The sequence below is a fragment of the Streptacidiphilus sp. PAMC 29251 genome, assembly GCF_054208735.2.
In genome coordinates, this window is the sequence record NZ_CM135725.2 from 619660 (window position 1) to 850345 (window position 230686).

General features: G+C 71.1%; 181 protein-coding genes, 16 pseudogenes and 1 riboswitch (2 of these 198 running past the window's edge). Of the genes and pseudogenes, 80 read left to right on the plus strand and 117 right to left on the minus strand.

The window, feature by feature from the left end:
- The 3 genes from ACXKR8_RS03045 to ACXKR8_RS03055 all read left to right on the plus strand — a co-directional run.
- Positions 1–290, plus strand: partial view of a DUF7507 domain-containing protein gene (locus tag ACXKR8_RS03045; RefSeq protein ID WP_458271337.1) — the final stretch only. The gene continues 2395 nt to the left of window position 1, outside the view; only the last 290 of its 2685 coding nucleotides appear in the window; the start codon falls outside the window, past its left edge; the stop codon is at positions 288–290.
- Between the two features lie 94 nt (positions 291–384).
- Positions 385–1209 carry an SDR family oxidoreductase gene (locus ACXKR8_RS03050; protein ID WP_458271338.1) on the plus strand — a complete coding sequence of 275 codons (825 nt, stop codon included), beginning with the start codon at positions 385–387 and terminating at the stop codon, positions 1207–1209.
- A 202-nt stretch (positions 1210–1411) separates the two neighbouring features.
- Complete coding sequence (locus tag ACXKR8_RS03055) at positions 1412–2584, plus strand: alpha/beta hydrolase family protein (protein ID WP_458271339.1); 1173 nt, start codon at positions 1412–1414, stop codon at positions 2582–2584.
- Between the two features lie 13 nt (positions 2585–2597).
- On the opposite strand, the gene ACXKR8_RS03060 is transcribed toward ACXKR8_RS03055, so the two are convergent.
- Both ACXKR8_RS03060 and ACXKR8_RS03065 read right to left on the minus strand, forming a co-directional pair.
- Positions 2598–4277: a cold shock domain-containing protein gene (locus tag ACXKR8_RS03060; protein WP_462100287.1), complete on the minus strand. Its 1680-nt coding sequence runs from the start codon at positions 4275–4277 to the stop codon at positions 2598–2600.
- A 71-nt stretch (positions 4278–4348) separates the two neighbouring features.
- The gene (locus tag ACXKR8_RS03065; RefSeq protein WP_462100288.1) at positions 4349–4864 is read right to left on the minus strand and encodes a trypsin-like peptidase domain-containing protein; all 516 of its coding nucleotides are present in this window, start codon (positions 4862–4864) and stop codon (positions 4349–4351) included.
- A 236-nt stretch (positions 4865–5100) separates the two neighbouring features.
- Here ACXKR8_RS03065 and rox point away from each other — a divergent pair, with 236 nt between their 5' ends.
- The gene (gene rox / locus ACXKR8_RS03070; protein ID WP_458271341.1) at positions 5101–6537 is read left to right on the plus strand and encodes a rifampin monooxygenase; all 1437 of its coding nucleotides are present in this window, start codon (positions 5101–5103) and stop codon (positions 6535–6537) included.
- A 115-nt stretch (positions 6538–6652) separates the two neighbouring features.
- On the opposite strand, the gene ACXKR8_RS03075 is transcribed toward rox, so the two are convergent.
- Positions 6653–7297: a dihydrofolate reductase family protein gene (locus ACXKR8_RS03075; protein WP_458271342.1), complete on the minus strand. Its 645-nt coding sequence runs from the start codon at positions 7295–7297 to the stop codon at positions 6653–6655.
- A 161-nt stretch (positions 7298–7458) separates the two neighbouring features.
- Here ACXKR8_RS03075 and ACXKR8_RS03080 point away from each other — a divergent pair, with 161 nt between their 5' ends.
- Positions 7459–7803, plus strand: a complete 345-nt coding sequence (locus ACXKR8_RS03080) for a hypothetical protein (RefSeq protein ID WP_462100289.1) — start codon at positions 7459–7461, stop codon at positions 7801–7803.
- A 39-nt stretch (positions 7804–7842) separates the two neighbouring features.
- Here ACXKR8_RS03080 and ACXKR8_RS03085 read toward each other — a convergent pair whose 3' ends face one another.
- Positions 7843–8511 (minus strand): TetR/AcrR family transcriptional regulator, encoded by a 669-nt coding sequence (locus tag ACXKR8_RS03085; protein WP_458271344.1) that lies wholly within the window; start codon positions 8509–8511, stop codon positions 7843–7845.
- 58 nt (positions 8512–8569) lie between these two features.
- Between ACXKR8_RS03085 and ACXKR8_RS03090 the strand changes: the two are divergent.
- A pseudogene (locus ACXKR8_RS03090) lies at positions 8570–9438 on the plus strand (SDR family NAD(P)-dependent oxidoreductase).
- 16 nt (positions 9439–9454) lie between these two features.
- On the opposite strand, the gene ACXKR8_RS03095 reads toward ACXKR8_RS03090, so the two are convergent.
- From ACXKR8_RS03095 to ACXKR8_RS03105, 3 genes are all read right to left on the minus strand, one after another.
- The gene (locus tag ACXKR8_RS03095) at positions 9455–12298 is read right to left on the minus strand and encodes an ATP-binding protein (protein WP_458271346.1); all 2844 of its coding nucleotides are present in this window, start codon (positions 12296–12298) and stop codon (positions 9455–9457) included.
- A gap of 115 nt (positions 12299–12413) precedes the next feature.
- Positions 12414–13481 carry an LLM class flavin-dependent oxidoreductase gene (locus ACXKR8_RS03100; RefSeq protein ID WP_458271347.1) on the minus strand — a complete coding sequence of 356 codons (1068 nt, stop codon included), beginning with the start codon at positions 13479–13481 and terminating at the stop codon, positions 12414–12416.
- A gap of 65 nt (positions 13482–13546) precedes the next feature.
- The gene (locus ACXKR8_RS03105) at positions 13547–14857 is read right to left on the minus strand and encodes an amidohydrolase (RefSeq protein WP_458271348.1); all 1311 of its coding nucleotides are present in this window, start codon (positions 14855–14857) and stop codon (positions 13547–13549) included.
- 146 nt (positions 14858–15003) lie between these two features.
- On the opposite strand from ACXKR8_RS03105, the gene ACXKR8_RS03110 reads away from it, so the two are divergent.
- From ACXKR8_RS03110 to ACXKR8_RS03120, 3 genes are read left to right on the plus strand one after another with little or no spacing between them, the layout of a single operon-like run.
- A complete protein-coding gene (locus ACXKR8_RS03110) occupies positions 15004–15204 on the plus strand; it encodes a thiazolylpeptide-type bacteriocin (protein ID WP_458271349.1) in 201 nt (66 codons plus the stop codon).
- Between the two features lie 36 nt (positions 15205–15240).
- Positions 15241–15441 carry a thiazolylpeptide-type bacteriocin gene (locus tag ACXKR8_RS03115; RefSeq protein WP_458271350.1) on the plus strand — a complete coding sequence of 67 codons (201 nt, stop codon included), beginning with the start codon at positions 15241–15243 and terminating at the stop codon, positions 15439–15441.
- A gap of 21 nt (positions 15442–15462) precedes the next feature.
- A complete protein-coding gene (locus tag ACXKR8_RS03120; RefSeq protein ID WP_458271351.1) occupies positions 15463–15666 on the plus strand; it encodes a lantibiotic protein in 204 nt (67 codons plus the stop codon).
- Positions 15667–15727: 61 nt separating this feature from the next.
- On the opposite strand, the gene ACXKR8_RS03125 is transcribed toward ACXKR8_RS03120, so the two are convergent.
- The 10 genes from ACXKR8_RS03125 to ACXKR8_RS03170 form a co-directional block, all read right to left on the minus strand.
- Positions 15728–17764 carry a TOMM precursor leader peptide-binding protein gene (locus ACXKR8_RS03125; RefSeq protein ID WP_458271352.1) on the minus strand — a complete coding sequence of 679 codons (2037 nt, stop codon included), beginning with the start codon at positions 17762–17764 and terminating at the stop codon, positions 15728–15730.
- Positions 17761–18510 (minus strand): ABC transporter permease, encoded by a 750-nt coding sequence (locus ACXKR8_RS03130; RefSeq protein ID WP_458271353.1) that lies wholly within the window; start codon positions 18508–18510, stop codon positions 17761–17763. Before ACXKR8_RS03130 ends, ACXKR8_RS03125 begins: the two co-directional genes overlap by 4 nt.
- Entirely contained in the window at positions 18507–19436 is a 930-nt protein-coding gene (locus ACXKR8_RS03135; protein WP_458275284.1) for an ABC transporter ATP-binding protein, read from the minus strand. The genes ACXKR8_RS03130 and ACXKR8_RS03135 overlap by 4 nt, the downstream gene beginning before the upstream one ends.
- 1367 nt (positions 19437–20803) lie before the next feature.
- Complete coding sequence (locus ACXKR8_RS03140) at positions 20804–21871, minus strand: lantibiotic dehydratase C-terminal domain-containing protein (protein WP_458271354.1); 1068 nt, start codon at positions 21869–21871, stop codon at positions 20804–20806.
- A gap of 8 nt (positions 21872–21879) precedes the next feature.
- The gene (locus tag ACXKR8_RS03145; protein ID WP_462100290.1) at positions 21880–24594 is read right to left on the minus strand and encodes a lantibiotic dehydratase; all 2715 of its coding nucleotides are present in this window, start codon (positions 24592–24594) and stop codon (positions 21880–21882) included.
- A gap of 133 nt (positions 24595–24727) precedes the next feature.
- Complete coding sequence (locus ACXKR8_RS03150; protein WP_458271356.1) at positions 24728–26353, minus strand: SagB family peptide dehydrogenase; 1626 nt, start codon at positions 26351–26353, stop codon at positions 24728–24730.
- Between the two features lie 58 nt (positions 26354–26411).
- Positions 26412–28421: a TOMM precursor leader peptide-binding protein gene (locus tag ACXKR8_RS03155; protein ID WP_458271357.1), complete on the minus strand. Its 2010-nt coding sequence runs from the start codon at positions 28419–28421 to the stop codon at positions 26412–26414.
- Complete coding sequence (locus ACXKR8_RS03160) at positions 28414–30567, minus strand: TOMM precursor leader peptide-binding protein (RefSeq protein WP_462100291.1); 2154 nt, start codon at positions 30565–30567, stop codon at positions 28414–28416. The genes ACXKR8_RS03155 and ACXKR8_RS03160 overlap by 8 nt, the downstream gene beginning before the upstream one ends.
- A 116-nt stretch (positions 30568–30683) precedes the next feature.
- A complete protein-coding gene (locus ACXKR8_RS03165; RefSeq protein WP_458271359.1) occupies positions 30684–32618 on the minus strand; it encodes an AfsR/SARP family transcriptional regulator in 1935 nt (644 codons plus the stop codon).
- A 154-nt stretch (positions 32619–32772) separates the two neighbouring features.
- Positions 32773–33309: a TetR/AcrR family transcriptional regulator gene (locus ACXKR8_RS03170; RefSeq protein ID WP_458271360.1), complete on the minus strand. Its 537-nt coding sequence runs from the start codon at positions 33307–33309 to the stop codon at positions 32773–32775.
- A 71-nt stretch (positions 33310–33380) separates the two neighbouring features.
- Here ACXKR8_RS03170 and ACXKR8_RS03175 point away from each other — a divergent pair, with 71 nt between their 5' ends.
- Complete coding sequence (locus ACXKR8_RS03175) at positions 33381–34430, plus strand: aldo/keto reductase (RefSeq protein ID WP_458271361.1); 1050 nt, start codon at positions 33381–33383, stop codon at positions 34428–34430.
- A 4-nt stretch (positions 34431–34434) separates the two neighbouring features.
- Here ACXKR8_RS03175 and ACXKR8_RS03180 read toward each other — a convergent pair whose 3' ends face one another.
- On the minus strand, positions 34435–35622 hold the full coding sequence (locus ACXKR8_RS03180; RefSeq protein WP_458271362.1) for a glycoside hydrolase family 88 protein: 1188 nt from the start codon (positions 35620–35622) through the stop codon (positions 34435–34437).
- A gap of 286 nt (positions 35623–35908) precedes the next feature.
- Here ACXKR8_RS03180 and ACXKR8_RS03185 point away from each other — a divergent pair, with 286 nt between their 5' ends.
- On the plus strand, positions 35909–39136 hold the full coding sequence (locus ACXKR8_RS03185; protein ID WP_458271363.1) for a glycoside hydrolase family 3 C-terminal domain-containing protein: 3228 nt from the start codon (positions 35909–35911) through the stop codon (positions 39134–39136).
- A gap of 105 nt (positions 39137–39241) precedes the next feature.
- Here ACXKR8_RS03185 and ACXKR8_RS03190 read toward each other — a convergent pair whose 3' ends face one another.
- From ACXKR8_RS03190 to ACXKR8_RS03205, 4 genes are all read right to left on the minus strand, one after another.
- Complete coding sequence (locus tag ACXKR8_RS03190) at positions 39242–40714, minus strand: leucyl aminopeptidase (protein ID WP_458271364.1); 1473 nt, start codon at positions 40712–40714, stop codon at positions 39242–39244.
- Positions 40711–43089: a tetratricopeptide repeat protein gene (locus ACXKR8_RS03195; protein WP_458271365.1), complete on the minus strand. Its 2379-nt coding sequence runs from the start codon at positions 43087–43089 to the stop codon at positions 40711–40713. The genes ACXKR8_RS03190 and ACXKR8_RS03195 overlap by 4 nt, the downstream gene beginning before the upstream one ends.
- A gap of 421 nt (positions 43090–43510) precedes the next feature.
- Entirely contained in the window at positions 43511–44632 is a 1122-nt protein-coding gene (locus ACXKR8_RS03200; protein WP_458271366.1) for an aminotransferase class V-fold PLP-dependent enzyme, read from the minus strand.
- Entirely contained in the window at positions 44629–45909 is a 1281-nt protein-coding gene (locus tag ACXKR8_RS03205) for an MFS transporter (RefSeq protein WP_458271367.1), read from the minus strand. Before ACXKR8_RS03205 ends, ACXKR8_RS03200 begins: the two co-directional genes overlap by 4 nt.
- A 203-nt stretch (positions 45910–46112) precedes the next feature.
- On the opposite strand from ACXKR8_RS03205, the gene ACXKR8_RS03210 reads away from it, so the two are divergent.
- On the plus strand, positions 46113–46457 hold the full coding sequence (locus tag ACXKR8_RS03210) for a VOC family protein (RefSeq protein WP_458271368.1): 345 nt from the start codon (positions 46113–46115) through the stop codon (positions 46455–46457).
- A gap of 63 nt (positions 46458–46520) precedes the next feature.
- Here ACXKR8_RS03210 and ACXKR8_RS03215 read toward each other — a convergent pair whose 3' ends face one another.
- The gene (locus ACXKR8_RS03215; protein ID WP_458271369.1) at positions 46521–47102 is read right to left on the minus strand and encodes a TetR/AcrR family transcriptional regulator; all 582 of its coding nucleotides are present in this window, start codon (positions 47100–47102) and stop codon (positions 46521–46523) included.
- A gap of 83 nt (positions 47103–47185) precedes the next feature.
- On the opposite strand from ACXKR8_RS03215, the pseudogene ACXKR8_RS03220 reads away from it, so the two are divergent.
- Positions 47186–48066 (plus strand): annotated as a pseudogene (locus ACXKR8_RS03220) (SDR family oxidoreductase).
- A gap of 11 nt (positions 48067–48077) precedes the next feature.
- Here the strand turns inward: ACXKR8_RS03220 and ACXKR8_RS03225 are convergent.
- On the minus strand, positions 48078–48548 hold the full coding sequence (locus ACXKR8_RS03225; RefSeq protein ID WP_458271371.1) for a MarR family winged helix-turn-helix transcriptional regulator: 471 nt from the start codon (positions 48546–48548) through the stop codon (positions 48078–48080).
- Positions 48549–48682: 134 nt separating this feature from the next.
- Here ACXKR8_RS03225 and ACXKR8_RS03230 point away from each other — a divergent pair, with 134 nt between their 5' ends.
- Together ACXKR8_RS03230 and ACXKR8_RS03235 are read left to right on the plus strand one after the other, a co-directional pair.
- The gene (locus ACXKR8_RS03230) at positions 48683–50815 is read left to right on the plus strand and encodes an MMPL family transporter (RefSeq protein ID WP_458271372.1); all 2133 of its coding nucleotides are present in this window, start codon (positions 48683–48685) and stop codon (positions 50813–50815) included.
- Positions 50816–51225: 410 nt separating this feature from the next.
- Positions 51226–52110 carry a fructosamine kinase family protein gene (locus ACXKR8_RS03235; protein WP_458271373.1) on the plus strand — a complete coding sequence of 295 codons (885 nt, stop codon included), beginning with the start codon at positions 51226–51228 and terminating at the stop codon, positions 52108–52110.
- 76 nt (positions 52111–52186) lie between these two features.
- Here ACXKR8_RS03235 and ACXKR8_RS03240 read toward each other — a convergent pair whose 3' ends face one another.
- From ACXKR8_RS03240 to ACXKR8_RS03300, 13 genes and pseudogenes are all read right to left on the minus strand, one after another.
- Positions 52187–53053, minus strand: a complete 867-nt coding sequence (locus ACXKR8_RS03240; protein WP_462100753.1) for a thioesterase domain-containing protein — start codon at positions 53051–53053, stop codon at positions 52187–52189.
- A 17-nt stretch (positions 53054–53070) separates the two neighbouring features.
- Positions 53071–55872 (minus strand): annotated as a pseudogene (locus ACXKR8_RS03245) (AMP-binding protein); the annotation flags it as partial.
- Positions 55853–56152, minus strand: a pseudogene (locus ACXKR8_RS03250) (condensation domain-containing protein); the annotation flags it as partial. The pseudogenes ACXKR8_RS03245 and ACXKR8_RS03250, both read right to left, overlap by 20 nt.
- Before the next feature lie 106 nt (positions 56153–56258).
- Positions 56259–57107, minus strand: a complete 849-nt coding sequence (locus tag ACXKR8_RS03255; RefSeq protein WP_462100292.1) for a condensation domain-containing protein — start codon at positions 57105–57107, stop codon at positions 56259–56261.
- A gap of 11 nt (positions 57108–57118) precedes the next feature.
- Positions 57119–64015 carry an amino acid adenylation domain-containing protein gene (locus ACXKR8_RS03260; RefSeq protein ID WP_462100293.1) on the minus strand — a complete coding sequence of 2299 codons (6897 nt, stop codon included), beginning with the start codon at positions 64013–64015 and terminating at the stop codon, positions 57119–57121.
- 179 nt (positions 64016–64194) lie between these two features.
- Complete coding sequence (locus ACXKR8_RS03265; RefSeq protein WP_458271376.1) at positions 64195–70965, minus strand: amino acid adenylation domain-containing protein; 6771 nt, start codon at positions 70963–70965, stop codon at positions 64195–64197.
- Between the two features lie 241 nt (positions 70966–71206).
- A complete protein-coding gene (locus ACXKR8_RS03270) occupies positions 71207–72571 on the minus strand; it encodes an MFS transporter (RefSeq protein ID WP_458271377.1) in 1365 nt (454 codons plus the stop codon).
- A gap of 40 nt (positions 72572–72611) precedes the next feature.
- A complete protein-coding gene (gene sbnB / locus ACXKR8_RS03275; protein ID WP_458271378.1) occupies positions 72612–73619 on the minus strand; it encodes a 2,3-diaminopropionate biosynthesis protein SbnB in 1008 nt (335 codons plus the stop codon).
- Positions 73620–73672: 53 nt separating this feature from the next.
- Entirely contained in the window at positions 73673–74671 is a 999-nt protein-coding gene (sbnA, locus tag ACXKR8_RS03280; protein WP_458271379.1) for a 2,3-diaminopropionate biosynthesis protein SbnA, read from the minus strand.
- Positions 74668–75897 carry a glutamate synthase-related protein gene (locus tag ACXKR8_RS03285; protein WP_458271380.1) on the minus strand — a complete coding sequence of 410 codons (1230 nt, stop codon included), beginning with the start codon at positions 75895–75897 and terminating at the stop codon, positions 74668–74670. The genes sbnA and ACXKR8_RS03285 overlap by 4 nt, the downstream gene beginning before the upstream one ends.
- Positions 75894–76907 carry an asparagine synthetase A gene (locus ACXKR8_RS03290; protein WP_458271381.1) on the minus strand — a complete coding sequence of 338 codons (1014 nt, stop codon included), beginning with the start codon at positions 76905–76907 and terminating at the stop codon, positions 75894–75896. Before ACXKR8_RS03290 ends, ACXKR8_RS03285 begins: the two co-directional genes overlap by 4 nt.
- Positions 76908–76915: 8 nt before the next feature.
- Complete coding sequence (locus ACXKR8_RS03295) at positions 76916–78232, minus strand: methylaspartate mutase (protein WP_458271382.1); 1317 nt, start codon at positions 78230–78232, stop codon at positions 76916–76918.
- Positions 78219–78707, minus strand: a complete 489-nt coding sequence (locus ACXKR8_RS03300) for a cobalamin B12-binding domain-containing protein (protein WP_458271383.1) — start codon at positions 78705–78707, stop codon at positions 78219–78221. The genes ACXKR8_RS03295 and ACXKR8_RS03300 overlap by 14 nt, the downstream gene beginning before the upstream one ends.
- A 196-nt stretch (positions 78708–78903) precedes the next feature.
- Here ACXKR8_RS03300 and ACXKR8_RS03305 point away from each other — a divergent pair.
- Positions 78904–82601: pseudogene (locus ACXKR8_RS03305) on the plus strand (amino acid adenylation domain-containing protein).
- Positions 82602–82603: 2 nt separating this feature from the next.
- The gene (locus ACXKR8_RS03310; protein ID WP_462100294.1) at positions 82604–84691 is read left to right on the plus strand and encodes a non-ribosomal peptide synthetase; all 2088 of its coding nucleotides are present in this window, start codon (positions 82604–82606) and stop codon (positions 84689–84691) included.
- Between the two features lie 24 nt (positions 84692–84715).
- Here ACXKR8_RS03310 and ACXKR8_RS03315 read toward each other — a convergent pair whose 3' ends face one another.
- Positions 84716–85705, minus strand: a complete 990-nt coding sequence (locus ACXKR8_RS03315) for a LuxR C-terminal-related transcriptional regulator (protein ID WP_462100295.1) — start codon at positions 85703–85705, stop codon at positions 84716–84718.
- 285 nt (positions 85706–85990) lie between these two features.
- Here ACXKR8_RS03315 and ACXKR8_RS03320 point away from each other — a divergent pair, with 285 nt between their 5' ends.
- The 3 genes from ACXKR8_RS03320 to ACXKR8_RS03330 are packed head-to-tail and all read left to right on the plus strand — an operon-like array spanning position 85991 to position 89921.
- Positions 85991–86197 (plus strand): hypothetical protein, encoded by a 207-nt coding sequence (locus ACXKR8_RS03320; RefSeq protein ID WP_458271386.1) that lies wholly within the window; start codon positions 85991–85993, stop codon positions 86195–86197.
- Complete coding sequence (locus ACXKR8_RS03325) at positions 86190–86990, plus strand: leucyl/phenylalanyl-tRNA--protein transferase (protein WP_458271387.1); 801 nt, start codon at positions 86190–86192, stop codon at positions 86988–86990. Before ACXKR8_RS03320 ends, ACXKR8_RS03325 begins: the two co-directional genes overlap by 8 nt.
- A gap of 39 nt (positions 86991–87029) precedes the next feature.
- Positions 87030–89921: a helix-turn-helix transcriptional regulator gene (locus ACXKR8_RS03330; protein ID WP_458275285.1), complete on the plus strand. Its 2892-nt coding sequence runs from the start codon at positions 87030–87032 to the stop codon at positions 89919–89921.
- 61 nt (positions 89922–89982) lie between these two features.
- On the opposite strand, the gene ACXKR8_RS03335 is transcribed toward ACXKR8_RS03330, so the two are convergent.
- Complete coding sequence (locus ACXKR8_RS03335) at positions 89983–90960, minus strand: hypothetical protein (protein ID WP_458271388.1); 978 nt, start codon at positions 90958–90960, stop codon at positions 89983–89985.
- 143 nt (positions 90961–91103) lie between these two features.
- The gene (locus ACXKR8_RS03340; protein ID WP_458271389.1) at positions 91104–91571 is read right to left on the minus strand and encodes a hypothetical protein; all 468 of its coding nucleotides are present in this window, start codon (positions 91569–91571) and stop codon (positions 91104–91106) included.
- Positions 91572–91869: 298 nt separating this feature from the next.
- Between ACXKR8_RS03340 and ACXKR8_RS03345 the strand changes: the two genes are divergently transcribed.
- Positions 91870–94317 carry an AfsR/SARP family transcriptional regulator gene (locus ACXKR8_RS03345; protein ID WP_458271390.1) on the plus strand — a complete coding sequence of 816 codons (2448 nt, stop codon included), beginning with the start codon at positions 91870–91872 and terminating at the stop codon, positions 94315–94317.
- Between the two features lie 72 nt (positions 94318–94389).
- On the opposite strand, the gene ACXKR8_RS03350 is transcribed toward ACXKR8_RS03345, so the two are convergent.
- Complete coding sequence (locus ACXKR8_RS03350) at positions 94390–96855, minus strand: AfsR/SARP family transcriptional regulator (RefSeq protein ID WP_458271391.1); 2466 nt, start codon at positions 96853–96855, stop codon at positions 94390–94392.
- 359 nt (positions 96856–97214) lie between these two features.
- Here ACXKR8_RS03350 and ACXKR8_RS03355 point away from each other — a divergent pair, with 359 nt between their 5' ends.
- The 3 genes from ACXKR8_RS03355 to ACXKR8_RS03365 all read left to right on the plus strand — a co-directional run bounded on the left by ACXKR8_RS03355 (position 97215) and on the right by ACXKR8_RS03365 (position 100762).
- The gene (locus ACXKR8_RS03355) at positions 97215–98852 is read left to right on the plus strand and encodes a C40 family peptidase (RefSeq protein WP_458271392.1); all 1638 of its coding nucleotides are present in this window, start codon (positions 97215–97217) and stop codon (positions 98850–98852) included.
- A gap of 246 nt (positions 98853–99098) precedes the next feature.
- Positions 99099–99887 carry a peptidoglycan-binding protein gene (locus ACXKR8_RS03360; RefSeq protein WP_458271393.1) on the plus strand — a complete coding sequence of 263 codons (789 nt, stop codon included), beginning with the start codon at positions 99099–99101 and terminating at the stop codon, positions 99885–99887.
- On the plus strand, positions 99884–100762 hold the full coding sequence (locus tag ACXKR8_RS03365) for a helix-turn-helix domain-containing protein (protein WP_458271394.1): 879 nt from the start codon (positions 99884–99886) through the stop codon (positions 100760–100762). Before ACXKR8_RS03360 ends, ACXKR8_RS03365 begins: the two co-directional genes overlap by 4 nt.
- 20 nt (positions 100763–100782) lie before the next feature.
- On the opposite strand, the gene ACXKR8_RS03370 is transcribed toward ACXKR8_RS03365, so the two are convergent.
- The 5 genes from ACXKR8_RS03370 to ykgO all read right to left on the minus strand — a co-directional run bounded on the left by ACXKR8_RS03370 (position 100783) and on the right by ykgO (position 106737).
- On the minus strand, positions 100783–102900 hold the full coding sequence (locus ACXKR8_RS03370) for a tetratricopeptide repeat protein (protein WP_458271395.1): 2118 nt from the start codon (positions 102898–102900) through the stop codon (positions 100783–100785).
- Positions 102901–102936: 36 nt separating this feature from the next.
- On the minus strand, positions 102937–103917 hold the full coding sequence (locus ACXKR8_RS03375) for a hypothetical protein (RefSeq protein WP_462100296.1): 981 nt from the start codon (positions 103915–103917) through the stop codon (positions 102937–102939).
- A 1326-nt stretch (positions 103918–105243) separates the two neighbouring features.
- Positions 105244–106206 carry a hypothetical protein gene (locus ACXKR8_RS03380; protein ID WP_458271397.1) on the minus strand — a complete coding sequence of 321 codons (963 nt, stop codon included), beginning with the start codon at positions 106204–106206 and terminating at the stop codon, positions 105244–105246.
- Positions 106207–106325: 119 nt separating this feature from the next.
- Complete coding sequence (locus ACXKR8_RS03385; protein WP_458271398.1) at positions 106326–106559, minus strand: DUF2630 family protein; 234 nt, start codon at positions 106557–106559, stop codon at positions 106326–106328.
- A 55-nt stretch (positions 106560–106614) separates the two neighbouring features.
- The gene (ykgO, locus tag ACXKR8_RS03390) at positions 106615–106737 is read right to left on the minus strand and encodes a type B 50S ribosomal protein L36 (RefSeq protein ID WP_458271399.1); all 123 of its coding nucleotides are present in this window, start codon (positions 106735–106737) and stop codon (positions 106615–106617) included.
- 139 nt (positions 106738–106876) lie between these two features.
- Between ykgO and ACXKR8_RS03395 the strand changes: the two genes are divergently transcribed.
- Positions 106877–107443, plus strand: a complete 567-nt coding sequence (locus ACXKR8_RS03395) for a mismatch-specific DNA-glycosylase (RefSeq protein WP_458271400.1) — start codon at positions 106877–106879, stop codon at positions 107441–107443.
- A 28-nt stretch (positions 107444–107471) separates the two neighbouring features.
- On the plus strand, positions 107472–108785 hold the full coding sequence (locus ACXKR8_RS03400; protein ID WP_458271401.1) for an NtaA/DmoA family FMN-dependent monooxygenase: 1314 nt from the start codon (positions 107472–107474) through the stop codon (positions 108783–108785).
- 61 nt (positions 108786–108846) lie between these two features.
- Here the strand turns inward: ACXKR8_RS03400 and ACXKR8_RS03405 are convergent, their stop codons facing one another.
- The 4 genes from ACXKR8_RS03405 to ACXKR8_RS03420 are packed head-to-tail and all read right to left on the minus strand — an operon-like array spanning position 108847 to position 111032.
- Positions 108847–109185 carry a YciI family protein gene (locus ACXKR8_RS03405; protein WP_458271402.1) on the minus strand — a complete coding sequence of 113 codons (339 nt, stop codon included), beginning with the start codon at positions 109183–109185 and terminating at the stop codon, positions 108847–108849.
- Positions 109186–109228: 43 nt separating this feature from the next.
- Positions 109229–109816 (minus strand): TetR/AcrR family transcriptional regulator, encoded by a 588-nt coding sequence (locus tag ACXKR8_RS03410; RefSeq protein WP_458271403.1) that lies wholly within the window; start codon positions 109814–109816, stop codon positions 109229–109231.
- Positions 109817–109818: 2 nt separating this feature from the next.
- Entirely contained in the window at positions 109819–110637 is an 819-nt protein-coding gene (locus tag ACXKR8_RS03415) for a Rossmann-fold NAD(P)-binding domain-containing protein (RefSeq protein WP_458271404.1), read from the minus strand.
- Positions 110634–111032, minus strand: coding sequence for a nuclear transport factor 2 family protein (locus ACXKR8_RS03420; protein WP_458271405.1), 399 nt, complete (start codon positions 111030–111032; stop codon positions 110634–110636). Before ACXKR8_RS03420 ends, ACXKR8_RS03415 begins: the two co-directional genes overlap by 4 nt.
- A 158-nt stretch (positions 111033–111190) precedes the next feature.
- Between ACXKR8_RS03420 and ACXKR8_RS03425 the strand changes: the two genes are divergently transcribed.
- From ACXKR8_RS03425 to ACXKR8_RS03450, 6 genes and pseudogenes are all read left to right on the plus strand, one after another.
- Positions 111191–111883 carry a M15 family metallopeptidase gene (locus ACXKR8_RS03425; protein WP_458271406.1) on the plus strand — a complete coding sequence of 231 codons (693 nt, stop codon included), beginning with the start codon at positions 111191–111193 and terminating at the stop codon, positions 111881–111883.
- A 143-nt stretch (positions 111884–112026) separates the two neighbouring features.
- A pseudogene (locus ACXKR8_RS03430) lies at positions 112027–112332 on the plus strand (alanine racemase); the annotation flags it as partial.
- A 91-nt stretch (positions 112333–112423) separates the two neighbouring features.
- The gene (locus ACXKR8_RS03435) at positions 112424–113068 is read left to right on the plus strand and encodes an alanine racemase (RefSeq protein ID WP_462100754.1); all 645 of its coding nucleotides are present in this window, start codon (positions 112424–112426) and stop codon (positions 113066–113068) included.
- 73 nt (positions 113069–113141) lie between these two features.
- Positions 113142–114278, plus strand: a complete 1137-nt coding sequence (locus ACXKR8_RS03440; protein WP_462100297.1) for a D-alanine--D-alanine ligase family protein — start codon at positions 113142–113144, stop codon at positions 114276–114278.
- Positions 114275–115558, plus strand: a complete 1284-nt coding sequence (locus ACXKR8_RS03445) for a sensor histidine kinase (RefSeq protein ID WP_458271409.1) — start codon at positions 114275–114277, stop codon at positions 115556–115558. Before ACXKR8_RS03440 ends, ACXKR8_RS03445 begins: the two co-directional genes overlap by 4 nt.
- Complete coding sequence (locus ACXKR8_RS03450; protein WP_458271410.1) at positions 115555–116223, plus strand: response regulator; 669 nt, start codon at positions 115555–115557, stop codon at positions 116221–116223. The genes ACXKR8_RS03445 and ACXKR8_RS03450 overlap by 4 nt, the downstream gene beginning before the upstream one ends.
- A gap of 94 nt (positions 116224–116317) precedes the next feature.
- Here the strand turns inward: ACXKR8_RS03450 and ACXKR8_RS03455 are convergent.
- The 3 genes and pseudogenes from ACXKR8_RS03455 to ACXKR8_RS03465 all read right to left on the minus strand — a co-directional run bounded on the left by ACXKR8_RS03455 (position 116318) and on the right by ACXKR8_RS03465 (position 119649).
- Positions 116318–118155 (minus strand): annotated as a pseudogene (locus ACXKR8_RS03455) (cellulase family glycosylhydrolase).
- A gap of 46 nt (positions 118156–118201) precedes the next feature.
- Positions 118202–118876 carry a cellulose binding domain-containing protein gene (locus ACXKR8_RS03460; RefSeq protein ID WP_462100755.1) on the minus strand — a complete coding sequence of 225 codons (675 nt, stop codon included), beginning with the start codon at positions 118874–118876 and terminating at the stop codon, positions 118202–118204.
- Positions 118759–119649 carry a GH12 family glycosyl hydrolase domain-containing protein gene (locus tag ACXKR8_RS03465; RefSeq protein ID WP_462100298.1) on the minus strand — a complete coding sequence of 297 codons (891 nt, stop codon included), beginning with the start codon at positions 119647–119649 and terminating at the stop codon, positions 118759–118761. Before ACXKR8_RS03465 ends, ACXKR8_RS03460 begins: the two co-directional genes overlap by 118 nt.
- A 279-nt stretch (positions 119650–119928) precedes the next feature.
- On the opposite strand from ACXKR8_RS03465, the gene ACXKR8_RS03470 reads away from it, so the two are divergent.
- A complete protein-coding gene (locus ACXKR8_RS03470; protein WP_458275286.1) occupies positions 119929–120654 on the plus strand; it encodes a class I SAM-dependent methyltransferase in 726 nt (241 codons plus the stop codon).
- 54 nt (positions 120655–120708) lie between these two features.
- The gene (locus tag ACXKR8_RS03475) at positions 120709–121233 is read left to right on the plus strand and encodes a GNAT family N-acetyltransferase (protein ID WP_458271413.1); all 525 of its coding nucleotides are present in this window, start codon (positions 120709–120711) and stop codon (positions 121231–121233) included.
- A 174-nt stretch (positions 121234–121407) separates the two neighbouring features.
- Here ACXKR8_RS03475 and ACXKR8_RS03480 read toward each other — a convergent pair whose 3' ends face one another.
- Positions 121408–121560, minus strand: a complete 153-nt coding sequence (locus ACXKR8_RS03480; protein ID WP_458271414.1) for a hypothetical protein — start codon at positions 121558–121560, stop codon at positions 121408–121410.
- Positions 121561–121768: 208 nt separating this feature from the next.
- On the opposite strand from ACXKR8_RS03480, the gene ACXKR8_RS03485 reads away from it, so the two are divergent.
- On the plus strand, positions 121769–122785 hold the full coding sequence (locus ACXKR8_RS03485; protein WP_462100299.1) for an LLM class flavin-dependent oxidoreductase: 1017 nt from the start codon (positions 121769–121771) through the stop codon (positions 122783–122785).
- A gap of 48 nt (positions 122786–122833) precedes the next feature.
- On the opposite strand, the gene ACXKR8_RS03490 is transcribed toward ACXKR8_RS03485, so the two are convergent.
- A complete protein-coding gene (locus ACXKR8_RS03490) occupies positions 122834–123415 on the minus strand; it encodes a winged helix-turn-helix transcriptional regulator (protein WP_458271416.1) in 582 nt (193 codons plus the stop codon).
- Between the two features lie 59 nt (positions 123416–123474).
- Between ACXKR8_RS03490 and ACXKR8_RS03495 the strand changes: the two genes are divergently transcribed.
- Positions 123475–124899 (plus strand): MFS transporter, encoded by a 1425-nt coding sequence (locus ACXKR8_RS03495; RefSeq protein WP_458271417.1) that lies wholly within the window; start codon positions 123475–123477, stop codon positions 124897–124899.
- A gap of 70 nt (positions 124900–124969) precedes the next feature.
- Here ACXKR8_RS03495 and ACXKR8_RS03500 read toward each other — a convergent pair whose 3' ends face one another.
- The 14 genes and pseudogenes from ACXKR8_RS03500 to ACXKR8_RS03565 form a co-directional block, all read right to left on the minus strand.
- The gene (locus ACXKR8_RS03500; RefSeq protein WP_462100300.1) at positions 124970–125944 is read right to left on the minus strand and encodes a TolB family protein; all 975 of its coding nucleotides are present in this window, start codon (positions 125942–125944) and stop codon (positions 124970–124972) included.
- Positions 125941–127266 (minus strand): MFS transporter, encoded by a 1326-nt coding sequence (locus tag ACXKR8_RS03505; RefSeq protein ID WP_458271419.1) that lies wholly within the window; start codon positions 127264–127266, stop codon positions 125941–125943. Before ACXKR8_RS03505 ends, ACXKR8_RS03500 begins: the two co-directional genes overlap by 4 nt.
- Before the next feature lie 87 nt (positions 127267–127353).
- Positions 127354–129576 (minus strand): chitosanase, encoded by a 2223-nt coding sequence (locus ACXKR8_RS03510; RefSeq protein ID WP_458271420.1) that lies wholly within the window; start codon positions 129574–129576, stop codon positions 127354–127356.
- Between the two features lie 254 nt (positions 129577–129830).
- On the minus strand, positions 129831–130646 hold the full coding sequence (locus tag ACXKR8_RS03515) for an inositol monophosphatase family protein (protein ID WP_458271421.1): 816 nt from the start codon (positions 130644–130646) through the stop codon (positions 129831–129833).
- A 46-nt stretch (positions 130647–130692) separates the two neighbouring features.
- Positions 130693–131172: a QcrA and Rieske domain-containing protein gene (locus ACXKR8_RS03520; RefSeq protein WP_458271422.1), complete on the minus strand. Its 480-nt coding sequence runs from the start codon at positions 131170–131172 to the stop codon at positions 130693–130695.
- Positions 131169–132641 carry a PLP-dependent cysteine synthase family protein gene (locus tag ACXKR8_RS03525; RefSeq protein WP_458271423.1) on the minus strand — a complete coding sequence of 491 codons (1473 nt, stop codon included), beginning with the start codon at positions 132639–132641 and terminating at the stop codon, positions 131169–131171. Before ACXKR8_RS03525 ends, ACXKR8_RS03520 begins: the two co-directional genes overlap by 4 nt.
- A 28-nt stretch (positions 132642–132669) precedes the next feature.
- Positions 132670–134394: a copper resistance CopC/CopD family protein gene (locus ACXKR8_RS03530; protein ID WP_458271424.1), complete on the minus strand. Its 1725-nt coding sequence runs from the start codon at positions 134392–134394 to the stop codon at positions 132670–132672.
- A complete protein-coding gene (locus tag ACXKR8_RS03535; protein WP_462100301.1) occupies positions 134391–136016 on the minus strand; it encodes a DUF1775 domain-containing protein in 1626 nt (541 codons plus the stop codon). Before ACXKR8_RS03535 ends, ACXKR8_RS03530 begins: the two co-directional genes overlap by 4 nt.
- Entirely contained in the window at positions 136010–136309 is a 300-nt protein-coding gene (locus tag ACXKR8_RS03540) for an ABC transporter permease (RefSeq protein WP_462100756.1), read from the minus strand. Before ACXKR8_RS03540 ends, ACXKR8_RS03535 begins: the two co-directional genes overlap by 7 nt.
- Positions 136207–136941, minus strand: a complete 735-nt coding sequence (locus tag ACXKR8_RS03545) for an ABC transporter permease (RefSeq protein ID WP_462100302.1) — start codon at positions 136939–136941, stop codon at positions 136207–136209. The genes ACXKR8_RS03540 and ACXKR8_RS03545 overlap by 103 nt, the downstream gene beginning before the upstream one ends.
- Before the next feature lie 50 nt (positions 136942–136991).
- Entirely contained in the window at positions 136992–137138 is a 147-nt protein-coding gene (locus tag ACXKR8_RS03550; RefSeq protein ID WP_462100303.1) for a hypothetical protein, read from the minus strand.
- An 8-nt stretch (positions 137139–137146) separates the two neighbouring features.
- Positions 137147–137785 (minus strand): annotated as a pseudogene (locus ACXKR8_RS03555) (ABC transporter substrate-binding protein); the annotation flags it as partial.
- 10 nt (positions 137786–137795) lie between these two features.
- Positions 137796–138281 carry an ABC transporter substrate-binding protein gene (locus tag ACXKR8_RS03560; protein ID WP_462100304.1) on the minus strand — a complete coding sequence of 162 codons (486 nt, stop codon included), beginning with the start codon at positions 138279–138281 and terminating at the stop codon, positions 137796–137798.
- Positions 138282–138396: 115 nt separating this feature from the next.
- Positions 138397–138495, minus strand: a complete 99-nt coding sequence (locus ACXKR8_RS03565; RefSeq protein WP_458271429.1) for a putative leader peptide — start codon at positions 138493–138495, stop codon at positions 138397–138399.
- Positions 138496–138517: 22 nt separating this feature from the next.
- A riboswitch (SAM riboswitch) is annotated at positions 138518–138630 on the minus strand.
- A gap of 190 nt (positions 138631–138820) precedes the next feature.
- Between ACXKR8_RS03565 and ACXKR8_RS03570 the strand changes: the two genes are divergently transcribed.
- The gene (locus tag ACXKR8_RS03570; protein WP_458271430.1) at positions 138821–139813 is read left to right on the plus strand and encodes a PLP-dependent cysteine synthase family protein; all 993 of its coding nucleotides are present in this window, start codon (positions 138821–138823) and stop codon (positions 139811–139813) included.
- 10 nt (positions 139814–139823) lie between these two features.
- Entirely contained in the window at positions 139824–140852 is a 1029-nt protein-coding gene (locus ACXKR8_RS03575) for an isopenicillin N synthase family dioxygenase (protein WP_458271431.1), read from the plus strand.
- Positions 140853–140878: 26 nt separating this feature from the next.
- On the opposite strand, the gene ACXKR8_RS03580 is transcribed toward ACXKR8_RS03575, so the two are convergent.
- Positions 140879–143113, minus strand: a complete 2235-nt coding sequence (locus ACXKR8_RS03580; protein ID WP_458271432.1) for a glutaminase family protein — start codon at positions 143111–143113, stop codon at positions 140879–140881.
- A 749-nt stretch (positions 143114–143862) separates the two neighbouring features.
- Between ACXKR8_RS03580 and ACXKR8_RS03585 the strand changes: the two genes are divergently transcribed.
- Positions 143863–144522 carry an adenylate kinase family protein gene (locus ACXKR8_RS03585; RefSeq protein WP_458271433.1) on the plus strand — a complete coding sequence of 220 codons (660 nt, stop codon included), beginning with the start codon at positions 143863–143865 and terminating at the stop codon, positions 144520–144522.
- Between the two features lie 43 nt (positions 144523–144565).
- On the opposite strand, the gene ACXKR8_RS03590 is transcribed toward ACXKR8_RS03585, so the two are convergent.
- From ACXKR8_RS03590 to ACXKR8_RS03615, 6 genes are all read right to left on the minus strand, one after another.
- Complete coding sequence (locus ACXKR8_RS03590; RefSeq protein WP_462100305.1) at positions 144566–144868, minus strand: hypothetical protein; 303 nt, start codon at positions 144866–144868, stop codon at positions 144566–144568.
- A gap of 574 nt (positions 144869–145442) precedes the next feature.
- Complete coding sequence (locus ACXKR8_RS03595) at positions 145443–145859, minus strand: hypothetical protein (RefSeq protein WP_458271434.1); 417 nt, start codon at positions 145857–145859, stop codon at positions 145443–145445.
- Positions 145860–146093: 234 nt separating this feature from the next.
- On the minus strand, positions 146094–146882 hold the full coding sequence (locus tag ACXKR8_RS03600; protein WP_458271435.1) for an AIM24 family protein: 789 nt from the start codon (positions 146880–146882) through the stop codon (positions 146094–146096).
- A 110-nt stretch (positions 146883–146992) separates the two neighbouring features.
- Complete coding sequence (locus ACXKR8_RS03605) at positions 146993–147670, minus strand: AIM24 family protein (RefSeq protein WP_458271436.1); 678 nt, start codon at positions 147668–147670, stop codon at positions 146993–146995.
- A 26-nt stretch (positions 147671–147696) separates the two neighbouring features.
- A complete protein-coding gene (locus ACXKR8_RS03610) occupies positions 147697–148281 on the minus strand; it encodes an AIM24 family protein (RefSeq protein ID WP_462100306.1) in 585 nt (194 codons plus the stop codon).
- A gap of 53 nt (positions 148282–148334) precedes the next feature.
- Positions 148335–149042, minus strand: coding sequence for a TerD family protein (locus tag ACXKR8_RS03615; RefSeq protein WP_462100307.1), 708 nt, complete (start codon positions 149040–149042; stop codon positions 148335–148337).
- Positions 149043–149312: 270 nt separating this feature from the next.
- On the opposite strand from ACXKR8_RS03615, the gene ACXKR8_RS03620 reads away from it, so the two are divergent.
- Positions 149313–150161 carry a hypothetical protein gene (locus tag ACXKR8_RS03620; protein ID WP_458271438.1) on the plus strand — a complete coding sequence of 283 codons (849 nt, stop codon included), beginning with the start codon at positions 149313–149315 and terminating at the stop codon, positions 150159–150161.
- 86 nt (positions 150162–150247) lie between these two features.
- On the opposite strand, the gene ACXKR8_RS03625 is transcribed toward ACXKR8_RS03620, so the two are convergent.
- From ACXKR8_RS03625 to ACXKR8_RS03635, 3 genes are all read right to left on the minus strand, one after another.
- Positions 150248–150460, minus strand: a complete 213-nt coding sequence (locus ACXKR8_RS03625; RefSeq protein ID WP_458271439.1) for a DUF5133 domain-containing protein — start codon at positions 150458–150460, stop codon at positions 150248–150250.
- Between the two features lie 342 nt (positions 150461–150802).
- On the minus strand, positions 150803–152566 hold the full coding sequence (locus tag ACXKR8_RS03630) for an MDR family MFS transporter (protein ID WP_458271440.1): 1764 nt from the start codon (positions 152564–152566) through the stop codon (positions 150803–150805).
- Positions 152563–153141, minus strand: coding sequence for a MarR family winged helix-turn-helix transcriptional regulator (locus tag ACXKR8_RS03635; protein WP_458271441.1), 579 nt, complete (start codon positions 153139–153141; stop codon positions 152563–152565). Before ACXKR8_RS03635 ends, ACXKR8_RS03630 begins: the two co-directional genes overlap by 4 nt.
- A 335-nt stretch (positions 153142–153476) precedes the next feature.
- On the opposite strand from ACXKR8_RS03635, the gene ACXKR8_RS03640 reads away from it, so the two are divergent.
- Positions 153477–153995: a hypothetical protein gene (locus ACXKR8_RS03640; protein ID WP_458271442.1), complete on the plus strand. Its 519-nt coding sequence runs from the start codon at positions 153477–153479 to the stop codon at positions 153993–153995.
- Positions 153996–154048: 53 nt separating this feature from the next.
- The gene (locus ACXKR8_RS03645) at positions 154049–154582 is read left to right on the plus strand and encodes a hypothetical protein (protein WP_458271443.1); all 534 of its coding nucleotides are present in this window, start codon (positions 154049–154051) and stop codon (positions 154580–154582) included.
- Positions 154583–154732: 150 nt separating this feature from the next.
- On the opposite strand, the pseudogene ACXKR8_RS03650 reads toward ACXKR8_RS03645, so the two are convergent.
- From ACXKR8_RS03650 to ACXKR8_RS03675, 6 genes and pseudogenes are all read right to left on the minus strand, one after another.
- Positions 154733–155751: pseudogene (locus ACXKR8_RS03650) on the minus strand (MerR family transcriptional regulator).
- Positions 155745–156453, minus strand: a pseudogene (locus ACXKR8_RS03655) (HEAT repeat domain-containing protein). The pseudogenes ACXKR8_RS03650 and ACXKR8_RS03655 overlap by 7 nt, the downstream one beginning before the upstream one ends.
- 71 nt (positions 156454–156524) lie before the next feature.
- On the minus strand, positions 156525–156884 hold the full coding sequence (locus ACXKR8_RS03660) for an ArsR/SmtB family transcription factor (RefSeq protein WP_458271446.1): 360 nt from the start codon (positions 156882–156884) through the stop codon (positions 156525–156527).
- The gene (locus tag ACXKR8_RS03665; RefSeq protein WP_458271447.1) at positions 156884–157255 is read right to left on the minus strand and encodes a hypothetical protein; all 372 of its coding nucleotides are present in this window, start codon (positions 157253–157255) and stop codon (positions 156884–156886) included. Before ACXKR8_RS03665 ends, ACXKR8_RS03660 begins: the two co-directional genes overlap by 1 nt.
- Before the next feature lie 161 nt (positions 157256–157416).
- Positions 157417–158253 (minus strand): ABC transporter permease, encoded by an 837-nt coding sequence (locus tag ACXKR8_RS03670; protein WP_458271448.1) that lies wholly within the window; start codon positions 158251–158253, stop codon positions 157417–157419.
- Positions 158250–159280: pseudogene (locus ACXKR8_RS03675) on the minus strand (ATP-binding cassette domain-containing protein). The gene ACXKR8_RS03670 and the pseudogene ACXKR8_RS03675 overlap by 4 nt, the downstream one beginning before the upstream one ends.
- Before the next feature lie 126 nt (positions 159281–159406).
- On the opposite strand from ACXKR8_RS03675, the gene ACXKR8_RS03680 reads away from it, so the two are divergent.
- Positions 159407–159715, plus strand: a complete 309-nt coding sequence (locus ACXKR8_RS03680; RefSeq protein ID WP_458274892.1) for a DUF1877 family protein — start codon at positions 159407–159409, stop codon at positions 159713–159715.
- Between the two features lie 13 nt (positions 159716–159728).
- Here the strand turns inward: ACXKR8_RS03680 and ACXKR8_RS03685 are convergent, their stop codons facing one another.
- From ACXKR8_RS03685 to ACXKR8_RS03695, 3 genes are all read right to left on the minus strand, one after another.
- Positions 159729–161144, minus strand: coding sequence for a glucose-6-phosphate dehydrogenase (locus ACXKR8_RS03685; protein WP_458271450.1), 1416 nt, complete (start codon positions 161142–161144; stop codon positions 159729–159731).
- A gap of 79 nt (positions 161145–161223) precedes the next feature.
- Positions 161224–161580 (minus strand): STAS domain-containing protein, encoded by a 357-nt coding sequence (locus ACXKR8_RS03690; RefSeq protein ID WP_458271451.1) that lies wholly within the window; start codon positions 161578–161580, stop codon positions 161224–161226.
- Complete coding sequence (locus tag ACXKR8_RS03695) at positions 161577–161714, minus strand: hypothetical protein (protein WP_458271452.1); 138 nt, start codon at positions 161712–161714, stop codon at positions 161577–161579. The genes ACXKR8_RS03690 and ACXKR8_RS03695 overlap by 4 nt, the downstream gene beginning before the upstream one ends.
- A gap of 147 nt (positions 161715–161861) precedes the next feature.
- Between ACXKR8_RS03695 and ACXKR8_RS03700 the strand changes: the two are divergent.
- Positions 161862–166041: pseudogene (locus ACXKR8_RS03700) on the plus strand (SpoIIE family protein phosphatase).
- The gene (locus ACXKR8_RS03705; protein WP_462100308.1) at positions 166041–166478 is read left to right on the plus strand and encodes an STAS domain-containing protein; all 438 of its coding nucleotides are present in this window, start codon (positions 166041–166043) and stop codon (positions 166476–166478) included. The pseudogene ACXKR8_RS03700 and the gene ACXKR8_RS03705 overlap by 1 nt, the downstream one beginning before the upstream one ends.
- Here the strand turns inward: ACXKR8_RS03705 and ACXKR8_RS03710 are convergent.
- Entirely contained in the window at positions 166372–166950 is a 579-nt protein-coding gene (locus ACXKR8_RS03710; protein ID WP_458271455.1) for a TetR/AcrR family transcriptional regulator, read from the minus strand. The genes ACXKR8_RS03705 and ACXKR8_RS03710 overlap by 107 nt on opposite strands.
- Positions 166951–167032: 82 nt before the next feature.
- Between ACXKR8_RS03710 and ACXKR8_RS03715 the strand changes: the two genes are divergently transcribed.
- From ACXKR8_RS03715 to ACXKR8_RS03735, 5 genes and pseudogenes are all read left to right on the plus strand, one after another.
- Positions 167033–167995: a zinc-binding dehydrogenase gene (locus ACXKR8_RS03715; protein ID WP_458271456.1), complete on the plus strand. Its 963-nt coding sequence runs from the start codon at positions 167033–167035 to the stop codon at positions 167993–167995.
- 65 nt (positions 167996–168060) lie between these two features.
- The gene (locus tag ACXKR8_RS03720; RefSeq protein WP_458271457.1) at positions 168061–168519 is read left to right on the plus strand and encodes a MarR family winged helix-turn-helix transcriptional regulator; all 459 of its coding nucleotides are present in this window, start codon (positions 168061–168063) and stop codon (positions 168517–168519) included.
- Between the two features lie 56 nt (positions 168520–168575).
- A pseudogene (locus tag ACXKR8_RS03725) lies at positions 168576–170014 on the plus strand (MFS transporter).
- On the plus strand, positions 170011–170565 hold the full coding sequence (locus tag ACXKR8_RS03730) for a cysteine hydrolase family protein (protein ID WP_458271458.1): 555 nt from the start codon (positions 170011–170013) through the stop codon (positions 170563–170565). The pseudogene ACXKR8_RS03725 and the gene ACXKR8_RS03730 overlap by 4 nt, the downstream one beginning before the upstream one ends.
- 104 nt (positions 170566–170669) lie before the next feature.
- Complete coding sequence (locus tag ACXKR8_RS03735) at positions 170670–171572, plus strand: NADP-dependent oxidoreductase (protein WP_458271459.1); 903 nt, start codon at positions 170670–170672, stop codon at positions 171570–171572.
- 18 nt (positions 171573–171590) lie between these two features.
- On the opposite strand, the gene ACXKR8_RS03740 is transcribed toward ACXKR8_RS03735, so the two are convergent.
- Positions 171591–172220 (minus strand): TetR/AcrR family transcriptional regulator, encoded by a 630-nt coding sequence (locus ACXKR8_RS03740; RefSeq protein WP_458271460.1) that lies wholly within the window; start codon positions 172218–172220, stop codon positions 171591–171593.
- An 83-nt stretch (positions 172221–172303) separates the two neighbouring features.
- On the opposite strand from ACXKR8_RS03740, the gene ACXKR8_RS03745 reads away from it, so the two are divergent.
- A complete protein-coding gene (locus ACXKR8_RS03745) occupies positions 172304–173266 on the plus strand; it encodes a zinc-binding dehydrogenase (protein ID WP_458271461.1) in 963 nt (320 codons plus the stop codon).
- A 46-nt stretch (positions 173267–173312) separates the two neighbouring features.
- On the opposite strand, the gene ACXKR8_RS03750 is transcribed toward ACXKR8_RS03745, so the two are convergent.
- Positions 173313–174173: a helix-turn-helix domain-containing protein gene (locus ACXKR8_RS03750; protein ID WP_458271462.1), complete on the minus strand. Its 861-nt coding sequence runs from the start codon at positions 174171–174173 to the stop codon at positions 173313–173315.
- A gap of 244 nt (positions 174174–174417) precedes the next feature.
- Here ACXKR8_RS03750 and ACXKR8_RS03755 point away from each other — a divergent pair, with 244 nt between their 5' ends.
- Positions 174418–174870: a peptidoglycan-binding domain-containing protein gene (locus tag ACXKR8_RS03755; RefSeq protein ID WP_458271463.1), complete on the plus strand. Its 453-nt coding sequence runs from the start codon at positions 174418–174420 to the stop codon at positions 174868–174870.
- Between the two features lie 90 nt (positions 174871–174960).
- On the opposite strand, the gene ACXKR8_RS03760 is transcribed toward ACXKR8_RS03755, so the two are convergent.
- From ACXKR8_RS03760 to ACXKR8_RS03780, 5 genes are all read right to left on the minus strand, one after another.
- The gene (locus ACXKR8_RS03760) at positions 174961–175926 is read right to left on the minus strand and encodes an ABC transporter ATP-binding protein (RefSeq protein ID WP_458271464.1); all 966 of its coding nucleotides are present in this window, start codon (positions 175924–175926) and stop codon (positions 174961–174963) included.
- The gene (locus tag ACXKR8_RS03765) at positions 175923–177881 is read right to left on the minus strand and encodes a dipeptide/oligopeptide/nickel ABC transporter permease/ATP-binding protein (protein ID WP_458271465.1); all 1959 of its coding nucleotides are present in this window, start codon (positions 177879–177881) and stop codon (positions 175923–175925) included. Before ACXKR8_RS03765 ends, ACXKR8_RS03760 begins: the two co-directional genes overlap by 4 nt.
- Positions 177882–177889: 8 nt before the next feature.
- A complete protein-coding gene (locus ACXKR8_RS03770; RefSeq protein ID WP_458271466.1) occupies positions 177890–178837 on the minus strand; it encodes an ABC transporter permease in 948 nt (315 codons plus the stop codon).
- 60 nt (positions 178838–178897) lie between these two features.
- Positions 178898–180478, minus strand: a complete 1581-nt coding sequence (locus tag ACXKR8_RS03775; protein WP_458271467.1) for an ABC transporter substrate-binding protein — start codon at positions 180476–180478, stop codon at positions 178898–178900.
- Between the two features lie 379 nt (positions 180479–180857).
- Positions 180858–181868: a LacI family DNA-binding transcriptional regulator gene (locus ACXKR8_RS03780; RefSeq protein ID WP_458271468.1), complete on the minus strand. Its 1011-nt coding sequence runs from the start codon at positions 181866–181868 to the stop codon at positions 180858–180860.
- Between the two features lie 537 nt (positions 181869–182405).
- On the opposite strand from ACXKR8_RS03780, the gene ACXKR8_RS03785 reads away from it, so the two are divergent.
- The gene (locus ACXKR8_RS03785; protein WP_458271469.1) at positions 182406–183584 is read left to right on the plus strand and encodes a tyrosine-protein phosphatase; all 1179 of its coding nucleotides are present in this window, start codon (positions 182406–182408) and stop codon (positions 183582–183584) included.
- 116 nt (positions 183585–183700) lie between these two features.
- Here the strand turns inward: ACXKR8_RS03785 and ACXKR8_RS03790 are convergent, their stop codons facing one another.
- On the minus strand, positions 183701–184105 hold the full coding sequence (locus ACXKR8_RS03790; RefSeq protein WP_458271470.1) for a type II toxin-antitoxin system PemK/MazF family toxin: 405 nt from the start codon (positions 184103–184105) through the stop codon (positions 183701–183703).
- Positions 184106–184737: 632 nt separating this feature from the next.
- Between ACXKR8_RS03790 and ACXKR8_RS03795 the strand changes: the two genes are divergently transcribed.
- Positions 184738–185001: a hypothetical protein gene (locus ACXKR8_RS03795; RefSeq protein ID WP_458271471.1), complete on the plus strand. Its 264-nt coding sequence runs from the start codon at positions 184738–184740 to the stop codon at positions 184999–185001.
- Positions 185002–185275: 274 nt separating this feature from the next.
- Here the strand turns inward: ACXKR8_RS03795 and ACXKR8_RS03800 are convergent, their stop codons facing one another.
- A complete protein-coding gene (locus ACXKR8_RS03800; protein WP_458271472.1) occupies positions 185276–186319 on the minus strand; it encodes an alpha/beta fold hydrolase in 1044 nt (347 codons plus the stop codon).
- Positions 186320–186652: 333 nt separating this feature from the next.
- On the opposite strand from ACXKR8_RS03800, the gene ACXKR8_RS03805 reads away from it, so the two are divergent.
- Positions 186653–187648 (plus strand): NAD-dependent protein deacetylase, encoded by a 996-nt coding sequence (locus ACXKR8_RS03805; RefSeq protein ID WP_458271473.1) that lies wholly within the window; start codon positions 186653–186655, stop codon positions 187646–187648.
- A gap of 44 nt (positions 187649–187692) precedes the next feature.
- On the opposite strand, the gene ACXKR8_RS03810 is transcribed toward ACXKR8_RS03805, so the two are convergent.
- Positions 187693–188640, minus strand: a complete 948-nt coding sequence (locus ACXKR8_RS03810; protein ID WP_458271474.1) for a serine/threonine-protein kinase — start codon at positions 188638–188640, stop codon at positions 187693–187695.
- A gap of 96 nt (positions 188641–188736) precedes the next feature.
- On the opposite strand from ACXKR8_RS03810, the gene ACXKR8_RS03815 reads away from it, so the two are divergent.
- The 4 genes from ACXKR8_RS03815 to ACXKR8_RS03830 all read left to right on the plus strand — a co-directional run bounded on the left by ACXKR8_RS03815 (position 188737) and on the right by ACXKR8_RS03830 (position 190870).
- The gene (locus ACXKR8_RS03815) at positions 188737–189096 is read left to right on the plus strand and encodes an RNA polymerase sigma factor (RefSeq protein WP_462100309.1); all 360 of its coding nucleotides are present in this window, start codon (positions 188737–188739) and stop codon (positions 189094–189096) included.
- Positions 189096–189278, plus strand: coding sequence for a sigma factor-like helix-turn-helix DNA-binding protein (locus ACXKR8_RS03820; protein ID WP_462100310.1), 183 nt, complete (start codon positions 189096–189098; stop codon positions 189276–189278). Before ACXKR8_RS03815 ends, ACXKR8_RS03820 begins: the two co-directional genes overlap by 1 nt.
- A gap of 534 nt (positions 189279–189812) precedes the next feature.
- Positions 189813–190085, plus strand: a complete 273-nt coding sequence (locus ACXKR8_RS03825; protein ID WP_462100311.1) for a hypothetical protein — start codon at positions 189813–189815, stop codon at positions 190083–190085.
- A gap of 89 nt (positions 190086–190174) precedes the next feature.
- Positions 190175–190870 (plus strand): hypothetical protein, encoded by a 696-nt coding sequence (locus ACXKR8_RS03830; RefSeq protein WP_458271477.1) that lies wholly within the window; start codon positions 190175–190177, stop codon positions 190868–190870.
- 58 nt (positions 190871–190928) lie between these two features.
- Here the strand turns inward: ACXKR8_RS03830 and ACXKR8_RS03835 are convergent, their stop codons facing one another.
- Positions 190929–191519 (minus strand): TetR/AcrR family transcriptional regulator, encoded by a 591-nt coding sequence (locus ACXKR8_RS03835; protein WP_458271478.1) that lies wholly within the window; start codon positions 191517–191519, stop codon positions 190929–190931.
- Between the two features lie 102 nt (positions 191520–191621).
- Here ACXKR8_RS03835 and ACXKR8_RS03840 point away from each other — a divergent pair, with 102 nt between their 5' ends.
- The 3 genes from ACXKR8_RS03840 (at position 191622) to ACXKR8_RS03850 (ending at position 196145) form a co-directional block, all read left to right on the plus strand.
- Positions 191622–192527 (plus strand): TIGR03564 family F420-dependent LLM class oxidoreductase, encoded by a 906-nt coding sequence (locus ACXKR8_RS03840; RefSeq protein ID WP_458271479.1) that lies wholly within the window; start codon positions 191622–191624, stop codon positions 192525–192527.
- Between the two features lie 175 nt (positions 192528–192702).
- On the plus strand, positions 192703–194421 hold the full coding sequence (locus ACXKR8_RS03845; RefSeq protein WP_458271480.1) for a carbohydrate binding domain-containing protein: 1719 nt from the start codon (positions 192703–192705) through the stop codon (positions 194419–194421).
- Between the two features lie 146 nt (positions 194422–194567).
- On the plus strand, positions 194568–196145 hold the full coding sequence (locus ACXKR8_RS03850) for a hypothetical protein (RefSeq protein ID WP_458271481.1): 1578 nt from the start codon (positions 194568–194570) through the stop codon (positions 196143–196145).
- Here ACXKR8_RS03850 and ACXKR8_RS03855 read toward each other — a convergent pair.
- The 6 genes from ACXKR8_RS03855 to ACXKR8_RS03880 all read right to left on the minus strand — a co-directional run bounded on the left by ACXKR8_RS03855 (position 196132) and on the right by ACXKR8_RS03880 (position 202876).
- On the minus strand, positions 196132–197490 hold the full coding sequence (locus ACXKR8_RS03855; RefSeq protein ID WP_458271482.1) for an MFS transporter: 1359 nt from the start codon (positions 197488–197490) through the stop codon (positions 196132–196134). The two genes, ACXKR8_RS03850 and ACXKR8_RS03855, sit on opposite strands and share 14 nt — an antisense overlap.
- A 175-nt stretch (positions 197491–197665) precedes the next feature.
- A complete protein-coding gene (gene ggt / locus ACXKR8_RS03860) occupies positions 197666–199510 on the minus strand; it encodes a gamma-glutamyltransferase (protein ID WP_462100312.1) in 1845 nt (614 codons plus the stop codon).
- Between the two features lie 200 nt (positions 199511–199710).
- A complete protein-coding gene (locus ACXKR8_RS03865; RefSeq protein WP_458271484.1) occupies positions 199711–200745 on the minus strand; it encodes a C40 family peptidase in 1035 nt (344 codons plus the stop codon).
- A 13-nt stretch (positions 200746–200758) separates the two neighbouring features.
- Entirely contained in the window at positions 200759–201670 is a 912-nt protein-coding gene (locus tag ACXKR8_RS03870) for a hypothetical protein (protein ID WP_458271485.1), read from the minus strand.
- Positions 201671–201735: 65 nt separating this feature from the next.
- Positions 201736–202284, minus strand: coding sequence for a SigE family RNA polymerase sigma factor (locus ACXKR8_RS03875; RefSeq protein WP_458271486.1), 549 nt, complete (start codon positions 202282–202284; stop codon positions 201736–201738).
- A 94-nt stretch (positions 202285–202378) separates the two neighbouring features.
- Entirely contained in the window at positions 202379–202876 is a 498-nt protein-coding gene (locus ACXKR8_RS03880) for a winged helix-turn-helix transcriptional regulator (protein WP_458271487.1), read from the minus strand.
- A 102-nt stretch (positions 202877–202978) separates the two neighbouring features.
- Here ACXKR8_RS03880 and ACXKR8_RS03885 point away from each other — a divergent pair, with 102 nt between their 5' ends.
- From ACXKR8_RS03885 to ACXKR8_RS03905, 5 genes and pseudogenes are all read left to right on the plus strand, one after another.
- The gene (locus ACXKR8_RS03885; RefSeq protein WP_458271488.1) at positions 202979–203530 is read left to right on the plus strand and encodes an SRPBCC family protein; all 552 of its coding nucleotides are present in this window, start codon (positions 202979–202981) and stop codon (positions 203528–203530) included.
- Positions 203530–204603: an LLM class flavin-dependent oxidoreductase gene (locus ACXKR8_RS03890; protein ID WP_458271489.1), complete on the plus strand. Its 1074-nt coding sequence runs from the start codon at positions 203530–203532 to the stop codon at positions 204601–204603. The genes ACXKR8_RS03885 and ACXKR8_RS03890 overlap by 1 nt, the downstream gene beginning before the upstream one ends.
- An 85-nt stretch (positions 204604–204688) precedes the next feature.
- The gene (locus ACXKR8_RS03895; RefSeq protein WP_458271490.1) at positions 204689–205105 is read left to right on the plus strand and encodes a tautomerase family protein; all 417 of its coding nucleotides are present in this window, start codon (positions 204689–204691) and stop codon (positions 205103–205105) included.
- 54 nt (positions 205106–205159) lie between these two features.
- Positions 205160–208468 carry an ATP-binding protein gene (locus ACXKR8_RS03900; RefSeq protein ID WP_462100313.1) on the plus strand — a complete coding sequence of 1103 codons (3309 nt, stop codon included), beginning with the start codon at positions 205160–205162 and terminating at the stop codon, positions 208466–208468.
- A 176-nt stretch (positions 208469–208644) separates the two neighbouring features.
- A pseudogene (locus tag ACXKR8_RS03905) lies at positions 208645–209327 on the plus strand (SDR family oxidoreductase).
- A 5-nt stretch (positions 209328–209332) separates the two neighbouring features.
- Here the strand turns inward: ACXKR8_RS03905 and ligA are convergent.
- Complete coding sequence (gene ligA / locus ACXKR8_RS03910; RefSeq protein WP_458271494.1) at positions 209333–211450, minus strand: NAD-dependent DNA ligase LigA; 2118 nt, start codon at positions 211448–211450, stop codon at positions 209333–209335.
- Positions 211451–211525: 75 nt separating this feature from the next.
- The gene (locus ACXKR8_RS03915) at positions 211526–211924 is read right to left on the minus strand and encodes a hypothetical protein (RefSeq protein ID WP_458271495.1); all 399 of its coding nucleotides are present in this window, start codon (positions 211922–211924) and stop codon (positions 211526–211528) included.
- A 670-nt stretch (positions 211925–212594) separates the two neighbouring features.
- On the opposite strand from ACXKR8_RS03915, the gene ACXKR8_RS03920 reads away from it, so the two are divergent.
- The 3 genes from ACXKR8_RS03920 to ACXKR8_RS03930 all read left to right on the plus strand — a co-directional run bounded on the left by ACXKR8_RS03920 (position 212595) and on the right by ACXKR8_RS03930 (position 216453).
- Positions 212595–213776 carry a phenylacetate--CoA ligase family protein gene (locus ACXKR8_RS03920; protein WP_462100314.1) on the plus strand — a complete coding sequence of 394 codons (1182 nt, stop codon included), beginning with the start codon at positions 212595–212597 and terminating at the stop codon, positions 213774–213776.
- Complete coding sequence (locus ACXKR8_RS03925) at positions 213773–214852, plus strand: hypothetical protein (protein ID WP_462100315.1); 1080 nt, start codon at positions 213773–213775, stop codon at positions 214850–214852. The genes ACXKR8_RS03920 and ACXKR8_RS03925 overlap by 4 nt, the downstream gene beginning before the upstream one ends.
- A gap of 173 nt (positions 214853–215025) precedes the next feature.
- Positions 215026–216453 (plus strand): hypothetical protein, encoded by a 1428-nt coding sequence (locus ACXKR8_RS03930; protein WP_458271498.1) that lies wholly within the window; start codon positions 215026–215028, stop codon positions 216451–216453.
- A 50-nt stretch (positions 216454–216503) separates the two neighbouring features.
- Here ACXKR8_RS03930 and ACXKR8_RS03935 read toward each other — a convergent pair.
- Positions 216504–216668: pseudogene (locus ACXKR8_RS03935) on the minus strand (VOC family protein); the annotation flags it as partial.
- Between the two features lie 63 nt (positions 216669–216731).
- On the opposite strand from ACXKR8_RS03935, the gene ACXKR8_RS03940 reads away from it, so the two are divergent.
- The 4 genes from ACXKR8_RS03940 to ACXKR8_RS03955 all read left to right on the plus strand — a co-directional run bounded on the left by ACXKR8_RS03940 (position 216732) and on the right by ACXKR8_RS03955 (position 220380).
- A complete protein-coding gene (locus ACXKR8_RS03940; RefSeq protein WP_458271499.1) occupies positions 216732–217439 on the plus strand; it encodes a TetR/AcrR family transcriptional regulator in 708 nt (235 codons plus the stop codon).
- On the plus strand, positions 217436–218476 hold the full coding sequence (locus ACXKR8_RS03945; protein WP_462100316.1) for a glycosyltransferase family 39 protein: 1041 nt from the start codon (positions 217436–217438) through the stop codon (positions 218474–218476). Before ACXKR8_RS03940 ends, ACXKR8_RS03945 begins: the two co-directional genes overlap by 4 nt.
- A 71-nt stretch (positions 218477–218547) precedes the next feature.
- The gene (locus ACXKR8_RS03950; RefSeq protein WP_462100317.1) at positions 218548–218946 is read left to right on the plus strand and encodes a hypothetical protein; all 399 of its coding nucleotides are present in this window, start codon (positions 218548–218550) and stop codon (positions 218944–218946) included.
- 225 nt (positions 218947–219171) lie between these two features.
- A complete protein-coding gene (locus tag ACXKR8_RS03955; protein ID WP_458271501.1) occupies positions 219172–220380 on the plus strand; it encodes a glycoside hydrolase family 75 protein in 1209 nt (402 codons plus the stop codon).
- A gap of 127 nt (positions 220381–220507) precedes the next feature.
- On the opposite strand, the gene ACXKR8_RS03960 is transcribed toward ACXKR8_RS03955, so the two are convergent.
- Complete coding sequence (locus ACXKR8_RS03960; RefSeq protein ID WP_458271502.1) at positions 220508–221200, minus strand: ribonuclease BN; 693 nt, start codon at positions 221198–221200, stop codon at positions 220508–220510.
- A 264-nt stretch (positions 221201–221464) separates the two neighbouring features.
- Here ACXKR8_RS03960 and ACXKR8_RS03965 point away from each other — a divergent pair.
- The 3 genes and pseudogenes from ACXKR8_RS03965 to ACXKR8_RS03975 all read left to right on the plus strand — a co-directional run.
- Positions 221465–221791, plus strand: a pseudogene (locus ACXKR8_RS03965) (Rrf2 family transcriptional regulator); the annotation flags it as partial.
- Between the two features lie 163 nt (positions 221792–221954).
- Positions 221955–222551: a phosphoribosylglycinamide formyltransferase gene (purN, locus tag ACXKR8_RS03970; RefSeq protein ID WP_458271503.1), complete on the plus strand. Its 597-nt coding sequence runs from the start codon at positions 221955–221957 to the stop codon at positions 222549–222551.
- 90 nt (positions 222552–222641) lie between these two features.
- Positions 222642–223070 (plus strand): nuclear transport factor 2 family protein, encoded by a 429-nt coding sequence (locus tag ACXKR8_RS03975; RefSeq protein WP_458271504.1) that lies wholly within the window; start codon positions 222642–222644, stop codon positions 223068–223070.
- Between the two features lie 219 nt (positions 223071–223289).
- Here the strand turns inward: ACXKR8_RS03975 and ACXKR8_RS03980 are convergent, their stop codons facing one another.
- The 3 genes from ACXKR8_RS03980 to ACXKR8_RS03990 form a co-directional block, all read right to left on the minus strand.
- Positions 223290–223568, minus strand: coding sequence for a hypothetical protein (locus ACXKR8_RS03980; protein WP_458271505.1), 279 nt, complete (start codon positions 223566–223568; stop codon positions 223290–223292).
- A 320-nt stretch (positions 223569–223888) separates the two neighbouring features.
- Positions 223889–224188: a hypothetical protein gene (locus tag ACXKR8_RS03985; RefSeq protein ID WP_458271506.1), complete on the minus strand. Its 300-nt coding sequence runs from the start codon at positions 224186–224188 to the stop codon at positions 223889–223891.
- Positions 224185–224463 (minus strand): hypothetical protein, encoded by a 279-nt coding sequence (locus tag ACXKR8_RS03990; RefSeq protein ID WP_458271507.1) that lies wholly within the window; start codon positions 224461–224463, stop codon positions 224185–224187. Before ACXKR8_RS03990 ends, ACXKR8_RS03985 begins: the two co-directional genes overlap by 4 nt.
- A 218-nt stretch (positions 224464–224681) precedes the next feature.
- Between ACXKR8_RS03990 and ACXKR8_RS03995 the strand changes: the two genes are divergently transcribed.
- Complete coding sequence (locus ACXKR8_RS03995; protein ID WP_458271508.1) at positions 224682–224888, plus strand: DUF5808 domain-containing protein; 207 nt, start codon at positions 224682–224684, stop codon at positions 224886–224888.
- A 69-nt stretch (positions 224889–224957) separates the two neighbouring features.
- On the opposite strand, the gene ACXKR8_RS04000 is transcribed toward ACXKR8_RS03995, so the two are convergent.
- The 3 genes from ACXKR8_RS04000 to ACXKR8_RS04010 all read right to left on the minus strand — a co-directional run bounded on the left by ACXKR8_RS04000 (position 224958) and on the right by ACXKR8_RS04010 (position 227369).
- Positions 224958–225482 carry a pyridoxamine 5'-phosphate oxidase family protein gene (locus ACXKR8_RS04000; RefSeq protein ID WP_458271509.1) on the minus strand — a complete coding sequence of 175 codons (525 nt, stop codon included), beginning with the start codon at positions 225480–225482 and terminating at the stop codon, positions 224958–224960.
- Positions 225483–225790: 308 nt separating this feature from the next.
- Positions 225791–226144, minus strand: a complete 354-nt coding sequence (locus ACXKR8_RS04005) for a nuclear transport factor 2 family protein (protein WP_458271510.1) — start codon at positions 226142–226144, stop codon at positions 225791–225793.
- Positions 226145–226478: 334 nt separating this feature from the next.
- Positions 226479–227369 carry an NAD(P)-dependent oxidoreductase gene (locus ACXKR8_RS04010; protein ID WP_458271511.1) on the minus strand — a complete coding sequence of 297 codons (891 nt, stop codon included), beginning with the start codon at positions 227367–227369 and terminating at the stop codon, positions 226479–226481.
- Between the two features lie 317 nt (positions 227370–227686).
- Between ACXKR8_RS04010 and ACXKR8_RS04015 the strand changes: the two genes are divergently transcribed.
- Together ACXKR8_RS04015 and ACXKR8_RS04020 are read left to right on the plus strand one after the other, a co-directional pair.
- Positions 227687–228244 carry a Dps family protein gene (locus tag ACXKR8_RS04015; RefSeq protein WP_458271512.1) on the plus strand — a complete coding sequence of 186 codons (558 nt, stop codon included), beginning with the start codon at positions 227687–227689 and terminating at the stop codon, positions 228242–228244.
- Between the two features lie 85 nt (positions 228245–228329).
- On the plus strand, positions 228330–229244 hold the full coding sequence (locus tag ACXKR8_RS04020; RefSeq protein WP_458271513.1) for an aldose 1-epimerase family protein: 915 nt from the start codon (positions 228330–228332) through the stop codon (positions 229242–229244).
- Between the two features lie 73 nt (positions 229245–229317).
- Here the strand turns inward: ACXKR8_RS04020 and katG are convergent, their stop codons facing one another.
- Positions 229318–230686, minus strand: the 3' portion of a protein-coding gene (katG, locus tag ACXKR8_RS04025) for a catalase/peroxidase HPI (RefSeq protein ID WP_458271514.1). It continues 857 nt past the right edge of the window; the window shows 1369 of its 2226 coding nt (coding positions 858–2226); its start codon lies off the right edge, out of view; the stop codon is at positions 229318–229320.

Here is a 230686-nt window from a genome sequence, read left to right on the forward strand (position 1 = left end):
AACCCGACGCCGACCCGGCCAACGACTCCGCCTCCGCTTCGGTGACCGTGCGACCCGGCCCCCCGACCGACGCACCCACCGCTCCCCCGACCGCCACTCCCCCCAGCACCGGAACCGCCGGCGGCCCCTCGGCCGGGACGCCGGGCACACCTGGCCGACCGCCGCACCATGGGAGCAGCATGGCCGACACCGGGGGCCCGGTCCTGCTCCCCGCCCTCCTCGGCTGCCTGCTCCTGGCCGTCGGTGTCCTCGCCACCGCCTTGGCCGCCCGCCCGCGCCGCCGCCGCTGAAGTTGCCTTCGAGTGCACTCGAAGGTGTTGACTGTGGGAGAAAACGCGCGACGTGTTGACCGTACGGATGACGAGTTTCCTTGAGGAGCACACCATGACGCAGAAGATCTGGTTCATCACCGGTGCCTCACGCGGCTTCGGCAGGGAGTGGGCCATCGCCGCCCTCGAACGCGGCGATTCGGTGGCCGCGACCGCGCGCGACCTCTCCACGCTGGACGACCTTCGCGAGAAGTACGGAGAACGGCTGCTGCCCCTGCGTCTGGACGTGACGGACCGTGACGCCGACTTCGCCGCCGTGCAGCAGGCCCACGAGCGGTTCGGGCGCCTGGACGTGGTGGTCAACAACGCCGGTTACGGCCACTTCGGCCTGGTCGAGGAACTCACCGAGGCCGAGGCGCGCGCGCAACTGGAGACCAACCTGTTCGGCGCCCTGTGGATCACGCAGGCAGCGCTGCCGTTCCTGCGGGAGCAGGGCAGCGGCCACATTCTCCAGGTCTCCTCCATCGGAGGCATCAGCGCCTTCCCGCTGGTCGGGATCTACCACGCGTCGAAGTGGGCACTCGAAGGCATGAGCCAGGCGCTGGCCCAGGAAGTGGCGCCGTTCGGCGTCAAGGTCACCCTGATCGAGCCCGGTGGGTTCGCCACCGACTGGGCCGGTTCCTCGTCGAGCAGGTCCGAGCCGCTGCCCGCGTACGCCGACTTCCACAAGGAGGTGCAGGAGCAGCGCCGCAAGCGCATCGGCACACCGGGCGATCCGACGGCGTCCGCCGCGGCCGTGCTGCAGATCGTCGACGCCGACGAGCCGCCGCTGCGCTGCTTCCTCGGTGCGGCGCCGCTGGGCATCGCCAAGGCCGACTACGAGCAGCGTCTCGCGGTGTGGGAGAAGTGGCAGCCCGTGGCAGAGCTGGCGCAGGGCTGAGCCGGGGAGGACAGAGTAGGGGTTTTGCCCACCACGGAGGTAGGTCTCGGTCCATAGCGTCCCCGCGGCCCTCGCAGCAGCATGATCCCAAGGCCACCGTGTGGCCCGGTGCTGTGTCCGAGAATCCCTGGGAGGGCCCGTGGTTACCACTCCGTCCAACGACCGAGGCCGAGGCAGAGACCGAAGCAGAGGCCGTGCGCTGATGACGCGCCGTCATCTGCTCGGAGCCGCGCTGGCAGCCGGAGCAGCCGTGCCGGTCGCCGGGGCCGGCCGCGCCTGGGCGGCTCCGACCGGCCCCGGCCCCGGCCCGGTGCGGCCCGTCCTGCCCGTGCCCACCGGGCCGTACCCGGTGGGCACGGTGGCGCTGCACCTGGTCGACCGTTCACGTCCGGACCCCGTGGCCGGTCCCGGGCACCACCGCGAGCTGATGGCCGCCGTCTGGTACCCGGCCCGGGACGTCAGACGGTGTCCGACGGCGCTCTGGACGCCACCCGCCGTGCTGCGCCCGCTGCTGGCGTACAACGGCTTCCCGGCCGACGTGGCCCTTTCGCCCCACACGGTCGGCCGTCTGGGCGCCCCGCTGCGGCGGACGGTCGAACGGCTGCCGGTCGTCCTGTTCTCGCACGGCGCGCACGACCACCGGGCGGAGAGCACCATCGTGGTCCAGGAACTCGCCAGCCACGGGTACGCGGTGGTGACGGTGGATCACACCTACGACGCCTTCAGCGAGTTCCCCGACGGGCGGATCACCGTCCCGCTCGACGAACCGTCGTTGGGCGCAGCGGACTTCGCCACGGACATCAGGTTCGTCCTGGACTGCGTCGAGGAACTCGCCGCGGGGCGCAACCCGGACGCCGACCACCGGCCGCTGCCGACCGGCCTGGCCGGCGCCCTCGACCGGCACCGCATCGGGATGTTCGGCAACTCGAAGGGCGGGACCGCGACAGCCCTCGTCATGAGTGCGGACCAGCGGGTCCGGGCCGGGCTGAGCATCGACGGCCCGATGCAGCCGATGATCACCACTGAGCTGGACCGGCCGTTCATGATGATCACGGCCGAGTTCACCCGCGCCCTGGAGCCGAGCGTCGCCGAGTTCTGGTCGCGGTTGCGGGGCTGGCGGCTGGACATCCAGGCGGCGGGCGCGGTCCACGCCTCGTACAGCGACACCCAGGTGCTGATCCCGCAGCTGGCGAAGGCTGCCGGGATGAGCGACGCGGATCTTCTGGACTGGGTCGGCACCCTCGCCCCGGCCCGGGCGGTGCGCATCCAGCAGGCGTACCCGCTCGCGTTCTTCGACCTGCACCTGCGGCAGCGGCGCGGACACCTGCTCGACGGCCCGAGCCCGGCCTTCCCGGAGGTGACCTTCCTGCCCTGACGCCCCGGAGCCCTTATTGCCCTTCTCGATCGCTGCTGTCGATGATGCCGATGTTCGCGGCGCTGGTCTTCCCCTTCTCCCTGGCGACCTCGAAGGCCACTTCCTGCCCTTCGGCAAGCCGGCTGAGCCCCGCACGCTCCACGGCTGATATGTGAACAAAGTAATCTATTCCCTCGCATTCGATGAATCCGAAGCCTTTGAGGGGACTGAACCATTTGACCGTGCCCACAAGAAACAATATCCGAGTCACGCGTGAACCGACCCGCAAAAATTCCTCGGCCACCGTGAAGGCGACAATTCCCTGGCCCTGAGTATCAGCGATCCGTTTCAAGTGGCCGCGGACGCTCGTGTAATGCGAATACCAGATCCTCAGTTCGCGGTGGCGAGCGCCTTCATCGGGTGCGGGCGAAGTCGGCAACCGGTTTATGATCTCCTCCCCCAGCCCTGTGACAAGCGCCGCAGCCGCAGCCGCATGTCGATAGACGGCGTCAAGACCCTGGCCCTGGTCGCGGCTCGCTGCACTGTCCTGGTCCCCCGAATCGGCAGGGACCACGTAGGCGTGTTCGAGGCGCAACACCACAAGGCTCTGCACTACGGGGTGAACTCTGACGTTGTCGGCGCTTCGCGTCGCGACAGAGTACTCACACAACGCGTCGAGCGCCAAGGCCTCCTCCAGGCTCTCGCCGAGGAGATGACGCCCCGCCCGCTGGTCGAGCAGTCGGGCGGGGATGTTGTCGGAGGCGAGGTAGGCGAGGACGCCCATGAGGTCCGCGGCCTTCTCTCCGCCGGGAACTCGTGTCGCCTGCTGCAAATTGCTGTCGATGACCCGGGCGACCGTCTGTTCGGGAGTGGAAAGGTTCCGGGCGTAGGGAGAGGTCCGCATGGCTCTCGTCTCGTCAGCATATCGCCGAGCGTCCCAACCCGTGCGGCGCATGCATATGCCTGCCTGTTCGATGGCGAGTGGAAAGCCACCCAGGCTGGCAATCAGACTGTTGTCCCCCAGCCCGATCGGCTGGTCAGAGATGCGCTCCAGCAGCAAGCGTGTATCGGAGTCGGGTAAGGTGTCGAGCTTCATGACGGTGAACCCGCGAGGCCAGAATCCACGTCTCGAGGTGATCAGCGTCCGGCCGGAAATACTCTCGGCACACAGGTCCGCGATCTGGGACTCGTCGGCGTTGTCGAACACAACCAGCCAATTGTATCGGCAATGCTGCAACCAGTTTCGCAGCCGCTCCGCGCCGACCTCGGTGTTTCGGGCGTGGTGTCCTCCCGTCAACTCGGAGTACACAGCGCTCATCGCGGCGGTCAGGTCGACGCGGTTCGCGGCGTTGAACCACCACACGAGGACGGCCGAACGGCTGTCGGAGAGACGCTGGTGGGCATATTCGGCGGCGAGACCGGTCTTGCCGGTTCCGCCTGCTCCGGTGATCACCACAGTGCCCGTCGCACGTGCCAGCGTTTCGATCTCCGTGGTCCGGCCGGTGAAATTCTCGGGCCGGAGCGGAAGACTGAGTTGATGGAGATCCTTCAGTCCGGGTTCGCGCGCACTGACGACCCTGCTGTTCAGGCCTCCAAGAGCAGGGGCGAGTCTTCCATGGTTGACGACATCCTCAATCCGCCGTGCGACAAGGCTCTCGGAGAACGTCAGCGGATCCTCGATGACGACTCCGACGAGATACTCGCCGACAAACACCGCCGCGCCTGAAAGGCCCGCCCACCCGGACGTTCCCCGCGTGGTCGACCGAGGGTTCCGGGAGTTGACGGTCAGTCCAGATGCCTTCCGGACGAGGCAGTCATAAACGCGCCCGTGACAGAGGACGCCGTACCCCACACCTGTTCGGGCTGCCGCCCCCTGGCATCTCGGCCGGCCAGCGGGAACCCGACCGCGGTCCACTGGACCGGCTCGTCCCCCTCCAGCCTGCCGAGTGCCAAGTCCCCTATGCCCGTGCCGATGCCGCCGACACGCACGGCGGCCACGTCCAGGTCGGAATCCAGCGCCGCCACAGTCCCGAGCGACCAGCGAACTTCATCCGGGTCACCGGCCGCCTCCAGCGACGCCCAGACCGCGACCTCGCACGGATCGCCCTCCTGTACGGCCCCCTGGATCAAGGCCCTGGTGATGTCACCGGGGACATCGGCTGCGAAATCGGCTGCGATGAGCACGTGCGCGGCCGTCAGTACCCAGCCCGGAGCCACCAGGTATCCAGAGCCAAAACGGTAGCGGGATCCGCCGCCCCCGCTCGCACCTCGGCGGACGCGAACAACGCGCTGTCGATCCACCGGCCCTCACTCAGTCAGTACCCTCGATCGCATCCGCCAGACGGCTGAACTCTGGTACTGCGTGCCGATAATCAATGGTAGTCCGATGGGAACATTACCGTCTCTCGCACCGTCGCGGAGGGAGTACATCGGAGAACCTTCGATGCCGCTTCCCGCCCTCCCTGACCTGACGGATGCGCAGTGGGCACTGGTGCAGAATGCAGGCTGAAATTCAATCTGCGGGAACGGGCGTTGTGATGATTGACGTGATGGTGGTCGGCGGCGGGCCGACCGGGCTGATGCTGGCAGGCGAGTTGCGGCTGCACGGCGTGCACGTGGTCGTGCTGGAGAAATTGACCGCGCCGACCGGGGAGTCCCGCGGTCGCGGTCTGCACACCCGCAGCGTCGAGCTGATGGACCAGCGCGGCCTGCTCGACCGGTTCCTCGCGGTCAGTGAGAAGTTCCAGGTCGGCGGCTTCTTCGGGGGCATCCACAAGCCGTGGCCGGAAAGCTTGGACACGGCGCACCCCTACGGCCTCTCCACCCTGCAGCCGGTCACCGAGCGGCTGCTCAACGAGCATGCCCTCGAACTCGGCGCCGAGATCCGGCAGGGCAGCGAACTGGTCGGGCTGAGCCAGGACGAGGACGCGGTCACCGCCGAGCTCGCGGACGGCACGCACCTCCGCTCCCGCTACCTCGTCGGCTGCGACGGTGGCCGCAGCACGGTGCGCAAGCTGCTCGGCGTGGGCTTCCCCGGCGTGCCCGCCACGGTCGAGACGCTGCTGGGCGACATGGAGATGACCGAGGATCCGGCCTCGGTCGCCGCCGTCGTCGAGGAGGTCCGCAGGACCCAGCTGCGGTTCGGCACCATCCCCAACGGGGACGGGACCTTCCGCGTCATCGTGCCCGCCGACGGCGTGTCCGACGACCGGGCGAGCGCGCCGACCTTGGAGGAGTTCAAGCAGCGGCTGCGGGCGGTCGCCGGCACCGACTTCGGTGTGCACTCGCCGCGCTGGCTGTCCCGCTTCGGCGACGCCACCCGGCAGGCCGAGCGCTACCGGGTCGGCCGGGTGCTGCTGGCCGGTGACGCGGCGCACATCCACCCGCCGACCGGCGGGCAGGGGCTCAACCTCGGCGTGCAGGACGCGTTCAACCTGGGCTGGAAGCTGGCCGCCGCGGTCGAAGGCTGGGCGCCGGAAGGGCTGCTGGACAGCTACCACCAGGAGCGGCACCCGGTGGGCGCCGCCGTGCTGGACAACACCCGTGCGCAGATCACGCTGCTGGGGACCGATCCGGGTGCGACCGCGCTGCGCGAGCTGTTCTCCAAGCTGATGGACTTCGAGGAGGTGAACCGGTACGTGACCGGGATGGTCTTCGCGGTCGGGGTCCGCTACGACTTCGGCGCGGGCCACGATCTGCTCGGCCGGCGGCTGCGGGACGTGCGGCTGAAGCAGGGCCGCCTCTATGAGCTGATGCACGGCGGCCGCGGCCTTCTGCTCGACCAGACCGGCCGGCTCTCGGTGACGGGGTGGGCGGACCGGGTCGACCATGTCGTCGATGTCATCGACGCCGATGAGGCCTTGGACCTGCCCGCGGTGCTGCTGCGGCCGGACGGCCATGTGGCCTGGGTCGGCGACGACCAGCAGGATCTGCTCAGCCACCTGCCGACGTGGTTCGGCGCCCCCGCCGGCTGAGCTACTGGCCAGCTGCCCACCGCCGGCCTTGGGCGGCCGTCGCATCGCGGCGGACGAGGTCGCCGACCGGATTGTCGGCGGCGACCTCGTCCTTCATCCCGAGTGAGCCCTGGTGTCACTTGCGCCAGAACAGGTGGTGCGTCACGCCGCTCGGGCTGGGCACGACCTCCAGCTGGAACCGGTCGAGCAGCTCGTCGGGTGACTCCCACAGCCGCAGTCCGGTCCCGAGCTTCACCGGCGCGACCACGACATGCATGGTGTCGACGAGGTCGGCGTCGAGGAACTGCCGGATGGTGGTGACCCCGCCGCCGAGCCGGACGTCCCTGCCCTGCGCCGCTTCCCGCGCCTGTTCGAGGACCGTGGCCGGGTCGCCCTCGACGAAGTGGAACGTGGTGTCGGAGAGCGAGAACGACGGCCGCTGGTGGTGGGTCATGACGAACACCGGGGTGTGGAACGGGGGCACGTCACCCCACCAGCCGAGCCAGTCATGGTCCTGCCAGGGCCCGCGCTGGGGCCCGAACTTGTTGCGGCCCATGATCTCGGCCCCGATGTTGTGGGAGAAGTCCCGCGCGAAGTAGTCGTCGAGACCGCGGCTCCCACCGGGCTCGGTCCGGTTGGGCCAGTTCGCCGTGGCGCCGGCCCAGGAGAACAGCCTCCCGGGATCGACATAGCCGAACGGCCTCTCAAGGGTCTGGTCCTCGCCGGCACCGATCCCGTCACTCGAGATGGTGATGTTCTGGACTCTCAGCAGCTGATCCACGGGTTTCCTCGTCAGGTCCTGGCGCACGATCGTGGGGCAGGGCGCCCCACACTATGGCGTCGAACGAGGAGTGCCCGGATCGACAGCGGCCCAGAAGTTTTTTCCTCGGCGTGCCAGAGGGCATCTGGCGGCGCAGCAGGTGCGGCCGGATCAGCCCGCGGGTGGGCATCGGCGAACGCACCTTCCAGGCGGCAGCGGGCTTGCGGAGCCGCGGGCCTCGGACAGCGGAAACACGCGGCCCGGTCGCGGCCGGTGCGCACGTCGGGCGTACGGTGAAGCTGTTCGACACGGTTCGAGGAGGGCATGCGCTGATGAACGGCCTGTTGAATACGTTGGGGGACGTGCTGGGAACGGTGATGGACGTCACCGGGAAGGTCACCCTGGCGGTGTTCTGCGGTCTCCTGGTCCTGATGGCGGTCGCGGTGCCGCTGTACACCCTCTACGCCATCGTCAGCAGCATGCGGGCTTCGGCGGGCACGGAAGCGGGGACGAAGCCGCAGCCGTAGCGGCTGGTGGGAGCATGGAGAGCAGCCAGGGCGTCGATCCTACGAAGTGGGCGCCGTCGGCGTCATGCCCTTGATGGTCGCGGTGAGGATGCGGGTGAGGCGGGGCTCGACCTCGACGACGGCATGGGCGAGGCGGGGGTCGCTGCGGTAGAGGGCGGCGATCTTCGGGCCCGGTGTGGCGATCTGCCAGAACGCGCCGGCGAGCGCGACGGCGGTCGCGATCAGGTCGAGGCTGTCGTCGCGGTCGAGGGCGGGGAGCCGCTCGTCCAGCGCGGCGAAGATGTCCTGGCGTGCGGCGAGGGTGGCCAGCTTGAAGTCGCGCACCGCTTCGACCGAGACGTTGCGCTCCAGGTTGAGGGGCGCCTGGGCGAGCAGGTCGCAGAACATCCCGCGCTGCGCGAGCGTCACCGCGAAGGCCTGCGCCACCGTCTCCGGACCGGGCTCGGTGATCGCGCGCAGCCTCGCGGCCAGGGCGGGCGACCACTCCTGCCAGCCTGCCGCGGTGAGCCGCAGGAAGATCTCCTCGCGCGTCTCGAAGTAGCGGAGCAGCGCCGACTTGTGCATCCCGGCCCTGGCGGCGATGTCGGTCAACGTCACCTGGCGGATGCCGTGCTCGGCCCCGAGGGCTCGGGCCGCGTCGAGGATGGCGGCCTCGCGCAGCCGCTTGGCCTCGGGTGAGCGGGCGCGCTGGAACTCGGGCGTGGTCATGGTCCGATCCTACTGGACCGCAGTTGCGTTAATAGTGAAACAGTGTTTTGCTAAGTCTATGCAGCAGACCTGGTTCATCACTGGCTCCTCCCGCGGCCTCGGCCGCGCTCTCGTCCGCGCGGCCCTGGAAGCCGGCGACCTCGTCGCCGCGACCGCCCGCAACCCCGAGCAGTTGGCCGACCTCGTCGTGGAGTTCGGCGACCGGATCCGGCCCCTCGGGCTCGACGTCACCGACCCGGCGGCCGCACGCACGGCCCTCGCCGAGGCGAAACGGCATTTCGGCCGCATCGACGTCCTGGTGAACAACGCCGGCTACGCCAACGTCTCGCCCATCGAGACGACGGACGACGACGACTTCCGTACGCAGTTCGAGACCAACTTCTGGGGCGTCTACAACGTCACCAAGGCCGCCCTGCCGATCCTGCGCGAGCAGAAGGGAGGCCTGGTGATCCAGATCTCGTCCATGGGCGGCCGGGTGGGGGCTCCCCCGGGATCGCCTCGTACCAGGCGGCCAAGTTCGCGATCGACGGCTTCAGCCGCGTGCTGCGCACCGAGACCGCCCCGTTCGGGGTCAAGGTTCTCGTCGTGGAGCCCAGCGGCTTCCGGACCGACTGGGCAGGTTCCTCGATGGCCGTCCACGACATCCCGCAGGCGTACGCCGAGACGGTCGGCGCCGTGAACACCCTGATCCGCCGGAGCAGCGAAGGACCGGCGGGTGACCCGGTCCGGGCCGCCGAGATCCTGGTCCAGGTGGCCAAGCGCCACAGCATCCCGGACCACCTTCCGCTCGGGGTGAACGCCGCCGAGGGCTCCATCGGGCTCGACCGGCGGCTCCTGGAGGACGACCTGACCTGGCGCGACGTCAGCCGCTCCGCCGACTTCGCCGAGCCCTACCCGGTCCCCTTCCCGCCCGACTGCGAGCGCTAGAGACTCCCACCGACGTTCATCCGTGCAGGCGCTCCATCTGTCGGGGTATGCCCGCGCGGGAGGTGACGCCGAGTTTGGCGAGCAGTCGGGTGACGTGGGTCTCGACGGTGCGGGGGCTCAGCACCAGGCGGCTGCCGATCTCCTGGTTGGTCATTCCTTCGGCGACCAGGTCGGCGACCTGCTGTTCGCGTTCGGTGAGGGTCGGCCGGTCGGAGTGCGCCCGGTGGGTGCGGACGGCGACGAGGCGGCGTTGGACCCGGGCGGCGCACTGTTCGAGCCAGTCCGCACCGGACTCGTGGAACAGGGCGCGGGCCTGGACCAGGTGGGATCCGGCGGTGTCGAACCGGCCGCAGTCGACGGCCGACTCGGCGGCCAGCAGGTGCGCGCGGCCCTCGTGCACCGGTTGCCCGGCCGTCCGGAACGCCTGGACCGCGGCGGTGGCGTCGCCGCAGGCCGGAGCATGGTCGCCGGCGGAGCGGGCGATGGCGCCGCGGGACATCAGCGCGGTGCCGAGCTGGCCCGGCAGCCCCATCCGGGTGGCGGTCTCGACGGAGCGCCCGGCCCAGGTGCGGGCCTGCTCGGTGTTTCCCGCGGCGGCGTCGACCTGTGCCGCCAGGCCCCAGCGGACGGCCAGCATCGGATCGGTCTGCCGGTCCTGGTCGAGGTCCAGCAGCCGGGCGGCGTCCCAGGGGACCTCAGCGCCGAGCTGCAGTCCGATGTCCACGATCATGGTGGAGATGCTGATCCGGAACCAGTCGCTGTCGGGTTCCGGCAGCCGTCGGGCCTCCTCCCAGAGGCCGCGGACGGCGTCGGGGCCGCGGGTCCACAGCACCGGGTGGAGTTTGGCGGCCCCGGCGAGGGCGAGGATGTCGGTCGCGCCGAAGGCGCGGGCGTTCTCCTCCCCGTCGTCGGCCGCGGCCAGCGCCTCGGCGAGCCGCCCCTGCTTGGTCAGCGCGTAGGACTGGATCGTGTAGAGGTGCGGCAGCGCGTAGAGATGGCCGTGGGAGCGCGCCACCCGCACCGCGCGGTCCAGGAAGTACAGCGACAGGTCCGGCCGCTCCAGTAGGTGCGCGGCCCACGCGAGCGGCGGGACGACGGCGTCCAGCGCGGAGCGCAGGTCCTGTTCCGGCAGCGCCTCGACCGCCTGACGGGCGGATTCGAGCTCGGCGACGGCACGTTCGATCTCGCCGCAGCCCGCGGCGCTCAGGGCCAGCAGGGTGGTGGCGGCCGCCGCCGCGGTGGGGCCCAGGGTGGCGCGCTGCTGGATCAGGGTGCGGGCCCGCTGCATTCCGGCGCCCACGCGTCCGCTCATCAGGTCGATGGTGGCGAGTTCGATGGTGATCAGCTCGTTGTCGACGCCCTCGGCGACGGCAGCGGTGGCCTCCAGCATCGCGTAGGCGTGCTGGGACCGTCCCTGGATCCGGTTGCACTGCGCGAGCAGCATCGCGGTCTCGCGGTGCCGGGGCCCGAGCCGAGCGCTGAGCTGCTGCAGCATGCTGTTCGCCTGTTCCAGTTGTCCGCAGGCCAACAGGGCGCGGCCGAGCAGGAGTTGGAAGTCGGTGCGCTGGTCGGCGGTGTCCGCCGTCTCCGGCAGGGCCTGCAGGACCTTGCTCAGCCAGTGCGCGCTGATGGCCGGCGCGGAGGCGAGCGCCAGCCTGGCGGCCTCGGCGAGTTCCACGCAGGTGGCCCGGTCGCCCTGCCGCAGCGAGTGCTCCAGGTGCTGGGCCCGGAACATCGCCGGGGCGTGGACCGAGGCGAGGTGGTCGGCGGCCCGCCGGTGGGCGCTGATCCGCCAGCCGTGCCCGGCCAGGTGGTAGGCGGCGTTGCGGACCAGCGGATGGGTGAAGCGGACCCTGTTGTCGGTCGCCACCAGGACGCCGTGGGCGGTGAGTTGGTCCAGCGCGTCCAGGACAGCGCTCTCCGGTAACTGGGCGATGCCGGCGATCAGGTCGGCCGTCGCCTCGGCCCCGCCCACGGCGGCGGCGCGGGCCACCAGGGCGGCCTGCGGCTCCAGTCGGCCCAGATCGGCGCGGACCGTGTGGTCGAGGAGCGCGGCCACGGCCTCGTCATGGATCGGGGCCGAGCCGCTCAGGGCGGTGACGGCGTCGGTGGACAGTTCGGTCAGCAGCTTGAGGTAGAGCGGGTTGCCCGCGCTGGCCTCGGCCAGCGCCCGCCGCCGTCCGGGCCTCAGCCCGGGCAGCATCAGGTCGATCTCGGCGGCCTGGAACGGCGGCAGCCGCAGCCGCAGCGGGGGGTGCGGGAGGCTGGCCAGCGCCCGGACCAGCCGGTGCGGACAGGTGCCCGAGCGGTGGGCGAGTACCAGCCCGATCCGGCCCGCCGGGGGCCGTTGGAGCAGGAATTCCAGCAGCCCGAGGGACGCCTCGTCCGCCCACTGCAGGTCGTCGAGCGTGATCAGCAGACCGGCCCCGTCGGCCAGTTCGCCCAGTGCCTCGCGCAGTCTCCGGTAGAGCCGGTGCTGGTCGACCAGGGAGCGTCCGTTCTCGTCGTCCCCGCCGAGGAACGGGCGGCCCTCGAACCCGGGCAGGGCGTCGATCGTGTCCAGGAACAGCCCGAACGGGATGACCTGTTCGAACTCGGTGGCCCTGCTGGCCAGCACCAGGTCGCCCAACTCGGTGTGCCGCCGCCGGATCTCCTCCAGCAGCCTGCTCTTGCCGATCCCGGCCGGGCCGTCGACCACCACGGTCCAGGAGGAGCCGCGGCTGTGCTGCGTCAACTCCGCTATCCGCAGCACTTCCCGCGTCCGCCCGACGAAGGAGGAACTGAACGAGGCCGGACCGTCCTCGGAGTCCCCGGCCGGTGTTCTGTCTAATTCAGCCAAAAGAACCTCCGACACCGACATCAGCGTATCGGCAGACTACCCGTCCAGCGCCGAAATGGGGCTTCTGGTACGCGAATTCCCTTTCCTGTTCCGCTCCTGTTCCGTTTCCTGTTCCGTTTCCCGTTCCGTTTCCCGTTCAGTCGCGCACGGCGGGGAGCACCCGGTCGACGAACAGTCGCAGGCTCCGTTCCATCGAATCGAGCCGCTGGCCGCCGAAGTCGACCTGCCACAGGCACACGTCAGCGGCGAGGTCCCGCACCAGTTCCCGGACGCCGCTGATCACTGTCTCCACCGACCCGACCACGGCGGTGCCCCCGTGCCGCAGCGCCTCGTCGCTGACCTGCCCGAAGGAGTCGGCCATGCTCTCGTACCCGGCGTAGTTGGTGGACCGGACCCGGGACCAGGAGCGGGCCGCCTCGGTGGTGACCGACAGGTAGTCCCGCAGGTAGGGGATCGCCTCCTGGTAGGCCGCCTCGTCGGTCTCGGCGACGAACATCGGCAGGCTGACGGCGACCTGCGGCTGACGCCCGCTGCTGCCGTGCACCGCCGTGAAGGTCTCCCGGTAGGACCGCACCAGCTCGCGGGTGTAGGCCAGGTCCTTGCGCAGCGGGGACGGCGAGACGAGCAGCCCGAAGCCCTGCCGCCCCAGCCATTCGAAGCTCTGCCGCGACCGGGTGGCCGCTCCCCAGACCGGCGGGTGCGGGCGCTGCACGACCGGCGGCAGCGAGGTCGCGTCGCGGAAGGAGAAGAACGTGGTGTCCTCGGTGACCTTGTCCTCGCTCCACAGCCGCAGCACGGCCCGGATCGTGGCCTCGTACCTGGCTCGGCTGGTGTCCAGCGGGACGCCGAGGGCCTCGAACTCGTACGGCAGCCAGGCCCGGGCGAAACCGACGTCCAGCCGCCCGTGGCTGATCACGTCCACCATGGCCGCGTGCGCTGCCAGTTGGACCGGGTGGTGGAAGGCCGGCAGGACGCATCCGGTCATCAGCCGGATCTGCTGGGTCTGGGCCGCGACCGTCGACAGGAAGGTCAGCGGGCTGGGGCAGTAGCCGCCGTAGTCGCCGAGGTAGTGCTCGGTCATCTTGACGTAGTCCAGCCCGCCCTGGTCGGCCAGCCGGGCCACGGCCAGCGCGTCGTCGTAGTAGTCGGTGGCGCTGCGCCGGTCGGGTCGGCAGTCGGGGAGCAGCGAGATGCCGTGCTTCATGGTGACTCCATTCGTCCTGGGTCAGTCTGGCTTTGGGTGGTGGTGGAAGCGCTCACAGTTCGCTGTCATCCGTCCGGGTCGGCCAGGAACGCCCAGGCGGCGGTGACCATCGCGGTGACGGCGGTGCGGACGGTGGGCACCGGATCCGGGGCGAACCACGGCGAGTGGTTCACCGGGAGCGCCGCGAGCCGCTCCCGCACCGTCGCGCCCGGCCCGGCCGCCGCGGCCCACTGAGCGGCGCCGGTCGAGCCGACGGCCCAGTAGACGGTCGCCGTGGCCGTCGCGTGCACCGGGTCAGCCGGGCTCGCCGGGTCCGCCGGGCTCGCCGAGCCGAGCAGGGGGAAGTCCTCCGCTGCCATCGAGGGTCCGGTGGCGAGGACCCGGCCGGGCCCCAGGGCGGCCTGGTGCGCCCGGCGGACCCGGTCAGCGGCGGCCGCGTCGTTGTGCTGCACCGGCACCCGGGCCGTGACCCGCACCTCGGGCGGACCGGGACAGCCCTGCCGGCCACCGGCCTGCTCGGCCAGCTTCGCGACCTCGGCCACCGCCGCGTCCAGTGCGGTGTCCGACAGGCTGCGCACCCCGAGGGACACGGTCGCCGTCTCGGGGACGACATTGGGCCTGGCCCCGCCCCGAATGGCCCCCACCGTCGCCACCACCCGCTCCTGATGCTCGGCTGGGGCCCCGAAGGCGCCCTGGACCGCGAGCGCCAGGGCGGCGGCGGCGAGCACCGGGTTCGGCGCGAGCTCGGGCATCGCGCCGTGGCCGCCGCGTCCGTCGAACCGCACCTCGAGGAAGGCCGCGCCCGCGGTGACCGGACCCGGGCAGTGCAGGACGGTGCCGGCCGGGGCCGGGCCGACGTGCTGGGCCAGCGCGACATCGGGCCGCGGCCAGCGCCGGTGCAGGCCGTCCGCGAGCATGGCCGCCGCACCGGACAGGGTCTCCTCGGCCGGCTGGCCGACCACCAGCACCGTCCCGCGCCAGCGGGACGCGGCTCCGGCCAGCAGCCTCGCGGCCCCGGCCACCGCGGCCACATGGGCGTCGTGCCCGCAGGCGTGCATCACCGGCTCGCGCACCCCGTCGGCGCGGACGGCCTGCTCGGTGCTCGCCCAGCGCAGCCCGGTGCGCTCCCGGACCGGCAGCCCGTCCAGTTCGGTGCGCAGCAGGACGACCGGACCGGGCCCGTTGCGCAGCATCCCGACGACGCCGTGGCCGCCGACCGCCGCGGTCACCTCGTACCCGCAGTCGGCCAGCCAGCCGGCCAGCACTCCGGCGGTGCGTACTTCGGCGCCCGACAGCTCGGGGTGGCGGTGCAGGTCGAGGTACAGCTCGACCAGCGAGCCGAGCAGCCGCTCGTCCAGACCCTCGGTGATGTCCAATGCCGTCCTCCAGCGATGTGTCAGTGAACTGTTCGGCTCCCCGACAGCGGTGTCGGGCTGAATGGTCGTCAGGCGGCAGACAGCCGCCGGGCGAGGCGGACCCTGCGGGGTCCGGCCCGCACCGATCTCACGGACAGGACCACCCCATGGGCGACTCCCTCGACCTCAGCGTGCTTGCCAAGGAGCTCCAGGCTCTGGAGAGCGAGGTCTTCGAGATCGTGGACTACACCGAGACCTACGACCTGCTGAGCGCCGTCAAGGCCCCGGCTCCCGCGCCGTCCCAGTGCAGCACCGCGAGCTGCAGCACCTGCAGCAGCACCACCAGCACCACCAGCTGCTGCGCCTGACCTCCGCCCGCCTCCTCTGACAGAGAGATGACCGCCATGAGCGACCAGTTGAACCTCAGCCTCCTCGCCAAGGAGCTCCAGGCCCTGGAGACCGAGACCTTCGAGATCGTGGACTACTCCGAGGTCGGCGACCTGCTGAGCGCAGCGGGCAAGGCCCCGGTCGCCGCCGCGACCAGCACCAGCAGCTGCACCAGCACCTGCAGCAGCACGACCAGTTGCACCAGCACCTGCGCCTGACCCTCCCCTTCCGGTAGAGAGATGAGCGACATGAACAAGGAGTTGGACCTCAACGCCCTCGCCCGGGAACTCCGTGAGCTGGAGACCGAGGTCTTCGAGATCGTGGACTACACCGAGGTCGGCGACCTGCTGAGCGCGGCGGGCAAAGCCCCCACCTCGACCAGCACCAGCAGTTGCACCAGCACCTGCAGCGGCACCTGCAGCACGACCAGCACCTGCGCCTGACGTACCGTCATCCCGTGGTCGGGACCGGGCTCGCTGCCCGGTCCCGAGCACGGGACGCCGCTCACGGGAACGGATGCGGAACCAGGTGCAGATCGTCCGGGCCCAGCTCCCGGTCGCGGAGCCCGGCGCGGTGCAGCGCCGAGAACGTCCTCGGCATATGCAGCGCCCGTTGCCGCGACCAGCCGAAGTCGATCGGCAGCAGCCCGGGCACGATCGCGCACACGGTCCGCAGTCCCAGCCGCAACTGCTCGGCCGAGGTCTGGTCGACGATGATGACGTCGTGCCCGGCCCGGGCCAGGTCGTCCCGGCAGAACCGGATGTCGTCCAACAGGTCCAGGTTCCGGGGCCGGCGGCGGTTCCAGTCCGCGTAGACCTGGTCCGCCGGGAGCCGGCGCCCGGCCTCCAGGTAGCGTCGCGCGTGCACCGCCATCTCCGGCAGCGCGAACAGACCGGAGTGGTCCGGGAGGGTTCTGACCAGGTCGAAGTTCTCGGCCATGGCGGTGAGTTCGTCCCGCCTGGTGTGCACCTGGCGCGGGATGACCGGCAGGTAGGTCAGGATCTCCGACAGCGCGCCGAGGATCGCCGACTCCGGATGCGGGCTGGCCCCCGCGGCGAACACCAGGGTGCCGGGTCCGCCGTCGCGGCGGGCGGCGACCGCGGTGGCCACCGGTACCGCCAGGTCGATCCGGTTGTCGAAGACATGGACGTCGTAGCCCTGGAGACCGGCCCGGTCGACCATGGTCCGCAGCCGGAGGTCGGCGACACCGCCCAGGTCGATCTCGGTGAGGTCCGCGCCGCCGTACCAGCCGAGCAGGAAGGCGTCCCGCTCGATCAGTTCGAGCAGCGCGAAGAGCACCGCCTCCTCCAGGCTGCCGCCGCTGGCGCAGCCGTTGGAGCACTCGAAGACGAAGTTGTCCGCGGCGGTCCCCGAGCCGTAGTACACCAGCCGCTCGGGCACCAGCACGGTCCGGTGGTCGCGCAGCGAGTAGCCGCGCACCCAGGGGATGGTCCGGTCCGGGGCGAACGGTTCCAGCAGCGGGTCCTCGCGGTAGGTCCGCGGCGCGTACTCGCCGCAGGTCCGCGGGTCGAGCGCGGCCTCGCCGAGGTTGTCCAGGGAGTCCAGCACCCGGAAGGTCGGCTCGCCCCGGCGGGAGCTGCCCGACCAGCGTTCCAGGCCCTCCAGGAAGGCCAGTTCCCGACTCAGCCCGAAGGAGTCCGCCTGGCCGCTCCAGGTCAGCTCCATCAGGCCGGTGTACGCGCGGTGGGTGCCGCTGCCGCTGACCGGGGCGGTGGTCGGCGAGTCCAGCAGCTGGTACGCGGCCGGGCCCAGCGCTCCGCACACCTCGTTGACCAGCGCGTCGGCGGGGAGCAGGTACTCCTGCGGGCGGCGCGACCGGTACGCGTCCGGGGCCGACTTGGGACGCGGTCGCAGCTCGGGCGGCGCGGGGGCGGTAGCGGGCGGGGCGGCGGCGGCGGCGAGCGGCGCGGGGGCGTCCGCCGCCGGCCGGGTCCGGGCGCAGCCGGGGCAGTTGGGCTCCGGGAGCAGCGGCACGGTGCGGACGGTGAGGGTGGCCAGGTCGATCCGGGTCACCTGCGGCAGGGCGCCGGCGTCAGGCCGCGGTCGGGGATCGAGGAAGGCCGCCTGGTAGCAGCCCCAGACCGCGTCCACGAGATGTCCTGTCAGCAGCGGCCAGGAGCCCACCGGGCGGGCCTGCCCGCCGCCGTACAGGGCGGCCTGCTCCAGCCGGGGACGGAGCCGCTGCCAGCGCATGCCCAGGCAGAGGCCGCAGCCGGACGGGAGGTCGGGGTCGCCGCCCCAGGGGCCGATCAGGACGGCGTGCGCGGTCAGGTGCACGTTCACCGCCTGCTGCCGCTCACCGGCCGCGGTGCTGGCCGCGGAGTAGGCCGCGATCCCGGCCGGGTCGCGGGCCAGCAGGTCGGCGACGCCCAGGGCGCCCGCGCGTGGCGCGGTGACCGGACCGGGGCCCTGGTGCCGGCTCGTCCGCGCGTCCAGCAGTCGCTGCAGCTCCCGGACGCTCGCGGCGTGCGGCAGGGCGGGCGTGCTCGCGCCGGTGCGCGTGGTCGTGGGCGCGGTCATGTCTCACGCCCCCAGCGGAACAGCCGGGTCGCGAAGGCCGCGCCGACGACGGTGAAGCAGGCCAGGGCGATGCAGGGCACGATGATCGAGTCGGCCGGTTTCCCGCCGGAGAGCACGCCCGCGACCCCGTCGGTCATATAGCGCAGCGGCAGCGCCCTGGAGGCGATCCGCAGCCACAGCGGACTGCCGTCGATGGGGTAGAAGGTGCCCGAGGTGAAGATCATCGGCAGCATGATGAAGTTGCCCATCGCGGCCACTGCCTCCAGCGAGCTGGTGTAGGTGCCGATGATCATGCCGATCGCGAAGAAGGCGGTGACCCCCAACGTCAGCACCGGTATCGCCCAGAACACCTCCCCCGACACATGCAGTCCGAAGATCGGGAGGACGGCCACCCCGGTGAAGAACAACGCCTGCACCAGGGCCACCCCCAGCGCCACCAGGTAGCGGGAGCTGAGGATGGTGGTCACCCGGACCGGGGTCATCCGCAGCAGCCGCAGCACCTGGGTCCGCCGCCAGTGGGCGAGGGTGTAGGCGACGCCGAACAGCGCGCCGTTGGCGACGGCCCAGCACAGCACGCCCGGCGCGAGGTAGTCGATCAGCTTGTGCGTCCCGTAGCTCTGGCCGCCGAACAGCAGGCCGAAGACCACCAGGAAGGCCAGCGGGAACGCGAAGGTGAAGAACAGCGTGGTGCGGTCGCGGACATAGGACTTGGTCGCGGCCGCAGACAGTGCCCGGTAGTCGCTCATACCGTGAACTCCAGTCCGGTGAGGCGGAAGTAGACGTCCTCCAGCGAGGGCGCGCGGGTGCTGATGCCGTCGGAGCCGGCCCGCTCCGACACCGCGGAGAGCACCGGGACCAGGGTCCGGGTGGCGATGACGAGCTGGTCGCCCTCGTCGGTCGCCGAGTCGACGCCGACGATGGTGCGGGCGTCCTCGGCCGAGATACGGCCGCTGGGGACCAGCAGCCGCAGCGGCTCGTCCAGCGCCTCGACCAGCGTCCGGGGCCGGTCCACGGCGATGACCCGGCCGGCGCGCATGATCGCCACCCGGTCGCACAGCGCTTCGGCCTCGTCGATGTGGTGCGTGGTGTAGACGATGGTCCGGCCCTGGTCCCTGATCTCCCGCAGCAGCCGCCACAGGTCGCGCCGGGCCTGCGGGTCCAGGGCGGCCGTGGGCTCGTCCAGGAACAGCAGCTGCGGGTCGTGGGTGAGCGCCGAGGCGATGCCCAGGCGTTGGCGCTGACCGCCGGACAGCTGCTCCACCCTGGTGCCTGCCTTCTCGGTCAGGCCCACCTGCTCCAGCACCTGGTAGGCCCGGGCCCGGGGCATCCGGTAGAGCGCGGCGACCGTCTCCAGGTGCTCGATCGTGGTCAGCCGGGTGAAGAAGGCGGCGGCCTGGGACTGCACCCCGACCTGCGGCAGCAGGGCCCGGTTGCGGGGCCACGGGTCGAGGCCGAGGATCGACACCGTTCCCGCGTCGGCGCTGCGCAGTCCCTCCATCATCTCGATCAGCGTGGTCTTGCCGGCGCCGTTGGGGCCCAGGACGCCGAACATCTCGCCGCGCTGGACGGTCAGGCTGACGTCGTCGACGGCGGTCAGTTCGCCGTACCTCTTGGTGACGCCCTGGAGCGTCACCGCCGGGCCGGTTCCGGCGGTTGCTCGTCGGGGTGCCATGTCCTTCTCCTCCTCGATCGGGCGGGGGTCGGCGACCAGCGCCACCGGATCCGCCGTCGGTGTCGGTACCGCTGTCGTTGGGGCTGTGGCCGGGGGAACCGCCTTCGCCGCGGCGCGCCGGGCACGTATCCGCAGGCCGGTGTAGCGCGTCAGCATGATCAGCAGCAGCACCGGGACGACCAGCCGGCCGTACGGCTCCGGTACCCGCCGGCTGAAGTTGAGCTGGGCCACCGCCAGCACGCAGCCGACCATGGCGGCAAGCAGTACCGGGTAGCCCCCGTACACCCACCGGGTCCAGCGCGGGTACTGGCGCGGGAACGGCTCGCGGCGCAGCAGCGACCGTCCCGCCGCCCGCAGGAACAGGTAGCTCTCCCCGGCCAGCCTGGACATCCGCAGGCCGTGACCGAGCAGGACGTAGCCGTCCGTGGGCGGGATCGGGACCAGGTTGAGCAGCGCCTCGATGCTGCCGAACAGCAGCAGCGCGCCGATGCTGGTCCCGGTCACGTCGCCCTGGGGCAGGAAGAGCCACAGCACGAAGAACGGCAGCAGGAACAGCAGGTTGGTCACCGCTCCGGCGGCGGCGATGGCGATCTTGGGCCACCGGCCGCGCAGCAGCGGGACGTCCTCGACCCGGCAGTACACGGCGTTCAGCGGGAACAGCCACTTGAAGCCGATCTGGGTGGGACGCGCGCCGAAGTGCCGTCCGACCAGGCCGTGGGCCAGTTCGTGCAGGCTGGTGCTGCACCACAGCAGGCCGGCCACGATGATGGCCAGTTGCGGCTGGTCGAAGTAGTGCGCGGCGTCGTGGCCGAGATCGGGCAGCCGGCAGGCCAGGTAGGCCTCCATGCCGACGATGACAGCCAGCAGCGGCGCCATCACCGCCGGGGTGAGCAGCCGGTGCAGCTTGCGGTAGGCCTTGTCGATCATCGGGCCCGGGTTCTCCGAGAACACGAGGCGACCCTGCATCAGGTTGCCCTGGATCCGGGTCCGGCCCTGGTCCTGCTCCTGGCCCTGGTCCTGGTCCTGGTCCTGGCCGGTCGGTTCCGGCAGCGCGGGTTGCGGTTCGCGGGCGGCGGCGGGGTCGCCGTCCAGCAGCCGCCGGGAGGCCAGCAGGGCGAGCAGTTGGTACCAGCCGGCCTCGCCGAGCCGCCGTTGGAAGGTGCTCGCGTAGGCGTCGCCGATCTGGCCCAGGGTCTGCCCGCCGTCGAGCCGGGACAGCACGAAGAACTCCTTGGCCCCCAGCTCGTGCAGCCGCCCGGAGCCGGGGTCCCTGACCACGTGGATCGGACGGGCTCCGCGCAGCAGTTCCGGGCCCAGCACCAGTTCCGGCCGCCGCTTGGGCCGCTGCTCCAGCAGCGTGTCCGCGGTCACCGGGTGTCCTGCATCCGGTCGGCGTCGACCAGGCCCCGGGCCAGCACCTGCGAGAGGTACGCCTCGTCGTCCAGGGTGACGTACAACCGGTTGTTGGTCATGTGCAGGTAGGGCGAGAGCAGCCGCAGCGCGGCCTGCAGCGGGTCGGTGACCAGCTCCTGCCGGTCGTCCGTCCAGGAGCGGAACTCCAGGGCGCCGCGTTCGGCCAGTTCGGTGATCCGGCCCAGCAGGTCCAGGCTGTGGGCGTACCACTCGGCCAGGATCTCCGGCAGCCGCCCGCCGTCCCCCGAGGCCAGCGCCCGGCGCAGATCGCTGAAGCGGACCGCCACCCGGTCGCCCATCTGGTCGTAGGCCTGGTTGTACTCGGTGTCCCTGATGTACTCGGTGCTGCTGAACGAGCGGCTCCAGAAGTCGTGGTAGCTCTGGAGGTACTCGCGGGAGGCCGCCTCGCCGGGCAGGAAGGCGGTGGTCATCACCATCATCAACTGCGCCGACAGACCGAGCAGGACCGGGCGCAGGTGCAGGTTCATGGTCTGGTTGGCCCGGACCACCAGGTCCGTCGAGCGTTGGAAGTGCCACTCGGCCAGGGCGACCCCGGCCGGGCCGCCGTACTTGCCGTACTCCGGCTCGTACGGCTCGCGGCTGTAGGTGTTGTTGGGGCGCAGCAGCATCCGGCCGTCCGGGGCGATGAACTGCTCGCGCTCCTCGGGGCTGAACTCCAGCTCGAAGAGCGTCTCGTAGAGGCTGGCCCCGAACTCGCTCTGGGTGTCGTAGAGGGCGGGCCGCCGACGCAGGTACGCCTGGACGGCGGCTTCGGCGCGGCTGTTGACCTCGTCGGTCAACGACACCCTGGCCGGCTTCAGCCGGAGCCGCACATGCGGGCCCTCCACCCAGTAGTTGATGAAGAAGTAGCCGGCCAGCAGGCCGTCCGCACACAGCGAGTCGATCAGCGGCTCCAGGCAGTCGACGATCAGCGGGCGGGAGCTCGCGGCGTAGAAGACGTGCAGGGCCTGCCATTCGCCGACAGGTTCCTGCGGTGGGGTCGGTGCGTCGACGTGGTTCATGCGGGTGGTCACCTCGAGGTCTTCAGCTGGATGAACCGGGAGGACTGCCGGCTCACGGGGGAGAGTCCGGTCACCACGTCGACCAGCATCTCGGCGACGTGGTGACCGGCGTCCGAGACCACCTGGAGCTGGTCCTCGGTGGGCAGCGCCTCCTCGAAGACCACCCGGTTGCCGGTGGTCCTGATCAGCGAGGCGAGCAGGGTGAGCGAGAGGCCGCTGGTGAAGTCGATGTGGCGGGGCTTGGACCAGCCGCCGCGTCCGCCGTCCGCGCCCTCGGGCTTCTCGAACCTGGCGAACACCTGGTCCGGCAGGCCGTGCGTGCGCTGCCACCGGCGCCAGCCGACCAGCCTGGCGCTGTCGGTGGCGTTCGCCGCCTCGGTCGGCAGCTGCTCGGTCAGGGCGTTCCAGGTGCGGCGGCTGAGCACCAGGCCGCCCCGGGTGACCCGGGGGCGGACGGTGACTCCGTCGACGGCGGCGCCCTCGGGCACGCCGCCCCAGACGTCCAGCACCGAGTGCGTGCCGGGCGAGAACATCAGCAGGGCGCGGGGGATCTCCGGCAGCGCCATCGGCATCAGATAGCCCAGGTAGACGGGGATGATCTCGCAGTCCAGCCGGCCGGACCAGAGCACCAGCCGGTCCGCCGTCAGGTCGTGCCGGACCTGGAGGTCCTCCAGGTCGATCTGGTTGGCGAGCGGCAGCGCGCTCTTCTCGCCCGGGTAGACCAGTTGGAAGTCCAGCAGGTGGGCGTGCAGGTTGAGGTTGTGGTCGGCCGCGCCGCCGACGACCTCGGCGAAGCGCGCCCCGGGGGGCTGGAGTTCCCTCAGCGACGCCGCCACGTCCTGGGCCAGGCCGCCGGGCGCGACGTCCTCGAAGCAGTGGGTGAAGCGGGAGAACGGGAAGGCGACGCTGCCGAAGGACCGGTTCAGCACCGCGAACGGCGCTCCGTCCGGCGTCGCCGGCGCCGCCGTGCAGGGCTGGACGAAGTGCCCGTAGCTCTGCACGCTGTCGGCGACCTCGGTCAGCTCGCTCGCGATCCGGGTCAGCAGCGCGGGGTCGAGGTCGATGTCCGCTCCCCCGGGCGGCTGGGCGGCCCAGCTGTCGCGCATCGCCTCCACGAACAGCCCCCTGGCCCGGTCGACCGCGTAGAACTCCGGCCGTCGCAACCAGTTGACCTGGGGCTGCAGCACCCCGTCGGCGTCGAACACCCCCTGCCGGACGGCCGCGTCGGAGTAGAGGTCGTAGATGTCCTCGTGGAAGTCCTGGATCATGGTGAGCACGTCGTCGCACCGGCCGCCGATCCCGTAGCGGGCCAGGAAGAAGCCCTTGAGGGTGAGCCGGTGGCCGATCGAGGCGTCGAAGGCGGGCAGGATCTCGCTGACCGCCCGCAGCGGGCCGCCCACCGCCCGCGCCCACTCGCGGCCGTCCCAGGCCAGCGCCGGGCGGGCGGCGCGGGCGTCCTCGTAGAGCAGGGTCTTGGGCAGCACGGCGTCGGTTCCGCCGACCGATCCCAGGAGTTCGGTGAAGCCCTCCCGCAGTCGGGCCAGCAGCGCCCGGCGCTCGGCGAGGTCGGCGCCGGCGTACCGGTCGATCTCGGCCGCGAGGGCGGTGAGCCGGTCCGCCAGCAGCGCCGACCAGGCCGAACCCAGGCCCCGCAGGCTCTCGGCGAAGGCCCGGACCGGATCGGGCTCGTGCACGTCCAGCAGCAGGACGGGTGACTGGAGCAGCCCCAGCCTCAGCAGCACCCGGAGGTACTGCCGGGGCTCGTCGGCCAGGCTCGGATAGGCCTCCCCCAGCCGTTCGGCCAGTTCGCGCATGGTCCAGCCGCCGCGCTCGTCGAAGAGGGCCAGCACCGTGCCGAGCACCTCGCTGTTGCGCAGGAAGAACAGGCTGTCCCGGGCGAAGTCGAAGCCCATGGTGGCGTCGTCGGCGCCGCGGGTGATGGTCCGCCGGATGTAGCGCACCCGGTCGGCGCCGGGGGTCAGTCCGGCGGCCAACTCGATCCGCAGTTCCTCGCGCAGATCCGGATCGGCGACGATGCGGTCCGCCAGCCGGGACAGCACCGCGACATTGAGCCGGGGGAAGGTCGGCCAGTGCTCGTCCACGCCGACGCCGACCGGGGAGGGCGCGTAGGGGTCGGTGAACTCGCCCAGGGCGACCCCGGTCAGGGTGCTGAAGGGGCTGGTCTTGGCCGCTGTGCGGTAGACGTACTCCAGCAGGGAGCGCTCGACGCGGCGTTCGTTCTTGCCGGTCGGAGCGCCGGGGGCCGGGTGGTAGGCGTCCACGACGCTGTCCAGTGTCGGCGACGCGAGCAGCAGGCCGGAACGGAACCGCAGGTCGCCGTTGAGCCGGCGCAACTGCACCCGGGCCGCCTCCAGTTCCGCCTCCACCACCGGCCCGCCGGCCTCGCGCAGCGCGGTCAGCGAGCGGCCCGCCGCGATCCAGGCGGCGAACGCCGCGTCGACGTCGCCGCCGTGGGAGGCGACCAGCCGCAGCGCGGCCTCCTGGTCCGCCGGGGGCCTGCCGTTGAGCACGCTCCGCCGCAGTTTCAGCAGCGCGCGCCGGGAGCTGTCGTCGGCGTTGCCGCCGATCAACTCCCCCAGCAGCTCGCCGAGTCGGCGGCCCAGGTCGGCCGTCCGGGTCTCGGCCTCCAGGACCAGGTCGGCCCAGGCCACACTGTGCGGCGTGCGCAGCCGCTGGATCGCCTCGGTCGGCAGGGAGGCCACCCTGAGCATGAACTTCCGTCCCAGCAGCCAGGACCGGGCTCCGGTGGGAGGTGGGGGTCGGGTGGTGTGGCGTCCGGGTGCGCGGACGCGTAGGTCGCGGAGCTCATGGGTCCCCTTCGCTGCTTGCGCAGGCTCAGACGAGGTCGTAGCGGAAGTCGGCGTCCATGGGGCGCTCATGGCCGATCATCATGATCAGCAGGGGCACTTCGTCGGTGTCCTGGAGGCCCAGTTCCTCGGCGTAGGCGATGTTGTCGAAGCCGAGGGCGACGCCGCAGCCCAGGCCCACGGCCGGGGCCGCGGTGTACACCGCCTGGGCGATCGCGCCGACGACGGCGTTGGTGAGCCGGTAGCCCCGCGCCCCGACCGCGTCCAGCACCGCCGCGGCGCGGACGGTCGGGACGATGACCGCGGCGGCCTGTTCGAGGTTGTAGTTCTCCAGGAAGTAGGTGTACTGGAGGAACCGGCCGCGCGAGCCCTCGTGGATCAGCCGCAGCTGGTTCTCCGCCGGATCGAACCGGTAGACCCCGGGCTCCACGTCGGTCACATGGTTGACGAAGACATACAGTCCGGCCAGGTCGAGGCCCTGGTCCGGGGCGCTCAGATCGCACGGCAGCGCCGCCGCGGCCGAGGCCGCCGCCAGCACGGTGCCCAACTGCTCGGTCCGGGTCGGTCGTTGGGCGGAGAACCGGCCGAAGCTGCTGCGCCGGGCGGACAGTGCCGTGCGCAGCGGCATCTCCATCGGCAGCACCGGCGGCAACTGGATCGGACGGCCGAGCTCCGGCCCGCCGTGCGGGCTGTCGATGTACGCGCTCTTCAGCGCCTCGGGGGCCGGGCGCTGCCGCGCGCCGTCGATGGCGGCGTCCTGCATCCCGGTGATCGCCTCGAAGCCCACCACCCGCTTGGAGCGTTCCCGCTCGGAGGTCCGGTTCCGGGCCGGCCGCGGCTCCCGTACCTCCGGCAGCGCCGACCTCTCCGGCGCCGCTGGTGGCGCCGCGCGGTCGGCCCAGCGCAGCGGCACCACCGCGAGCACCCCCTCGTCCTGGGCCCGGACGCCGAGCAGCCCGGCGAGCAGTTCCTCGTCGAACCACAGGGCGGGCGACACCTCCAGGCCGTGCGCCCGGGCCCACATCTTCCAGGTCTGGACGACGGTGCCGATGTCCATGGTGACCGCGTGGTAGGAGAAGCTGTTGTACTTGAAGGAGTTCTGCCAGAACTTCAGCCCGAGCACCAGGTACTGGTCGGTGGCGGGCCCGACCTCGCCGATCGCCTCGGTGACGGTGGCCGAGACGTCGCCGACCAGCAGCCGCTGCATCGCGTGGTGCGTCGGCGAGTAGTGGTACACCCCCGGCAGCGTCGGACCGCTCGCGCCGGTCACCCAGTACACGCTCACCGGGTAGAGCCCGCCGCCCGACGCCGTGCCCCGGGACCAGCCGGCCGCCCCGTACTGCGGCAGGGTGACCGTATTGGAGTTGGAGTGCAGGGCGAGCCGACGGCCGACCTGACCGTAGGAGTACAGCAGCATGTCGGCCAGCACCGGCAGGGTGAACGGCGCGGGCTCCGGGTCGACCGGCGCGAACAGCGCGCCGCCGACCGTCGCCAGGTCTGACGGCGTCCCCGACGGGAGCGCGAGCCGCTCCACGTCCGGGTAGAACTTGCTCCGGCGCGGGTGGTCCGACCAGTCGGCGGTGAAGTCCACCGGTTCCATCGGGATCCTGCTGCGCCACAGGACTGACCTGAGGTACTCATGAGCGACGTCCATCGAGGTTCCCTTCGAGGAGGCTGGGGGGAGCAGGAGAGTCCGGTGGAGGCTGGAGGAACTAGGGGAAGGGGTGCGGGACCGGGTTCAGGTCGGCGGCGGTCAGTTCGCGCTCCCGCAGCCCGGCCGCCATCGGCGCGGTCCGCATCCGCGGCAGGTGCAGCGCCCGCTGCCGGTGCCAGCCGAAGTCGATCGGCAGCAGGCCGGGGACGATCACCGCCGCGGTGTGCAGCCCGAGCCGGCGCTGCTCGGGGATGGTCTGGTCGACCACGATGGTGTCGTGCCCGGCCGCCGCGAGCATCCGTACGCAGTCCGCGAGGTCGACGCCCAGGTCCGCGCTGCCGCCGGGGCCCCGGCCGGCGGGGCCGTCCGCGCCGCGCACCGCCGAGACCGGCAGCGGGCCGCCGGGCGGGCGGGGCGGTCCGCCGAGCAGGAAGTCGGCGTGCTCGGCCATCTCGGGCAGGCCGAACAGGATGGGGTGGTCGTGCAGTCCGGTGACCTTGCCGAAGTCCTCGACCATGGCCCGCAGCCGGGGCTCGTCGTAGCCGACCCGGGTCGCCAGCTGGGTCGCGTCGGTGGCGATCTCGGCGAGCGCGGCGCTCAGGGCGTCCTCCGGATCGAGCCCGGCCCCCGCCCCGAAGCACAGCGCGCCCAACCCGCCGTCCTGCCTGACCGCGACCCCGGTGATCACCGGCACCGGGAAGGTGGACCCGGTGTCGAAGAACCGGGCCCGGTAGCCGTACAGTGCCAGCCGGTCCACCAGTTGACGGGTCACCAGGCGGGTGCTGGTGCTCGGGTCCAGTTCCGGCAGCGGCAGTCTGCCGTACCAGGCGAGCAGGAAGGCGTCCCGCTCGATGAGTTCCATCAGACCGCAGTAGGCGGCCTCGGTCAGCGAGGAGCCGGAGGCGCAGCCGCTGGAGCACTCCTGGACGAACCGGTCCGCCTCGGTGGCGGAGTGGTAGTACGCCAGGACCTGCGGCACCAGCACCGGCCGGCGGTCCCGCAGCGAGTACCCCCACACCCAGGGCAGCTCGACCGAGCTGGAGAAGACCGGCGCATCCGGCCGCCTGCGGTGGAACTCCTCCGAGTACAGGCCGCAGTCCCGGGGGTCCAGGGCCTTGCCGCCGAGCGCGTCCAACGACGCCCGGACCGACACCTGCCGGTCGCGCGGCCGGACTCCCGCGTAGCGCTCCAGCCCCTCGAACAGGCCGATCCGCAGACTGCCCCGGTAGGACTCTGCGTGGCCGCCCCAGTAGATCTCGTACAGTTCGTCGTCGGCGCGTTCGGCGATGCATCCCATCACCGCCGAGGTCGTGGTCAGGCCGAACTCATGGCTCGCCCCCTGCCCCAGCACTCCGCACACCGGGTTGAGGTAGCCGTCCAGCGGCAGGTCGTAGTCGTCCACGGAACGGCCGCGGAAGCCGCCCCCGGCCCGCTTGGGCACGGCGTCGACGCCGACGCCGCTCAGCGCGGCCTCCGCGGCGGCCGCGTCGTCCGGCCAGGGCCGGCCGCAGTCCGGGCACTGCGAGTCCGCCACCAGCCGGACCCGCTGCACCGTCAGATCGGCCAGCCGGACCAGATGGACGAACGGCAGCGGCTGCTCCGCCGACCGGTGCTCCCCCTCGTTCTCCCGCTGCCGCTCCAGTTCGCCTATGACCAGCGCGGTCACCGTGTCGGCGGCGAACGGTGTCAGCAGCGGGGGCGCGCCGACCGGAAGGGCCTCCGCGCCGTGTTCCAGCGCCTCGCGCACCTGCGGATGCCGCACCAGCTGCCACCGGCGGGCGACGCAGCGGGCACAAGCCTGTCCCCCGCCGCCGGGCGGCAGGACCGGGCCGACGACGGCGTTGCCGCCGTCGAGCCCGATCGGCGCCGACCAGCGGTCGCGCCCGGTCGCCGGGTCCGTCCCGGCGGGGACGGCCAGTTCGTCCCGGACGCCCCACGGCCGCACGGTGACCTCGACGGCCGGGCCGTCCGACCGGGCCGTCCCGGTCCACCGGTGCCGCGAGAGTCCGGCCCGCACCCGCTCTCCGAAGGCGGCGCAGGAGTCCTCCCACGGCAGCGTCTCAGTCACGGTTCGCCAGCAGCACGCGCACGGTGGCGATGCCGCCGCCCGACAGGTCCGCCGAGGAGGTGTTCACCGCGAACGCCTCGCGACCGGTTCCGCGCAGCAGGTCCAGGGCGTCCGCCCAGCCGCTGTCCCGGCCCAGCTCCGGCTTGGCCTCGTGGCTGACGCCCAGGGCGTACGGGTCGAAGGCGCTGATGAACGGATCGCCCGGGTCGTACTCGTCCGTGGTCGCGGCGTCCCGGCTCAGTTGGACCTGTCCGACCAGGTCGCGCAGCGCCGTCAGCGCGGCCTGCTGCCAGCTCAGCCGCGAACCGACGGCCCACAGCGGCGTGTCGGCCACCTGGTCGAACGCTCGGGCCAGCAGCACCGGCGCGGGGGCGTCGGCACCGGAGAGCTGGAGCAGTTCCACGTCGAGGTCGAGGTTGCGGGCGGACTCGAGCAGGAAGTCCAGCTCCGGATCGTCCGCCAGGCCGTCCGGCAGGATCGCTCCGACCGGCGTGGTCCCCCGGATCGCGGAGGTCAGGGCGTGGAATCCGAGCGCGGAGAGCAGGCCCCGGTCGAGGGCCTCGGCCGTGGTCCGACCGGCTCCGGTACCGGCCGAGCTGGCGACGAAGAACCGGTGCCGGTTGTCCCGGCCGAAGCTCCGCACCGCGCCGGCCGGGACCAGCGCACGCGCCCCCGACAGGACCGATGTCGCCACCGCCCAGCGGGAGATGTCGGTCGTGTCGGCCCCGGTGCCGCTGTGCAGGTCGAGCCGGGCGGGATCGAGCCGGGGCGCTCCCCCCTCCGGGGCTGCGGCGGGCTGCGGGACGGCGTGCTCCGCGTAGACCTCGGCCGCGCGGTACAGGGCGTTCAGCCGCGCTCCGACGGTGTGGTGGACGTCGAACGCGGTGACGGTGCGCCGCACCGTCTGCCCGAGTCCCAGTTGGACCCGTCCGACCTTGAGCGGCAGCTGGGTGAACGGCTCGTCCGCGAACCGGGTGAACACCCCGGTACGGTGGCCCACCAGCCCTGCCACCTCCGCGAGTTGGGAGCTGCGGGCCTCGGTGTCCGCGGCGTCCGCCGGGGCGCTGACCACCTCGGCCAGCGGCAGCACGCCGACCAGCGCGTCGGGGTCGGCCGCGAGGCCGGGACCGCACCCGGGGCAGGCCGGATGCGGCGCCAACGGCTGGGTGGCCACGTCCATCGACTGGAGGTCCTGGCAGAGCACCGTCCCCTCGGTCTCCGGGGGAACCACGCCGGTGAGCGAGCGGAACACCTCGTAGGCCAGCAGGTTGCCCAGCATCGCGGCCAGTTGGCGGCCCGGCCGGGGGCCGGTGTCGGGAACGACCAGGCTGCTCCACACCTGCGCGGCGGCACCGGGCCCCCCGTTGGCGCCGATCCGCAGTACCGCGCAGATCCAGCAGCCGGGACGCCCCTCCGACATCAGCGGACCGACCACCGCCTGGTCGCCGATCGTGGCCGCGGGCAGCAGGGTCACCCCGGCCGGCACCCCGGCTTCGACCAGGTCCAGCAGTTGGCGGACCCCGGCCCCGTCCACCGAGACCACGACCGTGTCGAAACCGGCCAGTTCGTCCCAACTGAGCGCGCCCTGCGGGGTCGGCAGGTCGACCAGGTCGACCGGGCATTGGGCGGCGGCGAGTTCGGCGGCCTCCGCCTCGATCTCCTGGAAGCGGTTCTCGGGGTCGCGCAGGGCCGCCTGGACGCCGATCGCGGACCCGCCGTTGCGGATCAGGCTGAGCACGCACCAGCGGGCGATCGCGTCCCCGCCGAGCACGGCCACCCGGGCCCTGCGGAACGCCACGAACCGCTCCTCGGAGTGGTCCCGGTAGTGGGCGACGTAGTTGAGCTGCGCCGCGAACCGCTCCGCCTCGGCCGGCGTACAGCCCGCGTCGGCCGACAAGGTGTTCGCCGGCTCGGCGTCGCGGGCGAACCCCCGGTCGAGCAGGGCCTCGGCCAGGTCCGCGACCATGGTCCGCTGTTCGGCACTGAGACTGCCGCACAACTGCTCCACCGTGTGGTGGCCGTTCATGTACGGCACCACCAGGCACGCCAACTGGTAGGCGGACTTGGCGGTGAGCTGGAAACCCCCTTGGGAGTCGTGGAACAGGACCCCGTCGGGGGTCTGCACATACAGCACATCGTGCTTCACACGCGGTCGGCTCAGAGAGATCGAGGCATAGGAATCGGTCATCGGGACACCACCCATCCAGGCACGCAGGACATGGACACGAAAAAAGCGAGGGCAGACCAGGGGGTCACACCGGCTCAGCGGGACCGCAGTTCGGCACGTGACCCGGCCACCGCGGTGCAGAAGCCGCGCAGCAGGAGGTTCACCCGGTAGCGGGCGTCGGCACCGCCGCCGATCAGTACGACGTCGACCAGTCCGACGTCGACCAGCGATTCGAGGAGTTGCTCCGTCCTCCCCACCGGATGCCCCGCCAACGCCGCGCAGTCCTCCAGCGAGAATTCGGCGGCCGGTGACGATCCGATCCGGACGAAGGCCTCCGCCACCTGCCGGTCGAGTCCGGCGAGGAACTCGGCGAGGATCCGGTGCACCGACACCTGCCGGTCCCCGGCCGTGACCAGTTTGCGGACCGGATCGGCCCTGATCGCCTGGACCAGATCGGCTGTGGTGCGCTCGGTACCGGACAGCAACCGCGTCGCGGCCACCCGCAGCGCCAGGGGGAAGTGACCGCACAGCTCGGCCAATTGGTCGGCCGCGGCCGGCTCCGCCGCACCCCAGCCGCTGCCGAGCATGGTCTCCAGCAGCAGCAGCGAATCCGGGGCGGCCAGCGCGTCCAACCGCAGGGTCCGGCTGCCGCGTTTCAGCACCAGGTCGACCAGGCTGGACCTGGCGGTGACGATCGCGGCACTGCCCGGTTCCGTAGGCAGCAGCCGCTCGATCTGCTCGGTGGCGCTGGCGTTGTCGATGAGCAGCAGACTGCGGGGCTGCCCGCCGGGCTCCACCCGCGGCACCTGCTCGGTTCCGTGCAGCCGGGTGATCCACTGACCGCCGGGGAAGTGCGGCGTCACCAGGTGGGCCAGCCGGACGGCGAGTGCGGTCTTGCCGATCCCGGGCGGGCCCGACACCACGACGACCATCGGACCGGACGACGCGGCGGTCAACTGCTCGGCGAGGACGCCCAACTCCCGCTGCCGACCCACGAAGTGGGGCAGATCAGGGGGCAGCGGCTGTCGCGGCGCCTCGGCCGGTGGACGAGCCGGCGCGGCGGACGTCTGGACCGGCGGCCGGGGGCGGACCCGGGGCCCGAGCTCCTCGCCCCGGAGGATCGCCGCCTCCAGCCGCTGGAGTGCGGCGCCGGGGTAGACACCCAACTCCTCGCGGAGGTAGCGCTTGACGCTGCGGTACTCACGTAGTGCGTCGGCCTGCCGTCCGGTCCGGTAGAGCGCCTCGATCAGCTGCTCCCGGAAGCGCTCATGGCCGGGGTGCACCAGCGTGGCCGCCCGCACCGCCGCGGTCACGTCCCCGTGCTGGCCGAGGTCGATCTGGATGTCGAAACATCGCTCGGCCGCGCGCAACCACTCCTCCGTCAGTCGCGGCACCTCGTCCCGGTGCAGCGCCCCGGAGTGGATGTTGGCCAGCGGCGGACCCTGCCACAGCGCCAACGCCTGGCACAGCAGCGACAGTTCGGACTCCAGGGTGTTCCGGGCCCGGGCCGCCTGGACGAGCTCCCGGAACTGCACCAGATCCAGGCTGTCGGCGGTGGCGGGCAACCGGTACCCACCGGGGACGGTCTCGATCACATTGTCCGAGATGCTGAACTTCTGGAAGAGCTTGCGCAGCCGCAGCACATAGGTCTGGAGCGTGGCCTTGGACGTGGGCGAGGGGCAGTCCTCCCACACGGCGTTCTGCAGGAACTCCACCGACCGGGTCTGATTGGGGTGCAACAGCAGCGCCGCCAGCAGGGACACCGGCTTGGACGGACGGAACACCACGGTCTGGGCCTGGTCCGCGATGCTCACCAGCCCCAGCACGGAGAAGCGCGTCACCGCGGTACGCTCCGCCTGACCGCCGCCGAGGTCCGCTGCGCCGGCGCCTGCGGGGCCTCCGGTGCCTACGGAGCCGACGGTGCCTGCGGGGCGGGAGGCGATCGATGTCAGGGCCAGTGCGCGGGAGTCCCGGGAGACCTCCAGCGCCTTGCCGCGTACCGCTGCCGGATCAGTCACTGCGCGAGTCACTACCCCTTCCTGGGCCGGAGGTTCGTTCCGCCTTCAGGAGTCTGGCAGCGCGTTTCTCCCCCGGGCATCCGTGAAACCCCGCGTCCTCAGCACGCGGGGTTTCCCCGCTGGGTTCACGCGGCGTGGTCTCCGTCGGGTCCGTTCGAGCCCTTGGTCAGCCGTCGATGATCGACATCAATGCCGCGGTGAAGGGCGCGGGGTCCAGGTCGCCGCGGATGGCCAGTTGCTGGTTGTAGCTCATGCAGAGGGCGACGAACCCTTCGGCGATCTGTCCGGCTTGCCGACGCCGACGGTCGGGTACCAGCTCGGCGACCGCGGCCCGCATGGCGGCGAGCTGTTGTTGAACAACGGCCGCCAGTGGCGGCGATACTGCGGCTTCGGCGTAGATCTGGGCGACCAGTCGAGCGTGGTCGGTGTCACGTGCCAGGGCGCGTACGTGTTCGAGGAAGCCCCCGACGGCCTCGACGGTGAGCGCCTGCGGCAGGGCTTCGGTCCCCTGTTCGCAGACGGCGACGACGATCTCGTCCTTGCTGGCGAAGTACCGGTAGATGGCCCCGTTGGAGAGTCCGGACTCGGTGACGATGTCGGCCATGGACGTGCGGGCGAAGCCGTGGCTGGCGAACCGGGCGCGGGCGGCGTCCACGATCTGCCGACGGCGGGCGTCGAGGTGCGCCTGGCTTACCTTGGGCATAAAAGAGTGACCCCTCGTTTTTCTTGGTACGGTAAGGGAGCTTACCGCGCCACCGACTCCCAGGAGCTGCCATGCGTTACCAGACGTTCGGCCGACTGACCGGACTGCGAGTGTCGGAGTACGCGCTCGGGACGGCGAACTTCGGCACATCGGACGCCAGTGCCGGCCCCGAGGGCTCGCGGCAGATCTTCGAGGCCTTCGTCGCCGCCGGCGGCACCACGTTCGACACGTCCAACCTCTACCAGGACGGACAGGCCGAAACCATGCTCGGTGGACTGCTCGGCCGCCAACGGGACGACTTCGTGGTGCTCACCAAGTACAGCGGGACACGGCAGGACCAGCCCCGCCCCGGCACGACGGGTAACAGCCGCAAGATCATGGTCCGTTCCCTGGAGGCGAGTCTGCGCCGTCTGAACACCGACTACGTAGACCTCTTCATGCCGCATTTCCCCGACGGAACCACCCCGGTCGAGGAGATCCTGGCCGGATTCGACGACCTGATCCGCTCCGGCAAGATCCTTCACGGCGGACTCTCCAACTTCCCAGCCTGGCGGGTTGCCGGCGCCGCAGTCCGGGCGGACCTACGCGGCCTGGCCCCACTGGTCGGCATTCAGACCGAATACAGCCTGGCCGAACGATCCGCCGAACGGGAGCTGCTGCCGATGGCACAGGCCCACGGCTTGGGCTCGTTCCTCTACTCCCCGCTGGCCGGAGGACTGCTCACCGGCAAGTACCGGCAGGGCGAACACGGCCGGCTGACCGCTCGCGGCGACACAGTCGTCGAGGGCACCGCACAGCGCACCACCATCGTCGACGCCGTACTGGCGATCGCCGACGAGGTCGGCGCCAGCGCGGTCCAGGTTTCCCTGGCCTGGCTGCGCCGCCGGGCCGCACAGGCCCACACCGCCCTGATCCCGATCGTCGGCCCCCGCTCCCTGACACACCTCGAGGAGTACCTGAAGTCTCTCCACCTCGAACTCAGCGACCAGCACTACCAGCAGCTGGACCAGGTCAGTGCGGTCCGTATGGGGACCCCGCACGAGGACGTCGCGGCCGCGCTGAACCACGGCCTCGACGGCGACCGCACGCTGCTGGACCCTTCCCCCGTTCCCGTCATCTGATTCGTCACCCCCGAGGAGACGGCGTCGGGGTGCCGGTGCTGCTTCGGGTGGCGAGGACGGCCAGTTCGGTGCCGGCCAGCAGGAAGCCGCCGACACCGAAGTCGGCGGTGCTGCTGTAGGTGACGGGCTGGCTGGAATCGGGGCGGTCGCCGACCTTCTGCACGTAGCCGAGTTGCCCGTCGGGGTGGACGGCCGTCGCCACCAGGCCGTTCCAGGCGCGGGCGGCGACCGGCAGGTACGTGGCGGAGGCCACCAGCCCCGTGCTGATCGCGTACGCGGTCCCGTAGACGAAGAAGGCGGTGCCGCTGGTCTCCGGGCCGGGGAAGTGGTTCGGGTCGGCGAGGTTGACGTTCCAGAAGCCGTCCGAGCGCTGCACCTTGGCGACCGCGGTGACCAGCCGGGTCAGCGTGGAGCGGTATTCCGGGACGTTCGCCTGGGTGGCCGGCAGGGCCTTGAGCACCTTCGTGTGCGCGGCTGCCGCCCAGCCGTTGCCGCGCGACCAGACGTCCGGCTTGCCCGACGGTGAGACGATGCCGCCCGGCAGGAAGTTCTTGTCGCGGTACCACAGGCCGGTCGTCGGGTTGTAGAGGCCGGGGCCGCCCTCCGCGCTCTTGGTGTGCGTGTAGAGCTTGTACAGCTTGTCGTAGTAGCCGCTGTCGCCGCGCAGCGCGCCGAGCCGCGCGAACTGCGGCATCGCCATGTGCAGGGCGTCGACCCACCACCAGTCGTCGTTCTTGCCGACCTGGTTGACGTAGGTCATGGTGTGCAGACAGGCCTCGATCGCGGCGATCTTGTTGGCGGCGGGGGCGATGCCGTAGAGGTCGAGGTAGGCCTGGCCCGCGCACTGACTGTCCGCGTCCCGGGTGCTGTTGCCGCCGTTGAGGCCGTAGCTGTGGCTCTGCGCCCAACCGGTCACGTAGTTCAGGTATTTGGCGTCCGAGGTCAGCCGGTACAGGGCGATGAGCCCGCTCATCAGCGTGGCGTCGGCCCACTCGTTGTCGCCGCTGTTCGGGTGCGCCCCGATCCACTGGTCTGCGACTCGCCGCAGCACCGCGACCATGTCCGCACGTGGCGGCAAGGTCGCGGCCGGCGGCACGGCGGCGCTCGCGGCGGGCGCGGACACCGCGGTCAGCGCCGGTACGCCGACCGCGGCGAGCGCGACTCCACCGGCCAGAAAACTCCGTCGATCCATGGTGACGCCTCTCACGAACGGCGAGCAGGAGGTTGAGCCGTCCCATGCTCACAAGGGTGGACGAGGTTCATCCATATGAACAGCTCCACGAGGACGATAGGACTGGACCAATCCTCGGGTCAACCCTCGCGACGGCAATTGGTCCAGACCTTGACCGTGCCATCTCAAGCGAGTTCAATCACTTCCGGAAGCCCCGCCGCCGGTCCGGCGATGCGTCATGGGAGCGCTCCAACACGGTTCTTCCGTGGCTTGGAACACCGAAGGAGGCATCGTGCGCGGATTCCGAATGTCCACGAGAAAACAAACGTCCTGCCTGGTCACCCTGGCGCTGACCCTCGGCGGGACCGGCTTCCTCGCAGCGGCGGTCCCGGCGGCGAGCGCCGGAGCGGCCACCCCGGCGCCGCCGGCCGCCCTGGCCGCGGCCCCGGCAGCTACCACCGCCGCATGCCCATGGGTGCACTCCACCGCCCCGATCCCGCAGCGGGTCAGCCAACTGCTGGCGAAGATGTCCACGGCCCAGAAAGTGACCCTGGCCACCGGGGCCGGCGGTTCCAGCTATGTCGGCTTCACTCCGGCCATCGGCTCGCTGTGCATCCCGGCGATGAACCTGGAGGACGGGCCCGCCGGGGTCGCGGACGGGATGACCGGTGTCACCCAACTCCCGGCCCCGGTCAATGTGGCGTCGACCTGGGACACCGCCGCCGAGCAGACCTACGGACGGGTCATCGGCTCGGAGGAGGCGGCCAAGGGCACCACCGTCGACCTGGGTCCGACCATCAACATCACCCGCGACCCGCGCTGGGGCCGGGCCTTCGAGTCGATGGGCGAGGACCCGTACCTCAACGGCCAACTCGGCGCCGCCGACATCCGCGGGGTCCAGTCCACCGGGGTGATGGCCCAGGTCAAGCACCTGGCCGTCTACAACCAGGAGACCAACCGCAACACACCGTCCGACAACGCGGTGATCAGCAACCGGGCCATGCAGGAGATCTACCTGCCCGCGTTCCAGGACTCGGTGCAGCAGGGCGCGGCCTCCTCGGTGATGTGCTCCTACAGCACCGTCAACGGCACCTACGCCTGCCAGAACCCCTACCTGCTCAACACCGTGCTGCGCCAGCAGTTCGGCTTCACCGGCTTCGTCACCTCGGACTGGGGCGCCACCCACGCCACGGCGGCCTCCGCGAACTCCGGCCTGAACCAGGACATGCCCGGCAACGACGGCTTCTACGGCAGCACCCTGCAGAGCGCGGTCGCCAACGGCTCGGTCAGCCAGGCCACGCTCAACTCGCTGACCACGGGCGTCCTGACCGAGATGTTCGCCTTCGGCCAGTTCGACAAGGCCCCGACCGGTTCGCCCGCGCAGACCGCCACCAGCACGGCCGACCAGAGCACAGCCACCCAACTCGCCGAGGAGGGAACGGTCCTGTTGAAGAACAGCGGCAACCTGCTGCCGCTGGGATCGGCCACCGCCTCGTTGGCGGTGATCGGCGCGGACGCCTCGACCTCCCCGCAGAGCGCCGGCGGCGGCAGCGCGGCCGTCAACTCGAGCGGCACCGTCACCCCGCTGCAGGGGATCACCGCGCGCGCCGCCGGCAGCGGCGTCACCGTGACCTACAACGCCGGCACCTCCACCAGTTCGGCCGCCTCGCTGGCGGCCTCCTCCGGTGCGGCGGTGGTCTTCGTCAGCGACTTCGAGAGCGAGGGCAGCGATCTGGGCGGCATCGACCTGCCGAGCGCCGAGAACTCCCTGATCTCCGCCGTCGCGGCGGCCAACCCCAACACCGTCGTGGTGCTCAACACCGGCTCCGCGGTGACCATGCCGTGGATCAACTCGGTCAAGGGCGTCCTGGAGGGCTGGTACCCGGGCCAGAGCGACGGCACCGCCATCGCCTCGCTGCTCTTCGGCGACACCGACCCCTCCGGCCACCTGCCGGTGACCTTCCCGACCTCACTGTCCCAGGTCCCCGCGCACACGGCGGCACAGTGGCCCGGTACGAACGGAAGCGTGCAGTACTCCGAGGGGGTGGACGTCGGCTACCGCTACTACGACGCCAACGGGCTGACCCCGCTGTTCCCCTTCGGCTTCGGCCTGTCCTACACCAGCTTCGGCTTCAGCAACCTGCATGTCGGCTCGCTGTCGCCAGGCGGTGCGGCCACGGTGACCGCGACCGTCACCAACACTGGCTCGCGGGCGGGCGCCGACGTCGCCCAGCTGTACGTCACCCAGCCGGCGGCGTCCGGCGAGCCCCCGAAGCAGCTCCAGGGGTTCGCCCGGGTCAACCTCCAGCCGGGCGCCAGCCAGACCGTCACCTTCCCGGTGACGCAGCAGAACCTCCGGTACTACAACGCCGCGTCCAACGCCTGGGCCACCAGCACCGGCAGTTACGGCATTTCGGTCGGCGACTCGGACGCCAGTCTTCCGCTGACCGGGGCCCTGTCCGTCACCTCCGCGCAGCTCGCCCAGCCGCTGACCGTCACCACCCCCGGCGTGCAGGAGGGGCCGGCCGGTTCGCCGGTCTCCGTCCAGGTGTCGGCGCACGACGCCACCGCCGCCCAGACCCCCGCCTTCAGCGCGACCGGGCTGCCCACGGGCACGTCGATCTCCACGGGAGGACTCATCACCGGCACACCGACCACAGCGGGCGGCTACACCGCCACCGTCACCGCCCAGGACGCCGCCGGCGCGGCAGCCTCGACCACGTTCCTGTGGACGGTGGTCCCGGCCGACTCGGTCGCGGCCACCCCGCTGGTCGGAGTCGGCGGCCTCTGCCTCGACCTGGCCAGTGACAGCAACACGGACGGCGCCAAGGTCGACGTCTACACCTGCAACGGCACCAACGGCCAGGAGTGGACCGAGGCGTCGAACAGCACCGTGCAGGCGGCCGGCAAGTGCCTGGACGCCAAGGCGGCCGGGACGAGCGTCGGCACCCTGGTCGACCTCTTCACCTGCAACGGCACCGGGGCCCAGGTCTGGCAGCCGCAGGCGAACGGCGCCCTGCTCAACCCCGCCTCCGGCACGTGCCTGACCGACCCGAACTCCTCCACCACGGTCGGCACCCAGGTGATTCTGTCCACCTGCGCCAGCACGGCGAACCAGTCCTGGACCTCCCCGGCGGCCACGGTCGGCGGCTCCGGTTCCGGCGGCCAGGTGACCGGGCTCGCAGGACTGTGCCTCGACGTGGCGGGCGCCAGTACCGTGGACAAGACCAAGGTGGACGTCTACACCTGCAACGGCACCGCCGCCCAGCAGTGGACCGCGTCGAGCGGAACCCTGCAGGCCCTGGGCAAGTGCCTGGACGTCAACGCGGGCGGCACCGCCAACGGCACCCTGGTCGACCTCTTCACCTGCAACGGCACCGGGGCCCAGGTCTGGCAGCCGCAAGCGAACGGCGCCCTGCTGAACCCCGCCTCCGGCAAGTGCCTCGACGACACGGGATCGTCCACCACCCCCGGCACCCAGGTCCAGATCTGGTCCTGCACCGGTGCGGCCAACCAGTCCTGGACCCTTTCCTAGGGCCCGACCCGGCGCTGACGCGTCGCCCCTGGCCGCTGCCGACTCCATGCCCCAGCGACCAGGGGGGTCCAGCGGCCAGGGGCGACGGCCGTACCTGAGGCAGGGTCAGGGCCGCAGGCCCAGGGAGGGCTGCGTCAGCAGCTCCACCAGGGTCCGCACCCCGAACCCGGTCGCACCGGCCGGCCACTCCCCCTCGTCGGCGTCGGACAACGCCGTTCCCTGGATGTCCAGATGCGCCCAGGGGACGCCGGCGGGCACGAACTCGCGCAGGAACAGCCCGGCCAGCAGCGCCGTGCCGTGCCTGGTGCCGATCGTGTAGTTGACCAGGTCGGCCACCCGGGAGTCGAGCTGCCTCCGGTACACCTGCGGCAGCGGCAGCGGCCACAGCGGCTCCCCCGCGCGCTCACCAGCCGCCACCAGGCGTGCCACCAGGTCCGGACCGGTCCCCATGACCGCGGCGATCCGCCGTCCCAGCGCGATGGCGGCGGCGTCGGTGAGGGTGGCGATGTCGACGATCGCGTCCGGACCGGTCTCCCCTGCCAGCACCAGCGCATCGGCCAGGATCAGCCGGCCCTCCGCGTCGGCATGGCGCACCTCCACCGTCGTTCCGTCCCGGATCACCAGCACGTCCCCGACCCGCATCGGATCGGCGTTGGGCATGTTCTCGGTGAGCGGCAGCCAGCCGTCCACGGCGACCGGGCACCCCAGCCCGGCCAGCACGGACATGGCGCAGAGCACCGCGGCGGCCCCGGCCATGTCGGCCTTCATGTCGGCCAGTTGGGCATTGGGTTTCAGCGAGAGCCCGCCCGCGTCATAGGTGACGCCCTTGCCCACCAACGCCACCCGGTAGGGCGGCCGGTCGGTCGGCGTCGGCGGCCGGTAGCCCAGCCGCACCAGCCGCGGCGGGGCCAGCGAGCCCCGGGCCACCCCGGCCAGGCCGCCGAGCCGCTCGGCCACGATCCTGTCCTGGTCCCACACCTCGCAGTCCAGCCCGGAAGCCGCGGCGAGGGCAGCCGCCCGCTCGGCGAACAGCTCCGGGGTGAGCGCCTGGCCCGGCTCGTTCACCAGGTCCCTGGCCCGCAGCACCGCCTCGCCGACCAGGACGCCCGCCGCGAGCCCGGCCGCGGGGTCCCCGGGGCCCCCAGGGTCCGCGTCGGCTTCCCCCTGGTCCAAGGGGACGATGTCGAGCCACTGGTCGACCGAACCGCCGGGACCGCTCCGGTAGCCGGTGAAGCGGTAGCCGCCGAGCAGGTATCCCTCGACCAGCGGACGCAGGTCGGGCAGCGGTGCGAGCAGGGTGATCCTCCGGTGTCCGGTCACCGCCCGGGCGAGCTGGGCCGCCGCGCCGCGCACCGCCGCCCGGTCCAGGTCCTGGCGCGGGCCGACGCCCAGCAGCACCCGGGTCGGCCCGCCGGGAGGTCCTGGCAGCTGCAGCACCTGGCCGACCGCTCCGGAGAAGCCGGCACCGGCCAGGAACCCGGCCGTCAGATCACCGGGCAGTTCCCCGGAGCACACGGGCGTGACCACGGCGTCGGTGTCCGGCCCGGGGGCGGACCGCAGCCCCCAGCGCGGGCTCACGCTCCGCGCGCGGCACGTCGGGCCGCGCCCCAGGACTCCAGTTCGGCCAGGTACTGGGCGGCCGGGCCCGCCATCCCGCCCGCCGCCGCCGTCCGCTGCCAGCCCCGCGCGGCGGTGATCGCGTAGGGGTCCAGGCGCAGGGTCTGCAGATAGCAGTCCTCGGCCGGCGTGGTCAGCCCGGCCCGCTCGAAGCACTGGGCGGCCGCGGCGTAGCCGAGCGCGGTGGACACCGGGCCGAGCCGGGCGGTGCGCAGGTAGCTGTCGGCGGCCTCGGCGAAGCGCTCCTGCCTGAGCAGGCTCTCCGCGTGTTCGATGTGCGACTTGGGCTCGTACGGGTCCAGGGCCAGCACCTGCTCGACCAGTGCGTGGCCGTCCTGCTCCTCGCCGAATCCGAAGGATTCCTTGGAGCGGCTCTCCAGGCAGGCCCGCAGGTTCTCCCGCTTGAGGAACTCCTGGTAGGGGCCCTCGGCCGGCGCCGAACGGGCCAGTTCCTCGGCCCGGTCCATGTCGCGGGCCAGCCAGTCCCGGTCGCGCAGCAGGAACGGCAGATAGCTGACGCTGCGGTAGAAGCGGCTCTCCAGCATCGCCTTCTCGAACGCGGGCCGGCCCGGCTCGGCCAGCAGTTCCACGAGGCTGCTCGCACCGGCTTCCCGCCAGGCGGTGACCTCCGCGACCGAGCGGGTGTGCCTGGCGTGGAACACCACCGCGAAGGTGGCCACGACATGGCGGAGGTGGACCGGGCAGGCCGGGTGTCCGGCGATGGCGAAGGAGTTCTCGGGCACGGCGACCGTGCCGCCGGCGGAGCCGACCGAGCCGACGTAGCGGATCAGGTCGCGCCAGTGCTGGAGCCGCAGCTCGGCGGGGTCCGCCAACAGCGCGGCGGGAACCGCGGGCAGGAGGTCCAGCACCAGCTCGCCGAAGCCCAGCCGGAACAGCACCACCGCGATCCGGTGCTGCTGCTCGGTGTCGCAGTCCGCGAAGCCCTCCACCCAGCCGCAGAGGGTGTCCCAGGCGGGAGTGCGCAGCGTGGCGGGCAGGTCGGCGGGGTGCTTCACGGCGAAGCCGGTCAGGCCAGACTCCCGGACCAGGTTGCTCCGGAACGCGGGCGGCATCAGCCGCTGCCAGTTCAGCTCCGGGCGGGCGCCGCGCTCGGCGAACGCGAAGGCCAGGCTGGGGAGTCGGGCGTAGAGGCCGGGTGACTGCGACTCACCGAGATTGAAGTACGACGCGTACATCTGGTAGTGCCAGTTGTTGCGGTAGGGGTGTTCCGGGTCGCGGACGGCGGCGCTGCGGACCACCTCGGCCATCGGTCCGTCCTCGGCCACCTCGGCCACCGCGACCAGGGCGTCCCTGGTGGCGGTCGCGCGCGGGGCGGCCCGGAAGGCGCGTTCGTTGAGCACCCGGCCGAACTCCGGCCGACCGAGGGCGCGGGCGCACTCGGCCGCCCTCAGCAGGGCGAAGGCCGTCCCGTAGGGTCCCAGCCTGGCGGCGAGCAGATAGCCGGCCAGCGCCTCCTCACGCCGCCCGTCCCGCTCGGCGGCCTGGGCGGCCTGCATCCGGATCTTCACACAGCTGGGGTCGAGCAGCAGTCCCGCGGCCAGTTCGCGCTGCTCGGTCTCCGCGTCGCCGCGCCGCACCGCGATCTCCAGGCTGCGGTCCAGCAGCCTGCGTCTGCCCTCCAGCAGGACCAGCCCGTCCTCGGCGTCGGCCGCGGTGAGGTCGGCGACCGTCTCCTGAGCAGCCGTCAGGAGTGCCTGGGCCTGGGTGAACTCCTGCCGGCGTTCGGCGGCCATCACCTCGCGCAGGACCAGCCGGGTCTGCAGGATGCCCTGCTCGAAGGGGGTGAGTTCGGCGGCGAGGCCCTTCAGCAGGTCTCTGGCGCGGGCCAGCATCAGCGGTGCGGCCGAGGCGTCACCCGCGTGCCGCGCCAGCAGGTAGCCCCAGCCGGCGACGGCCTGGACGTGGGTGATCGTGGCCGCCGGGTGGTCGACCAGCGGACGGTAGGCGGCGACCGTACGGTCGGAGAAGCCCTCGGCGGCGAACAGGGCGACCGCCCGGGCGGACTGCAGGCTCGCCAGGACCGGGTCCTGGCAGTCCTGGGCGGTGAGGTCGGCCGGAGCCACCCTCAGCACCGCCCGCGGCAGGCAGGCGGCGACGAGCCACTGGGCGAGGCCGGCCCGGTCGACCGGATCGAGGCCGGCCCGGTTCCGGTAGGCCTCGGACAGGCGCAGCCAGTCCGGCGAGGCCAGCTCCTCGGCGAGGTCGGTCGGCGCGTCCACCCGGTAGCCGGCCAGTCCCGACTCCTCCACCAGGAGCCGCCGATAACTGCCCGGCATTGTCATGCCGAATCGCAGCGCCAATGGCGCGCGCTGCACGAACCTCCTGGCCGAAAGAATGACGGCTTTTGCCTGGACAACTGTCGCAGGTGATTCCGCTCCGTCGAAGTAGGGGCGGTGCACCTCAAGAGTCAGCCAGCTCGGCGCATTCACGCCGACGATTCCGCGGCCGACGTCCCATCGCTGCACCACGTGATTCCCATCATTCTCGGCTGCGGGGAATGCGCCCTGCCGCCGGGAAGGCGACAGGGCGCGGACACGAACGGACGAGCGGACGCTCAGGCGCCGTCGTCGATAAGACAGGTCCAGCAGTCCGCCGCACCCGTGCTGATCTCGACCTCGTCCGCGAGGTCCTCCCACGACTCATAGGACATGACGCGACTCCTTTCACCGGGGGCCGGCCCTCGGATGGGATCCGGCAGGGTTTTCCCTGTATTTATGGCATATTCATGTCACGCGGTCAAGGCTTCGGAGCGGAAATCGCCGACAGCAGGAAATCGATCTCCGCGTCATTGGTCCAGTAATGCGGGGAGACGCGGACGAGTCCGTCCGGAACAGATACCTGAATACCCGCGCGGGCCAGGTCGGCGACCATGCGCGCGGAGTCGCCACCGGGCTCGGAAAAGCTGACGATTCCGGACTGCGCGGCCGGATCCGAAGACCCCGCCGGGCAATATCCACGATCAAGGAGCGCGCTTCGCACCCGATCGGCGAGAAGCAGCGTCCGGGCGGCCGCGGCGGCGCCGCCGACCGACTCCAGCTCCGCCAGGGCGGCGGCCAGCCCCACCACCCCGAGGACGTCGTACATCCCGCCCTCGACCCGGGCGGCGGTCGCCCGCTCCGGAAGGTCGTAGCGCAGCGCGCCCGGCCCCTTCATCAGCTCTGCCGCGCCGTCGAAGCCGAACCAGCCGGTGGGCGTGCTCCGCAGCAGCGGCAGCCGCTCGGCCCGGCAGTAGAAGACCCCGGTGCCGGGCGGACCGCAGAGCCACTTGTGCGCACCGGCCGCCAGGAAGTCCACCGGGGTGTCGGCCATCGACAGCGGCAGCACCCCGAGGCTCTGCACCGCGTCCACGCTGACCAGCGCGCCGACCCGGGCCGCCAGCGCGCAGACGGCGCCCAGGTCGCAGCGGAACCCGGTGGCGAAGTTGACATGGCTGACCGCGACCAGCCGGGTCTGCGGCCCGATCGCCGCCGCTACGTCCTCCAGCAGGTAGCCGCCCTGACGCATCGGCACCCAGCAGGGCTTCACCCCCAGCCGCTCCAGCCGTAACCAGGGCCTGACGTTGGCCGGGAAGTCGCCCTGGAACAGCACCACCTGGTCCCCCGGCCGCCAGTCGAGGCCGTCCGCGACCAGGTGCACCCCGGTGGAGGTGTTGGGCACCAGGGCGACCTCGGCCGGGGAGCAGTCCAGCAGCCGCGCGAACGCCGCCCTGGCCGTCGCCCGGGCCCCGAACAGCTGACCGACGTGGACGCTGCCGTCCGGCAGGACCTCCTCGAGTGCGGCGCGCATCGCCCGCACCGCGGGCGGACGCAGCCGGCCGAACCCGGCGTAGTCCAGGTAGGCCCGGACCCCGGCGGTCACCGGGCGGTGTCCGACACCGGCACCGGATCCGGTACCGGCGCGGCCGGGCCGCGGTCCGTGCGCAGGGCGAGCGCCGCCAGCCACACCGCCACCGCCAGCGGCACACTGTGCAGCAGCAGCACCCACTGCGGGAGCCAACTGGGGCGCAGCAGAGCGCTGGTGAGCAGCAGTCCGGCCATGAACCCGCCGTTGACCACGATCTGCGACAGTCCGAAGGCCCGGCCCCGCCGTGCGTCGGGCAGGCTCTGCAGCGCCTGTTTGAAGGTGATCTCGCTGAGGGCGTCACCGAATCCGGCGGCCACGGCCGAGGCCAGCCGGGGCCACCAGCCGTCGAACCAGAACACGCCGATGAACCCGGCCGACATCACCATGGTCGCCAGGCAGAACACCAGGCCGGGATTGCGGCTGATGACCTTCTTGGCCAGCGGCCGGAAGACGAACCCGCCCAGCAGCAGACCGGCCGCCCAGCACCCCCAGACCGCGCCCGACACGGAGGCCGGCGCGCCGGGACGCAACTGGGTTCCCAGGATCGGCAGCCCGACCTGCTGCGAGGAACTGCTGAAGGCGTCCAGGCCGCGCAGCACCACCAGGCTCGCGAAGCCGGCCGCGACCAGCACCGGCCACGCCGCCGCCCGACCGCCGGAGTCCTGTGCCACCGCCCCGGCGCCCTCGCGCATCCGCAGCCTCAGTAGCAGCAGCACCGTGGCGGAGAGCCCGTAGCTGGCTGCGTCGAGCGCGAAGACACCGCGGTAGCCGACCAGCGGGACCATGACCGTGGCCAGGCCCATCCCGATGACGAACGCCACCCCTTTGAGGCCTGCCAGCACACTGTTGACGGCCTGGGTGCGCTCGCCGGCGAGGACCGGGGTCGCCGCCGAGAGCGTGCCCTCGAACACCGAGCGGCCCACCCCCACCAGCACCACCGCGGGATAGAGCCACCAGGTCTGCGCCCGGTCCGGCAGCAGCGCGAGCGGCACCAGCACCAGCAGCCGGACCAGGTCGGCGCTGATCATGGTCCAGCGCCGGTTCCAGCGGTCGCCGTAGCGGTGGCCCAGGCGTCCGCCGACGATCGCCCCCGAGTACAGGGCGACACTGACCAGCCCGGTGGCGAGCGCGGCATGACTGCGCTCCCACACGAACACGGACAGGCAGATGAAGTCGAGGGCGTAGCCGATGTCCGAGATGGTCTTGGCCGTGAGCAGAATGCCCAGGTCGGACCGGGTCGCCGAGTTCTTTCGGAGCTGAGCGGGGTCTGCCCCCACTTCACCGGACCGCATCCACCGCACCCCCATGCTTGTCAGGCTCACGCAAGGATTGCGCACCCGGTCAGCCCCCACAAGAGGGCGGCCCCAGGGGGCGCCGGCGCCGATCGGTCAGTTTCGAAGAAGCGGCGGCCGGTGCCCCCTCCCTAGGGTGGGATCACCGGCGGAACCAGCAGGTCCGCCGCCGGACCGCCCCGAGCCACAGGAGGACTTCCACCATGAGCAGCGACATCAGCGTGATCCTCTACCACGTCAAGGACCTCGACCGGGCCAAGGCGCTCTACACCTCCTTCCTCGGTGTCGAGCCGGCCACGGACTCCCCCTACTACGTCGGCTTCGAGCTCGGCAGCCAGCAGATCGGGCTCGTCCCGGACGGCGACCAGCACGGCGGCGCCGGCCCGGTCTGCTTCCGCGACGTGCCCGACATCGCCGCCGCCCGCGAGGCGCTCCTCGCCGCCGGTGCCGAGTCCCACGAGGAGCCGCACGACGTCGGCGGCGGCCTGCTGGTCGCCTCGGTCAAGGACGCGGACGGCAACCTCATCGGACTCCGCCAACTGCCGTGACCCCGGGGGCCGGACCGCCGGCCCGCGGGTGCGGTCACCGCTGCCCGCCGTGCAGCGGTGACGTCAGCTCAACCCTGCTGCTGCCACGCGCAGTTCGTCGAGTGCGGCTCGGGTGTGGGTCGCCAGCTCGCCGGGGTCGTGGTCGCGGGCGGGGTCGGCCCACCGGTTGAAGCCGAGTTTGAACGCGAGCACACCGAGCTCAGCGGCCACGTGCGCGGTGGGCCCGGCGACGTTCCGTCGCTCCAACGCGTCGACCATCGCCGCAGCCATGCCGATGCTCTTCAGCGCGTTGCGCTCCTGCAGCTCCTGGTTCGCCTCGATCGCCGCGTGCAGCAGGGGGCCGAGTTGCCGGTTGAAGGCCGTCATCTCTCCCGAGGCGCGCTCCAGGCCGGCCGCGACGGCCGCCATCGGAGTCGCGTCCGCCGGAGCGGCATCGATGCCCTCGGCCAGCAGGCGGCTGAGGACCCGCTGTCCTGCGGTGAGAATCTCCCGCTTGTCGGCGAAGTGGCGGAAGAAGGTGCTCCGGGTGAGGCCCGCGCGCTCGGCGATCTGAGCGACCGTCGTGTTGTCGTAGCCCTGCTCGGCGAACAGCTCCAGCGCCGCCACGGCCAGGCGCTCGCGGGCATCGGGCTTCCATCTCGGCATGGGTCCACTCTAGACGATGCGACTGGTGTCGCATCAGGTGTACGGTGATGGGACACCAGTCGCATCACCTTCGGGAGTCCCTCATGCGCGTCTTCATCACCGGCGGAACGGGCCTGATCGGCACCGCCGTCGTCGCCGAACTGCTCACCGCAGGCCATTCGGTCACCGCCCTCGCCCGCTCCGACGCCTCCGCCGCGAGCGCCCGGGCGGCCGGCGCCGACGTGCTCCGCGGCGCGCTCACCGACCTCGACGTGCTGCGAACCGGAGCGGAACAGGCGGACGGCGTCATCCACCTCGCCTTCAGCAACGACTTCAGCTCGCCCGAGGCACTCGCCCGGGGCATCGCCGAGGAGGGAGCCGCGCTCGCGACCCTCGGCGAGGCCCTGGTCGGCACCGACCGGCCGCTGGTCACCGTCTCGGGCACCCCCACGTGCCCGGACGCGCTTCGACCGAGGACGACCCGCTGCCGACCGCTGGACCCGTCGCCGGACGCAGCCGGTCGGTGACCCGCGCACTCGACCTGGCCTCGCGCGGCGTACGCAGCTCGGCGGTACGGCTGCCCCGCACCGTCCACAACCGGGGCACGGGCGGCTTCGCCGGACTGCTGACCACCATCGCCCGCGGCACCGGCGTCGCCGGCTACCCCGGGGACGGCACGCAGCGCTGGCCCGCCGTCCACGCGCTGGACGCCGCCGTCCTGTTCCGGCTCGCACTGGAGCAGGCCCCGGCCGGAAGCTCCTGGCACGCCGTGGACGACGAAGGCGACGCGGTGGCCGACATCGTCGCGGTCATCGGGCGGCGGCTCGACCTCCCGGTCAGGTCCGTGCCCGAGGAGAACTTCGGTCCGCTGGGCCCGATCTTCGCGACCGACCAGCCCGCCTCCAGCGCCCGCACCCGCACCGCACTCGGCTGGGAGCCGACCCACCCGAGCCTGCTCAAGGACCTGGAGAACATCGAAGCCTGAGCCGACCGCGTTCAGCGGCCCGATCGCCGGCCCTGCCGCAGTTCGTTGAGCGACTCGGTCATCCGTTCCAGGAAGCGGGACACGGTGCGGAGTTCGTCCGCGCTGAACTCGGCACGGACGGCGTCGGTGGACTCGCCGACCGGACGGAACCAGGCCGCGGCGAGCGCGCCCGCGCCCGGGTTGTAGTGGATCTGGACCTGGCGGCGGTCGGACCCGTCCCTGGTGCGGCGCAGGTGCCCGGCGCGTTCGAGGCGGTCGAGGACGGCGCTGACGGCGCCGGAGGTGATGCCGAGCTCCTGCCGCAGCCAGCCGGGGTTGACCGGGGTGCCCGGCTGGTCCAGGGCGGCGTTCATCACACACAGCAGGGCCTGCACATCGGTGGTGTGCAGGCCCTGCGCCGCGGCGAAGTCGTGCCCGAGCAGGTTGAACTCGGTGGACAGCCCCTGGAGCTGCCGGACGAACGCATGGCGTTCGACGTCCATGATCACCAGTTTCCGGTGTGGTTGAAGTCGACAGGTCGGGGCATACGGCTCAGTCAGCAAGTATCTCAATCGTTGAGATATATTTCAGCGCATCCTGAGCCCGCGCTCTTCAGTCTTCCGTGTAAGGACCCGTCATGCGTAGCCGCTATGTCGTCCCCCTGGTGCTGTTGCTCGTCTGGCTCGGTCTGGGTGCGGCCTTCGGCCCCTACGCCGGGAAGCTGGGCGAGGTCGCCACCAACGACAGCTCCGCCTTCCTGCCGAAGAGCGCCGAGTCGACCCAGGTCGCCGCCCTGCAGAAGTCCTTCCAAGGCCAGTCCGTACTGCCGGTGATCGTGGTCTGGCAGACCGACCGGGGAGCGGCCGTCAGCGCGGACCAGCGCTCCGCCGCTGCCGCCGCGCTGCAGCAGGCCGCCAAGGTGCCCGGGGCAGTCGGGGCGGCCTCCCCGGTACTGGCCGCCAAGGACGGCCGGGCGCTGGAGGGCGTGGTGCAACTGCGCGCGGACCTCGGCGACAAGGTCAAGGACAGCGTGGACGCGGTCCGCGCCAAGGTCTCCGCCGTACCGGGGACCCAGGTCGGCCTGGCCGGCCCCGCGGCGCTGCAGAACGACCTGTCCGGGGCCTTCGCCGGGATCGACGGGCTGCTGCTGCTCGTCGCGCTGGCGGTGGTACTGGTGATCCTGCTTGCGGTCTACCGCAGCGTGCTGCTCCCGCTGCTGGTCATCCTCGGCGCGGTGTTCGCGCTCGGGGTGGCCTGCGCGATCGTCTACGTGCTCGCCCGGCACGGAATCGTGCGGGTGGACGGCCAGGTGCAGGGGATCCTGTCGATCCTGGTGATCGGAGCGGCCACGGACTACGGCCTGCTGATGTCCGCCCGCTTCCGCGAGGAGCTGCAGCGGCACGGCGACCGCTTCACGGCCATGCGGATCGCCTGGCGCCAGTCCGTGCAGCCGATCGCCGCCTCGGGGTCGACCGTGGCGCTGAGCCTGCTGGTGCTGCTGCTCTCCGACCTGACGAACAATCAGGCGCTCGGGCCGGTCGGTGCGATCGGCGTGGTCTGCGCGGTGCTGTCCGCACTCACCTTCCTGCCCGCCGCGCTGGTGCTCTGCGGGCGCGCGGCGTTCTGGCCGGCCCGGCCCAAGGCCGACGGGACCGGCGCGGTGCACGGCGTCTGGAGCCGGGTGGCGGCCCTGGTCGGCCGTCGGCCGCGCCTGGTCTGGGGCTGCGGCCTGATCCTGCTGGCCGGCCTGGCGGCGTTCGCACCGACCCTGGACTCGGGCGGGGTGCCGCAGAGCCAGCTGTTCACGACCACCCAGCCCTCGGTGACCGCGCAGAAGCTGCTCGCCGCGCACTTCCCCGGCGGCTCCGGCAACCCGGCCGTGGTGATCGCCGAGGCCGACTCGGCCGACCGGGTGGGCGCGGCAGCGAAGGGCGTCCACGGAGTCAGCTCGGTCACGTCCTTCACCGGGGCCGCGCCCGGCGGCCCGGCCAAAGTGGTCGACGGCAGGGTCCAACTGCAGGTCACCCTCACCGACACTGCGGACAGCGACGCCGCGGTCGACACGGTGAAGGCGCTGCGCTCGGCCGTGCACGCCGTTCCCGGCGCGCAGGCCGAGGTCGGCGGCTTCACCGCACAGCAGTACGACACCCGGCACACCGCCGAGCACGACCGGACGGTGATCGTGCCGGTGGTCCTGCTGTGCGTCCTGATCATCCTCATCCTCCTGCTGCGGGCCCTGATCGCACCGCTGCTGCTGGTGCTCTCGGTCGCGCTGTCCTACCTGGCGACCCTCGGGGTGGCGGCGATCGTCTTCCCGCACATCCTCGGCTTCTCGGCCACCGACCCCTCGGTCCCGCTGTACGGGTTCATCTTCCTGGTGGCGCTGGGCGTGGACTACAACATCTTCCTGATGACCCGGGTCCGCGAGGAGACCCTGCCGCACGGCACCAGGGACGGTGTCCTGCGCGGACTGACCGCCACCGGCGGGGTGATCACCTCGGCCGGAGTGGTGCTGGCGGCGACCTTCGCGGCCCTGGGCGTCATCCCCCTGGCCTTCCTGGCGCAGATCGCCTTCATCGTCGCCTTCGGCGTCCTGCTCGACACCCTGCTCGTCCGCTCACTGGTGGTGCCCGGCCTGGTCTACGACCTCGACGACCGGGTCTGGTGGCCCAGCGCCCTGGCCCGTAGGAAGGCCGACGGCGATCTAGGCAGGCGCGGCGGCGGCGTTCGGGTCGGCGGGAGCGACGGGAGCCGGGGGACCCGGGCGTAGCAGCAGTCCAGGCCGATCACAGCGAGGACCAGCCAGTGCCCGGAGCGACGCCCGTCGCCCGAGGGGGCCGACGGCGTCTTCCCAGGGACTGGTGGGGCGTGGTTGCCGGGGTCCGTCATGGGGATCCGTTCTCACGGGGAGAGAGCCTCGCCGGCGCCTCGCGTGCAAGCACAATCGGCGAGCCACGTCGAGGGAGCCGTACATGCCGACGCAGGCCACACTCACATGATCACGCACCTGCTGCGACCGGACGCCGGGCGACACCGCCGAACGGGCGCAGGGACGACAGCTGACCCCCAGCGTCTTTAACCGGCGCACATCTGCGCAGCTCACTGCTGCGCCGTCCACCACGACGGTGGGCGGCGCATCGCCACGACCGGGCACGATCCGGCCCGTGCTATGAATTGTTCGTGTCGAAGGAAGAGATACTCGCCGACCGCCTCCGCGAAGCGGGCTACGCCGCAAAGGAAGTAGCGGAGGCAGTCGGTGGAGCGGTCGCCATCGCCGGACTGGTGACGCTCGAGGACGGCACCGAGTTGTTCGCGAAGACCCTGGCCGGTCCGGATCGGGACGTTTTCCAGGTGGAGGCCACCGGGTTGTCCGAGCTGCGACGTGACGGCGGAGCGAACACACCCGACATCCTGTGCTCCTCGCCGCGGCTGCTCGTGCTCGAGAGGATGCAGCCGCGCCGGGGGGACGAGGAGGACTTCTGGGAGCAACTCGGCCGGATGGTCGCCGCCCTGCACCTGTCCACCGTCTCGGACCGGTTCGGCTGGCACCGCGACGGGTGGCTCGGCCGCCTGCGCCAGGACAACACCTGGGACAGGGACGGCCCCGCCTTCTTCGCGGAACGCCGGATCCTGCGCTGGCTTTCGGAACCGCTGGTCGAGGCCGTATTCGACCGTCACGAGCGGCAGGCACTGGAACGGCTGTGCGCGGCCCTGCCCGACCTGGTTCCACCCCAGCCTCCGTGCCTGACCCACGGTGATCTGTGGCAGGAGAACATTGTCGCCACCAGCACGGGGGCTCCGGTGTTGATTGACCCCGCCGTGTCCTACGGCTGGCCCGAGATCGACCTCAGCATGCTCTGGTGCTCACCGCGCGCGGCCGCGACGGAGCGTTTCTTCTCCGTGTACCAGGAGCTGGCCCCACTCCAGAACGGCTGGCAGGAGCGGATGCCCCTCCTTCATCTTCGGGAACACCTCAGTGCGGTCGCCCACGGCGACGACAGTTGGGGCGCGGTCGACGCCGTCAGGACGGCCATCGCGCCGTTCCTTCGGAAGGTCGGGCGGTGAAGGCAGGTCGTAACGGCGGCGACGGCGCTGGCTGCCGGGCCGGCCTCGAGGCCGGCCCGCTGCCTCGGGATTCCGGCTACGGCTTCTGAATCGTGGCGACCAGTATCTCCAGCTGCTCCTCACCCTTGACCATCTGCTGATGTCCGCCTGGCAGGTCGAGAATCTCGATGCCGGCCGGGTACAACCGCTGCCAGTGAGCGGTGTAGTGACGGTGGGACACTTCGTCCACCGATCCGTCCGGTCCGGAGTCTCGGATGGACGTGCTGACGAACAGCGTCGCCCTGACCGAGGACGGCCTGGCCCGGTAGTCGGCGAGCGACCTGACCTCGGCCTCCAGCACCTCGTACGGCAGCCACTCGTCCAGCGTGACGGCGTCCACGTCAATGTTCATCCCAGGCGCCAAGGCCTTGAGCGCGCGCTCCGTCTCCTCGCGCGCCGCTCCGCTCTCGCCCTGCCCCTGCTGCCAGAGCGCGTCAACCTGCCGGTAGGTCTCCGCGTAGCGACGGAAGCGCGGACCCTGGGCGAGCCCGGTGACCGCCGGTTCGAGCAGGTAGGAAGCGGCGACCTGGTCCGGCTGCTGGACACACATCTCGTGTGCCACCACGGCCCCGGTCGACCAGCCGAGCAGCAGGTAGGGGCCCTCCGGCTGGATCTGCCGGATCTCCTCCCAGTACCTCCGTGCCATGGCTTCGACGCCGACGACGGGCTCCTCCCCCGCGTTCAGCCCGGATGCCTGTACCCCGTGGACAACGAACGAGCCGGCCAGCCGGGCGGCAAGCTCCTGGTAGGAGTGTGTACTGCCGCCACCGGGATGGACGCAGAACAGCCGGGGCAGTTCCGGTCCTGTGCCCGCCTGCTCCGAAAGCTGAACCACCAGGCTCGAACCCCCCGTCTGCGGGCCGGCGATCGCTGCCGCGAGGTCCGCGACGGTGGTGTGCCGCATGATCTGCTGCAGGCTCACCGTCCAGCCTGCCGCCCTGACGCGGGCAGCGACCCGAACCGCCTTGATCGACTGCCCGCCGAGCTCGAAGAAGTTGTCGTGGATGCCGATGGAGTCGATGCCCAACACATCCTTCCAGATGGCGGCGAGCTGCTCCTCGACGTGGTTGCGGGGTGCGGTGTAGGTGGTGTTCAGGTCGGGGCGGGTGGTGTCGGGGGCGGGCAGGGCTTTGCGGTCGGTCTTGCCGTTGGGAGTCAGCGGCAGGGCGTCGAGCATGACGTAGGTGGCGGGGACCATGTAATCCGGCAGGTGCTGCTGCAGGTGGCTGCGCAGTTCGCCCGCGGTCGGGACGGTGCCGGTGGTGGGGACGAGGTAGGCGACCAGGCGCTTGTCGCCCGGGCTGTCCTCACGCACGATCACCGCAGCCGCACCCAGACCGGGATGGGTCAGCAGATTGCTCTCGATCTCACCCAGCTCGATCCGGTACCCACGCAGCTTGACCTGGTCATCGATCCGCCCCACGAACTCCATCTGCCCATCCGCACGCCACACCACCAGATCCCCCGTCCGATACACCCGCGCCCCCGGCACAGAGGAGAACGGGTCAGGGATGAACCGGGCCTGTGTTAGCTCCGGGCGGTTCAGATAGCCCCGGGCCACACAGATCCCGCCCAGCAGGCACTCCCCCGGCACCCCCACCGGCACCGGCTGACCGAAACGATCCACCACATACGCCGTGGTGTTCGTGATCGGCACACCCACCGGCGCAGACTCCCACCCCGGACCCACCACCGAAAACAGGCTCATCACATTCGCGACCGAACCCTCCGTCGCCCCGTACTCGTTCGCGATCACCGTCCCACCCGCACCGGACCGCACCATCCGCTGCGCCAACACCGGCGACAGATCCTCACCACCCGCCACCACCGTCACAATCCCATGCGAGGAACCACTCGCCTCCAAATGCGCCGCCAACACCTCCAAATGCGAAGGCGTCGCCTTCAAGAAACTGATCCCCACCCCCGACACAACCACCTCAACCGCCGCATCAAACGCACTCTGACCAGCAACCGGCCGCGGAATCACAATCCGCAAACCCTGCAACAACGGCAGAAACAACGCCGTCACCGTGAGGTCGAACGTCACCGACGAATAGAGCAGCGTCCCGATACCGCCGGCAGCGATCGGCGGATAGTTCCGGTCACACCACTCCAGATAGTTCACCACCCCACGGTGATCCAACTGCACCCCCTTCGGGCGACCGTCGAACCCGACGTGTAGATCACATACGCGGCGTCGTCAGGACCCGCCACCGGCAACGGGTCCGTGGTCGGACCCTGCGGCCAGTCCCGGTCCACCAGCAACTGCGCAACACCCGCCGGAAGCCGACCCGCATGATCGGAATGCGTCACCACCAACGGCGTCGCCGTATCCCGCACCATGTACGTCAGACGCTCCGTCGGATAGTCCGGATCCAGCGGAACATAGGCGGCACCGGCCTTCAGGATGCCCAGCAGCGTGTACACCAGCTCCGGACTGCGGTCCAGGCACACCGCCACCAACGTCCCCGGCACCACACCCGCACCACGCAGATGATGCGCCAACTGATTCGCCCGCTCATTCACCTCCCGATACGTCCAACTCTCCGCACCAAACGACACCGCCACCGCATCCGGGATCAACCCAGTGCGCTCCTCCACCAACTGATGGATCGTCGCCATGTCCGAGTACGCGCCCGCCGTGTCATTCCACTCCACCAGAATCTGCTGCCGCTCAGCCGCCGTCAGCATCTCCAACTCCGACAACCGAGCCCCCGGATTCTCCACGACCGAGGCCAGCAACGACTGGAAGTGACCCACCAGCCGCCCCATCGTCGCGTCTTCAAACATGCTCCGGTCATAGACGAAGCGGAACTCCAGGGCCGAGCCGGCCGAGGCGACCAGAGTCAGCGGATACCCGGTCCGTTCCACGCACTTCACCAGTCGGCGGGTCATGCCCTCCGGGATGTCCGACGCCTTCTGCATCACCGGGTAGTTCTCGAAGACGAGGATCGACCGGAACAGCGGTTCACCCCGGGGGATCCGGCCGTACTCGCGGACGTCGACGAGGTGACAGTACTCCCACTGACGCATGTCCAGTTGCTCGTCCTGAAGCTCCTGGAGCCAGTCCGACACCTTCGCATCGCCATTGGTCCGGCCCCGCACCGGAAGCGTGTTGATGAACAGCCCCATCATCGACTCGACATCGGGCAGAGCGATCGAACGGCCTGAGATCGTCGAGCCGAACAGCACGTCGTCGTTCCCGCTGTAGCGCGACAGAAGGATCGCCCAAACGCCTTGGACCAGGGTGTTCATCGTGATCCGCGACGATCGTGCGTAGGCGGCCGCCTTGACGAAGAGCTCGGGTTCAGCTTGGACCTCGATCTCGCCGACACCCGACTCACCCGTCTCTCCGTCGACGTGGAGGTCGGTCGGCTCGGTGATGCCGTCGAGATATCCGGTCCAGAACTCCTTGGAGCCGGCGTGCTGCTGGGAGCTCAGCCATTCGACGTAGCGGCGGTAGGGGATCGCCGGCGGCAGACTCACCGGTCGTCCGTCCAGCAGGCCCCGGTAGATCGCGAAGAGCTCTTGCTGCAAAATCTGGATGCTCCATCCGTCCAGCAGGATGTGGTGGAACGACCAGACCACGTTCCGGTGCTCCTCCGCCGTCCGGAGGATGGTGACTCGAACCAGCGGCGCCCGGGACAGCTCGAACCCACGCTCCCAGTCCTCGGCAAGGAACTCCTGGAGTCGCGCTTTCCTGAACCTGGTCCGAGCAACCACGCAGGTCGACCAGGGCAAAGGGGAGTTCGGCTGTCCGCTGGACGACCTGGACAGGCTCGGACACGCCTTCCCACACGAACGCGCTGCGGAGGATCGAGTGGCGGTCGATGAGTTGCTGCCAGGCCGCCCGGAAGCAGTCGTCGTCGAAGGAGCCATCCACCTCTTCCGTCATCTGCACCATGTAGGGGCGGGTCTCAGAGGTGTCCTCGAGCGAGTGAAACAGCATGCCGAACTGCAGGGGTGACAGTCCGTAGACGTCCTCGACGTTGTTCTTGCTCATCAGATACCTCCATGGATGCTGTGGCCTTCGGGCCGGAGAGAATCGGGACCCGCGGCGGCGCGGCGGGACGATCGGAGCCGCGCGCGCCGCGGTGGCAGGGTCAGAGTCAGGAGGAGAACTGCGCCAGGATGGCTGCCATGTCGCTGTCGCTGACCTCAGCCAGGGGGGCGCCCTCCGTGGCCCTGCCTGCGCCGATGTTCGAGCTCTGCGCGATGAGGGCGCGGAGGCAGGCGGTCATGTCGGCGGCGAGGCGTTCGACGGTCTGGCGGTCGTGCAGAGCCGAGGAGTAGTTGATGTACACGCTGAACGTGTCCCCCTCCACCGCTGCCGTGACGTCCAGGACGTTCCAGCGCATACCCTTCGGGCTGATGGAGTGGCCCTTGGGCTCGGTGGGAGCCGCATAGCGACCGATCCCCGGCAGCTGCCGCGTGAACTGGCCGAGGTAGTTGAAGTTGACCTCAGGGGACGGCTGCGCCTGAAGGACGGACGCCATCTCCGGACTGCCGAGGTAGCGGAGGATCCCGTATCCGACACCCTTGTTGGGTATCCCCGCCAACTGCTCCTTGACCGACGCGAGAGTGGTCGCGTCGTCGGCGTCGGCGTCGACTCGCAGCGTGACCGGGAAGACGCTGGTGAACCAGCCGACCGTGCGGGACAGGTCCACGTCCGTGAACAGGTCCTCCCGGCCGTGGCCCTCCAGCCCGATGAGGGTTTCTCCCTCGCCGGTCCAGGCGCTCATCGTACGAGCCAGCGCGGTCAGCAGCACATCGTTGATCTGAGTGTTGAAGACCCTGGGAATGTCCCGCAGGAGCGCGTTGGTCTCCTCGGGGCTCAGCGATGCGAAGACGGTCTCGGCCGACCGCGCTTCGTTGGCTCCGTGACGGTCGCGCGGAACCCGGCCGCTGGGCTTGGGCTCCCCCCAGTAGTCGAACTCCGCACGAGCCTCGGCCGACACCGCGAACGCGGTCAGCTTGTCGGCCCACGCCTTGAACGAGGTCGTCTTGGCCGGCAGCAGGGGGTCCGCCCCGCCGCACGCTGCTCGTAGGCGCTGCCGAGGTCCTCCAGGAGGATACGCCAGGACACGCCGTCGACCGCGAGGTGGTGCACTGCGATGAGCAGCCGCTGGCCGCGCGCGGCACCCAGATTGAACAACGCGCTGCGGATGAGCGGACCCTTGAGGAGGTCGAGGCTCTGCTGGACCTCCTCACCGATGGACTGCACCACCGGCCACAGGTCGTCCTCGGACAGCTCGGAGAGGTCGTGAACGTCGAGCAACCTGGTGCCGGCTGTGTCGTCGAGGTGCTGGATCCAGCCGGGGACGCCGTTGTCGTAGCGCAGGCGGAGGGCGTCGTGATGCTCGATCAGGTCGACCAGGGCGAGTTCGAGCACATCGGGGTCCAGGTCGTCCGTCGCCAACAGCTCGGCCTGGTTGAAGTGATGGCTGTCCGGCAGCTCCTTCTCGAAGAACCAGTGCTGAATCGGTGTCAGGGCCACCTCGCCCGTCACTGTGCCCTGCTCCGCGTCCACCGAACTGTCGGGCTGGGCGTGGGCGGCGATCTCGGCGATGGTCTGGTGCTTGAAGATCATCCGGGGAGTCAGGTGCACGCCGTACCTCTTGGCCCGCGCGATCATCTGGATGCTGACGATCGAGTCGCCACCGAGCTCGAAGAAGTTGTCGTGGATGCCGATGGGGTCGATGCCGAGAATCTCGCCCCACACTGCGGCGAGTGTCTTCTCGACGTGGTTGCGGGGTGCGGTGTAGGTGGTGTTGAGGTCGGGGCGGGTGGTGTCGGGGGCGGGCAGGGCTTTGCGGTCGGTCTTGCCGTTGGGAGTCAGCGGCAGGGCATCGAGCATGACGTAGGTGGCGGGGACCATGTAATCCGGCAGGTGCTGCTGCAGGTGACTGCGCAGTTCGCCCGCGGTCGGGACGGTGCCGGTGGTGGGGACGAGGTAGGCGACCAGGCGCTTGTCGCCCGGACTGTCCTCACGCACGATCACCGCAGCCGCACCCAGACCAGGATGGGTCAGCAGGTTGCTCTCGATCTCACCCAGCTCGATCCGGTACCCACGCAGCTTGACCTGGTCATCGATCCGCCCCACGAACTCCATCTGCCCATCCGCACGCCACACCACCAGATCCCCCGTCCGATACACCCGCGCCCCCGGCACAGAGGAGAACGGGTCAGGGATGAACCGGGCCTCAGTTAGCTCCGGCCGGTTCAGATAACCCCGGGCCACACAGATTCCGCCCAGCAGGCACTCCCCCGGCACCCCCACCGGCACCGGCTGACCGAAACGATCCACCACATACGCCGTGGTGTTCGTGATCGGCACACCCACCGGCGCAGACTCCCACCCCGGACCCACCACCGAGAACATGCTCATCACATTCGCGACCGAACCCTCCGTCGCCCCGTACTCATTCGCGATCACCGTCCCACCCGCACCGGACCGCACCATCCGCTGCGCCAACACCGGCGACAGATCCTCACCACCCGCCACCACCGTCACAATCCCATGCGAGGAACCACTCGCCTCCAAATGCGCCGCCAACACCTCCAAATGCGAAGGCGTCGCCTTCAAGAAACTGATCCCCACCCCCGACACAACCACCTCAACCGCCGCATCAAACGCACTCTGACCAGCAACCGGCCGCGGAATCACAATCCGCAAACCCTGCAACAACGGCAGAAACAACGCCGTCACAGTGAGGTCGAACGTCACCGACGAATAGAGCAGCGTCCCGATACCGCCGGCAGCGATCGGCGGATAGTTCCGGTCACACCACTCCAGGTAGTTCACCACCCCACGATGGTCCAACTGCACCCCCTTCGGACGACCCGTCGAACCCGACGTGTAGATCACATAAGCGGCGTCGTCAGGACCCGCCACCGGCAACGGGTCCGTGGTCGGACCCTGCGGCCAGTCCCGATCCACTAGCAACTGCGCAACACCCGCCGGAAGCCGACCCGCATGATCGGAATGCGTCACCACCAACGGCGTCGCCGTATCCCGCACCATGTACGTCAGACGCTCCGTCGGATAATCCGGATCCAACGGAACATAGGCGGCACCGGCCTTCAGGATGCCCAGCAGCGTGTACACCAGCTCCGGACTGCGGTCCAGGCACACCGCCACCAACGTCCCCGGCACCACACCCGCACCACGCAGATGATGCGCCAACTGATTCGCCCGCTCATTCACCTCCCCATACGTCACGCTCTCCGCACCAAACGTCACCGCCACAGCCTCCGGGTTCAGCACGGTGCGGTCCTCAACCAGCTGATGGATCGTCGCCATGTCCGAGTACGCACCCGCCGTGTCGTTCCACTCCACCAGGATCTGCTGCCGCTCAGCCGCCGTCAGCATCTCCAACTCCGACAACCGAGCCCCCGGCGCCGCAGCAACGGCTGCAAGCAGCGTCTGGAAGTGACCCACCAGACGCTCCATCGTGCCCAGCTCGAAGAGGTCCGTCCGGTACTCCAGCGCGGCGTCCAAGCCGGCCGCGGTCTCCCCGACGGTGAGCTGCAGATCGAACTTCACCGCCTGCCCGCTGACGCCGACCTGCTCGACCGACAGGTCCTGGAACATCCAGGTGTCGCCGTCCGGGTTGTTCTGCAGCACCAGCATGGTCTGGAAGAGCGGGTTGCGGGAGAGGTCGCGCTTGGGTGCGAGTTCGTCGACAAGCCGCTCGAAGGGCAAGTCCTGGTGCTCATAGGCACCGAGCGCGGTGTCCTTGGCACGGTCCAGGAGTTCGAGGAACGTCGGATCGCCGGACAGGTCCGTGCGCATGACCAGCGTGTTGACGAAGAACCCGATCATGTCCTCGATCTCGGCCCGGTTCCGACCCGCGATCGGCGTACCCACCGCGACGTCCTCCTGCCCGCTGTACTTCGACAACAGCAACTGGAACACCGACAGCAACGTCATGAACAAACTCGCACCATGTGCTGTCGACACCTCCTTCACCCGGTCCGCGACCTCGGCCGGAATGCGGAACCTGAGGGTCTCTCCGTCGGTGCTGCGCTCGGCCGGCCGCCGGTGGTCGGTGGGCAGCTCCAGCGGTTCCAGACCGGTGAGCTGGTCGCGCCAGTACCCGAGCTGGTGTTCCAGGACGTCACCGGACAGCCACTGCCGCTGCCAGACCGAGAAGTCGGCGTACTGCACCGCCAGGTCCGGAAGATCCGCCTGACGTCCCTGGAGGGCTGCGGCGTAGAACTCCCGCAGCTCGCGGGCGAGGATGCCTTCGGACCAGCCGTCCGAGACGATGTGGTGGACCGTGAGCAGCAGGTACTGGTCGTCGTCGGCCAGCCGGACCACATCCGCGCGCAGGAGCGGTCCCGTGGCGAGGTCGAACGGCCGCCCGGCCTCGGCTTCCATGATCAGCTGCGCGGCAGCCTCAGGCGCCACGGCGCCCCCGGTCCGCCGCAAGTCATGGACGGTCGCCGTCACCGACGTCGCCTCGAGCACGAGTTGGGACGGATTGCCGTCGCCGTCGGCGAGGAACCGGGTCCGCAGGATCTCGTGGCGGGCGACCAGGCCTGTCAGTGCGGCATCGAGTGCGGCAAGGTCCAGCCGGCCGCGCACATGCAATCCGAAGGGGACGAGGTACTCGGCGCTTCCGGGCTCCAGTTGATCCAGGAACCACAGCCGCTGCTGGGCGAAGGACAAGGGGAGCGCGCTGCCGCCGCGATCGGCCGGAGTCAGCCGGGAGGTCTCGGTCGACTCCAGCTGTCCCATGGCCGCGGCGAGCGAAGCGGGCGTCGGCGAGGTGAACAGCGTCCGGACCGGGACGTCGATACCGAGCTCACTGCGGATGCGGCTGGTGACCTGGGTGGCGAGCAGTGAATGCCCGCCGAGCTGGAAGAAGTTGTCGTGGATGCCGATGGAGTCGATGCCGAGGACATCGGACCAGATGCCCGTGATGGCTCGTTCGAGTGCGCTACGGGGTGCGGTGTAGGTGGTGTTCAGGTCGGGGCGGGTGGTGTCGGGGGTGGGCAGGGCTTTGCGGTCGGTCTTGCCGTTGGGAGTCAGCGGCAGGGCATCGAGCATGACGTAGGTGGCGGGGACCATGTAATCCGGCAGGTGCCGCTGCAGGTGACTGCGCAGTTCGCCCGCGCTCGGGACGGTGCCGGTGGTGGTACTCCCGGTGGTGGGGACGAGGTAGGCGACCAGGCGCTTGTCGCCCGGGCTGTCCTCACGCACGATCACCGCAGCCGCACCCAGACCCGGGTGAGTGAGCAGGTTGCTCTCGATCTCACCCAACTCGATCCGGTACCCACGCAGCTTGACCTGGTCATCGATCCGCCCCACGAACTCCATCTGACCATCCGCACGCCACACCACCAGATCCCCCGTCCGATACACCCGCGCCCCCGGCACAGAGGAGAACGGATCCGGGACGAACCGGGCCTGCGTCAGCTCCGGCCGGTTCAGATAACCCCGGGCCACACAGATCCCACCCAGCAGGCACTCCCCCGGCACCCCCACCGGCACCGGCTGACCGAAACGATCCACCACATACGCCGTGGTGTTCGTGATCGGCACACCCACCGGCGCAGACTCCCACCCCGGGCCCACCACCGAGAACATGCTCATCACATTCGCGACCGAACCCTCCGTCGCCCCGTACTCGTTCGCGATCACCGTCCCACCCGCACCGGACCGCACCATCCGCTGCGCCAACACCGGCGACAGATCCTCACCACCCGCCACCACCGTCACAATCCCATGCGAGGAACCACTCGCCTCCAAATGCGCCGCCAACACCTCCAAATGCGAAGGCGTCGCCTTCAGGAAACTGATCCCCACCCCCGACACAACCACCTCGACCGCCGCATCAAACGCACTCTGACCAGCAACCGGCCGCGGAATCACAATCCGCAAACCCTGCAACAACGGCAGAAACAACGCCGTCACCGTCAGATCAAACGTCACCGACGAATACAACAGGGTTCCGATACCGCCGGCAGCGATCGGCGGATAGTTCCGGTCACACCACTCCAGATAGTTCACCACCCCACGATGGTCCAACTGCACCCCCTTCGGACGACCCGTCGAACCCGACGTGTAGATCACATACGCCAGATCATCAGGACCCGCGACCGGCAACGGGTCAATGGTCGGACCCTGCGGCCACTCCCGATCCACCAGCAACTGCGCAACACCCGCCGGAAGCCGACCCGCATGATCAGAATGCGTCACCACCAACGGCGTCGCCGTATCCCGCACCATGTACGTCAGACGCTCCGTCGGATAATCCGGATCCAACGGCACAAACGCCCCACCCGCCTTCAGAACGCCCAGCAGCACGCAGATCAAATCCGGACTACGGTCCAGGCACACCGCCACCAACGCCCCCGGCACCACACCCACACCACGCAGATGATGCGCCAACTGATTCGCCCGCTCATTCACCTCCCCAAACGTCCAACTCTCCGCACCAAACGACACCGCCACCGCATCCGGGACCAACCCAGTGCGCTCCTCCACCAACTGATGGATCGTCGCCATGTCCGAGTACGCACCCGCCGTGTCATTCCACTCCACCAGAATCTGCTGCCGCTCAGCCGCCGTCAGCATCTCCAACTCCGACAACCGAGCCCCCGGCGCCACAGCAACGGCTGCAAGCAGCGTCTGGAAGTGACCCACCAGACGCTCCATCGTGCCCAGCTCGAAGAGGTCCGTCCGGTACTCCAGCGCGGCACGGAGGCCGTCGCCGGTCTCCATGACGTTCAGGGTCAGGTCGAACTTTGCGAAGCCACGCTTGATGTCGACCGGTCGGCTGCGGGTGCCGGAGAGGTCCCAGGCCCCTGTGTCGGTCTCCGCCTCAGAGCTGCCCTGCGCCTGGAGGACGAGCATGGTCTGGAAGATCGGGTTGCGGGAGAGGTCGCGTTCGGGGGCGAGTTCCTCCACCAGCCGCTCGAAGGGCAGGTCCTGGTGGTCGTAGGCACCCAGCGCGGTGTCCCTGACCCGCTCCAGCAGCTCGCCGAACGTCGGATCACCCGACAGGTCCGTACGCATGACCAGCGTGTTGACGAAGAACCCGATCATGTCCTCGATCTCGGCCCGGTTCCGACCCGCGATCGGCGTACCCACCGCGACGTCCTCCTGCCCGCTGTACTTCGACAACAGCAACTGGAACACCGACAGCAACGTCATGAACAAACTCGCACCACGACCCGCCGCGACGCTCCTGAGCTGATCGGCGACCCCGGCCGGAATGTCGAAGACGACGGCGTCGCCGCTGCCGCTGTGCTGCGCCGGCCGGCGGTGGTCGGTGGGCAGTTCCAGCGGTACGACGCCGGTGAGCCGGTCGCGCCAGTACTCCAGCTGCTGGTCCAGGACGTCGCCGGTCAGCCACTGCCGCTGCCAGACCGAGAAGTCGGCGTACTGCAGCGGCAGTTCCGGCAGGACGGCCTCACGCTGCTGCAGGGCGGCGAGGTACAGCTCTTTCAGCTCGCGGGCCATGACGGCCTCGGACCAACCGTCCGAGACGATGTGGTGCATGGCCAGCAGCAGGTACTGTTCCTCGTCCGTCAGTCGGACCAGGTCCGCCCGCAGCAGCGGCCCGGTCGCCAGGTCGAACGGTCGGCTGGCCTCGTTCCGCAGGACCTCCCTGGCCCTCTCCTCGCGAGCGCTCGCATCCTCCACCTCGCGCAGGTCGTGGACGACGGCCTCGACCGGCTGTGCGGCGTCGACGATCTGCGCCGGTCCGCCGCCCGCGTCCGAGACGAAGCGGGTCCGCAGGATCTCGTGCCGGGCGACCAGCCCGGACAGTGCGGCCTCCAGGGCACGGATGTCCAGTGCTCCGGTGAGGTGGAGTCCGAACGGCATCACGTACTCGGCCCCGCCGGGCTCCAACTGGTCCAGGAACCAGAGCCGCTGCTGCGCGAAGGACAGCGGCGCCGAGGCGGTCGTGTTCCTGCGGGGATGCGGCCGAGGTCCGCCCGCTGCCGCATACGTGCCAGGAGACGGCCTTCGATCGAGTTCTCGCCCATGATTTCTTTTCCTGTCTGTTGCAAGTGACCGTGGAAGGAGGATTACTGGGAGACCTGGTCCTGCAGTTCGAACAATTCGATGAGCTGACTCTTGATGCCGATGATCGTGGGCGCCAGGAAAAGTTTCCTCAGGCTGACTCGGAAACCTGTCAGGGTCTCCACCCGGTTGACGAGACGGGTGGCGAGGAGGGAATGGCCGCCGAGGTCGAAGAAGCTGTCGTGAATGCCGATCCGGTCGACGCCGAGTATCTCGGTCCAGATGTCCGCCAGCGCCTTTTCGATCTCGTCGCGCGGGGCGACGAATTCGGTTCCGTTGTCCGCTCCCTCGCTTTCGGGCGAAGGCAGCGCCTTGTGGTCGACTTTTCCGTTCCCATTGACCGGGAGAGCGTCGAGGGCGACGAGGGCGGAGGGCATCATGGCGCGCGGCAGGATCTCGCCGCACCAGGCCCGAAGCGACGCCAGGTCGAGGGCCTGGCCGGGTGCGGGCACGCAGTAGGCGGTCAGCCGCTTGTCGCCGGGAGTGTCCTCGCGGACCACGACCGCGCAGGTGCCGACCGCGACGTGGGCGAGCAGCGCGGACTCGATCTCGCCGAGTTCGATCCGGACGCCGCGCAGCTTCACCTGGCGGTCGACCCGGCCGAGCAGGTCCAGTTGGCCGGTGGACGTGAATCTGCCGAGATCCCCGGTGCGGTACATCCTGGCCTCCGCCCGGGCGGCGAAGGGGTCGGCGACAAATCGCTCGGCGGTCAGCTCGGGGCGGTCGTGGTAGCCGCGGCCCACGCTGGCACCGCCCAGGTAGACCTCTCCGACCACCCCCGGGGGTACCAGCCGGCCCGCCTGGTCGAGGACGTAGACGGTCTGGTTGATCATCGGTCGCCCGGCGAGGACCGGCCCCCGCGGATCGGTGCGGGACGCACGCCAGAAGGTGGTGTCCACCGAGACCTCGGTGGCGCCGTAGAGGTTGACCAGGTCTCCGGGCAGACGCTCGACGAACCGGCCGACCAGGGCGGGCTGGAGGGGCTCCCCGCTGCAGAACGCGTAGCGCAGGTGGGAGCAGTCCTCCGGCCTGACCTCGGCCACGAACAGGTCCAGCAGGCTGGGGACGAAGTGCAGTCCGACGATGCGGTGCTCGCGCATCAGCCGCGTGACGAGTCCCATGTCCAGGCGTTCGGCGCCGGGGACGAGGACCACGTTCGCTCCCTGCCACAGCGGCCAGAAGATCTCGTAGGCGGACACGTCGAAGGACAGCGGCGTCGCCTGGAGGAAGCCCTCCCCCGCCGAGATGGGGAACTCGTGCTGCATGCCCGCGAGGTAGTTGACCACGCCCCGGTGCTCGATCCGGACGCCCTTGGGCCTGCCGGTGGAACCGCTGGTGTAGATGACGTAGCAGAGGTCCTGGGGCCCGGCGAGCGGCGTCGGATCCGTGGTGGGGCGTTCGGCGAGATCGGGCCAGTCCCGGTCCAGGGCCACGTACGGGGTACCGGCCGGGAGCCGGTCCACATGTCCGGTGTGGGTGATGACCAGGGGGGTGGCGGTGTCCTCGACCAGATGGGCGAGCCGGTCGGCGGGGTGGTCGGGGTCGAGCGGGACATAGGCTCCGCCGGCCTTGAGGATGCCGAGCAGGGCGCAGACCAGGTCCGGGCTGCGGTCCAGGCAGACGCCGACCGGAATGTCCGGGCCGATGCCGTGGCGCTCGCGCAGTTCGTGGGCGAGCTGGTTGGCCCGCTCGTTGAGCTCACGGTAGGTCAGGGTGACCGGCCCGCAGGTTACGGCCACGGCGGTCGGGCTGGTCCGGGCGCGCTCCTCGAAGAGCTGGTGCAGGGTCGCGGTGTCGGGGTGGTCGGCGGCGGTGTCGTTCCACTCGGAGAGGATCTGTCGGCGTTCGGCCGCGCTGAGCAGCTCGAGCTCGGACAGTCGAGTGTCGGGCCGGGTGGTGACCGCGACCAGGAGATTCTGGAAGTGGCCGACCAGTCGTGCCGCCGTGCCCTCGTCGAACAGGTCGGTGGTGTAGACGACAGCGCCGTCGAGGGTGCCGTCGTTCGCTTCGGCCAGGTACATCGACAGGTCGAACTTGGCCTCGTGCGCGACACCGGGCAGGGGTTCGACGTCAAGACCGGCCAGCTCCCAGCTCCTGCTGTCACGCACGTTCTGGAGGACGAGCATGGTCTGGACGAGGGGGTTGCGGGAGAGGTCGCGTTCGGGGGCGAGTTCCTCCACCAGCCGCTCGAAGGGCAGGTCCTGGTGGTCGTAGGCACCCAGCGCGGTGTCCCTGACCCGCTCCAGCAGCTCGGCGAACGTCGGATCACCCGACAGGTCCGTACGCATGACCAGCGTGTTGACGAAGAACCCGATCATGTCCTCGATCTCGGCCCGGTTCCGACCCGCGATCGGCGTACCCACCGCGACGTCCTCCTGCCCGCTGTACTTCGACAACAGCAACTGGAACACCGACAGCAACGTCATGAACAAACTCGCACCACGACCCGCCGCGACGCTCCTGAGCTGATCGGCGACCCCGGCCGGCACGGTGAACGGGACCATCGCGCCCCGGCCGCTGCGCTCGGCGGGCCTCCGGTGGTCGGTGGGGAGCTCCAGAGGCTCAAGGCCGGTGAGGTGGTCGCGCCAGTAGTCGAGCTGCTGATCCAGGACGTCACCGGACAGCCACTGCCGCTGCCAGACCGAGAAGTCGGCGTACTGCACCGGCAGCGCGGGCAGGGCATGGTCGCGAGAGCCCGTGGCCGCGCTGTACAGCTCGGTGAGCTCGCGGGAGAGGATGGCCACCGACCAGCCGTCGAAGGCGATGTGGTGGACGGTGATCGCCAGGATCCACTCCTGGTCCTGCACGCGGACCAGGACGGCCCGGAGCAGTGGCCCAGCGGTGAGGTCGACCGGCCGGCGCCCATCGGCGTCGACAATGCTCCGGGCGGCGTCCTCGCGGGCGCCGGCGTCCGCGAGATGGCGCAGGTCGTGGCTGGTGAGCGCCATGGGGCCGGCTTCGTCGACGATCTGTGCCGGCCGGCCGTCGGCATCCGCGAGGAACCGGGTCCGGAGAATCTCGTGCCGGGCGACGAGCGCACTGAAAGCGCTAAGGAGGGCGGCGGGGTCGAGCGGGCCGGTGAGGCGGAGCGGGCAGTGCATGAGGTATTCCGCCCGCCCGGGCTCCAGCTGATCGAGGAACCAGAGCCGTTGCTGGGCGAAGCTGAGCGGGAGGGGGGTGTGGTCGCGGGGGGCGGCGGCAAGCGGGGTGTTGCCCGGCGTGCGGGTGGTGGTGTCGATGACGGCGGCCAGTTGGGCGGGCGTCGGTGAGCTGAAGAGGGTCCGGACGGGCAGGTCGATCCCGAGGGTCTTCCGGATCCGGCTGGTGACCTGGGTGGCGAGCAGGGAGTGTCCGCCGAGGGTGAAGAAGTTGTCGTGGACGCCGACGGCGCTGATGTTGAGCAGGTCGGCCCAGATGGCGGTGACCGCGGATTCGGTGGGGGTACGGGGTGCGGTGTAGGTGGTGTCGAGGTCGGGGCGGGTGGTGTCGGGGGCGGGCAGGGCTTTGCGGTCGGTCTTGCCGTTGGGAGTCAGCGGCAGGGCGTCGAGCATGACGAAGGAGGCGGGGACCATGTAGTCCGGCAGGTGCTGCTGGAGGTGGCTGCGCAGTTCCCCCGCGGTCGGGGCGGTGCCGGTGGTGGTGGTGCTGCCGGTGGTGGGGACGAGGTAGGCGGCGAGGCGTTTGTCGCCGGGGGTGTCCTCGCGGACGGTGACGACCGCGGCGGTGACCTGGGGGTGGTCGAGCAGGGTGGCCTCGATCTCGCCGAGTTCGATCCGGTAGCCGCGCAGTTTGACCTGGTTGTCGAGGCGGCCCAGGAACTCCAACTGCCCGTCCGGATGCCAGGCCGCCAGGTCACCCGTCCGGTAGACCCGGTGGGTGCCGCCGGCGATCTCCCGCTCGGCGAACCTCTCCCGGGTCAGCTCGGGCTGGTTGAGGTAGCCCCGGGCCAGGCCGGCGCAGCTGATCCAGATCTCTCCGGGAACACCCACCGGGACGGGACGGCCGTGCCGATCGACGAGGAAGACCCGGGCGTTGGCGACCGGCCTGCCGATCGGAACGAAGCCGGGCGTCCCGGTGATCCGTGCGGTGGTCGCCTCCTGGGCCGCCTCGGTGGGGCCGTAGCCGTTCACCAGAGGAACGGAGCAGTACGCGAACCACTGCCTGACCTGCTCGTACTGGAGTGCCTCGCCACCGAGGCGGACCAGGCGCAGATCCGGCCCCAGGGCCCCGGGGCCGTCCAGCTGTGCGGTCAGCGCGGAGAAGGCCGACGGGGTGAGCCAGGCGACCGTCACTCCGGAGGTGCGGAGCAGCGCGGCCAGGGTGGAGGGGTCGAACCGGTCCTCGCGCAGCACCAGGGCGGCGCCGCAGCTGAGCGCGGCGAACATCTGGCCCACCGAGGAGTCGAAGGCGATCGAGGCGAACTGCAGGACCCGGTCGTCGTGGGTCAGCTCCAGTTCCCGGCGGGTCTCCCGCATCCGGGCCACGAGTGCGCCGTGTTCGATCTGGACGCCTTTGGGCCGGCCGGTGGAGCCGGAGGTGTAGATGGTGTAGGCGAGGTCGGTGGGTCGGGAGGTGGGCGGGGGGTCGGTGCGTGGCTGGGGGGCTACGGCGGTGTCCCAGTCCTGGTCGAGCAGCAGGCGGGGGGTGGTGGCGGGGAGCCGGTGGGCGTGGTCGGTGTGGGTGACGACCAGGGCGGCGGCGCTGTCCTGGACCATGTGGCGCAGCCGCTCGGTGGGGTAGTCGGGGTCCAGCGGGACGTAGGCCGCACCGCTCTTGAGGATCCCCAGCAGCACGCAGACCAGCTCGGGACCGCGGTCCAGGCACACCGCCACCAGCGAGCCGACACCCGCACCCCGCTCCCGCAGATGGTGCGCCACCTGGTTCGCCCGCTCGTTCAACTCCCGGTACGTCAGCGACCCGGATCCACAGGTGACCGCCAAGGCGTGCGGGCGCGCAGCGGCCTGGCCCTCGAAGGCGAGGTGGATGGTCGACCGGTCGGGCGGGGCGTCGGCGTCGGCGCCGTTCCAGTCGACCAGGATCTGCTGCCGCTCGGCCCCGGTGAGCAGGTCCAGCTCGGACAGCCGGCTGCCAGGGGCGGCGGTGACGGCACTCAGCAGGCTGCCGAAGTGCCCGGCCAGGCGGGCCATGGTGGGCTCGTCGAACAGGTCGGAGGCGTAGACGATCGTCCCGTCGAGGCTGCCGTCGGCCTCTTCGGTGAGGTACAGGGTGAAGTCGAACTTGGAGTCCTGGGCCTCGACGCCGAGGGGCTCCACGCTCAGGCCGGGGAGGTTCCAGGTACGGGTGTCAGGAGTGTTCTGCAGGATGAACATGGTCTGGAAGAGGGGGTTGCGGGAGAGGTCGCGTTCGGGGGCGAGTTCCTCCACCAGCCGCTCGAAGGGCAGGTCCTGGTGGTCGTAGGCACCCAGCGCGGTGTCCCTGACCCGCTCCAGCAGCTCGCCGAACGTCGGATCACCCGACAGGTCCGTACGCATGACCAGCGTGTTGAGGAAGAACCCGATCATGTCCTCGATCTCGGCCCGGTTCCGACCCGCGATCGGCGTACCCACCGCGACGTCCTCCTGCCCGCTGTACTTCGACAACAGCAACTGGAACACCGACAGCAACGTCATGAACAGACTCGCCCCGCCGCCGGCGGCGGTGGCCCTCGCCCGCTCGGCGACGTCGGCGGGGATGCTGAAGGGGAGCGTGCCGCCCTGGCCGCTGCGCCGCGCTGGCCGGCGGCGGTCGGTGGGCAGCTCCAGCGGCGAGACGCCGGTGAGCCGGTCGCGCCAGTAGCCGAGCTGCTGATCCAGGACGTCACCGGTCAGCCACTGCCGCTGCCAGACCGAGAAGTCGGCGTACTGCAGCGGCAGTTCCGGTAGGGCGGCGGCGTGGTGGGCCAGTGCAGCGGTGTAGAGCCCGGTGAGCTCGCGGGAGAGGATCCCCACCGACCAGCCGTCGAACACGATGTGGTGCACGGTGATCGCCAGGAGGTACTCCTCGTCCGCGGACCGGATGAGGAGGGCCCGCAGCAGCGGCCCGGTGGCGAGGTCGACCGGCGCGAACGCCTCAGTGTCGACGATGCGCCGCGCTGCCTCCTCGCGGAGTCCGGCGTCCTCGATGTGGCGGCAGTCGCGGACCGCGAGGGCTACCGGCCGCGGCGCGTCGACGATCTGGGCCGGGTGGCCGTCGCCGTCGGCGACGAACCGGGTCCGGAGCGCCTCGTGCCGGGCCAGCAGGCCGGTCAGTGCTGCTTCCAGGGCGTTGGTGTCCAGCGGGCCCTGGATCCTCAGCCCGATCGGGATCAGGTACTCGGCGCGTCCCGGTTCGAGCTGGTCCAGGAACCACAGCCGGTGCTGGGCGAAGGACAGCGGAAGCGGACCTCCGTCGCGGGCGGCGGTGGGGATGGCCGGCTCCACGGGTGCGCTCCAAGCGGTCGACGCGTCGTCGCCGTCGAATTCGGCACCGTCCTCGAACATCAGCCGGGCGCGGAGGTAGGCCTGTTCGGCGAGGTGGGTGGATATCGAGCGCACCGTCAGCGGCACCGGCGCCGCTATTTCCCGGAATTCGGCGCCGAATTCGCGTTCCACCCGCTCGGCCATTTCCTCGGCCATGACACCGGTCCCGCCCATGGCGAAGAAGTCGGTTTCCGCGTCGACCGTTTCGGCGCCGAGCAGCTCCTGCCATATCGCGGCAATACGGATCTCTGCGGGGGAAAGCTCACTGTGCGCCGCCCCCGCGTCCGCGAGGGGCCCCGTCATAGCATTCGTCGTCATGCTCCACCAGTTCCTCATCGTCGACCGGATCCGGTCCGGCCTCGTCGGCCGCCTGATATCGATGCTGGCAGAGCTCAGGTGACGGGATAACTGGTTACTTTCACCCGGTCGGCCGTGGCCACTTCTGACCGAACCGCTGCCGTCGCAGGTCAGGCGGACGGCGGAGACCACGGGCTGACCCGGCACGGAATGCCGGCGACCGCACGTGGTCTCCGCCGAGCCGGGGCCCGGCCGCGGAGGTTCAGATCTTCGCCAGTTCGACGACCGCGGGGTCCGGTTCCTGGCCGGGCGGTTCGACCGCGGGGTCCGGTTCCTGGCCGGGCGGTTCGACGGCCGGGTCCGTCGGCCTCCGCATTCCTGCCCACTCCCGGCTCATTCCCGGAACCACGATGGCGACCAGGTAGAGCCCGCCGACGATCCACAGCGCCGGGGTCAGGCCGGCCGCCGTGACCAGCCCCGCGCCGATCAGGCCGCCGAAGGGGATGCCGGCCCAGGTGACCGCCTGGGCCAGGGTCTTCACCCGCCCGAGCAGCGCGGTCGGGATCAGTTCGTAGGTCACCGCCCCGATGATCGGGTTGACGAATCCGGAGCCGAGGCCGCCGACGGCGAGCACGCCCAGCACCGCCCACAGCGGCACGCCCGCCGCCATCGCGACGAAGCGCGGCACCCCGCCGACGACGAACCCGATCAGGTAGACCTGGCGGCGGGGCAGCCGCTCGGCCACTGCGGCGGCCACCAGCGCGGCCACGATGGAGGTCGCGGCGAAGACGCTGACCACCAGTCCGATCACGGCCGGCCCGTTGCCGGACTCCTTGGCCCACACCGGGAGCAGCACGGACATGAAGGCCTGGTCCAGCAGGTTGGTCGCGGCGAGCATCCCGATCATGGCGCGCAGCAGTCCCGCGCCGCGCAGGAAGTCGGCGCCCTCGCGCAGTCTGGTGAGGTAGCCCGCCGTCTGGTCGACCGGCTGCTCGTGGGGCTCGGGGACCGGGTTGGTCAGGGTCGTCGAGACGATCAGGGCCGAGAGGCCGAACAGGGCGGCCGTGACCCACAGCGCGTACACGCTGCCGAAGGAGGCGACGACCACGCCGGCGAGGGCCGGACCGGCCGTGGTGGCGGTGCGCTCGACCGCCCCGGAAAGCCCGGTTCCGCGTTCGAACGACACCCTGGCGGCGCGGGTGGCCGCCGGCAGGAAGAGTCCCTTGGCACCGTTGGCCGGTCCGTCCGCGACGCCGACGACGGCCATCAGCGCCAGCAGTACCCCGAAGGAGAGGGATCCGCTGAGATAGAGCAGCGGCGCTGCCGCCATCGCGGTCATCGACACCAGGTCGCCGATGACGCTGATCCGCTTCGGGCCGATCCGGTCGATGATCGGACCGGACAGGGCCTGCGCGATGACATAGGGTCCGACCTGGCAGAACGCCACCAGACCGGTCTTGCCGATGCTGCCGGTGGTGGTCAGCACGAACCAGGGCAGGGCGATCGCCAGCACGCGGTTGGCGGACAGCGCCGAGGCATTGGCCGAGAGCATCCCGACCAGGCCGCGCAGTGATCGTTTTCCGGGAGGAGCAGCGCTCCCCGTGGTCGTGGTCGAGTCCTTGGTCATCGTTCTGCTTCCGTTCCGGTCGTGGGCGGGAGCGCGGCCTTCACCAGCGCGTCAGTTCGGGGAAGAATCCGGGGATCTCGGTGGCCCGGCCCTGCTCCAGCGCGGCCCGGTAGACGTGGCAGCCCACGGCCAGGTCGAGCACCCCCAGGCCGAACGGGGAGAAGATGGTCGGGCGGTCGGGGGTGAGCACCACGTCGCCGCGCAGGACGTCCGCGAGGGTGCCGTCGATGAACTCCCGGTGTCCGTACTCGATCTCGGTGAGGTGGGGCGAGGTCTGGGCGGTCAGGCAGTGGTCCAGGTCGTCGAGGACGTTGTGGCAGTTGATCATCACGGTCGGGTGCACGTCCCGCAGCGACAGGTTGAGGATGAGCTGGTCCGGCCGCAGGGTCTGCTCGTCGCACAGCCAGGGGGCGGGGGCGGTCGTGGCCAGGACGACGATGTCCGCCGTCGCCATCGCCGCGTCGATGTCGGCCACCGGCTGCGCCGGCCAGCCGTGGGTGTCCCCGAGGTAGCGGGAGAAGGTCTCCGCGTAGGCGTCGACATGGTCGTGGACCAGGCAGTCCTTGACGTCCAGGCCGCGGGCCGCGAGGAAGTTCGACACGGTCCGCCCGATCACCCCGGCGCCGACGAACAGGACGGTGCGGGGCCCGCCGCCGGGGGCGAGCGTCTCCACGGCCAGCGCCGCCGACGCCGCGGTGCGGGCCGCGCTGATCTGGGAGGCCTCCAAGCAGGCGAAGGGATAGCCGGTCCCGGCGTCGTTGAGGATGAGGACGGCGGACGCGCGGGGCAGGTTGCGTTCCACGTTGGGCGGGTAGCTGGCGATCCACTTCAGTCCGGACACCGGGTGCTCGCCGCCGAGGTGGGCGGGGAGCGCGATGATCCGGCAGTCGGGCCGGTCCGGGAACCGCAGGAAGTAGCTGTTGGGGTTCACCGTCTCCCCGGCGCTGTGCCGCAGGTAGGTGTCGCGGACGAGCTCCAGGATCGTCGACGGGGAGGCTGCGAGCACCTCCTGTGTGATCGTTCCGTCGATCACGTGGAAGGACGACATCGGGGCTGCCTTTCGCTGGGTAGAGGGACGAGGGACGATCAGGACGCGCACGTTCAGGGGACCGCGGACGCCAGTGCGGGCGCCGTCGCGGTGGCCGGCGCGGAGTGCCGCAGCGCGCCGAACCGCTCGTTGACCCAGTCGTCGCTGTAGACCGTTCCGAGATAGCGCTCCCCCAGGTCGGGGGAGATCGCCGCGACCCTGCTGCCGCTGGGTACGACCCCGCGGTAGTGCCGGATGGCCGCCAGCACCGAACCGGTGGAGCCGCCGACCAGGAACCCGTGGTCGCGGGCCAGCCGCCGACACTCCCGGATAGCGTCCTCCTCGGCCACGAAGACGACCTCGTCGGCGAGTTCCGGGCGGCACAGCTCCGGGCGGCGGCTGGCCCCCAGGCCGGGGATGCAGCGGTGACCGGGCTGTGCTCCGAAGGTCACCGACCCCAGGGCGTCGACCGCGACGATCCGCGTCCCGGGCGAGTACTCCCGGAGGTACTGGGCGCAGCCGACGAAGGTCCCCGTCGTCCCGGTGCCCACGAACAGGTAGTCGATCTGCTGCAGTTCCTTGAGCAGGTTGCGTGCCGTCTGCTCGTAGTGGGCGCGGGGGTTGGCCGGGTTGGCGTACTGGTTGAGCCACACCATCGCCGGGTCGACGGCGGTGCGCTGCTGGATGTAGGAGATCCGCGACTGCAGGTAGCCGCCATTGGCGTCGACGGCGTCGACCACGACGACCTCGGCGCCGAGGGCGCGCATGTGGCCGGTGCTGCTGGTCGAGGTGTTGGGGTCCACCACGCAGGTGAAGGAGTAGCCCTTGGCGGCGCAGATCGAGCTCAGGGCGATGCCGAGGTTCCCCGAGGAGGACTCGATGATCCGGGCCCCGGGCGACAGCCGGCCGTGGATCTCGGCGTCCTCGACCAGGCTCAGGGCGGTCTTCAGCTTCACCGACCCGGCCGGGTTCAGCCCTTCGACCTTGAGGAACACCTCCGCGTCCCTGACCAGGTGGGGCAGCCGGAAGAAGATGTCGTCGGTGACGATGTCGTACGCGTTGTCATAGATCATGATGGTGCCTCCGTGTGCCACAGGTCCTCGGCACCGATCTCGCCCGGTGCGTACTTCCCCAGCGAGCTGATGAGCAGGCGCAGCTCCAGTGCGAGCGCGCGGAGCAGCCGTTCGAGCCCCTCCTCGGGGTCCTCGTCGACGGCGACCAGCGCCGCCCGGCCCAGGCCCACCGCGGACGCCCCCAGCGCCAGCGCCTTCACCGCGCGCGGTCCGTTCCACATCCGGCCGCTGGCGAGCAGCGTGCCCCCGGTGGTGTCCACCCGCCGTAGGCACTCGGCCAGCGGGAGGCCCACATGGTCGAGGAACGAGGTGGGGGCCCAGCCCGTCCCGCCCTCCGCGCCGTCGACGGTGACCGCGTCCGCGCCGGCCCTCCAGGCGACGTCCGCCGCCGGCCCGACGTCTCGGCCGGGGAAGAGCTTGACCCAGCAGCGGGCGCGCGGGTAGTTGTTGCGCATCAGATGGATCTGCTGGCGGAATATCTCCTCGGTGAAGGTCCCCGGGCAGGAGGCCCGGAGCACGGTGCTCCCGGCCCCCAGCCGCTCGATGGCGTACTGGTCGTCCAGGCCGGGGACCGCGTCCTCGCTGATCATGGTGAGGCCGCCGAGGCCGGGCTTGGCCCCCTGCCCGACCTTCATCTCGAACACCAGTCGGCCGGTGGCGAGCAGGCCGCTGACTGCCGGGTCGCTGTAGACCTGGTTCCATACTTCGGAGTTGGCGTCCTCGGTGCTCTGCTGGACGCACAGGCCGCCGCGGCCGTCGGGCAGTTCCTCCAGGTAGGCGTGGATCCGCTCCAGCAGTCCCTTGCGGTGGTCGTCGCTGCTGCTGCGGAAGCCGTTCATCGGCGCGACGTTCTCACCGATGACCATGGGCAGGCCGATCCGGCCCGCCTGGCGGCTGAGGGCCAGGCTGCCACCGGCCACCCGGGTGGACCCCAGTGCCGAGACGTAGACCGGCAGCGGCGAGTGGAGGCCGCCGAAGTCCGACTCCAGGCGGACGTCGGAGTACAGGGGTTCGCGCCCGAGCTCGATCAGTTTGGCGAGCCGGCTCGGCATGAACACCGGGGGGACCAGCCGGAGCGCGTCGATCGCGTCCTCGGGCCGTTCCGGCCCGCTGCCGTAGACGGCGGTGCCGTACTCGTCCAGTGGGGGGAAGACCGCGGCCGCACCGTCGCGAGCGCGGCGGCGGACGGCGTCCTCGGGGAATCCTGGTGCGTCGAGGTACGTCACGGCGACACGACCCCCGCGAGCTTCGGGAAGGCCGTCGCCTGCCACACCGAGTCCAGGCCGGCCACCCAGCGGGTGAGGCGCTCCACGCCGATCCCGAAGCCGGCGCTGTCGGGGATGCCGTTGCGCACGACGTCGAGGTACCAGGCGTACTTCGACGGGTTCTCGCCGGTCTCCCGCATCCGGGTGATGATCTTGACGTACTCGAACTCCCGCTCGCTGCCGCTGCAGAGTTCGCCACAGCCCTCCGGGGCGATGAGGTCGAAGTTCAGCAGCGTCCCCGGCTCTGCCGGGTTCTCCTTGTCGTAGAACCCACGGGAGCCCTTGGGGTAGCCGACGATGAAGAACGGCGCCGACGCCTGCCGGGAGATGATCTCCTCGGCCTCCCACTCGATCTCGGTGCCGGCCGCCTGCGGGTAACCTCCGTCGCGCAGTTGCCCGACCACCTGGCTGTGGCCGACCCGGGCGAAGGGCTTGTCGACGAAGGCCCGCAGCACAGCCGGGTCGCGCTCCAGGACCGCGAGGTCGTCGGTGTTCTCGGCCAGCACCTTGGTGACCGCGTGCCGGATCAGACCCTCGACCAGGCCCATCGCGTCGTCCCGGGAGGCACGGGCGATCTCGACGTCGATCTGCCGGAACTCGGTGAGGTGGCGTCTGGTGGAACTGGTCTCGATCGGCTCCAGCCGGACGTTCGGGGCGACCAGGAAGAGCCGGTCGAACGCCAGGAGCGACGCCTGCTTGTAGAGGATGGCACTGGTCATCAGCTTGTAGCGGTGCCCGTAGTAGTCGATGTCGGCCTGCTTGGCGCCGCGCGATCCCGGGTCGGTCACCGGTCCGATGACGGGGTGCCCCATCTCGACGGCATCCCCGGCCCGCAGGTACTCACGGGCGCCGGCGAGCAGCGTCTGCTGGATCCGCAGCGTCGCCCGGGTGCGCGGGTCGGCGAGGTGCGTCCTCGGGGTGGGGAGGACGACGGAGTCGGGGTTCAGCGGGCGGTCTACCTGAATGGTCATGTCGGGTCCTAGCTGAGTGCGAGGTGGCGGGGACGGCCGGCGGTCGCGGCGTCGTCGTGGCGGTTCGGGTCGTCGTAGCGGTTCCTGACGTAGCTCAGGGCGTGCAGCAGGCCGGAGGAGGTGAGTGGGAGCGATCCGCGGGCGGGCGCCAGGTGGCCGATCGGCAGCGAACCGGTCCTGGTCCACTCCAGGCGCCCGTCGCCGGCGATGACGCTCCGGGTCCGGGCCGCGTTGTCGGGGTGAAGGCAGTACGGGACGTCCAGGTAGCCCTGGGCGAACGCCTGCACCAGCGCCTTGCCGATGTCGGCGTTCAGGTTCATGACGGCGTCGATGATCGCGCGGGCCTCCGCCCCGACTCCCGTGTCCGCGGCCGGCGGCAGGCGCCGGCCCGCGGCCCTCCCCGCGGCGGCGGCGACCTCCAGCGCGGTCACGTTCTCCGCGATCGAGGGGATCCGCACGGCCTCGGCCGCGGTCTTGACGATCAGTCGGGTGGAGCCGGTCCTGACCGCCAGCCGGGCCGCGTCGGCGACCAGTTCCAGTGCCCCGGACTCCGAGCCCGGGTACAGGCCCATGTAGGCGTAGACGACCACGTGCCAGGACGCGGTCGGCAGCAGGTCCGCCGCGATCTCGTGCAGGGCGAGCAGGGCCTCCTCGTCCTGGTCGGGGCTGGTCTGCTGGGCGTAGCTCAGCGAGATGCTGCGGATCCCGTTCTGCCGGAAGAAGAGGCCTTCCAGCACGGTGAGGGCGATCAGCAGGGAGGGCGGGCAGAGCTGCCCCAGCATGCAGCCGCCGAAGCTCTCCAGATGGGGTTCGACGCCCCGGTCCCGCAACGAGGCGAGCTTGCGGCAGGCCTCCTTCCACGCCTGCACCGACTGCTGGATCGGCGTGCGGCTGTAGGGCAGGCAGTAGGAGATCGGACCGCCCTCGGTGGCGTCGATCCCGGCGTCGACGAGGGCGTCGAGGATGCGGGCCGGCAGTGGCGAGCCGTGGCGGACCTGGACCGGGAAGTCCGGCCCTGACACGCCGTCCAGCATGGCCTTCGTCGTGCCGGTGGAGTGGTTGACGATCGGGTAGCCGTTGAGGGTCCGGCCCTCGCGCAGGGCGCGGCCGGCGGCGGCGAAGTCGCCGACCCTGGTGAAGCTGTCCAGCGTCAGGGTGCCGACGGTGGTGGCGTTCGCACCCTTGGTGGCGAGCAGTCCGGCGCGCATCCGGGCGGTATCGCCGAATCCCATCCGTGGTTGGACGACGAGTTCGCCGGTGCGGCGGGCCGACTCGAGGAAGTCGTGGAACCCGCCGCCGGGGCCGGCGGGTTCAGGCGTGCGCATCGGCGTAGGCCCTCCACCGGGCGCCGACCGCTACCGCCCGGGGCAGGCCGTCCAGCAGCGACAGCAGGTCGGGCACCGCGCCCGCGCCGACGAGCACCGCGTCGAACCCGGCGGCCAGCAGCGGTCCGAAGTCCGCAGCGGACTGCGACCCCGACGTGTCGATCTTGCCGCCGATGACCAGCGGGACGCCCTTCAGCTCCTTCCTGGCGCGGACGGACCCGGCGATGTCCAGGCCCTCGTGGAGACCGTGCCCGTTGACCGTGCTGACCACGACCAGGTCGGGCAGCTGCCGCACGGACTCGGCGACGAGGGTCTCCACCGGCACACAGGCGCCGAGGTTGGTGACGGCGCAGCCGTGCTCCTCCAGCAGAAGTTGCAGGAACAGCAGGTTCCAGGTGTGCGAATCGGACGGAATCGTACTGAGCACGACGCGCCGGGGGCGTTCGCTGCTCGGGGACCACTGACGCGGTGCCACAGCGGACCTACCTCCTTCGTTGACAGGCTCCGGTGTCCACGGATGTCCATCGGAGTCCGCCGGCGGAAACCGGCGACGGATCCCATCGTGTCCAGCGAAACCACCCTCCGGAACTGGGTAGTTGTGACCACCGGCCGACCCGGCACTTCCGACCACTGGGGCGGTTCCCCGGGGCGCTCTAGCGTCGCTGTCGCGGATGCAGTCGAAAGAACACACACGACGATGTTGGGAGTGCCTGGTGACCGATCACCGGTTGGCATACTGGAAGCAGACGCTGGCGTGCCTGGAGCCTCTGGAGTTGCCCACTGACCGCCGGCGGTCCGGGTCGCCCCTCCCCGGCGGTGCGATCGCCTTCGACATCCCCTCCGACACCGCCGGCCGGCTGGCGGAGATCGCGGCCGACCGGGGTGCGGACCTGTCCGTCCCCCTGCTCGCCGCGTTCCAACTGCTGCTGGCGAGATACAGCCGTCAGCAGGACGTCGCGGTCCGCCTGCGCGCGGGGTCCGACCTGGTCGTCAGGACGGACCTCGCCGACGACCCGGCCTTCACCGAACTCCTGGACCGGGTCGTCGCGTTCGTCGCCGAGGCCGGTTCGCAGGAACTGCCGTTCGAGCAACTCGCCGAGGAGCTCCAGGGCACCTGCGAACTGCGCCGCTACCCGCTGGTCGAGCTGCGCCGGGCAGGTGACGACAACGGCAGCGACCCGGGACGATCCGACCTGGCGCTGTGTGTCACCCGGGCCGCCGACGGCAGTCTGCGCGGCTCGCTGCGCCACCGCGCCGAACTGTTCGGCCGGGAGGGGGCCGAACGCCTGGTCGGCCATCTGCGAACGCTGCTCGCCGCCGCCGCGGCCGACCCCCTCGCCCGCCTGTCCGAGCTGGACATGCTCACTGCGGCTGAGCGGCGGCAGATCCTGGTCGAGTGGAACGACACCGGCGTCGACTTCCCCCGTGCCAAGACCGTGCACCGGCTCGTCGAGGAACGTGCCGCGCAGCAGCCGGAGACCGTGGCGATCTCCTCCGAGACCGGCGACCTCAGCTACCGTGCTCTCGACCAGCGCGCCGACCTCCTCGCCCACCACCTGCGCGGTCGGGGCATCGGCCGGGACAGCCTGGTCGCCGTCTGCCTCGACCGCAGTCCGGACATGATCTGTGCCCTGCTCGGCATCCTCAAGGCCGGCGCCGCGTACGTCCCGCTGGACCCCGGCTACCCGGCCGACCGGCTCGCCTACATGCTGGCGGACAGCGCCGCCCCCCTGGTCATCACCGACGCGGGGCTCGCCCGACTGCTCCCGCGGTCCACCCCGCAGCTGCTGATCGACAGCGGCTGGCCCGCCTCCGCGGCGGACCCGGCCGGGCAACCCGCCACCTACCCGGCACCGGCCGCGACGGCCACCGATCTCGCCTACGTCATCTACACCAGCGGTTCCACCGGCCGGCCCAAGGGCGTGCAGGTGCAGCACCAGGGCCTGGTCAACCTCATGCACTGGACCACGGAGAGTTTCGGCCCGGCTCCGGCCGACCGGGTCGCGCTGCTCGCCGGGGTCGGCTTCGACGCCGCCGTCTGGGAGCTCTGGGCGCCCCTCGCCGCCGGGGCCACCTGCTGCATCGCCCCCGAGGCCGTCAGGACGGACCCGCCGCTGCTCCAGCAGTGGCTCCAGGACCAGGCGGTCCGGGGCACGTTCGTCCCCACCCCGGTGCTCGAAGCCCTGGTCGCCCTGCCCTGGAGCACGGAGAGCTGCCTCGAGTACCTGCACACCGGCGGCGATCTGCTGCACCTGCCCGAGGAGGGCGCCCTGCCGTTCCAGGTCGTCAACAACTACGGGCCCACCGAGTGCACGGTGCTGGCCACCTCGACCGGGAGGACCGCCTGCGGGGGGTCCGTGCCGCCGATCGGCAGGCCGATCGCCAACTGCACCGCCTACGTGGTCGACCGGCACAACCGCGCCGTCCCCGTCGGCGTGCCCGGAGAGCTGCTCATCGGCGGCGTCGGCCTCGCCCGAGGCTACCTCAACCGGCCGGAACTGACGGAGGCGCGGTTCGTGCCGCATCCGTTCTCCGCCGCGCCGGGGGCCCGTGTGTACCGGACCGGCGACCTGGTCAGTTGGCGCTCCGACGGGCAACTGGAGTTCCTCGGCCGCATCGACGACCAGGTCAAGCTGCGCGGCCACCGGATCGAGCTCGGCGAGATCGAAGCCGTGCTGCAGACACATGTCGGCGTCGCCGCCGCCGTCGTCACCGTCCGCGAGGACACCCCCGGCGACAAGCACCTCGCGGCCTACCTGGTACCGGCCGGCGCGGCCGGCCCGACACCGGCGGACCTGCGCGCCCACCTGAGGCGGGACCTCCCCGGCTACATGGTCCCGGCCTCGTTCACCGCCATCGACCGTCTCCCGCTGACCCCCAACGGGAAGATCGACCGCAAGGCCCTGCCCTCGCCCGGGGAGCGGCGGTCCGGCCTCGACACCGCGTACACCGCACCCCGTACCCCGGTCGAGTCCGCCGTCACCGCCGTCTGGGCCGAGGTGCTGGGCATCGTCACCGTCGGCGTGCACGACGACTTCTTCGAACTGGGCGGTCACTCCCTCCTCGCCACCCGGGTCGTCTCACGGCTCCGCCAGGACATCGGCGTCGACCTTCCGATCCGCGCCCTGTTCGACGCCCCCACTCCGGCCCGCCTCGCCGCCCTGCTCGACGACGTCACCACCGCGACTCCCCACCGGGAGCCCTCCAGTGACGGAACGGGCGCGGCGGGCTCCCCCGGCCTTCTTCCGACCGCACGCGACGGGGGCCCGCTCCCGCTGTCCTTCGCCCAGCAGCGGCTGTGGTTCCTCGACCAGCTCACCCCGGGCAGCGCCGAGTACGTCATCCCCTTCGGACTCCGCGTGCGCGGCCCGCTCGACACCGGCGCGCTGGAGACCGCCCTGAGCGGGCTGGTGGCCCGGCACGAGATCCTGCGGACCCGGTTCGTCGCCGACGAGGACGGGCACCCGGCCCAGGTCGTGGATGCCCCCTGGCCGGTGACGGCAAGCGTCCACGACCTGCGGGACGCCGGTGACGCCGGCGCACGCGAGTCCGCGGCGCGGCGGCTGCTGGAGGCCGAGGCCGTGCGCCCGTTCGACCTGGCCACGGGTCCACTGCTCCGCGCGGTTCTCGCCCAGGTCGCCGACGAGGACCGGTTCCTCCTGGTCAGCGTGCACCACATCGTGGCCGACGGCTGGTCGGAGGGTATCCTGGCCCGGGAACTGCGCGAGCACTACGCGGCCGCGCTGGAGCAGCGTGAGGTCCGTCTGCCGGCCCTGCCGGCGCAGTACACCGACTTCTCCGCCTGGCAGCGGCAGTGGCTCAGCGGCGACCTGCTCGACCGTCAGCTGGACCACTGGCGCAACCGGCTCACCGGGCTGGAGCCCCTGGAGCTGCCCACCGACCGCCGCCGACCGGCGGTCCGGAGCGGCTCCGGCGAGGTGCTCCGGTTCACCGTCCCGAGGAGCTCGCCGTCCGGCTGCGGAGGATCGGCAGCGGTCGTGGCGCGAGTCTGTTCATGACGTTGCTGTCGGTGTTCCAGTTGCTGTTGTCGAAGTACAGCGGGCAGGAGGACGTCGCGGTGGGTACGCCGATCGCGGGTCGGAACCGGGCCGAGATCGAGGACATGATCGGGTTCTTCGTCAACACGCTGGTCATGCGCACGGACCTGTCCGGCGACCCGACGTTCCTCGAACTCCTGGACCGTGCCAGGGACACCGCGCTCGGTGCCTACGACCACCAGGACCTGCCCTTCGAGCGGCTGGTGGAGGAACTCGCCCCCGAACGCGACCTCTCCCGCAACCCCCTCGTCCAGACCATGCTCGTCCTCCAGAACACCCCGGCACCGACACCTGGGCCCTGCCAGGGCTGACCGTGGAACCGGTCGCGGTCACCGCTCAGGACGCCAAGTTCGACCTCACGCTGTTCCTGACCGAGGAGCGGGACGGCTCCCTCGGCGGAACCCTGGTCTATGCCACCGATCTGTTCGACGAGCCCACCGCGGCCCGCCTGGCCGGACACTTCCAGACCCTGCTGGCAGCCGTCGCCACCACCCCCCAGAGCCGGCTGTCCGAGCAGGAGTGGCTCACAGGGGACGAGCGGCAGCAGATCCTGGTCGACTGGAACGACACGGCCACGGAGTACCCGGACACCGACCGCGACACCGCCACGGTGCACCGGCTGGTCGAACAGCGGGTGGCCGCCGACCCCGACACCGTCGCCGTCCGCGGTACGACCGGGTCGCTGACGTACCGGGAGTTGAACGAGCGGGCGAACCAGGTGGCGCACCATCTGCGGGAGCGGGGTGCGGGTGTCGGCTCGCTGGTGGCGGTGTGCCTGGACCGCGGTCCCGAACTGGTCTGCGTGCTGCTGGGGATCCTCAAGAGCGGTGCGGCCTACGTCCCGCTTGACCCCGACTACCCCACCGAGCGGCTGCGCCACATGGTCCAGGACAGCGCCGCCGCCCTGGTCGTCACCCACACCGACCACGCCCACCGGCTCCCCGCCACCACCCCCCGCCTGCTGCTCGACCAGGACTGGGACACCGCCGTAGCCCCCCAGCCACGCACCGACCCCCCGCCCACCTCCCGACCCACCGACCTCGCCTACACCATCTACACCTCCGGCTCCACCGGCCGGCCCAAAGGCGTCCAGATCGAACACCGTAGCCTGGCCAACCTCGTGCACTGGACCAGCACCACCTTCGCCATGGCGCCCGGCGACCGGGTGGCCCTGCTCGCCGGGGTCGGCTTCGACGCCGCCGCCTGGGAGCTGTGGCCCGCACTGGCCTCGGGCGCGACCTGCTGCCTCACCACCGACGCCGTCCGGACCACGCCCGACCTGCTGCAGCAGTGGCTCCAGGAACAGGGGATCCGCGGCACGTTCGTTCCCACGCCCATGCTCGAAGCCCTCGCCGCCCTCCCCTGGGACGGCGCGGACCGCGCCGGCGGCCTCGACTACGTCCTCACCGGCGGCGACCAGCTCCGCCTCCCCGCCGACTCCCCCCTGCCGTTCCGCGTCGTCAACAACTACGGCCCCACCGAGGCGACCGTCCTGGTGACGTCGACCGAGGTGACCCCGGGCGACCCGGTGCCGCCGATCGGCCGACCGGTGGCCAACTGCGCGGTGCACGTCGTCGACCGGTACGACCGGCCGGTCCCGATCGGCATTCCCGGCGAGCTCCTCATCAGCGGCGCCGGACTGGCCCGCGACTACCTCAACCAGCCGGAACTGACGGCGGAGAAGTTCACCGCCCACCGGGTCAACGGCGTCACCAGGCGCGTCTACCGTACCGGCGACCTGGTCAGGTGGCGTACGGACGGGCAGTTGGAGTTCCTGGGCCGCCTCGACAACCAGGTCAAACTGCGCGGCTACCGGATCGAACTCGGCGAGATCGAGGCCACCCTGCTCGACCACCCCCAGGTCACCGCCGCGGTCGTCACCGTCCGCGAGGACACCCCCGGCGACAAACGCCTCGCCGCCTACCTCGTCCCCACCACCGGCACCGCCCCGACCGCGGGGGAACTGCGCAGCCACCTCCAGCGCAGCCTCCCCGACCACATGGTCCCCACCACCTTCACCCTGCTTCCCGCCCTCCCGCTGACCCCCAACGGCAAGACCGACCGCAAAGCCCTGCCCGCCCCCGACACCACCCGCCCCGACCTCGACACCACCTACACCGCACCCCGCAACCGGGTCGAGCGGGCACTCACCGCGATCTGGTCCGACCTGCTCGGCGTCGAGACCGTCGGCATCCACGACAACTTCTTCACCCTCGGCGGACACTCCCTGCTCGCCACCCAGGTCACCAGCCGGATCCGGAAGACCCTCGGGATCGACCTGCCCGTCCGGACCCTCTTCAGCTCACCGACGCCCGCCCAGCTCGCCACCGCCCTGTCCGAGGTCATGATGGCCTCCCTCTCGGCCCAGTTCGGCCGGACGACGGAGAGCAGGACATCGTGAAGGGACCGGCGCCCGACGTTCAGATCATGTCCTCCGCCCGGATGCTGCCCTCGGCGATCGCCATCGCCCGAGCTGGAACCGGCTGTGGGCGCCGAAGCGGTCAGTGAGCTTGTCGGACAGCCGCCGTACCGTGCGCAACGAGACATCCATCTGCCGGGCCGCGGACGCATCGGTGAGACCCTGGGCCCAGAGCCGGAGGATGTGCTTCTCCTGGAGTGAGAGGAGGCCGCGGGTACGCGGGCGGGCCTCGGTGAGCGGGAGCGCCTCCCGCCACAGCTTGGCGAACAACGCCGCGAAGGCACTGATGATCGACTCGGCCGTGCACACCAGACCGCCCATGACGGCGCGGCCGTTGGCGACCGGCACCACGACGTACTGGCGGTCGATGAGGATCATCCATACCGGCAGGGACGGCAGCATCCGGACGCCGCCGACCGACTCCATCTTCCACCGCAGGTACGGCATGGCGGAGTTGTCGTTCCTGGCGCTCTCCAGCAGGATCGAACGCGACCGGGCCCCACGCCGGAGGACCGTCTCGTCGACAGGCCGGCTGGCCTCGATGACCGACTCCGTCAGCCGCTCCGTCGGGCCCAGGGACAGCGTCTCCTCCTGGCAGCCGTCCGCCAGGTCGGCGACCCGCTGCCAGACGGCCGCCTCGCCGGAGAGCCACTCCACACCCGGTACCTGTCCCTGCGGGCGGCGGCCGTGCGTGGCAAGTGCCTGGGCGACCTCCAACCGGCTCTCCTCGACCTGGAGCTGGTGCTGGGCCAGGTCCGCCTGCTGCCGGGCCAGGAGTGAGGCGAAGCCGACCTCGGGTTCCACCGGCAGCCATCCGGTGGAACCGTCGCCCGGCACGAGCAGCGACAGGCGGGAGAGCCGCTCGAGTGCGCGGCCGATCACCATGTCGCTCTCGTCCAGTTGCTCGGCCAGTTTCGGAATCTCCGCGTGGGGCTGGGCGACCATCGCCAGATACACGCTTTCGGCGACGGAATCGATCCCCAGGGTGGTCAGCATTTTCGCGCTCCTATGAGTTTTGCCCTATCGGCTCGCCTACTGAAAGGAAGTCAACGGCACGGCCCGTATCCGCGCATGCGTGCCGGGCACCCATGTTCCTCGAACCGTTCCAGACGCACCGGCGGGCGTATCCCCCACCACCGCCCCGCGCCTCCGGGCGCAGCCGTACCTACCGGCAGGGGCGGGTCTCGCGCAAATATGGGTGAGTCGTACGCATGCCCCCGTCCGCCGCCGTTGCCAAGCTGGATCCATCAGCAAGCGGGCAGCACCCACGGAGGAGCGGACATGGCGATCAACACTCGGACTCGGGTTCAGGCAGTCGTGACGGCAACGGTTCTGGGCTTCGCCGCCCTCACCGGAGTGGCCGCGGCGACGGCCGGCGCCACGGCGCACGGAGCGCTCCCGCAGCTCAGCATCGTCAGGGCGGACGGCGGCGCCACCGTCCCCGCTTCCTCCCCCACCCCCAACGACGGCGGAACCGGCAATGGCTGAGCGCCACCCGGCACGCGGCGAGATGGCATGGGAGCGGGTCGGACTCCCAGCAGCCGATGTCGACCTTCCCGTCGCGGTCGGCGGCTCCACGGAGCCCCACCGACTCCTGGAGGCCCACCGCCACGGTGCCTTCCCCTTCCCGCGGCGGCACGCGGCCCAGGCCGCCGCCGACCGGCCCCGCTACGAGCGGCACGTCGCCAACGGGCGGATCACAGCCTTTCCGGTCCTCGACGGATCGGACGCCTATGCGCTCACCTGGTGGAGCCCGGCAGAGCGGCCCACGGTACGGGTCGGATCCGCGCGCCTCGCCGGCGACCTGCGCCGCAGCCGCTCGGACAGCTCTCATTGGATCGCCACCCGCAACCACGCGTTCACCGACGTCGTGGACGCCTGCCGGATCCAGGCGCACTGCGCCTGGATGACGGACGCCTTCCACGCGTCTCTCATCGCCCTGCACGACGCCGGCTGGGCACACAGCGTCGAGGTCTGGCACGAGGACCGCCTGATCGCCGGCCTCTTCGGCATCGGCATGGGCCAGGTCTTCAGCGTCGACTCCGCCTTCGAACGCCGACCACGGGCGAGCCGGGTGGCCTTCGCGGAGCTCAGCCGCCGGCTTCACGGCCGGGCGGACCTGATCGACCTTCAGGTACCCCACGACTACGCGGAAGCGCTCGGAGCCCGCCCGATCGGCCGCGGGGACTACCTCGACGCCCTGCTGTCGGTGGACCTGCCGCTGGAGCTCCACGCGGGAGTGCTGTCCGTCCGCCCGCTGTGCGAGCATGATCCGGTGTGATCGGGGTAGTCTGCCCGCGTGCTGGTTTCGTCACCGACCGTGGTCGGGCGCGCAAATGAACTGAGCAACCTTCACGACGCTCTGGCTGAAGCGCGAGGCGGGCGTGGCGGGACGGTGTTCATGGTCTCCGAGCCGGGCCTCGGCAAGTCCCGGCTCGTGCGCGAGTGCATCACCAGCGCCACCGACAGCGGAATGGCCGTGCTCCGGGGCAGGGCCACCCAGGCGGGCGCGACGGTGCCGTTCCGTCCGCTCACCGAAGCACTGTTCTCGTTGACACGCTCGGGAGGCGTGCCGAACGACCCGGACCTGGCGCCGTACCGGCCGGCCCTGGGACGACTGATCCCTGAATGGCGCGAGGGAGCCGAGCACGCCTACGACCACGACGACTCACCGGTCGTGCTTGCAGAATCGGTTCTGCGGCTGCTGGGCACCGTCGGCCGAGGCCGCGGGGCCCTGATCTGCCTCAGCGATCTGCACGACTGCGACGCCGAGACGATGGGAATCGTCGAATACCTGGTCGACAATCTGTCCGGCCAGCCCGTCCTGCTGCTGGCCACCATCCGCTCCGCTCCCTCCTCCGCGCTGGCCCTGGCCCAGTCGAGCGCGCGCGACCGCGCTGCGGTGCTGATGGAACTCGGACCGCTCGACGACGAGCAGGTCGGCGAGCTCGCCGCCACCTGCCTGGCCGTCGACCCGCGGGAACTGCCGGAGGACGTCCTGCGCTGGCTCGTCCGGAGCGCCGACGGCAATCCCTTCGTCGTGGAGGAACTGCTGCGCGGCGGCATCGACGCCGGAGCCCTGGCCCGCACCGAGGGCGGCTGGCAGCTGGTCGAGGGCGTGCCCCGCGACCTGCCGTCCAGCGTCGCATCCAGCGTGATCGACCGTGCCCGCCGGCTCGGACCCCAGTGGCTCCGCGCACTCGAGGCGGCCTCGGTCATCGGGCGGCGGTTCCCGCTGCAGGTGCTCCAGCGGGTGGCCGGCCTGTCGGACGACGAGCTCCACACCCTGGTCCGGGTCGGCTCCGAGGCGCAGCTGCTCGAACCCTCCCGCAACACCCCCGACTGGTGCGCCTTCCGCAACGTGTGGACCGCCGAGGCCCTCGCCAGTCGTGTGCTGCCCGCCCAGCGAAGATCGATTGCCGCCGACGCGGCCACGGCTGTGGAGTCCCTCTACCCGGACATGCCGGGTGAGCTGTGCCAACTGGCCGCCACCCTGCGACTCACGGCCGACGACGGACCGGCGGCGGGACTGCTCTACGCCATGGCCGGACGCAGAGCCCTGGCCGACGGCGCGGCGGCCTCGGCCGGACGCCTGCTGGAACGGGCGATCGAGCTGATCCCGGCGCACTCCCACCCGGGCCGACGCGTCGAGGTGCTGGAGGCGCTGCTCTACGCGCTGAGCGAGGCCGGCGACGTCGAACAGGCGCTGCGGCGGGGCGCCGACCTCTACGGCTCGGCACTGCTCGGCCCGGAACAGCAGGCGGAGCTGCTGACCCGACTGGCGTGGGTCTGCGTGGTGGGCGGCCACTGGGCGAAGGCCGCGGAACAGGTCGCCCTCGCCCGCAGGCTCCTGGACGCATCCCCCTCGCCGTCCCAGCTGGCCCCGCTGGACGTGGTCGAGGCCCACCTGCTGACGCTGGGCGACGGTCAGGGCGACGACCGGGCGGCCGAGGCCGAGGCACTGGCGCTGCGCGCGGTGTGGACCGCCGAGGAGATCCCTCTGCCGACCACCGCCTGCCAGGGCCTCCAGGTCCTGGCGCTGCTCGCCCGGAGGCGCAGCTTCGACGACGCGGACGTCCACCTGCGGCACATGCTCGCGACAGCGCACACCCACGGCCTGCCGATCTGGCGACTGCGGGCCCAGATGCGGCTGGCGACGAACGAACTGATGCGGACCGGCGACGCCGAACAGATTCTGATAGCCCGTCAGGCCGCGCTCGATCTCGGCGCGATCACCGCCGGATCGCAGGCGGACGCCACCGTGGCCATGCAACTGGTGCTCTACTGCGAGTTCGAGCAGGCCGAGAGTCTCGCCGACCGCCTGCTCGAGTCGACGACGCGGATGCACCAGGAGAGCGAGTCCCAGTTCTGTCTGGTGATCAAGATCGCGGCGCAGGCACACCAGGGACGCCGGGAGGGGATGCGGCAGACGCTGGCCGAGTTCCAGCGGCTCGGCGGAGAGCAGTCCTTCCACGCGCCGGTCGTCTTCGGCCACCGCGCCGTCTGTGCGCTGCTGGGTGAGGACCGGCCGGGAGCGGAGGCGGAGATGGCGCGGGTGCGCGAATGGGAGCGCACCCACCCGACGATCTACTACCAGTCAGGCCGCTACGGCCTCGGCCTGCTGCTGGAAGTCCTCGGCCACCGCGCCGGACGGGCGGAGCTCGCCGAAACCCGTGCCACCGAAGCGGCCCACCTGCGCTGGAACCTCCAGTTCGTGCTGGCGGCGGAGGCGGTGCTCCTCGGCCAGGAAGGCGACCCGACGGCGGCCGCGACCAGGACGGCCGAGGCGCTGACCGTGGCGAACCCCTTTCCGATGGCGCGCCACCTCATCCTGCGGCTGGTCGCCGAGGCGGCGCTCGCCGACGGCTGGGGCCAGCCGGTCGACTGGCTGCGTGCCGCCGAGGAGTACTTCCACGGCGCCGAGGCCGCCGGCATCGCCGGCGCCTGCCGGGCCCTGCTGCGCAAGACCGGCGCCCGGGTGATGCAGCGCCGAACCGGGAACAGCGCCGTGCCCGCGCAGTTCGCCAGCCGGGGCGTCACCGCCCGCGAGTTCGAGGTGCTGATGCTGCTCGGCGAACGCCGGGCCAACCCGGAGATCGCGAAGCTGCTTTTCATCTCCCCCCGGACCGTGGAGAAACACGTTTCCAGCCTGCTGGAAAAGCTCGACCGGGCCGACCGCAAGGAACTGGCCGACCTGGTCATCGACGGCTAGGCGGCCGGCGGGCATGCGGTCCCTGCGCGCCGCCCCGTCTCGGCGGCTCCGGGCCGCGCGGCTACGAGCCCTGCGTGGAGGGCCCGAAGCGGGACATGAGACGGATCAGGGCGGTGGACTGGGCCGCGAGCTGGGCCCTGACGGTCGGCAGGCTGGACGCGATTCGGGCCAGGCCCGCGCGCTGGTAGTCCGAGACGACCTGGGTCTCGACGTCGAGCAGACCGACCTTCAGTTTGCAGCCGAGGTCGCCGGCGGCGGTCCGGAGTTCCAGCGGGCTCGGCTTGTCGGAGGCCCAGCGCTCGTCGCCGCCGGCGGCGAACGGGGTGCTGTAGTGGTAGCCGTGGGTCAGCATGCAGGCCGACCACTTCTTGAAGGAGGCCAGCACACGAGGGTCGGACTGGGCGCTCTGGAAGGAGTCCGACTGGACGTCCCCGACCAGCGTCCCCGGGCCGCTGCCGCCGGTGGCCTGGGTCGCATCGCTGACGCCCGCCTGGTCCAGCAGCTCCGACGCCTCGGTCTGGCACCCGCCGGCCGGGACCGCGCGATGGTCGTAGGTCTTGACTGCGCCGATCAGCACGTCGCCCCCGACGGGCGGCAGTTTGGTGGGCGCGGCCATGCCCACGGTCCAGTCTGGCAGGTGGTACCCGTAGGACTTGACGGCCACCGGGTCGGATATCCCGTACCAGCGCGAGTCGAGCTCTTCGGAGATGTCGATGTTCTGGGTGATCAGTCGATCCGAGAGCGTCGGCAGGTAGTCGATGCCGTATCCGCGCATGCACGTCTGGGTCAGCCGCTGGTTGAGGTACTGCAGGTCGCCGAGCTGAGTGGGTGTCAGCTCGTAGGAGGCGACGGGCAGCGGAACGGTGAGGACACGGCTGGCCACCTCGGCGGGGAGGGGCGGCAGCGGCAGGGCGACGGCCGTCGGCACCGCGCCGGAGCCGGAGCCGGAGCCGGAGCCGGAGCCGGAGCCGGAGCCGGAGCCGGAGCCGGCCGAGCATCCGGCGACCAGCGCGATCCCCATCGCTCCCGCCCCTGCCATCGCTGTCCACCTCTTGTTTCGGTTCACGACGCCTGCCTCCTTCTCCTGCGCTGCACTTCATTCGGTCGGGCGGCCCGACGGAGCCCCGGCCGCTGCCTGCGGCCCAGGGCTCCGTCGGGGTACTCACGGGCGCGGCGACCGGGTCAGGACGTGCAACCGAGGAGCCTGATCGACGCCTCGTTGTTGATCAGCGCGGTGTTGAGGTTGCCTCCCTTGGAAGGCGACACGTAGTCCCAGTTGCCCTGGTAGTTCGGAGACACGTACACGTAGGCGCTGCAGACGGAGGAACCGTTCGACAGCGAGTCGGCGTCGTTGCGCACCGGCTGGCCCAGACCCGTGCTGGAGCCTCCGGGCGCGACGATGTTGAAGTTGCCCGAGATGGTGCTCGTCGAGAAGGCCTTCGACCCCCAGCCCGCCCCGCCCGTGCCGTTGCCCTCCAGGTACCACAGGCAGTACAGGTCGCCGCTGCCGTGCAGGCAGTACGTGGAGGTCCAGGAGCTGATGTTGGTGCCCGAGGAGGCGTTGGCCGGCCCTGCGGCCAGCAGGGCTCCGCTGCCCGCCAACGCCACGCTGGCGGCAACGGCCGCGGCACGCCCGAGGATTCGCTTCATTGGTGTCCCTTTCGTCATGCGGTCGGCCCGCCGCCTGTGTTGCAGCGGCAGGTGGCACACAGGCTGCCCGGGACACCTGGCGACCAGCTAGCGATGACCTAGCGGTGCTGCTCGCAGCTGCGACGGGCGCCCGTGCAACCGCAGTGCGGTCCGCGCGACCCGTGCCGCCACCCGTAGCCTGAGTTCCCGCCGGGAGGATCGGCACGGACGGACAGTCATGAGCTGTTGGGGGGCAAGGATGGTGTGGATCGGTGTGCTGGGTCCGCTGGAGGTGCGGCATGGAGGGCAGCTCCTGCCGATGCAGGAGGGCAGACAGCGAAGCGTGCTGGCCGCCTTGGCCCTGAGCGGCGACCGTGCGGTATCGCTGGACGAACTCGCCGACACCGTCTGGGACGGAGAGCCTCCCGCCGCCGCGGAGGCCACCCTGCGCAACTACGTCAGCCGCCTGCGCCGCGCGCTGGGTCCCTCCGGGGCCGACCAGTTGGTGACCCGGCGCTCCGGCTACCTCCTGCAGCTCGCCGAGGAGGAACTCGATCTGACCCACCTGGAGGCCCTGCACCGGGCAGGCACCGCGGCGTTCCGGTCCCGGGACTGGCCGACCGCCGGCCGCACGCTGGCCGACGCCCTCTCCCTGTGGCGCGGCCTCCCGCTGACCGACGTCCCGTCCCGGACGCTGCAGCACGAGCACCGGCAGCGACTGGCCCAGGTCCGACTCCAGATCGTCGAACAGCGAATCGAGGCCGATCTGCACCTGGGCCGTCATGACCAGCTCGCGCCGGAACTGCGCGACCTCGTCCGGCGGCATCCGCTGCACGAGCGCTTCCACACCCAGCTCATGGTGGTGCTGGCCCACTGTGGGCGCCAGGCCGAGGCGCTGGCGGTCTTCCAGGGCGCCAGACGGCTGCTGGTCGCGGAACTCGGAATGGAGCCCGGATCCGAACTGCAGACCGTGCACCAGCGGATCCTGAGCGGCGACTCCGCTCTCCTGGCCCACCCGGCGGCGGCCACCGCCGGACCGCCGGCGACGCCGCCGCCTGCCCAACTCCCTTCGGACCAGGTTGACTTCATCGGCCGCGATGATCTGATCAGCTACCTGTCCGCCGCGCTGCGCGGGAGCGCGTCCGGGGTGTTCGCGTCGGTGTCGGGGACCGGCGGAACGGGCAAGACCGCGCTGGCCGTGCACCTGGCGCAGCAGCTGCGGGAGCACTTCCCGGACGGTCAGATCCACGTCGACCTGGGCGGCTCCGGGCTCCGCCCACAAGATCCGGGCCAGCTCCTGGGGCGGCTCCTGCGGGACCTGGGCCTCTCCCCCGAGGCGGTGCCCGCGGACCCGCAGGAGCGCGCCGCCAGGTACCGCAGCCTGCTGGCGGGCCGCCGGGTCCTGGTGCTGCTCGACGACGCGCGCGACGACGCGCAGATCCGTCCGCTGCTGCCAGGCAGCGGATCCAGCCGGGCGCTGGTGACCAGCCGCGCCCGCTTGTCCACGCTGTACGGCGCCCACCAGGTCGAGCTCGGCCCCTTGGACGAGGCGGAGGCCCGGGCGCTGTTCCGCCGGATCGCCGGATACCAGCGGGTGGACGCCGAACCCGACGCCACCGACATGGTGCTGAGCGCGTGCGAGGGCCTGCCACTGGCCGTTCGCATCGCCGCCGAGCGGCTCACCGCCCGCCCCGACTGGCGCGTCCAGGTGCTGGCCGACCGGCTGGCCGACGAGGGGCACAGGCTGGACGAGCTGGCCGTGGGCAGCCTGGCGATGCGCAGCGGCTTCGACGCCGACTACGCCCGGCTGCTCGCCGACGCGAAGGAAGCCGGGACATCAGAGAGCGCCGGGAGTTCCGGTGACGCGGTCCACCCGGCACGATTCCTCCGGCTGCTGGGCTCCACGGTAGGGCCGCACATCGGCCTGCCGGCTGTCGCGGCCCTGCTGGCTGTGCCGGTCGAGCAGACGGGACCCGCACTGGAGGCGCTGGTCGACGCGAACCTGCTGCACAGCTCCGGCCCGGGGCGCTATCGCCTGACCGGGCTGACCCGTGCCTACGCAGTGGCCCGTGCGGAGGCCGAGGAGACCGTGGAGGCCCGCGGGGCCGCTGCGCGCAGGCTGCTGGCCTGGTACCTGCGCACTGCCACCGCAGCCTCCCGACACCTGACCACCGACCGCGGGGGCGGGCCGGCCGACCTGCCTGACGTCCCCGGACCGGTCCTGGCCTTCGCCGACGGAGTCGAGGCGTGGGCCTGGCTCGACACCGAGGCGCCCAATCTGGTCGACGCGGTGCACCAGGCCGCCCGCCTCACCTACGACGACATCGCCTGGCGGCTGCCGCTCGTCCTGCATGAGTTCCTCATGCTCCGGGGGACGCCCGGTGAGGGAGCCGAACTGTATGAGGTCGCTTTCGCGAGCGCCCGGCGCGCGGACGAACCGCAGGCCGAGGCCCATGTCCTCACCCGGCTGGCGGACGCCTGCCGGCGGGCCGGCCGCCACCACGAGTCCCTGCACGTCGCTCGGCAGGCACTGGGGATGTGGCAGGCCCTCGGCGACCGGTGGATGCGGGCGGACACCCTGCTCGTCTCCGGGGCCGCGCACCACCGGCTGGGGCATCACGCCGAGGCCGTCCGCGACTTCACCGAGGCGGCCGCCCTCTCCCGGACCCTCGGATATCCGCGCGGGGAGCGAGCCGCGCTCTCCGGGCTCGACGCGCTGGCGCGGATCTCCCCGCAGGCGGGCCCCGGGCCGGGTCCGGGGCTCTGACCCCGCCCCCGTGGGCGCCGACGCCCGCGGGGGGCGCACGGAGGCCGTATTGAGAGATCACTTCGAGGTCGCTCAGAGGTGCACCCGTGTTGCTCCCGGCGCCGCAGCGCCCCTCCGCCAAGCCGCCCTCGCCTCGTCCATGCGACCCTGGCTCGCGTGGACGGCACCGATGGCTTCGAGGCAGAGGCCTGCGAGGCGGTGCTCGCCGCAGTCGGTGGCCAGCTCCAGGGCCTGCTGGTACAGAGCCAGTGAACTCCGCATGTCCTGGTACGCGCACTGGATATGACCGAGCGTCAGCAGCAGGGCGGCCGTTCGGGTGCCGTCTCCCAGCGACTGCGCCAGCACCAGCGCCGACTCGGCCTGCGACTCCGCTTCGCGGTAGCGGCCGAGGGACAGCAGCACGGCAGCACGGTCGCCGAGCCCACCCGAGCCGACCGTGGGCGACAGCCAAGCGAAGCAGTGGTGGCCCTGCAGGTCGGCGTGGCGCAAGGCGGCGATCAGGTTGGCTCGCTCCGCCCGCTGCCAGCGAAGGGCCTGATCAGGCCCGTCAAAGACCAGGCGCGGCCACGCAGGCGTCCCCGCGCGGTCGGACTCATGGCGGGCACGGTGTCCCGCATCGCCACGGCCGGCGTCGGAACACGGCCCGGCCAACAGCTGTGCGGCGGCCTCGGCGGTCCGGTGGTACCAGCTGAGCAAGCGGTGCAGGGCCTCGGCACGTACGGCGGGCTGGTCCGCTGCCAGGCTCGTCTCGACGGCGAACAGCCGCCGCAGGCCGTCGACCCTGTAGCGTCCGGGATCCACGGACCGAAGCAGATGGCTGTCCACCAGTGCCTCCAGGGCCTGTTCGCAGGTCGGCCCGTCCAGGTCGGCCAGCGCGGCGACGGCAGGAAGGCTGAGATCGGGCCCCCGCCACATCCCGGCCAGCCGGAAGACCAGTGCAGCGGCGCGCCCTGCCGGCCCCGCTGCCAGCCGGCGGTAGGCCACCAGCAAGGTGTTCCCGACCGTCGCCCCTCCGACGGCCAGCTCGGACAGCCGCCGTTCAGTCCCACCCAGGAGTTCGGCGAAGTCGGCGATCTGCCAGGAAGGTCGGCCAGCCAGGCGCATACCCGCGCTGCGCAGGGCCAGCGGCAGGCCGTCGCAGAGTTCCAGCACCCGCCTCACGGCAGTGGGTTCGGCATCCACGCGCCGCGCGCCGACGATCCCGGTCAGCAGCCGGACCGCCTCCTCCTCCGGCAGTCCTTCGAGCGGCATCCGGTGCACGTCGCCAAGGCCGGCCATCCGGTTGCGGCTGACGACCAGGACCGCTCCTCCCGCGTCGGGCAGCAGGGGCAGCACCTGTTCGGCATCGGCGGCGTCGTCCAGGATCAGCAGGAAGCAGCGTCCCGCGATCAGGGAACGGTAATGTGCCGTGCGGGCGTCGGCCCGGGTCGGAATCGATTCCGGGGGCGCGCCGAGGTCGCGCAGCAGCCGGGCCAGCGCCTGCACGGCGTAGACCGGCTCCGCACCGGAGCCGTGGAGGTCCACGTGCAGTAGGCCGTCCGGAAACCGGTCGACCAGCCGTCGGGCCAGATGGCGGGCCAGCGTGGTCTTGCCGGTACCACCCAAACCGGTCAGGACAACCACCGGGGGCGGCTCGCCGGGCCCGGCCGGACTGCCCAGCAACTTCCCCAGCAGTGCGGCCTCTTCAGGCCGCCCGAGGTGGTCGTCGACCGGGTCGGCCTCCTCGGACGTGCTCAGCACGCCCGAAGGCGGAGTGCGCACGGGGAGGCGTCCGGGAGTCGGACCGACGGCGAGATTCGGGTCCCGCCGCAGGATCCGCTGGTGCAGTTCCTGGAGCTGGGCGCCCGGCCCGGTGCCCAGTTCCGCACGCAGCGTGTCGCGGATGCACCGGTAGGCACCCAACGCGTCGGCATGACGCCCGGAGGCGTACAGGGCCAGCATCAGCTGTCCGTGGAAGGCCTCCAGGACGGGATGCTCCACCGTCAGCGCCTGCAGCTCGGCAAGCACGCTTTCGTGCAGGCCCAGGTGCAGCTCCGCTTCGATCCGCCACCGCAGCGCCTGAAGGCGCAGCTCACGCAGGCGCCGGCACTCGGACTCCGCAAGCACCGGCTGGGCGATGTCGACGAGCGGATCGCCGCGCCACAACCTCAGGGCCGCAGTCAGTTCCCTTCGGGCAGCGACCCACTGACGCTCCCCACGGGCCGCGAGCCCGGCGCGGTGGTGGTCGTGGAAGCGGCTCAGGTCCAGCTCGTGGTCGCGCACCTCGATCAGGTACCCGGACGGCATCGTGTGGATGCGCCGGGCCCCGACCGGGCCGAGAAGATGGCGCAGCCGCCCGACATGGTTGTAGAGGTAGGCCGGTGCGGCGGCCGGCTGCTCGCGGGGCCACATCGCCTCGATCAGCCGGTGGGCCGGGACCAGTGTGTTGGAGCGTGCCATGAGCACCGCGAGGGCCGTCCGGGGCAGGGCCGGCGTGACCGGCAACCGCACCCCGTCGTCGCCGTCGACCGTCAGCGGGCCGAGTATTCCGAACAGCACCACTACCCCCCACCCCGTGCCGCTTGCCGCGCCGGGAGGTCGTGGGCTCCCTGGCGCGAGGACGTGTGGCTCAGAGCGTGCGGCGACGGCCGACGGCACCGCCACCGGCCCGAGCGGACTGCCGAGATCGCGGGACGGCACGGGCCCCGAGCTGCTGGGACATCACCCAGAAGGACAGCGGGACGGGACGGGGCGACGGAACCGACGTGTCCCGTCGTACCGTAGCGCGGGGTGAGGTCGGTGCAGGTCGGAGTGGTGCTGTCCCGGGACGTCGGCAATTGTCGGAACGCCCTGGTTGTGCGTTGGGGTGCCAGCCAGGCTCGCAGCGTCACCACAACCCACCGCCCGGAAGGACAGCCATGCCTGTGTTGCGAGAAACCCGTCTGCGGCTCGCGCGTCGAGCCCTGCTCCCGGCGGCACTGGGGGCGCTGCTGGTCGGCGGCTTCGCCGCGTCGGCCTCCGCCTCCCCTGCACCGATCGACCTGAACTCCGCCTCCTGTCCCGCGAACATGGTCCAGGGCGAGGACGACGGCTGCGTCACCCAGCTCCAGACGCTGCTCGACACCCACGGCTTCAGCCTGTCCGTGGACGGCGACTTCGGTGCCGGCACGGTGGCCGCCGTGCGGACCTTCCAGTCCGAGACCGGCATAGCCGTGGACGGTCAGGTGGGCCCGCAGACCAAGGGGCAGCTGTACGTCAGCTCGACCTCGGTCCCCGACCCGGTCAACCTGTTGTCCGCGCAGTGCCCGACCAGCATCACCCAGGGCGAGGACGACGGCTGCGTCACCGAGCTCCAGGAGCTCCTCGACGCGCAGGGCGCCCGGGTGTCCGTCGACGGCGACTTCGGCAGCAGCACTCTCGCCGCCGTAAAGTCCTTCCAGACCGCGCACGGGCTGGGCGTGGACGGGCAGGCCGGTCCGCAGACCAAGTCCGCGCTCTACGGCACTGCGGGCACCCCCTCGCCGGCCATCAACCTGCTGTCCTCGCAGTGCCCGACCAACATCACCCAGGGCGAGCAGGACGGCTGCGTCACCACCCTGCAGAGCCTGCTGGACGCCCACGGCGCCGCCGTCACCGTGGACGGGACCTTCGGTGCCAACACCCTGGCCGCCGTGCGGACCTTCCAGAGCGCCCAGGGCCTGGGCGTGGACGGGCAGGTCGGCCCGCTGACCAAGGCCGCCCTGTACCGGGCCGTCAGCACCGCCCCTGGGGCTCCGTCCCCCATCCCACTGGACTCCTCCTCCTGCCCGACCAGCCTCACCGAGGGCGAGCACGACGGCTGCGTCACCACCCTGCAGAGCTTCCTCAACTCCTGGGGCGCCCACCTCTCGGTGGACGGCGACTTCGGCGCGCACACCTTCACCGCGGTCGAGTCCTTCCAGGCCGCCCACGGCCTGGGCGTCGACGGGCAGGTCGGCCCGCAGACCAAGGCCGTGATCGCGGGCGGCGGGGCCTACCCGTGCCCCAGCAGCGGATGCCCCGGCCAGGGCACCGCGATCCAGCCGTACGTGGTCATCGACGCCAAGAAGATGGTGGCGGCGGGCAACATGCCGTACGCCTACGCCGGCGGCCACGGCCGGACCCCCGGCCCGTCCCTGGGCCAGTGCGTCCCTCCGGACGCCGGCTATGTCAACGGCGTCTGCGAGGGGAGCCACACCGTCGGACTGGACTGCTCGGGGTTCGCCCGCCTGATGTACTCCCAAGCCGCCGGCTACGACGTGCTGGGCTCGGGCAACACCGACAGCCAGCTCGCCCGCGGCACCCTGGTGGCGGTCAGCAAGGCGGTCCCCGGCGACCTTGTCTTCTTCGGGAAGAGCACCACCGACACCGACCACGTGGGCATCTACGCGGGTGTGGTGAACGGCGTTCCTGAGATGTACAACGCCTTCGAGACCGGGACCTACGTCAGGGAGGAGCCGATCAGCGACGCCAACGACTCCTCGCACCCGCTGCTGGGCTACTACCACTACAGCGCCACGGTGGCTGTTCCGGCCTGACCCCACCCCGCACAATCCCTCCCGGCGCCCACCCGCGCAGCGACTCCAGGGGCTCGATCCTGGCGACGCACAGCGCCGGGTGGGCGCCGGTCCCGCGCGGAGGAACGGAGGCAGGACCGAACGCGGGAACCTCCGAGCTGAAACATGCGTCTCCTCAATCGTCCGAGCCGCTAGCATCGCGGCGGGGCGGGCGGAGCCGAGGCCTGCTCCGCAGGCCCCACCGGACCGACGCAGGGGGATCAGCACATGGCTCGCTGGAACGCACTGCCCCAAGACCTTGACCCAGCAGTCGTCCAACTGACCGCCGAATTAAGGCGGCTGAAGGACCAAAGCGGTCTGAGCCTGACCCGCCTCGCCGCGAGGACCGGCTACAGCGCCTCGTCCTGGGACCGGTACCTGGGCGCGCGCGCCCTGCCGCCGGCCGGGGCCGTGGAGGCGTTGGCCGGCGCTGTCGCCGCGGACCCGGTGCGGCTGGCGGTGCTGCACGACGCGGCAGCGGAGGCATGGCAGGCGGAGCAGCCGCAACCACTCGGACCGTCGGACGGTACCCCGCCGACCGAGGAGGGACCGGAGGACGCCCCGACCGCCGCGACCACCAGCCGCAGACCCCTGGCCTCACGTCTGCCGGAGCGGCGCACCAGCACCGTCGCGGTGCTGTCCGCCCTGCTGGGCGCAGCGGTCGCGCTGCTGCTGGTGCAGCCCTGGCAGGCGAGCGCCAGGACCGGTGCCCCGTCCGCCGTGCAGGCCGATGCACCCGCCACCGCGGTTTCGTACCGGTGCCGCATCACCCGCAGCGACGGCAAGTGGTACGCGGGCGAGAGCAGCACCTCGACCGACCAGGTCGTGGTCGGTCAGTCCGGACCCGAAGTAGCGGAACTCCAGTGCTTGTTGCAGCGGATCGGGATATCACCGGGCGGTATCGACGGCTCGTTCGGCCCGCTGACCGAGCGCGCCGTGATCCAGGAGCAGGAAGCCCGGCATCTGGACGTCGACGGGCAGGTCGGGCCCGGAACCTGGGGAGCGCTGCGCGGGTGACGCCGACCCCGTCGCCAGGCGGACGTCTGGCGGCCGAGCTGCGGGCCCTGCGAGCCCGGTCCGGTCTGAGCCTGGCCGCTCTCGCGGTCAAGTCCGCCTACAGCAAGTCCTCCTGGGAGCGGTACCTCAACGGCAGGACGCTCCCGCCCTGGCCAGCCGTCCGCACCCTGTGCGCCTTGGCGGACGGATCGGAACCCAAGGTGCGGGCCCTGTGGGAGCTGGCGGAGACCGCGTGGAGCGGCCGGGCCGTCGTCGCGTCCTCCTCGACCCCGACGCCGACCGAAGCGGCTGCCCCCGTCCCCGCGGCGGCAGTTGCGGAGTCCGCCGCACCCCAGCAAAGCCGGGCCGTCACCCGGCCGAGGAGCCGCACCCGCTCCGGCGCGGCGGTCCTGGCCGGAATGGCGCTGTGCGGTTCCGCCCTCACCGCCGGTGCCGGCTACGCCTGGCAGGGCGGCGGCGCGGGACGGCGCGCCAGCTCGGTCCCGTTCAGTGCCTCCGCCTCCCGCTCCGGGTTCCAGGTCCGCTGCCGCAGCCGCAGCTGTGAGGGCGCTGATCCGATCGCCATGCTCTGCGGCGCGATCCCACAGACTCTGGCCGAGTTCAAGACCGCCGAGGGAGCCGGACTGCAGATCCGCTACAACCCGCAGTGCCAGGCCGCCTGGGCCCGGGCCTGGAACACCCGGGCCGGGGACCAGGTCTCGATGACCACGCCGGGGCAGCCCACCCGCACCGTCCTGGTCGCGAGCCAGGACGCCGCCGAGACCTTCCGCTACACACCCATGGTCGCCGCGACCGCCGACGGCACCGTCCTGCAGGCCTGCCTGACCCCGGTGGACCACGGCCGCCGGCAGTGCTTCACCGTGCGCACACGCTGAGGGCTCACCGTTCAGCCGGATCAGACGCTGTCCGCGCCTCGGCCGCGGCTGAGCTCCTCGGTGATGTCGGGGTCGTCCGGGGACAGTGCGGCCGCGGCCTCCAGGTCGGCCAGCGACTCGGCCGGGCGGCCCGCGTCCCGGTGCACCAGGGCCCGGTTGTAGAGCAGGGCCGGGTCGTCGGGCTGCAGGTCGACCGCGCGGTCGAGGTCCTCGGCCGCGGTGGCCAGGTCACCGGTGGAGTAGGCCAGCACGGCCCGGCCGACCAGCGCCGAGACCAGGTCCGGCTCCGCCTTCAGGGCACGGTCGTACGAGGCCCGGGCGGCGGCGAAGTCGTCGCCCTCGGCGAAGACCTGGCCGAGCACCGCGTGCAGATAGGGGTTCTCCGGCTCGAACTCCAGTCCGCGCAGGGCGTCGTCGCGGGCGGCCTCGTTGTCGCCCTGCTCCAGGTACAGCCCGGCCCGGTTGACATAGGCGTCGACGAAGTCCGGCTGCAGTTCCAGCACATAGCTGAAGTCGGCCAGGGCGCCGGCCGCGTCGCCCTCGCCGAAGCGCAGGTCGCCCCGGTTGTAGTAGATCTCCGGGAACGGCGGGGAGAGCCGCATCGCGGTGGCGTAGTCCGCGTGGGCCTCCGGCTCCCGGCCCAGCTGCCGCAGGATGTTGCCGCGCTCCAGGTAGTGCTCGGGGTGGTTGGGGTCCTGCGCGATCACCACGGCGTAGTCGGCCATGGCGTCCTCCAGCCGGCCCAGGGCCAGGTAGACCCGGGCCCGGTTGTTCTTCAGCACCGAGCGGTGCAGCACATGGTTGTCCGGCGGCAGCAGCCGGTCCAGCATCTCGATGCACTCGTCGACCAGTCGCAGCGCCTCGGCCGGCTCGCCCAGGTTGGCCTCGACCAGCGCCAGGCCGTTGCGGAAGAACGCGCTCTGGAAGGCCCGCTCCAGCGGGTCCTCGATCATCGAGGCGCTGGCGATGGCGGAGTTCAGCCAGGCCTTCGCCTTGCGCTGGTCGCGCTGCTCGGGGTCCTTGTGCCGGGTGTAGAGCATGGCGGTGGAGTAGGCGCAGCTCATGTGCACATTCGGGCTGATCGAGTCGAACCGGGACTGGTCGTCCATCAGCTCGGCCTCCTCGGTGCGACCGAGGATCGACAGGGCCAGGGTGGTGCCCTTGACGAAGGCCCACCAGCGCTGGTGCTCGGTCCTCGGGTCGACCAGCCCGAGCCCTCGGCGGCCGTACTCGACACAGGCCTCGTAGAAGCCCATGCAGAGGCAGTGGTCCGTGGCGTTGAGGAGGGCCCGCACCCCCGCTTCGCCCGGGTCGCTGCCGTGCACCCGGTGGTGGGCGAGCGCGCCGATCCGCAGCGACTGCTGGTCCAGGGCCTCGATCTCGTCGCCCCGGCGGTCGTGCAGCCGGGCCCGCGCCTCGGCGGACAGGCCCTGGTAGGCGGCCAGCTGCGCAGGCTCGTCGCTGGTGCAGTCCGCGTCGACATAACGCGCGGCGTCCGCCTCGGAATCGGCGTCGGCCTCGGGATCGGCGTCCGGCGCGGCCGGGATGCCCGCAGCGACCGGGGTCAGCCGGGCCCGGGTACGCAGCACCGCCAGCAGCGTCTCGTCAGCCGGGTCCTGGTCCGGGGTGCAGACGACGACGCACAGCCGCCCGGGGTCGACCCGGCGCAGCAGCGAGGCCAGGAACTCCAGGTCGGTGCGGTCGGCCTGGTCGACGTTCTCCACCACCAGCACGCGAGGTCCGGCGTCGGCCGGACTGTCCCGGACGAACTCCACCAGCCCGTTGGCGATCCGGGTGGTGCGCAGCCGGGCGTAGAACCTGGTCCGCTCGGTCGGGATCGCCATCGAGGTGAGCGTGTCCCGGGAGTTGGGCACGATGCTGCTCACGTCGGGTGCGGCGGACAGAAGTTCGATGTCGTAGCGGTGCACCAGCTCGGGGTCGTGCCGCAGCGTCGGCGGCAGCAGGCGGGTGACCAGCTGCCCGGCCGCGCTGTAGGGGCCGCGCACCCGGCGGTGCGCGTCCACGCACAGCACGGCCTCGCTGCCCGGTTCGCCGGCGCCCAGCTCGCGCAGGATGCGGGCGCGGTCGCGGCGCAGACCGCCGCGCAGCCAGTGGTGGGTGTGCAGGAACTCGTTCATGTGAGCCTCCTTGCTGGTGGTGGACAGGCCGGGCTGCTATTCGACGATCGCGCCGATCGCCGGGACGCCGCGGCGCTGCCAGCCGCGGACCGCGAGGACGCCGGCCAGGACCAGTTCGCCGAAGTTCAGCACCAGGAAGACGCCGACGTCGGCCATGTTCAGCGGAGTGAGGTTGTTGACCAGCTTGTGCCAGGCCAGCTCGGTGATCCGGACCGCGGTGGGGATCACCACGATCACCAGCAGCACGGTCATCAGGGTGTATCCGGCGACCATCAGCCAGACGTACCAGCGCGCAACGTCGCGGTCCCGCTGGGTCCAGGACTCCGGGTCGACCAGCTTCTCCCGGCGGCCGAGCAGGCTCCAGAAGCGGTTCTGCAGCGTCTGCCGGGCGACGGTCTGCAGGTCGTTGCAGCCCAGCACGGTGGTGGCCAGGAAGTAGAGGTCGGTCCGCAGGAAGAAGTAGAACTGCCAGGCGAAGCGGAGCAGCGCGCCGAAGGCCATGGCCAGGAAGAACTTGCCGAAGAACCCGGTCACCCCGTGCTGGCCGACCATCGGGATCGCGGCGAGGGTGAGCGCGGAGACCACCAGCACGTCGACCAGCATCCCGGCCAGCATCGGCAGATAGCGCTTGCGCCGGGGGACGGCGACCAGGCCGTCCAGCGTGGTGACGAACACCAGGTAGTAGAAGCGCCGGCCGATCCGCAGCCTCGAGTTGAGGCCCAGCCTCCGCCCGGCCACCGCGTGGGCGCCCTCGTGCAGCAGGATCCACGGGGCCTGGCCGAGCACATTGCCCGCGGTGAGGGCGACCAGCGACGAGGTGGTGAAGAAGACGTTCTGGTAGCGGGGTGTCACATGGTTGTCGAGGATCATGGCCAGGACGCCGGCCACGACCACCGCGGCGTAGCAGACCCAGGCCGGCGGCGAGAACAGCGCCTGGCCGAGCCGCTGCCAGCGGACCGCCTTCACCTCGGCGACCTGCTCGCCCTCGGGCACGAGCATCTCGTACTCGTCGAGCACCTCGAGGAACTCCAGGATGTCGACGGTCTCGCCGTACTCCTCGCCGAACCAGCGGGCTGCCTCGTTCGGCGAGTCGCCGGCCTCCAGCCTGCGCAGGCAGGGCCGCCGCGTCCACCGGGAAGAGTCCGTAGGAGTCGATGTCGGGCCGCCCCACGGTGACCTCCTCGCCCTCCTCCAGATAGGTGAGCGGGTACAGCCTCAGGGATTTGTCGAGATCCAGTGTCGCCAGGTCCATGCCCCCACCTCACCGTCCGTCGGTAGACTTCAAGCGGGCCCGGGCCGCTATGCGTGCGGCCCGGACCCTTTTCGCTTTTCGCTGACGCCGTCGGCCGTGGGGGAAGTCAGAACTCATTCCGGCACGGCCTGGTGACGATGGGTCAGGCGAGGACGGTGCCACCGCAGTAGCAGGTGGTGGCAGCGGAGGTCAGGCGGACGGTTCCGGCCTTGCGTACGGTGAACTTCTTCATGCTGTACTCCTTGTCGCTCGTGTGACACATGGCCCGGACGCGGTCGCGTCCGGGTCTCCCGATTTTTCGGGAGGTCAATGGGGAGCTCGTGGCTCGGTGCAGATGACGTAAAGGAGATGGGGCGAGTCAGCGAAGGCGTGTTCGCGTTCGTTAACTTCGGCAAGAGAGTTCCATGCCGTCTGACAACTCGTCAACATGTCCGGGTCAACTACGTCCGAAAAGCTCTGGACCGGCAGAACGCCCCCGATGTCGCACCGAAACGAGCGGCTATGTCCATGCCTGCACCGCTCCTGACTGTCCGTCATCATGATTGGCAGGAGCATGCCATTAGAAATGGCGGCACCGAATGGGGCGGACAATCGGTCCCAGGAAATGGCGGAATCCGCCGTTCGGTTCGCCTGCATTCTCATGCGAGCCGAAATACGCGGCAATTCTGTGGAAATACTCGTTCATCTTCGCGGAGCCGGACGCACGGTCGGCACCGGTCCCGTCCCCGCGGGCCACCGCGTCCGGCCCCACCGGCACCGGCACCACCGCGGGCCGGCCTCGGAGGCGGCACGGTCCGACGGCCCGGAGAACCCGTCCGCAGCCGCGCCGGCGCATAGCGCGGCCCCGCCGCCGCACATTGATGGGTGCACGATCCAGCTTCGCCCGCCGGCCTCGTCCGACATGTCGGGCCCGGAGCATTCTTCGGCATCAGCCACCACTCCGGGGGGTGGCGGAACGGCGCAGCCCGGTCCGGGCGGCGCGGGGTCGCAACAGAGGGTTCCCGGGCCGGCCCCGCGGAGGGGCGCCCGTACCGGCCCCGGGCGGCTGCCGGTACGACGGTTTCGAGCCACCAGGACCAGTACGGGCCGATCTACTCCCCGCCGTCCGGAGGCAGGTCGAAACGTCCGCCCACAGCCTCGGAGCCGGCCGCGGTGGGGAACACCTTTCCGCTGCCGTCGGCCTCGGCGGCGTGGGCGAGGTAGGCCAGCCCCCGCACCAGCATCCGGCGCGGAACCGGGTTCAGCGCGTCCGCCCAGGCCGGTTCCCGGGTCTCGCCGCGCAGGCGGGCATAGCAGGCCAGGGCGTAGCCGAGGTCGAGCTGGGACAGGTAGCCGTGCCGCATGTAGCGCAGGGGCGCCGGGCCGCCGGCGGCGGGGCCCCGGTGGTGCGAGGTCACTGCGGCGTTGGCGGTGAAGACGCCCATCCCCAGATAGACCGCGGCCAGGTCGGTGAGCTGCTCGTGGTCCTCGCGCTCCTCGCGGTCCTCGCGATCGGGGGCGGCGAGACGCCCTTCGCCGATCAGCCGGACGTGGCCCAGCTCATGGGCGATGGTCGCTGCGAGCACGGCGGGAGCGACGGCGTCCATGCGGTCCAGCGAGACGACCGAGAACTCCCAGACCTTCAGGTACCGGCCGATGGTGATGCGCCAGTCCTGACGCCTGCTCAACTCCTCGCTCCCCGGTCCGTCGAAGAGGTTCAGCCAGATGAACAGCGGATCCACCCGCATCACCGAGCAGACCCGCGACAGCAGCGCCCTGATCTCGCGTCGCGTGCCGGTGAACGGGACCGGGAAGAAGTCAGGGGTCGGCAGCGCCACCGGGCGCCGCACTGCGGCCAGGCCGAACTCCTTGACCAGCCACAGCATCGACGACTCGATCCAGAGCTGGCGCTCGCGGGACACCGGGCAGGTTGGCGGCGCGGGGGTGACCACGCGCCGACGAGCGGGCACCGAGGCGGTGCGGGGCCTGCGCCGCTCGGGGTCGTGCAGGGCCGCGTACCCGAGGTACGCGCCGAGCGGAACCATCACGCCCAGGAACGCCAGCACATAGGTCACCGACGGTCCCCCATGGTCTCCCCGCCCCGCTCACCCGTCACCACGAGGACGAGTCTGGCCCCGGCACCCGCGGGACGGAGCCGGAACCCGACATCCTCCTCGGCTGCCCGGTCCGGGACTCAGCCGAGGTAGCCCTCGACCTCGCTGACCGGACGGACGTCCGCGACGGGATCGGTGCCGAACTCGGTGGCGGCGCGGCGCCGGCGCAGCAGGTCCCAGTACTGGTCCAGCTGCTGCTCCAGGGCGTTCAGCCGGGACCGGTTCCCGTCTCCCTGCCCGGTCGGGGCGGAACGCAGCTGGTGTTCCTCGTCCACCAGCGCGCGGATGTGCTGCAGAACGTCCTCGTCATTCATGGCGACCTCCCGGTGGTGCGGATCCGGCGCTGGGGCGGGCTGCGCGGAGCTGGTCTCAGCTCTGGCGGGCCTTGTAGCGGGGGTTCTTCTTGTTGATCACGAAAGTGCGCCCACGACGGCGGACCACCTGGGATCCGGCCTTGTCCTTCAGGGAACGCAGTGATGCGCGTGCCTTCATCGACTCTTCCTTTCCTTGAGCTGTCCATCCCAACACCGCCGGAGGCTCGGTTCTTCCTTTGACGTGATGGACACGCGGCTGCTCGAACGCAACGGGTAGCCTGGCCGGGTGGGCTTGGCGCAGGTCGAACGGGGACACCATGAGTGCTGACGGTCTTGACGACGTTCTCGCCGAAGGGCTGGACATCGTCTTCATCGGCATCAACCCCCCGCCGGTGTCCGTGGCCGCCGGGCACAGTTTCGCCACCCCGGGCAACAGGTTCTGGCCGGCGCTGCACGCCGCCGGATTCACCCCGACCGTTCTGCGTCCGCAGCAAGAACGCGACCTGCTGCGGCTGGGCCTCGGCATCACCAGCATCGTCCGCCGCGCCACCTCCCGGGCCGACCAGCTCAGCACAGCCGAACTGCAGTCCGGCGGAAGCGATCTGACGCAGCGGCTGCAGGCCGTCCGGCCACGCTGGGCGGCGTTCCTGGGCGTGAGCGGATACCGTCCCGCTTTCGACGCTCCGGCCGCCCGGGTCGGCCTGCAGTCCAGCATGATCGGCACGACCCGGGTGTGGGTACTTCCCAACCCGAGCGGCCGCAACGCCCACTTCCCGCCCGCCGCCCTCGCGGCGGAGTTCGCCCGGCTGCGCCGTGCAGCGGGGCTGCCCGACCGAAGACCGGCCCACGAACAGCCCGGCAGTCCCCCGGCAGTCCCCCGGTAGTTCTCACCTCTCACAAAGGCCACCGCGCATGAGCGCTCCTTCCCTGCACTTCAACGCCTTCATCTGGCCGGCCGGCTACCACGAGTCCGCCTGGCGCGTCGTGGACGACGACATACGCGACGTCCTGGGACTGCCCTACTACGCCGACATCGCGCGCACCGCCGAGCGCGGGCTGATGGACGCGGTCTTCCTCGCCGACAACCTCGCCATCGCCGAATACCGCACCACTCACCTGCCGCAGACCCAGTTCGACCCCATCGCCGTCCTGTCGGCCCTGGCCGCCGTCACCACCCGGATCGGACTGGTCGGCACCGGTTCCACCACCTACAGCAAGCCCTGGGAACTGGCCCGCCGCTTCGCCACCCTCGACCACCTCAGCGCCGGGCGGGCCGGCTGGAACATCGTCACCACCGTCACCCCGCTGGCCGCCGCCGCCTTCGGCGAGGCCGCCCACCCCGATCACGCCGACCGCTACGCCCGCGCGGGGGAATTCGTCGACGCGGCGATCCGGGTCTGGGACAGCTGGGGCGACGACGCGCTCGTCGGCGACCGGGAACACGGCGTCTGGGCCGACCGCGGCAAGCTGCGCACGCCCGGCTTCCACGGGAAGTACTACGACGTCGAAGGGATCCAGCCGTTCCCCCGCTCGCCCCAGGGCCGCCCGGTCCTGGTCCAGGCCGGACAGTCGCCGGCCGGCATCGCCCTGGCCGCCCGCTACGCCGAGATGGTCTTCTCCGGGCCCTCCAGTGTTCAGGCCGCCGCCGCCTTCCGCGCCAATCTGCACACCCAGGTCGCGGCCGCCGGCCGCGACCCGCAGCACGTCGCCGTGCTACCCGCGCTGATGGTGACCCTGGGCGGCACCGAAGCCGAAGCCCGCGACCGGGCGCAGCGCCTCGAAGAACTCGCCAGCCCCGACTTCCGGTGGCAGAACGCCCTCTACACCGCTGGGCTGGACCCCGACGCCTTCGACCCCGACGCTCCGCTGCCCCCGGACACCTGGGCCGGACAGGCGGCGCCGTCCAGCCGCGCGGAGCAGTTGTACGCGGCCTCGCGTGCCCGGCCGGACGCGCCGCTGCGCGAGGTCGCCCAGACCGTCACCGGTGGCGCCGGGCAGGTGCACTTCACCGGCACACCGGAGCAGCTCGCCGCGTTCATCGCCGAGTGGCAGGACGCGGGCGCGGCAGACGGGTTCACCATCATGGGATCGACGCTGCCCTATGAGCTGACGGCGTTCGTCGACCACGTCGTGCCGCTGCTGCAGCGCCAGGGCCGCTACCGCACCGAGTACACCGGCAGCACCCTGCGCGACCACCTCGGCCTGCACCGGCCGGCCGCGGGCTGAGCAGGCGCGGGGAGCGGGGCTCGGGGCTCGGGGCTCGGGGCTCGGGGCTCGGGGCTCTGCGTCAGACGGCCGGGTCGTGCATGATCTCCCGGACCTCCTGCGCGCAGCGGCACGCGGCGGCGAACTTGGCGGCCCACTCCAGCGCGTCCTGACGCGAGGGCACATCGATGATCGAGAACCCGCCGAGGACCGCCTTGGTCTCCGGGTACGGGCCGTCGGCGACGGTCCCGTCGGTGGCCACGACGCTCGCCCGCTGCGTCTGCAGCCCACCGCCGAAGACCCACACGCCCGCGTCCCGGGCCTCCCGCAGCACCGCGTGCGCGGCCTGGTCCACCTCGGGCAACTCCTCCTCGGGGAAGGTCATCGCGCCGTCGTCGAACGAGATCAGGTACCGCGTCATCCTTGGCTCCCTCGGCCGTTGGCCTCCATCGGTCCCTCTCACCCTACGACGGGACCTCCTGCGGGCCGAGGATCCGGTCGGCCACGTCCTGGATTTCCCGGCGCAGCCGCGCAGTCGTCCACCCCTGGCTGGTGATCACGTGTTCCAGCAGGTCTATCCGGGTGTACGAGAGCAGCGCGTGCGCCGTCCACGCTGCGCGGTCCGCGCCGACCATGCCGCTGAGCAGGTCGGCGAACAGGGCGTGCGCCAGCTGGTAGTTCGGGGATTCCAGCACCGACGTCCGCTCGGACGTCTGCTCCAGGGCCCGGGTGATCCTGCGGTTGTCCAGCTTGAACTCGACCATGGCGTCCAGCAGCGCCAGCACGCGTTCGCGTGGCGGTGTCCCGGGGCCGAGCGGTGGCGGGCCGTCGACGATCGCGGCCATCAGGCCGGCGATCTGCGCGTCGAAGACGGCACGCAGCAGCCCGGTCCGGTCGCCGAAGCGACGGAACAGGGTGCCCTTGCCGACGCCAGCCGCCGCCGCGACATCGTCCATGGTGACCACCAGCGGGTCGTCGGCCGTCTCGAACAGCGTCCTCGCGGCGGCCAGGATGACCTGGCGGTTGCGGGCGGCGTCGGCGCGTTCCTTCACGGTCACGTCGTGGCGAACTCGGCGAGCGCGAAGTCACGGAACGAGCGGGGCGGGGTTCCGGTCACGCGCTCCACTGTATCCGTCGTGCGGTCCTCCATGCCGGACGCGACGACCCAGTCCATCCCGACCAGGAACCGCGCGGAGTACTCCGGCACGCCCAGTGCCTGGTAGTAGGCCGGCTGGTCCGCCGGATCCAGCCGGGTGTGCGTGATCGGGCGGCCGCTGGTCTCCTCCAGGATCGCGGCCACCTGGTCGTAGCTCAACGATTCGGGGCCGGTCAGGACCAGGTCGGTGTTGAGCGGCGCCGATGCCAGCAGCGCCTCGACGGCGACCCGGGCGATGTCGCCCGCGTCGACGAACGCCGCCCGACCGTCACCCGCCGACGTGGCGATGGCCGACGTGGCCCGGAGGCAGGCGGCGTGCGCGTGGCCGCCGGTCACGTTCTGCATGAACCAGCCGGGCCGCAGGACGGCCCATTCGTCGAACGTGTCCGCGATGGCCTGGTGCACGATGCCCGTCATCCCGTCACCGGCGGACACCAGGGAGTTGCTCAGCAGCACCGCCCTGCGCACGCCCGCGGCCCTGGCCAGGTCGAGGAACGGCAGCATCACGGCCTGCGGGTCCGGGTCACGGAGCGGTGGCACCAGATACATCCGGTCGACCCCGGCCAGTGCGCCCGCGTGCGTACCGGAGTCGTACCAGTCGAACGCGACGGCACTAGAGCGGCTGGCCGCCCGCACCGCGATGCCCCGGGCGGCCAGGCGTGCGGCCACTCGGCTGCCCGTGGTGCCGCTCGCCCCGGTGACCAGGACGGCGCTCATTCCGCGCTCCAGTCGGCGCTGCGCAGCGGGTTCCAGTAGTCCCGGTAGCAGGCCACCAGGCCGTCGCGCACGGTCAGGAAGGACACATACGACTGCTCGAAGGGCGCACCGGTGGCCGCCACCGTGCCGGTCATGGTCATCTCGATGATCGCCAGTTCCGGCTTGACGGTCTCGTGGATCTCCAGGTTGGTCACGCTCTCCAGGCGCACGTGGCCCGACAGCGCCCGCAGGTACGCGCCGACGGCCGGCTTGCCCTCGACCCGCGTGGGGCGGGGCCCCGGGGCGAACGGGAACTCGAAGACGACGTCCTCGGCGCACAGGTCGATCAGTGCGTCGCTGTTGCCGGTCGCGACACCCTCGGCGAGTTTGTTGAAGACTTCCACGGCTGTGGTCATGCGCTCCTCCTCGCATTAAACGGACTGCAGGTCCGATTAGGAACATACGGACCGCTGGTCCGCTTTGTCAATCGACCCTGAGGGGTCTCCCCCTCAGGTACCGGTGGTCGGCACCTCAGGGGGAGGCCGTGGAGTGCCGGAGTTTCTAGGGTCGAGCCATGAGCAGCGCAGAACCCGGTGGTACCGGCCGTCCCAGTGACACGAGCACCGAGCGGAGGCCCGTCCTGATCGGTGACCCGCAGGTGGCCCGGATTCCGGTCCAGGACAACGGTGAGCCGATGGCCGCCCTGGACTGGATGTCCGGCCCGGCGGTCGGCGCGGCCCGGCTGGTGCGGGTCGGGGTGGCCGACCGGCTGGCAGCGGCCCAGACGGTGCTGCCGCGCGGTGTCCGGCTGCATCTGTCCGAGGGGCTGCGCCACGCCGCCGACCAGCAGGCGATCATCGCCTCCTACCGCGCCCTGCTGTGCCGGGAGCGGCCAGGCGTCGACGAGGCCGAACTGCACCGTCTCACCAGCCGGTACGTCGCTCCGCTGGCGGTTGCGCCGCATGTCGCCGGTGCTGCGGTGGACCTGACCCTGGCCGATTCCCACGGACGCCCGCTCCCGATGGGCAGCGCGTTGGACGCGACGCCGGAGGAGAGCGACGGCGCCTGCTTCTTCGCGGCCCCCGGCATCGACCCCGAGGCCCGGCGCAACCGCGACCTGCTGGCGTGGGCGCTGGGCGGGGCCGGCCTGGTGAACTACCCGACCGAGTGGTGGCACTGGAGTTTCGGCGACCGCTACTGGGCCTACCGCAGCGACGCGGCGCACGCCTGCTACGGCCCGGTGCTCACCGGGGCGGCTGCGGCATGAGCAGCGGCGGGATAGGCAGCGGCCTCGCGGACGGCACGACCGGACCCGGGCCGTGGTCCGACACCAGCGGTCCGCGCCTGCGGGTGGACCTGGACGCGGTCGCGGCCAACACCCGGCTACTGGCCGGTCGCGCGACCGCGCTGATGGCGGTGGTCAAGGCCGACGGCTTCGGCCACGGCGCGGCGGACCTGGCCCGTACGGTCCTGGACTCGGGCGCGACCTCCTTGGGTGTGACCTCGCTGCGGGAGGGGATCGAGCTGCGGGCCGCGGGTATCGCCGCCCCGGTGCTGAGCTGGCTCAACCCGGTGGACGCCGACTTCGCCGCGGCGCTGCGGGCCCGGATCGAGCTGGGGGTGCCCAGCCACCAGCACCTGGCCGCCGTCACCGCGGCGGCGGCCGCGACCGGCCGCAGGGCACGGCTGCACCTGCACATCGACACCGGCATGGCCAGGGACGGGGCCGAACCGGCCCGCTGGCGCGAACTGTGCCTGCTGGCGCGAGCCGCCGAGCGGCGCGGACTGGGTCGAGGTGGTCGGCGTGATGGGCCACCTCGGCTGCGCCGACACCCCCGGCGACCCGTGCACCGACGCGGGGCTGGCCGCCTTCGCCGCCGCGCTGCGCACCGCGCGCGCGAGCGGACTGCGGCCCCACGTCCGCCACTTGGCCGCCACCTCCGCCACGCTCACCGACCCGCGCACGCTCTTCGACCTCAGCCGGGTCGGCGCAGGACTGGTGGGCATCGATCCCACCGGAACCACCCGGCTGCGGGCCGCGCTCACCCTGACCGCACCGGTGGTGTCGGCCCGTCAGGTACCGGCCGGCACCCGCGTCGGCTACGGACACGCCCACACCACGCCCCGGGCCACGCACCTGGCGCTGCTGCCGCTGGGCTACGGCGACGGCCTGCCGCGAGCGGTGTCGGGACGCGCGCAGGTGCTGCTCGGCGGCCGGCTGTGTCCGGTGGTCGGGCGGGTGTCCATGGACCAGATCGTCGTCAGCACCGGTGACCGGCGGGCGGAACCCGGTGAGGTGGCCGTGGTCTTCGGACCCGGTGACCGGGGCGAGCCCACCGCGGCCCACTGGGCCCGCTGGGCGGGCACGATCGAGCACGAGCTGGTCACCGGCCTGGGACGGCGCATCCTCCGCACGGTCGGCCGGGTGCACCGTCCCGCCTGCGTGCCCTGAGCAGCACCCGGCAGTGACCACGGCTCCAGAACCGCGCAGACCAGGCACGACAGCAGACAAGGACGGCCCCGCCATGACCAGCACATCCTCCTCCGTGATCCCGCGCCTCACCCGGGTGGCCGTCATCGGCGGCGGCCAGAACAGCGAACACACCGTCTCGCTGGCCTCGGCCGCCTCGGTGCAGGCAGCCCTGGACCCCGCCCGCTACGAGGTGCAGGCCCTGACCATCGACCGGGACGGCTACTGGCTGCGCCCCGACGGCGAGCCACTGGGAGCGACCAGGGGTCGCAGCTTCGCCGCCGCCGCCGGTCTGCTCGCCAACTGCGACGTCGCCTTCCCCGCCGTGCACGGCCCCCGGGGTGAGGACGGCTCGCTGGCCGCACTGTTCGAACTCGCAGGCGTGCCGTACGTCGGCGCCGGGGTGCGCGGCGGAGCGTTGGCGATGGACAAGTGGGCCACCAAGCTGGTCGCGGCCGACCTGGGCATTCGTACCGCGCCCGGCCGCCTGGTCAGCGCCGCCACCCGGGCGCAGCTGCGCCCGGAGCGGTTTCCGGTGGTGGTCAAGCCGGTGGCCGCGGGGTCCAGCCACGGCGTCGGCCTGGTCCACCGGATCCAGGACTTCGACCAGGCCCTGGACGCGGCACTGGAGCACGACGACCGGGTCCTGGTGGAGGACTTCGTGGTCGGCCGCGAGGTGGACATCGCCGTGCTGGAGCGCGCCGACGGCAGCCTGCTGGTCGGGCCCTCGCTGGAGATCGTGGTGGAGGGGGCGGCGCAGGGCACCGCGCTGTTCGACACCCAGCAGAAGTACGACGGCAGCGCCGTGTTCCGGATACCGGCGGCGCTGCCCGACACGGCCGACAAGGAGCTCCAGGATGCGGCGCTGCGCCTGTTCACGGCCCTCGGCTGCCGGGCGGTGGCCCGTTTCGACTTCTTCCTCACCGCCGAGGGCCCGGTCCTGAACGAGGTCAACACCATGCCGGGGATGACGGCCCAGTCGCAGGTGCCGAAGATGTTCGCGCACATGGGCCCTGCCGTACTCGGCGCTGCTGGACGAGATGATCCGCACCGCGCTGCGGTGACCGCGATCGCGACCGTGCTTCGATGGAGGGAAGCAGCACCGCACCCAGGAACAGGAGAAACGGCCATGCCAGGCAGCACCGCACCGTCGGAGGCCGCGGACCACCGCCCTCCGACCGGCCCGGCGTGACCGCCCGCACAGCCGGGCGCGGTCCGGTCGCCGCGCTGCTGCCGTCCCGGTGGCCGGACCTGCTGCTGGCCCTGCTCGTCCTCTGGTACGGCTACCAGGAGGCCCAGTGGCTGTCGGCCGGGTGGAGCTTCGGCGTCCACCGCACCGTCCTGGTCATGGTGCTGACCGCTGTCGCCGTGGCTCTGTTCCGCACACTGCCCGGCACCGCGCTCGGCCTGGTCTGGCTGACCACCGCGGTCCAACTGCTGATCGGGCCCGGCGTGCTGCAGACGCAGCTCGCCGTCGCCTTCGTGGCCTACGGCGCCGCCCGCTACGGCAGCACGGCGGTGCTGTGGCTCAGCGGCGCCTCGCTGCCGTGCGGCGCCGTGATGGCGCTGCTGATCGCGCGCCGGCACGGGATCGACCTGCCCGTCTCGATCTCCCGGTTGGTGCGACCCCTGGGCGTGGCCCCGCTGGAAGCGATCGGCCTGATCGGTGCCGCGCTGCTCGCGATCATCGCCACCCCGTGGCTGCTGGGCCTGCTGCTGCGGGTCCGGGCCAAGGCCGCGCAGGACCAGGCGCAGGCCGAGGCCCGCCGGATCCGGATCGAGGCGGAGCGCGCCCAGGCCCAGCAGATCGCGGAGCTGCGGGACGGCCAGGCCCGCCTGGCCCGCGACGTGCACGACGTGGTCGGCCACTCCCTCGCGGTGATCCTGGTGCAGGCCGAATCGGCCGGGTTCCTGCCCGATGGCGACACCGCCGCGATGCGCCGGACCATGGAGAACATCGCCGCCTCGGCCCGCCAGTCACTGCGCGAGGTCCGCGAGGTGCTCGCCTCCACCGACGCGGAGCACCAGCGCGCCACGCCGCCCCAGGGCAGCCTGGAAACCCTGCTCGAAGGGGTCGAGTCAGCCGGCAACCCGCTGCGGGCCACCGTCGTCGGCACGCCGCAGCCGCTCCCGCCCGAGCTGGAGACGGTGGCCTTCCGGGTGCTGCAGGAGATGCTGACCAACGCGCTGAAGCACGGCCTGCGCGGGGAGCCCGTCGTGGTGGAACGGCAGTGGGATCGGGCCCTGCGACTGGAGGTGCGCAACGTGGTCGCCCGGGAACCGCGGATCCCCGACGGCGCGTCCGGCGAAGGGCCGGCCACCGGTCGGGGCGGTTCCGGGATCGAGGGCATGCACCGCCGCCTGGAAGCGGTCGGCGGCCGGCTCGACGTGCGCCGGACCAGGGAGGCGGACACCGGCCCGGTGTTCACCGCAACCGCGTGGATGCCGCTGCGAACAGGGGAGACCGCATGACCGGGGTACCGATCCGAGTCCTGCTCGTCGACGACCAGGAACTGTTCCGGGCGGGTGTCGCGGTCATCCTCGACGCCCAACCCGAGATGCAGGTGGTCGGACAGGCCGGCGACGGACAGCAGGCGGTCCGCCTGGTCGACGAGCTGGAACCGGACGTGGTGCTGATGGACGTGCGGATGCCGGAGCTGGACGGGGTCGAGGCCACCCGGCAGATCTTCTCCCCGGCCCGGGTCGCCGCCCGGCAGCGCCGGGTGCGGGTGGTGGTGCTGACCACGTTCAACCTCGACGACCGCGCCGCCACCGCCATCCGCCTCGGCGCCAGCGGGTTCCTGCTGAAGGACACCACGCCAGCCATGCTGATCGAGGCCGTCCGCACCGTCCACTCCGGCAACGCGGTGCTCGCACCGCAGGACCTGGACGTCCTGCTGGAGGGCCGCTTCCGGCTGCGGACCCCGGTCCCGCCCAGGTACGAGGCACTCACCGACCGGGAACGTGAGATCCTCGCCGCCGTCGCCCGCGGCCTGAGCAACGCCGAGATCGCCCAGCAGCTCTTCGCCGGCGAGTCCACCGTCAAGACCCACGTCGGGGGCATCCTGCGCAAGCTCGACCTCCGTGACCGGGTGCAGATCGTCGTCTTCGCACACGAACACGGACTGACCGAATGACGTGCCAGGACCGGGCCGGTGGCGGCGCGGGGAAGTCGACGCGGGGAAGTCGACGCGCGGCCACCGGCCCGGCGGGTTTCCAGCTGCTGCGATCTCAGCTCGCGGTGCAGGTGAGGGTGGGGACGGCGTTGCTTCCGCTCCAGCTGCCCTGGAAGCCGAAGGTCGTGCTGCCGGCTACGGCGACGGCGCCGTTGTAGGAGAGGTTGGTGGCGGTCACGGCGGCACCGGACTGGGTGGCGGTGGCGTTCCAGGCGTTGCTGACCTGCTGGCCGTCGGCCCAGGCCCAGGTGACTTTCCAGCCGTGGGTGGCGCTGCTACCGGTGTTGCTGACGGTGACGGTATCGGTGAAACCGGTGTTCCACTGGCTGTCCACGTGCAGGCTCGCGGTGCAGCCCTGGTTCCCGCCTCCGCCGCCGCCCCCGCCTGCGGTGGCCGTGGTGGCCGTCACCGGTGCCGACGCGGCGGAGGCATTGCCGGCCGCGTCCACCGCCTTGACCGTGTAGCTGTAACTGGTCCCGGCGCTGAGGCCGGTGTCGGTGAAGGTGGTGGCTCCGGGTGTGCTGCCGACCACGGTGGCACCCCGCAGCACCTGGTAGCCGGTGACGGCGGTGTTGTCGGTGGAGGCCGTCCAGGACAGCGAGGCGCTGCTGCTGGTGGTGCCGGTGACCGTCAGCGCGGTGGGAGTGCTCGGCGGGGTGGTGTCACCCGTGCCGCCTCCTCCCCCGCCGCCCGCGAAGGCGGGAGCCTTGATGGTGGCCAGGTAGGCGTCCTTGGTGGTGTTGACGGTGGTCCAGTCGTCGTTGAGGATGCCGCCGGTGTCGCCGGAGTCGGGGTTCCAGGACCAGAACGTCCAGGAGAAGCTGTCGGCGCCGTAGGTGGCGGTGGGGCGCAGGTAGGCGACCAGGGTGCGCAGCCAGGTCTGATCGACCGTGGACTGCAGGGTGGTGCCGAACTCGCCGACCCACACGGGTGCGGTGTTCTGGTTGAACAGGTAGCCCCAGTTCTTGTCCCAGACGCCGGCCAGGTTCGCGGGGAAGGCGGGGTCGGTGAACCAGGGCTGGCTGGAGACGCTGGTGGCGTAGTCGTGGGCGGAGTAGACCAGACGGTCGGCGACGCTGAGCTGGACCGGGTACTGGCCCGCGCCCTGGAGGTTGCCGCCCCACCAGTAGGAGCTGCCGTTGAACGTCTGCACGCCCTCGACGAAGATCAGCAGAGCGGGGTTGACGGACAGCACGGCGTCGCCGCCGCGCTCGGCCGCCAGGCGCCAGTCAATGGTGGTGTCGCCGCAGCCCCAGCAGGCTGGGTCGTGCGGCTCGTTGTGCAGGTCGATGCGACCACCGCGGGGTTGCCGAGGTAGCGGGTGGCCAGGGCCTTGAGGTCGGCGATCCAGGTGGTCTCGGGGACGGCGGCGGTGTACCAGAGCGCGGACTGGCCGCTGGAGTCCGGGCGGTGGCGGTCCAGGATGACCTTGAGGCCGTCGGTGCCCGCGTAGTTGACTATCTTGTCCATGACCTGGAGCGAGTTGAGGCCCTGCAGGTCGGCGTTCATGCCGGAGGAGAAGTTGATGCTGGTGGGCATGGTGCCCTTGAAGATGTCGTCGCTGTAGGGAAGCCGAATGGTGTTGTAGCCCAGCGACTTCATCTGGTCGATCATGCTCTTGTAGTCACGCGTCCACAGGCCGTGGGCCACGTAGTTCGCCGTCTCGAACCCGAACCAGTTGACGCCGGCGATGCGCACCGGCTGGTTGGCGGAGTCCAGGATCTGCCGACCACTGGTGTGCCAGTAGCCGGAGCCAAGGCCCGCGGCGGCGGCGGTGGCGGTGGCGGGCTGCGCGGTGGCGGGCTGCGCGGTGGCGCCGAGCGGGATCAGGAGCAGCGCGGCGGTGGCGACCGCGGCGACAGCCTTGGACAGCAGACGCAGGGGGTGTTTCACGTCGACCTTCCTCTCTGGGTGGGTGTTGGGCGGTCCTGACGGAGGGTCAGTTGGCGGTGCAGCTGAGGGTGGGGGTGCCGTTGCTGCCGCTCCACGTGCCCTGGAGACCGAAGGTGGTGGTGCCGCCTGCGGCGATCGCGCCGTTGTAGGACAGGTTGGTCGCGGTGACCGCGCTGCCCGACTGGCTCACCGCCGCGTTCCAGGCACTGGTCTCCTGCTGGCCGCCCGGCCAGGTCCAGGTCACGGTCCAACCGTGGATGGCGCCGGCGCCCCGGTTGCTGACGGTGACGGTGTCGGTGAAGCCGGGGTTCCACTGGCTGGTGACGGCCAGCGAAGCCGAGCAGCCGCTGCCGCCGCCGGATCCGGCCTGGGTGGTCGCGGTGGCGCTGTTGGACGCGGCGGAGAGGTTCCCGGCCGCGTCGACCGCCTTGACCGTGTAGCTGTAGGCCGTGGAGGCACTCAGCCCGGTGTCGGTGTAGCCGGTGCCGGTGGCCGTTCCGACCAACGTGCCGCCCCGGTAGACGTCGTAGCCGTTCACGCCCACGTTGTCGGTGGAGGCTGTCCAGGACAGGGCAGCCGAGGAGCTGGTGGTGCCGGTGACCGTCAGATTGGCGGGCGTGGTCGGGGCCTGGGTGTCGCCGCCACCGCCTCCCCGCCGCCGGTGCTGCTGGTGGCGTTGAAGGAGAAGCTGTTGGTGGCCAGCCCTTGGCCGCCCTGCCAGATCTCGAATCCGGCCTCGGCGTCGATCAGGTACTGGGAGGCGTTGACCGAGCCGCGCGCGACGGCGTCGTTGATCAGGGCCTTGACGTCCAGGTTGCTGAACGAGGTCCCGCCGCCCTGGAGCACATAGGAGATGATCTTCCAGGAGGTCTGCTGTCCGGTCCAGACGTTCCAGCTGTGGCCGGCCGCGGTGGAGCTGCCGGTCTGCGACCCGAAGGGCTGGACTCCGCCCCGGCTGTTCAGCCAGATCATGATCTCGGTGCCGTCCGGCTGGCCCGTGGTGGTCGGGGTGGAGTTGATCCACAGGTCGTAGGCGACGTCGTACGCCCCCGAGGCAGGCTGGACCGTGCTCCATGAACTGGTGGCGCTGCCGAGGTTGCTGACCTGGATCGGGAGGTTGCTGCCGGTGGTGCAGGCGCCCCAGTGGCAGCCCTTGTAGAGGGACGGGTAGGTGGCGGGCGCCCCGTTGGTGGGCAGGTTGAAGTTCGCCGTGGACACCGACCAGCCGGTGCCGCCGGTCGCGGTGACGCACTGGGTGGCGCTGGAGTTCCACTCGTTGGCCTGCAGAGTGAACTCGCCGCTGTTGATCGGCAGGGTGCCCTGCGGGGCGCAGGTACTGCTGTCGGCCGCGGCGGCCGACTGCGCCGTCGCCACCGGCACCCACGCAGCGGCGGCGACCAGCAGCCCGGCAGCGACCGCTGCCCGCAGACGGCGATGGCGGGTACGCGGGCCGGAGTGCGGCTCTGCTCGGACGATCTTTGGGAGCGCTTCCATGAAAGTAGGACCTGACCTCTCAGCGGGTGGGCTTGAAGGACGTGGTTCGCTGGACGGCACGACGGCATATCGTTCAGATCTCACAGTCGGATCTGTCCCTCGATGCCTGCTGACATAAAGCCAGCACCGCATGAGCGCGTCAATACCTCGCGAAGCGTTCACTTGTTGGACGAAAACCGGAACCGCCCGGACCTGCGGTTGACCGTACGGTTCAGCGGGAGCGCTCCCAGATTTCACCGGCCAGGAACCGAACTGACGCAGCACCACGTCTCTCACGCCATGATCGATCCACCGAAGGTCAACGACTACAACAGCTTCGCCGAGGCGTACACGGCGGAAAACGAGACCAACCTCCTCAATGCCCACTACGAGCGGCCCGCGATGCTGGCCCTCGCCGGAGACGTGGCCGGTCGGCGGATCCTGGACGCCGGCTGCGGCTCCGGGCCGCTGTTCGCGGCGCTGCGCGACCGTGGCGCTGTGGTGAGCGGCTTCGACGCGAGTGCCGGGATGCTGGAGCTGGCCCGGCGGCGGCTCGGCGACGGTGCGGACCTGCGGGTGGCCGACCTGGGCAGCCCGCTTCCCTATCCTGACGACACATTCGACGATGTCGTCGCATCCCTGGTGCTGCACTACCTGGAGGACTGGGGGCCGGCGCTGGCCGAGCTGCGACGCGTACTCAAGCCCGGCGGTCGGCTGATCGCGTCCGTTGAGCATCCCTTTGCAGTCCATCTCATGCACCGCCAGGCCGGCCGTGAGGCCGAGTACCGGTATTTCGACACCACCAACTGGACCGAAGAGTGGATCATGGGCGGCCAGACCGCCCTGATGAGTCTGTGGCACAGGCCGCTGCACGCGATGGTCGAGGCCTTCACCGGGGCTGGCTTCCGGATCACCGTCATCAGCGAGCCGGAGCCTGATCCAGCCGCCCGCGAGCTGTTCCCCGAAGAGATCGCGGACAAGCCGCGCTTCCTGTGCTTCCTGTTCTTCGTCCTACAGACTGACTAGTCCGCACCGCTCCGCAACATCCACCCGGAACCTAGAGAACGGACTCCGACCGGCGTGAACGCTGAGATCCACCTCCGTCCCGTGGCCAAGGACGACCTCGCAGTCCTGGGCGCGCTGCACAACACCGGTCCGGACATGGCATCGCCCTTCGGGTGGTTCGGGTGGACCGATCCCGCGGGCATGACGCGCAGGTGGGAGGGAAACGGACTGCTCGCGCCCGACTCGGGACATCTGGTGGTGGCCGAGGGCCAAGCGCTGGTGGGCCATGTCTCATGGCACCGCTCGCCCCAGGGCCCGCTCAACCACAGCTGGAACATCGGGGTCGGTCTTCTGCCCGAGGCCCGCGGCCGCGGCGTCGGGACCATCGCCCAACGACTGCTCGCCCGCTACCTCTTCGCCCACACCCAGGTGAACCGGATCGACGCGAACACCGATGTGACGAACACCGCCGAGCAACGCGCCCTGGAAAAGGCCGGTTTCACCCGCGAGGGCGTCCTCAGAGGCGCGCAGTTCCGGAACGGGCAGTACCACGACATGGTCCTCTACAGCGTCCTGCGCCACGAGGTCTCCCTCGATTGAGAGCCGGCGGCGGCCAGCGATCCCCTGGGGCAGGACCTGGGCGCTGCGGCACGCAGGCGAAGGGGGTATCCGGCCACCTGGTCCACGCAATCGCCCATAGTGATCGCGCCGTCGAGGGTTACGTCCTGCTGGTGCGGCGCGTCGCAGTGCGACACCTGACCTGAGCATGCAGCGTCATCGCGGGCTGCCCGCTTCCAGCCGCAGGGCGGTGGCGCGTTCATCCAAGAGGTCGACGCACTCGTGAATGCCGGGCTTCGGCCGGTCGGCACGCTCGCGCATCACTGCGATGGCTGGAATATGGCGGCCGGCGGTGATGAGGCTGTCCACCTCTGCTCGCGTCTCGGACGAGAGTCTGTCCCACAGACCTCAGCCTGGCCGAGGCCAAAGCCGCCCTGGCCCCGGCCGACACCGACATCACGTCAATAGCCGCGGCGCAATAGCCGGGGCTGGGTGATCGTTCACGTCGTCGGTTTGGCAGAATCGGGTCTGTCGTGGTGCACGGCGGAGCAAGCTGCGGACGATCGAGGAGAACCCTGTGCCGATGCCTTCGGAACCCTTGCGGAAACTCGGCTTCCTGACCATCGGGCTGTTCGACGGGGACGACCCGCGTCCGGGCCATGAATCGACCCTGGAGATCATCCAGTTGGGCGAGCAGCTGGGCTTCGACAGCGCGTGGGTCCGGCACCGCCATCTGCAGTACGGGATCTCCTCCCCGGTCGCCGTCCTGGCCGCGGCCTCGCAGCGCACCAGCCGGATCGAACTCGGCACCGCCGTCATCCCCCTGGGCTGGGAGAACCCGCTGCGATTGGCCGAGGACCTGGCGACGGTCGACATCCTGTCGGGGGGCCGTCTCAACCCCGGTCTCAGCGTCGGTCCGCCGATGCACTTCGAGCAGGTGCAGGAAGCGCTCTACCCGGGCACCGCAGACGTCGAGGACTTCAGCTACGACCGGATGCAGCGGCTGCTGGACTGCGTGCGCGGCGAGCCGGTCACGCACTTCAGCGGCGTCGAGGGCTTCGAGGTGTTCTCCGACCGGGTCCAGCCCCACTCCCCCGGCCTGGCCCGGCGGATGTGGTACGGCGGCGCGAGCAACCGCTCCGCCCAGTGGGCCGGTGAGCACGGGATGAACCTGCTGACCAGCAGTGTGGTCAAGGCCGAGGAGTCGGAGGACTTCGCCGAGATCCAGCTGTCGCACATCCGGACGTTCCGCCGGCACCACCCGGACGACCGGGCCCGGGTCTCCCAGGGGCTCGTGGTCATCCCCGTCGACTCCGCCTCAGCGGAGCAACGCGCCAAGTACGAGGCCTTCGCCGAGAAGCGCACCCCGCGGACCCTGCTGCCGCAGGGGTCGGCCCGGATGATGTTCGCACCGGACCTCGTCGGCACGTCCGCGGAGATCGCCGAACAGCTCTACGCCCACGCCGCGTTCCGCGAGATCGACGAGGTCGCGTTCGCCCTGCCGTTCACCTTCGAGCACGCGGACTACGTCCAGATCCTCACTGACATCGCCACCCGCCTCGGCCCGGCCCTCGGCTGGCAGCCCAGCGCTTGAGAGCACAGCGCCCTCGCAGGACACGGTCGCCCATGACCGGGGTGTGGCTCAGCGGCTGGGCTCAGCCCCGGGTTCCGGGGCGATGGGGCCCTCGCGGTCCCAGCCCGGGGAGTGGATCTCCAGGCTGATGTCCGGGCCGTGCGCCTCCGCCCCGCAGGTGCGGCAGGTCCAGGCCGTGTCCAACGGGTGGTCGGGATGGTCCGGGTGGTCCGCCGGGTGGTGCCGCAGCACCACCGGCGGCTCGGGCGACACCCAGCGGTCGCCCCAGGCGAGCAGCGCCTGGGTGAGCGGGGCGAGATCCCGACCGGCCTCGGTGAGGTGGTACTCGTAGCGCGGCGGGCGCTCGCTGTAGGCGCGGCGTTCGACCACCCCCGCCTCCTCCAGGGCGCGCAGCCGGACGGTGAGCCGGTCGCGCGGGGCGCCGGTGTTGCGGACGATCCGGTCGAAGCGGTGGTTGCCGTAGAAGATCTCCCGCACGGCGAGCAGCGCCCACTTCTCGCCGAGGATCTGCAGCGCGCCGGCGATGGAGCAGGGGCGGCCCGGCAGCGGGGTGGCGGCGGAGCGCGTGGCAGCAGAGCGGTCGGCCCTGGGCTGAGCATCAGTGTGCGGGGTATCGGTGTGCGGAGTCACTCCACCAGCCTGCCATAGAGGTTGCGTATTCAAACTCACTACCGCTAGCGTTCCGGGCCATGGAGATAGTTGGAATATCAAACCCAGTAGCCGCTCCGGCCGACCTGGACCGGCCGCACCGCCGGGCCGCGTTCCTGGTGGTCGCCGCCGCGGTGTTCGTCTCGAACCTCGACCTGTTCATCGTCAACGTCGCCCTTCCGGCGATGCAGCAGCACTTCCACGGCAGCAGCCTGGCCACCCTGTCCTGGGTGCTGAACGGCTACGCCATCGTCTTCGCCGCCCTGCTGGTCGCCGCCGGAAGGCTGGCAGACCGGATCGGACACCGCCGGGTGTTCCTCACCGGGCTGGCCGTCTTCACCCTGGCCTCCGCACTCTGCGCGCTCGCGCCGGCCGTCGGCTGGCTCGACGCCGCCCGGGTGGTGCAGGCGGCGGGCGCCGCCGCACTGATGCCGACCTCCCTGGCGCTGCTGCTGGACGCCACTCCCCCGGCCGAGCGCCCCGCCGCCATCCGGGCCTGGGCCTCGATCGGCGGAATCGCCGCCGGGCTCGGCCCGGTCCTCGGCGGGCTGCTGGTCCAGGCCGACTGGCGCTGGGTGTTCATCGCCAACGTCCCGGTCGGCGTCGCCGCCATCGCGGTGGGGGCCCGCGTGCTGCCCAGGCTGCGCGGCAAGGAGGACGGACCGCTGCCGGACCTGTTCGGCGCGGGACTGCTCACCGCCGCCATCGCCGCCCTCGCCGTATCCCTGGTCAAGGGTGACGACTGGGGCTGGGGTTCGGTCCGGGTCCTCGGCGGGCTGCTCGCGGCCGTCCTGCTGACCGGCTGGTTTCTGCGCCGCTCGGCCCGCCACCCCGCCCCCATCGTGGAACTGCCGCTGCTGCGGGTGCCCAGCTTCGCCGCGGCCAACACCGCCGCGCTGCTGTTCACCGTCGCCTTCGCCGGGATGCTGCTGACCTCGGTGCTGTGGTGCCAGCAGGTCTGGGGGTACTCGGCGCTGCGCACCGGCCTGGCCATCGCCCCGGGACCGCTGCTGGTGCCGCCGGTCGCCCTGGGCAGCGCGGCGCTGGTGCGCAGGCTCGGCCCCGGACGGCTGGCCGCGCTCGGTACCCTGCTGTTCGCCGCGGGCGTCGGCTGGTGGGCGGCCGCCATCGGAGTCCGGCCCGGCTACGCCACCGAACTGCTGCCCGGGATGCTGCTCACCGGCCTGGGCGTGGGCCTGACCCTGCCCACCCTGATCGGATCCGCGGCGGCGGCGCTGCCGCCCACCCGCTTCGCCACCGGCTCGGCGGTCACCACGATGGCCCGGCAGATCGGCGCGGTGGTGGGGGTGGCCCTGACGGTCAGTCTGATCGGCACCCCGCACGGCCCGCAGGCCGCGCTGGACGCCTTCCGGCGCGGCTGGACGGCGGTGATCGTGGCGGCGCTGCTGGCCTCCGCGGCCTCCCTGGTACTCGCCGCCGCCCAGCGCCGGGCCGCGGCGAAGTAGCCCCACCGGGCGATCGGTGGATTCGGGCCTCACCCGGCGGGCTGGACGGAGGGGGAGCTGGCGTCGGGGATCAGCAGGCGGGGGCGCCGGTGCCGTCGGCGGGGACGGCCCAGACGTCCCAGCCGTCGCCGGACGGATCGCCGGACGGCCGGACCCGCCCGTACATCACGGTGTGGTCGTCCAGCCAGGCCGCCTGGTCGTCGATGCTGTGCGGTTCGGCGAGCGGGGTCTCCCGCATCGTGGCCAGGTCCAGAACGTAGAGCTGCCAAGGGCGGTTGGCGCTGGCGTTGACCCGCTTCTTGAACACGATCCGGGTGCCGTCCGGCGACAGCGAGGGGCATTCGACGTTGCCGCGCAGGGTCTCCGCAGTCCAGTTCCGGTAGTCGCCCCGGACCAGGTAGGTGCTGCCGCCGGTACGGACCGTGGCGTAGAAGGTGTTGTCGTCGGCGGCGAAACTGACGCCCCAGTAGTTCACGTCGGAGGCGTGGTACGGCTTGCCGTCGAGGGTGAGCGGGATCCCCTCGATGCTGTCGGTCAGCCGGCCGGTCCTGGTGTCCAGGATCGAGGTGCGGGTGGAGAAGTCGTCGCGGAGGTAGGAGTCGCCCTGCACGAACGTGGTCCAGGACAGCATCCGGCCGCTGGCGGAGACCCGGGCCCGGTTGGGGAATCCCGCCGTCCTGACCTGACGGACCTGGTGCAGGTCGTGGTCGAGCACGGTGACATAGGTGGCCGGGACCGGGCCCTTGCGCTGCAGGCAGATGCCGGTGCCGTGGGCCGCGTAGAGGCGGTCGCAGAGCAGGCCGCCGGTGGTCCTGGCGCCGTCCGGGCGGGCCAGTGGCACCGTGGCGAGCTGCCCGAAGCCGGCGCCGGGCGCGGTGTCGCGGAACAGGATCTCCCCGGGGGCGTCGAGCCGGACCCGGCCGGAGGCCGCGGCGACCGCGGTGTCCCCGCGCGAGCGCAGCACGTACCCGGTGACGGCGGTGGTGAGGACGAGGGCGACCGCGACCAGGATCAGCACTCTGAGGCGGCTGCTACGGATCGTCATGCGTTTCCTTCTTCGCGGAGCGGGAGGATCCACAGGGCCGCGAGGATCGTGAGGACCAGGGCGGCGAGAGCGGCGGCGACCGCCGTATGCAGGCCCCACCGCGTCCAAGCCGCGCCGAAGAGCACCGACGCGGCCAGCGCGGCCACCGCCTGGCCGGTCTGCACCAGGGCCATGCCGCTGGCGCGCAGGTGCTCCGGCAGCATCGGTCCGACGGCGGCCATCAGCACCCCGTCGGTGGCGGCGTAGAACAGCCCGTGCAGGGCGAGGGTGACGACCAGCAGCGCGACGCCGCCGAGCGGCCCGAACAGCAGCAGGTAGGCGCAGAGCAGGGCGCCGTACCCGCCGAGGAACACCCGCAGCCGGCCCAGCCGGTCGGCGGCCTGCCCGAGCGGGACCGCGAGCAGCAGATAGCTCGCGGTCGTGCCCAGCGGCAGCAGCGGGAAGTACGCCGTGGCGATGGCCAGCCGCTGCTGGAGCAGCAGGTAGACAAAGGCGTCGCTGAGAGTGACCGCGCCCAGCAGGGTGGCGGCTGCGGTGACCCGGCGGAAGCCGGGGAGCAGCAGCAACCCCCAGACAGCGCGCAGCGACGCCGTTTGCACCCGGTCCGCGCCCGTGGTGGGCGCCGGGGCCGCCGGGCGGTGGTCGCGGACCAGCAGGGCCAGCATCAGCACCCCGAAGACGGCGAGGCCGAAGCTGGCGACGAAGACCGTGTCGTAGCGGCCGGGAGCGGCCAGCAGCAGCGCGAACGCCGCCAGCGGGCCGAGGAAGGCGCCGGTGGTGTCGAGGGCCCGGTGCACGCCGAAGGAGCGGCCGAGGGTCTGCGGGGTGCTGCTGAGCGAGATCAGCGCGTCCCTGGGCGCGGTGCGCAGGCCCTTGCCGGTGCGGTCGGCGGCGATCACCGCCCCCAGCACCGGCACCGAGGAGCCGGCCGCCAGCAGGCCCAGTTTGCAGACCGCGGACAGCGCGTAGCCGGCGCCGGCCACCAGCTTGAGGCGTTGCCGACGGTCCGCCAGATGGCCTCCGGCCAGGCGGACAAGCGCGGTGACGCCGAAGTACATGCCGTTGAGTGCGCCGAACTGCAGCGGGCTCAGACCGAGGGTGAAGATGAGGTACATCGGCAGCACTGCGGTGATCATCTCCGAGGAGATGTCGGTGACCAGGCTGACCGATCCGAGCGCCAGCACATTGGGGGCCACGGCCCGCAGGCCCCGGGCGGACGGGCGGGAGCCGGCGGCGGCTGGGGCGTCGCCCGGTGCGGTGTCGGCGGCGGGTGCGGCGTCGGCGGCCGGGACGCCGGTGGAGCGGCTCGACGAGATGTACATGGCTGTCCTCCGTGGCTGGACTGCTCGGGGCGGAGGCCCGCCGGCCGGCACGCCTGACGGTGCGTCGGCCGGCGGGCGCCGGCGGTGTCAGCCGGTGACGGTGTACAAGTCGCCGTAGGTCTTCCAGGACAGCGACGGGTCCGGGACCAGCCCCAGGTTGCCCGCGTCCAGGAACGCCCGCTGCTCGGTGTCGACCCTGCTGGTGTCGCCGTGCGGGGACGCGGCGCGCATCGCGGCGGTGCGGGCGTTGAGGAAGGCGTTCAGGTACGCCGTCTCGTCGCCGCCCTGGGCCGGGGTGCGGGCGTGCTTCATGGCGGTGGCGCGGATCGCGGCGAAGCCGAGCGGGCCGGGGCCCGAGCCCTGGCCGAGCAGCGCGTCGAAGTAGCCGAACTGCCCGAGCGCATGCAGTCCGTCCGCCTTGGCCAGGGTCACCGCCGGGTCCAGGTAGACCCGGTCCAGCTCGTCGTTCTGGGCCTGCTGGAAGGCCGGGTCCGCGGCCGCGGTGTGCCAGGCGGCGGTGAATCCCGCGCCGAGGCCCTGGTGCGAGTAGCCGCCGACCGCCTTGCGCAGCGCCGGCAGGTACGCCGCGAGTGCGTTGCCGGGCCTGTGGGCGGTGTACCTGGCGACCACGTCGAGCAGGTCGCCGGTGGCGGAGTGGAAGCCGCCGATCCCGGCGGTGTAGCCCTGGCCGTCACCGATGTCGTCGATGTAGGTGTACTGGGCCTTCCAGTCCAGCGAGGAGTTGTCCGCGCTGGAGACCAGCTCCATCGCGAGGTCCCTCCGGCCCGGAGCGGTCAGGTCACCGGTCGAGGCCGAGGCGACTGGGGTTGAGGCCGCGACCGGGGCTGCGGCCTGCGCCGCGTGCGGGGCGGCGGCGGGCGTGGGGGCTTCGTAGACCTGGAACTCGTAGAGCGAGTAGCCGTAGCTGGTCCCCCGCTTGGTGCCGTACATCCGGAGGTACCGGCCGTGCCCGGTCACGGTCAGGTCGTCGGTCCCGCCCTTGCCGCTGGTGGTGCTGTAGACGGTGGTCCAGGTGCTGCCGTCGTCGGAGGTCTGGACGGTGTAGGCCTTGCCGTAGGCGGCCTCCCAATTGAGCCTGACCCGGCCGATCGCGTAGCTCTTCCCGAGGTCCACCGAGATCCACTGCGGATCCGAACCCTCCTTGCTGCCCCAGCGGGTGGTGCTGCTGCCGTCCACCGCGTTGGCGCCGCCCAGCGAGGTGCTCTCGGTCGAGGAGGTTGTGGTCGGCCGCTTCAGCGCCAGGTTGACGCTGCCCGGCGGCGGGGTGGTCGGGGGCGGTGTAGTGGGCGGTCCGCTGCTCGGCGGCGGGCTGGTCGGCGGGGTTGTGCTGGTGTCCCAGATGTCGGTGATCGGGGCGGCCGTGGCCGCGCTGCCCAGCGCCGGCAGCCCGTACATGTCCTCCAGGGTGCGCAGCAGCGAGTAGTGGTTGTACTTGACGGCGGAGCTGGCGCCGGTCCTGACGTGGGCGCCGACGATCATGGTGGCGATCTGGTTGCCCGTGTCGTCGCCGTCGTCCTCGTCCCAGGTCAGTACGAGGGCGCTGTTGTGGGTCTTGGCCCACTGGATGTAACCGTCGAAGTGGCTCTTCAGCCAGGTGTCGCCCTGCTTCACCGTGCCGTCGTGCATGTCGTCGGCCAGCGTCGGCGTCACGAACGAGACGGTGGGCAGCTTGGTGTAGTCGGTGGGGAAGCGGCTGTAGCGCAGGTTGGACGTGGCCGGGACGTTGGAGAAATCGACCCAGCCGTTGTGCTTGCGGGCGTAGCCGCTGTCGCCGTCGTCACCGCAGTCCTTGGAGCCGTCGGCCGGCAGCGCCTCCGAGTAGCCGATGAAGGTGTGCCCGCTGGTGAGCAACTGGTTGCCGAGGTTGTCGGTGGTGAAGTCGTGCGGGCAGTCGTCGTCCGCGACGCCGTGCGTCGAACCGGACATCAGCGCGATGTAGTTGCCCTGGCTGGGGTGGGTGGTGCCGTGGAAGTTGGTGAACGCCGCACCCTGGGTGGCCAGGGAGTTGATGTAGGGGGCGTCCTTGCTGCCGACAATGTCCTCGTAGAACTTGTTCTCCTCCATCACCACCACCACGTGGTCGAACGTGGGGAGCGAGGACGCGGCGGCCGCGGCGGCCTCAGCGGCGGCCTTCGGCGCGGGCGGCGCAGCGGCGGCCGTGGAGACCACGCCGAGGACCGCGACGGACATCACGGTGGCGGCGGCGATCAGGGCGCGGCGGGCGCGCCTGACGCTGCGAAACGGATCGTGGGTGCGCCCGGAGCGCACGGCGGGGCTGGGGGGTGTCATACGGTTCTCCTTGACGGCTGAGAGCCGTCGTCGCGGCGGGCGGAACCAGCACCAGGCGCGCAAGGGCGACAGGTGTGGCACTCGCTGGAGTGACACGGGGGCACTGCTCGTGCCACGTGGGGCACAGAGGGGCGGCATGGGGCCGCGGGCAGCCGGGTCAGAGACTCCTGAGCGCGTCGGGTTTCGAACTTCCGCGCCAGGCCGCTGAGACAGATTTCTACTCGTGCTGTCGACGACCTGTCAAGAACCTTTACTCAATGCTCGTCGTGCCCGAGCTGGGCGAGCACGTCCTCGTGCAGGAGTCCGTTGGTGAACACGGCCGCTCCCGTGGTGATGCTGCGTCCCCCGCGCAGGTCGCTGAACCTTCCCCCCGCCTCCTCCACGATGGGCACAGCCGCGGCGATGTCCCAGGGGCCTGCGGTCAGGTGCAGGAAGGCGTCCACCTGTCCGGCGGCGACCAGCATCGCTCCCTGGCACACCCCGCTCCACTTCGACAGCGGTCCACCGTCGTTGCACCGACTGACCAGCTCGATGGCGTCGGCCAGGCGTTGGGCCGGGACCCGGGCGGCGACGGGCCAGATCGCCACCGTGGCATCGCCCAGTGCTTTGGTCCCGCTCACCGCCAAGGCCTGCCGGGGCCCCAGCACTCCCCCACGGCAGGCGCTGGTCCAGGCCCCGGTGGAGCGGGATGCCCACCAGCGACGCTCCAGGGCCGGTGCGGTGATCATTCCGGTGATGACCTCGCCGTCCGCCTCGACCGCGATCAGCGAACTCCACTCGCGCCAACCGGCGGCGAAGTTGACGGTTCCGTCAATGGGATCGATCACCCATCGGCGAGCGGCAGTGCCGTGGTCGCCGTGGTCGCCGGACTCCTCGCCGATGAAGGAGTCCTGGGGCCGTGCGCCGGCGAGTCGGCCCCGCAGGACCCGCTCGATCTCGTGGTCGGCCGCGGTGACGGGACTGCCGTCCGCCTTGGCCTGCGTCGCTACCCCGCCGGACGCGAAGTACCGCATGGAGATGCTGTCAGCGGCATCCGCCAACTCCTGGACCAAGGAGAGATCATCAATCATCGTCATACTGAGGGGAGCCTAGGCGACCGCGACGCCAAGCCGGTTCTCACTCTCCTCCGCTGCCGCCGGTCGAACCGCCGCCGTGGTCGTAGCTGTCCTCGTGGGCGTGCAGGGTGAGGACCTCGCCCTGCACCGTGAAGGGCCACGGCTGCAGCGGCCGGGTCGCCGGGCCGCCGAGCACCTGGCCGGTGGCGGCGTTGTAGCGCGAGCCGTGGCACGGGCAGTCCAACTCCAGGCCCTGGCCGGGCTTCACCACGCAGCCCTGGTGGGTGCAGACCGCCGTGTGCGCGGTGAACCCGGTTCTGCTCGGCCGGGCCACGACCACCGGGTAGATGGCATCGACCATGACCACGATGGCGCCGCCGACCGGAATACGGCTGGTCTGCACGGGTTGGGGCCCGCCAGTCGCGGTCCCGGTCGGCGAAGGATCGGTATTGGCGGCGGCCGTCCCCCGGTTGGCGCCGCAGGCGGTGAGCAGGCCGCAGGCGCAGGCTCCGGCGAGGGCGGCCCGCCGGGTCACCGTCATCGGACGACCTGCCCGACCGCCGCGGCCGCGGGCTCGCGGCGCAGCGCCTGTCGGGAGACGGTTCCGGCCACCCGGCCGCGGTCGAGCACCAGGGCGATGCCTCCGTCGTCTCCCCCGTCTCCCTCGTCTGCTTCGCTCCAGTCCGTCACCGCGGGGTCGGTGAGGGCGAGCCCGGCTCCCAGTTTCGGTCCGACCGGCCGGACGGTCTCCGCGATGGTCCCGGCGCCGCGCAGTCGGGCGGGCGTGGTCCAGCCCAGGATGTCGGAGGGGTGCGGGGCCAGGGTCCGCCACTCGCGTCGATGGGCCACCAGGACCGGGGCGTCCTCCGCCAGGTTCTCGTCCTTCAGGCCCTCGTCCTTCAGGCCCTCGTCCTTCAGGCTCTCGTCCGTCACGTTCTCGGCTGCCAGCCGGCGCAGGGCCTCGACCACGTCCTCGTCCTGCTCGACCAGCCGGGCGGCGGTCGCGAACGCTCCCACGGTGGGGCCCTCCACCCCCGCTTCGGCGCCTGCCGCGGTGAAGCCGTTGGTCTGCAGCCAGCGGTCGTTGAAGTAGGTGGAGAGGTAGGTCCGCCCCGAGTCGGGCAGCAGCACCACAACGGTGTCCTGCTCCGTCAGCCCCTCGGCGACCCGCAGCGCGCCCGCCAGGGCGACCCCCGAAGAGCCGCCCGCGAGGATTCCCTCGGTGCGGGCCAGCCGCCGGACGGCGTCGATCGCGTCCTGGTCCTCGACCGGGACGAAGTCGTCGATCACGCCCAGGTCCAGCGACTTCGGCCACTCGTCCACGGTGGTCTCCGGGTGGACGAAGTGGCCGGCGCCCTCGATGTACTTCTGGCTGCCGTCCCCGCCGGAGTACCGGGAGGTGATCGGGTCGGCGCCGATCACGCTGACCCGGCCCCCGCTGATCTCCTTGAGGTAGCGGCCGGTGCCGGAGATCGTGCCGCCGGTGCCGACGGTGGCGATGAAGTGGGTGACCGCGCCCTCGGTGTCCTGCCAGATCTCGGGTCCGGTGCCGGTGTAGTGGGCCGCCGGGTTGGCGGGGTTGTCGTACTGCTGCGCGAACCAGGCTCCGGGGGTCTCGGCGACGTACCGCTCCCCCTGTGAACGCAGGCTGTCGGGGTGGCTCCTGGGCACAAAGGCGTCGACCAGTCGCAGCTCGGCACCGTAGGCGGCGAGCTGGTCCCGTTTCTCCTGGGCGATCGCGGAGCTGGTGAAGATCACTGCCCGGTAGCCGAGCTGAGCGGCCGTCAGCGCCAGTCCGATCCCGGTGTTGCCGCTGGTCACCTCGACCACCACCCCGTCCGGACGGAGCGAGCCGTCGGCCTCGGCCTGGCGCAGCATCGCGAGGGCCGCCCGGTCCTTCACACTGCCACCCGGGTTCTGCCACTCCGGTTTGACGTAGATCCGGGGGCGCAGTCCCTCGGCCGCCCGGGTCAGCCTGATCAGCGGCGTTCCGCCGATGGAATCGAGCACGGACTCAAATCTGGCCACGGTTCTCCCTTCAGAGCACCTGGTAGTGGAATGCGTCGGTGTACTGCTCGGTCGCACTGGCGACCAGCGTCAGCGTCCCGGTCCAGGTCCCCGGGTCGGGCACATTGACCGATGAGCTCACAAACGTGAACGCGGTGGCCTGCCCAGTATGGATCGGGCCGGGAAGCCGATAGGGGAAGCCGACCGGCAGCGCCCGCACCCGGCCGGCGGACTGGCCGAGGTCCAGTTGCACCGACTGGGCCGCGGCGACCTTGTCGCCGCTTCCCTCCGCCGTGATCCGGAAGCTCTCCGGGCCGCGTCGGGCCGGACCGACCTCGATGGTGACGGCGTAGGGGCCGATCGTGGCATGGAGTACCCGGGTGGGAGCGTAGGCGGTGGCGGCCGGAGCAGCCGAGGACAGCACCCCCGCGACGATGACGATCGCGGCGCCGATCCCCGCCTCGATCCGGACCCGCCCCCGCAGCCGCGCCGTCTCCCCCGGAGCGATGAGCCCGTCCGCGGCGCGGTCGCTCCGGGCAGCGAGCTGCCGGCCGATCCAGCGGTTGCCGGCCAGTCCCAGCAGCAGCGCCGCGGCCACCAGCAGCAGCTTGACCAGGAGGATGCCGCCGTAGGTGGTGCCGGTCAGGGCGCCGGTGCTGCGTACCTGGACCAGCCCCTGCAGCAGGCCGGTGCCGGCCATCAGACCGACGCTGGCGGCGGCGTAGCGGGACCACAGCGGGAGCCGCGCCAGCCGCTGGAACGACAGCCGGCGGCGGAGCACCAGCCAGCCGAGCACGGCCAGCCCGCCCAGCCAGGCCACGGCGGCCGCGACATGGACCACCGTGGAGCTGAAGTACCACCAGGCGCCGCTGCCGCCATGGCCGTTGTGGACCACGCAGCCCAGCACCGCCAGCGCGAGGACGCCCTGCAGCGTCCACCGCGCCCGGAGCAGGCGCCGGTCGCCCGCCTGCCGACCGCCCGCCAGGGCTCCCCGGGTCGGCAGCAGGGCGAGGGCCGCCGCGAGCAGGCCGATCCGCACCAGCACCGCCTGGGAGTAGGCCGAGCCGGCGAAGTCGCCCAGCCCGGACCAGCCGGCGCCGCCCGGCAGCGCAGAGGCGTCCCAGAGGTACTGCGCCACGATCTGCAGCAGCGAGGCGAGAAGGCTCAGCCCGGCGCCGATCCGCGCGGCTCGCCGCAGCAGGCGCTGCTCGTCCGGGTCGGCGCCGAGCACCAGACCCGCCGGGAGCAGCCCGAGGGCGGCGACCAGCCCGAGGTAGAGCAGTCCCTTCACCACGCCGACGACCAGTTGCAGCCCCGGGCTGGGTTGCGGCGACGGTGCCGGGGCCACCGCGTCCGCGGGGACCCCGTACCCGAACTGGAGCGATCCGCCCACCGGGTGGGTGTCGGCGGAGACGACGGACCAGCTGGCGAGGTAGGAGCCCTTGGCCAGCCCCGGGCGCAGGCCGATGACCAGGGTGCGTCGGCCGTCGGTGAGGCGCGCCGTGCCGTCGTCCACCGCCTTGCCGGCAGCGTCGACCACACTGGTGGACCCCTTGGCGGAGGGCAGGGTGACCGGTTCGTCGAAGGTGATCCTGATCCCGGTCGGGGCCGAGGCCACCTCCGTGCCGTTGGACGGGGTGGTCGCGACGACATAGGCGTGCGCCGAGGCGGCGGGGGCCAGCAGGACCGCTCCGGTCAGCAGGCAGAGCAGGGCGAGCAGTGTGAGTGCGCAGCGCCGCCCGGCCCGCCCGCTCACGAGGGCGTGCGGGTGAGGCCCGCGTCGCTGAGGCCCGTGTCGCTGAGTCCCGTGTCGCTGTCAACGGGCTGCGGCGACACGGTGGTCCGACGCGCACGGGTCAGCGCCGCGCCGCCCACCGCGCCCGCCGACAGCGCCAGCACGATCCCGGCGGCGCCGAGGCCGATGCCCCAACCGTCCCCGCTCCCGCTCCCGTTCCCAGGGCCCGAGCCCGAGCCGGCCGAGGCGGTCAGCGACGCCGGGTCCGGGGTGATCACCACGCTCGGGGCCGGGTGCTCGGGCTCGGCGCCCCCCTGGGCCTGCTGCACCCAGTTCACCTCACTGCCGTCCGAGTAGCGCTGGACGGCCGGCAGGTAGAGCGTGCCGCGGTCGGGCAGCGGGCCGACGGACAGCGAGAACTGGCCGAACTCGCCCGGCGCCAGACCACCGGCGGTGGCCGTCCAGGTCACCTCGGTGACCGCCGAGGTGACGGCGTTTCCGTCGTCGTCCTTCAGCGGGGCGGGGAGCGCGGTCCGGGTCAGCCGGGCGGTCCAGCCAGGCACGGGTGCGCTGAGCACCGAGGTGAACGGAGCAGTGGTCGGCAGGTGCACGGTCAGGGCGACCGTGTGCGCGGCCTCGGACTCGTCCGGCACCGTGAACGTCAGCACGGCGCTACCGCCGCCCTTGCTGCTCGACGAGGACACGGTGACATGGGCGGCCGCGGGGGCGGCCAGGGCGAGCACCAGCACGGCGGCGGCGACCGCCGCCGCGACGGCGGAGCTCATGGTGCGGATGGACATCGGGCCTGATTTCCCTGGTCTGGTCAACGGTCTGGTCAAACGGTTTTCCTGGAGCTCGTCCGGCGGTGTGGTGGCCTCCTCGTCCAGCAGCGCCAGAATCCGGGCGCGCAGGCTGACGAACTCGGGGGCGGACTGGTCCCGGGGGCGGTCGAGGCCGACCTCGACCACCTCGCGGATCCGGGCCGGACGCGGGGACAGCACGACCAGGCGGTCGGCGAGCGTGAGCGCCTCGCTGACGTCGTGGGTGATCAGCACCGCGGTGAAACCCCGCTCCTGCCACAGTCGCAGCAGTTCGCCCTGCAGAACACGACGGGTGAGGGCGTCGAGCTTGCCCAGCGGCTCGTCGAGCAGCAGCACGGAGGGGTCGTTCACCAGGGCACGAGCGAGCGCGGCCCGCTGTGCCATGCCGCCGGAGAGCTGGGCCGGCCAGGCGTCGGCGAACTCGGTCAGGCCGACCAGGGCCAGGGCGTCCTCGATCCGGGCCTTCGACCCGGCGTGGGCCCGCCGCGCCTGGGGGCCGATCGCGACATTGCCCCGGACCGTGCGCCAGGGCAGCAGCGTCGGGTCCTGGAAGACCAGCGCCCGGCTCGGGTCAGGGCCGGTCACCGCGCTGCCGTCGACCTGCACCGCACCGAACAGCGGGCGGTCCAGGCCGGCCAGCAGCCGGATCAGCGTGGACTTGCCGGAACCGCTGGGGCCGACCAGGGCGATGAACTCGCCCGGCTGGACTGACAGTGACACATCGTCAAGGACGGGCAGGTCGTTGTCGCCGTTGCGGAACGCCTGGGTGACGTTGCGGATGTCGATCGCGGCGCCGGTCCTGGTGTGGGTGCGGGTCACCATCGGGTCAGCTCCTTCTCCCAGCGCAGCGCCCAGCTGCGCAACCGGAACAGCAGGGTCAGCAGCAGCCCGCAGACGCCCACCAGGACGACGATCCCGGCGTAGAGGGCCGGGAAGTCGCCCCAGCCCTTCTGCCAGTTCAGATACCAGCCGAGTCCGGAGTTCACCCCGAAGTTCTCCGCCACCGTGAGGCTCACGAAGGAGGAGCCGAGGGCCATGAACGCTCCGGTGAAAATGCTCGGCAGAGCCGCAGGCAGGGCCACCCGCAGCAGCAGGAACCAGTTCTTCGCGCCCAGGGTCTGGGTGACGTCGTAGTACGAACGGGGATGCTGACGATGCCGGCCCGGGTCAGCACCGTGATCGGGAACCACACGCTGACCGCGATCAGGAACACCGCGCCGGTGTAGGCGCTCGGGAACAGCACGAAGATGACCGGCACCCAGGCCAGGGTCGGCACCGGGCCGAGGAACATCAGGATCGGGTGCACCCAGTAGTTGGCCTGCTGCCACCAGCCGATCGACACGCCGGTGACCAGACCGGCCAGCAGGCCCAACGCAAATCCCAGGGAAAGGAGTTGGAGCGAGTTGCCGAGGCTTTCGGCGAGGATCCGCCGGTCGTGCCAGAGGTGGTCGAAGATCTCCTGCGGCGCTGCGAAGTAGGGGGTGGAGAGGAGTTGCGTCTTGGCGGTGGAGATCTCCCAGAACACGGCCCAGAACGCCGATCCGAACAGCCAGGCGGCGCCGTGGGCGACGCGTGCGGCCGCACGGGCGCCGAGCCGGGTGCGGGCGCCCAGGCGGGTGCGGGTCGCACTCAGGGCCCAGAGCGCCGCGGCGGTCCCGGCGACGACCAGGCCCGCGATCGCCGTGAAGGTGGTGGTGTCGTGGATGGCGGCGGCGTCGGCGAGCGGCAGCTTGGAGCTGTCGTGCACGGCCTCGGTGAGGGCGCTGAAGGCGATCCAGGCGAGGATGCCGGCGCCGGTCAGGATGGGTTGATCCGGAGCGGATGGGTGACCTTCTCCAGGGCCGCGTGGATGCGCGCGGCGCCCTGGACGGTCGTTTCGGCGGACGGGTCCGGCTGTTGTTGCCCGGCTGTGGCCGGGGAATCCGTGAGCGTGCTGAGGTCCATGCCCGGCCTCAGAAGGTGAGGCCGAGGTTCACGAACACCTTGTCGGCGAGCGCCTGGGAGTCCGTGTTGGCGGGGAGGAAGCCGGTGTGGATGAACTTGTCGATGCCCGGTTGCAGCACCTGCTGCAGGTTCTTGGGCGAGGGGTCGAAGGTGAGGGTCTGCAGCACCGGCAGGATGTTCGCCGGGGTGTCCGGGATGTACTTCTTGCTGGACTCGAGCTCGGCCGTGGCCTGGAGGTTCGCCCCGGCCCAGCGTGAGCCCTTGGCCCAGGCGGTGACCAGCTTGGCCGCGGTGACCGGGTCCTGGCTGACGAACTCCTCATTGAGGGCGACCGCGCAGCAGGGGTAGGAGGAGTTGCGGCTCAGATCGCGGTTGTTCGACAGCTCCTTCGCCCAGCCCGCCTTGACCCCCTGGATGATCGGCAGGAAGCCGCCGGCGGTCGCGATGGCGTCAACTCGCTTGTCCTGCAGGGCCTTTGGCAATAGGTCCTGCTCGATGACCACCCACTGGACCTGCTTGGCCGCCGGACTGGAGTTGATGCCGGCGTCCAGCAGGTCGAGCGAGAAGAAGTTGGGAGCCGAACCCTGCAGACTGCTGACGCCGATCTTCTTGCCTCTCAGCGACGCCACCGTGGGCACCGAGCCGTCGTTGCGGACGTTAGAGGTCGAGGCAGCCGTGGTGCAGTCCGCCGGAGAGTTTGACCGGGGTGCCGTTGTAGATCGGGCCGAGGAAGTTGAAGAAGATCCCGTTGGTGGCGATGTACTTGCCCGAGCCGACCGCTGCGGTGACGTCCTCGTCGGTGCCGGTCTTCTTCAGGACCACGTTCAACCCGGCGTCCTTGAAGAAGCCCCGCTCGTAGGCGACGATCAGCGGGGCCTCGCAGACACCGCTGGGGGCGGTCACCGTCAGCTGCCGACCGGCCCAGGACTTGGTGACGGTGAGGCCGTCGGCGGCGGTGGTGTCCTTCCTGTCGCTCCTGATGAAGGCCCAACTGCCCAGCCCCGCCGCGGCCGCCACACCGGCGCCGACGGCGCCCAGGGTGAGCACACGGCGCCGGGAAACGCCTTGGGCGGCGTCGAGGTCCACATTCGCGTCGACGAGAGCGGGCTGTACAGGTTCGGGCTGCGGAGTTTCGTCACTCATTTCGGCATCCTGACGTATTTTCGGGCGCGCTGAAAGCGCCACGATGGATTCATCGATTCGTCAACGAAGAGGTTGCGCAGAAGGTATTACGGAACTGCGAGCCCGTGACGGCCCGTCAGAGCTCGGCGCGCGGGCCCGTACAGAGGGCGCCAGCCACGCGCTGCAGGTCGATGTGGCGACGGCTGCAGCTGGTGAACGCGTGTCGCGTACTCATCCGTCAGGACCTCCGCTCAGCGAATTCGCGCTTGCCGGGCCCCCACGGACCCGGCCTGGTGTTCACCTGGAGCACCCCACCGCGGAGGAGGGTTGCTGGTCAGCAGGCCAGGGCCGTTCGCTGACGCTCATCACCTATGGCGGGACCATAGCGCGCCTCCCACCGACCCGACAAGAGCCCGGAATTGGCGACACACTGCCGCAGCACGGGGTTCACATTCGGCGATGAAAATGGCAGGAACGGACGGGCGGGCCGACGGTGGGGAGCGGCCCGGCCCGCCCGGTCGACCCCCGTCGGCACGTTCCGCTTTGCGAGGAGTACGGCCTTGGATGTCCACGCTTCCCTTGCCGATGTGGTCGGCAACACTCCGCTGGTGCGGCTGAACCGCGTCACCGACGCGGCGCCCGCACCCGTCTACGCGAAACTGGAGTACGTCAACCCCGGTGGCAGTGTGAAGGACCGGATCGCCCTGGCGATGGTCGAGGCGGCCGAGGAGGCCGGGCAGTTGCTGCCCGGCGGCACGATCGTGGAGGGCACCTCGGGCAACACCGGGGTCGGCCTGGCCATGGTCGCCGCACAGCGCGGCTACCGCTGCGTCTTCGCGATCCCGGACAAGAGCAGCCCGGAGAAGGTCGCCGTGCTGCGGGCCTACGGCGCCGAAGTGCTCGTCTGCCCCGGGGACGTGCCGCGCGAGCACCCCGACCATGTGTTCTCCACGGCCGCGCGCGTCGTCGCGGAGACTCCCGGGGCCTGGCTGGCCAACCAGTACGACAACCCCGCCAACCCGGAGGCCCACTACCGCACCACCGGGCCGGAGATCTGGGAGCAGACGGACGGGCGGATCACCCACCTGGTCTCCGGCGTCGGCACCGGCGGCACCATCACCGGGACCGGCGAGTACCTCAAGAAGGTCAGCGGAGGCCAGGTCACCGTCGTCGGAGCCGACCCGGAGACGTCGGTGTACTCGGGCGGCGACGGAAGCCCCTACCTGGTCGAGAGCATCGGCTTCTTCCGTCACCCCGAGTCCCTGGACAACAGCTGGCCGCAGTCCTACCACCCCGAGGTGGTCGACCGCTTCGAGCGGATCAGCGACCGCGAGTCGTTCCTCACCGCCCGCCGGCTGGCCCGCGAGGAGGGGCTGCTGGTCGGCGGCTCCGCGGGCACCGCGGTGGCCGCCGCCCTGCGCGTGGCGAGGACGCTGGGGCCCCAGGATCTGGTCGTCGTCATCCTCCCCGACTCCGGACGCAACTACCTCTCCAAGGTCTTCGACGACCGCTGGCTCCAGGAACTCGGTTACCTGGCCCCCCGAATTCCGTGAAGGAGGCGCCGTGACAACGCCAGCATCCCTGCCGGTCATCGACATCTCCCGCTTTCGTGACCCCGCCGCCGACCGTCCGGCCTTCCTCGCCGAACTCCGGTCCGCCGCCCATGAGGTGGGGTTCTTCTATGTCACCGGGCATGGCGTCCCGGCCCGGCTGCGGGCGGAGGCGCTGGACGCGGCCCGGGAGTTCTTCGCACTGCCCGAGGCGCGTCGGCTGGAGATCGAGAACCTCAACTCTCCCCAGTTCCGCGGCTATACCCGGACCGGGACCGAGTACACGGCCGGCAGCGCGGACTGGCGCGAGCAGATCGACATCGGCCCGGAGCGGGCGGCGCTGGAACCCGTCCCCGGCGCCCCGGACTACCTGCGGCTGATCGGCCCCAACCAGTGGCCCCCGGCCCTGCCGGGGCTGCGCGACACCGTGCTGCGCTGGCAGGCCGAGGCGCTGCGGGTGAGCCGCGAGGTGCTGCGCGCGCTGGCTGCCGCGCTGGGACAGGAGGAGGACTACTTCGACCGCTGGTTCGACGACGAGGCCGCGGTGAGCCTCAAGGTCATCCACTACCCGCCGCGGCCCGCCCCCGAAGCCGAGCAGGGGGTGGGCGCCCACAAGGACTACGGCTACCTCGCGCTGCTCCAGCAGGACCAGGTGGGCGGGCTGCAGGTGCAGCGCGAGGACGGGAGCTGGATCGACGCGGTGCCGCTCGCGGACGCCTTTGTCTTCAACATCGGCGAGATGCTGGAGATCGCCACCCAGGGCTATCTCAAGGCGACCCGGCACCGGGTGGTCAGCCCCCGTCCCGGGGTGGACCGCTACTCGATCCCGTTCTTCCTCGGCCCCCGGCTCGACGCGGTGGTGGAGGCGGTGACGCTGCCGCCCGAACTGGCGGCCCGCTCCCGAGGGGTCACCGACGACCCGGACAATCCGCTGCTGGCCGCGTTCGGGGAGAAGGCCCTGGTCGGCTGGCTGCGCTCGCACCCCCGGGTCGCCGAACGCTGGTGGTCCGACGTCCTGGCCGGGACGGACGGGTCCCGGTAGCGGTGCTACCTGCTACCTGCTACCTGCTACCTGCCCAGGCTCAGCAGGGCGAGGATTCCGCCGACCACCGGCCGGGCCTGGAAACCGCTCTGATGGTTCGTCACCGTGTCGTACAGGTCCGTGAACGGCACCCGTGAGGGCGAAGTGTGGGCGAAGTCGTACAGCGCGTCGATCAGGAACTGGCTGACCGGGTGGCCGCGCAGCCACGCCGCGGTCCACATCTCCCAGTCGCCCTTGGTGTAGGAGTGCCGCAGGTCCAGCGGCACCCCGTACTGGTTGACCTGGGTCAGGTACCAGTCGGCCTCCTCCTTGGCGACAGAGCTCGGGACCAGGTTCAGGCCCAGCAGCCGGTCCGGGTAGCCGTTGTACTTCAGGCTCCAGGTCCCCGGCTGGTCGTAGGCCAGTTTGAGGTGGTCCGGGGTGGTGTCCTGGGCCTTGGCCGCCCACTGCGAGCTGTAGCCGGCGGCGGTGGTCCGGTAGCGCTTGGCGTCCGCGGTGTTGCCGGCCGCGGTGGCGATCTGGCCCATCGCACCGATGGCGAGGATGCCCTTCAGCGCCAGGTTGGCGCTGTGGCCGATGAAGCCGGTGAAGTCGTCGGTCTGGTTCTGGAAGCCCGGGTCGAGCGCGTTGGCGACCAGGTACTCGCCCCACTGCCTCAGGACGGTGTAGTGCTTGGCGGCGAACGCCCGGGCGGCCGGAGCGTCGATCCGCGCCAGGTACGCGGCGCACATCAGCAGCATATTGGCGGACTCCTCGACCGGCATGTCCTCCTCGTTGCCGTCGTTGTGCCCGGAGGCGACCGGGTAGTGGGAGCCCAGGTCGTGCTCGGCGAACTCCTTGGGCCAGCCGCCGTTCTCCGGGTAGTCCAGCAGCGGCGCGAGCAGCAGCCCCAGATAGGCCGGGTCGGCGTACAGGAACGCGGGCATCGCCGGGTAGGTGACGTCCACCGTGGAGACATTGCCGTCGCTGGAGATCTCCTTCAGGAAGGCCCAGGGCTCGCCGTTGCAGCTCACCAGCTCCGTTCCGCCGAAGGCCTGACGCAGCGACAGCGCGCACAGCGCGGCGTACTTGGCGCCGCCGACCGCGGTGGCGTCATGGCGCACCTTGGCGTCGAAAACAGCGGTCCGGGTCTGCGCCGCGGTGGCGTCGGCGTGGAAGGAGGCGGCCATCTGCTGCCAGGTGGACCAGTAGGAGCGCCACAGCGGCGGGAGGTCCGCCCCCAGGTAGCTGACGGCCGGTTCCCGGACGTGGCCGACGGACAGCACGGCCGACTGCTTGGACCGCACCGCCCCGAAGTCGACGTTGAAGCCGAACACCGGCCAGTTGTCGCTGATGGCCCGGGGCTGGTTGCTGTCGGCGGTGTTGCCGAGTTTTCCGTTGGCGAGGACGGCGGAGCGGACCGCGGTGTCGGCGCCGATCTGCCAGGTCAGCCCGGGTCGGTTGGTGGCGCTCCAGACGACCGAGCCCCAACTGGCCATGTCGCCGTTCTCGCTGAGCACGGCCGGGGTGTCCGGGGTGAAGGAGAGCGCGGTGAGCGAGGTGCTGCCGCTGCCCTTGACCTGCTCCTGGGACCAGCGGATCTTGGTGCCGGAGTCGCCGTGGGCCCACTCCCCGGAGATGTCGAAGTACAGGCTCACCTGGTGCGACCTGCCGTCGGTGCTGCGCACGTCCGCGGCGAGGTAGGACAGGGGTACCGACTGGCGGCGCAGGTCCCCTGGCTCGATCGGGGACAGGAAGGTCAGCGTCAACTGGACGCCGGCGGCCTCCATGACATAGGTCGAACGGGTGGCGCTGAGCGTCAGCGAACGCTGCATCATGCCGCGCAGGACATGCCCGTCGATGTTCGGCGCGCCCATGAACAGGAAGGCCACGCCGTCGATCTGGGCGATGCCGGCCATGGCGGTGGTGCGGCCGGTCCAGAAGCTCGGCCAGGTGCCGGCCAGGTTGTCGGCCGGCAGCCAGGTGCTCAGGTAGGGAGAGCGGACGGCGAGGGGCACGGCCGGAGGCCGGATCGGGTCGAACGAGGACGCGAACGCGCTCGCGCTTGTGCTCGCGCTCGTCCCGATACGACCGGCAGCGGAGGGGGACGCGGGGACGGCCGCTTCGGCGGACTGCGCCATACCTGGCAGCAGGGCGACACCGGCCGCTCCGAGTCCGGCCGCTCCGGTCCAGCGGATCAAACCGCGACGGCTCAGGCCGTCGCCCGGATCGGTCCGCTGCGTGCCCTCGGTCCGGTCGGGTGAGTCCATCAGGTGCGACATGGGTTTCCTCCAGGAGCCGCTGGTGGAAGCGGCGTTGGTTCAGGGAGCTGGGCCCGGCCCCACCTCCGAAGCACAGACGTGGATACGGCCGGGGCAGGCCGTGGCGTCAGCCGTAGGTGAAGCAGCGATCACGCAAATAACAACGTTGCAATGCGAGCACTGGAATGACAGCACGCCCCCAATGGCGCTGTCCACCCCTCAGCGAGAACATCCCCATCCGCCTGCCGCGGGCACCCCACCGCCCACCGGGACCACCAGCAACGCGCACCCCAACTCGCGCGCATCCAGGGCCCACTGCCCCACCGAAGGGGAGAACTAGCAGCTGGACAGCATGATCACGTGGCGTTCCGAGCCCATATTGTCGACACCCCAGGGCTGCGGCCCGTGGCACGCAACGCCGCGACCCCACCACGCACCCGGGTATCGACCTCTCCACCGGCCGGCTCGCGGCCGACCAGCCGTCACCCGCCCTGACATGAGGGCACTTCCGCTCATTGCCCATGCGACGTATAGACACCGGCCAAGGGGTGTGGTGTCATGCTGTTTGCCCGTTTACAACGATAGAATACGGTCGAGGAAGGAGTACTGCGGCGACCTCCAGCGACACCTCAAAGATGATCGATTCATGGAAGGCGTTGGCGAACTCCAGCCGGGGCGTGACACGATCACCACTGGCGGGAACCCGAGCCGATCCGGATCGACAGGCCAGTGGACCTGCGGTCGGAACCCAGCTGAGGAGTGGCGGACCGGTGCGCGTGGTCGTCTTCGAAGCGCCAGTGGTAGGGCCAGATGACACAGTCGGTTCGCTGGCTCGGGCGCTGGCGGTGCCTCAGACCACGCTTGGCGATTTCATGCGCGCCAACATCTCGCAGGGCACTGCCCTGGGGATCCGGGTCTCTGAGCTCATGAAATCCGGCAACCTGGTCGACGAGAACCTCATCACCGAAGTGGTCCGCGACGGCCTGCAGTGGCTGACCCATACGGGTTTCCTCCTCCTGGGACACCCCAGAACCGTCTCGCGGGCGCTCGCCCTTGATGACCTGCTCCGCGAGCTCGACGCTCCTCTCGACGGCGTGGTGTACCTGCGTCTTCCCGACACAGAGGTGGAGCGTCGCATCCACCGCCTGGCGGCGCGGCGCCGCTGCCGCAATGACCAGACCCACCAATTCATCCCGGAGATGGACCGCCTCCGCGTCGAAGGCGTCTGCCACTGCGGAGGGGAGCTCTACCAGCGCGAGGACGAAACCGAGACCATGTTCCGCACTATGTTCATGTCCCACGCATCGACACTGGAGCCCCTTACCCAGCACTACGCCGAGCATGGCCTCCTCGTCACCGTCGATGCTGCCGGCACCTTCGGCGAGATATCCAGGCGCGCGCTCGCCGCGCTCCAGAGCCGCAGCCTCTGATTTCGATCTTCACCGATGATCACCAGGCTGTCCGGGGGCAAGCTCAGCAGTATCCGTCGACCCTGGTGCTGCCGCTCGGGGCGAGGCTCGGCCAGGGCCGCCCAGCACTCTCTGCGGCGGCAGGCTGCTGACGCGACGAGAGGGCAGCGACCGACTCCGGCGACAGCTCATCGTTGTAGATGCGTCCCGGTATGGAGACCTGCTGGCCCTGGACCATGACCGAGAAGGGTGCGACCGGCCGATGCCGAGAAGCGGGCATGACCGCGAGCACTGCTTGGACGTCATCGGCGAGCTCGGCCGGGAACGCCGATGACGTCAGTTCTTGGGGGTTGGAAAACGACTGCACGTGTCGAGCATATGTGCAGGCCAGCGACCGAGATAAACACCCCGATGTTAAGGAACAAGCCCAGAGCTTGTGTGGAAACATTCCTGCATGACGCAGGGGTTTATAGGAGGGGTTCAGATGAGCTACTACACGAAATTTGCGGGTTTTGTGACGATATCTCCGCCTTTGAATAGTTCAGAAACTGCCTACTTGACCCTTTTCGCCGATACCCGGCGGGTGGCGTGGGATATCCGGTCCGGTAGCTGAAGGGCGGCACCGAGCGCCGCTTCGGTGCGCCGGACGCCGGCGATCCGGCCCTGGCCGACGAGTTGAAGCGCCCCTGGAGGGCAGGTACTACGCACCGGAGTTTGCGGCGTTCACCTTTGACCACATGCTCAATGGTCATATCGATGCGGCAGGTGAAGCCGGGGAGCGCTGGCGGATCGTAGTGGATCAGAACCGGGTCAGTACCTTGGACCTGTAACCGCCTTGGATCGTGCGAGGCGGAGTTCTGCCACCACCTCGACCCTGCCGAACGCGGCCGACGCGGGATCGACTCCTACGTCGTCGGCAGGTGGGTAGCGGGGGCGCCGGGTCAGCTGAGCTTCCACTCACCGGTGTCGTCCGCGAATCCACTGTCCGGGGTGAAGTCGATTCGGGCCAGGTGTGCGTGCTGTGGTATCTCCATGACCACATAGCCCGTGGCACCGCGCCCCGGCTGCAGTTCGAGGTTGCCGTGGGGTGCGACGGCGGGGCCCTCGGAGAGGGTGGGGGCCACGAAGGAACCCACCTGGAGGCCGGTGTCGGTGCGGCCCCAGGTGCAGTTGCTGGGAGAGTCGGAATAGGGCGTGGAACCCGAGTCGACCAGTCGGAGCCTGAGTCCCACATACTTCATACCGTGGTCGAGCAGGGAATTGCCGCCCACACCGCACGCGGGATCGACCACGTCCAGGAACGTCACCGTCACCTGTTCCCCGGGGTCACTGCCCCTGAGGGTCAGCGGGTGTCCCAACGCCGCCACCTGGTCGGCCGCGGGCAGGCCGGAAACCGGGGCGCCGGCGTCGCCGGGGCGGGGCGAGGGGGACTGGCAAGGGCGTACCGGGGCCGCAGCCGAGGATGCCGGTTGCGTGGCGGCGTCTCGTGGGGACGAGCAGCTACTCAGGAACGCAAGGAGCGCCAGCACTACGGGTGCGGAGCGGCTGGAAGAGTGCACGGGCGATACTCTCGGGGAGAACCGGGGGGCCGGTCAGACCTTGGGGGACGGCAGTTCGCTGGGCTGGATCACGACCTGGCCGGTGCCCTGGAAGGACAGCTCCCAGCCCTCGGTCGTATTACTGTGCGGGCGCAGCGCCGAGGTGTTGGAGCTCTGCGACTGGAGCTGTACGTCCAGCGCCGACGACCAGGCCACCACCGCGTCAGCGTCCGCCGAGGCGTACTGCTGCGGCCCGACCGGCAGTGCCAGCGGACGGCCGGAGGTCATCAGCACCACCTGTCCCGGGCCGGTCAGTTCCAGGCACCAGTTGCCGACCCCGGCGATCCGCTCGCCGCCCTCGATATTGACGGTCCGCCACCTCACCGAGTTCTCCATCGCGAGGAGATAGGCGCTGCTCAGTGTCAGCTGCTCGCCCTGTTGGAGCGTCAGCACATGCAGGTGCTGGGCCAGGTTCGCCAGGAACACGGTGCCGGTCCCGGTGCAGCTCATCAGCAGTCCCTGCGCCCCGGCGGCGTACTGCTGCTGGAGCTGCTGCAGGTGCTGACCCTGCTGCTGGCCGTGCTGCTGGCCGTGCTGCTGGCCGTGCTGCTGCTGGCCGTACTGGTGCTGGCGCTGGATCTGCTGGTTGATCAGGTGCGCCATCTGCCGCTGGTCGCCGCCGACCTCGGTGAAGGTGGCCCGGCCCTGGAAGGCGACCATCGAGCCGCTACGGGCCAGCACCTCCCGGTGGCCGTCCAGGGCGACCCGCAGCATGTGGTCGTTCTGCAGGGTGAACACGTCGGCGCCGGTGGCGACGGTGTGGTGGAGCAGTGCGCTCTGCATCGGATCTGGTCCCTTTTCTCCGGACTGCGGTTCTTTCAGGTGGGCCGGCCTCAGGTACGCCGGCCTCAGGTACGTCGGCCCCGGGTACGCCGGTCTCAGGTATTCCGGCCTCAGCCGCGGATCTTCAGCCGGTCGCCGGTGTCCTCGCTGGGCTGCACCACCACGAACCCGGTCCCCTTGAAGCCGATCTGCAGCGCCTCGCCGCTTCCCCGTCCGATCAGCGAGCCCATCTTGACGCTGCGGTGCGGACGCAACGTCAGGGCGCCGGTCCAGGCGACCAGCGCGTCCGGGTCCACATAGGTCTCGGCCTCAGCGCAGTCCAGCACCACCGGCACGCCGTTGGTGCTGACCGCGACCCAGCCGGTTCCGGAGACCACGACGTTGAACAGCCCGCCGCCGGCCGCCAGGGCCACGCCCTTGACCCGCTCCACGCGGCACTGGAGCTGGGAGTCCATGGCGAGCAGGTGCGCGCCGTTGACCGACAGCTCCTCCTCGGCCAGCCGCAGCACCAGCACGTCCGCGCCCTGGTCGGCGAGGTAGAGGTCGCCGTCGCCCTCCCAGGTCAGCAGCGGGCTGCGCTCGCCCGACGCCCACTCCCCCATCGCCCGGCGCAGCGACTGGGTGACCGGCTGGTAGGCCAGGAAGCCGGTGTAGGCGACCATCGCCCCGGCCTTGGCGTGCACGGGAGTCTGGGTGTCCACCCTGACCCGGCACATCGCCGAGCCGTGGTTGGACATCCTGGCATTGCCCGACTCCGGGGCGTGCCCGGCCAGCAGTTGCCTCTGCACCGACGGAACCTCCTCGTACCTGAATCTCAGGCTTCGTACGGCTGGACGATGACAAAGTTCCCCGGGCCGCCGCGGAACTGCAGGGTGCAGGTCTCGGCGGAGCGCCCGGCGAAGCCCGAGCGGCGGATGCGCACCGGTGCGGTGGTGATCACCTGGGAGCCCCTGGTCCAGGCGACCAGGGCGTTGATGTCCACCTGGGTTTCCGGGGCCGGGGTCACCGGCAGCACCACCGGCGTCCCATTGGTCTTGACGACCAGGGTGCCGTGGCCGGAGAACTGGAGGGTGTGGAACCCGCCGCCCGGCAACCCGTCGCCCTCGATCCGGCGCACCTCGATGTCCAGGCCGGCGTCGAAGGCCAGGATGCGGTCCGCGCCCACGCACAGCGACTCGCCCTCCAGCCGCACCACGTGCAGCTGCGAGGCCCCGTCCGCGAGGAAGACCTGTCCGTCGCCGCGCACCCGCATCAGCTTGAGCTGCTGGCCGGTGAGGTTGCCGATGATCTTGCGCAGCACGCCCGAACCCTCGTACGAGAAGTCGGCGTCGCCCTGGTAGGCCACCATGCTGCCCTGCAGGGCCAGCACCTCGGCGTCCTTGGCCAGCGTGAACCGCACCAGCTGTGGGTTCTGCTGGAGCCACCCGGTCTGCTCCGGCAGCTCTGCGTACTTCAGCAGCGAGACCCGTGCGCTGACCGGCTCGGCGGCGGGGCGGGGGCGGGGGCTTGAGCGGGGACGAAAGCTGCAGCTGGGGCGGGTGCCGAGGCGGCGGCGGGTGCCGAGGCGGCGGCTGGAACGGCGGCGGGTGCCGGGGCCGGCGAAGGCGCTGCCGCGGCTGTCGGCTCCTCCTCGGCCACCTGGCCGCCGTAGTTCTCCAGCAGCGCCTGCAACCCGCCGTCGAAGCCCTGTCCCACCGCGACGATGCTCCACGCGCCCGCGCGGCGGTAGACGTCGGCGAGCATCACCGCCCGCTCCGTGCTGAACTCCGTGCCGGTGAAGGAGTAGCGGACCACCTCCTGGCCGCCCGCCAGAAGCCGGACGTGCCCCGAGGCGACCTGGCCCATCGTGCCGTCGCCGTCCAGCGTCGCGGTGAGCGCCATCCGGTGCACCTGCGCCGGGACGGAGTCCAGCCGCAGCCGGAAACTGGCCTGGTCACCGTCCTGCGGGGACAGCAGTTCGATCGCGTTCTCGGGCGACGCGGGCTGGTTGAAGAAGACGAAGTAGCGGTCGTCGCTCAGCCGCTCGTCGGCGTCGAGCCCGAACACGCTGAAGTCGAAGGCGACCCCCGGCGCGTCCAGGGTCACCCCGAGCCGCAGTTCTGAGTCGCCAGTCAACTCGCTCAGCCGAACCCGCGCGCCCTTGGCCAGATCCCGACTCATGACGTGACAATCCCTCTCGCGTACCCCGACGGTGCCCGCACCGTATCCGACACCGGGGACGGCCGGACCGGATCCGTCGGTTCCACCGGGTTCCGGGGTCCGTCTGCGGCGTTGGTGGACGTCGCCTGCGAGGACCAGCAGGTGGGCTGACGGCATCGCAGCCGAGCCGCCGCAGCTCGGCCCGCGCCAGCAGGGCTTCCGGGGAGCACGCAGGCCCGGTCCGCCTCCGCCGCCCGAGGGGATTTCGCCTGCGCCCCGTATCCTGCCCGGGTGACATCGATTCTTCAGGTAGGGGCGCTGGTCCACTCGACCGCGAGTGAGCCAGTGGTCAGCGTCGGCGCGAAGCCTGACGGGCCGGACGCCGGCTGGACCGGGCCGCACCTGACCGTGCACGGGCAACCCGCGTTCGAGCAGACCTTCTGGTGCGGCACCTGCGCCCTGCTGTTCCGCCGCATGGACGGCGCCGATCGCTACCGCGACCCGGAGCTTCTGCGGGACCGGCTGGCCACCGGCCTCGATCAGCTCGACCACCAGGTCGTGCAGGCTTTCGTGAGCCTGCTGGCCCCGGGACGCTACCTGCCGCTGCTGCTGGAGATCACGCCGGAACTCGTGCTGCCCGGTGGCGACCGGGACTATTTCACTCACGAGCAACTGGACACCTGGGACGTCGAACAGGCCCCGCACGACCTGCCCGCTGACCCCGCCACCGCCTATTACCGGCTCGATGGCAGCACCCCCAAGCCGGTGCCCGGTGGCGGGCTGCTGTTCGAGTTCCTCGTGCCGATGCAGCCGCCGACCCGCAACGATCCCGCCACCATCGACCGCTATGCGGGCGCCCTGCTCGGCGGAGAGGCTCCCACGGCGGTCGCAGTCAGCGTGCTGGACACCGCCGCGCCCGCCATGTGGAGCCGACCCCCGAAGCTGGAGGCCCAGCACTGGGGGCTGACGCACTTCCTGCTCGACGGACACCACAAGACCCAGGCCGCCGCCCGCAGTGGGCAGCGACTGCGCCTCCTCTGTCTCCTTGCCGTCGACGGGGGCAATACCGACCCGCGATACGCCCAAGCCGTCCCGGCCCTGCTCGACCGCCCGCCGGTGGACGCCGCCTGGCCCACCTGACCCGTCTGGCCCGCCTGACCCACGCGGCGCTGTCCACGACCGTCGTGGACCACGGCCCAGCGAGACCACGGCCCGGCGCTCACCCCTCAGGCGGCCGAGGCGAGGGCCTCGCGGTTCGGGGCGAGGAGCCGGCGGGCCTGCTCCACCGCGCGGGCGGGCTCGCGGATGCCGGTCGAGACGCAGAGGGTGTAGTGGAGGTCCTCACGGCGGCGCTCGATGTCCGCGCCGCCCTGAGCGTCGCCCAGGGCTTCGAGTGCGGTGACGAGGCGGCGAAGTTCGGCGGGGTTGTACAGAGGCATGGAACACTCCGTCAGGTCGTTGCTGGCACGGTGGGAAACCACTGCAGGCCGACGCTGGACCACAGCTCGGGAAATCCGCCAACATGCCTCAGCATGTGGAGAATTGACCCGGCATCACCTCGCCGGAACGAGGTGGACTGTTGACTCAATGATAAGGGCTCCCCACCCCGGCAACTGCCGTCCGCGGGCGAGACGTCCGCCACAGAACGGCGGCAGACACAGCGTTGGCGCCCGACACAGCGTCGCGGTACGGCATGAGGGCCCTCTGAGCGCCGCTGCGGATGTCGTCATCCGCACCGGGCCCAGAAGGCCCTCACCCACCAACCTCCGTGCTCAGTACGCCTAGCGCTCGCCCGCGGAGCTCGTGCTGGCGCTGTCCGCCTCCCGATCGATCTCGATCTCGGTCTCACTCTCGCTCTCGCCCGGCACCGCGGCGAGGCCGATTCCCGTCCCGGCGGCCTCCGCACTCGCGGCAGCTGATTCCGTCTCAGCCCGGGCCTGGTTGCCCGAGACCGTGCGCAGCGGAACCTCCTTGAGGAAGGCCGACAGCACGACTGCTCCCAGCAGCAGGACGGCGACGATCGCGAACACCACGTCCCCGGCGGCGGAGAAGCCGACGAAGAACGGGTGGCTGAGCGGCTTGGCCAGCCCGTTCAGGAACGAGGTGTCGTCCAGGCCGCCGCCCAGGTGCTGGTGCAGCGAGGCGAGTTGATCCGGGTGGGCCTTGGCCGCCGCGATGAAGGCCGGGTCGCCGGCCGCCTTGGCGTACTCACTGCTGATCTTGGTTCCGGCCGACGAGAACAGGACGGACAGGAAGATCGCGGTGCCCAGGGTGCCGCCGATGGAGCGGAAGAACGTCGACGCGGCGGAGGCGACACCCATGTCCTGCGCGGGCACGGCGTTCTGCATGGCCAGCACCAGGCTCTGCATGTTCAGCCCGAGGCCGATGCCGAAGACCGCCATGTAGATGTCGGTCTGCCACAGGGCCGTGTCGGCGCCGATCGTGATCATCAGGCCCATGCCGACGACCATGAGGACCGACCCGATCACCGGGAAGATCTTGTAGCGGCCGGTGCGGGCGATCAGCTGCCCCGAGCCGAGCGAGGACAGCATCAGCCCTGCCACCAGCGGAAGCAGCAGCAGTCCCGCCTTCGTCGGCGAGGCGCCCTTGACGATCTGCAGGTAGAGCGGGATCACCGACATGCCACCGAACATGGCCATGCCGATGATGGTGACCTGGGCCGAGGCGACCGAGAAGGTGCTGTTGCGGAACAGTCGCAGCGGCAGCAGCGCGTCGTCCCCCATCCGCCGCTGGACCCAGACGAACAGGATCAGGCCGGCCGCACCGGTCAGGTAGCAGGCGAAGGAAGCGACCGAGGCCCAGCCCCAGCCCTGGCCCTGCTCGGCGACGACCAGCAGCGGGACCAGGCCGACGGCGAGCAGCACCGAGCCCCACCAGTCGATCCGCCGCTCGCGGCGGACGTGGTCGAGGTGCAGCACCTTGGCGATGACGATCAGGGCGAAGGCGGCGATGGGGACGTTGATGTAGAAGATCCAGCGCCAGCCCGCGGCGCCCAGGAAGCTGTCCGTGCCGGAGAGCAGGCCGCCCAGGACCGGTCCGAGGACCGAGGCGCTGGCGAAGACGGCCATCATGTAGCCCTGGTAGCGGGCCCGCTCGCGGGGCGGGATGATGTCGCCGATCACGGCCAGGGCGAGCGGCATGATGCCGCCGGCGCCTATGCCCTGGAAGGCGCGGAACCCGGCCAGTTCGTACATCGACTGGGCCAGGCCGCACAGGGCCGAACCGATCACGAAGATCACGATCGCGAGCATGAACAGCCGCTTGCGGCCGTAGATATCCGACAGCTTGCCGAACAGCGGTGCGGCGATCGTCGAGGTGATCAGAAAGGCGGTGGTGACCCAGGCCTGTGCGGACAGGTCGTTGAGGTCGTTGCCGATCGTCTTGATCGCGGTCGAGACGATCGTCTGGTCCAGCGCGGCGAGGAACATGCCCAGGACGAGTCCGGACAGGATCGTCAGGACCTGGCGATGGGTCAGCGCGCCGTCCGACGGTGAGCCCGCCGGATGGGTTGCAGTGGAACTCATGTGGTGCTGCCTTCTTCCGGGTCGCCGTTGCGGGCGGAGTGTCGCGTCGCGTCGGTCATCCATTGGGAGTGGGTCGTGTCGTAGGCCGCGGTGAACCGCTCCAACAGGTGGGCGAACTGGGCCAGTTCGTCGGGGGTCCAGCCGCTCAGCACCTCCTCGAAGAAGGCGGTCCTGGTGTGTTCGTTCGCGGCGATGATGGCTCGGCCCGCATCGGTGACCACCAGCAGGCTGGCCCGGCCGTCCACCGGGTCGGCCCGTCGCTCCACCAGTCCGCGGGTCACCAGCGAGGCGACCTGGCGGCTGACCGTCGACAGGTCCGACTGCAGACTGCCGGCCAGCGCGCTCGCCCGCATCGGGCCTTCGGCCGCCATGGTGCGCAGGAGCATCTGGGTCGCCGAGTCGACGTCGTCGCTCGCCGCGGCCAGCAGCCGGGCCTTGGACCGCCGCACCGTCCGCAGCAGGTCGAGCACCGAGTCCGCGACCGAGGCCACGCGGGTCTTCGGGCCGCCGTCGCCGGCACCGAAGGCCACCGGCTCCCGCACCGCAACGGATACCGCTGTTGGCCGGTTCGCCATGACCCACCTCCGCTCTCAGTAGTACTTGTATACCGCAAGTGCTTGGGCTGTACAAGTAATTCCGGACTCGCAGCCCCTGGCCCCGCCGGGACACTGCCGCACGAGTGGATCTTCGGCCGTTAGACTCCCCGGGGGCGGATGGGGGTGGCTGGGATGCCTGGGGACCAGGCGATGGACGATGACCGTTGGGCTAGATGGCCCGAGCCGTGGGTTGGCACGGATTCCGACATGCGTACGGTCCTCAGCACGATCCCGCGAGAGGTCAAGGACGGATTCGCGTACGACCAGATCCCCTGGCAGCGGTTTCCGCATTTCTAGTCGCCGAGGATCCATTGATGATCGAGGGCAGCACAGAATGCCCCGTCGACTGGACCATCCAGGCCGCTCGCGCCGCTATCACCAGCGACCTGCACCTGCTGCTCCCGCTGCTCTCCGACCCCGCCGCCGAGGTCCGCTCCGCGACCGCCTTCGTCCTGGCCGCGGCGACCGGCGAGGTGCCGCGGATCTCCGCGGCCCTGCACCGCGGGCTGGCCGTGGAAGACGATCCAGCGGTCCGGGTGAGCCTGGTGCTGGCGATCGCCCAACTCGCCCGCGAGCACCAGGACGAGCACGCTCCCGCGTGGGCCCGGAGCCTGTGGTCGGACCCCGGCCGACCGTACGAGCTCCGCATCGGCGCCGGCCTCGCCTGGCTGTGCCTGGTCACCGACCCCGCCCCGGACCAGCTCCGTACCCTGCTGACCGCCCCCGGCACCGAGCAGCACGGCGACCTGCTTCAGCGGGTGCCGTGGCTGCGACCGGTCGACCCCATCAGCGGGCTGCGCCGCTGTATCAACGACATGCTCACGTCAGAATAGGCATCGTGCGACCCGGGTCGGCGGCGTGAAGTCGGGACGGCTTGAATACGGTCATGGACTCCCCGATCTGGGCCGTGCTGTCGGCCGCCGAGCGCTCCGCCGTGGACAGCCTCATTCAGCAGGACCATCGGATAGCGGCAGTCGTCCGTATCCGCGCGGCGTTGCCGGTCGAGTCCAGGCCGGGCCTGTACGACACACTCGACGTGGTAGCGGAGCGCTACCGGGAGTTGGGCCTGCGGTTCGAGCGCTATCCGACCCCTCCGCTCGATCTGGTGGCGCTGGTGGAGAAGGTGGAGGCGCTGCCCGGCCGACCGGTCGCCATCGAGGCGCTGTGGGACGGCGACCCCGATGGTTGGTTCGTGGAGCTGGTAGCCCTCACGGACGACCCGGCTGCTGAGCACCCGCTCGCCTGGATCCGGCACGGCAGTGACATGCGGTTGTTCAACGGCACCGTTCCGCCGTGGCCCGAGGCGCAGGAGGCAGAGACGGTCGGCCGTGCCCTGGCCGAGCGGTTCGCCGTGCCGTTCCACTTCGCCAGCCCCGATCAGCCCGACGACGAAGCGCCCCGCTGGAGGACGACCTCGTAGGCATCGACCGCACCCGCCCTGGGTCGCATGGTCGCTATCAACACACCGACGCCCGCACCCGCTGCCGGTCTCTCCGCCGGCGAGTGGCCTCTAGCGGCGTCGCGGCCGGACCTGTGGTCTCCCCGAGCCATGTCGTGGGCGGCTCCCTCATCAGCGGTCTTCGGACGACCGCGCTTCGAGAATTCCGGCGAAGGCCGAGGCTACGCGGGCGACCGCGTGGTCGTCGTCGTGGGACAGGTGGCGCAGGATATCCCGTGCCGCTGGCCCCGACAGCTCGACCATTGCCTGGATCAGGCGTAGCCGCGTCGCGGAGTCCGCCGTGGGCGCGGCGAGTTCGTCGACCAGTACGGTCATGATCCGGTCCGCGCACCCGGGGTCCTGGGAAAGCGTTGCCAGGACCTCCGCCGCGTCGACGTCGTGGGAGCCCTCGACCACCATGGCGACGAGGAACGGCACGGCCGAGACCACCCCGCGCCTGCCCAGGGCCAGCGCGGCGTGCCTGCGCACCGTCGGGTCCGGGTCCCCAGTACGTCCGCGAGCACCGCGGCCGCACCTGGGGCCTCGGGCATCGAGGCGATCGCCAGCACCGCGCGCCGCCGGACGTCCACGTCCTCCGACTGCGCGCCGGCGGCCAGCATCGCCACGCGGTCGCCGCCCGATCGGGCGAGGGCCCAGCGCAGGGCGCCCGCGACATTGGGGTCGGCTTCGGCCAGGACCGCCGCGGCCAGCAGTTCCCCGGGAACCGACACCCCCTCAGGCGCCAGGACGGCCTGCTGCCTGCGCGCGGCACTGGTCGAGTTGAGCCCCTGCATGAGTTCGACGATGCGCAGCACACCCGGCCAGTCGTCGGGCGCCGACGCATCGATCGCGCGGAGCCGCTTGAGCAGCTCCTGTTCCCGCTCCAAGCGGTCTTCGGTCCAGCGGATGAGGTCGCCGACCAGGGCGGACGGGGTGAAGGCCGGCTCCTCCAGCGCGCGCCCGACCTGCTTCAGCGAGAGCCCGAGCGAACGCAGGCTCTCCACGTGGAAGATCCTGCGGACATCCTCGGCGGAGTACTCGCGGTAGCCGCCGACGGTGCGACCGGTCGGTCGCACCAGTCCGAGGGCGTCGTAGTGCCGGAGCATCCGGGTGCTCACGCCCGAGTGGCGGGCGACATCGCCGATCAGCAAGCCCTGGCCTCCGCGGCCCTGGCGGCCTCCGTCGAATCGGCGAGTCGCTTCGCCTCGTGGATGGCCGCCCCGAAACCGATCTCCGGGTCCTGCAGCAGCAGCTCGGTGGCACGGGCGTGCGTGGCCACCGCCGGGTCGGAGTTCGTCGCAGCCTTGGCCAGGGCAGGCTCGATCACCTCGCCGAGGTCGACGAGGGCCCGGCTCAGACTCAGCTGCATCCTGCTGTCGCCGCGGCCGAGCTGCGTGGCCAGTTCGTCGACCAGGTCGTTCCTCTCGCCCTCGTCCTCGGGCACGAGGACGAGGGCGACGCGCCACGCGGTCCGCGCGACCTCGTCGTCGGCGTCGTGCAGCAGGTCGCGGGTGATCCAGGCCCAGGCCCTCCTGTCCCCGATCTTGGAGAGCGTGTGCAACGCCTGACTGCGCGCCTGATCGCACGCGGAGTCGAGCTCCCGGCGAATCCGGGGCAGGGTGATCGCCGCCGGAAGCCGGGTCAGCGCCCAGGTCAGCATCTCGCGCACGAAAAAAATCCGGCTCGACCGCGCACCGTTCGACGAGCGCCTCCAGAAAGCCCGGGTCGGGGTTCGAGCCGACCGCGAGGGCTGCCTGGAGCCGGACCGACGAGTCCTCGGCGCTCAGGGCGTTGGCCGCACGGGTGCTCTGCGGGGTTCCGTCTGTGGTGTTGATCGGGGCCACCTCCTGCACTCAGTGGACACCTTCTCACCGTGTCAAGGTCAAGCCGCGTCAAGGTCAAACCATGTCAAGGTCAAGCCGTGTCAAGGTCGAGCCGGCGACCGGCGGGCACCGGTGTCGGCCTGGAGCAGTTGGTCCAGCACCCCCTGCCGGTCCGCGAGCAGGACGGTGAGGATCCGGCGGGCGGCGCGCAGCAGGTCCGCGACGTCGGTTCCGGCCAGCGCGTACCGGACGGTCGCTCCTTGGCGGGTGGAGACGACGATGCCCGAGCGTCGCAGCAGGGCCAGGTGCTGGGAGAGGTTGGAGGGTTCGACGCCGGTGGCGGCCAGCAGGGCGGGCACCGGCACCGGGCCGTCCTGCAGGAGTTCCAGGACGCGGATGCGGACCGGGTGGCCGAGCATCTTGAAGAACTCGGCCTTGACCTCGTAGAGCGGGGGCTGCATCACATGTCCAGGCCGGTCTCGACCAGCTGCAGCTGGCGGCGCGCCATGGCCAGGTTGGCACGCCTGCGGTCAAGGACGAGGAACAGGAACAGGCCCGCACCGCTGTGCGCGGTCAGCGGCCGCACGAGGTGGTACTGCGTGGTGAGCGTACTCAGGATGTCCTCGATCCTGCCGCTGACGCCGAGCATCTCCATGACGCGCAGCTTCGCGCGCACCAGGTCCGTGTTGCCGGCGGCGGCCACCGCCAGGTCCAGGTCGCTGCTGCCGCCCAGGGTGCCCAGGGCCATGCCGCTGCCCACGTCGACCAGGGCGACGCCGAGCGCGCCCTCGATCATCATTGCTTCCTTCAACGCGATCTCAATGTTCGCCATGGCCCAGGACGCTACGTAGTCGACCCGATACGGCAGTGACGAATTGCGAATTCCGGCAACTTGGCGGGCCGCAGGGTGTATTTTGCCCCGCTGCCCGCCCGTGCCCATGCCCGTCTCCGACGCGGGCACGGACGCGGGCGCAGGCGCGAGCGCGAGCCGGGTTAGCTCTTTCGGGTGAACTTGCGGATCGCGATCGGTGCCATGACCACGGTCAGGCCGACGGTCCAGGCGAGCGTCACGGTCAGGCCGTGGGCGATCGGGCCGCCGGTCATCAGCCCACGGGACGCGTCGGCCAGGCCGGACATCGGGTTGTACGTGGTGAAGTTCGACAGCCAGCCCGGCATCGAGCTGGTCGGCGCGAAGATCGAGGAGCCGAACTGCAGCGGCATCATCACCAGGAATCCCATGGCCTGCACGGACTGGGCGTTCTTCATGGTCACGCCGAGGACCAGGAAGATCCACATGACGGCGGAGCCGAACAGCGCGGTCAGTCCGATGGACGCCAGCAGACCGCCCCAGTGGCCGTTGACGTGGAAGCCCACCAGGAGCGCGATGACCATCACCACCGTGACGGCGACCAGGAGCCGGATCAGTTCCACCGCGATCTTCGCGACCAGGACGGAGCCGCGTCCGATGGGCAGCGACCGGAAGCGGTCCATGATGCCCTTGTTGAAGTCCTCGTTGAAGCCGGTGCCGACGCCCTGGGCGATGTTCATGCTCATCATCGCGATCATGCCGGGGATCACGTACTGGACGTACGCTCCCTGGCCGCCGCCGAGCGCCTGGCCGATCGAGCCGCCGAAGACGTACACGAAGAGCAGCGTGAAGATGACGGGCATCAGGACCGCGTCCATCATCGACTCGGGGTCCTGCTTGATCCACAGCAGATTGCGGCGGATCAGCGCGCCGGTATGGCGTAGATGGCCGCGCAGGCCGATCTTGGGGTCGGCCTCGATCGTGATCGTGGGGACGGTGGCGGAAACCAGGGTGGCACTCATACGGCGACCTCCTCGAGCTGGGGCTGGACGTCCTGCGGGGCGGACGCTTTCTGACCGGTCAGGGACAGGAACACTTCGTCCAGACTGGGCAGTTCGGTGGTGATCGAGCCGATGGTCAGGCCGCGCGCGGTGACCGCGCCGACCACGGCGGTCAGCTGCTCGTCGCTGACGATCGGCACCAGGACCTCGCCGGTCTCGGTGTCGACGGTGGCGGTGGCGGTGGTGGCCGAGCCGGTCAGCCGCAGCTCGCCCAGCGTGTTGGCCAGCGCGCTCAGATCCAGCGGGTCTGCCGGGCGGACCCGCAGGGTGCGGCCGCCCACCGTGGCCTTGAGCTCGTCGGTGCCGCCGTTGGCGATGACCCTGCCGCGGTCGATGACGGTCAGCTCGGAGGCCAGTTGTTCCGCCTCCTCCATGTACTGGGTGGTGAGCAGCACGGTCACCCCGTCCCGGACCATGGCCTTGACCTCGGTCCACACCTCGTTGCGGGTGCGGGGGTCCAGGCCGGTCGTGGGCTCGTCCAGGTACAGGACGTGCGGGCGGCCGATCATCGAGGCGGCGAGGTCCAGCCGGCGGCGCATGCCGCCGGAGTAGGTACGGGTTGGGCGGGTGGCGGCGTCGGTCAGCGAGAACCGCTCCAGCAGCGCGTCCGCGCGGGAGCGGCCTCCTTGCGGGGCAGGTCGAGCAGCCGGCCGATCAGGTAGAGGTTCTCGCGGCCGGAGAGCTTCTCGTCGACCGAGGCGTACTGGCCGGTGAGGCCGATCACGCGGCGCAGCTGCCGGGGCTGCTGGACCACGTCGTACCCGGCCACGACGGCCTTGCCGGCGTCCGGAGTGATCAGGGTGGACAGGCAGCGCACGAGGGTGGTCTTGCCTGCGCCGTTCGGGCCGAGGACGCCCATGACGGTGCCCTCGTGCACGTCCAGGTCCACGCCGTCCAGGGCCTTGGTCTCGCCGTAGTGCTTGACCAGTCCCCGCACGGACACGGCCACCGGGCGGCCGGATTCGGAGTGCTTGTCGATTCGCTTCATACCCAGCAAGGTGCCAGGCCCCACCGACATCCCGCTGACAGCCTCCCGCACCCGCTGACATATCGCTGACAGGAGCGGGTACGCACCCGCCCGGCCTGGGCGCCCGAGCGCGCGGCCGGCGCCCCGCTGGCGGTCTCCGGAGGCGAGCACATCGAGCCGCACAGTGACTACGGCGGCCCTCGGGTGCTCTCGCCCCGGCTGGTCGCTGCCATCGCCGCGGACCTCGACGGCAGCGGGGACGACGAGGACGACGAGTTCTACAGCGAAGGCATCGATGTGAAGGAAGTCCGCAGACGGTTCCGCCATGTCGACCAGTCCGGTGCCTACGGGGCGGGGTGCGACGTGAAGTCGGTGGTGTGGGCCTTTCGCGTGCTCCGCGACTTCTACCGGGCAGCGGCCGCCGCCGGCGAGGGCGTCGTCATCTGCCTGAGTTGACCACGGGCCGGCGTCAGTGGTCCGTCGTCCAGGGGGCCTGCCAGGGGATGTGGCCGTCGGTGAGGCGGCCGGCCTGCGCGGGCCCCCAGGATCCCTGGGGGTAGGTCTGGACGGTGGGGGGAGCGTCGAGGATGGGCTGCAGGATCCGCCAGGTCTCCTCGATGGCGTCCTCGCGGGTGAACAACGCCCGGTCCCCGGTCAGCGCGTCGTGCAGCAGGCGTTCGTAGGGGGTGGGCGGTTTGCCGAGTTCGGCGCTGAAGGGCAGGTCCAGGTGGACCTGGCGGGTGCCGGTGCCGTCCGCGTCCCTGGACAGCATCGTCAGACGCAGTGCGCCCTCGGGGTCCAGTCGCAGGACGGCTTCGTTGACCGCCGGGGGGTGACCGCCGCCGGGCGCGGCGGTGTTCGGGGGCTGGTGGAAGATGAGACGGACTTCGGTGGCGAGGGTCGCCATGGCCTTGCCCGCGCGGATGAAGAACGGCACTCCGGACCAGCGGGGGTTGTCGATCTGCAGGCGCAGGGCGATGTAGGTCTCGGTGGTGGATCCGTCCTTGACCCCGGGCACCTCCCGATAGCCCTCGTACTGGCCGCGGACACACGCGGCGGGGTCGGCGGTGGCCGTGTCACGGAAGACTCGGACGCGCTCGTCCCACAGCGCGTCGGCACCCGTCGCTGCGGGCGGCTCCATCGCGATCAGGGCCATGACCTGCAGGAGGTGGTTCTGCACCACATCGCGCAGCGCGCCGACGGGATCGTAGAAGCCGCCGCGGTCCGCGACGCCGAAGTCCTCGGCCATGGTGATCTGGACCTCGGCGACATGCTCACGGTTCCACACCGGTTCGAGGAAGGTGTTGGCGAACCGCAGGCAGGCGATGTCAAGGACCGGCTGCTTGCCGAGGAAGTGGTCGATGCGCAGGATCTGGTCCTCGGCCAGGACCCGGTGCAGGTCCTGGTTCAGGGAGCGGGCCGAGGCCAGGTCATGACCGAAGGGCTTCTCGATCAGCACCTTCGCCCCCGCCGTGAGCCCGGCCTGCCCCAGGGCGGTGACGACGGGGCAGAAGAGCGAGGGCGGGATCTCGAGGTAGAACAGCGGGTGCTTGGCCCCCTTGAGACGTTCGGCGAGCTGCTGGTAAGTGTCGGGAGCGGTGAAGTCGCCCGAGAGGTAGCTCACCCGGTCCTTCAGCCGCCCCAGGACCCGCGCGTCCACGTCGCCACCGGCAGCGCGCACCGCGTCCTCGACCGCTCCGTGCAGTTGTTCGTCCGACCAGTCCTCCAGGGCCACCCCCACCACGGGGCAGTCCAGGCGTTGTGCGGCCTCCAGCAGGTACAGCGAGCGCAGCGTCATCTTCCGCGCCAGGTCCCCGGTGATCCCGAAGATCACCAGTACGTCGGCGTCCTGCGTCTGTGTGCCCGACTCACTCATCAGCGCCATGCCTTCCGATTGTGCGGCACTGGTATCGCTGCCCCTTTTCCAGAAGGCCGAACGCGCGCGAAGGTGTGAACCCCGGTGGTCAGGAACGCAGGTCGCCGATGCCGTCCTGGACGGAGGGGCGGAAGGTGAAGACCTGTTCCAGGCCGACGATGCGGAAGACCCTCATGAGTTCGGAGCCCACTCCTGCGAGTATCAGGGGGGCTCCGGCTGCCTCGGCCCGCTGGTAGGCGGTGATGAGCGCGGTGATGCCGGTGGAGTCGCAGTAGGCGAGGTCCGAGAGGTCGATCACCAGCCCGGTGGTGGGACCGACCGTGGTGTCGCTCAGGGCTCGCGTGAATTGCCCCGAGGTCGAGAAGTCGAGTTCGCCCGCCAGGGTGAACACGACGTCGCCGGAGGGGCTGGTCTCTCGGGTGACGTTGAGAGCTGGGTCGGTCACCGGTTCTCCTGGTCAGGTGGGATGGTGTCGAGCGGCGGAACGCGGAGGGTGCGCAGCACGGTGGGCTCGCGGGCGACCTGGTCTCCACCGGTCCGGAGGAGGTCGTCGGACCGGGATGGAGCGTCCTCCTTCACCGTCGTCGCCCCTCTGTTCCCGGCCCCGGCACGTCCGCTGCTGGGACAGCGGCTTATCCTACGGGGCTGAGACACTGGGGTCTGCTGGTGGGGCACTGGAGCTGCCGGGGCTCAGGCACGGACGTACGACGAGCGAGAGGATCTCGAGTGAGGCAGTCGGAGGAAGCCGGGTACGAACCCCCCGCGGCGGGAGCTGCCGGAGTGTTCGCCGCCGACGCCCACGTCGGCCGGGACCTCGACGCGGTGGACTGGCAGTCGACCCCGCTCGGGCCGCCGTCGGACTGGCCGCAGAGCCTGCGGACGGCCGTGAGCATCCTGCTGTCGTCCCGGTTCCCGATGTGGATGGCCTGGGGTCCGGAGCTGACCTTCATCTGCAACGACGCCTATCGCCGCGACACCCTGGGCCGGAAGTACCCGTGGGCGCTGGGCCGCCCGGCCAGTGAGGTGTGGGCCGAGATCTGGGACGACATCGCACCGCGGATCGAAGCGGTGCTGGCCGGAGGAACGGCGACCTGGGACGAAGCGCTGCTGCTGTTCCTGGAACGGTCGGGCTACTCGGAGGAGACCTACCACACCTTCTCCTACAGCCCGCTGCGCGACGACTCCGGGGCGGTGGTGGGCATGCTGTGCGTGGTCAGCGAGGAGACCCAGCGAGTTGTCGGCGAGCGACGGATGGCGACCCTGCGGGATCTGGGTTCCGATCTCAGCGTCGTGCGGACCGAGCGGGAGACTCTGGACATCGCCGGTCGGCAGCTCGACCGCAACCGGCAGGACCTCCCGTTCACCGCGACGTACCTGTTCCAGGAGGACGGCTCCGCCCGACTGGCGACAGCGACCGGGATCGCCGCCGGGCACCCTGCGGCTCCGCCGACCCTGCTGTCGAAGGACGCGGACGCGGTGTGGCCGGTGGCCGAGCCCGGCCGGGGAGAAGCGCTGCTGGTCGAGCTCGACGGTGCGCGGTTCGCCGGTCTGCCGACCGGGCAGTGGCCCGAGGCGCCGCAGCAGGCCCTGCTGGTACCGCTGCTGCAGCCCGGGAGTGCCCCGTACGGGTTCCTGGTGGCCGCACTGAACCGGTACCGGCCGCTCGACGACGGGTACCGCGGATTCATCGAGCTGGTCGCCGGGCACATCGCGGCCGAGATCGCGAGCGCCCGCAGTTACCAGGCCCAGCAACGGCGGGCGGAGGAACTGGCCGACCTGGACCGCGCCAAGACGACCTTCTTCTCCAACATCAGCCACGAGTTCCGCACCCCGCTGACGCTGATCATGGGGCCGCTCCAGGAACTGCGCGGCCACCTGGCGGACACGGACGAGCGAGCGCGCGAGGAACTGGAGGTCATGCACCGCAACGGACTGCGGCTGAGCAAACTGGTCAACACGCTGCTGGACTTCTCCCGCATCGAAGCCGGCCGGATGCAGGCCCGGTACGAGCCGGTCGACCTCGCCGAGACAACCGCCGAGCTCGCCAGCGTCTTCCGGTCCGCCGTCGCCCGGGCCGGCCTCTCCCTGGTCGTCGACTGCCCTCCGCTGGCGGAACCGGTCCACGTCGACCCCGGTCTCTGGGAGAAGGTGATCCTCAACCTCCTCAGCAACGCGCTGAAATTCACCTTCGCGGGCTCGATCCGGGTCTCGGTGCGCGCGGAGCCGACCCACGCCGTCATCACCGTGGCGGACACCGGCATCGGCGTGTCCGCCGAGGAGCTCCCCAGGCTGTTCGAGCGGTTCCACCGCATCGAGAACGCCCGCTCCCGCTCCAACGAGGGCAGCGGCATCGGACTGGCGCTGGTGCAGGAACTCATCGGCATGCACGGCGGCACCATCACCGCCGCCAGTACCCAGGGCGCGGGCACCAGCTTCGCCATCCGCCTGCCGTTCGGAACCGCTCATCTGCCGGCCGAGGCGCTGGCCCCCGCCGCAGACACCGCGGTGGTCTCCGACTCCGCCTCCCCCTACGTGCAGGAGGCCCTGCGCTGGTTGCCCACCGACCAGGACGAACAGGCCGACCGGGACGCACAGACCGCAGCGGCGGCACGGAGGCCGTGACGGTACCGGTCCCGGAGAGGGGAGCGCCGGTACCGGGGGTCCTGGTCGCCGACGACAACGCCGACATGCGCGACTACCTCAGCCGCATCCTGGCCGACGCCGGATACCGGGTTCACGCGGTCAAGGACGGCCAGGAGGCTCTGGAGACCGTCCGGGCCGCCACGCCCGACCTGGTCGTCAGTGATGTGATGATGCCCCGCCTGGACGGCCTGTCGCTGGTGGCGGCACTGCGCGCCGACACCCGGACCGCCTCGGTCCCCGTCTGCTGCTGTCCGCCCGAGCCGGGCAGGAGGCCGCCATCGAGGGCCTCCAGGCCGGGGCCGACGACTACCTGGTGAAGCCGTTCATCGCGGCCGAACTGCTCGCGCGGGTGAAGGCGAGCATCGACCTGGCCCGGCTGCGCAATCACCATGCCCGCTGGCGCGCCGCGCTGGTGGACTCGCTCCAGGAGGCCTTCTTCATCTGCGACGAGGACGGCGCGGTCATCGAGATCAACGCCGCCTTCACCGACATCCTCGGCTACGGACCCGAAGGACTGCCCTACGCGCCGATCCACCCGTGGTGGCCGGATGCCGCCAGCGCCCCCGAAGCCCACCAGCAGTTCGCCGACGCCTTCGCCGACCTGCTCGGCCGCAGCGGAGGAAGCCACACGATCCCGGTCACCCATCGCGACGGCCACCGGCTGTGGGTCAGTGTCACCTTCAACCAGGTCCAGGACCCCGAATCCGATCGGCACGTGATCGTCGGAGCGTTCCGGGACGTCACCGCCGAGCACTACGCCATCCAGCGCGACAGCGCGCTGGCCGCGCTGAGCACCTGCCTGTCCCGGGCGACCAGCCTGACCGACGCGCTGACCGGCGCCCTGGACACCCTGGAAGAGCTGTGGGGCGCCGACTACGTCCTGGCCGCCGTCTTCGGCCGGGGCGACGAACCCACGCTGACCGCCACCGCCGCGGCACCGGCCTGGCAGCAGCTCACGTCCGAGCGCCGCCGATTCCTCGTGGAACTGCGTCGGCAGTCCCTGCTCACACCCGCAGCCGACCACAGCGGTGCCGGCATCCTGCTGGAGCATCCCGACGGCCCGATGGCCCTGTGGATCGACCTGGGCGACCGCCGACCCTTCACCAGCGAGGACCAGCTCCTGCTCTCACTCCTCGCCGGACACCTCTCGCAGGGTCTGATCCGGGCCCACCAGATCGACCAGGAGCGCGAGACCTCCATCGCCCTCCAGCGCGCCATCCTCGGCCCCTCCCGCCTTCCCGACGGCTTCGCGGTCCGCTACGAACCCGCCACCACTCCCCTGGAGGTGGGCGGCGACTGGTACGACACCGTCCCGCTGCCGGACGGCCGCATCGGGATCGTGGTCGGCGACTGCGTCGGCCGCGGTCTTCAGGCCGCCAGCGTCATGGGTCAACTGCGCAGCGCGTGCCGCGCGCTGCTGCTGCAGGACGCGAGGCCGGCCCAGGCCCTGATGGCGCTGGACCACTTCGCGGTCGGCACCCCCGGCGCGCTGTGCACCACGGTCTTCTGCGGCGTACTCGACTCCCGGACCGGACACCTGGCCTACAGCAGCGCAGGACACCCTCCGGGCATCCTGGCCCTCCCCGACGGAACCACCAGCCTCCTGGAGGAAGGGCGTTCGCTGCCCCTCGCGGTACGCCCCGGTAGGCCCAGGCCCGAGGGTGAATGCCGCATCCCCGCGCGCGCCACCCTGCTGCTGTACACCGACGGTCTGGTGGAGCGCCGCCGCCACTCGCTGAGCACGGGCATCGACCAGGCCAGCGCGGCCGTCCACGAAGGCCGGTACGCCGCCGTCGACGACCTCGCCACCCGGATCATGGCCCACATGTCCCCGACCGACGGCTACGACGACGACGTCGCCCTGCTGCTGTACCGTCACCCCGCACCGCTGGAGGTGGCGTTCCCCGCCGAAGCCGCCCAACTCGCGACCGTGCGCACCACGCTGCGCGGGTGGCTCGACCAGTGCCAGATCCCCCCGCAGACCTTGCAGAGCGTCCTGGTGGCCGCCGGTGAGGCCTGTGCCAACGCCATCGAACACGGGCACCGCCACAGCCCTGGCGACAGCGTCCGGCTACGCGCCGAGGCCTTCGTCGACAGTCTTCGCCTCACCGTGGTCGACACAGGTCGTTGGAAAACCCCCCGTCCCGAGCAGAACACCCACCGCGGCCGCGGCCTGACCCTGATGCGCGCCATGATGCAACAGGTCACCGTCACTCCGGGCACAACCGGTACCACTGTCGACATGTCTACGAGGATTTCCTGATGACCGCACAGCTGATCCTCACCCCTGACCACCGGCCGGACGGCACCGCGCTGCTGCGGGTCGCCGGTGAGATCGACATGAGCAACACCGCGGACCTGGCCGCCGCCCTCGACAGCGCGACCGGTCCTCTCGTTCTCGACCTGACCTCCGTCGACTACCTCGACAGCGCCGGCCTGAGCGTCCTGTTCGCCCACGCCGACCGCCTCGAACTCCTCGCGCCCCCGCTGCTGCTTCCCGTCCTGCAGGTCTCCGGGCTCGCCGACCTGGCCACCGTCCACCGGACCGAACCCGCCCCCGGCCCGACTAACGCCGGCGAAACCCTGACCGCCGCTAATCAGCGTCGGCCTGGAAGGCATGGACCGCGAGCGAGGCGAAGCGCCGGGATGCCTCGGCCCGGGTGGCCAGGGGGGTCGCCTCGATGCCGTTGTTGGCCATGAGCATCAGGATCAGGTCCTCCAGGACGAAGTCGGGGCGCAGCCGACCGGCTTCCTTGGCCCGGCGGGCGAGCGCGGTGATGGACGTGAGCGCGTAGGCGCGCTCCGCGGCGAAGTCCATCGCGCGGGGGAAGGCCGATATGAAGGCCGCGGTGAAGCCACGGTCCCGGGCGTGGAGTTCACAGATCCTTTCGAATACCAGGCAGAAGCCGCGCCACGGGTCCGGCTCGGCGAGCCCTTCGTCGACGATCGCGTGGCAGGCGTGCATCTGCTCCCGGAAGGCCTCGACGGCCAGCACCTCCTTGGTGGGGAAGTGGCGGTACAAGGTGGCGGGGCCGACCGCGGCGCGCCGGGCGATCTCCCGTATCGGCACGTCCAGGCCTTCGGCCGCGAAGACCGCCCTGGCCGCATCGAGGATGCGCCGGCGGTTGTCCAGGGCGTCGGAACGCAGGGTGTGAGGCAAACGGTCGGTCACCGCTCTCACTTTACCCAAGCGGACGGAGGCGTCCGTTAACGTCCGATACGAGAGAGCACTGATCCACAACGAGGAGGCGACGATGAAGGCAGTCGAGGTCCGCACATTCGGAAGTCCCGACGGTCTTGCCGTGATCGATCTCCCTGTCCCGGTCCCGACCTCCGGACAGGTGCTGATCGCCACCGAGGCGATCGGCGTCGGGGGCGTCGACGCCGTGATCCGCAGCGGCGTCCTGGCCGGCTACGGATTCAAGGAGGGGCACATCCTCGGCAGCGAGGTGGCGGGCACCGTGGTCGCGGTCGGCAGCGAGGTGGACACCTCATGGGTCGGCCGGCGCGTGTGGGCCTTCACCGGCCTGGGCGGCGGCTACACCGAACTGGCGATCGCCCCGGTCGCAGAGGTCCTCCCCCTCCCGGCAGGCCTGTCCGCCGTCGACGCCGTGACGCTGGGCAGCTCCGGGGTGGTGGCCCACTTCGCCCTCGCCCATGCCCGCTTCGCCCCTGGTGAGTCGGTGCTGGTACGCGGTGCGGCCGGCAGCATCGGCATCCTGACGGTCCACCTCGCCGCCCGCGGCGGCGCCGGCGCGGTGGCGGTCACCACCTCCTCGGCCGGGCGCGGCGACCGCCTGCGCACCCTCGGCGCCACCCACGTACTGGACCGCTCCGGCGAGGGGGGCCAGGACGCCCCCTCCGGGTACGACGTCATCATCGACATCGTCGCCGGTGCGGACATGCCCTCGTTCCTCGGCAGGCTCAAGCCGAACGGCCGCATGGTCGTCGTCGGCATCGTCGCAGGCCAGCCACCGGCCGACTTCGGCATGACGCTGATGGCGGCGTTCCAGAAGTCGACGTCGTTCGCCACCTTCAGCACCGACACCGTGGCCGAACCCGATCGCCGTACCGTGCGGACCGCACAGTTCGACACCGCAGCCCGCGGCGATCTACCCCTCGTGGTCCACCAGGTGCTGCCACTGGAGCAAGCCGCGCTCGCCCACGCCAGGATGGACGCTGGCGACGTGTTCGGCAGGATCGTCCTGATTCCCTGAACCCGCCGTCCGCAGATTCACAGCCTTAGTTGCGCAGTCCAGACTGCGCAAGCTAGCCTGATTGTATGAACGAGAGCACTGCTCCGGCCGACGGCGTGTCCGAATCGGCCGCGCGCGCCGCCCGCGAGGTCCGGGTGGTCTACAGCCGGCTGAGACGCCGGATGCGCGAGACCTACGACCCCGGCGACCTCACCCCGTCCCAGACCTCCGTCCTCAGCCGGCTGGACAAGGACGGCGAGGCCTCGGTCAGCGACCTGGCCGCCGCCGAACGCGTCCGGCACCAGTCGGTGGCGACCACCGTCGGCATCCTGGTGGAACGCGGCCTGGTCGCCCGCCGTCCGGACCCCGAGGACGGCCGTCGGCAACTGGTCTTCGTCACCGACAGCGGGCACGCCTTCCTCGAGGACCGCCGCCGGGCGACCGAGGGGTGGCTCACCCGCGCCCTGGAGGACCAGTGCACCGAGGAGGAACGGGGCACCATCCTCGCCGCGACGGCCCTGTTGGAACGGATCGTCCGGTCATGACCGGACGATCCGTTCCAACAGGGCCGACCCGCCCCCTGCGCCGCCGGTTCCCCGGCATGGCGGCCAAGGGACCGGAGGCCACGGGACCGGAGCCCAAGGGACCGGCGGACGGCTTCGACCGTCGGCTGATGGCCCCGATGATGCTGGGGTCGGCGCTCAACCCGGTCAACTCCTCCATCATCTCCGTCTCCTTGGTGCCGATCGGCGCCGCCTTCGGCGCCCCGCCCTCCGAGACCGCGTGGCTGATCTCCGCCCTCTACCTGGCCACCGCCATCGGGCAACCCGTCATGGGACGGCTGATCGACCTCTTCGGGCCGCGCCGGCTGTTCCTGGCCGGAACGGCGCTGACCGGCGTCGCCGGGGTGGTGGGCATGCTCGCCCCCAACCTCGGCGTGCTGATCGCCGCACGGGTGCTGCTCGGCTTCGGCACCTGCTCCGGCTATCCGGCGGCCATGTACCTCATCCGCAGCGAGGCCCGGCGCACCGGCCAGGAGAGCCCGGCCGGCGTCCTCACCGCCCTGGCGATCACCACCCAGACCATCGCCGTCATCGGCCCCAGCCTCGGCGGCCTGCTGATCGGAGTCGGCGGCTGGCGCGCGCGACCCTCGCCGTCAACATCCCGCTCGCGATCGCCGGCCTGTACCTCGGCGCCCGCCGCCTCCCGGCGACCCCGCCCACCCGCCGCGACAACGGCCGCCACCCGGTGAGCGAGCTGGACCTGCCGGGCATGGGCCTGTTCTCCGCGGCGCTCGTGTGCCTGCTGCTGTTCCTGATGAACCCCGGAAGCGGCGACTGGTACCTACCGGTCCTGGCCGTCGCCGCGGCAGCCGGCTTCACCTGGCGTGAACGACGGGCGCCGGAGCCCTTCATCGACGTCCGCGTCCTCGGCGGCAACCTGCCGCTGCTCGCCACCTACGGCAGGGCCCTGCTCTGCTACATCGTCACCTACGCCTTCCTGTACGGCTACACCCAGTGGACCGAGGAGGGACGCGGGCTGTCCGCCTCCCAGGCCGGGCTGGTACAACTCCCGCTGTTCGCCGTCGCGATCGTCGTCTCCACCCTCACCGGACGACGCCAGGCCGTCCGCGGCAAGCTCCTGGTCGGCGCCGTCGGCCAGATCGCCGCCTGCGCCCTGCTGCTGCTCCTGCACGCCGACAGCCCCATCTGGCTGCTGCTGGCCGTGGTGTTCGTGCTCGGCGTCCCGCAGGGCCTGAACAGCCTCGCCCTGCAGAACGCCGTCTACCACCAGGCCGACGCCGAACGCATGGGCTCCTCCGCCGGGCTGCTGCGCACCTTCGGCTACCTCGGCGCCATCGTCGCCTCCGCCGCCACCGGCGCCGTGTTCGGCAAGCACGTCGACACCGGCGGCCTGCACCACCTGGCCTGGTTCATGCTCGCCGTCAGCGCCCTGTTCCTCGCGGTGACCATCGCCGACCGCTCGCTGCGCCGTATCGGCCCAGCCCAGACCGAACCCCAGCCGAAGGACGCACCGTGACCGACTCCGCCCTGCTCGTGATGGACGTTCAGAAGTCCATCACCGCCCGCCTCACCGACCTCGACCCCGACTACACCACCCGCCTCGCCCGCGCCGTCGCCGCGGCCCGGTCCGCGGGGATCCCGGTGGTGTACGTGGTCGTCGGCTTCCGGCCCGGCCGCCCGGAGACCAGGTCCAGCCCGATGTTCAGCGCGCTGCCCGAGGGAGCCTTCACCGACGGGGACCCCGGCGCCGCCATCCACCCCGACCTGGCGCCCCGCCCCGGCGAGAGCATCGTCACCAAGAAGCGCGTCAGCGCCTTCGCCGGCAGCGACCTCGAGTTGGTGCTACGCGGCGGCGGCATCGGCCGGCTGGTCCTGACCGGTCTCGCCACCAGCGGCGTCGTGCTGTCCACCCTCCGCCAGGCCGCCGACCTGGACTACCGGCTCACCGTCCTGGCCGACGGCTGCGGCGACGCCGACCCCGAGGTCCACCGGGTGCTCACCGAGAAGGTCTTCCCGCGCCAGGCCGAGGTCACCACCGTCGACGCCTGGATCTCCGGCCTCGGCTGACACGCCCGGTTCGTCGCAGGACCAGCAGGACACCGCCCGTGGCGTACGTTGTCCGTCGAGCACGCCGCACGTGCGACACCTCGGGGCCGAGACCGGAGCGAACCATGAAAGCAGCCCGCTTCAGCCGATTCGGGGGCCCTGAGGTCCTGGAGATCGTGGATCTCCCCGATCCGCATCCGGGTCCCGGTGAGATCCGGATCGCGGTGCGCGCGGCCGGCGTCAACGCGAGCGACTGGAAGAAGCGCCAGGGTCTGATGGACGAGGAGCTCCCGCAGACCCTGGGCTACGAGGCGGCGGGCGTCGTCGACCTGCTCGGCGAGGGCGTCGCGGACGTGGCCGTCGGCGATCGCGTGTTCGGCTTCTCCAGCGAGGGGGCGGCCCAGGCCGAGCTGGCGGTGCTGTCCTCCTACGCGCCGATCCCGCCCTCGCTGGACTTCCCCGGCGCTGCCGCGCTGCCGGCCGCCGTCGAGACGGCCACCCGCGCGCTCGACCAGCTCGGCGTCGAAAGCGGCAGCAGACTGCTCGTCAGCGGCGCCTCGGGAAGCGTCGGCAGCGCCGCGGTCCAGCTCGCCGTCGCCCGCGGCGCGCGGGTGATCGGCACCGCCAGTCCCGCGAACCACGACTACCTCCGCTCGCTGGGCGCCGAGCCCGTCGCCTACGGCGAGGGCCTCGCCGAACGGGTTCACGCGATCGCGCCCGACGGCGTCGACTTGGCGCTCGACGTCGCCGGCAGCGGCATCCTGCCCGAGCTGATCACGCTCGCGGGCGGCCCGGACCAGGTCGTGACGCTCGCCGACTTCGCCGGCGCGCAGCAGCACGGGGTGAGGTTCAGCCGCGGGGACAGCGGCCGCGCGCTGCACGCCCTCGCCGAGATCGGCGAACTGACCGAGACCGGGCGCTTCTCGCTCCCGGTCGCGCAGACCTTCCCGCTCAGCGAGATCGCGCAGGCGCACCGCGCCGGCGAGGACGGCCATGCACGCGGGAAGCTGGTCCTCCTGGTCGGCTGACCCGACCGCGTCGGGCGCTCAGGCGAGTGGCTCTGCCAGCGGGCCGTTTGAGCCGTTGGGGCCGTTCGAGCCATTCGGGGCGGCCTGGAAAGCCTGGACCGCGAACGCGGCGAAGCGCCGGGATGCCTCGGCCCGGGTGGCCAGCGGGGTCGCCTCGATGCCGTTGTTGGCCATGAGCATGAGAATCAGGTCGTCCAGGACGAAGTCGGGGCGCAGGCGGCCGGCTTCCTTGGCCCGGCGGGCGAGTGCGGTGATGGAGGTGAGTGCGTAAGCACGCTCCGCGGCGAAGTCCATCGCGCGGGGGAAGGCCGACATGAAGGCCGCGGTGAAGCCCCGGTCCCGTGCGTGGAGTGCGCAGATTCTTTCGAACACGAGGCAGAAACCGTGCCAGGGGTCCGGATCGACGAGCCCTTCGTCGACAATCGCGTGGCAGGCGTGCATCTGCTCCCGGAAGGCCTCGACGGCCAGCGTCTCCTTGGTCGGGAAGTGGCGGTACAAGGTGGCGGGGCCGACCGCCGCACGCCGGGCGATCTCCCGTATCGGCACGTCCAGGCCTTCGGCGGCGAAGACCGCCCTGGCCGCATCGAGGATGCGCCGGCGGTTGTCCAGGGCGTCGGAACGCAGGGTGTGAGGCAAACGGTCGGTCACCGCTCTCACTTTACCCAGGCGGACGGGGGCGTCCGTTAACGTCCGATACGGAAGAGCGCTGATCAACGAACCAGGAGGCGACGATGAAGGCAGTCGAGGTCCGCACTTTCGGAAGTCCCGACGGACTTGCTGTGATCGATCTCCCTGTCCCGGTCCCGACCGCCGGACAGGTGCTGATCGCCACCGAGGCGATCGGGGTGGGGGGCGTCGACGCCGTGATCCGCAGCGGCGTCCTGGCCGGCTACGGATTCAAGGAGGGGCACATCCTCGGCAGCGAGGTGGCGGGCACCGTGGTCGCGGTCGGCAGCGGGGTGGACGCCTCATGGGTGGGCCGGCGGGTGTGGGCCTTCACCGGCCTGGGCGGCGGCTACACCGAACTGGCGATCGCCCCGGTCGCCGAGATCCTCCCCCTTCCGGCGGCCCTGTCCGCCGTCGACGCGGTGACCCTCGGCAGTTCCGGGGTGGTGGCGCACTTCGCCCTCGCCCATGCCCACGTCGCCCCGGGCGAGTCGGTGCTGGTTCGCGGTGCGGCCGGCGGCATCGGCATCCTGACGGTCCACCTCGCCGCCCGCGGCGGCGCCGGCGCCGTGGCGGTCACCACCTCGTCGGCCGAGCGCGGCGACCGCCTGCGCTCGCTCGGCGCAACCCATGTGCTGGACCGCTCCGGCGAGGGAGGTCAGGACGCCCCCTCCGGCTACGACGTCATCATCGACATCGTCGCCGGTGCGGACATGCCCTCGTTCCTCGGCAGGCTCAAGCCGAACGGCCGCATGGTCGTCGTCGGCATCGTCGCGGGCCAGCCACCGGCCGACTTCGGCGTGACACTGATGGCGGCGTTCCAGAAGTCGCTGTCCTTCGCCACCTTCAGCGCCGACACCGTGGCCGAACCCGATCGGCGGGCCGTGCGGACCGCACAGTTCGACGCCGCGGCGCGCGGCGAACTCCCGCTCGTGGTCCACCAGGTGCTGCCGCTGGAGCAGGCCGTGCTCGCCCACACGAAGATGGACGCCGGCGAAGTGTTCGGCAGGATCGTACTGACCCCATGACCCCATGACCCCCTGACCGACCGCCCCTGGGATTTTGGTGCGGAGGTCAGGTCGCGCGGGCGAGGATGGCGCTGGTCACCTGTCCTCGTACGAAGTCCTGGGCGTCGTGCGGGGACGCCGCCATCCGCTCCGACTGGAAGGCGCTCGGCGTGCGGCCGGTCATCGTCTTGAACACCCGGTCGAAGTGCGGTTGATCGTAGTACCCGGCCTGGGTCGAGGCATCGGCCCAGCTGGCGCCGGCCTCCTTCAGCCGCAGCGCCGCCTGTAGCCGCATCACCTGCGCCGCCCCCTTCGGCGTCAGCCCGGTCTGGCCGCGGAAGCGGCGCTCGAGGTGGCGGCGGTTCCAGCCGGTCTGCGCCGCGAGTTCCTCCACCCGGATCCGTCCGCAGGTCCCCTGCAAGGTGCGCCAGGCCCAGGTCACCTCCGGGCTGACCGCGGGGCCCGAGTCGAGGGCCGTACCCAACACGCGGTCCAGCAGGGCGAAGCGGCTGTGCCAGTCCGGGAGTTGCGCCAGCCGCTCGGGCAGCTCTGCCCACGGCAGGCGGCGAAGGTCCTCGGGGGGCACGGACAGCTCCGCCCATTCGGACATCGGCACCCCGAACAGCCGGTAGGCGGCGAGCGGGCTGAGCAGGACGGTCACCCCGTGGATGAGACCGGTGTGCTCGCCGATCGCGCCGGTGGTCCGGGCGCCGCTGGCCAGGGAGGTCCCGCTCCAGGCACGGGTCGGGTCGCAGGAGTCCAGCACCCGGAGCGGGTCGCCGAAGCCCAGCATCACCTTCACCACGCCATCGGGGACCAGCAGCCTGCGCCGTGGCTCGATCGCATGGAAGTGGAAGCCGCGATAGCCCAGGACCTTGCCGCGCAACTCATGGGCGGCGGGCCGTTCGAGCAGTTGGTGCATGTACATGGGTCGATCCCCCGTAGGTCGACGTGAACATGGCAAGGATCGTAGGCGGTGCGGCCGTCAGGAGACACAGCCGCCGGGAACTTGGCCTGATTCAGGCGCCATGGGCCGTTCAGGCGCCGTGAGCGATAGGTCGCATTCGTACAAGCTCCGGCAGCGGCACCTCGGCAAGGCTGGGCGCAGCGCGGACGGCCGGTGACGGCGGTCGCGTCCAAGGCCCCACCCATCCGATCGGAAAGAGGAAGCCATGCGATCTTCTCTGACAAGGGCGCTCGCCACCACGACGGCCGTCGTCGCGATTGCCGCGGGGAGTCTGGCGGGCGCGACCGCGGGCTTCGCGGCCCCGCAGTCGGCCGCCGAGCCCGCGGTCAGCAGTCCGCAGCTCGTCCCCCTCGCGGTGAACAACCTCGGCCTGAGCACGGCCAGGGCCAAGAACTGGCAGAGCTGTCTGAACGCCTGGGGCTTCAACGCCGGCACCGTCGACGGGCAACTGGGCACCAACAGCTGGAAGGCGGCGCAGCGGATGCTCAACGCCTGGGGCTACAACGCCGGCACGGTCGACGGGAGCGTCGGATCCAACACCATCAAGGCGCTGCAGCGCTTCCTGAACGCCCTCGGCTTCAACGCCGGCGCCGTCGACGGCGTCGCCGGATCGGCGACCAGGGCCGCGTTCTCGAACTACAACGCCACCGGCTGCTGAGGCAGCCCGTGGCGTTGTCGTGGGCCTGGTCGGGCAGCCGGTTCGGCTGTCCGACCAGGCTCAGCCGGGTGGCCCGCCGGACGCGGACTCCTACGGTGCGGGGTGGAGTTCGGCGTAGCGGTGGCAGGCGACGGTCGCGCCTCCGGCGGCGGGACCCAGGACGGGTCGCTCGGCACGGCAGAGGTCGACCGCGTGCGGGCAGCGGTGGGCGAAGGGACAGCCGCCGGGGTTGGGCGGGGCCAGGGTGGTGACAGCCCGTGCGGTCCGGCGGACCCGCTGGTGCTCGGGGTCGGGCACCGGCGCGGCGGCGAGCAGGGCCTCGGTGTAGGGGTGTCCGGGATGCCCGTAGACCTGGGCGGCGGGACCGCTCTCCATCACCTGTCCCCGGTAGAGGACCACGATGCGGTGGGACAGGTGCCGGACCACGGCCAGGTCGTGCGCGATGAACAGGTAGCTGAGCCGCAACTCCCGCTGCAGATCGCCCAGCAGGTTCATCACCTGGGCCTGGATGGACAGGTCCAGGGCGCTGACCGGTTCGTCGCAGATCACCAGGTCGGGTGAGAGCATCAGCGCGCGGGCGATGGCGATGCGCTGCCGCTGGCCGCCGGAGAACTGGCTGGGGTAGCGGTCGGCGGTGTCGCCGGGCATCCCGACCCGGTCCAGCATCGCCCGGACCTGGGCGCCGGTCTCGGCCCGGTCGAGCCTGCGGTGGACCAGCAGCGGTTCGGCGAGGGTCTGGCCGATGGTGCGGGTGGGGTTGAGCGAGCTGTACGGGTCCTGGAACACCGCCTGCATCCGGGAGCTGAGCTCGCGCCGCCGGCGCAGGCCCGCGTGGGTGATGTCGCCGCCGTCGAACCGGACGGATCCGGAGGTCGCCCGGGTCAGTCCGAGGATCGCCCGGCCGAGGGTGGACTTGCCGGAGCCGGACTCGCCGACCAGCCCCAGGGTCTCTCCCGCGCCGATCTCCAGGGACACCCCGTCCACCGCGCGCAGCGGCGGGTTCCGCCGGCCCTGGCGGAACTCCACGGTGAGGTCGTGCACGTCGAGGGTCGTCATCTGCGGCCGCCTTCCAGGACGAGCTGATCGCTGTGCAGGCACCGGCTGAGCCGGTCGGCGGCCGGTTCGGTCAGCGCGACCGGAGCGGCCGAGCACTCGACGGTCGCGTAGGGGCAGCGGTCGGTGAACCGGCAGCCCGCGGGCCAGTCGCTGGGCGCGGGCACGGTGCCGGCGATGGTGGGCAGCGGTTCGCCCTCCACCGCCAGGTGCGGGTTCGCTGCCAGCAGCCCCTGGGTGTAGGGGTGGTAGGGCCGGTGGAAGAGGGAGCCGACGTCGGCGTACTCGACGACCTGGCCCGCGTACATCACCACGGCCTGTCGGCACAGGTCCGCCACCACACCCCAGTCGTGGGTGACGATCAGCACCGACATCCCGGTCTCGTCCTGCAGCTTGCGGAGCAGCCCCAGGATCTCGGCCTGGACGGTCACGTCCAGGGCGGTGGTGGGTTCGTCGGCGATGAGCAGCCGCGGTGCTCCGGCCAGGGCCAGCGCGATGGCGACCCGCTGGGCCATGCCGCCCGACAGCTGGTGCGGGTAGCGCCCGGCCACGGCGGCCGGATCGGGGATGTTGACCATGCCGAGCAGTTCCAGCACCCGGGCCCGGGCAGCCCTCCTGGTGCCGCCGCGGTGCCGCCGTACCGCCTCCGCGAGTTGGCCGGCGACGGTGAAGGTGGGGTCGAGGGCCACCATCGGCTCCTGCGAGACGAAGGCGATGCCGCTGCCGCGGACCCCCGCCAGTTCGGCCGGCGACAGGGCGGCCAGGTCCCTGCCCTCGAACACGCACCGGCCGCCGCTGATCCGCCCCCCACCGGGCACCAGGCCCAGGATGCCGAGGGCGGTCACGGACTTCCCGCAACCCGACTCCCCTACCACGCCCAGGGTCTGACCAGGCATCAGGTCGAAGCTCACCTCCTGGACCACCGGCATCCCGGCGATCTCGATCGACAGCCCGCGGACCGACAGCAGCGCGTCCGGGTCGGCGGCGGTCACCTCCGCTCCGGTGGACCCGGCGGTGACCCGGGCCGCCGCCGGTGGTGCGGCCAGCTTGGAGACCGACCAGTTCTCGATGGCGGAGTCCCTGATGGCGTCGCCCAGCAGACCCAGCGCGATCACGGTCAGCACCAGCGGGACGCCGGCCGGCACCAGCATCCACGGATCACGGTCGATGACATTGGAGGCGTCGGCGACCAGGCCGCCCCAGCTGGGGTTCGGCGCCTGCACGCCGAAGCCGAGGAAGCCGAGGCCGGCCTGGATGGTGACCACGATGGCGGAGAACAGCGCCGCTTGGACGATCACCATGCTGATCGTCCGCGGCAGGATGTGCCGCCGCAGGATCTGGGTGCGGGAGAGCCCGGAGACCCGCGCGGCGGCGACGTACAGTTCCTCGCGCACGCTCAGGGTCTGCGCGCGGAGCAGGCGGACCAGGCCCGGTGAGCCGAGGATCCCGAAGGTGATCATCGCGGCCGACAGGTTGTGCGAGAACACCGAGAGCACGACCAGCACGATGATGATGCCGGGCAGGGCGAACATCAGCTCGGCGGTGCGGGTCACCACCCAGTCCACCCAGCCGCCCAGGTAGCCGGCCGCCAGTCCGAAGAAGACGCCGAGGACCAGGAACACCAGCAGCGCCTCGACCACGCCCAGCAGCGTGCTCTGCCCCCCGTACAGCAGCCGGCTGAGGATGTCGCGGCCCAGTTCGTCGGTGCCCAGCAGGTGGTCGGCCGAGGGGTTCGCCAGGACCTGGGTCAGGTCCTGGTCCAGCGCCCCGTGCGGTGCGAACACCGGGGCACCCACGGAGGTCACCAGGACCAGGCCCAGCCAGACCGTCGACGCGACGGCGGCCGGACGGCGGAGGACCCGTCGGGCGAGGCTCGGCCGCTTCACCGGACGGCTCGCGGACTCAGCCGCAGGTCCGGTCACGGGGTCGGTCACGGGGTCGGTCACGGGGTCGGTCACGGGTTCCTTCATGCGGCACGCACCCGGGGGTCGAGCAGGCCGTAGGCGAGGTCGACCAGCAGGTTGGCCAGCACCACCAGCAGGGTGATGTACAAGACCGCTCCTTGGATGATGGGGATGTCGTGCTGCAGCGTGGCCTGCTGGATCAGCAGCCCGAGCCCGGGCATGGCGAAGACCGTCTCCACGAACACGGTGGCCGCCAGCAGGCTGACGAAGACCACGCCGAGCACGGTCACCACCGGGATGGCCGCGTTCTTCAGCACGTGCCGGTAGAGGATGGAGCGCTGCGAGAAGCCGTTGGCCTGCATCACCCTGATGAAGTCCTTGTTGAAGGTGTCGAGGACCGAGTCCCGGGTCTGCTTGGCGATGATGGCGATCGTGCCCACGCTCAGCGAGACCACGGGCAGCACCAGCGACCGCGCCCACTGGGCCGGGTCGGTGGCCAGCGGCACGTAGCCGATGGCCGGGAACCAGCGCAGCCGGACCGCGAACAGCTCGACCAGGACCAGGGCCAGCCAGAACGGGGGCACCCCCAGCCCGAACAGCGACAGGCCGTCCACCAGTTTCACCATGAAGCCGCCGCGGCGGGCGCTGAACAGCCCCAGCGCCACCCCGAGGATCCCGGACACCACGGTGCCGGAGATGATCAGCGAAAGCGACACCGGCAGCCGGTTGCCCAGCAGCGAGGTCACCTGCTCCCCGCTGAACAGGGAGGAGCCGAGGTTGCCGTGCAGGGCCTTGACCAGCCAGTGCCAGTACTGCACCGGCAGCGGCTGGTTCAGGCCCATCTGCTCGCGCACCGCGGTGTACTGCTCGACGGTGGCGTGCTCACCGGCGATGGTGCGGGCCGGATCCCCCGGCACCAGCGAGACCAGCACGAAGGTGAGAGCGGAGACGACGAACAGCAGTGGTATCGATGACAGCAGACGGCGGAGGACCATCCGGAACACGGCCATGCTCACCTCCTTGGGAGTGGGAATGGGTGTGGAAGCGGGAGCGGGAACACCGGGCCGCTGTCACTTGGGGGCGACGGTCCAGGCGATGTCCGGGAGGAAGTTCTTGGCGTTGACGTCGAATCCGGTGACCTTGCTGCCGCGGTAGGCGACGATCCCGTCGATGCGGGCGACCGAGACGAACCAGGCCTGGCCGACGACGTACCGCATGGCGGCCTGGTCCAGCGCGGGCTGCTCGGCGGCGGGCGCCGCGGCGGCCTTGGCCAGCATCGCGGTGAGGGTGGGATCCGAGGTGGCGAAGGGGTTGAACGCGGTGGCGTGCGGCAGCATCCAGTCCAGCGAGAGCTGGTAGGCGGGCGCCGCCCCGTAGCCGAATCCCAGGGCCGGGAACTTGCGGGAGACCGCGTTGGACAGCCACTGGCCGATGGTGGTGTCAGTGGTGACCTGGGTGGTGACGCCGATCTGCTTCCAGTCCTGGAGCACGGCCTGCGTCAACAGGTCTATGCCGACGCCCTGCTGCGTCTCGACCTTCAGCGAGAAGCCGTTGGGGTAGCCCGCCGCGGCCAGCAACTGCTTGGCCTTGGCCGGGTCGTAGGGGTACTGGTTCTCGCCGTCGGGGGCGTAGCCGTCCTGGCCGGGGATGGAGATCTCGTCCGTCGGCGCGCCGTACTGCTGGAACAGCGCCTTGGCGATGGAGGCCCGGTCCACCGCGTAGTTCAGGGCCTGCCGGACCTGCAGGCTGGCCAGCGGCTTGGCCACCGTCCCGCTCCGGTCCGCCAGGTTGACGCCCATGAACGCCACCGGTGCGGACGTCACCTTCAGCCCCGCCGACACTGCGGTGGGGACCTGGTTCGCGGAGATGTCGACAGCGTCGGCCTGGCCGGTCTGGACCGCCTGAAGCGCGGAGTTGGGGTTGGAGACGACCTTGATCACCACCTGCTTCCAGTGGATCCTCGACTTGTCCCAGTAGCCGGGGTTGGGGGTGTAGGTGTAGTGGTCCCCCGCCACCGTGTGCGCCGCGTCCAGCACGTAGGGGCCCGCGCCGAAGGACTGGGTCCCCATCTTCGACGGGTCGGCCAGCCCGGCCGGACTGATCACCGACCCCATCAGTGAGACCTGGTCCATCAGGCCTGGCAGCACCGGGTTCGGCGTGGCGCACTGAATCCTCACCGTGTTCGGGCCGGTGGCGGTGACCGAGCTGATCGCCGAGGTCCACGACACGTTCAGCCCGCTCTTGCGTACGTATTCCAGCGAGGCGGCCACGGCCTGGGCGGTCAGCGGAGTCCCGTCGGCGAACGTGACCCCCTGCCGGATGGTGAGGTCGAAGACCTTGTTGCCGGTGCCGACATAGCCCCACTTGGTGGCCAGGTCGGGCTCCATCTGCCCGTTCGGGCCCAATCGCAGCAGCGTGTCGTAGGCGAGGTTGACGTACCAGTTGTCGGTGCCGACGTTCGCCTTCGCCGGGTCCAGGCTGGCCGGCGGGCTCATGGACGCGACGGTGAGCGTTCCCCCGGTGCCGACCGAGCCCCCGGAGCCCCCCGAGGACGATCCGCCGCACGCGCTCGCCGTCAGGGCGACCGACGCGGCAACGGCCAGCGTGCGCAGCAGCGCGCCGGCAACAGGTCTCTTGTACCTCTGGGACATCGCATCTTCTCTCGTTCGGACGGAACACAGACGAGGCGGGCCGGGGCGGTTGACGATGGCCGCTCCCGGATGGATCAAGCGGTCGGCTCGGAGGTTCGGCAGCGCGGCGGCTCGGAGTCTCAGCAGCTCAGCGGTTGTGGGTGGACCGCCCACCGCCTGCGGCTTCCGGCGTCGGGAAGCACACACGGCTCCAAGCTCAGCCGGTGGTGGCGTGCGTCGCCGATAACACGTGTAACCATCAGCACGTGACGCAGTGTTGCGCATCGACCCCCACGGCGACAAGAGCCCTCACCGGACGGATCCGGATTTCCCGCTCGCCTTGCCGCCCCGGCGTCGGGGGCGGGGCGTCGGGGCGTCGAGGCCCCGCCCCACGAGGACCCTACGAGGACTGCCGGTGGACCAGGGTGAAGTCCGCAGGCGGCAGCATCGGCGCCGTCCCGTGCTCGATCAGCTGGTGAATGGTGTCGGCGACGCGCCCGGCCGTGGGCAGCTCAAGGCGGATGGAGCTGAGCTCAGGGCGCTGCAGACGGCCCTGCAGCAGGTCGTCCGCCCCGACCACGGCGACCTGGGCCGGGATGTCGATGCCCGCGTCCTGGAAGGCGTGGATCAGCAGCGCCGCGTACTCGTCGTTGTAGGCGAACAGCGCGTCCAGACCGAGATCCGGCCAGCGCCGGGCCAGCTTGGCGGCGGACTCCAGGGAGTAGGCCAGGTCCACCGGCGTCACCGTCGCCATCTGCGCGGCCGCGACGCCTCGCGCCCCGGCCAGGCGCGGCTCGGCGAAGGTGTTCAGGCCGCGTTCCTGCGGCATGATCACGCCGATGCTGCGCCGACCCCGTGCGATCAGATGCCGGACAGCGGTGGCGCCGATCCCGGCATGGTCGAACGACAGCGTGTGGACCCCGGGGATCGGCTGCGGCGCGACCGCCATCAGCGCACGGATCCCGGCACGTCGCAGCAGCTCGGCGGCCTGCCCGGTGAAGTGCTCGCCGTCCAGGGCAAGCACCGCCGCCGGGCGCAGCTCGGCCCAGGCCCGGGCGCCGCTGACGGCGTCCGGGAAACGACCGGCGTGGAGCACCACCGTGTAGCCGTGACGGTCCAGCTCACTGTGCAGATCGTCCAGCCAGTCGCTCACCAGACGGCCGAGGGCCGAGGTCGACACCGGCAGCAGGACCAGGTCGCTGCGCCCGGCGCGCAGGGTGCGCGCCGCGGCGTGCGGGACGTAGCCCAGCCGCTCGGCGGAGGCCAGGACCCGGTCACGTGTGGTGTCACTGACCCGGTGGCCCTGGGTGTTGTTGAGCACGAAGGACACCGTGGCCCGGGACACCCCCGCCAGGCGTGCCACATCGGCGCTGGTGACGGGTGACGGCAGGGCAGTTCTGTCGGCGGCCATGACTTCCTTGATCAATCCCGGGATCGGATCGGCAGATCGGATCAAGGTCAACGTTACACGCGCCGACGGGTGCCGACCGGAGCCGCGGCAGCGGCCGTCTGCGCAGGTGGGGGCGGCAGTCGAGACCGGCCGCCGTTCGGCCGGCCCCGGGTGGCCCCGCCGCCCCCGGGACCACCCGCCAGGGCCACCGGACGGGGCCGGCGGACGGGCCGCCGGGTGCGGCTCCCTCGTCAGCAACTTCATGCGGACCCTGGTGTACGGCGACAAAGGGTGTTAGACATCCAGTTACACGTGTTATCACCGTTGGCCACCCCTCGGCACCCTCGTGTCCCCACGCCGCGCCCCGCACCCCGGGAGCTCTGGCGTGGCCGCCTTCCACCACCGCTTCGCCTCCACCACCGCCCCGGCCCGCCCCGCCTCCCACCACCGCCCCAGCCAGGGCCGGGGCCGAGACTGAGGCCCCACCCCACCGCACCGCCCGGCCCCGCCCGCGCACCCTCCCACCCCGCCGAACGACCTCACGGAAGGCCCCACGCCATGCCCTCCCGTTCCACGCACGCCCTCATCACCGCGACCGTGCTGACGGCCTGCCTCGGGTCCGTCCCGCTGGCGGTCTCCCCCGCCTGGGCCGCCCCCGCCACCGTGGCCGGCAGCTCCGCCGCGCTGCACTCCGGGCAGCAGCTCACCGACGCCTCGGCCGTGCTCGACCGCTCCACCGGCGCGTTCCGGCTCAGCTGGACGCAGCATCCGGGGGTGCGCCGGGTGACCGTCTACGCCTCCATCCGGCCACTGGATCCGCGCGCCCTCGGCCGACGGGTGGCTGCCGTCTCCGTTCACGGGACGAGCGGCTCCGCGGTCGTCAGCGGGCTCGATCCAGCCCAGCGCTGGTACTTCGAACTGGCCCCGGACAACGCTGCGGTGGGCACGGAGACCGCCGTGCGCGACATCGCTGTCCCGGGCGCCGACAACGTCCGCGACCTCGGCGGCTACACCACCAGGGACGGCCGACAGGTCCGCTGGGGCACCGTGTTCAGAGCCGCGAGCCTCGGCGGCGTCACCCCCGCCGGAGACACCGTGCTGGCCGGCCTCGGCCTGCGCGAGGTCATCGACTTCCGCAGCCCGGCCGAGATAGCGGCGAACGGCGCGGACCGCCTGCCGGCCGGCGTCGCCGACGTGAAGCTGCCGATCGACACCGGCGACGCCGGAGGCTCCCTCGGCTCGCTCACTCCGGCCCAGTTCGCCGCGCTCTTCGGCAACGGGCAGGCAGCCGCCGACATGCAGCACCTGTACCAGCAGTTCGTCACCTCCGGGGCGGACCGGCAGCAGTTCGGCACCGCACTCAGGGCTATCGCCAACGGCGGCAGTTCCGCTCTGCTGTTCCACTGCAGTGCGGGCAAGGACCGCACCGGCTGGATGAGCGCCGTCCTGCTCACCGCACTCGGCGTCCCGCGAAGCCAGGTCTACTCCGACTTCCTGCTCTCCAACCCGGAACTCGCCGCCTCCAACGCCTCCCTGGAAGCGGTGCTGACCCAGGCCGGCTACGACGCCTCGCTGATCATTCCGCTGCTCACCGTCCAGAGCTCCAACCTGGACACCGCGTTCGCCGAGGTCAAGCAGCAGTACGGATCCATGGACGGCTACCTCACCCGGGGACTGGGCCTGGACCGGCACACCCTGGACGCGCTGCGCGCCCGACTGCTCCGGCCATCCTCCTAGGCTCCAGCCGTAGATCGTGATCTCGATGGTGAGGGGCGCTGGGGCGGCAGGTGGCCAGCGTGGAATATCTCGCCCGAGATCACCCACGCTGTCGCGGGCGTCGGCTTCTTCTTCGTTTACCCGAGTTCACCGAGACGGAGGGCGTCCCTTATCCCGCTGAGCTTCGCGGTCGTTGCCGGGGTCCGCTCCTGCGCTTGTTCAGCGAGTCGGAGGGCGTCGTCAATCTCGCTGAGCTTCGCGGAGGACAGGACGGCCTCCCGCTCTATCAGATCGTCCCGGGACACAGTGGTCAGCCATGTGCACGGGGTGAAGCCTGGACGCGGGAACGCGAGCCGCAGCACGCCTTCGAACGGCAGTCCTTCACCGGCGCCCACCCTCACTTCGATGCCCAGACCGCTGATGTCGACGCCCGCCGGGGTGACGACCTGCATCACCCGAATCCCGGACGTGTCCTCTCCCGACAGCAGTACGACCAATCTCCGCTCGTCGAACTGAACCCACCAGACTTCGCCACGTTGCACAAGTCCTCCGATACAGGACGGCAGGCAGACGCTGCGCGACCCTGACGCGCTGTGGAGACGGGTGCGACCACCGTTGATCATCGGCGTGTGGAGACAAACGATCATTCAGGGGCCGCAGTTCACAGCGTAGACCCCGCCCGTTGGCAGGAAGTGTTCGAGGGCCTGATGAGCCGGATAGCGGGACGGTTCACGCGGGTGGAATCCCGTTGCCGGGCCCGGAAGTTGGTACTTGGCCTACTGTCTGCGTGATCGTCGCTCACCCGGACCGGATCGAGCAGCCTACGCCGTCCATGCGGGTGGGGCGGACTGTCCAGGGTGGGCGGAGCCCATCGCGTAGCGACGCCCAGGGCGCCCTTGACGGGGTGCCGTTGACGATCGTGTCCGCTCTCGGAGCCGGCTCGAACAGAGATCGTATAGACCCGGAGGCGAAGCTGTAGCCATCGCCAACCGGGGAACACCGGAACGGCGAACGGAACGGACGCCACCGCGGGGCGCGAGGACCGGCACCGGGCCCGGCAGGCTGCGACCCCACACAAGGTCGCACCCGCGAAGCCAGCAACCCCACAACCGGCGCCACCTGGCTGGACGCCCACGTCGAGGGCCGCATCTACCTGGAGGACGAGAACAGCGAGATGTTCGGCTACGTGCCCTTCAACGAGACCGCAGCCGGCGGCTACACGACCTCCCAGGTCGTGACCAATGACAAGGACCCCAACGGCACCGCCTACGCCGCCCCGAAGGCCTTCTACCCCCGCGTGGACCAGCAGGTCGCCCAGATCGACCAGGCCGGCGGCCTCAGCTACGGCCCCCACGCCTGCTACATCTCCGGCGCCAGCCACACCTTCAGCGACGGCGGCTCACAGAACAACTCCGGCGGCGGCTACTGCGCCGGATGACACCTGACGATCACCCTGCGTCGCGCAGACGAGGACCAGGGTGTCGTCAGGGCGCAGGTAGTCCAGGGCCTTCCACGGCTCCTCGACAATCGGGCGACTCCGGCTCTCGTTGAAACCGCAACCATGTGGGGAATCGAGAGCAGCCCTGGCCGTTTTCGCAGACCCCATCACCGGTCGGCCCAAGTCGCAGCCGGAACGACCCGAGCCGCCCGTGCCCTCCCCCGCGGGGCGCAGGCGGCTCCAGTCGTCGGCAACTGCTGCGGGAACTGGACCGTCAGCTCCGGGGTGCGGCCGCCAGGTGATGGGCGAGGAACGCCACGCTGCGCGCCACGATCGGACCGATGTCCGGCGAGCCGAGGAAGATGTGGTCGGCGCCGGGCACCGGAACCAGCTCGACGTCGGCGCCCTGGGCCCGGAGGTGGTCGGCCAGCAACTCGCTTTGGGTGTACGGCACCAGCCTGTCCTCTGTGCCGTGGATCAGCAGGAACGGTGGGACGACCGGCGGTGTGTAGCTGACCGGGCTGGCCGCGGCGGCGAGGTCCGGCCGATCGGCGGGCGAAGCGCCAAGCAGGGCAGTGAACGGGTCGGCCATCGCCGGGATGTCGGTCGCCGCCGGGGCGCCGGTCGCCGCGGTGCCGGTAGCTGCCGGGATGTCGGCGATCTCGAGCCCCGCGAACGTCGGGAGCTCCGAGAGGGCGCCTGCCGCGGCGATGATGTCCGAGACCCCGTACCAGTCGACCGCGGCCAGAACCGCGGTGTCGCCCGTGGCGACGCCCTCGGCGCCGTCGAGTCGGCCGCCGTCGACGCCGGGCGCCGTGAGCGCGGCGAGCGCCGCGAGGTGGCCTCCGGCCGACTCACCCCAGACGCCGATGCGGGCGGCGTCGATGCCGAGGATCCCGGCGAAGTTGCGGACGTAGCGGATCGCCGCCTTGACGTCGTGCAGCTGGGCCGGGAACGGGGACTCCAGGCTGTGCCGGTAGTCGATCCGCACCACTGCCAGCCCGGCTGCGAGGATCGAGCCGAACAGCAGCTCGGCGGGGACGGTGGGCGGCGGGTAGCGGCGGTCGCCGTCCATCCATCCGCCGCCGTGGATCCACACCACCGCCGGTGCGGCCGCCTGACCGGGCGGGACGTGGACGTCGAGGAGACGGGGCCGGTAGCCGAAGCTCCTGGCGTAGGTGACTCCCTCGAAGCGGCGCGTGCCGTCGTCGGCCGTCTCGGGCGGCGGGGGCGGGAGGAAGGGAGCCGGCGGCCAGGACGTGTCGGGATCCTGCTGCACCTGCTGAGTCGGTTGCGTTGGTTGCGTCTGCTGCGTCACGGCGGCTCCTCGGAAGGGTCGGTTGGTCCGGAGGACCGGTGGTCCGAAGGACCTGGGTCGGGGCCACGGCTCGCATGGCGCGCCCAATGCCGAGCCGTGGCTGTTGCAGGGACCGGCCCGGGCTACAGGGGCCCGATCCGGCCCCGGACTCCGGGATCCACGCCTGGAACAGGCTCCTTGCGCGCTTTGAAGGTAACACGTGTAATCACAAGCTGACCAGACATTCGCCGCCCCGGACGACCCGCCCCGAAGTCGCCGCCGGGCAGGCCGCACTGGTCGTCCGGGCGAAGCTCCCGCGCCGGGAGCAGCAGCCGCAGTCGTACGCTGGCAGGCATGCGCATCCGTCCCATGGTCGACCGGCCCTTCGCCGACCTGCCCGCAGCCGTCGCGGGCGGGCCGTCCGGCGTCGCAACCGTCGCGGGCGGGCCGTCCGCCGTCGCACCCGCTCCCGCTGTTCCTCCCGCCGAGGGCCTGGCCCGGATCCGCGACCTGCTCGCCCGGGGGGGGGTGACGGTGCTGAGCGGGGCCGGGCTGTCCACCGAGTCCGGCATCCCCGACTACCGCGGGGCGACCGGCAGCCTGCGCCGGCACACACCGATGACGTATCAGGAGTTCGTGTCCGACGAGGCGGGTCGCCGCCGTTACTGGGCGCGCAGCCACGTCGGCTGGCGCACCATCGCCCGGGCCGAGCCGAACGCCGGCCACCACGCGGTGCAGGCGCTGCGGGCCTGCGGCAGTGTCGGCGCGGTGATCACCCAGAACGTGGACGGCCTGCACCAGGCGGCCGGCACCGCCGACGCGGTCGAGCTGCACGGCGGCCTGGACCGGGTGATCTGCCTGGGCTGCGGCCAGCTCTCCCCCCGCGAGGAGCTGGACCAGCGGCTGCACGAGGCCAACGGTCGACTGGAGGCCGCCGGGGCCCAGGCCAACCCCGACGGCGATGTGGATCTGGCACCGGAACTGGTGCACGCCTTCCGCGTGGTCCCCTGCCTGGCCTGCGGCGGGATACTCAAGCCGGACGTGGTGTTCTTCGGCGAGAACGTGCCGAGGGCCCGGGTCGACCACTGCTTCGATCTGGTCGGCGCAGCCAGCGCGCTGCTGGTGCTGGGCTCCTCACTGACCGTCATGTCCGGGCTGCGCTTCGTCCGCCGCGCGGCCAAGGTCGGGCTGCCGGTGGCGATCGTGAACCACGGCCCGACCCGCGGGGACGAGCACGCGGGCGTCCGAGTGGACCTGCCGCTGGGCGAGGCGCTGACCACGCTGGCCCAGGGGTCGGGCGCGAGCGCGGCCTCGTCGGCGGCTCCCGTGGAGGGCCTGCTTCCCGACTGATCCGGGCCGGATGACAGCGCCCGGCAGCCGGACGACACCCTCGCTCAGCGAACCCACCAGGTCAGCGCCGCTGTCACCAGGAAGGTGACGACCGCCGCAAGCCAGACCACCCGGGCTCGCGGACGCGAAGACCTGACCGAAGAGCTGACCGAAGGCCTGACCGGAGCCCATTCCCCTCCCGCTCCCCCTCCCCCGCCCCCTTGTGACAGCGCATCCGCGAATATCTGCGCGGTCTGAGGCCGGTCGTCGGGATCTACGGACAGCGCTGCGCGAAGAAGTGCGTCGATACCGTTCGGAACCTCCAGTTCCCCGGGAAGCGTCGGCCATGAGAACGCCGACGCTTCCACCGTGCTGAGGGTGGCCCAACCGCCCGCACCGAACGGCTTGGATCCGGTGAGTAGCTCGAACGCCACGACGCCCAGGGCGTACACGTCGGCCCGAGCATCGAACCCGGTGGTCTGGAAGGCCTGTTCGGGCGCCATGTACGCGGGAGTGCCCGTGGTCACGGTCAGCCCCGACGCGTCGGCGAGCTGCTTCGCGCTGCCGAGATCCGCGACCAGTACGGCAGCGGGTGTGCGGCCGGCGTCGAGCAGCAGGTTCGACGGCTTGACGTCGCGGTGGATGACACCGGCGTCATGGAGCACCTGAACGGCGCAGCCGGCCTCGGCCGCCAGCCGGAGTGCCTCCGCGGGACGGCAGTGCCCGACCCTCTCGGCCAGGGTGCCGCCTTGGATGTAGTCCATGACGAAGTACGGTCGGTCGTCCTCGACGCCGACGTCGTGAACGCGGACGACACGCGGGCTGGAGATCCTGCGGAGCAGCCTCGCCTCCGCCAGGAACCGCTCGCGTACATCGGCGTTCGACGCCCAGTTGTCGGCCAGCACCTTGACAGCGACGTCGGTGTCGAGCTCAGGATCGTAGGCCTTCCAGACGGTGGCGAACGAGCCGGCGCCCAGTCTGTCCTCGAGAAGGTAACGACCTAGCTTCCGCATATGGAAACATTCTGCCTGAGACGGCAGGGCGATGGGACCGCGGGGGCTTCGGTGCGGCCGGAGAACGCAGGTCGGACGGCAACGGGGGAACGCGCGATGGTCGAAGAGGACGAGCTGGCACAGTTGGTCGAGTCCGCCCAGTCAGGCGACCGGGAATCCCTGGAGCGCCTCCTTGCCAGGCTTCGACCCACGGTGATGCGCCGCTGCTCCAGGTTCCTTCCGCACCAGGCCGACGCCGAAGAGGCCGCGCAGGATGCCCTGCTGTCCATCAGCACCCATCTGGGCGACTACAGCGGGCGAGGCTCGTTCCTCGGGTGGGTGACGGTGATCGCCTCGAACGCCGCCCGGTCCACGTACCGCTCGATGCGCCGGCGCGCGGAGGACAGTCATGAGGTCGTTCCCGACGGTGTCGACCCTCGAACGACCAGCGTGATCGCGGGACCCGGCTGGACCTGATGGAGTCGCTGACCGCGCTTGAGGGGCGGCATCCGGCTCTCGTGGAATCCTTCGTCCTTCGCGATCTCGGAGACCTGACCTATATTCAGATCGCTGAGATCACCGGCGCTCCCCTGGGTACGGTCAAGGACCGCATCCATCAGGCTCGCCGCTTCATGCGGGAGCACCTCGGCGGCGGCTGAGGCATCGGCCTCGGCGGTGGCTGAGGCATCGGCTTGACCAGGGACGGGGGAAGGTACAGCGGTGCGCAATCGGACGATCGTCGCCATCCAGGTGACAGCCATCGGGCTTGGCCTGGTGGCCGGCCGCTTCGCCCTGCCCGCTCGCTCTGCCGCGGCTGCTCCGGTGGCAGCACCGGCCGCGGCGTCCCCCTCGGCGGTTGGCGGCGCTCCGACGACGAAACCCGCCGACGGACCCATGACGGTCCGGCACCTGCTGGCGGCGGCCGACTTCAGCGAGGTCGGAATCTCCCAGCACATCTATGTGCAGGACCGTTTCGGAGACGGCAGGTACAGCAACCCGGCCTGCGCGGGAGAGAAGACCCTGGGTGACACCTTGGGCGGGCCGGGCGCATACTTCCGCGGGTTGATGACCACCAAGGCCACGGACCCCGACGACCACACGCTGGCGGTGGACATCGGGACCAGGTCGCCCGCGAGGTCGCCGCTGAGGCCCTCAGCCCGGCATTCGCTCAGAACTTCACCGAGCGCCTGCTGTTGGAGGAGGTGCCGTGCCAGACCGAACCGGCCGGCCACTGGGTCTACGGGCCGACGCAGACGATGAGCATCGCTCCGAGCATCTCCGCGAGCTGGATGGGTCTCTACGACGGTGACCTCAACACCGCGGGCGCCGCGCCACGGGGCAAGGAGCCGTGCGGCGGCATCGCCGTCCTCTGGAACGGTACCCACTACGGGATCCTGGAGATCGATGCCTGCCTGGGCACGGCCGCGATGACGCGGATCGTTCGTACGGCCTTGGCAGAACTCTGAAGGATCGCCATCCAACTTCTCCCCCGGACCGTGCATCTCCCTTGATGTACGAAGACGCGAACCGCGTCGTGAACACACAGGGGGATGAGATGTTCGACAACCGAGCAGCCAGCAAGGAACTCTCGCGCAGCGGGCGAATCGCAGGCACGGCAGCCGCCGTAGGCGCCCTGATCGCGGTCGGGATCGGCGTCCATGCCGAAACCGCAGCCGCGGCCACCGGCTCTCCGAGCCGACCGGTGACGGCGCCGGTCGCCGCGCTCGCCCAGCCCGGCCTCGGCTCCGGGGACCTGATCCAGAGCGAGGCCTTCTTCCAGCAGGGCCTGGGCCCGGTCGGCGCGACGATCGACCTGGCCGGGAAGCAGGCGCTCTCGGCGTGCTCCGGCGAGGAGACGATGCGCACGCTGACCAAGGGGAAGGCCGCCGCCTACGCCGACGTGACCTGGACCTTCGACACCCCCGACTCCCTGCTCACCGAGTCGGTCGCAGACGGTTCCACCAGCACAGCAGCGGCCTCGTTCGAGGCGCAGCTCAACAAGCTGGTGCGCGGCTGCCAGGACGAGCCGGCCGGTCACTGGTACTACGGCGCGGGGCACGCGATCACCGTCCCGGCCGGCGAGGGTCACTGGTACCCGGCCTTCAACGGCGACGGTGTGGTCGCCGGCGGTGTCGCCGTCATCCGTAGCGGCCAGCGGTTCGGCATCGTCGAACTCACCGGTCAGCCCACCAACGACCCCAGCTACATCAAGGGGATCACTGCCGCTGCCATCAACCAGCTGGCCGACTGATCCCGCCGCGCCGCGGCGCACTTCCCGCGCCGTTCCATCCCTCCTCGCTGGGCGGGACTCAGCGAAGAGGGATGTGCAGGCCATCGAGCAGGACGGTGGTCAGTGGGTCGTCGGCGCGGGCGTCGGGGCGGCAGACGGCCACGTTCAGCACGGCGATGACCTCGCTGGGCGGGAGGTCGCGGCGCAGGCTGCCCTCCTGCTGGGCTCCGCGCACGAGGTCTTCGAACAGGGCCTTGGTCTCGTCGGAGAGCCTGGCCACCTGCGGGTCCGGCCCGGTGGCTTCGGAGAGCGACTTGGTCAGCGCCAGCGGCAGTCCGCAGCAGTGTTCCACCACCTGGAGCAGCAGCTGCCAACGGCTCTGATCCCGTTCGGCGGAGGCGGAGGCGGACGCGGAGGCGGCGGCGGAGGCGGCGGCGGACGCGGAAGCGGCGCAGGCCGCGCGGCCGAAGGCGAGCAGGTCGTCCAGCGCGTTGACGGCGATGTGCTCCAGCATGGCCTGCCGGTCCGGGAAGTGACGGTAGAGCGTGCCCACGCTCAGCCCGGCGGCGCGGGCGATCTCCTCCATCGAGGCGTCGGCGCCGCGTTCGGTGAACGCGTCCAGCGCCGCCGCGACGATCAGCTCCCGGTTGCGCAGGGCATCGGCCCGCATGCTTCGCCTCTCCTCAGAGCAATATGAATCTGCGGTTCATCTTACGGTAGGGTGGGCGCGGAAGGTGAATACTGGATTCATGTTGCCGGGGAATGGGGAATCATGCGCATAGGCCTCTATGTCGGCGGACTGTCGAGCGTGGCAGCGGCGCTGGACTCGGTCCGGCTGGCCGCGCAGGCCGGTCTCGACAGCGTCTTCTTCAACCAGGTCTTCGGCTGGGACGCGCTGACGGTGGCGGCTCTGGCGGGGCAGCAGGTCCCGGGCATCGAACTGGGGACGGCGGTGGTGCAGACCTACCCCCGGCACCCGATCGCCCTGGCCGCGCAGGCGCTCACCGTCCAGGGCGCCACCGGCAACCGTCTCACCCTCGGCATCGGGCCGAGTCATCTGCCGGTCATAGAGGGCCAGTTCGGGCTCTCCTACGACCGGCCGGCGCGCCACGTCCGCGAGTATCTGTCGGCGTTGCTGCCACTTCTGCGCGGGGAGCCGACCGACTACCGCGGCGAGACGCTGCGCGCGACGGCCACGATCGAGGTGCCGGGCGCGACGCCGCCGCCGGTGCTGGTGTCGGCGCTCGGGCCGGTGATGCTGCGCATCGCGGGTGAACTGGCCGACGGGACGGTGACCACCTGGGCGACCCCGGAGACGATCGGCGGGCATGTGAAGCCGCGGATCGACGCCGCCGCCGCGGCGGCCGGGCGGCCCGCGCCACGCATCGTCGCCGGCGTCGTCGCCAGTGTCAGCGCCGATCCGGACGGGCTGCGGCGCCAGGTGGCGGAGCAGGTCGGCCGGGCATCCCAACTGCCCAGCTATCGGGCGCTGCTGGACCGTCAGCGGCTGGACGGGGTGCATCAGACGGTGCTCGCCGGGGACGAGGACGCGGTGGCCGACGGGCTTCGCGCGTTCACGACCGCCGGGGCGACCGACGTGCTGGTCAGCGTCATCGGCGACGCGGCGGAGCAGTCGCGGACGCTGGAACTCCTGGCCGCCCTGCGCCGATCCGGCTGAGCGGCCGCAGCGGCCTCGCCGGGGCACTATCTGGTCTAGTCCTCTTGACGTGGACGCGCACAGGTTGTTTGGTATGTACCACGCCAGGCCTGAGCCGCACGACACCCCACGCCCCCACGCCCCCACGCCCCCACGCCCCCACGCCCGACGGGCATTCCCGAGAGGGATCACTGTCATGCACCTGGCAAGAACTGCCGCTTCCGCCTGCGCTCTTGCGCTCGCGACCGCCGGCGCGCTCGTCGCCCTGGCCCCCACCAGCAGCGCCGCCGCGACCAGCGTCTACTCCGTGGCCCCCTACGTCGACCTGTCGAACGGGCAGGAAGGCCTGCTGGACACGGCCATCACCGGCCACCACCTCAAGGCCTACACCGCGGCCTTCGTGCTCGGCGAGGGCTGCAACCAGATCTGGGGCGACACCCTCCCCATCGGCGCCGACTCCTTCACCGACCCCGAGATCGCCCGGGCGAAGTCGGAGGGCGCCTCGGTCATCATCTCCTCGGGCGGATCGAGCGGTCTGGCGCTGGCCTGGACCTGCTCCAACCAGAGCAGCATCGACGCCGGCTACCAGGCCATCATCAACGACTACGGCGTCACCCAGCTCGACTTCGACATCGAGGGCGCCGCCATCGCGGACACCGCCGCCGCGGCCCGCCAGATGCAGGCGATGAAGGACCTCAAGGCCTCCAACCCGAGCCTGCAGTTCTCGATGACCCTGCCGGTGCTGGCGAGCGGTCTGACCAACGACGGCGTCAACATCCTCAAGGCCGCCAAGAACGCGGGCATCAGGATCGACGTGGTCAACATCATGACCATGGACTACTACGCGGGCACCGGCACCGAGATGGGCCAGGGCTCGGTCGCCGCCGCCCAGGCCACGCTGGCGCAGATGCAGTCCGTCGACTCCGGCTACACCTACGCCAACCTCGGGATCACCCCGATGATCGGCAAGAACGACGACGGCTCCACCTTCACCCTGGCGGACGCCCAGACGGTGGAGAGCTTCGCCGTGCAGCACGGCGTCGGGCGGCTGGCCTTCTGGGCGATCACCCGGGACCAGGCCTGCGGCAGCAGCGGCAACTCACTGCCCACCTGCACCGAGATCAGCCAGAACCAGCTCGCCTTCACCGACGCGTTCGTCCCGTACGAGGGCAGCTCGGGCGGCGGCGGGGGCGGCGGCACCACCAGTGACTTCTCGCTGTCCGTGGCACCGGGCTCGGCGTCGGTCGCCCAGGGCGGCTCCGCCACCGCGACCGTCTCCACCGGCGTCACCTCGGGCAGCGCCGAGTCCGTCAGCCTCTCCGCCACCGGCGCGCCCTCCGGCGTCGGCGTCGCCTTCAGCCCCGCCTCGGTCAGCTCCGGCGGCAGTTCGACGCTGACCGCGACGGTCGGCTCGTCGGTGGCCGCGGGCAGCTACCCGATCACCGTCAAGGGCACCGCCTCCACCGGCAGCCACAGCGCGACCTACACGCTCACCGTCACCACCAGTGGCGGCGGGGGCGGAGGCGGCGGAGGCGGCTCGCTGACCAACGCCGGCTTCGAGACCGGCAGCCTCAGCCCCTGGACCTGCACCGGCGGCAGCAGCGTGGTCTCCAGCCCGGTCCACTCCGGCAGCCACGCCCTCCAGGCCACTCCCAGCTCCAGCGGCACCGGCGAGTGCGACCAGACCGTCACCCTGTCCCCCAACCACAGCTACACGCTGACCAGCTGGGTGCAGGGCCCGTACGCCTACCTCGGCGTCAGCGGCGGCGCCAGCGCCAGCACCTGGTCGAACAGCTCCAGCTGGAACAAGCTGACGACCACCTTCACCACCGGCAGCAGCGGAACCGTCACCGTCTACGTCCACGGCTGGTACGGCCAGGCGAACGTCTACGCGGACGATTTCACCCTCGGCTAGACAAAGCGGGACGAGGTGTCCGGAGCGGCCTGCCACGGCCGGCCCGGGCACCCCGATGACCGCGCGAACGTGGGGCCCCGCTGTGTGCGGACCGGGTGTCGTGGCGCTATCTTCGCGTTCACATCACACATACAGGGGGGATCGCCATGCGGCGAATACCGCTGGGCCTCGCCGTGGCAACGGCGATGGTTCCGGTGCTCGGCACACTGTCCGCCACTCCGGCGCAGGCGGCCGGGAGCAGCCTCACCGTGACCACCATCGGTCGCAACGGTGCGAAGATCACATCGGACCTGCACCTGGTCAACACCAAGACCGGCGCGTACGTCTCGGCCAAGAGCGGCAAGCGGATCTCGCTGGCCAAGGGGCTCTGGTCGGTCACCGTCGACATCGAGACGCCGAACAAGTCGTTGTACCTGATGTCCGACACCATCGTCGCGGTCCGCTTCTCGGTCACCGGGAACAACAAGCTGACCCTGGACGCCCGCAAGGGCAAACTGCTGCGCACCTCGGTCGACGCGGTGTCCGGTGCGGCCGGCAAGGAGTACCGCCCGCTGCAGACCGCGGCGGTCTGCTCCGGGGACGACGCCAACGGACTGGTCGGCGCCTACAACGTGCCGGGGCAGATCTACGAGGTGCCCAACCGCTCCAGCTACTTCCACTTCGCCTGGCTGGGCAGCTGGGTCTCCGACGACGAGGTCAACGGGCCGAGCGCCAAAAAGGCGTACCTGGTGACCGGGGCCACCACCGGGCTGCCGAGCAGGCCCACCGCCTCCTTCCACCAGTCGAAGCTGGCGAAGATCGCACTGTCGGTGCGCTCCGGCGAGACCCCGGCGCCGACCGGGGCGGTCAGCGTCAGCCCGACCAACCGCAGGACCCTGTGCGAGGACCTGGTGTACGGCGCGACCTACATGGGGGTCAACGGCGGCCCCTACAACGCCACCGCCTACGTCACGCCGGGCGACTGGGACTTCAACGCCTACAACGCCAACGACAACGCCTCCACCGACGGGCGGACCTACAAGGGCGGACACAGCTACGGCCAGACCTTCGGCCGGGCGGTGTACGGGCCCAGTTCCGGGCTGCCGGTGGTCGCCAACCGGAGCCTCACCTACACCCCCGAGCGCACCATCGGGGACGTCTCCGGCAACACCCAGACGAACGTGGACACCCGCAACACCGTCTCGCTCAGTCTGGGCGGCAAGGTCCTCAAGACCAAGACGATCACCACCAGCTACGGCATGGGCAGCACCTTCTCGGTGCACCTGGCCAAGGCCGGCTGGTACGTCCTCAAGGACACCTCGACCCGGGTCCACGCCGCGCCGCTGTCCAACGAGGTCACGCTGGACTGGCACTTCCACGCCGACCCGGCGCACTCCCAGGTCAGCCCCGGCTACCTGACCGGGTTCTCCCCAGCCGGGCTGAACCGCTACAACAGCGCCGCCGAGCACAGCACCACCTCGGTCGGGGTCTCGCTGCTGCGCAGCACCGCGGAGTGGAACGGCGGCCCGTTCGCCGCCGAGCACGTCAAGTCGCTGAAGGTCTACGCCTCGCACGACGGCGGCAAGACCTGGCACGCCCTCAGCGTCCGGAAGTCCGGGTCGCAGTGGGTGGCCAAGGTGCCCGAGCCCGGCAGCAAGGGATCGGTCGCCCTGCGCACGGTCGTGGCCGACACGGCGGGGGACACCTCCACCGAGACGGTCTACCACGCGTTCAACGTGGGCTGACGCAGTCCTGTCCCGTCCCGGGCGCCGCCACGGCGCCCGGGACGGTCCCCGAGGCGGTCCCCGGGACGGGACGTCCGTCCGGCCGGCCGCCGGCCCGCCGGGGCAGGCCGGTCGCGGCGTCGACGCGGGTGCGCCGGCGCAGGCGCGACAGCCAGAGCGCCACGGTGACGGCGGCGAGGACGGACGCGGCCGCGCCCGACGCCATTCCCCAGCGCGCCCCGGCCTCCTGGGAGACCCAGCCGATCACCGGGCCGCCGAGCGGGGTGCCGCCCATCGAGACCACCGTGTACACGGCCATCACCCGACCGCGCACGGCGTTGTCGACCTCTGCCTGGACGAAGGCGCTGACAGCGGTGTTGACCATCATCAGCGCGAACCCGGTCGGCAGCAGCAGCACCAGGAAGGCCGGGTAGGAGGGCATCAGCGCGGTCGCTGCCTCGGCCGCGCCGAACAGCAGGGCGCCGACGACGACGGTCCGCACCCGTGGCGACCCGCGCCGGGCGGCCGCCAGTACTCCGGCCACCGTGCCCACCGACAGCGCGGTCGACATGAATCCGAGTCCGCTGGAACCGACGTCGAAGACCCGGGCTGCGAACAGCGTCAGCGTGGTGGGGAAGTTCATCCCGAAGGTGGCCACCAGGCCGAAGATCGCGAACGCCGCGACCAGTTCCGGCCGGGCGGCGACATAGCGCAGCCCCTCCGCACCCGCCCCGGCCCAGGCGGTCCGCACCGGCGGGGCCGGCCGCGGTTGCGGACGGATCGTCAGCAGGCCCACCAGCACCGCCGCGAAGGACAGCCCGTTCACCGCGAACACCCAGCCCGTTCCGATCACGCCGATCAGCACCCCGGCGATGGCGGGTCCGATCAGGCGGGCCGCGGTGATGGACAGGATGTTCAGCCCGGCCGCGTTGGGGATCAGGGATCCGCCGACCAGCTCCGTGACGAAGGAGAGCCGGGCCGGGTTCTCCACCGTGAAGACACAGCCCAGGGCGAACGACAGCAGATAGACCATCCACAGCGGCGCGTGCCCCGACAGCACGGCCACCGCAAGGAGCAGCGCCTGCACCGCGTAGAGCGACTGGGTCCACAGCAGCAGGGTGCGCCGGTCGCAGCGGTCCGCCAGCACTCCGCCCCACAGGCCGAACAGCAGCACCGGGGCGAACTGCAGACCCGCCGCCCAGCCGACCGCGGTCCCGCTGTGGGTCAGCGTCAGCACGAACCAGTCGAGCGCCACCCCCTGCATCGCGGAGCCGATGTTGGAGACCAGGCCCGTGCTCCAGTAGACCCGGTAGTCACGGACCCGCAGGGCGCTGAACGTCCCGCGTGGCACGGCGCTGTCGGACACCCTGGTCCCCTTCCGGCCGAACAGAGAGCACCGCTCACATGGGTGATCGCCGCTCACGCTAGCCGCTCCGACCCGCCCGCGGACGGGTGATCCACCCGTCCGCGGAACATTTCGCACTCCTGCAACAATCGGCGGCGCGGGGGTGGGCCCGTGCGCCGGGCCCCCGCGCCGGGGCTCAACCGCGCGGGGTGACCACCCCCGCCGACCCGCCGCCGCGGCGTACCGGTTCCGCCGCCGCGAGGTAGCCGCGGCCGGGCAGCGCCTGGATCCCGGTGGCCGCGCCGATCTCCGCCGGGGCGTTGTAGCTCTCCCCCAGCGCCTGCAGCTGCGCCGCGTACGGCTGGTCCAGGAACGCCTGCTCGACGTCCGTGTGCGCGCCGTTGCGCTGGCTGGCGCGCGGCGCGGCGATCGCCTGCTCCAGGGTCAGCCCCCGGTCGATGTGTCCGAGCAGGATCTGCAGCACCGTGGTGATGATGGTCGCGCCGCCCGGCGAGCCGGTCGCGAAGTCGAAGCGGCCGTGGTCCAGCACCACGGTCGGCGAGATCGAGGAGCGCGGCCGCTTGCCCGCCGCGGGCAGGTTGGGGTCGGGCACCCCGGCCGCGAGCGGGGTGAAGTCGAAGTCGGTCAGCTCGTTGTTGAGGATGAACCCGCGCCCCGGCACGGTCATCGCGCTGCCGCCGGTCTGCTCGATGGTCAGGGTGTACTCGACGACATTGCCCCACTTGTCGGCCACCGTCAGATTGGTGGTGCTGGTGCCCTCGTACCCGGTGGGCGCGGCCGGAGCGGTGGTCGAGCAGCTGCTCGACGGGTGGTACGGGTCACCGGGCGCCAGCGGGCTGGTCAGGCTGGAGGTCGGGCTGATCAGGCAGGCGCGCGAGTCGGCGAACCGCCGGGAGGTCAGCTGGGCCGTGGGCACCGTCTCGAACGCCGGGTCGCCCACCCAGCGGTTGCGGTCAGCGAAGGCGATCCGGCTCGCCTCCAGGTAGTCGTGCAGGTACTGGGTCTGCGAGGCGTTCTTCAGGTCGAAGTGGGACAGGATGTTCAGCGCCTCGCCGACGGTGCTGCCGCCCGAGGAGGAGGGCGCGATCGAGTACACGTCCAGGCCGCGGTAGTCGACATGGGTCGGCTGCTGCAGCTTGGTCCGGTAGCCGGCCAGATCGGCCGCGGTCAGCTTGCCGGGACGCACGGTGAGCGTCGTCCCCGGCGCGGTCTGCGGATGCTGCACGGTGCTCGCGATGTCCGCGCCCACACTGCCCCCGTACAGCGCACCGATGCCCTTGCGGCCGATCAGCTGGTAGGTCTTCGCCAGATCCGGGTTGGTCTGCGTACTGCCGACGGCCGGCGGCTGACCGGCCGGCAGATACAGCGCGGCGGTGGCCGGGAAGGCGGCGAACCGGGTCTGGTTCTGCGCCACCTGGTCGTGGAAGGTCTGGTCGACGGTGAAGCCCTGGCTCGCGATCGACTCGGCCGGCTGGAACAGCTGCCCCAGCGACCTGGTTCCCCAGCGGTCCAGCGCGGTCTGCCAGGTGGCCAGGCTGCCCGGGACCCCGACCGAGAGCCCGCTGGTCACCGCGTCGGCGAAGGCCAGCGGCTTGCCGTTCTCCAGGAACAGGCTCTGGTCGTCGGCGGCCGGCGCGGTCTCGCGCCCGTCGATGGTGGAGACGGTCCGGGTCCGGGCGTTGTAGTAGACGAAGTACCCGCCGCCGCCGACCCCCGCGGAGAACGGCTCGACCACCCCGAGCGCGGCCGCGGTGGCCACCGCGGCGTCCACGGCGTTGCCACCGCCCTTGAGCACCTTCAGCCCCACCGCGGTCGCGTACTCCGATACGCTGGCGACCGCGCCGCCGGAGCCGGTCGCCACCGCGGCCTTGGGAATCGGCGGGACACCGGGTCCGCCCGGGCCGCCGTGGGCGACCGCGACCCCGCTGGGGCCGCCGGCCACGAGCAGCGCCGCCACCACGGAGACGGCGGCGGTTGCCGCACCTAATCGAGTTCGCACAGTAACCTCCTGAATGGACATCAGCCCATTACGGCACGCCACCTCCAGCCCGCACAACCGTGCCCCTGGTGAGCCTCGGAGCCGGCGTCCGCCCGGGGGCCCACCGGGGTCACCGCCGGGGCCCCGGCGGCAGCACCCTGATCTCCAACTGCTCGAACATCGGACCACCCTACTGGGCATGTCGATGCCGACCGCAGTGCGACGAGTTCATCCGGGTCCGGCTAGATGTGGCGCATCGCGTAGATCGTGCCGATGTAGCTCATCTTCTCGATCTTGACGACGGTGCCGGAGTGCGGGGCGTGCAGGATGTAGCCCCCGCCCGCGTAGAGGCCCACATGCGTGTTGTTGTTGAAGAAGACCAGGTCGCCGATCTGCAGGTCGGCCGTGGAGGTGACCGCGGTGCCGGAGTGGATCTGGTCGTAGGTGGTCCGGCCGATCGAGAGGCCGGCCTGCTTGTAGGCCCACTGGGTCAGCCCGGAGCAGTCGAAGGTGTCGGGCCCGGTGTGGCTCCAGACGTAGGGGTCGCCGAGCCGGGTCTCCGCGGCGGCGAAGGCCCTCCCGCCGACGCCGGTGCCGGCCGACGTGGGGTGATACGTGCTGCCGCTGCCGTTGCTGCTGCCGGCGTTCTCCAGCTTGGTGACCGCGGCACGCTGGGCGGTGGTCAGCGAGGCCAGCCTGGCCTTGGACGCGGCGAGCTTCTGCTGCACCGAGGCCTTGGCAGCGGCGAGCTGCCTGCCGGTGGCGTCGAGGGCCTTCAGCTTGCCCCCGGCCTCGGCCTTCTCCCGGTCCAGCGTCTGCTGCTCGCCCTGGAGCTGCTCCAGCAACGCTGCCTGACTGACCGTCACCTGACTCATGGTGGAGGCCTGGTTCAGGTACTCGGTGGGGTCGGCGGACAGCATCAGCTGCACCGAGGGGTCGATCGACCCGCTGCGATACTGCGCACTGGCGACCTGGCCGAGCGCGACGGACTTGGCGCTCACCAGGGCCTGCTGACGCGCGACCTGGTCCTGCAGCAGGTTGACCTGCTTCTGCAGCGCCTGCTGCTGGGCCTGCGCGGCGTCGTACTGCTCGACCGCCTGGTCGGCCTCCTGGTTCTGCTGGTCGATCTGCGCCTTGAGCTGCGCGGCGGTCTGGGTGGGGGCGGCCTGCGCGGACTGCGTGGCGACCGCGCCCAGCGCGACGGTGGTGGCCGCGGCGGCGGTGAGCGCGCCCATGCGGGCCCGGCCCGGACTTTTGAGACGACGGTGGGACGCCACGAAGGCAGGCTCCTTACTTGGGGAAATGCACGGCGGTGGCCGGGCTGGTGGCGCAGACGAACAGGTTCGCCTGCTGCATCACCATGGTCTGCGTGATGTGCGGGTTGTCCATCACGCCGTAGCGGCAGGTGGCCGGGAGCGCCTTCCACACCCGCTCCCAGGCCGGGGCCGTCAGCAGGGCCTTGGCCTGCTGGACCGTCAGCCCCTGGGCCTTCGCGTCCGTCGACATGCCCAGGGAGAGCTCCTGGCCGTCCGGCCCGTTCCAGGCCAGGGACCAGATGGCGACCCCGGTCCCATGTGTGTAGTCCTTGAAGGACTGGTCCACGTAGAAGGTGCCGCCGTTCAGGGGCGTCGTGGTGCAGACGTCGTGCGGCGCGACCTTCTTGCCGGGGCAGCGGAAGTCCTGGACGCCCTTGCCCACGCTCAGCGAGATCGTGGACTTGCCGTTGGGCGTCTCCAGGTCCGTCCTGAGCACGGCCAACGACTGCCCGCCGGGCGCCTGCACCTCAGGAGCGAACACCTGGAGCGAGACCCCGCCCAGGTCGGCCTCCTTGACCGTGGTGGAGCCGGCCGGGAGCAGGGACTTCAGCGTCTGCGCCACATAGGCCGGCATCCAGGCCGTGCTGGGCGGCGGCGTCGTCGCCGCGGCCGTCCGCGTACTGCTGCCGGCAACTGTCCTGGTGGGGGACGCGGCTGCGGTCCCGGTGGTCGTCGTCGCGGCGCCGCCCAGCAGCGGCACCCCCACGGCGGCGACCACTCCCAGCGTCGCCGCACCCACCAGAACCCGCTTGATCCTGGTCGCCCGGCGGATCCCACGCCCGCGCCCCACCGCCCCCGCGTACAGGTCCTGCGGAGCCGGCTGCACCGCCGATTCGGCCACCGCCCTCAGCTGCCGCACAAGCTCGGCCTCACTGTCTGATGACATGCCACATCCCTCTGCTTCCCTGCTCGATGCTTGACGCTCGATGAATGTTCCGTGCCGGGGGACGGTCAGCGCTCGGCGAACTCGGCGAAGCCGCTGCCCAGCACTCCGCGCAACCGCTCCAGCGCCCGACTGCTGCGCGAGCGCACCGCCGTGGACGTCAGCCGCAGCGCGGCCGCCGTCTCCTCCACGCTGCGGTCCTCCCAGTAGCGCAGCACCAGGACCGCCCGGTCCTGCGGCGCGAGCTCCCGCAGCGCGGCCAGCAGCGTCACCCGCAACGCGGGATCCTCCTGGTCGGGCCGGCCGCCCGCCCGCTCCGCCAGGTCCTCGGTCGGCAACTCGCCGCTGCTGCGCTTGCGGCGCTGCGAGACGAAGACGCTGACCAGGACCGTCTGGGCGTAGCCGGCCGGATTCTCGATGCGCGACAACCGTCCCCAGCGCGCGAACATCCGCCCCAGCGCCTCCTGCACCAGGTCCTCGGCCAGGTGCGCGTCCCCCGCGGTCAGCAGGAACGCCGTCCGGAACAGCTGCCCGCCCCGGCCCAGCGCGAAGTCCTGGAAGTCGACAGGATCATGGCCCCGGCCCCGCGATCGTGCTGCCGTACCAGTGGCTGTCATGTGTTCCATGCCCCACTAACGCCACGACCGCGCACTTCTGTTGCAGCCCCATCCGGAAAAGTTGTTTCTGCTCGTCAGAGCACCAGCGGGGCCCTCAATGGGCGAACCGTCGCCGGATGTCCTCCCGCTCGGCCAGGCGCGGCGGGTAGCCGGGGCCGAGTCGCATGGAGGTCTCCGCGAAGGCGATGTCCTCGCCGCAGGCGTCGCAGACGGTACGCGGGTGCATGTCGTGCCCGCAGCGGTCGTGGTGCAGGGTGACCGGCACGCCCGCGTCGTCGGCCAGCCACCGGTCGCCCCAGCGCATCATCGCCACCAGGACCGGGAAGAAGTCCTCGCCCTTCTCGGTCAGGACGTAGTCGTAGCGCAGCGGGTCCGTCTGATAGGGCTGCTTGTCCAGCAGCCCCTCCTCGACGAGCCTGCGCAGCCGGTCGGAGAGAGTGTTGCGGGCGATCCCCAGACCCTGCTGGAACTCGTCGAACCGGCGGATGCCGTAGAACGCCTCCCGCAGCACCAGGGGCGTCCACCAGTCGCCGAGCAGGTCCATGGTCCGTGCCACCGTGCACGGCCAGTTCGCGAACGAGGTGCGCCTCATTCCAGGAGTCTACGGGAGCGGGGCTGCTTCCTTGACTAGTAAGTCCATCTACGCAAACTGTACTGGTCAGTACATCTCTGCCGGATACGAAGGGGCTCGCGGATGGAATGGACAGGACAGCGGTACGCGGACACCCCGACCGTCGCCGCCGAGGCCTACATCGAGGCCCCGTGCGCGCGGGTGTGGGAGCTCGTCAGCGACATCGCGCTGATGCCGCGGCTCAGTTCCGAGCTGATCGAGGTGCGCTGGCTCGATGCCGGTACGGCGCCGGCAGCCGGCCGGCGGTTCCTGGGCCGAAGCGCCCACCGCGACCTCGGCGCCTGGGAGACGACCTGCCATGTGGTCGAGTGCGAGCCGCCGCACCGGTTCGCCTGGGCAGTGGAGGATCCGGACCTGCCGACCGCGGTCTGGCGCTTCACCCTGCGGCCGGAGGGCGCCGGCACGGTGCTGGAGCAGTGGATGCAGATGGGCCCGGGCCGATCGGGGCTGAGCCTGGCGATCGACGCCATGCCGGAGAAGGAGCAGAAGATCGTGTTCGTCCGTATGCGCGAGTTCGAGACCGGGATCAGGAACAACCTCGCCGCGATCAAGGATCTGGCCGAGAACACCGCGAACACCGCGAACACCGCGAACACCGCCGAGGGAGCCCGCTGATGCGTACCGCCACCACGATCGAGGCCTCCGGCGGCGAGACCTGGCAGGAGACCCTCGACTTCGCCTGCGAGGCGGAGAAGCTCGGCCTGGACATCTGCTGGGTGGCCGAGGCCTGGGGCTCGGACGCGCCGTCCGCGCTGGGCTTCCTCGCCGCACGCACCAGCACGATGCTGCTCGGCTCCGGGGTCATCCAGCTGGGCACCCGCACCCCGGTGGCCGTCGCGCAGACCGCCATGACCCTGGCCCATATGTCCGAGGGGCGCTTCCTGCTGGGGCTGGGGGCCTCGGGTCCGCAGGTGATCGAGGGGCTGCACGGGGTCTCCTACGCCCGGCCGCTGGCCCGGATGCGGGAGAGCGTGCAGATCATCCGCCAGGTGTTCAGCGGGGAGAAGGTCTCCTTCCAGGGCAGCGAGTTCAGCATCCCGCTGCCCGGGGGCGAGGGCCGTCCGATGCGGGTGTCGGCGCCCCCGGTCGAGGTGCCGATCCACCTGGCCGCGATGTCGCCGAAGATGCTGGAACTGACCGGCCAGGTCGCCGACGGCTGGCTGGGCACCAGCTTCGTCCCGGAGGGCTCGGCCGCGTACTTCACCCACCTCGACGCCGGCCTGGAACAGAGCGGCAGGTCCCGCGCGGACCTGGACGTCTGCCAGGGCGCAGAGGTCTCCTTCGCCGCGGACGAGCGGGAGCTGGCCGCCCTGGTGGCCGGGCGCAAGAAGGAACTCGCCTTCTCGCTGGGCGGCATGGGCTCGGGCCGGACCAACTTCTACAACAACGCCTACAGCCGCCAGGGCTGGGCCGAGGTCGCCGCCCAGGTCCGCGAGCGCTGGCAGGCCGGCGACAAGGCGGGCGCGGCCGGCCTGGTCACCGACGAGATGGTGCTGGCCACCACCTTGATCGGCACCGAGGAGATGGTGCGGGCACGGCTGCGGGTCTGGCAGGACACCGGAGTCACCACCGTCCGCCTCTACCCCGCGGGCGACACCCTGGCGGCACGGCTGGACACCCTGGGCCGCGCGCTCGACCTGATCAGGTCACTCGGCCAGGGGGTGTCCGACCCTCACGTGTTTGGGTGAGTGAGCGGGAAGTGCGGTCGATCCACACTGGGGACAGCGCCATGGATTACCCCACCCTCACCCTCGAGAGGCCGTCACCATGCCGATGATCGACGTATACGCCCCGGCCGGGACGTTCGACGACAAGCACGCACTCGCCCAGGAACTCGCGCAGACGATCATGCGGTGGGAGAAGGTGCCCGCGATCCCCTTCTTCCTCGACAACACCGCCGCGTTCATCCACGACCTGGAACCGGACTCCTTTTCCACCGCCGGCGGCGGCAGCTCCAGCGTGCGGGTGCATGTGACCACCAACGCCGGCGCGCTGGACCGCGAGCAGCAGCTCGGGCTGGTCAAGGACTTCACCGCCCTGATCGCCAAGGCGGCCGACGACCCCGCGCTGGAGCAGCGCACCTGGGTCGCCCTCACCGAGGCGGTCCCCGGCGGCTGGGGCATCGCCGGCCACGCCTACACCAACGAGGAGATCATCCAGCACGTCCGGGAACTGCTCGGCAAGGCGTAGGCCGCACGGGCTGCGGGTTGTGCATCGCGATGCACAACTGACTACGCTGGAGCCATGTACGTGGCCAGGACCGTCCTGCGGGGACGGGCGACGGCGATGTCGTCGGCCCTCGCGGTGGTCCGGCGCACCGGCAGGGACGGGCGCAGCGGGATCGTGGTCCTGACCGGTGAGCCCGGCATCGGCAAGACCGCGGTGCTGGAGGAACTGGTCGCCCAGGCCAGGGCCCGCGGGTTCGCCGCGGGGGTGGGCAAGGCCGACGAGGTCGGTCAGATCTCCCCGGGCGCGGCGCTGCTGCTGGCCCTGCGGTCCGGTGCATCTCCCCTGATCAGCTCTGACGTAATGGACGAACTTCAGGGCAGCATCGACCAGCCGCTGCGGTTGCTGGAGCAGGTCAGCAGTCGGCTGGAGAAGGCGGCCTGTGTTGCTCCGGTGGTCTTCGCCATCGACGACGCGCAGTGGGTGGACCGGCTGACCCGGTTCGTGCTGCGGGCCCTGCCCGCGCGTCTGGCCGGGTCGCCCATCGTCTGGGTGCTCGCCGGACGGGACGCCGGCGGTGGCCTGGTCGCGGATCTCGCGCAGGCCGAGATCCCCTCGGTCCCCCTGGAGCGGATTCAGCTGGGGCCGTTGAGCGCCGTCGATGTGGCCGCCCTCGCGCAGGACCGGCTCGGCGCCGCCCCTGCGGAGAAGGTCCGCGGCATGCTCGACGGGGTCGGCGGCAACCCCTTTCTCGTGGCGCAGATCCTCGACGGCGTCGTCCGGGCCCGCGCCGACGGCGAGCCGCAGGACCAGGTCCCGACCGAGTTCGTCTTCGCGACCCGCCGCAAGTTGCAGGGCCTCGACCCGGGCGCGCGCCAACTGGTGCAGACAGCGGCGGTGTTCGGGCGGCCGTTCGCGGTCGACGACGCCACCGCGCTGCTGGCCGAGCATCCGGCCGCCTCGGTGTGGGACTGGGTGGAGGCCGCCGTCGCGTCCGGTCTGCTCACCTCCCGGGACCACCGCCTGGGCTTCCGGCACGACCTGGTCCGCGAGACGGTCTATGCCGACCTGACCGAGGCCACCCGACGCGCACTGCACCAGCGCTGCGCCGAGTACCTGATGGCGACGGGGCACGGCCCGCTCAGCACCGCCCCGCACGCCCGGGCCAGCGCCACCCCCGGCGACCTGGCCAGCGCGAGGATCCTCACCCAGGCCGCCGACGCCGCCGTCACGGCCATGCCGCACACCGCGGGCGACCTCGCGCTGCAGGCCTTCCAGCTGCTGCGCCCGGCCCAGCCGGCCTGGCTGGAGGTCGGGGAGCACTGCGTCGACATCCTCTCCCGGGTCCAGCGCTGCAGCGAGGCGGTCGCCGTCGCGGACCTGCTGCTGGCCCGCTCCGACGAGCCGGCCGCCACCGCCCGCGTCCAAGTGCTGGCCGCCAGGGCGCTGTGGCTGATGGGCCGCGTCACCGACTCCCTGACCAGGGTCGACGCGGCGCTGTCCCAGCCCGGTCTGTCGCGTGCGCTGCGGTCCCGGCTCGGCTCCGCGCGCGCCCTGGCGCTGACCCGGACCCAGCCCGCCGACGTCGCCCGGCAGGCGGCGGAACCGGCCCTGGCCGAAGCCCGGCTGACCGGCGACCGCGAGGCCGTCACCGTGGCGCTCCAGGCCCTGGGCGAGGTCGCCAAGAACTCCGGGCACCACGCCGAGGCGCTGACCCGCTTCCGCGAACTGCGCAGCACCGCGGGCCACACCCATCTGGCCCAGGAGATACTGGCGCTGCAACTGCTGGACCGCTTCGCCGAGGCCGAGACCATGCTCAGCGCGGCTCGGACCGATGCCCGCAACCAGGTCGAGGCGATCCTGCCCTCGGTGCTGTACGCGCAGCTGTGGCAGGAGTACAGCCTGGGCCGCCTCGACGACGCCGACTCCACCGCCCGTACCCTGATCGCCCTGAGCGAGGAGCTCGGCAACCACACCCACGGGCTGCAGGCCGTGATGATCACCAGCTCGGTCGCGCTGCTGCGCGGCGACCTCACCGAGGCCCGCAACCGGCTGGCCCCGGCCCACACCCATGTGGACGCCGACGACCAGGTCCGGCTGCCCGGCCTGCACCTGCTCCAGGGCTGGATCAGCGCGGCGGAGGGCAATCTGGACCAGGCGATGGCGGTCCTCTCCCCCGCCCTGCACCGGGCCGAGGAGTCGCCGACCTACTGGCCCTGGTGGCCCGGCTGGATGCGCGGCTTCACCCGGTTCGGGCTGGCCGCCGGCGACCTGGGCTTCGCCGAGCACGCGGTGGCCATCGCCGAGGAGGGGGCGGCCCGCAACCCCGGGGTGGCCAGCTTCGAGGGAATCGCGCTGCAATTGCGCGGCACCCTGCGCGAGGACCTCACCCTGCTGCGGCGCGGCACCGAGGTGCTCGCGCACAGCCCGCGGCCCGCGCTGAGGGCCGGCGGCCACGAGGACTACGGCCGGGCGCTGCTGGCCGCCGGGCAGCGGAGCGAGGGTGCGGCCAATCTCGACCTCGCTTGGGACCTCTACCACCGGATCGGCGCCCGCGGATCAGTGCTCTCGTTGCAGAACACCATGCGCGGAGCCGGGATCCGGCGCTCCCAGTGGATCAATGATCTCGAGCGCCCGCGGACCGGGTGGGCCGCGCTGAGCGAGGCCGAACGCAGGGTGGCGGAGCTGATCAGCGCCGGTCAGACCAACCAGTTCCGCCGCCCGCACCCTGGGCCTGTCACCCAACACCGTGGGCACACACCTGCGCTCGATCTTCGCCAAGCTCGACGTACGCTCCCGCGTCCAACTGGCCAATGCCTGGAACGAGCGCACCGCGAGCGAGCGGGTGTCTCCACGCGGGCCGCTCGTCTAGAGCGCGCCCCGCCCGTCGACCGGTCCCACCACCCGACGCCAGTGCTGGTGAAGGGCTGTCGCCTTGTCCAGGAGATCCGCGGCGGCGATGCCGCTCTCGCTCGGCGCGAGCGCACCGGGCACATTCACCCGGGATCCTGTGGTGAGGTAGATCCTCAGCGCCAACAACTTGTCCACGGGCCGCCGCTCGACCACGATGTCACCGACCTCGGCCCAGCGGATGCGCCGGTGGGTGAAGAAGGAACGCAGTTCCATCCCCTCCTCGTCGACCCAGGTCACCGCGAACCAGCGGTTGAGGCAGACGACGACATTGAGGATCCCCAGAGCCGACCAGAAAGCGAGCGCGCCCCAGCCCCGCAGGCCGATCAGAGCCACCCCCAACGGGCTGAACGAGAAGTACCCCCAGGCGGCCACGCCGCCGAACACCCCCGACTGCCAGGCCAGGTCCCGCAACTTCTCGGAACGGGCATGGCGCGACAGGCCAATCTGAAACTCCGTCACATCCAGTCATGCTAACCACAGTTGCGCAATCCGTCAGCACCTCGGTCGGCGACCTGCTCCCGGTCGTTTGCTGCGGCGCCGTCAACCCTGCCCGATCTTCGACCGCGCCGGTGGCCTGGGGCGGCGTACCAGGCGGTTACCGTTCCATGGGACGACCGTTCGGCCCACCCTTCCGTACTCAGGAGAACCTCATGAAGATCGTGATCGCCGGAGGCCACGGCCGGATCGCCCGGTCCCTCGGCCGACTCCTCGTTGCCCGGGGAGACACCGTCGTCGGGATCATCCGCAACCCGGACCACGCCGCCGACCTGACGGCGGACGGCACCCAACCGGCCGTCCGCGACCTGGAGTCGGCCTCGCGGGAGGAGGTGGCCGCGATCCTGTCCGGGGCGGACGCCGTGGTCTTCGCCGCCGGCGCGGGGCCGGGCAGCGGCGCGGCCCGGAAGCACACCGTCGACCACCAGGCCGCCGTCCTCCTCGCGGAATCGGCCCTGCAGGCGGGGTCAAGCGGTATCTGATGGTCTCCACCCGGGGCGCCGGCAGCCCGCCCCCCGCCCAGGCCGACGAGGTCTGGGCCGCCTACATCCAGGCCAAGACCGCTGCCGACGAACACCTCATGGCCCTGGACCTGCAGTGGACGGTGCTGCGCCCCGCGGCCCTCACCGACCAGCCCGGCACGGGCAAGGTGCGCCTGACCGCGGAGCGCAGCATCGGGGACGTCACCCGGGACGATGTCGCCCAGGTGCTGGTCGCGCTGCTCGACGCCCCCTCCACCGCAGGCCTCGTCCTGGAGCTCGCCGCAGGCCCCGATCCGGTCGCCGAAGCCGTCTCCCACGCCGCCGAAGCCCGCACCGGAGCCCCCGAAGGACGGTAGGACACTCAGTCCAGGACAGCGGCCAGGCGTCGGCCGAACTCCTCCGGCGTCAGCACCTCGATGCCGAGGGTCCGGGCCTTGTCCAGCTTCGAGCCCGCGTTCTCCCCCGCGACCACCAGGTGGGTGCGGGCGGAGACGCTGGAGGAGGCCTTCCCGCCGGCCCGGGCGATGAGCTCGTTCATCTCCGTGCGGGAACGCTCCGCCAGGACCCCGCTCATCGCGCCGGTCACCACCACCGTCAGCCCCGCCAGCGGCAGCGCCCCCGGCTCGGGTGCGTCCTCGGCGCCGACCGCGTCGGGGTCGGCGGCGGTCGCGGTCGCGGTCACGGTCGAGGCCGCGATCACTCCGGGCTGGGTCATGTTGACCCCCGCTCGGATCAGCTTGTCGATCACCGGGGCGACCTCCAGCAGCTCGGCCACGATCACCGGGGCCTTCTCGCCGCCGATCCCGTCGACCGCCTCCAGCACCTCCGCGGTGGCGTCCCGGACGGCCTGCATCGACCCGAAGGACCCGGCGATCCGCAGCGACATCGACCGCCCGGTCCCCAGCACGCCCAGGGCGCAGAAGACGCGGTTCAGCGGCTTGCCCTTGGCGCTCTCGATCGCGGCCAGGAGTTTGTCGGTGCTGCGCTCCCCCATCCGCTCCAGCGACAGCACCTGGTCTCGGGTGAGGGTGAACAGGTCCGCGAAGTCCTCGATCAGGCCGAGGTCGACCAGCTGGACGACGATCCTCTCGCCGAGGCCGTCGATGTCCAGGGCGTCGCGGGCCACCGCGTAGCGGATCGCCTCCACCTGCCCGCAGGCGCGTCCACGGGCGCAGCGCCAGCGTTCCTGGGACTTGTCGATGTCGGCGCCGCAGCGGGGGCAGACCTCGGGGAAGCTGATGGTCTGTTCGGTGCCGGTGCGCAGGGTGGTGACGGGCGCTTCCACGCGCGGGATCACCTCGCCGGCCCGGTAGACGGTGACATGGTCGCCGATCATCAGGTCGCGACGGGTGATGTCGGCGGGGTTGTGCAGGGTGGCGTAGGTGATGGTGGTACCGGCGACGGTGACCGGGTCCAGGACGGCGCGCGGTGCGATGACGCCGGTGCGGCCCACGCTCCACTGGACCTCGCGCAGCACGGTGATCTTCTGGGTGGCGGGGAACTTCCAGGCGGTGGCCCAGTGCGGGGTGCGTGACCCGTTTCCGGCCTGGGCCTGGTCGGCCGGGGTGTCGGCCTTGATCACGGCCCCGTCGAGCTCGAAGTCGAGGGTGGTGCGCAGGGCGCCGATGTCGGCGATCCGGGCCAGGACCTGGTCCAGGTCGGCGCAGGCGGTGGTGGCGGCTTCGGTGTCCAGGGTGGTCCGGACGCCCAGGGCCGCCAGCCGGGCGACGAGCTGGGTGTGGGTCAGGTCCTGCAGGGTGAGGTCGGTGGTGTGCTCGGGGGCGGTCAGTGCGCCGTAGCCGAGGAAGGTCTGCTCCACCTGGTAGGCCCGCTCCTTGGCCCGCAGCGACCCGGAGGAGGCGTTGCGGCGGTTGGCGAACACCGGCGCGCCGTGCGCCAGCCGCAGTTCGTTGGCGGCCTCGAACTGGGCGGTGGTCATCAGCACCTCCCCGCGGACCTCCACCGTCTCCGGCTCCGCCAACCGCGTCGGCAGGCCCAGCACCGCGCCGATCGCGTGCGAGACGTCCTCGCCGGTGCTGCCGTCGCCGCGGGTCACCAGCTGCACCAGGCGTCCGTGTTCATAACGGGCGGCCAGGGCGACGCCGTCGAGCTTGGGTTCCACCGACCACCCCGCCGCCGGACGCCCGCCCAGTCGCCGTTCCAGCGACGCGACCCACGCGGTGAGCTCCTCGGCGGAGAAGACATTGCCCAGGCTGAGCATCCGTTCCCGGTGCGCCACCTCGCCCGAGGTGACCCCGGCCGCCACCTGACGGGTCGGCGAATCCGCCGCCGTCTGCTCCGGGTGGTCGGCCTCCCAGGCGGTGATCGCGCACAGCAGCCGGTCGTAGGCGTCGTCGTCCAGACCGGACTCGCCGTCGCCGTAGTAGGCCTCGGCCGCCGTGCGCGCCGTGGCGACGGCCTGCAGGTAGGAGTCATGGTCGGTGAGGGCGGCAGCGAGCGGGGCACTGGTCGGTGTCATGCGACTCATCCTGGCCCAGAGGTCTGACAGAGCCACGTACCGACGCCGCGTCCCCACGCCACGCCCCTTGCCTGGTCACAGGTCGTAGGGGTGGAGAGCGACCTTCTCGCGTTCTACGAAGATCTCGACCCAGTTGCCGGCGACGCCCTCGGGCAGCGGATCGGTCAGGTCCAGCAGGATCGGCGCGCCGTCCAGGTCGAACACGGCGGCGCCGTCCTCGGTGAGATTCAGCCGTCCTCTCAGCACGACGCAGTGACCGTCGGCACGAACCCCCGGCCCGGAGCCGATGGCGGGCCTGGCGTTCAGACCCCAGGTGACGTCCTCGTCGACGGTCCACTCCACGTGGTAGTCACCCGGCTCCGCGGCCGGGTCCCCGCACCAGCGCACCGACGTGCCGCCGAAGGACGTCCGCACCTGGGCGGCGAGCCGAGGGCTCCCGGGGAACTCCGTGATCTTCTCCAGCTCGACCAGCATGCTTCCGATCATCCGGCACCGCGGCGGGTGCGAGCGAATAGATCGTCAACTTCGTTGCTTTCAAGACAAGTTGCCTGCACATGCCATCTGTTGTGCGAAACGCTTCTGCTCCGTATACTGCCGCTGCTCAGGAGCCACACCCGGCTCTTGGCTTTCTTTGGAAGCGGCGTGGCCGATCGCCCGTCGCCCCGGACGAGGGAGGACCCACCATGGTCAAGCACTACCTCAAGTACGCCCTGAGCACGCTGACTGCCGCGATGTTCCTGCACATCGCCTGACCTGGACCAACCCCGGCCTGGGCCGGGGAAAGCAGATCCGGCCCAGGCTCCAGGAGGCTTTGTGTTCGGCACCGCCGTCAGTCAACTCCGCTACGGTATGGCGGTCCTGACGAATCGTAGGATCAGACCGCAGGATCTCGACCGGATCGCCCGCGATCTCGTCGCCACCCTCGCCGAGTTCGGCGAACCGGGCCAGGACTCGGCGCTGCTGCCGGGCCAGGCCGGCCAGATCGACCCCGAGGTACGCCGCACCGTCACCCGCAGGAGTCCTCCGGGCCACGGCCCGCGCCGCGGTCCGCCACACTGCCTACTACCGCCAGGTCTTCGAGGGCCTGGACCTGGACCCGGACCGGCTGGACCCGGACGCGCTCGACCAGGACAGCTGGTCGCGGGTGCCGATCACTCCCAAGCAGGCCCTGCGCGGCCTGCCCGGCGCCTTTGTGTCCAGCGCGTCCTCGCCGGCGCTGATGGCGCTGACCACAGGGACCAGCGGCACGCCCACCGCGGTCTGGTACTCGCGCGGCGAACTGGAGACCTTCCTCGCCCTGAGCACCATCTCCGCGGCCCTCGGCCTCGGCCTGCGTCCCCGGCACACCGTCGCCTTCGCGGGCTGCTCCCGCGCCACCCTGCCCCTGGTCGGGGCGGAGGAGTCGACCACCCGGCTGGGCGCGGGCTTCGTCCAGTTCGGCACCATCGCACCGGAGTTGGCGTTGGACCGACTCGCCGCCCCGCTGGGCCTGCCCGGCAAGGCCCCGCAGATCACCCATCTCACCACCTCCGCGTCCTATCTCTCCGCCCTGGTGCAGCAGGCGGAGCAACACGGCTGGGAGGCGGGCGACTTCGGCCTGGAGGGGATCGCCGTGGGCGGGGAGGTGCTCTCGGAACCGCTGCGGGGACGCGCCGAGGCCGCGTTCGGCGCCCCGGTGTCCACCTCCTATGTGATGACCGAGACCCTCCCCTCCTGCGGCACCCCCTGCTCGCAGGGCCATCTGCACCACACCACGGAGTTCGGCCACCTGGAGGTGCTCGACCCGCTGACCTGGCAGCCCACCGCGCCCGGCGAGATCGGCACGGTGGTCCACACGCCCTATGTGCCGTACCGGGAGTGCACACTGCTGCTGCGCTACGCCACCGGGGATCTGGTCCGGCTGCCCGCCGGGCCGCCCGGCTGCGAGCTGGCGCACGTGCCCGCGACCTCCCCGGTGCTGGGCCGCTGGAACGGCCCCATGAGCACCGCGCTGACCACCAAGGACCTGCTCGACCTCATCGAGGCGGAGCCCGAGGTGCCGCTGCCGGCCCGCTACGCCCTCTCCGGGGAACCCGGCGGCGGGATCCTGCTGCACCTGCTGGTGGGACGCCTGCCCGCGGCCGGGTTGCGCGGGCGGCTGGAGGAACGCGCCCAGGCGGCGAGACTGCCGCTGGCGGGCATCGTCCTGCACGACGACCGGGCCGACCTGCCGCCGACCACCCCGGTCCGGGCCGACCTGCACGAGCACAGCTTCGAGTCACCGCGTCCGGTCGCGGCCACCCTGGCCACCGCCGCTACCGCTACCGCTACTTGGAACGGCAGATGAGCGGGCAGGCGGTCGCGCTGGTCGGGCTCAGCGGCTGCGTGGCCCTGCTGACCGCCGCCGCCGCGTTCTACCTCGGGCGCGTGCGCATGCCGAGGCCGCCGGTCGGGGTCTACACCTCCGGGGACGTCGCCGTGCTGTGCGTGGGCGTCGTACTCGCGCCGTTCCTCTACCTGGACCTGCCCGGTGTCGCCGTCTCCGCCCTGTTCGGCCTGGTGTTCTGCTCCGCCGTCCAGTTCACCCTGGCACCGCTGCTCGCCGGGCCGAGGGCCTGGGCCCTGGCCCTCGCGGCGACGGCGGCCACCGGGGCCTGCGCCGTCGCGGGACTGTCCTCGGCGTCCAGGATCGGCACGGACGCCGTGCTGGCCCTCGCGGTGGTCGGCGTGGCCAACCTCTGGACGCAGAGCGGACTGCGCTCCGCCCAGGTCGCGGTCTTCGCCGCGGTCCTCGCCTGCTACGACCTGGCGGCCACCGGGCTGACCGATGTCACCGGGCGTTTCGCCGCGCAGGTCCAGAACCGCCCGTTCGCACCGCTGCTGGCCCTGACCGGCGGCGCGAAGCCGGTGGGCGTCGGCCTGGGCGACCTGCTGCTGCTGGTGCTGTTCCCGCTGGTCGCCACCAAGGCGTTCGGACGGGCGGCAGGGTGGTGGGCGGCTGCGGTGGGCCTGCTGGTGACCAGCACGGTCAGCCTGCTCTTCGGCCTCGGACTGCTGGCCTCCGGCTTTCCGCTGCTGACCGCACTCGGCCCGCTGATCGTCCTTCAGCACCTTTTCTGGACCCGCCGCCTCGGCGCGGAACGCAGCACCGTGCAGTGGCGCTCCGGCGCCGCCGCGCTGGTGATGGAGCCGGGTCGGACGACGCCGGCGGCGGCAGTCACCGCCGCGCTGCTGGCCGTGGACGTGCCCGAGGACCTGCCGCCGGGCACCTGGCTCGCCGTCAGCGACGGCCGGGTGGTCGGCACCGGCCCCTCCCCGGGCCTGGCCCGCCGGGACGCCCGGCAGCGCGGGCACGGAGCGGACGCGCTGGAGCAGCCGTCGGCAGCACTCGTCGTGCGTACGGTGCCCGAACCGGCCGCGTAGGAGGGCCGCGCTAACGCGGGGTCAGCACGCAGAACTCATGGCCCTCCGGATCTCCCAGTACTCAGGACTAGATGTGCCGAACCCGACTGATCGGCAGAGTTCAAGTCCCCCGAAAACGCGCCGCAGGGTAGGTTCAGCGCGCGGTCTTCCGTCGCTTTCGATGAGGGGAACTGATGACGGCCTCGCCGAAGAGGAAGGTCCGGTTCAAGGCTCCGGGGAACCGGTTCCTGACCCTGGACGACCTCGCCGCATTCATTCAGGACGCCCGGCGCAGCGGTGCCCTCGGCAACGAGGACATCTCCTTCGACAGCCGTCTGTGGCGGTACGCATTCCGGAAGGTGAGTATCGAGGTGGACCCGACGGCTGCCGGGTTTTGCGCGAGTATGTACGTCGGGCCTCCTCCGGAGGTGGCGGAGGCGTTGCGGCGCCACTTCAGTCCTCACGACCTAAAGGAACTCGCTCGTTTCCTGGGCACAGGCACGTCCCGGAATCGCGCGACGCCGCCTCGGCAGCCGGACTGGATCAAGCGGACCGCTGTGGTCGAGTGCCAGGCAGCGGACAAGCAGATACTGACCCTGGAGGATCTGGCCGCGTTCACCCAGGAGGCCACGCGGTTGGGAGCCTGTGGCGGCCGGTGCGTCGACAGCGAGGCCAAGATCTTCAGCTGCGGGCTGAAACGGATATGCGTCGACGTCGCGAGTACGAACGCCTACATGCCGCTGACGGTGCGCCTGGAGAGCCCGGAAACAACGGCCGTGGCTTTACGGGACAGTCTGCGCCCCGGCGAGGTTCTGGAACTCGCTCGCCTCCTGGACTCGGATGGTCCCCAGGCCTGCGATGCGCCTGCGGCGGCCGATAGTGCCGGGCAGCTCAGCGGCCACTCCAGGGCCGAGGGCGCACCGATGAGCACGCGGAAGGTGACAGTCGAGCACCAGACCGTGCTGACTTTGACCCTGGACCACGTCGCCGTTTTCATCCGGGACGCCAGGCGGATGGGAGCCCGCGGCGACGAGACCGTCAAGGCGGGAACCCCACCGAGGTATCACAAACAGGCGCTGTGGATCCTCAGCGTCGAAGTCGCACTCCCGCCTGTCGACCGTCTGCTGAGGAAGGTGCACACCGACCGCCTCACGGAGGCGGTCGGCATGGTGCGGCGCAACCTCAGTCCCCATGACGTTCTCCTGCTCGCTCGCCTGCTCGCAACAGATGCCGTCCCGGATTCCACCATGCTTTCCCCGGCCGAAGGGGCAAGGCGGTCCTCGGATCCGGCTCGGGGCGGCAAAGAACCGGGCTCCACCCGGGCAGTGAAAATCGAGTCCTCCACACCGAACCAGAGATTGACCCTGAGCGAAGTCGCCACGTTCGTCCGCGATGCAGCGGAGGCCGGCGCCCATGGCGACGCGACCGTCACAGATCCGAGCTGCAACTACCAACTGCTGAGCCTCTGCGTGGAAGTCGACGTGGAGCCCCTTGAGCGTCTGGTGCGCGACGTGCTCGTCGATCGCCCCTCGGAAGTGGCCAAGGCGTTGCGGCGCACCTTCGATCCCCACGACATCCGAGAGCTCGCCCTTCTCCTCCCAGCTGACGGCTCCCCGGCATAACCGGCCGTACGGCGCCTCGCACTCGCCGGTCCGCGGAATGTCCCGGTGTCGACCCATCCGTCCTCGTCGAGGAATTTGTTGCCCGGCTCGATCACGCAGAGCTCATTGCCCTCCGGGTCTGCGAGCACCACGTGCCCCTCCTCCGGGAGTTGGCCGATGTCGATATGCCGCGCCCCCAGTTCGAGCGACTTCGCCACCGTCCGCCGCTGGCCCTCGGCTCACCGCGCAAGGCTGGAAAGCGCTTGAGTGACTGACTGAGTCAGTCTACGATGAGCTGCATGCGCGGACGGATGCCGATGCGGCCGTTGGAGGAGATCGCCGATGCGGCGGTGCGAGTGTTCCTGGCACGGGGATTCCGCCCGGCGGGCATCTCCGACGTCGCGGACGCGCTCGGGCTCAGCCACGGCGCGGTCTACACCTACGCCAAGAGCAAGCAGGCGCTGCTCCACCTGGCGCTGACCCGGGTTCTGCGGCCGGACGCGGTGTCCGGGCTGGACGTGCCGGTGCCGACTCCGCCCGCCGACGAGGTGATCGCGCTGGTCGAGTCCTGGGCCGGCGACCGAACCGTACTTCCACTCCTGGCCAGGGCCTCGGCCGGGTCGTCCGACTTGTCAGCCGCGGCCGAACTGGGCGCTGTGATCGACGAGTTGTACGCGTTCGTCGAGCAGAACCGACTGACGCTGCAACTGGTCGAACGCTGCGCCGAGCACCTGCCCGAGCTGGCCCAGTGGTACTTCGTGCAGCAGCGGCGCGCGACGGTCGAACAGCTCGGCGCCTACCTGGCCGCCCGGATCGCGGCCGGCCGGCTGCGTCCGGTGCCCGATGTGCCGGTCGCCGCCCGGTTCATCGTCGAGACCGTCGCCTGGTTCGCCATGCACCGCCACGAGGACCAGGACTCGCGGATGCTGACCGACGACGACTGCCGCCGCACCGTGCGCCACCTGCTCATCGCCGCGTTCCCGACCAATCATGGAGGAGAGCCATGACCGGCACCGCCGAACTCGCCTTACCCACTCCTCCGCCGGCGCTCGGCCGCCCGCGGATGGCCTGGCGTCCGGTGTGGCTGGTCGCCGCGGTCGTGGCAGCGGTGCACCTGACGGTCGCCACCCGGTACGGCTGGCACCGTGACGAGTTCTACTACGTGATCTGCGGCCGCCACCTGGCCTGGGGCTACGCCGACCAGCCACCGCTGACCCCGCTGCTCGCCAGGCTGGCCGCCGAACTTCCTGGCGGCGTGCTGCCGCTGCGGGTGCTGGCGGTGGCCGCGCAGGTCGGCTGCGTGCTGCTCACGCCCGTACTGGCAGCCGAGTTCGGCGGCGGACGCCGCGCGCAGACCATCACCGCGGCCGCGATCGCGGCCTGCCCGGTGTTCGTGGCCTCGTCGCTGCTGTTCGGCACGACGGTGGTGGACCAGCTGGTGTGGGTGGCCGTGCTGGTCCTGGTCGCCCGCGCCCTGCGGCTGCGCAGCACGGGGTCCTGGCTGGCCACCGGAGTGACCGCGGGCATCGGCCTGGAGAACAAGGACACCCTGGCCGTGCTGCTCCTCGGCATCGTGGTCGGTCTGGCGCTGCTGCGACGCGAAGCCATCCGCACCGCCGGACCGTGGCTCGCCGGGGTGGTGACGGTGGCGCTGGCCGCGCCCAACGTGGCCTGGGACGCCGCGCACGGCTGGCCGAACCTGCGGATGGCCCGGTCGCTCGCTGCCGAACAGGGCGGCCAACTGGGTTCCCTGGCACAGCTTCCACTGCTCGTGCTGCTGGCCGGTCCACCGCTGCTCATGCTGTGGGTGCTCGGCGTCCGCTGGCTGGCCTCCCCGGCCGGCCGCGCGCACCGGTGGGTGCTGGTGGTCGCGGGGTGGCGGTGGTGGTGTTCACGGCCAGCGGCGGGAAGGCGTACTACCCGGCGCCCGTCATCGCCGGGCTGTTCGCGGCGGGGGCGGTGCGACTGGAGTCGACGGAGTGGGTCCGGGATCCGGCCAAGGGGTGGCGCAGCCTGGCGAGGCCGATCGGGCTGTCCGCGCTGATCGCCCTGTTGATCGGGCTGCCGGTCCTGCCAGTGAGTGCGGCCAATGTCGTGCGGCCCCTGAATCCGACGGTGATCGAGACCTACGGGTGGCCGGGGTTCGTCGATCAGGTGCGGCAGGCCGCCGCCACGCTGCCGCCGGGCACCCCGATCTTCACCAGCAACTACGGCGAGGCAGGCGCACTGACGATCCTCGGCCCGGCCCAGGGCCTGAGCCAGCCGGTGGTCAACTCGCAGAACACCTACGCGCTCTGGGGCCCGCCACCCGGACGCCCGGACGTCGCGCTGTGCGTGGGCGAGTTCGACGCCGCCCAACTGCACCAGTGGTGGGCCTCGGTGACGGAGATCGCCCCGATCCGGATGAACGGAGTGAGCGACCAGGAAACGGAACAACACGCCGCGATCTACGTCTGCAGCCAGCCCCGCGGCACCTGGGCCCAACTCTGGCCGACCCTCGCCCACTTCGACTGACGTTCGCCGTCGCGCCGTTACTGCACGGCACGGCACGGCATGGCACGGCACGGCACGGCATGGCACTGAACACCCGTCAGCGACCGTCGGACCGGGGCTCGCAGCACCGGCCGCTCGCCGAAATTTCGTAAATCTTATTAACGAGATGATTGCGTGCCAGGGGTCACAGGTGCTTCGATTGGTTAATCATCCTTACTAACCGATTGACGGAGGCTCCCCACCGCCATGTCATCGACCCGTACCCGCCTTGCCATAGGCACGGCCGCAGTCCTCGCGCTCGCCACCCCGCTGGCCATCGCGAACGCCGACGCTGCCACGACCCTCACCACCGCCACAGGAGCCGCTGCTCCCGCGGCGGCTGCTGCGCCGGCCGCCACCACGTACACCGCCGCGCAGGTGCTGGCTGCCATCCAGCAGCATTCGACGTCCGCGACCCAGGTCAACACCCTGCCGCACATCAACACCCAGACCCGCGCCAAGAACGTCAACGTCTACCAGCCCGCATCGGGCGTCTTCGTCTACACCTCCAGCATGGCCATCGACGACGACGGCAGCGACCCCGACCCCGACCCCGACCACCAGGGCGACACGACCTTCCAGGACAGCAACGGCGCGCAGCTGGCCGCGCACCACGTGCCGTTCTACGTGCTGGGCGACGACTGCTGGGACAAGAAAAGCCCCTGCCCGCACTTCTTCTACAAGGAGCACGGCATCTCGGGCCGTCAGTTCGCCCTGGTCTTCTACAACGGCAAGGCCATCGGCGCGATCTTCGGCGACACCCAGACCGGGAACTCCCAGACCACCTCCGACAACGACTCCCGCGAACTGGGCGAGGCGTCCGTCAAGGCAGCCAGCCTGCTCGGCATCCCCAGCAGCGGCACCACCGGCGGCGTCGACAACGGCGTCACCGTCGCCATCTTCTCCGGCCCCTCCTGGGTCGTCAACGGCACCAACGCCAACCTCAGCAACAACGCCCAAGCCCTGGTCCAGAACGCCCTCAACACCCTCGGCACCAGCCTCGCCGGCGGCACCACCACCCCGCCGCCCACTGGCACCTTGTTCGAGGCGGAGGCCGGCTCCCTGTCCTCCGGTGGCACGTTCGACTCCAACCACCTCGGCTTCACCGGTACCGGCTTCGCCAACCCGGCCAACGCGACCGGCGCCTACGTCGACATCCCGGTCACCGCATCCGCCGCCGGCACCAAGACCCTGAGCTTCCGGTACTCCGACGGCACAACGGTGGCGCGGCCCTCGACCATCTCGGTCAACGGCACCTCGCTCGGCACGCTGAACTTCCCGATCACGGCCAACTGGGACACCTGGTCCACCGCGACCATCTCCGCGTCCCTGAAGGCAGGTGCCAACACCATCCGGGTCACCGGCAGCACCGCGGTCGGCGCTGCCAACATCGACTCGGTGACCGTCTCCCCGTAGCTCCACCGCTCCACCGCTCACCTACGTCCCGGCGCCGGCCGGCGGGCCACTTCCCGCCGTCCGGCGCCGGTGCCGTCTCCCCGTCCCGGCCGTTACTGACCCCTGCGGGGTGAGGTCACCGAAAGCGTCAGTCCCCGCCGAGGCTGCCGTCCCGGCACTGCTCGCCCAGCAGCGCTCCGCCGAAGACGACGAACCCCACGGCCACCATCCAGGTCACGACGACGAGGACGGTGCCCACCGATCCGTAGGTCGCGGCGGTGGAGACCACCATGGAGGTGAACACGAGCTTGGAGAATCCGAGCAGGCCGATCATCCCGGCCATGGTGAAGACAGCGCCAGGCAGAAGGGCATCCCAGGACACCCGTCTGCCGAGGAGAATCCACTGCCCCCACCAGAACAGCAGAGTCCAGATCAGCACGTGAACCATCCCTGTCCATGGGGCCGGGATATGCGAGATGAGGGTCTCCGCGTAGAACTGGCCGGTCAGAGCCGCGAGCCACAGCACCTGCTCCCACAGGCGGTGCAGCATGCGGGGTGGCAGGTCCCAGACCTTCTCATAGCCGGTCTGGACACTGGAGGCGAAGGTCTGACCGAACACGCACACGATCGCCAGACCCAGCGCGTCGGTGCCGCTCAGCACCTGAAGCGACGGAGCGAACAGGCGCTTCACAATGCGCTCCGACGGGCCGGACAGGCCCATCGCACTGGAGACCCACTGCCCGAAGCCGCCGTACGCCACCGGCGAGATGGACGCGATGACGATGAGCAGCGGCATCAGGGCGACGAAGCCCAGCGCCGCGAAGCCCAGCGCCCGGTGCATCAACTCCACCTGGGAGGAACGCCGGTACAGCCGAACAACGCGAGCACCGAACGGGCTGTTGCCCCAGGTGCTCACTTGTCGGGCCGTCATACCTGCATGCCCTCCGCGAACGACGCTGATCCGGCGATCGTACGCACGCCGAGCACGGAGGACCCCGCAGGCGCGCGAAGGAGCTCACGGGGTGTTGCCACGCGGTCCGCAGCCAGGGCCTGCCGCCCTCGGTCGTAACTATTGTGGTTACTACAAGAGGAGGCAGTGAGGATGAGCGCCAACACGAATCCGGTGGTGATCCGTCGCCTGCTGGCCGAGCTGCGCAAGGCCGGACTGGCCGACTCCCGCAGGGGCGCCGGCGCCGGCTGGACGCTGTCGCGGGACCTGTCGGCGATCACCCTGCTCGACGTCTACCAGGCGGTGGAGTCGGGGCCGGTCTTCGCCCTGCACCGCTCGACGCCGGATCCCGAGTGCGTCGTGGGCCACGGCATCGCACCCGCGTTGACCACCGTCTACGACGGGATCGAAACCACCCTCCGCAAGGAACTGGCACGGACCACCCTCGAAGACGTGCTCCAGGACCTGCTGAGAATCGCCTAGCCTCGACCGCCGCCTCCCCCGACCGCGGGAGGCGCTTCTCGCGGCCGTAAATGTAACCAACATAGGGTCTCCCGGCCGGTGGTCTCGACGGCCCGGCTGACCCCCCGTCAGCCGGCAGGGCCCGCCGAACCGACGGTCGGCGGGCCCTGCCATGATGCTCAACATGCCGCTCACGGTCGCAGTCCTCGTCTCGCACACCGGCAGCAACCTCCGCGCCCTCACCACCGCGGCGGAGAACCCCGACAGCGCGTTCACCGTCGCCCTGGTCATCAGCAACAACAGCGCCTCCGGCGCCCTGGCCCACGCCCGCGAGCACGGCATCGCCGACCTGCACCTGTCCGGCCGCACCCACCCGGACCCGGAGCAGTTGGACCACGCCATGCTCGACGCCCTGCGCGAGCACCACATCGACCTGGTCGTCACCGCCGGCTACATGAAGAAGATCGGCCCGGCCATGCTGACCGCCTACAGCGGGCGCATCCTCAACATCCACCCCTCCCTGCTGCCCCGCCACGGCGGCCCGGGCATGCACGGCCACCACGTCCACGAGAGCGTCCTCGCCTCCGGCGACACCCTCACCGGCGCCTCCGTCCACCACGTCACCGCTCAGTACGACGAAGGCCCCGTCATCGCACGCCAAGAGGTCCCCGTCCTGCCCGACGACACCCCGCAGAGCCTGGCCGAGCGCGTCCTCGCCGCCGAGCACAGACTCCTGCCGGCCACCGTCCAGGCCCTCGCCGCCGCGACGCCCCGGGGGTGATCACCCGAGGCGTTGCTCCGATGCGGCGGGGCCCAGCAGGACGGGTCAGGTAGACCGACAACCAGTCAGATAATCGAAAGAGTTGACACCATGAGTGACAAAACCTCGAAGATCGACGCCATCAACAGGTTTTTCGCGGCCTATGCCAGCTACGACCTCGACGGCATGCGGGCGGTGCTGACGGACGATGTCGAGTGGACCATCCCGGGTCACCACCCACTGTCAGGGACCAAGCACGGTGTGGAGGAGGTCGCGGCCTTCTTCACCCAGCTCGGCACCTCCGGCTTCCAGGCCGAGCCGCTGTTCCTGGAGGCCAGTGAGGACTACGTCGTCGACATCCACCGCGGTTGGACCACCGAGGGGGTCGGCAAGGTCGACACAACCTGGGCCCTGGTGTGGCACTTCAACGGCGAGGGCAAGGTCGACCGGGTCATCAACCTCTCCGGCGACCAGCACCAGATGGACGCCTACGTCTGGAACAACTACACGCTGGCCCCGATCCCCGACCGACTGGCCTGAAACGCCGCGCGGCAGAGCCTGAGCCACCCACCCGTGAGGGGCCCGCGGGTGGCCAACGGGGGCGGACCTCACCCGAAGTTGGCCCGGGCCGGGGCGGCTGAACTGCGCGGGCCCGATCGAGGATTCCCGGTCGAGCGCGGGAACCGCGCCGCGTGGGGGCTCTTTGGTCCTGGCGGGCGGGCGATACTCTTTGGGCGTGGATCATCCCGCCCGGCAGTACTACGACCCCGAATCTCGGCGGCCGACGAGCGCACACTGCTGCGGAGGAACTACCTCCTGATTCAAGCTGGTCAAGCAGCGCTGGGACTGATCGGTCCGGACCTTCGCGGGATCGCGATCGAGCCTCGCCCGGGTGCGATCGTCCTCCACTTCGCCATCGGCGCGCGCACTCCCGAAGTGCAGGAAGACCTTGATGACATCGTCTTCGAGCTTGAGGCATTCCTCGGCGGCGGCCCCGAACAGGGCTCGGGCATCACTGTCGACATTCACGTCGGTCATCCGGACGCGACGTGGTCCGGTCGCCCTCACGCTCTGCTGTTCCTCGCAAAACACGAGGCCCAGTAGCGGGCAGGTCAAGGGCTTGGCGACAGGTCGACGGCGCCGGCTGAGCGGAGCGCGCGTCCGAGGTCGCCGATAAGAATGCGCGGGTGACGGCGCCACCACCACATGTCGTCGGGATCGAAACGGCCGACCCGGTGGAACTGCGACAGGGTCGACCATCTCGGTGACGGTGAACGCCTTGCGCCAGCCGCGCCCGTGCAGCACCTCGCCTGCCGCTTGGTCGTCCTGGGGCGGGGGTCCGGGCGACTGCCGCGGCGTCAGGTGGCCAGCCATATCAGGTCGCTGATGCGGATCGTCCGGGTCACCGGATCTGGAACGTAGTAGATCAGGACCGGGGCGCTGCGCACATCCACGGCGTAGCGGCCGTCGGCCAGCCGCGTACCGGCTGGGCGTCGGCCGAGTGCCAACCCCGCACCGACTTCGAGCGCCAGGGACCGCAGGAACAGCACGACTCCGTCGTGGAGTCGGACGTCGCCTGCCTTGTGCATCGCGAGCAGGATCTGGGCGGCCTGGTCGTCCAGGACCGCCCGCCAGGCCGGCTGAGCGGGTCCCGTCATTCGCCTTCGCCGGAGATCAGGTCCGGAAGCTCCACCGGGGCGCTACCGGCCAGGGCATCACGCAGGCGTTCGTCGCGGCCGGGCACCTGGTCGAGCATGACCTCGAACCACCAGCGCGACATGACCTCCACCACTGCGTCCGGCTCGGCGCCGATGACCTCTTCGAGGAAGGCCTGCCGCCGTTCGCCCACCAGCGCGTCCCCGATCTCACGGATCGTGTGGCCGATCGGCTGGATGTGCGGACTCGTCGGCATCTCAGCGTGCTGGGCGGCCATAGGTTGACTCCTCACAGACGACTCTTCGCCAACCGTAGCGCCTCGGACGGCACGTCGGCAGACGGTCTGGCTGCACAGGTCCCAAGCGGGAGCGTCTGTCGATCTGTTCCGGCATCACTCAGCTCACGGCGAGGGACCCGGCGTGCCCCCGTCCGCACGTGTCAGCCGTCGCTGCCGGGGGTACGCGTTGGTTGCGGCGTCGAGCGAAGGAGATCGTCATGCCTCAACCGGAACAGGAACCTTCCGAGCGCCGAGGCACTCTCGCAGGCCTACCGTTCGATGTGCGTACCCCCACGCGTGCGCGTATCGCTTCCCGGGCCTGGAATCCGGACGACCACCGGCTGTTCACTCCCAAGGCCTACGGATGGGGCTACGGAATCAACTTCTACTGGCTGATTCACCCCGTGAAGTACGTCAAGAGCTGACCACACCCGACCGGGCGACGCCGCGGTACGCAGGCCACCCCCACCGCCGCCCGTTCCCCGCAGGCCCGCTCAGCGGAACCACCACTTCGTCACACCGTGCGGCTCCTGCATCGCGGTGGCGACGACCGTGTGCACCGTCATCCGGTACAGGTGCCAGGGCCCGGCCCCGGCGCTCGGCGCGCTGTACGGAGCGGCCACGACGTCGCCGTCCGGCTCGGCGGGCCAGCCGACCTCGCGGTACTTGGCGGTGACCGCCGCCAGGACCGCCGGATCCGTCTCGCGGACGGCTTCGCCCTCGAAGACGAAGTCCCAGTCCGCCAGGCCCGCGGAGACGGTGCAGCGCGGGTCGGCGAGGAGGTTGCGGGTCTTCTGCGCCTCAGGATGCGTGGTGAGGAAGATCGCGCCCTCGTACCAGACATGGCCGATCCCGGCCGCGTGCGGGCGCCCGTCCGGACGGACCGTACCCAGGAACCAGGAACGGCCGGGCCCGGCCTTGAAGGCGGCGATGACCGCTTCCACCCGGTCCCATTCCAGCGTCGCGGTGCCGTACTGGGCATCGAGATTCTTCGTCCGCAGGGGCTTGAGCTCAGTCATGGTGAATCTCCTCGCCTCGGAAACACGCCTTCACCCGCATGGTTGGTGTCCGTATCCAGGATGGACCCGCACGCCGGCCGCTCAATGCAGCGCGGGCCCGCCGACGCAGAAAAAATGGGGTGGACACCCGGACGGGAACGGCTCATGATGGTCCGCATGCTGTCTCTTCGGGGCGTCCCCCTTGCCGTCATGCGTGACAGCTCTCCCCAGCCAGAGATCCTCGTGGTGGCGGCGGAGTACGGGGCAGCAGCCCACAGCCGTGGCTGGCCCTGCGGCCACGTGCGGGCCCGCGGCCTGCTGCCGGACCGTCAGTCGACGTCGGCGCTGCCTTCCCGGTAGATCTTCGCCGAAGTGATCCGCCCGTTCGCGATTCCGTAGAACCCTGCGATGTGGTCAGTGCGCTCCGCGCCGTCGAAGGTGAACACCTCGACCATCTGGCAGGCGGCCCGGTCCTGGCCGACGATCAGGTTCTGGATCGTCAGTGTCGGCAGCAGACCCTCCATAGCACCGGCGAACAGTTCGGTCAGCTCGGCGCGACCCCGCACCCTCGTCCTGCCCGTGATCCACACGGCGTCCTCCGCGAACCCGGCCATCAGCCTTTCGAGATCGCGGGTGTTGAAGGCTTCGACGTGGGTCCTGAGAAGGGCTTCGATTTCGATCACCCACCGGATCCTAGTGCGGCACCGTGCTGATCCTTCGTCGGATTCCTACGGTTGTCAGATCCGCGCCCGGAACAGTTGGTTCTGGTCCCCCGCTCATCCTCTCCTGGGTGAACCTGTGTTTCGAGCCCGGCATCGGGGCCAGGCGTTCTGCATGGAGCCAGAACACTCGGACGACGCCCGATGACCGCGACGTTCCTGCTCTGCGTGCCGCTGCTGCTCGCAGCCGCACTCGCCGGCCCACTTGCGCGCAGCTCCCGGCGGTCCCGGCATGCCAGACGCGGGAGGTCCCGCAAGCGCTGAGGGCGGGCCGGCGCGGGTCGAGTGCGCTCGCCGGTCAGAGCAGGCGCAGCTTGATTCCGGCGCGTTCCTCCAGGAGCGCGACCGCCAGGAGTTCGCCGTCGGCGGGTCCGTAGTGCTCCAGGGCCTGCTGGTGCAGCCGGCGGACGGTCTCGGTGACGTCGTGGGGGGTGTCCAGGTCGCGGGCCAGCGCGGTGACCATGGCCAGCTGGTCATGGATGTGGTCCAGGCCGAACGAGGCCAGATAGTCTCCGGCGAACAGCGACGGCAGGTCGCGGCGGATGAACTCGCTGCTCGCGGCGCTGCCCGCGAGGGTGTTCCGCAGCAGGTCGAGGTCGATGCCGGCCCGGCTCCCGAGCAGCAGTGCCTCCGCGGTGGCCACGGCCTGGCCGAACCAGAGCAGGTTGACCAGGAGCTTGAGGGTGTAGCCCGCGCCGTGCCCGCCGACATGGGTGATCAGGTCCGGATCGGCGACGGCGCCCAGCAGGGACCGGTGGCGGGAGAGCAGGTCGCCGTCCCCGCCGACGAACAGCCGCAGCTTGCCTGCTGCCGCGTCAGCCGGGCTCCCGCCGATCGGGGCTTCCAGCACACCGACGCCGCGGGCCTGGGCCCGCTCGCGGATCGGGGCGGCAGCGGTGGGCGAGTTGCTGGACATGTCGATCCAGGTCGAGCCCGGTGCGAGCGCGTCCAGTACCGCCTCGCTCATCACCGCCTGGACCTCGGTGGGGCCGGGCAGCACGGTGAGCAGCACGTCCACGGCCGCCGCGACCTCGCAGGCACTGGACCGCCAGGACGCCCCACAGGCCAGCGCGGCCTGTTCGCGGGAGGGTGCGATGTCGAAGACGGTCACCTGGTGTCCCGCGGTGGCGAGATTGGCGCAGATGGGGGTACCCATACGCCCCAGACCAATGATTCCTATCTCCAGCATCAGTGCGTCCTCGTGGCTCGTCTTGGATCCTTCATCGGCGATGGACCGGCTCCCCGGCCCCCTCCCCGGAGGCACAGTAGGGCAGGGTCCCGGCCGCCGACCCACCAGCCCGGACTCGTCCCACCAACCCGGACTCGTCCCCCCCTGCGCTGATGGAGCCCCAGTTCATCCGCGCTGTGCGGCCGGGTGGAGCCCGGACAGCGGCCGAATCCGGCGAACCAGACATACCAGCCGACACTCGGGGCAGGCGAAAAACCGTGCCTGCAGCACCCGCACCATCCGAACCACCCGCACCGCGACAGAAAGGCAGCACCGCTATGAGCACCCCCCGCTACACCGTTCCCGGCATGGCTCCCGACCAGGCCCGCGAGGTCATCGACCGGCTGCGGATGCGGCTGCACGCGCTCAACGACCTGGCGCTGACCCTCAAGCATGTGCACTGGAACGTGGTCGGCCCCCACTTCATCGCCGTCCACACCATGATCGACCCCCAGGTCGAAGCCGTGCGCGCCATGGTCGACGAGACCGCCGAGCGCATCGCCACCCTCGGCGGCTCCCCCGACGGCACCCCCGGCACCCTGGTCAGCGAGCGCACCTGGGACAACTACAAGCTGGGCCGGGCCGACGCCCTGGAGCACCTGGTCGCCCTGGACCACGTCTACACCGGAATCATCACCGACCACCGCAAGGCCGCGCAGGCGTCCGGCGACGCGGACCCGGTGACCGAGGACATGCTCATCGGCCACCTCCACTCGCTGGAGCAGTTCCACTGGTTCATCCGCGCCCACCACGAGACCGCGGCCGGGGCCCTGGACGAGACCCCCGCCAGGAAGCCGACGCGGCAGCCGGCAGCCAAGGGACGCAAGAAGTCCTGAGCCCGCGCCCGACCCCATCCACCTGAGCCCGACCGACCTACCGACCCGGGCCCGACCGTCCGACCTGGAGAAAGGCGACCGCCGCATGTTCACCCCTCCCTCGGGACAGCAGTACGAGATCGCGTTCGGCGAGCAGCACGCCACCGTCGTCGAGGTCGGTGGCGGCATCCGCAGCTACGGCGTCGGAGACCGCGACGTGCTGCACCCGTACCCGGTCGACGCGATGTGCGACGGCGCGCACGGTGCTCCGCTGATCCCGTGGCCCAACCGTCTCGCCGACGGCCGCTACGGCTTCGACGGCGAGGAGTACCAGGTCGCGCTGACCGAGCCGGAGAAGCACAACGCCATCCACGGCTTCCTGCGCTGGCGCCCCTGGCAGCCGGTGCACCGGGGCAGCGCCGCCATCACCATGGCCGCCGTGCTGCATCCGCTGCAGGGCTACCCCTTCACCCTCGACGTGCAGGTGGAGTACCGGCTCGGGCCGGAAGGGCTGACCGTGACCACGACCGCGGTGAACGCGGGTGAACGGGTCGCGCCCTACGGCTGCGGCCAGCACCCCTACCTCTCCCCCGGTTCGGACGGCCTGGACTCCGCCACCCTCACCCTGGACGCCGCGACCAGGGTGGTGACCGACCCCGACCGGCAACTGCCCACCGGCACCGAACAGGTGGAGGGCACACCGTTCGACTTCAGGGAGGGCCGGTCGCTGAAGGGGCTGGAGTGCGACTTCGCCTTCACCGACCTGGGACGCGACCAGGACGACCGGGCCGTCGTGCGGCTGCTGGGCGGGGACGGCGCGATCACCGAGTTGTGGGTGGACCAGTCCTACCCGTACATCGAGGTCTACACCGCCGACACCCTGGCACCCGACCGCCGCCGCACGGGCCTCGGCGTCGAGCCCATGAGCTGCCCTCCCAATGCCTTCAACAGCGGTGAGCAGCTGATCCGGCTGGAGCCCGGCGCATCGACCACGTCCGTCTGGGGCGCCCGGCTGCGGTGACCGCGGACAGCAGAAGACGTCCAGATCGGCGGGTGCGGCCGACCTGGACGTCTTGCTCGATCAAGCGTCGTGATCAGGCGACGTCGAACCGGTCCAGGTCCATGACCTTGGCCCACGCCGCGACGAAGTCGTTGACGAACTTCTCCTTGGCGTCATCGCTCGCGTAGACCTCCGCGACCGCGCGCAGCTCGGAGTTCGACCCGAAGACCAGGTCGACCCGGCTGCCGGTCCACTTGACCTCACCAGTGGCGCTGTCGCGCGCCTCGAAGGTGTTGGCGTCCCCGGACGTCGGCTTCCAGGTCGTGCCCAGGTCGAGCAGGTTGACGAAGAAGTCGTTGGTCAGCGACCCGGGGGTGGTGGTGAGGACGCCGACCGAGGACTGCTCGTGGTTGGCGCCCAGCACGCGCAGGCCTCCGACCAGGACCGTCAGCTCGGGGGCGCTCAGGGTCAGCAGGTTCGCCCGGTCGACCAGCAGGTACTCGGCCGGCAGCCGGTTGCCCTTGCCGAGGTAGTTGCGGAACCCGTCGGCGGTCGGCTCCAGCGCGGCGAAGGACTCGACGTCGGTCTGCTCCTGCGACGCGTCCACCCGGCCCGGCGTGAAGGGGACGGTCACGTCGACGCCGCCGGCCTTGGCGGCCTGCTCGACGCCCACGCCACCGGCCAGCACGATCAGGTCGGCCAGCGAAACCTGCTTGCCGCCCGCGTTGAAGGCCTGCTGCACCCCTTCCAGGGTCCGCAGCACCGAAGCCAGCTGGTCGGGGTCGTTGGCCTCCCAGCCGCTCTGCGGCTGGAGCCGGATCCGGGCGCCGTTGGCGCCGCCGCGCTTGTCACTGCCGCGGAAGGACGAGGCCGAGGCCCAGGCTGCGGACACCAGCTGGGAGACGGACAGGCCCGAGGCCAGGATCTGGCCCTTGAGTGCGGCGATGTCCTCGGCGCCGAGCGTCTCGCCCGTCGCCGCCGGGAGCGGGTCCTGCCACAGCAGCGTCTCGCTCGGGACCTCCGGGCCGAGGTAGCGCACGACCGGGCCCATGTCACGGTGGGTCAGCTTGAACCAGGCCCGGGCGAAGGCGTCCGCGAACTCCGCGGGGTTCTCCAGGAAGCGGCGTGAGATCTGCTCGTAGGCCGGGTCCACCCGGAGCGCGAGGTCGGTCGTCAGCATGGTCGGGGCGTGGGTCTTGGACGCGTCGTGGGCGTCCGGGACGGTGCCGTTGCCGGCGCCCTCCTTGGGCCGCCACTGGTGCGCGCCGGCGGGGCTCTTGAACAGCTCCCACTCGTAGCCGAAGAGGATCTCGAAGAAGCTGTTGTCCCAGGTGATCGGGGTGTTCGTCCAGATGCCCTCGAGGCCGCTGGTGATCGTGTCGCCGCCCTTGCCGGTGCCGAAGGAGTTCCTCCAGCCGAAGCCCTGGTCCTCGATCGGAGCGGCCTCGGGGTCGTCGCCGACG

Coding starts and splice junctions, on each gene's coding strand:
- ACXKR8_RS03580 (WP_458271432.1), bottom strand. CDS start 143,113: ATGTCGCACCTGATGGACTCACCCGACCGGACCGAGGGCACGCAGCGG.
- ACXKR8_RS03500 (WP_462100300.1), bottom strand. CDS start 125,944: ATGACGATCCGTAGCAGCCGCCTCAGAGTGCTGATCCTGGTCGCGGTC.
- ACXKR8_RS03985 (WP_458271506.1), bottom strand. CDS start 224,188: ATGACGGGACCCGCTCAGCCGGCCTGGCGGGCGGTCCTGGACGACCAG.
- ACXKR8_RS03930 (WP_458271498.1), top strand. CDS start 215,026: ATGACGGCCTCGCCGAAGAGGAAGGTCCGGTTCAAGGCTCCGGGGAAC.
- ACXKR8_RS03535 (WP_462100301.1), bottom strand. CDS start 136,016: ATGGTGACCCGCACCCACACCAGGACCGGCGCCGCGATCGACATCCGC.
- ACXKR8_RS03890 (WP_458271489.1), top strand. CDS start 203,530: ATGCGTACCGCCACCACGATCGAGGCCTCCGGCGGCGAGACCTGGCAG.
- ACXKR8_RS03885 (WP_458271488.1), top strand. CDS start 202,979: ATGGAATGGACAGGACAGCGGTACGCGGACACCCCGACCGTCGCCGCC.
- ACXKR8_RS03520 (WP_458271422.1), bottom strand. CDS start 131,172: ATGACGGTGACCCGGCGGGCCGCCCTCGCCGGAGCCTGCGCCTGCGGC.
- ACXKR8_RS03210 (WP_458271368.1), top strand. CDS start 46,113: ATGAGCAGCGACATCAGCGTGATCCTCTACCACGTCAAGGACCTCGAC.
- ACXKR8_RS03830 (WP_458271477.1), top strand. CDS start 190,175: ATGTTCGACAACCGAGCAGCCAGCAAGGAACTCTCGCGCAGCGGGCGA.
- ACXKR8_RS03900 (WP_462100313.1), top strand. CDS start 205,160: ATGTACGTGGCCAGGACCGTCCTGCGGGGACGGGCGACGGCGATGTCG.
- ACXKR8_RS03290 (WP_458271381.1), bottom strand. CDS start 76,907: ATGACCATTCAGGTAGACCGCCCGCTGAACCCCGACTCCGTCGTCCTC.
- ACXKR8_RS03320 (WP_458271386.1), top strand. CDS start 85,991: ATGGCGATCAACACTCGGACTCGGGTTCAGGCAGTCGTGACGGCAACG.
- ACXKR8_RS03565 (WP_458271429.1), bottom strand. CDS start 138,495: ATGAGTACGCGACACGCGTTCACCAGCTGCAGCCGTCGCCACATCGAC.
- ACXKR8_RS03670 (WP_458271448.1), bottom strand. CDS start 158,253: ATGAGTGCCACCCTGGTTTCCGCCACCGTCCCCACGATCACGATCGAG.
- ACXKR8_RS03510 (WP_458271420.1), bottom strand. CDS start 129,576: ATGACACCCCCCAGCCCCGCCGTGCGCTCCGGGCGCACCCACGATCCG.
- ACXKR8_RS03955 (WP_458271501.1), top strand. CDS start 219,172: ATGTCATCGACCCGTACCCGCCTTGCCATAGGCACGGCCGCAGTCCTC.
- ACXKR8_RS03980 (WP_458271505.1), bottom strand. CDS start 223,568: ATGACCGACGTGAATGTCGACAGTGATGCCCGAGCCCTGTTCGGGGCC.
- ACXKR8_RS03225 (WP_458271371.1), bottom strand. CDS start 48,548: ATGGACGTCGAACGCCATGCGTTCGTCCGGCAGCTCCAGGGGCTGTCC.
- ACXKR8_RS03125 (WP_458271352.1), bottom strand. CDS start 17,764: ATGACCGCGCCCACGACCACGCGCACCGGCGCGAGCACGCCCGCCCTG.
- ACXKR8_RS03615 (WP_462100307.1), bottom strand. CDS start 149,042: ATGAGTCGGGATCTGGCCAAGGGCGCGCGGGTTCGGCTGAGCGAGTTG.
- ACXKR8_RS04020 (WP_458271513.1), top strand. CDS start 228,330: ATGTTCACCCCTCCCTCGGGACAGCAGTACGAGATCGCGTTCGGCGAG.
- ACXKR8_RS03995 (WP_458271508.1), top strand. CDS start 224,682: ATGCCTCAACCGGAACAGGAACCTTCCGAGCGCCGAGGCACTCTCGCA.
- ACXKR8_RS03095 (WP_458271346.1), bottom strand. CDS start 12,298: ATGTCGGTGTCGGAGGTTCTTTTGGCTGAATTAGACAGAACACCGGCC.
- ACXKR8_RS03880 (WP_458271487.1), bottom strand. CDS start 202,876: ATGAGGCGCACCTCGTTCGCGAACTGGCCGTGCACGGTGGCACGGACC.
- rox (WP_458271341.1), top strand. CDS start 5,101: ATGATTGACGTGATGGTGGTCGGCGGCGGGCCGACCGGGCTGATGCTG.
- ACXKR8_RS03795 (WP_458271471.1), top strand. CDS start 184,738: ATGTTCGGCTACGTGCCCTTCAACGAGACCGCAGCCGGCGGCTACACG.
- ACXKR8_RS03265 (WP_458271376.1), bottom strand. CDS start 70,965: ATGACGACGAATGCTATGACGGGGCCCCTCGCGGACGCGGGGGCGGCG.
- ACXKR8_RS03705 (WP_462100308.1), top strand. CDS start 166,041: ATGACCGCACAGCTGATCCTCACCCCTGACCACCGGCCGGACGGCACC.
- ACXKR8_RS03960 (WP_458271502.1), bottom strand. CDS start 221,200: ATGCACCGGGCGCTGGGCTTCGCGGCGCTGGGCTTCGTCGCCCTGATG.
- ACXKR8_RS03760 (WP_458271464.1), bottom strand. CDS start 175,926: ATGACGACCCTCGACGTGCACGACCTCACCGTGGAGTTCCGCCAGGGC.
- ACXKR8_RS03230 (WP_458271372.1), top strand. CDS start 48,683: ATGCGTAGCCGCTATGTCGTCCCCCTGGTGCTGTTGCTCGTCTGGCTC.
- ACXKR8_RS03720 (WP_458271457.1), top strand. CDS start 168,061: ATGAACGAGAGCACTGCTCCGGCCGACGGCGTGTCCGAATCGGCCGCG.
- ACXKR8_RS03360 (WP_458271393.1), top strand. CDS start 99,099: ATGGCTCGCTGGAACGCACTGCCCCAAGACCTTGACCCAGCAGTCGTC.
- ACXKR8_RS03415 (WP_458271404.1), bottom strand. CDS start 110,637: ATGAGCGCCGTCCTGGTCACCGGGGCGAGCGGCACCACGGGCAGCCGA.
- ACXKR8_RS03990 (WP_458271507.1), bottom strand. CDS start 224,463: ATGGCCGCCCAGCACGCTGAGATGCCGACGAGTCCGCACATCCAGCCG.
- ACXKR8_RS03640 (WP_458271442.1), top strand. CDS start 153,477: ATGATCGAGGGCAGCACAGAATGCCCCGTCGACTGGACCATCCAGGCC.
- ACXKR8_RS03775 (WP_458271467.1), bottom strand. CDS start 180,478: ATGTCCCAGAGGTACAAGAGACCTGTTGCCGGCGCGCTGCTGCGCACG.
- ACXKR8_RS03240 (WP_462100753.1), bottom strand. CDS start 53,053: ATGCGGCACACCACCGTCGCGGACCTCGCGGCAGCGATCGCCGGCCCG.
- ACXKR8_RS03750 (WP_458271462.1), bottom strand. CDS start 174,173: ATGTACATGCACCAACTGCTCGAACGGCCCGCCGCCCATGAGTTGCGC.
- sbnA (WP_458271379.1), bottom strand. CDS start 74,671: ATGATCTATGACAACGCGTACGACATCGTCACCGACGACATCTTCTTC.
- ggt (WP_462100312.1), bottom strand. CDS start 199,510: ATGTCCATTCAGGAGGTTACTGTGCGAACTCGATTAGGTGCGGCAACC.
- ACXKR8_RS04015 (WP_458271512.1), top strand. CDS start 227,687: ATGAGCACCCCCCGCTACACCGTTCCCGGCATGGCTCCCGACCAGGCC.
- ACXKR8_RS03685 (WP_458271450.1), bottom strand. CDS start 161,144: ATGGCGCTGATGAGTGAGTCGGGCACACAGACGCAGGACGCCGACGTA.
- ACXKR8_RS03185 (WP_458271363.1), top strand. CDS start 35,909: ATGTCCACGAGAAAACAAACGTCCTGCCTGGTCACCCTGGCGCTGACC.
- ACXKR8_RS03100 (WP_458271347.1), bottom strand. CDS start 13,481: ATGAAGCACGGCATCTCGCTGCTCCCCGACTGCCGACCCGACCGGCGC.
- ACXKR8_RS03845 (WP_458271480.1), top strand. CDS start 192,703: ATGCACCTGGCAAGAACTGCCGCTTCCGCCTGCGCTCTTGCGCTCGCG.
- ACXKR8_RS03835 (WP_458271478.1), bottom strand. CDS start 191,519: ATGCGGGCCGATGCCCTGCGCAACCGGGAGCTGATCGTCGCGGCGGCG.
- ACXKR8_RS03715 (WP_458271456.1), top strand. CDS start 167,033: ATGAAGGCAGTCGAGGTCCGCACATTCGGAAGTCCCGACGGTCTTGCC.
- ACXKR8_RS03895 (WP_458271490.1), top strand. CDS start 204,689: ATGATCGACGTATACGCCCCGGCCGGGACGTTCGACGACAAGCACGCA.
- ACXKR8_RS03850 (WP_458271481.1), top strand. CDS start 194,568: ATGCGGCGAATACCGCTGGGCCTCGCCGTGGCAACGGCGATGGTTCCG.
- ACXKR8_RS03325 (WP_458271387.1), top strand. CDS start 86,190: ATGGCTGAGCGCCACCCGGCACGCGGCGAGATGGCATGGGAGCGGGTC.
- ACXKR8_RS03205 (WP_458271367.1), bottom strand. CDS start 45,909: ATGCGGTCCGGTGAAGTGGGGGCAGACCCCGCTCAGCTCCGAAAGAAC.
- ACXKR8_RS03625 (WP_458271439.1), bottom strand. CDS start 150,460: ATGCCTCTGTACAACCCCGCCGAACTTCGCCGCCTCGTCACCGCACTC.
- ACXKR8_RS03870 (WP_458271485.1), bottom strand. CDS start 201,670: ATGTCATCAGACAGTGAGGCCGAGCTTGTGCGGCAGCTGAGGGCGGTG.
- ACXKR8_RS03055 (WP_458271339.1), top strand. CDS start 1,412: ATGACGCGCCGTCATCTGCTCGGAGCCGCGCTGGCAGCCGGAGCAGCC.
- ACXKR8_RS03270 (WP_458271377.1), bottom strand. CDS start 72,571: ATGACCAAGGACTCGACCACGACCACGGGGAGCGCTGCTCCTCCCGGA.
- ACXKR8_RS03295 (WP_458271382.1), bottom strand. CDS start 78,232: ATGCGCACGCCTGAACCCGCCGGCCCCGGCGGCGGGTTCCACGACTTC.
- ACXKR8_RS03805 (WP_458271473.1), top strand. CDS start 186,653: ATGCGCATCCGTCCCATGGTCGACCGGCCCTTCGCCGACCTGCCCGCA.
- ACXKR8_RS03180 (WP_458271362.1), bottom strand. CDS start 35,622: ATGGATCGACGGAGTTTTCTGGCCGGTGGAGTCGCGCTCGCCGCGGTC.
- ACXKR8_RS03110 (WP_458271349.1), top strand. CDS start 15,004: ATGGGCGACTCCCTCGACCTCAGCGTGCTTGCCAAGGAGCTCCAGGCT.
- ACXKR8_RS03945 (WP_462100316.1), top strand. CDS start 217,436: ATGACCGGCACCGCCGAACTCGCCTTACCCACTCCTCCGCCGGCGCTC.
- ACXKR8_RS03120 (WP_458271351.1), top strand. CDS start 15,463: ATGAGCGACATGAACAAGGAGTTGGACCTCAACGCCCTCGCCCGGGAA.
- ACXKR8_RS03505 (WP_458271419.1), bottom strand. CDS start 127,266: ATGTACATCTCGTCGAGCCGCTCCACCGGCGTCCCGGCCGCCGACGCC.
- ACXKR8_RS03815 (WP_462100309.1), top strand. CDS start 188,737: ATGGTCGAAGAGGACGAGCTGGCACAGTTGGTCGAGTCCGCCCAGTCA.
- ACXKR8_RS03560 (WP_462100304.1), bottom strand. CDS start 138,281: ATGAGTGACGAAACTCCGCAGCCCGAACCTGTACAGCCCGCTCTCGTC.
- ACXKR8_RS03755 (WP_458271463.1), top strand. CDS start 174,418: ATGCGATCTTCTCTGACAAGGGCGCTCGCCACCACGACGGCCGTCGTC.
- ACXKR8_RS03660 (WP_458271446.1), bottom strand. CDS start 156,884: ATGCAGCCCCCGCTCTACGAGGTCAAGGCCGAGTTCTTCAAGATGCTC.
- ACXKR8_RS03785 (WP_458271469.1), top strand. CDS start 182,406: ATGCCCTCCCGTTCCACGCACGCCCTCATCACCGCGACCGTGCTGACG.
- ACXKR8_RS03050 (WP_458271338.1), top strand. CDS start 385: ATGACGCAGAAGATCTGGTTCATCACCGGTGCCTCACGCGGCTTCGGC.
- ACXKR8_RS03840 (WP_458271479.1), top strand. CDS start 191,622: ATGCGCATAGGCCTCTATGTCGGCGGACTGTCGAGCGTGGCAGCGGCG.
- ACXKR8_RS03150 (WP_458271356.1), bottom strand. CDS start 26,353: ATGGACGTCGCTCATGAGTACCTCAGGTCAGTCCTGTGGCGCAGCAGG.
- ACXKR8_RS03810 (WP_458271474.1), bottom strand. CDS start 188,640: ATGCGGAAGCTAGGTCGTTACCTTCTCGAGGACAGACTGGGCGCCGGC.
- ACXKR8_RS03495 (WP_458271417.1), top strand. CDS start 123,475: ATGGAGATAGTTGGAATATCAAACCCAGTAGCCGCTCCGGCCGACCTG.
- ACXKR8_RS03425 (WP_458271406.1), top strand. CDS start 111,191: ATGAGCAGCGCAGAACCCGGTGGTACCGGCCGTCCCAGTGACACGAGC.
- ACXKR8_RS03465 (WP_462100298.1), bottom strand. CDS start 119,649: ATGGAAGCGCTCCCAAAGATCGTCCGAGCAGAGCCGCACTCCGGCCCG.
- ACXKR8_RS03335 (WP_458271388.1), bottom strand. CDS start 90,960: ATGGCAGGGGCGGGAGCGATGGGGATCGCGCTGGTCGCCGGATGCTCG.
- ACXKR8_RS03345 (WP_458271390.1), top strand. CDS start 91,870: ATGCAGGAGGGCAGACAGCGAAGCGTGCTGGCCGCCTTGGCCCTGAGC.
- ACXKR8_RS03170 (WP_458271360.1), bottom strand. CDS start 33,309: ATGCCCAAGGTAAGCCAGGCGCACCTCGACGCCCGCCGTCGGCAGATC.
- ACXKR8_RS03470 (WP_458275286.1), top strand. CDS start 119,929: ATGATCGATCCACCGAAGGTCAACGACTACAACAGCTTCGCCGAGGCG.
- ACXKR8_RS03600 (WP_458271435.1), bottom strand. CDS start 146,882: ATGCAGAGCGCACTGCTCCACCACACCGTCGCCACCGGCGCCGACGTG.
- ACXKR8_RS03515 (WP_458271421.1), bottom strand. CDS start 130,646: ATGATTGATGATCTCTCCTTGGTCCAGGAGTTGGCGGATGCCGCTGAC.
- ACXKR8_RS03420 (WP_458271405.1), bottom strand. CDS start 111,032: ATGACCACAGCCGTGGAAGTCTTCAACAAACTCGCCGAGGGTGTCGCG.
- ACXKR8_RS03630 (WP_458271440.1), bottom strand. CDS start 152,566: ATGAGTTCCACTGCAACCCATCCGGCGGGCTCACCGTCGGACGGCGCG.
- ACXKR8_RS03645 (WP_458271443.1), top strand. CDS start 154,049: ATGGACTCCCCGATCTGGGCCGTGCTGTCGGCCGCCGAGCGCTCCGCC.
- ACXKR8_RS03780 (WP_458271468.1), bottom strand. CDS start 181,868: ATGGCCGCCGACAGAACTGCCCTGCCGTCACCCGTCACCAGCGCCGAT.
- ACXKR8_RS03940 (WP_458271499.1), top strand. CDS start 216,732: ATGCGCGGACGGATGCCGATGCGGCCGTTGGAGGAGATCGCCGATGCG.
- ACXKR8_RS03130 (WP_458271353.1), bottom strand. CDS start 18,510: ATGAGCGACTACCGGGCACTGTCTGCGGCCGCGACCAAGTCCTATGTC.
- ykgO (WP_458271399.1), bottom strand. CDS start 106,737: ATGAAGGCACGCGCATCACTGCGTTCCCTGAAGGACAAGGCCGGATCC.
- ACXKR8_RS03315 (WP_462100295.1), bottom strand. CDS start 85,705: ATGCTGACCACCCTGGGGATCGATTCCGTCGCCGAAAGCGTGTATCTG.
- ACXKR8_RS03435 (WP_462100754.1), top strand. CDS start 112,424: ATGGGCCACCTCGGCTGCGCCGACACCCCCGGCGACCCGTGCACCGAC.
- ACXKR8_RS03745 (WP_458271461.1), top strand. CDS start 172,304: ATGAAGGCAGTCGAGGTCCGCACTTTCGGAAGTCCCGACGGACTTGCT.
- ACXKR8_RS03355 (WP_458271392.1), top strand. CDS start 97,215: ATGCCTGTGTTGCGAGAAACCCGTCTGCGGCTCGCGCGTCGAGCCCTG.
- ACXKR8_RS03635 (WP_458271441.1), bottom strand. CDS start 153,141: ATGGCGAACCGGCCAACAGCGGTATCCGTTGCGGTGCGGGAGCCGGTG.
- ACXKR8_RS03770 (WP_458271466.1), bottom strand. CDS start 178,837: ATGGCCGTGTTCCGGATGGTCCTCCGCCGTCTGCTGTCATCGATACCA.
- ACXKR8_RS03875 (WP_458271486.1), bottom strand. CDS start 202,284: ATGACAGCCACTGGTACGGCAGCACGATCGCGGGGCCGGGGCCATGAT.
- ACXKR8_RS03915 (WP_458271495.1), bottom strand. CDS start 211,924: ATGCTGGTCGAGCTGGAGAAGATCACGGAGTTCCCCGGGAGCCCTCGG.
- ACXKR8_RS03665 (WP_458271447.1), bottom strand. CDS start 157,255: ATGGCGAACATTGAGATCGCGTTGAAGGAAGCAATGATGATCGAGGGC.
- ACXKR8_RS03450 (WP_458271410.1), top strand. CDS start 115,555: ATGACCGGGGTACCGATCCGAGTCCTGCTCGTCGACGACCAGGAACTG.
- ACXKR8_RS03735 (WP_458271459.1), top strand. CDS start 170,670: ATGAAAGCAGCCCGCTTCAGCCGATTCGGGGGCCCTGAGGTCCTGGAG.
- ACXKR8_RS03975 (WP_458271504.1), top strand. CDS start 222,642: ATGAGTGACAAAACCTCGAAGATCGACGCCATCAACAGGTTTTTCGCG.
- ACXKR8_RS04010 (WP_458271511.1), bottom strand. CDS start 227,369: ATGCTGGAGATAGGAATCATTGGTCTGGGGCGTATGGGTACCCCCATC.
- ACXKR8_RS03440 (WP_462100297.1), top strand. CDS start 113,142: ATGACCAGCACATCCTCCTCCGTGATCCCGCGCCTCACCCGGGTGGCC.
- ACXKR8_RS03400 (WP_458271401.1), top strand. CDS start 107,472: ATGAGCGCTCCTTCCCTGCACTTCAACGCCTTCATCTGGCCGGCCGGC.
- ACXKR8_RS03820 (WP_462100310.1), top strand. CDS start 189,096: ATGGAGTCGCTGACCGCGCTTGAGGGGCGGCATCCGGCTCTCGTGGAA.
- ACXKR8_RS03370 (WP_458271395.1), bottom strand. CDS start 102,900: ATGAACGAGTTCCTGCACACCCACCACTGGCTGCGCGGCGGTCTGCGC.
- ACXKR8_RS03550 (WP_462100303.1), bottom strand. CDS start 137,138: ATGGACCTCAGCACGCTCACGGATTCCCCGGCCACAGCCGGGCAACAA.
- ACXKR8_RS03925 (WP_462100315.1), top strand. CDS start 213,773: ATGAGCGGGCAGGCGGTCGCGCTGGTCGGGCTCAGCGGCTGCGTGGCC.
- ACXKR8_RS03215 (WP_458271369.1), bottom strand. CDS start 47,102: ATGCCGAGATGGAAGCCCGATGCCCGCGAGCGCCTGGCCGTGGCGGCG.
- ACXKR8_RS03115 (WP_458271350.1), top strand. CDS start 15,241: ATGAGCGACCAGTTGAACCTCAGCCTCCTCGCCAAGGAGCTCCAGGCC.
- ACXKR8_RS03405 (WP_458271402.1), bottom strand. CDS start 109,185: ATGACGCGGTACCTGATCTCGTTCGACGACGGCGCGATGACCTTCCCC.
- ACXKR8_RS03085 (WP_458271344.1), bottom strand. CDS start 8,511: ATGACCACGCCCGAGTTCCAGCGCGCCCGCTCACCCGAGGCCAAGCGG.
- ACXKR8_RS03395 (WP_458271400.1), top strand. CDS start 106,877: ATGAGTGCTGACGGTCTTGACGACGTTCTCGCCGAAGGGCTGGACATC.
- ligA (WP_458271494.1), bottom strand. CDS start 211,450: ATGACACCGACCAGTGCCCCGCTCGCTGCCGCCCTCACCGACCATGAC.
- purN (WP_458271503.1), top strand. CDS start 221,955: ATGCCGCTCACGGTCGCAGTCCTCGTCTCGCACACCGGCAGCAACCTC.
- ACXKR8_RS03340 (WP_458271389.1), bottom strand. CDS start 91,571: ATGAAGCGAATCCTCGGGCGTGCCGCGGCCGTTGCCGCCAGCGTGGCG.
- ACXKR8_RS03175 (WP_458271361.1), top strand. CDS start 33,381: ATGCGTTACCAGACGTTCGGCCGACTGACCGGACTGCGAGTGTCGGAG.
- ACXKR8_RS03135 (WP_458275284.1), bottom strand. CDS start 19,436: ATGGCACCCCGACGAGCAACCGCCGGAACCGGCCCGGCGGTGACGCTC.
- sbnB (WP_458271378.1), bottom strand. CDS start 73,619: ATGTCGTCCTTCCACGTGATCGACGGAACGATCACACAGGAGGTGCTC.
- ACXKR8_RS03385 (WP_458271398.1), bottom strand. CDS start 106,559: ATGAATGACGAGGACGTTCTGCAGCACATCCGCGCGCTGGTGGACGAG.
- ACXKR8_RS04000 (WP_458271509.1), bottom strand. CDS start 225,482: ATGACTGAGCTCAAGCCCCTGCGGACGAAGAATCTCGATGCCCAGTAC.
- ACXKR8_RS03140 (WP_458271354.1), bottom strand. CDS start 21,871: ATGAACCACGTCGACGCACCGACCCCACCGCAGGAACCTGTCGGCGAA.